195 protein-coding genes, 1 tRNA gene and 1 other RNA gene (1 of these 197 cut by a window edge) are annotated in these 230686 nt (G+C 53.2%); 85 read left to right on the top strand and 112 right to left on the bottom strand.

All coding sequences use genetic code 11. The annotated features are described in order from the left end of the window. Together HCZ99_RS16105 and HCZ99_RS16100 are read left to right on the top strand one after the other, a co-directional pair. Window positions 1-742, top strand: the end of a protein-coding gene (locus HCZ99_RS16105) for a GMC family oxidoreductase (protein ID WP_167448045.1). The gene continues 1025 nt to the left of window position 1, outside the view; 742 of the gene's 1767 nt are visible here — the last part of the coding sequence; its start codon lies off the left edge, out of view; the stop codon is at window positions 740-742. 15 nt (window positions 743-757) lie between these two features. Further along, a complete protein-coding gene (locus tag HCZ99_RS16100; RefSeq protein ID WP_167448044.1) occupies window positions 758-2089 on the top strand; it encodes a cytochrome c in 1332 nt (443 codons plus the stop codon). A gap of 86 nt (window positions 2090-2175) precedes the next feature. On the opposite strand, the gene HCZ99_RS16095 is transcribed toward HCZ99_RS16100, so the two are convergent. The 5 genes from HCZ99_RS16095 to zwf form a co-directional block, all read right to left on the bottom strand. Next, entirely contained in the window at window positions 2176-2817 is a 642-nt protein-coding gene (locus tag HCZ99_RS16095; RefSeq protein WP_167448043.1) for a bifunctional 4-hydroxy-2-oxoglutarate aldolase/2-dehydro-3-deoxy-phosphogluconate aldolase, read from the bottom strand. Window positions 2818-2840: 23 nt separating this feature from the next. Further along, the gene (glk, locus tag HCZ99_RS16090; RefSeq protein WP_167448042.1) at window positions 2841-3779 is read right to left on the bottom strand and encodes a glucokinase; all 939 of its coding nucleotides are present in this window, start codon (window positions 3777-3779) and stop codon (window positions 2841-2843) included. Then, window positions 3779-5611: a phosphogluconate dehydratase gene (gene edd / locus HCZ99_RS16085; protein WP_167448041.1), complete on the bottom strand. Its 1833-nt coding sequence runs from the start codon at window positions 5609-5611 to the stop codon at window positions 3779-3781. The genes glk and edd overlap by 1 nt, the downstream gene beginning before the upstream one ends. Window positions 5612-5616: 5 nt before the next feature. Further along, window positions 5617-6336, bottom strand: coding sequence for a 6-phosphogluconolactonase (gene pgl, locus HCZ99_RS16080; protein WP_167448040.1), 720 nt, complete (start codon window positions 6334-6336; stop codon window positions 5617-5619). Between the two features lie 75 nt (window positions 6337-6411). Continuing rightward, window positions 6412-7899 carry a glucose-6-phosphate dehydrogenase gene (zwf, locus tag HCZ99_RS16075; protein ID WP_167448039.1) on the bottom strand — a complete coding sequence of 496 codons (1488 nt, stop codon included), beginning with the start codon at window positions 7897-7899 and terminating at the stop codon, window positions 6412-6414. Window positions 7900-8769: 870 nt separating this feature from the next. On the opposite strand from zwf, the gene HCZ99_RS20845 reads away from it, so the two are divergent. Both HCZ99_RS20845 and HCZ99_RS16070 read left to right on the top strand, forming a co-directional pair. Further along, window positions 8770-8901 (top strand): hypothetical protein, encoded by a 132-nt coding sequence (locus HCZ99_RS20845; protein WP_022733176.1) that lies wholly within the window; start codon window positions 8770-8772, stop codon window positions 8899-8901. A gap of 863 nt (window positions 8902-9764) precedes the next feature. Continuing rightward, entirely contained in the window at window positions 9765-11054 is a 1290-nt protein-coding gene (locus HCZ99_RS16070) for a polyhydroxyalkanoate depolymerase (RefSeq protein WP_167448038.1), read from the top strand. 98 nt (window positions 11055-11152) lie between these two features. Here the strand turns inward: HCZ99_RS16070 and HCZ99_RS16065 are convergent, their stop codons facing one another. Then, window positions 11153-11542 (bottom strand): hypothetical protein, encoded by a 390-nt coding sequence (locus HCZ99_RS16065; protein WP_167448037.1) that lies wholly within the window; start codon window positions 11540-11542, stop codon window positions 11153-11155. A 219-nt stretch (window positions 11543-11761) separates the two neighbouring features. On the opposite strand from HCZ99_RS16065, the gene HCZ99_RS16060 reads away from it, so the two are divergent. The 3 genes from HCZ99_RS16060 to HCZ99_RS16050 all read left to right on the top strand — a co-directional run bounded on the left by HCZ99_RS16060 (window position 11762) and on the right by HCZ99_RS16050 (window position 15125). After that, window positions 11762-12376, top strand: coding sequence for an NAD(P)H-dependent oxidoreductase (locus HCZ99_RS16060; RefSeq protein WP_167448036.1), 615 nt, complete (start codon window positions 11762-11764; stop codon window positions 12374-12376). Beyond that, window positions 12373-14268 carry a monovalent cation:proton antiporter-2 (CPA2) family protein gene (locus HCZ99_RS16055; protein WP_217701519.1) on the top strand — a complete coding sequence of 632 codons (1896 nt, stop codon included), beginning with the start codon at window positions 12373-12375 and terminating at the stop codon, window positions 14266-14268. The genes HCZ99_RS16060 and HCZ99_RS16055 overlap by 4 nt, the downstream gene beginning before the upstream one ends. Before the next feature lie 101 nt (window positions 14269-14369). Then, the gene (locus HCZ99_RS16050) at window positions 14370-15125 is read left to right on the top strand and encodes an SDR family NAD(P)-dependent oxidoreductase (RefSeq protein WP_368484275.1); all 756 of its coding nucleotides are present in this window, start codon (window positions 14370-14372) and stop codon (window positions 15123-15125) included. 60 nt (window positions 15126-15185) lie between these two features. On the opposite strand, the gene HCZ99_RS16045 is transcribed toward HCZ99_RS16050, so the two are convergent. The 3 genes from HCZ99_RS16045 to HCZ99_RS16035 all read right to left on the bottom strand — a co-directional run bounded on the left by HCZ99_RS16045 (window position 15186) and on the right by HCZ99_RS16035 (window position 18364). Beyond that, the gene (locus HCZ99_RS16045) at window positions 15186-15983 is read right to left on the bottom strand and encodes an alpha/beta fold hydrolase (RefSeq protein ID WP_167448035.1); all 798 of its coding nucleotides are present in this window, start codon (window positions 15981-15983) and stop codon (window positions 15186-15188) included. 167 nt (window positions 15984-16150) lie between these two features. Continuing rightward, window positions 16151-16312: an RSP_7527 family protein gene (locus tag HCZ99_RS16040; protein WP_167448034.1), complete on the bottom strand. Its 162-nt coding sequence runs from the start codon at window positions 16310-16312 to the stop codon at window positions 16151-16153. Window positions 16313-16828: 516 nt separating this feature from the next. Then, window positions 16829-18364 carry an NAD-dependent succinate-semialdehyde dehydrogenase gene (locus HCZ99_RS16035; protein WP_167448033.1) on the bottom strand — a complete coding sequence of 512 codons (1536 nt, stop codon included), beginning with the start codon at window positions 18362-18364 and terminating at the stop codon, window positions 16829-16831. A 194-nt stretch (window positions 18365-18558) separates the two neighbouring features. On the opposite strand from HCZ99_RS16035, the gene HCZ99_RS16030 reads away from it, so the two are divergent. Then, on the top strand, window positions 18559-19023 hold the full coding sequence (locus HCZ99_RS16030; RefSeq protein ID WP_167448032.1) for a c-type cytochrome: 465 nt from the start codon (window positions 18559-18561) through the stop codon (window positions 19021-19023). Window positions 19024-19127: 104 nt separating this feature from the next. Here HCZ99_RS16030 and HCZ99_RS16025 read toward each other — a convergent pair whose 3' ends face one another. Then, window positions 19128-19844, bottom strand: coding sequence for a cytochrome b/b6 domain-containing protein (locus tag HCZ99_RS16025; protein ID WP_167448031.1), 717 nt, complete (start codon window positions 19842-19844; stop codon window positions 19128-19130). Window positions 19845-20149: 305 nt separating this feature from the next. Between HCZ99_RS16025 and HCZ99_RS16020 the strand changes: the two genes are divergently transcribed. The 4 genes from HCZ99_RS16020 (at window position 20150) to HCZ99_RS16005 (ending at window position 25395) form a co-directional block, all read left to right on the top strand. Beyond that, window positions 20150-21418, top strand: a complete 1269-nt coding sequence (locus HCZ99_RS16020) for an imelysin family protein (protein ID WP_167448030.1) — start codon at window positions 20150-20152, stop codon at window positions 21416-21418. 102 nt (window positions 21419-21520) lie between these two features. After that, the gene (locus HCZ99_RS16015) at window positions 21521-23008 is read left to right on the top strand and encodes a di-heme oxidoreductase family protein (RefSeq protein WP_254869657.1); all 1488 of its coding nucleotides are present in this window, start codon (window positions 21521-21523) and stop codon (window positions 23006-23008) included. 65 nt (window positions 23009-23073) lie between these two features. After that, entirely contained in the window at window positions 23074-24204 is a 1131-nt protein-coding gene (locus HCZ99_RS16010) for an imelysin family protein (RefSeq protein WP_167448029.1), read from the top strand. 51 nt (window positions 24205-24255) lie between these two features. Continuing rightward, the gene (locus HCZ99_RS16005; RefSeq protein ID WP_167448028.1) at window positions 24256-25395 is read left to right on the top strand and encodes a DUF1513 domain-containing protein; all 1140 of its coding nucleotides are present in this window, start codon (window positions 24256-24258) and stop codon (window positions 25393-25395) included. A gap of 485 nt (window positions 25396-25880) precedes the next feature. On the opposite strand, the gene HCZ99_RS16000 is transcribed toward HCZ99_RS16005, so the two are convergent. The 8 genes from HCZ99_RS16000 to HCZ99_RS15965 form a co-directional block, all read right to left on the bottom strand. Next, window positions 25881-26639 (bottom strand): IclR family transcriptional regulator, encoded by a 759-nt coding sequence (locus HCZ99_RS16000; RefSeq protein ID WP_167448027.1) that lies wholly within the window; start codon window positions 26637-26639, stop codon window positions 25881-25883. Between the two features lie 42 nt (window positions 26640-26681). After that, window positions 26682-27068: a RidA family protein gene (locus HCZ99_RS15995; protein ID WP_167448026.1), complete on the bottom strand. Its 387-nt coding sequence runs from the start codon at window positions 27066-27068 to the stop codon at window positions 26682-26684. A gap of 17 nt (window positions 27069-27085) precedes the next feature. Then, window positions 27086-27853: an amino acid ABC transporter ATP-binding protein gene (locus tag HCZ99_RS15990; RefSeq protein ID WP_167448025.1), complete on the bottom strand. Its 768-nt coding sequence runs from the start codon at window positions 27851-27853 to the stop codon at window positions 27086-27088. A gap of 10 nt (window positions 27854-27863) precedes the next feature. Beyond that, window positions 27864-28481 carry an amino acid ABC transporter permease gene (locus HCZ99_RS15985; protein WP_254869655.1) on the bottom strand — a complete coding sequence of 206 codons (618 nt, stop codon included), beginning with the start codon at window positions 28479-28481 and terminating at the stop codon, window positions 27864-27866. Window positions 28482-28534: 53 nt separating this feature from the next. Continuing rightward, window positions 28535-29197, bottom strand: coding sequence for an amino acid ABC transporter permease (locus HCZ99_RS15980; protein WP_167448023.1), 663 nt, complete (start codon window positions 29195-29197; stop codon window positions 28535-28537). 27 nt (window positions 29198-29224) lie between these two features. Beyond that, the gene (locus HCZ99_RS15975; RefSeq protein ID WP_167448022.1) at window positions 29225-30061 is read right to left on the bottom strand and encodes a transporter substrate-binding domain-containing protein; all 837 of its coding nucleotides are present in this window, start codon (window positions 30059-30061) and stop codon (window positions 29225-29227) included. 346 nt (window positions 30062-30407) lie between these two features. Then, entirely contained in the window at window positions 30408-32807 is a 2400-nt protein-coding gene (locus tag HCZ99_RS15970) for a heavy metal translocating P-type ATPase (protein ID WP_167448021.1), read from the bottom strand. Window positions 32808-33032: 225 nt separating this feature from the next. Further along, window positions 33033-33473: an ArsR/SmtB family transcription factor gene (locus tag HCZ99_RS15965; protein WP_167448020.1), complete on the bottom strand. Its 441-nt coding sequence runs from the start codon at window positions 33471-33473 to the stop codon at window positions 33033-33035. A 266-nt stretch (window positions 33474-33739) separates the two neighbouring features. Here HCZ99_RS15965 and HCZ99_RS15960 point away from each other — a divergent pair, with 266 nt between their 5' ends. Continuing rightward, on the top strand, window positions 33740-34309 hold the full coding sequence (locus HCZ99_RS15960; RefSeq protein ID WP_167448019.1) for a DUF2975 domain-containing protein: 570 nt from the start codon (window positions 33740-33742) through the stop codon (window positions 34307-34309). Next, window positions 34309-34518, top strand: coding sequence for a helix-turn-helix domain-containing protein (locus HCZ99_RS15955; RefSeq protein WP_167448018.1), 210 nt, complete (start codon window positions 34309-34311; stop codon window positions 34516-34518). The genes HCZ99_RS15960 and HCZ99_RS15955 overlap by 1 nt, the downstream gene beginning before the upstream one ends. A gap of 82 nt (window positions 34519-34600) precedes the next feature. On the opposite strand, the gene HCZ99_RS20935 is transcribed toward HCZ99_RS15955, so the two are convergent. Then, complete coding sequence (locus tag HCZ99_RS20935; protein WP_167448017.1) at window positions 34601-37051, bottom strand: GcvT family protein; 2451 nt, start codon at window positions 37049-37051, stop codon at window positions 34601-34603. Between the two features lie 360 nt (window positions 37052-37411). Between HCZ99_RS20935 and HCZ99_RS15945 the strand changes: the two genes are divergently transcribed. Further along, window positions 37412-37828, top strand: a complete 417-nt coding sequence (locus tag HCZ99_RS15945) for an MAPEG family protein (RefSeq protein ID WP_167448016.1) — start codon at window positions 37412-37414, stop codon at window positions 37826-37828. A 164-nt stretch (window positions 37829-37992) separates the two neighbouring features. After that, window positions 37993-38745: an SDR family NAD(P)-dependent oxidoreductase gene (locus HCZ99_RS15940; protein ID WP_167448015.1), complete on the top strand. Its 753-nt coding sequence runs from the start codon at window positions 37993-37995 to the stop codon at window positions 38743-38745. A 236-nt stretch (window positions 38746-38981) separates the two neighbouring features. Here the strand turns inward: HCZ99_RS15940 and guaA are convergent, their stop codons facing one another. Next, window positions 38982-40535, bottom strand: a complete 1554-nt coding sequence (guaA, locus tag HCZ99_RS15935; protein ID WP_167448014.1) for a glutamine-hydrolyzing GMP synthase — start codon at window positions 40533-40535, stop codon at window positions 38982-38984. Between the two features lie 290 nt (window positions 40536-40825). Here guaA and HCZ99_RS15930 point away from each other — a divergent pair, with 290 nt between their 5' ends. Continuing rightward, window positions 40826-41182: a hypothetical protein gene (locus HCZ99_RS15930; protein WP_167448013.1), complete on the top strand. Its 357-nt coding sequence runs from the start codon at window positions 40826-40828 to the stop codon at window positions 41180-41182. 233 nt (window positions 41183-41415) lie between these two features. Here the strand turns inward: HCZ99_RS15930 and HCZ99_RS15925 are convergent, their stop codons facing one another. The 5 genes from HCZ99_RS15925 to HCZ99_RS15905 all read right to left on the bottom strand — a co-directional run bounded on the left by HCZ99_RS15925 (window position 41416) and on the right by HCZ99_RS15905 (window position 47402). Then, window positions 41416-42753, bottom strand: a complete 1338-nt coding sequence (locus tag HCZ99_RS15925) for an RsmB/NOP family class I SAM-dependent RNA methyltransferase (protein ID WP_167448012.1) — start codon at window positions 42751-42753, stop codon at window positions 41416-41418. Window positions 42754-42955: 202 nt separating this feature from the next. After that, window positions 42956-44422 (bottom strand): IMP dehydrogenase, encoded by a 1467-nt coding sequence (guaB, locus tag HCZ99_RS15920; RefSeq protein WP_167448011.1) that lies wholly within the window; start codon window positions 44420-44422, stop codon window positions 42956-42958. Window positions 44423-44661: 239 nt separating this feature from the next. After that, on the bottom strand, window positions 44662-45186 hold the full coding sequence (locus HCZ99_RS15915; protein ID WP_167448010.1) for a PAS domain-containing protein: 525 nt from the start codon (window positions 45184-45186) through the stop codon (window positions 44662-44664). Window positions 45187-45396: 210 nt separating this feature from the next. Continuing rightward, window positions 45397-46203, bottom strand: a complete 807-nt coding sequence (locus tag HCZ99_RS15910; protein WP_175581545.1) for an RlmE family RNA methyltransferase — start codon at window positions 46201-46203, stop codon at window positions 45397-45399. A gap of 71 nt (window positions 46204-46274) precedes the next feature. Beyond that, window positions 46275-47402: a Ppx/GppA phosphatase family protein gene (locus HCZ99_RS15905; RefSeq protein ID WP_167448009.1), complete on the bottom strand. Its 1128-nt coding sequence runs from the start codon at window positions 47400-47402 to the stop codon at window positions 46275-46277. Window positions 47403-47710: 308 nt separating this feature from the next. Here HCZ99_RS15905 and HCZ99_RS15900 point away from each other — a divergent pair. Both HCZ99_RS15900 and HCZ99_RS15895 read left to right on the top strand, forming a co-directional pair. After that, window positions 47711-47784, top strand: a tRNA-Gln gene (locus HCZ99_RS15900). A gap of 170 nt (window positions 47785-47954) precedes the next feature. Continuing rightward, window positions 47955-48347: a GFA family protein gene (locus HCZ99_RS15895; RefSeq protein ID WP_167448008.1), complete on the top strand. Its 393-nt coding sequence runs from the start codon at window positions 47955-47957 to the stop codon at window positions 48345-48347. Between the two features lie 83 nt (window positions 48348-48430). Here HCZ99_RS15895 and HCZ99_RS15890 read toward each other — a convergent pair whose 3' ends face one another. Then, window positions 48431-49102 (bottom strand): 5-formyltetrahydrofolate cyclo-ligase, encoded by a 672-nt coding sequence (locus HCZ99_RS15890; protein WP_167448007.1) that lies wholly within the window; start codon window positions 49100-49102, stop codon window positions 48431-48433. Window positions 49103-49227: 125 nt separating this feature from the next. Continuing rightward, a complete protein-coding gene (locus tag HCZ99_RS15885) occupies window positions 49228-49434 on the bottom strand; it encodes a cold-shock protein (RefSeq protein ID WP_007090786.1) in 207 nt (68 codons plus the stop codon). An 841-nt stretch (window positions 49435-50275) separates the two neighbouring features. Between HCZ99_RS15885 and HCZ99_RS15880 the strand changes: the two genes are divergently transcribed. Further along, entirely contained in the window at window positions 50276-51307 is a 1032-nt protein-coding gene (locus HCZ99_RS15880; protein ID WP_368484274.1) for a GGDEF domain-containing protein, read from the top strand. Window positions 51308-51504: 197 nt separating this feature from the next. Beyond that, entirely contained in the window at window positions 51505-52539 is a 1035-nt protein-coding gene (locus HCZ99_RS15875) for a hypothetical protein (RefSeq protein WP_167448006.1), read from the top strand. A 135-nt stretch (window positions 52540-52674) separates the two neighbouring features. Here the strand turns inward: HCZ99_RS15875 and HCZ99_RS15870 are convergent, their stop codons facing one another. Further along, on the bottom strand, window positions 52675-53298 hold the full coding sequence (locus tag HCZ99_RS15870) for a LysE family translocator (RefSeq protein ID WP_167448005.1): 624 nt from the start codon (window positions 53296-53298) through the stop codon (window positions 52675-52677). Window positions 53299-53933: 635 nt separating this feature from the next. Here HCZ99_RS15870 and HCZ99_RS15865 point away from each other — a divergent pair. The 7 genes from HCZ99_RS15865 (at window position 53934) to rodA (ending at window position 62699) form a co-directional block, all read left to right on the top strand. Beyond that, window positions 53934-55484, top strand: a complete 1551-nt coding sequence (locus tag HCZ99_RS15865) for a 2-isopropylmalate synthase (protein WP_167448004.1) — start codon at window positions 53934-53936, stop codon at window positions 55482-55484. A gap of 174 nt (window positions 55485-55658) precedes the next feature. After that, entirely contained in the window at window positions 55659-56573 is a 915-nt protein-coding gene (locus HCZ99_RS15860) for an alpha/beta hydrolase family protein (RefSeq protein WP_167448003.1), read from the top strand. Window positions 56574-56755: 182 nt separating this feature from the next. Next, a complete protein-coding gene (locus tag HCZ99_RS15855; protein WP_167448002.1) occupies window positions 56756-57796 on the top strand; it encodes a rod shape-determining protein in 1041 nt (346 codons plus the stop codon). 127 nt (window positions 57797-57923) lie between these two features. Then, entirely contained in the window at window positions 57924-58925 is a 1002-nt protein-coding gene (mreC, locus tag HCZ99_RS15850) for a rod shape-determining protein MreC (protein ID WP_167448001.1), read from the top strand. After that, window positions 58922-59437: a rod shape-determining protein MreD gene (gene mreD / locus HCZ99_RS15845; RefSeq protein WP_167448000.1), complete on the top strand. Its 516-nt coding sequence runs from the start codon at window positions 58922-58924 to the stop codon at window positions 59435-59437. Before mreC ends, mreD begins: the two co-directional genes overlap by 4 nt. A gap of 207 nt (window positions 59438-59644) precedes the next feature. Next, window positions 59645-61531, top strand: a complete 1887-nt coding sequence (mrdA, locus tag HCZ99_RS15840; protein WP_254869652.1) for a penicillin-binding protein 2 — start codon at window positions 59645-59647, stop codon at window positions 61529-61531. A 4-nt stretch (window positions 61532-61535) separates the two neighbouring features. Next, entirely contained in the window at window positions 61536-62699 is a 1164-nt protein-coding gene (gene rodA / locus HCZ99_RS15835; RefSeq protein ID WP_167447998.1) for a rod shape-determining protein RodA, read from the top strand. 90 nt (window positions 62700-62789) lie between these two features. Here rodA and HCZ99_RS15830 read toward each other — a convergent pair whose 3' ends face one another. The 3 genes from HCZ99_RS15830 to HCZ99_RS15820 form a co-directional block, all read right to left on the bottom strand. After that, window positions 62790-64238, bottom strand: a complete 1449-nt coding sequence (locus tag HCZ99_RS15830) for a GGDEF domain-containing protein (RefSeq protein WP_167447997.1) — start codon at window positions 64236-64238, stop codon at window positions 62790-62792. Between the two features lie 349 nt (window positions 64239-64587). Continuing rightward, a complete protein-coding gene (locus HCZ99_RS15825) occupies window positions 64588-65313 on the bottom strand; it encodes a glycerophosphodiester phosphodiesterase (RefSeq protein WP_217701518.1) in 726 nt (241 codons plus the stop codon). A gap of 129 nt (window positions 65314-65442) precedes the next feature. Then, complete coding sequence (locus HCZ99_RS15820; protein WP_167447868.1) at window positions 65443-65643, bottom strand: hypothetical protein; 201 nt, start codon at window positions 65641-65643, stop codon at window positions 65443-65445. 291 nt (window positions 65644-65934) lie between these two features. On the opposite strand from HCZ99_RS15820, the gene HCZ99_RS15815 reads away from it, so the two are divergent. Next, a complete protein-coding gene (locus HCZ99_RS15815; protein ID WP_167447996.1) occupies window positions 65935-67086 on the top strand; it encodes a M24 family metallopeptidase in 1152 nt (383 codons plus the stop codon). Between the two features lie 117 nt (window positions 67087-67203). Here HCZ99_RS15815 and HCZ99_RS15810 read toward each other — a convergent pair whose 3' ends face one another. Both HCZ99_RS15810 and HCZ99_RS15805 read right to left on the bottom strand, forming a co-directional pair. Beyond that, on the bottom strand, window positions 67204-67542 hold the full coding sequence (locus HCZ99_RS15810; RefSeq protein ID WP_167447995.1) for an Hpt domain-containing protein: 339 nt from the start codon (window positions 67540-67542) through the stop codon (window positions 67204-67206). Between the two features lie 160 nt (window positions 67543-67702). After that, window positions 67703-68593 (bottom strand): phytanoyl-CoA dioxygenase family protein, encoded by an 891-nt coding sequence (locus tag HCZ99_RS15805; protein ID WP_167447994.1) that lies wholly within the window; start codon window positions 68591-68593, stop codon window positions 67703-67705. 141 nt (window positions 68594-68734) lie between these two features. On the opposite strand from HCZ99_RS15805, the gene cobD reads away from it, so the two are divergent. Beyond that, the gene (cobD, locus tag HCZ99_RS15800; RefSeq protein ID WP_167447993.1) at window positions 68735-69817 is read left to right on the top strand and encodes a threonine-phosphate decarboxylase CobD; all 1083 of its coding nucleotides are present in this window, start codon (window positions 68735-68737) and stop codon (window positions 69815-69817) included. 14 nt (window positions 69818-69831) lie between these two features. On the opposite strand, the gene HCZ99_RS15795 is transcribed toward cobD, so the two are convergent. Further along, on the bottom strand, window positions 69832-71436 hold the full coding sequence (locus HCZ99_RS15795; RefSeq protein ID WP_167447992.1) for a sigma-54-dependent transcriptional regulator: 1605 nt from the start codon (window positions 71434-71436) through the stop codon (window positions 69832-69834). A gap of 168 nt (window positions 71437-71604) precedes the next feature. Here HCZ99_RS15795 and HCZ99_RS15790 point away from each other — a divergent pair, with 168 nt between their 5' ends. Continuing rightward, a complete protein-coding gene (locus tag HCZ99_RS15790; protein WP_167447991.1) occupies window positions 71605-71910 on the top strand; it encodes an STAS domain-containing protein in 306 nt (101 codons plus the stop codon). A gap of 3 nt (window positions 71911-71913) precedes the next feature. After that, the gene (locus HCZ99_RS15785; protein WP_167448141.1) at window positions 71914-74019 is read left to right on the top strand and encodes a SpoIIE family protein phosphatase; all 2106 of its coding nucleotides are present in this window, start codon (window positions 71914-71916) and stop codon (window positions 74017-74019) included. Window positions 74020-74054: 35 nt separating this feature from the next. Here the strand turns inward: HCZ99_RS15785 and HCZ99_RS15780 are convergent, their stop codons facing one another. The 5 genes from HCZ99_RS15780 to HCZ99_RS15760 all read right to left on the bottom strand — a co-directional run bounded on the left by HCZ99_RS15780 (window position 74055) and on the right by HCZ99_RS15760 (window position 78853). Further along, window positions 74055-74663 (bottom strand): hypothetical protein, encoded by a 609-nt coding sequence (locus HCZ99_RS15780; protein ID WP_175581544.1) that lies wholly within the window; start codon window positions 74661-74663, stop codon window positions 74055-74057. 214 nt (window positions 74664-74877) lie between these two features. Beyond that, on the bottom strand, window positions 74878-76857 hold the full coding sequence (locus HCZ99_RS15775; RefSeq protein ID WP_167447990.1) for a putative bifunctional diguanylate cyclase/phosphodiesterase: 1980 nt from the start codon (window positions 76855-76857) through the stop codon (window positions 74878-74880). Window positions 76858-77152: 295 nt separating this feature from the next. Further along, on the bottom strand, window positions 77153-77857 hold the full coding sequence (locus tag HCZ99_RS15770) for a helix-turn-helix transcriptional regulator (protein WP_167447989.1): 705 nt from the start codon (window positions 77855-77857) through the stop codon (window positions 77153-77155). A gap of 131 nt (window positions 77858-77988) precedes the next feature. Beyond that, window positions 77989-78624 (bottom strand): alpha/beta family hydrolase, encoded by a 636-nt coding sequence (locus tag HCZ99_RS15765; RefSeq protein ID WP_167447988.1) that lies wholly within the window; start codon window positions 78622-78624, stop codon window positions 77989-77991. Then, complete coding sequence (locus tag HCZ99_RS15760; protein ID WP_167447987.1) at window positions 78617-78853, bottom strand: hypothetical protein; 237 nt, start codon at window positions 78851-78853, stop codon at window positions 78617-78619. Before HCZ99_RS15760 ends, HCZ99_RS15765 begins: the two co-directional genes overlap by 8 nt. 63 nt (window positions 78854-78916) lie before the next feature. On the opposite strand from HCZ99_RS15760, the gene HCZ99_RS15755 reads away from it, so the two are divergent. Further along, window positions 78917-80056 (top strand): AbrB family transcriptional regulator, encoded by a 1140-nt coding sequence (locus HCZ99_RS15755; protein WP_368484273.1) that lies wholly within the window; start codon window positions 78917-78919, stop codon window positions 80054-80056. Window positions 80057-80125: 69 nt separating this feature from the next. On the opposite strand, the gene HCZ99_RS15750 is transcribed toward HCZ99_RS15755, so the two are convergent. Beyond that, on the bottom strand, window positions 80126-81046 hold the full coding sequence (locus HCZ99_RS15750; RefSeq protein ID WP_167447985.1) for a DMT family transporter: 921 nt from the start codon (window positions 81044-81046) through the stop codon (window positions 80126-80128). Window positions 81047-81198: 152 nt separating this feature from the next. Then, window positions 81199-82815, bottom strand: a complete 1617-nt coding sequence (locus HCZ99_RS15745; RefSeq protein ID WP_167447984.1) for a fumarate hydratase — start codon at window positions 82813-82815, stop codon at window positions 81199-81201. A 393-nt stretch (window positions 82816-83208) separates the two neighbouring features. Between HCZ99_RS15745 and HCZ99_RS15740 the strand changes: the two genes are divergently transcribed. Together HCZ99_RS15740 and HCZ99_RS15735 are read left to right on the top strand one after the other, a co-directional pair. Continuing rightward, the gene (locus HCZ99_RS15740; protein WP_368484272.1) at window positions 83209-85485 is read left to right on the top strand and encodes a TonB-dependent receptor; all 2277 of its coding nucleotides are present in this window, start codon (window positions 83209-83211) and stop codon (window positions 85483-85485) included. A gap of 457 nt (window positions 85486-85942) precedes the next feature. Then, on the top strand, window positions 85943-87181 hold the full coding sequence (locus HCZ99_RS15735) for a methyl-accepting chemotaxis protein (protein ID WP_167447982.1): 1239 nt from the start codon (window positions 85943-85945) through the stop codon (window positions 87179-87181). Between the two features lie 94 nt (window positions 87182-87275). Here the strand turns inward: HCZ99_RS15735 and HCZ99_RS15730 are convergent, their stop codons facing one another. Together HCZ99_RS15730 and ssrA are read right to left on the bottom strand one after the other, a co-directional pair. Continuing rightward, window positions 87276-87818, bottom strand: a complete 543-nt coding sequence (locus HCZ99_RS15730; protein WP_167447981.1) for an SspB family protein — start codon at window positions 87816-87818, stop codon at window positions 87276-87278. Window positions 87819-87969: 151 nt separating this feature from the next. After that, window positions 87970-88345: a transfer-messenger RNA gene (ssrA, locus tag HCZ99_RS15725) on the bottom strand. A gap of 139 nt (window positions 88346-88484) precedes the next feature. On the opposite strand from ssrA, the gene HCZ99_RS15720 reads away from it, so the two are divergent. From HCZ99_RS15720 to HCZ99_RS15710, 3 genes are all read left to right on the top strand, one after another. Then, window positions 88485-89279 carry a thymidylate synthase gene (locus HCZ99_RS15720; protein ID WP_167447980.1) on the top strand — a complete coding sequence of 265 codons (795 nt, stop codon included), beginning with the start codon at window positions 88485-88487 and terminating at the stop codon, window positions 89277-89279. Next, window positions 89279-89812, top strand: a complete 534-nt coding sequence (locus HCZ99_RS15715; RefSeq protein WP_167447979.1) for a dihydrofolate reductase — start codon at window positions 89279-89281, stop codon at window positions 89810-89812. The genes HCZ99_RS15720 and HCZ99_RS15715 overlap by 1 nt, the downstream gene beginning before the upstream one ends. Window positions 89813-90038: 226 nt before the next feature. Next, window positions 90039-90620 (top strand): TetR/AcrR family transcriptional regulator, encoded by a 582-nt coding sequence (locus tag HCZ99_RS15710; protein ID WP_167447978.1) that lies wholly within the window; start codon window positions 90039-90041, stop codon window positions 90618-90620. A gap of 105 nt (window positions 90621-90725) precedes the next feature. Here HCZ99_RS15710 and HCZ99_RS15705 read toward each other — a convergent pair whose 3' ends face one another. The 6 genes from HCZ99_RS15705 to cyoA all read right to left on the bottom strand — a co-directional run bounded on the left by HCZ99_RS15705 (window position 90726) and on the right by cyoA (window position 96719). Beyond that, window positions 90726-91364, bottom strand: coding sequence for a glutathione S-transferase family protein (locus HCZ99_RS15705; protein ID WP_167447977.1), 639 nt, complete (start codon window positions 91362-91364; stop codon window positions 90726-90728). 168 nt (window positions 91365-91532) lie between these two features. Next, window positions 91533-92339, bottom strand: a complete 807-nt coding sequence (locus HCZ99_RS15700) for an SURF1 family protein (RefSeq protein WP_167447976.1) — start codon at window positions 92337-92339, stop codon at window positions 91533-91535. A gap of 115 nt (window positions 92340-92454) precedes the next feature. Next, window positions 92455-92847, bottom strand: a complete 393-nt coding sequence (locus HCZ99_RS15695) for a cytochrome o ubiquinol oxidase subunit IV (protein ID WP_167447975.1) — start codon at window positions 92845-92847, stop codon at window positions 92455-92457. After that, complete coding sequence (gene cyoC, locus HCZ99_RS15690; RefSeq protein WP_167447974.1) at window positions 92844-93464, bottom strand: cytochrome o ubiquinol oxidase subunit III; 621 nt, start codon at window positions 93462-93464, stop codon at window positions 92844-92846. Before cyoC ends, HCZ99_RS15695 begins: the two co-directional genes overlap by 4 nt. A gap of 10 nt (window positions 93465-93474) precedes the next feature. After that, window positions 93475-95481 carry a cytochrome o ubiquinol oxidase subunit I gene (gene cyoB / locus HCZ99_RS15685; protein WP_167447973.1) on the bottom strand — a complete coding sequence of 669 codons (2007 nt, stop codon included), beginning with the start codon at window positions 95479-95481 and terminating at the stop codon, window positions 93475-93477. Between the two features lie 107 nt (window positions 95482-95588). Beyond that, the gene (gene cyoA, locus HCZ99_RS15680) at window positions 95589-96719 is read right to left on the bottom strand and encodes a ubiquinol oxidase subunit II (RefSeq protein ID WP_167447972.1); all 1131 of its coding nucleotides are present in this window, start codon (window positions 96717-96719) and stop codon (window positions 95589-95591) included. A gap of 448 nt (window positions 96720-97167) precedes the next feature. Here cyoA and HCZ99_RS15675 point away from each other — a divergent pair, with 448 nt between their 5' ends. Then, window positions 97168-98508 carry an MFS transporter gene (locus tag HCZ99_RS15675; RefSeq protein WP_167447971.1) on the top strand — a complete coding sequence of 447 codons (1341 nt, stop codon included), beginning with the start codon at window positions 97168-97170 and terminating at the stop codon, window positions 98506-98508. Between the two features lie 83 nt (window positions 98509-98591). On the opposite strand, the gene HCZ99_RS15670 is transcribed toward HCZ99_RS15675, so the two are convergent. Beyond that, window positions 98592-99284, bottom strand: coding sequence for a glutathione S-transferase family protein (locus HCZ99_RS15670; protein WP_167447970.1), 693 nt, complete (start codon window positions 99282-99284; stop codon window positions 98592-98594). 153 nt (window positions 99285-99437) lie between these two features. Here HCZ99_RS15670 and HCZ99_RS15665 point away from each other — a divergent pair, with 153 nt between their 5' ends. Then, the gene (locus tag HCZ99_RS15665) at window positions 99438-100127 is read left to right on the top strand and encodes a glutathione S-transferase N-terminal domain-containing protein (protein ID WP_167447969.1); all 690 of its coding nucleotides are present in this window, start codon (window positions 99438-99440) and stop codon (window positions 100125-100127) included. 156 nt (window positions 100128-100283) lie between these two features. Further along, the gene (zigA, locus tag HCZ99_RS15660; RefSeq protein ID WP_368484271.1) at window positions 100284-101513 is read left to right on the top strand and encodes a zinc metallochaperone GTPase ZigA; all 1230 of its coding nucleotides are present in this window, start codon (window positions 100284-100286) and stop codon (window positions 101511-101513) included. A gap of 72 nt (window positions 101514-101585) precedes the next feature. On the opposite strand, the gene HCZ99_RS15655 is transcribed toward zigA, so the two are convergent. Beyond that, the gene (locus HCZ99_RS15655) at window positions 101586-103280 is read right to left on the bottom strand and encodes a methyl-accepting chemotaxis protein (RefSeq protein WP_167447967.1); all 1695 of its coding nucleotides are present in this window, start codon (window positions 103278-103280) and stop codon (window positions 101586-101588) included. A 424-nt stretch (window positions 103281-103704) separates the two neighbouring features. On the opposite strand from HCZ99_RS15655, the gene HCZ99_RS15650 reads away from it, so the two are divergent. Continuing rightward, window positions 103705-104916 carry an alpha/beta hydrolase gene (locus HCZ99_RS15650; RefSeq protein WP_167447966.1) on the top strand — a complete coding sequence of 404 codons (1212 nt, stop codon included), beginning with the start codon at window positions 103705-103707 and terminating at the stop codon, window positions 104914-104916. 120 nt (window positions 104917-105036) lie between these two features. Here the strand turns inward: HCZ99_RS15650 and HCZ99_RS15645 are convergent, their stop codons facing one another. Then, window positions 105037-106728: a methyl-accepting chemotaxis protein gene (locus HCZ99_RS15645; RefSeq protein WP_167447965.1), complete on the bottom strand. Its 1692-nt coding sequence runs from the start codon at window positions 106726-106728 to the stop codon at window positions 105037-105039. A gap of 167 nt (window positions 106729-106895) precedes the next feature. Here HCZ99_RS15645 and HCZ99_RS15640 point away from each other — a divergent pair, with 167 nt between their 5' ends. Both HCZ99_RS15640 and HCZ99_RS15635 read left to right on the top strand, forming a co-directional pair. Further along, complete coding sequence (locus tag HCZ99_RS15640) at window positions 106896-107405, top strand: TspO/MBR family protein (protein WP_167447964.1); 510 nt, start codon at window positions 106896-106898, stop codon at window positions 107403-107405. A 132-nt stretch (window positions 107406-107537) separates the two neighbouring features. Continuing rightward, complete coding sequence (locus HCZ99_RS15635) at window positions 107538-108536, top strand: NADP-dependent oxidoreductase (RefSeq protein WP_167447963.1); 999 nt, start codon at window positions 107538-107540, stop codon at window positions 108534-108536. Window positions 108537-108626: 90 nt separating this feature from the next. On the opposite strand, the gene HCZ99_RS15630 is transcribed toward HCZ99_RS15635, so the two are convergent. After that, on the bottom strand, window positions 108627-109430 hold the full coding sequence (locus HCZ99_RS15630; RefSeq protein ID WP_167447962.1) for a DUF3750 domain-containing protein: 804 nt from the start codon (window positions 109428-109430) through the stop codon (window positions 108627-108629). Between the two features lie 155 nt (window positions 109431-109585). Next, window positions 109586-110575 carry a helix-turn-helix domain-containing protein gene (locus HCZ99_RS15625; RefSeq protein WP_167447961.1) on the bottom strand — a complete coding sequence of 330 codons (990 nt, stop codon included), beginning with the start codon at window positions 110573-110575 and terminating at the stop codon, window positions 109586-109588. Between the two features lie 327 nt (window positions 110576-110902). Between HCZ99_RS15625 and HCZ99_RS15620 the strand changes: the two genes are divergently transcribed. Beyond that, window positions 110903-112360 carry an aldehyde dehydrogenase gene (locus HCZ99_RS15620; RefSeq protein WP_167447960.1) on the top strand — a complete coding sequence of 486 codons (1458 nt, stop codon included), beginning with the start codon at window positions 110903-110905 and terminating at the stop codon, window positions 112358-112360. A gap of 133 nt (window positions 112361-112493) precedes the next feature. On the opposite strand, the gene HCZ99_RS15615 is transcribed toward HCZ99_RS15620, so the two are convergent. The 4 genes from HCZ99_RS15615 to HCZ99_RS15600 form a co-directional block, all read right to left on the bottom strand. Next, complete coding sequence (locus HCZ99_RS15615; RefSeq protein WP_167447959.1) at window positions 112494-112979, bottom strand: YaiI/YqxD family protein; 486 nt, start codon at window positions 112977-112979, stop codon at window positions 112494-112496. Window positions 112980-113017: 38 nt separating this feature from the next. Continuing rightward, complete coding sequence (locus HCZ99_RS15610; RefSeq protein ID WP_167447958.1) at window positions 113018-114262, bottom strand: MFS transporter; 1245 nt, start codon at window positions 114260-114262, stop codon at window positions 113018-113020. 214 nt (window positions 114263-114476) lie between these two features. After that, a complete protein-coding gene (locus HCZ99_RS15605) occupies window positions 114477-114686 on the bottom strand; it encodes a cold-shock protein (RefSeq protein ID WP_008892034.1) in 210 nt (69 codons plus the stop codon). Between the two features lie 80 nt (window positions 114687-114766). Further along, window positions 114767-116578 (bottom strand): DEAD/DEAH box helicase, encoded by a 1812-nt coding sequence (locus HCZ99_RS15600; RefSeq protein WP_167447957.1) that lies wholly within the window; start codon window positions 116576-116578, stop codon window positions 114767-114769. Window positions 116579-116943: 365 nt separating this feature from the next. Between HCZ99_RS15600 and HCZ99_RS15595 the strand changes: the two genes are divergently transcribed. Next, entirely contained in the window at window positions 116944-117123 is a 180-nt protein-coding gene (locus HCZ99_RS15595; protein WP_167447867.1) for a hypothetical protein, read from the top strand. A gap of 379 nt (window positions 117124-117502) precedes the next feature. On the opposite strand, the gene HCZ99_RS15590 is transcribed toward HCZ99_RS15595, so the two are convergent. Then, the gene (locus HCZ99_RS15590; protein ID WP_167447956.1) at window positions 117503-118714 is read right to left on the bottom strand and encodes a YeeE/YedE family protein; all 1212 of its coding nucleotides are present in this window, start codon (window positions 118712-118714) and stop codon (window positions 117503-117505) included. A gap of 107 nt (window positions 118715-118821) precedes the next feature. Continuing rightward, the gene (locus tag HCZ99_RS15585) at window positions 118822-119745 is read right to left on the bottom strand and encodes a sulfurtransferase (protein WP_167447955.1); all 924 of its coding nucleotides are present in this window, start codon (window positions 119743-119745) and stop codon (window positions 118822-118824) included. 167 nt (window positions 119746-119912) lie between these two features. Between HCZ99_RS15585 and HCZ99_RS15580 the strand changes: the two genes are divergently transcribed. Beyond that, the gene (locus tag HCZ99_RS15580; protein ID WP_167447954.1) at window positions 119913-121370 is read left to right on the top strand and encodes a KAP family P-loop NTPase fold protein; all 1458 of its coding nucleotides are present in this window, start codon (window positions 119913-119915) and stop codon (window positions 121368-121370) included. Here the strand turns inward: HCZ99_RS15580 and HCZ99_RS15575 are convergent, their stop codons facing one another. Next, window positions 121371-122093 (bottom strand): TetR/AcrR family transcriptional regulator, encoded by a 723-nt coding sequence (locus HCZ99_RS15575; protein ID WP_167447953.1) that lies wholly within the window; start codon window positions 122091-122093, stop codon window positions 121371-121373. Window positions 122094-122337: 244 nt separating this feature from the next. On the opposite strand from HCZ99_RS15575, the gene HCZ99_RS15570 reads away from it, so the two are divergent. After that, the gene (locus HCZ99_RS15570) at window positions 122338-123105 is read left to right on the top strand and encodes an NAD kinase (RefSeq protein WP_167447952.1); all 768 of its coding nucleotides are present in this window, start codon (window positions 122338-122340) and stop codon (window positions 123103-123105) included. Beyond that, complete coding sequence (argE, locus tag HCZ99_RS15565; RefSeq protein WP_167447951.1) at window positions 123102-124295, top strand: acetylornithine deacetylase; 1194 nt, start codon at window positions 123102-123104, stop codon at window positions 124293-124295. The genes HCZ99_RS15570 and argE overlap by 4 nt, the downstream gene beginning before the upstream one ends. Before the next feature lie 84 nt (window positions 124296-124379). On the opposite strand, the gene HCZ99_RS15560 is transcribed toward argE, so the two are convergent. The 5 genes from HCZ99_RS15560 to HCZ99_RS15540 all read right to left on the bottom strand — a co-directional run bounded on the left by HCZ99_RS15560 (window position 124380) and on the right by HCZ99_RS15540 (window position 130578). Next, on the bottom strand, window positions 124380-125072 hold the full coding sequence (locus HCZ99_RS15560) for a dienelactone hydrolase family protein (RefSeq protein WP_167447950.1): 693 nt from the start codon (window positions 125070-125072) through the stop codon (window positions 124380-124382). 163 nt (window positions 125073-125235) lie between these two features. Next, window positions 125236-125778, bottom strand: coding sequence for a sarcosine oxidase subunit gamma (locus HCZ99_RS15555; RefSeq protein ID WP_167447949.1), 543 nt, complete (start codon window positions 125776-125778; stop codon window positions 125236-125238). Continuing rightward, window positions 125771-128767 carry a sarcosine oxidase subunit alpha family protein gene (locus HCZ99_RS15550; protein ID WP_167447948.1) on the bottom strand — a complete coding sequence of 999 codons (2997 nt, stop codon included), beginning with the start codon at window positions 128765-128767 and terminating at the stop codon, window positions 125771-125773. The genes HCZ99_RS15555 and HCZ99_RS15550 overlap by 8 nt, the downstream gene beginning before the upstream one ends. After that, window positions 128764-129042: a sarcosine oxidase subunit delta gene (locus tag HCZ99_RS15545; RefSeq protein WP_167447947.1), complete on the bottom strand. Its 279-nt coding sequence runs from the start codon at window positions 129040-129042 to the stop codon at window positions 128764-128766. The genes HCZ99_RS15550 and HCZ99_RS15545 overlap by 4 nt, the downstream gene beginning before the upstream one ends. Window positions 129043-129327: 285 nt before the next feature. Further along, a complete protein-coding gene (locus HCZ99_RS15540) occupies window positions 129328-130578 on the bottom strand; it encodes a sarcosine oxidase subunit beta family protein (RefSeq protein WP_167447946.1) in 1251 nt (416 codons plus the stop codon). A gap of 88 nt (window positions 130579-130666) precedes the next feature. Here HCZ99_RS15540 and HCZ99_RS15535 point away from each other — a divergent pair, with 88 nt between their 5' ends. The 3 genes from HCZ99_RS15535 to HCZ99_RS15525 all read left to right on the top strand — a co-directional run bounded on the left by HCZ99_RS15535 (window position 130667) and on the right by HCZ99_RS15525 (window position 133590). After that, on the top strand, window positions 130667-131704 hold the full coding sequence (locus HCZ99_RS15535; RefSeq protein WP_167447945.1) for a GlxA family transcriptional regulator: 1038 nt from the start codon (window positions 130667-130669) through the stop codon (window positions 131702-131704). 313 nt (window positions 131705-132017) lie between these two features. Further along, window positions 132018-133364 (top strand): ammonium transporter, encoded by a 1347-nt coding sequence (locus tag HCZ99_RS15530; protein ID WP_167447944.1) that lies wholly within the window; start codon window positions 132018-132020, stop codon window positions 133362-133364. Window positions 133365-133425: 61 nt separating this feature from the next. Continuing rightward, the gene (locus HCZ99_RS15525; protein WP_167447943.1) at window positions 133426-133590 is read left to right on the top strand and encodes a hypothetical protein; all 165 of its coding nucleotides are present in this window, start codon (window positions 133426-133428) and stop codon (window positions 133588-133590) included. Window positions 133591-133824: 234 nt separating this feature from the next. Here HCZ99_RS15525 and HCZ99_RS15520 read toward each other — a convergent pair whose 3' ends face one another. From HCZ99_RS15520 to HCZ99_RS15505, 4 genes are all read right to left on the bottom strand, one after another. After that, window positions 133825-134865, bottom strand: coding sequence for a heme-dependent oxidative N-demethylase family protein (locus HCZ99_RS15520; RefSeq protein ID WP_167447942.1), 1041 nt, complete (start codon window positions 134863-134865; stop codon window positions 133825-133827). 12 nt (window positions 134866-134877) lie between these two features. Continuing rightward, the gene (locus HCZ99_RS15515; RefSeq protein ID WP_167447941.1) at window positions 134878-135843 is read right to left on the bottom strand and encodes a PDR/VanB family oxidoreductase; all 966 of its coding nucleotides are present in this window, start codon (window positions 135841-135843) and stop codon (window positions 134878-134880) included. Beyond that, a complete protein-coding gene (locus HCZ99_RS15510; RefSeq protein WP_167447940.1) occupies window positions 135840-136451 on the bottom strand; it encodes a dimethylamine monooxygenase subunit DmmA family protein in 612 nt (203 codons plus the stop codon). The genes HCZ99_RS15515 and HCZ99_RS15510 overlap by 4 nt, the downstream gene beginning before the upstream one ends. Window positions 136452-136524: 73 nt before the next feature. Next, window positions 136525-137658 (bottom strand): aminomethyltransferase family protein, encoded by a 1134-nt coding sequence (locus tag HCZ99_RS15505; RefSeq protein ID WP_167447939.1) that lies wholly within the window; start codon window positions 137656-137658, stop codon window positions 136525-136527. Between the two features lie 513 nt (window positions 137659-138171). On the opposite strand from HCZ99_RS15505, the gene HCZ99_RS15500 reads away from it, so the two are divergent. The 6 genes from HCZ99_RS15500 (at window position 138172) to purU (HCZ99_RS15475) (ending at window position 144364) form a co-directional block, all read left to right on the top strand. Further along, window positions 138172-138813, top strand: a complete 642-nt coding sequence (locus HCZ99_RS15500) for a helix-turn-helix domain-containing protein (RefSeq protein WP_167447938.1) — start codon at window positions 138172-138174, stop codon at window positions 138811-138813. A gap of 156 nt (window positions 138814-138969) precedes the next feature. After that, window positions 138970-139827: a glutamine amidotransferase family protein gene (locus HCZ99_RS15495; protein ID WP_368484270.1), complete on the top strand. Its 858-nt coding sequence runs from the start codon at window positions 138970-138972 to the stop codon at window positions 139825-139827. Between the two features lie 77 nt (window positions 139828-139904). Then, window positions 139905-140591, top strand: coding sequence for a GXGXG domain-containing protein (locus tag HCZ99_RS15490; protein ID WP_167447936.1), 687 nt, complete (start codon window positions 139905-139907; stop codon window positions 140589-140591). 68 nt (window positions 140592-140659) lie between these two features. Beyond that, on the top strand, window positions 140660-141988 hold the full coding sequence (locus HCZ99_RS15485; RefSeq protein ID WP_167447935.1) for an FMN-binding glutamate synthase family protein: 1329 nt from the start codon (window positions 140660-140662) through the stop codon (window positions 141986-141988). Window positions 141989-142075: 87 nt separating this feature from the next. Further along, on the top strand, window positions 142076-143380 hold the full coding sequence (gene glnT, locus HCZ99_RS15480; RefSeq protein WP_167447934.1) for a type III glutamate--ammonia ligase: 1305 nt from the start codon (window positions 142076-142078) through the stop codon (window positions 143378-143380). Window positions 143381-143479: 99 nt separating this feature from the next. Next, on the top strand, window positions 143480-144364 hold the full coding sequence (gene purU, locus HCZ99_RS15475; protein ID WP_167447933.1) for a formyltetrahydrofolate deformylase: 885 nt from the start codon (window positions 143480-143482) through the stop codon (window positions 144362-144364). 73 nt (window positions 144365-144437) lie between these two features. On the opposite strand, the gene HCZ99_RS15470 is transcribed toward purU (HCZ99_RS15475), so the two are convergent. Further along, window positions 144438-146606 (bottom strand): dihydroxy-acid dehydratase domain-containing protein, encoded by a 2169-nt coding sequence (locus HCZ99_RS15470; RefSeq protein ID WP_167447932.1) that lies wholly within the window; start codon window positions 146604-146606, stop codon window positions 144438-144440. 68 nt (window positions 146607-146674) lie between these two features. After that, on the bottom strand, window positions 146675-147436 hold the full coding sequence (locus HCZ99_RS15465; RefSeq protein ID WP_167447931.1) for an SDR family NAD(P)-dependent oxidoreductase: 762 nt from the start codon (window positions 147434-147436) through the stop codon (window positions 146675-146677). A gap of 243 nt (window positions 147437-147679) precedes the next feature. Between HCZ99_RS15465 and xylF the strand changes: the two genes are divergently transcribed. The 5 genes from xylF to HCZ99_RS15440 all read left to right on the top strand — a co-directional run bounded on the left by xylF (window position 147680) and on the right by HCZ99_RS15440 (window position 153458). Further along, window positions 147680-148711, top strand: coding sequence for a D-xylose ABC transporter substrate-binding protein (gene xylF, locus HCZ99_RS15460; RefSeq protein WP_167447930.1), 1032 nt, complete (start codon window positions 147680-147682; stop codon window positions 148709-148711). A gap of 101 nt (window positions 148712-148812) precedes the next feature. Further along, window positions 148813-150078, top strand: a complete 1266-nt coding sequence (locus HCZ99_RS15455) for a sugar ABC transporter permease (protein WP_254869649.1) — start codon at window positions 148813-148815, stop codon at window positions 150076-150078. A gap of 11 nt (window positions 150079-150089) precedes the next feature. After that, window positions 150090-150896 (top strand): ATP-binding cassette domain-containing protein, encoded by an 807-nt coding sequence (locus tag HCZ99_RS15450; protein WP_167447929.1) that lies wholly within the window; start codon window positions 150090-150092, stop codon window positions 150894-150896. A gap of 21 nt (window positions 150897-150917) precedes the next feature. Next, window positions 150918-152099, top strand: coding sequence for a fumarylacetoacetate hydrolase family protein (locus HCZ99_RS15445; protein WP_167447928.1), 1182 nt, complete (start codon window positions 150918-150920; stop codon window positions 152097-152099). Window positions 152100-152204: 105 nt separating this feature from the next. Further along, window positions 152205-153458: an ROK family transcriptional regulator gene (locus HCZ99_RS15440; RefSeq protein ID WP_167447927.1), complete on the top strand. Its 1254-nt coding sequence runs from the start codon at window positions 152205-152207 to the stop codon at window positions 153456-153458. 84 nt (window positions 153459-153542) lie between these two features. Here the strand turns inward: HCZ99_RS15440 and HCZ99_RS15435 are convergent, their stop codons facing one another. The 8 genes from HCZ99_RS15435 to dctP all read right to left on the bottom strand — a co-directional run bounded on the left by HCZ99_RS15435 (window position 153543) and on the right by dctP (window position 161972). After that, entirely contained in the window at window positions 153543-154268 is a 726-nt protein-coding gene (locus tag HCZ99_RS15435) for a ribonuclease activity regulator RraA (protein ID WP_167447926.1), read from the bottom strand. 66 nt (window positions 154269-154334) lie between these two features. Beyond that, window positions 154335-155849, bottom strand: coding sequence for an aldehyde dehydrogenase (NADP(+)) (locus tag HCZ99_RS15430; RefSeq protein WP_167447925.1), 1515 nt, complete (start codon window positions 155847-155849; stop codon window positions 154335-154337). A gap of 29 nt (window positions 155850-155878) precedes the next feature. Then, complete coding sequence (locus HCZ99_RS15425; RefSeq protein ID WP_167447924.1) at window positions 155879-156790, bottom strand: dihydrodipicolinate synthase family protein; 912 nt, start codon at window positions 156788-156790, stop codon at window positions 155879-155881. A gap of 70 nt (window positions 156791-156860) precedes the next feature. Then, window positions 156861-158606 carry an L-arabinonate dehydratase gene (araD, locus tag HCZ99_RS15420; protein WP_167447923.1) on the bottom strand — a complete coding sequence of 582 codons (1746 nt, stop codon included), beginning with the start codon at window positions 158604-158606 and terminating at the stop codon, window positions 156861-156863. Between the two features lie 243 nt (window positions 158607-158849). Next, window positions 158850-159011, bottom strand: coding sequence for a hypothetical protein (locus HCZ99_RS15415; protein ID WP_167447922.1), 162 nt, complete (start codon window positions 159009-159011; stop codon window positions 158850-158852). 17 nt (window positions 159012-159028) lie between these two features. Beyond that, window positions 159029-160345 (bottom strand): TRAP transporter large permease, encoded by a 1317-nt coding sequence (locus HCZ99_RS15410; protein WP_167447921.1) that lies wholly within the window; start codon window positions 160343-160345, stop codon window positions 159029-159031. Then, entirely contained in the window at window positions 160335-160856 is a 522-nt protein-coding gene (locus HCZ99_RS15405) for a TRAP transporter small permease subunit (RefSeq protein WP_167447920.1), read from the bottom strand. Before HCZ99_RS15405 ends, HCZ99_RS15410 begins: the two co-directional genes overlap by 11 nt. Before the next feature lie 90 nt (window positions 160857-160946). Further along, complete coding sequence (dctP, locus tag HCZ99_RS15400) at window positions 160947-161972, bottom strand: TRAP transporter substrate-binding protein DctP (protein WP_167447919.1); 1026 nt, start codon at window positions 161970-161972, stop codon at window positions 160947-160949. A 141-nt stretch (window positions 161973-162113) separates the two neighbouring features. Here dctP and HCZ99_RS15395 point away from each other — a divergent pair, with 141 nt between their 5' ends. After that, window positions 162114-162833, top strand: a complete 720-nt coding sequence (locus HCZ99_RS15395; RefSeq protein ID WP_254869645.1) for a GntR family transcriptional regulator — start codon at window positions 162114-162116, stop codon at window positions 162831-162833. Window positions 162834-162954: 121 nt separating this feature from the next. Here the strand turns inward: HCZ99_RS15395 and HCZ99_RS15390 are convergent, their stop codons facing one another. Next, window positions 162955-163842: a LysR family transcriptional regulator gene (locus HCZ99_RS15390; protein ID WP_254869643.1), complete on the bottom strand. Its 888-nt coding sequence runs from the start codon at window positions 163840-163842 to the stop codon at window positions 162955-162957. Window positions 163843-164082: 240 nt separating this feature from the next. Between HCZ99_RS15390 and HCZ99_RS15385 the strand changes: the two genes are divergently transcribed. Both HCZ99_RS15385 and HCZ99_RS15380 read left to right on the top strand, forming a co-directional pair. Continuing rightward, window positions 164083-165747 carry a GMC family oxidoreductase gene (locus HCZ99_RS15385; RefSeq protein ID WP_167448138.1) on the top strand — a complete coding sequence of 555 codons (1665 nt, stop codon included), beginning with the start codon at window positions 164083-164085 and terminating at the stop codon, window positions 165745-165747. A gap of 51 nt (window positions 165748-165798) precedes the next feature. Beyond that, entirely contained in the window at window positions 165799-168309 is a 2511-nt protein-coding gene (locus HCZ99_RS15380) for a CoA transferase (RefSeq protein WP_167447917.1), read from the top strand. 125 nt (window positions 168310-168434) lie between these two features. On the opposite strand, the gene fdhD is transcribed toward HCZ99_RS15380, so the two are convergent. The 7 genes from fdhD to HCZ99_RS15345 form a co-directional block, all read right to left on the bottom strand. Next, on the bottom strand, window positions 168435-169244 hold the full coding sequence (fdhD, locus tag HCZ99_RS15375) for a formate dehydrogenase accessory sulfurtransferase FdhD (RefSeq protein WP_167447916.1): 810 nt from the start codon (window positions 169242-169244) through the stop codon (window positions 168435-168437). Then, complete coding sequence (locus HCZ99_RS15370; RefSeq protein WP_167447915.1) at window positions 169241-169465, bottom strand: formate dehydrogenase subunit delta; 225 nt, start codon at window positions 169463-169465, stop codon at window positions 169241-169243. Before HCZ99_RS15370 ends, fdhD begins: the two co-directional genes overlap by 4 nt. A gap of 95 nt (window positions 169466-169560) precedes the next feature. Next, window positions 169561-172440, bottom strand: coding sequence for a formate dehydrogenase subunit alpha (gene fdhF, locus HCZ99_RS15365; RefSeq protein ID WP_167447914.1), 2880 nt, complete (start codon window positions 172438-172440; stop codon window positions 169561-169563). A 5-nt stretch (window positions 172441-172445) separates the two neighbouring features. After that, window positions 172446-174002: a formate dehydrogenase beta subunit gene (locus tag HCZ99_RS15360; protein ID WP_167447913.1), complete on the bottom strand. Its 1557-nt coding sequence runs from the start codon at window positions 174000-174002 to the stop codon at window positions 172446-172448. Then, complete coding sequence (locus HCZ99_RS15355; RefSeq protein WP_167447912.1) at window positions 173999-174472, bottom strand: formate dehydrogenase subunit gamma; 474 nt, start codon at window positions 174470-174472, stop codon at window positions 173999-174001. The genes HCZ99_RS15360 and HCZ99_RS15355 overlap by 4 nt, the downstream gene beginning before the upstream one ends. A gap of 146 nt (window positions 174473-174618) precedes the next feature. Then, window positions 174619-175524, bottom strand: a complete 906-nt coding sequence (locus tag HCZ99_RS15350; RefSeq protein ID WP_167447911.1) for a LysR family transcriptional regulator — start codon at window positions 175522-175524, stop codon at window positions 174619-174621. Window positions 175525-175759: 235 nt separating this feature from the next. Then, window positions 175760-177487, bottom strand: coding sequence for an OFA family MFS transporter (locus HCZ99_RS15345; RefSeq protein WP_167447910.1), 1728 nt, complete (start codon window positions 177485-177487; stop codon window positions 175760-175762). Between the two features lie 384 nt (window positions 177488-177871). On the opposite strand from HCZ99_RS15345, the gene HCZ99_RS15340 reads away from it, so the two are divergent. Further along, window positions 177872-178420, top strand: a complete 549-nt coding sequence (locus tag HCZ99_RS15340) for a GNAT family N-acetyltransferase (RefSeq protein WP_167447909.1) — start codon at window positions 177872-177874, stop codon at window positions 178418-178420. A gap of 70 nt (window positions 178421-178490) precedes the next feature. On the opposite strand, the gene HCZ99_RS15335 is transcribed toward HCZ99_RS15340, so the two are convergent. From HCZ99_RS15335 to HCZ99_RS15320, 4 genes are all read right to left on the bottom strand, one after another. Beyond that, window positions 178491-180503, bottom strand: a complete 2013-nt coding sequence (locus HCZ99_RS15335) for a sensor histidine kinase (protein WP_167447908.1) — start codon at window positions 180501-180503, stop codon at window positions 178491-178493. After that, window positions 180503-181933, bottom strand: a complete 1431-nt coding sequence (locus HCZ99_RS15330) for a sigma-54-dependent transcriptional regulator (RefSeq protein WP_167447907.1) — start codon at window positions 181931-181933, stop codon at window positions 180503-180505. The genes HCZ99_RS15335 and HCZ99_RS15330 overlap by 1 nt, the downstream gene beginning before the upstream one ends. Before the next feature lie 186 nt (window positions 181934-182119). Continuing rightward, window positions 182120-182878, bottom strand: a complete 759-nt coding sequence (locus HCZ99_RS15325) for an SDR family oxidoreductase (RefSeq protein ID WP_167447906.1) — start codon at window positions 182876-182878, stop codon at window positions 182120-182122. A gap of 95 nt (window positions 182879-182973) precedes the next feature. Beyond that, a complete protein-coding gene (locus HCZ99_RS15320) occupies window positions 182974-183708 on the bottom strand; it encodes a sulfite exporter TauE/SafE family protein (protein ID WP_167447905.1) in 735 nt (244 codons plus the stop codon). A gap of 209 nt (window positions 183709-183917) precedes the next feature. On the opposite strand from HCZ99_RS15320, the gene HCZ99_RS15315 reads away from it, so the two are divergent. Next, window positions 183918-185234, top strand: coding sequence for an aminotransferase class III-fold pyridoxal phosphate-dependent enzyme (locus HCZ99_RS15315; protein WP_167447904.1), 1317 nt, complete (start codon window positions 183918-183920; stop codon window positions 185232-185234). A 58-nt stretch (window positions 185235-185292) separates the two neighbouring features. On the opposite strand, the gene HCZ99_RS15310 is transcribed toward HCZ99_RS15315, so the two are convergent. Next, window positions 185293-186807 carry a PLP-dependent aminotransferase family protein gene (locus tag HCZ99_RS15310; RefSeq protein WP_167447903.1) on the bottom strand — a complete coding sequence of 505 codons (1515 nt, stop codon included), beginning with the start codon at window positions 186805-186807 and terminating at the stop codon, window positions 185293-185295. A 236-nt stretch (window positions 186808-187043) separates the two neighbouring features. Between HCZ99_RS15310 and HCZ99_RS15305 the strand changes: the two genes are divergently transcribed. The 4 genes from HCZ99_RS15305 (at window position 187044) to HCZ99_RS15290 (ending at window position 191583) form a co-directional block, all read left to right on the top strand. Further along, a complete protein-coding gene (locus HCZ99_RS15305) occupies window positions 187044-188192 on the top strand; it encodes a substrate-binding domain-containing protein (RefSeq protein ID WP_167447902.1) in 1149 nt (382 codons plus the stop codon). A gap of 142 nt (window positions 188193-188334) precedes the next feature. Further along, window positions 188335-189432, top strand: a complete 1098-nt coding sequence (locus HCZ99_RS15300; protein ID WP_167447901.1) for an ABC transporter ATP-binding protein — start codon at window positions 188335-188337, stop codon at window positions 189430-189432. 16 nt (window positions 189433-189448) lie between these two features. Then, window positions 189449-190369 carry an ABC transporter permease gene (locus HCZ99_RS15295; RefSeq protein WP_167447900.1) on the top strand — a complete coding sequence of 307 codons (921 nt, stop codon included), beginning with the start codon at window positions 189449-189451 and terminating at the stop codon, window positions 190367-190369. After that, a complete protein-coding gene (locus tag HCZ99_RS15290) occupies window positions 190366-191583 on the top strand; it encodes an ABC transporter permease (protein ID WP_167447899.1) in 1218 nt (405 codons plus the stop codon). The genes HCZ99_RS15295 and HCZ99_RS15290 overlap by 4 nt, the downstream gene beginning before the upstream one ends. A gap of 104 nt (window positions 191584-191687) precedes the next feature. On the opposite strand, the gene HCZ99_RS15285 is transcribed toward HCZ99_RS15290, so the two are convergent. The 15 genes from HCZ99_RS15285 to HCZ99_RS15215 all read right to left on the bottom strand — a co-directional run bounded on the left by HCZ99_RS15285 (window position 191688) and on the right by HCZ99_RS15215 (window position 206420). After that, the gene (locus tag HCZ99_RS15285) at window positions 191688-192083 is read right to left on the bottom strand and encodes a RidA family protein (RefSeq protein WP_167447898.1); all 396 of its coding nucleotides are present in this window, start codon (window positions 192081-192083) and stop codon (window positions 191688-191690) included. After that, window positions 192076-192507, bottom strand: coding sequence for an acyl-CoA thioesterase (locus tag HCZ99_RS15280; protein WP_167447897.1), 432 nt, complete (start codon window positions 192505-192507; stop codon window positions 192076-192078). The genes HCZ99_RS15285 and HCZ99_RS15280 overlap by 8 nt, the downstream gene beginning before the upstream one ends. A gap of 1 nt (window position 192508) precedes the next feature. Continuing rightward, entirely contained in the window at window positions 192509-193198 is a 690-nt protein-coding gene (locus tag HCZ99_RS15275) for an ABC transporter ATP-binding protein (protein WP_167447896.1), read from the bottom strand. 1 nt (window position 193199) lies between these two features. Further along, window positions 193200-193949: an ABC transporter ATP-binding protein gene (locus HCZ99_RS15270; RefSeq protein ID WP_167447895.1), complete on the bottom strand. Its 750-nt coding sequence runs from the start codon at window positions 193947-193949 to the stop codon at window positions 193200-193202. Beyond that, the gene (locus tag HCZ99_RS15265) at window positions 193942-194928 is read right to left on the bottom strand and encodes a branched-chain amino acid ABC transporter permease (protein WP_167447894.1); all 987 of its coding nucleotides are present in this window, start codon (window positions 194926-194928) and stop codon (window positions 193942-193944) included. Before HCZ99_RS15265 ends, HCZ99_RS15270 begins: the two co-directional genes overlap by 8 nt. A 1-nt stretch (window position 194929) precedes the next feature. Continuing rightward, window positions 194930-195847: a branched-chain amino acid ABC transporter permease gene (locus HCZ99_RS15260; protein ID WP_175581543.1), complete on the bottom strand. Its 918-nt coding sequence runs from the start codon at window positions 195845-195847 to the stop codon at window positions 194930-194932. A gap of 80 nt (window positions 195848-195927) precedes the next feature. Beyond that, window positions 195928-197067, bottom strand: a complete 1140-nt coding sequence (locus HCZ99_RS15255) for an ABC transporter substrate-binding protein (RefSeq protein ID WP_167447893.1) — start codon at window positions 197065-197067, stop codon at window positions 195928-195930. Window positions 197068-197203: 136 nt separating this feature from the next. Beyond that, window positions 197204-198067 carry a tryptophan 2,3-dioxygenase gene (kynA, locus tag HCZ99_RS15250; RefSeq protein ID WP_167447892.1) on the bottom strand — a complete coding sequence of 288 codons (864 nt, stop codon included), beginning with the start codon at window positions 198065-198067 and terminating at the stop codon, window positions 197204-197206. Window positions 198068-198069: 2 nt separating this feature from the next. Further along, window positions 198070-199263, bottom strand: a complete 1194-nt coding sequence (kynU, locus tag HCZ99_RS15245; RefSeq protein WP_167447891.1) for a kynureninase — start codon at window positions 199261-199263, stop codon at window positions 198070-198072. Next, window positions 199260-200885 (bottom strand): AMP-binding protein, encoded by a 1626-nt coding sequence (locus tag HCZ99_RS15240; RefSeq protein ID WP_167447890.1) that lies wholly within the window; start codon window positions 200883-200885, stop codon window positions 199260-199262. The genes kynU and HCZ99_RS15240 overlap by 4 nt, the downstream gene beginning before the upstream one ends. Before the next feature lie 22 nt (window positions 200886-200907). Next, on the bottom strand, window positions 200908-202062 hold the full coding sequence (locus HCZ99_RS15235; RefSeq protein ID WP_167447889.1) for an acyl-CoA dehydrogenase family protein: 1155 nt from the start codon (window positions 202060-202062) through the stop codon (window positions 200908-200910). Then, a complete protein-coding gene (locus HCZ99_RS15230) occupies window positions 202062-202874 on the bottom strand; it encodes an enoyl-CoA hydratase family protein (RefSeq protein ID WP_167447888.1) in 813 nt (270 codons plus the stop codon). The genes HCZ99_RS15235 and HCZ99_RS15230 overlap by 1 nt, the downstream gene beginning before the upstream one ends. Next, entirely contained in the window at window positions 202867-203364 is a 498-nt protein-coding gene (locus HCZ99_RS15225; protein ID WP_217701515.1) for a MarR family winged helix-turn-helix transcriptional regulator, read from the bottom strand. The genes HCZ99_RS15230 and HCZ99_RS15225 overlap by 8 nt, the downstream gene beginning before the upstream one ends. Beyond that, the gene (locus HCZ99_RS15220) at window positions 203361-204119 is read right to left on the bottom strand and encodes an SDR family NAD(P)-dependent oxidoreductase (RefSeq protein WP_167447887.1); all 759 of its coding nucleotides are present in this window, start codon (window positions 204117-204119) and stop codon (window positions 203361-203363) included. The genes HCZ99_RS15225 and HCZ99_RS15220 overlap by 4 nt, the downstream gene beginning before the upstream one ends. Window positions 204120-204125: 6 nt before the next feature. Beyond that, complete coding sequence (locus HCZ99_RS15215) at window positions 204126-206420, bottom strand: bifunctional salicylyl-CoA 5-hydroxylase/oxidoreductase (RefSeq protein ID WP_167447886.1); 2295 nt, start codon at window positions 206418-206420, stop codon at window positions 204126-204128. A gap of 220 nt (window positions 206421-206640) precedes the next feature. On the opposite strand from HCZ99_RS15215, the gene HCZ99_RS15210 reads away from it, so the two are divergent. The 4 genes from HCZ99_RS15210 (at window position 206641) to HCZ99_RS15195 (ending at window position 212533) form a co-directional block, all read left to right on the top strand. Next, window positions 206641-207477, top strand: a complete 837-nt coding sequence (locus HCZ99_RS15210; RefSeq protein ID WP_167447885.1) for an alpha/beta hydrolase — start codon at window positions 206641-206643, stop codon at window positions 207475-207477. Window position 207478: 1 nt separating this feature from the next. Beyond that, entirely contained in the window at window positions 207479-209437 is a 1959-nt protein-coding gene (locus HCZ99_RS15205; RefSeq protein ID WP_167447884.1) for a 3-hydroxyacyl-CoA dehydrogenase NAD-binding domain-containing protein, read from the top strand. Window positions 209438-210128: 691 nt separating this feature from the next. Continuing rightward, complete coding sequence (locus tag HCZ99_RS15200) at window positions 210129-211403, top strand: aromatic ring-hydroxylating oxygenase subunit alpha (RefSeq protein ID WP_167447883.1); 1275 nt, start codon at window positions 210129-210131, stop codon at window positions 211401-211403. Then, window positions 211400-212533, top strand: a complete 1134-nt coding sequence (locus HCZ99_RS15195) for a hybrid-cluster NAD(P)-dependent oxidoreductase (RefSeq protein ID WP_167447882.1) — start codon at window positions 211400-211402, stop codon at window positions 212531-212533. The genes HCZ99_RS15200 and HCZ99_RS15195 overlap by 4 nt, the downstream gene beginning before the upstream one ends. A gap of 127 nt (window positions 212534-212660) precedes the next feature. Here HCZ99_RS15195 and HCZ99_RS15190 read toward each other — a convergent pair whose 3' ends face one another. Continuing rightward, window positions 212661-213707, bottom strand: coding sequence for a GlxA family transcriptional regulator (locus HCZ99_RS15190; RefSeq protein ID WP_167447881.1), 1047 nt, complete (start codon window positions 213705-213707; stop codon window positions 212661-212663). A 424-nt stretch (window positions 213708-214131) separates the two neighbouring features. On the opposite strand from HCZ99_RS15190, the gene HCZ99_RS15185 reads away from it, so the two are divergent. From HCZ99_RS15185 to HCZ99_RS15170, 4 genes are all read left to right on the top strand, one after another. Further along, window positions 214132-214881, top strand: coding sequence for an electron transfer flavoprotein subunit beta/FixA family protein (locus HCZ99_RS15185; RefSeq protein WP_167447880.1), 750 nt, complete (start codon window positions 214132-214134; stop codon window positions 214879-214881). A 20-nt stretch (window positions 214882-214901) separates the two neighbouring features. Next, window positions 214902-215840, top strand: a complete 939-nt coding sequence (locus HCZ99_RS15180) for an electron transfer flavoprotein subunit alpha/FixB family protein (RefSeq protein WP_167447879.1) — start codon at window positions 214902-214904, stop codon at window positions 215838-215840. Window positions 215841-215875: 35 nt separating this feature from the next. After that, window positions 215876-216733, top strand: a complete 858-nt coding sequence (purU, locus tag HCZ99_RS15175; protein ID WP_167447878.1) for a formyltetrahydrofolate deformylase — start codon at window positions 215876-215878, stop codon at window positions 216731-216733. Between the two features lie 88 nt (window positions 216734-216821). Then, a complete protein-coding gene (locus HCZ99_RS15170) occupies window positions 216822-219383 on the top strand; it encodes a GcvT family protein (RefSeq protein WP_167447877.1) in 2562 nt (853 codons plus the stop codon). 108 nt (window positions 219384-219491) lie between these two features. Here HCZ99_RS15170 and fdhA read toward each other — a convergent pair whose 3' ends face one another. Together fdhA and HCZ99_RS15160 are read right to left on the bottom strand one after the other, a co-directional pair. Further along, window positions 219492-220682 (bottom strand): formaldehyde dehydrogenase, glutathione-independent, encoded by a 1191-nt coding sequence (gene fdhA / locus HCZ99_RS15165; protein WP_167447876.1) that lies wholly within the window; start codon window positions 220680-220682, stop codon window positions 219492-219494. Window positions 220683-220987: 305 nt separating this feature from the next. Continuing rightward, window positions 220988-221980, bottom strand: coding sequence for a GlxA family transcriptional regulator (locus HCZ99_RS15160; protein ID WP_167447875.1), 993 nt, complete (start codon window positions 221978-221980; stop codon window positions 220988-220990). 123 nt (window positions 221981-222103) lie between these two features. Here HCZ99_RS15160 and HCZ99_RS15155 point away from each other — a divergent pair, with 123 nt between their 5' ends. From HCZ99_RS15155 to glyA, 5 genes are read left to right on the top strand one after another with little or no spacing between them, the layout of a single operon-like run. Continuing rightward, a complete protein-coding gene (locus HCZ99_RS15155; protein WP_167447874.1) occupies window positions 222104-223357 on the top strand; it encodes a sarcosine oxidase subunit beta family protein in 1254 nt (417 codons plus the stop codon). Window positions 223358-223368: 11 nt separating this feature from the next. Then, entirely contained in the window at window positions 223369-223689 is a 321-nt protein-coding gene (locus tag HCZ99_RS15150; RefSeq protein ID WP_167447873.1) for a sarcosine oxidase subunit delta, read from the top strand. Continuing rightward, a complete protein-coding gene (locus tag HCZ99_RS15145) occupies window positions 223686-226679 on the top strand; it encodes a sarcosine oxidase subunit alpha (protein WP_167447872.1) in 2994 nt (997 codons plus the stop codon). Before HCZ99_RS15150 ends, HCZ99_RS15145 begins: the two co-directional genes overlap by 4 nt. Before the next feature lie 43 nt (window positions 226680-226722). Further along, window positions 226723-227274 carry a sarcosine oxidase subunit gamma gene (locus tag HCZ99_RS15140; protein WP_167447871.1) on the top strand — a complete coding sequence of 184 codons (552 nt, stop codon included), beginning with the start codon at window positions 226723-226725 and terminating at the stop codon, window positions 227272-227274. A 56-nt stretch (window positions 227275-227330) separates the two neighbouring features. Further along, window positions 227331-228599 carry a serine hydroxymethyltransferase gene (gene glyA / locus HCZ99_RS15135; RefSeq protein WP_167447870.1) on the top strand — a complete coding sequence of 423 codons (1269 nt, stop codon included), beginning with the start codon at window positions 227331-227333 and terminating at the stop codon, window positions 228597-228599. Window positions 228600-228802: 203 nt separating this feature from the next. On the opposite strand, the gene HCZ99_RS15130 is transcribed toward glyA, so the two are convergent. Beyond that, window positions 228803-230203, bottom strand: a complete 1401-nt coding sequence (locus HCZ99_RS15130) for a PAS domain-containing methyl-accepting chemotaxis protein (protein WP_167447869.1) — start codon at window positions 230201-230203, stop codon at window positions 228803-228805. Between the last annotated feature and the right edge of the window lie 483 nt (window positions 230204-230686).

Below are 230686 nucleotides of genomic sequence, written 5' to 3'. Positions count from 1 at the left end.
AAACTATGCCTACCAGACCAATGGCGGCACCGCGCTGTTCTTTAAAGACGTCGATTTTAACCCGTTTGTCGGCAACGGCTCGAACGGTCATGTGATTGATGACTTTGCCATCAACCAGATTGATTTCGGCAAAGAAGGCTTTATCGGCGGCAGCTACATCAGCTCGGGCACCTTTAATGGTCAGCCGATCCGTTCCATGCGTCTTCCGGCGGACACTCCGAAATGGGGTGCAGGTTGGAAAGAAGGCATCAAAGATTGGTACGGTCATTCCATGGCGATTGGCTCGCACGGTTCTAACATGTCCTATCACAGCAACCATCTTGACCTTGACCCGACTTACAAGGATCAGCATGGCCGCCCGTTGATGCGCATGACCTTTAACTGGAAACCGAACGATATTCGGATGACCCAGTTCATGAAATCGAAAATCGAACCGCTCGCCGAAAGCATGAACCCCGATATCATGCAGTCTTCCTTCAAATCCGAAGGTGCGATGTATGACGTTCGTCCTTACCAGACGACGCACAATGTCGGCGGCGCGATCATGGGCACCGATCCCCAAAGCTCTGCCGTGAACAAATTCCAGCAAAGCTGGGACGTTCACAATGTGTTTGTCTTGGGTGCAAGCGCATTCCCGCAGAACATCCAGTACAACCCGACCGGCACCGTTGGTGCCTTGGCTTATTGGGCAGTAGATGCAATCCGTAAGGATTACCTGCCTAATCCGCGGCCATTGGCATAAGGTGGGGGCAACATTATGAAAAAACTTATCAAAATCGTTGCTGCCTTGGCTGTTCTGGGGGCGGTTGCAATCGGCGCGATCATTTTCATGCCGTTTTCTCGCACAGAACCGCTGACCGAACTTCCTGCCTACTACAAAGTCCCCGAGGGGCATGGCAAATACGTGATGCGTATGGCCGACTGTAAAGCCTGCCACACGGCGGATGGCGGCGAACCGTTTGCTGGCGGTCGCCCGATCGAAAGCCCGCTTGGCACCATCTGGTCGACCAACATCACCCCGGACCCGGAAAACGGGATTGGCAATTACAGCTTGGATGATTTCCGTGCAGCCCTTTATGACGGGGTTGAACCGGATGGCACCCATGTGTATCCGGCCATGCCGTACGAAAACTATCGCAAGATGTCTGAGGAAGATGTCCGCGCCTTGTATGATTTCTTCATGAACGAGGTAAAACCGGTTGCCAAAAAAGCACCGGAAACGGACCTGGCCTTCCCATTCAATCAGCGTTGGGGTCTGCGTCTTTGGAACTGGTTCGCCCTTGGCGATGCCGGTCACGAAGATTTCTATGACGATGCGGTTCTCAACCGTGGTGCGTATCTGGTCGATTCCCTTGGCCACTGCGCAGCATGTCACAGCCCGCGTAATGCCATCATGGCACAGGACGGCATCAACGCTGACGACAGCAACTATCTTGCTGGTGGTGTGATTGATGGCTGGCTCGCACCAAGTTTGCACGGTGAAAATTCAGCACCCGCAAAATGGAGCGAACAGGATCTTCACGATTACCTGACCACCGGTCGTAACAGCCACAATGCTGTTGCGGGTGAAATGTCCCAGGTTGTTGGAGATTCCCTGCAGTATGCCACCGACGAAGACATGACTGCGATGGTCACCTATCTGCGTCACATCAATGGTAAATCGCCAAGCGACACCGTTGCCGTTGCCAATGACAAAGACGAGGATGCCAACGCAGCCCAGGATGAGACCACCAAGCTTCTGGCATCGGCCGATCCGTCCATGCCGCTTGGCCCGCGTCTGTATCTTGATAACTGCAACGCCTGTCACTTTGTGAACGGTAAGGGTGCAGATGGCGTCTTCCCGGAAATTGATGGCAACAGCCTCGTCACCGCGGACACACCAAACGGTTTGATTGATGTGATCCTCAATGGTGCCGTTCTGCCATCAACCGAAAAGCGCCCGGCCCGTTTGGCAATGCCGGACTTTGGTCATCGCCTGTCTGACGAAGAAGTTGCTGAACTGGCAACCTTTGTCCGCCAAGGCTGGTCCAATGATGCCCCGGCTGTTACCGCCGACCAGGTTGCAGCAATCCGCGCAAAGACCCACTAATCCCTTCGGGTCATTCCGTATTAAACACACACGAAAAAAGGGCCCCTCGCGGGGCCCTTTTTATTTGTCATACAATTGGCGAAAACTTACCCGCGAAGGGCTTTGACCTTGTCGGTTGCTTCCTGTGCCAGCTTGGTAATCGTGTCCCAATCACCGGCCTTGACCGCATCCTTGGGGGCAACCCACGAACCGCCGACGGTGATAATATTCGGTAATTTCAAATAATCGGCCAGATTATTCAATGAAACACCACCTGTCGGGCAGAAGCTGACATCGGGCAGCGGCCCCGAAAGGGCTTTAAGCATCGACACCCCACCCTGCTGTTCAGCCGGGAAGAATTTCAAAATGTCATAGCCATGATCAATCAGGTTCATGATTTCCGACGGCGTCCCCGCACCGGGCAACAACGGAACCCCCGTATCCTTGGCTGCCTTTAACAAACCATCGGTATGGCCCGGGGAAACGGCAAAGGCACAGCCAATCTCAGCCATGCGTTCCATCTGCTTGGCATTGATCACCGTACCGGCGCCCGTGATTGCATCGGGGACTTCGGCGATGATGCGTTTGATGCTTTCTTCGGCCGCCGCACTGCGCAGCGTGATTTCAAGCACTGGCAATCCACCAGCAACCAGCGCCTTGGCCAGCGGCACAGCATCATTGGCATCTTCGATCACCAAAACCGGAACAACCGGGGCTTTGGACAGAATTTCGCGTGATGAAAGGCTCATAAAAACTTCCTTTTGTTTGCCGGTTAGGCCGTTAGAATTTTGGCACAACCGATCAGGGCCGGGTATTTCGCCGTCATCAGGCGCACCGGCACATCATTCATTAAATCATGGAAACGGCCCTTGGCGATCATCCGCTCTTTCAGGCCGCTTTGTTTCATGTAATCGGCAATCCGTGGACCAATGCCCCCGCCAATAAACACCCCGTCAAACGCGCCAAGGGTCAGCACAAGGTCACCTGCAACCCCGCCCATAAACAGGCAGAACCGATCAAGCACCTTAAGGCACAGCGGATCATGGCTTTGCAGGGCGCCATCAACGACCTCAGCAGCGGTTTTGGGTGCCACATCAAGACCATCAATGGCAGCAAGGGCGCGGTACAGGTTCTCAATCCCCATACCCGACAAAATGCGTTCCGCCGACACCCGGCCCAATTCCGCCGTCAGGAATTTGACGATTTCAAAATCAAGCGCGTCCACTGCGGGCAAGGTCACATGCCCGCCTTCGCCTTGGATCGGCAACCAGTGCCCTTCGTGGGGCAACAATCCCGAAACACCAAGCCCGGTCCCTGCCCCGATCACCGCCAAGGGCAAACCGGGACGGCCCGGACCGTCAAACAGCGTAATCAGGTCTTCGCCGCCCAGATAGGGAACCGACATGGCAAGGCCGGTAAAATCATTGACCACCACAAGGCGATCCAGATTGAATTCGGCCTTAAGTGCATCCTTGGAAAACACCCACGGATTGTTGGTGAATTTGATTTCATCTGCCATGGCCGGGCACGCCACCGCCACGGCGAATTCACGCAAATCCGAACAATCGGTTTTGACCATGAAATCGCGCATGGCATCGCCGATGGTGGCATAGTCACGCACCGGCAATGTCATTGGCGTATGGGGATTCCCCGCATCATCAAGCCAGGCAAAGCGGGCATTGGTCCCGCCAATATCACCGACAAGCTGCATTACGCGACTTCAGCCTCCCCCGGAAGGACGGCGCTGGCACCATATTCCGCCAACCCAACATTGTTGCGGAAGACACCAAACAATTCACGGCCAAAGCCATCCTGATGGGATGCCTTGTCGTCAAAGGTCGCAAAGTCACGCTTGGCCAATTCTTCCTCGGTCACATTGAGGATCAATTCACCGGTTTCGGCATCAAGACGGATGATGTCACCATCGTTAACTTTGGCAATCGGTCCGTTCATCATGCCTTCTGGGGTCACGTGAATGGCGGCTGGAACCTTGCCCGATGCACCAGACATACGACCATCGGTGACAAGGGCAACCTTATAGCCAAGGTCCTGCAACACACCGAGCGGCGGTGTGAGTTTATGCAGTTCAGGCATCCCATTGGCTTTGGGGCCTTGGAAACGCACAACACAAATCACATCGCGATGAAGTTTGCCGTCTTTAAACGCCTCCATCATTTGTTCTTGCGATGTGAACACGGCGGCGGGTGCTTCGATCACGCGGTTTTCCGGCTTAACGGCAGAAACCTTGATCACGGAACGGCCAAGGTTCCCAGACAACATGCGCAGACCACCATCGGCACTAAACGCCTTTTCGGTCGGACGCAGGATGTCTTCGTCCTGACTGTCTGACGGCGCATCGCGCCATGCCAGTTTGCCTTCGTCAAGATACGGCTCCGTGCCATAGGCCGCCATGCCACCGGTGTGGATGGTTTCCAGATCCGGGTGCAGAATGCCGTTTTTCAGAAGATCGGAAATGACAAAGCCCATACCGCCAGCAGCATGGAAGTGGTTCACATCGGCCTGACCGTTCGGATAAACGCGGCACAGAAGCGGCACCAGACGCGACAATTCGTCAAAGTCATCCCAGCGAAGCTCAATCCCCGCCGCACGCGCCATCGCGGGCAAATGCAGCGTATGGTTGGTTGACCCACCGGTTGCCAACAGACCGACAATCCCGTTCACAAAGGCTTTTTCATCAAGAACCTTACCAATCGGGCGATAGTCATTGCCAAGCTTGGTAATCGCAAGCGCGCGACGTGCGGCTTCGTCGGTCAGGGCATCGCGAAGATCGGTGTTCGGGTTGACAAATGCCGCCCCCGGAAGATGCAAGCCCATGACTTCCATCAGCATCTGGTTGGAGTTTGCCGTGCCATAGAATGTGCACGTCCCTGGGCTGTGATAAGAGGCGGTTTCGGCTGCAAGCAGTTCCTTACGACCAACTTTGCCTTGCGCATAAAGCTGACGCACGCGGGCCTTTTCATCATTCGGAAGACCTGATGGCATCGGGCCAGCGGGCACAAACACCGCCGGGATATGGCCATAAGACAACGCCCCCATCACAAGACCCGGTACGATTTTGTCACACACGCCAAGATAAAGGGCGGCGTCAAACACATCGTGGGACAAGGAAACCGCTGTCGACATCGCGATCACGTCGCGTGAAAAGAGGCTAAGTTCCATCCCTGGGCGGCCTTGGGTCACACCATCACACATGGCCGGAACGCCACCGGCAACCTGCGCGGTACCACCTGCTTCGTAAACGGCCTTTTTGATGCGATCTGGATAGACGCCAAGCGGCTGATGCGCCGACAGCATGTCGTTATAGGACGTCACGATGCCAAGATTGGCACCGTCATCATCATTGATGCGTTCCTTATCCGCGGCACTACAGCCTGCGGATGCATGGGCAAGGTTGCCACATGACAAGCTGGCGCGATGCGGACGATCGGACGCGGCGGCCTCGATCTTGGCAAGGTAGGCTTCGCGGGTTGGTTTGGAACGCTCGATAATGCGTTTGGTAATCTGATCTATTTCACGTTTCATGGGGTTCAGCCTTTCGGGTTCTCGGCGCTCCACCACAGATCGACGGGAACGTCAGTCTGTTGCAAGATGGCGCGAACCGGCATCTCTTCGATATTGGTGCCGTTTTTCGCGGTCTCAAAGGTCGACCATTTGGATTGTCCGGTAATATGGATCCCAATGTACCGGGCGTTGAGGATGGCGGGCAATGTCATGCTGATGCGCGGGACCGGGGAAACGGTCGGGCGCGCAGCAACAACAAGTTCGCCATGTTCGGGATAAAGCCCTTTACGCAGGGCTTCGGGGGCGGAGGATGGGAAAAGTGATGCGGTATGACCATCATCACCCATCCCCAAGAAAACAATATCAAACGGCCAATGAAGTTCGGTGCGCAAACGCGCACTGACGGTGTTTACCGCGTCTTCCGGGCTGCTGTCGGGGGTTTTAAGGGACACAAACCGGGCGTGCTGGGCTTCGTTGATAAACAGATGATCACGGACCAGTTTTTCATTGGACTGATCATCATCAAGCCCCACCCAGCGATCATCGCCAAGGGTCACGGTGACCTTTGACCAATCAAGGCGCGCGGTTGACAGTTTTTGGAACAAGGGTTTTGGGAAACGTCCACCGGCGACGGCAATGCTGGCATGGCCACGGGTTGCAATGGCAAATTCAAGCCGTTCGATGGTTTCCTTGACCATCGCCGCAAGCATTTCTTCGCCGCTTTGGAAAATGCGTTCGTTTGTCATTTCTTCATCCCGAAATTGGGGTGTTGGCAAAAGCAAAGCAAGGCGCGTTGACCATCCAACGCGCCTTTGCCCATGCTAGAACCCGGCTTCTTCGTTCCAGGTACGTCCATCGCGTTCAATCAACGCAATGGCGGCCGACGGCCCCCAGGTACCTGATGTATAGCCCTTTGGCGTGATGTGATTGTTCTGCCACGCTTCTTGGATGGCATCGACCCACTGCCACGCGATGTCTTGTTCATCGCGACGAACAAACAGCGTGTTATTGCCATCAATCGCATCCAGCAAAAGACGTTCATACGCATCCGGGCTGCGGCCACCAAATGCCTCAGCAAAGGACAGGTTCAAAGCCGTTGGACGCAAGCGCACCAAGCCCGGCCCCGGATTTTTGTTATTGAGAATAAGGTGAATGCCGTCATCAGGCTGCAGACGCAAAACAAGCCGGTTGGCCTGATAATTGGTCATGGATTTTGCCAGCGGGAAGATCTGATGGGGCACATCGCGGAATTGTATGACAATTTCCGAATGGCGTTTTGGCAAGCGTTTGCCTGTCCGCAAATAGAACGGAACCCCGGACCAGCGCCAGTTGTTCAGCTCTGCGCGGATGGCCACAAAGGTTTCTGTCGTACTGTCGACATTGGCGCCTTCTTCTTCCAGATAGCCCGGAACTTCTTTGCCACCAACGGCCCCTTTACGGTATTGGCCGCGCACGGTGGATGTATCGATGTTGCTGTCATTGATCGGCATAAGGGCCTTAAGCACCTTAACCTTTTCATCACGCACTGCGTCCTGATCAAGGACATAGGGCGGTTCCATCGCAACAAGGCAAAGAAGCTGCAACATATGGTTTTGCACCATGTCGCGCATCGCACCGGCATCGTCATAATAAGACCAGCGGCCTTCGGCACCGACTTCCTCGCCAACCGTGATCTGGACATGGTCGATATGACCACTGTTCCAAAGCGGTTCAAACATCGCATTGGCAAAGCGCAGAATCATCAAGTTCTGCACCGTTTCCTTACCAAGGTAATGGTCGATACGGAAAATCTGGTTTTCGGCAAAAACTTCACCGATCTGGCCGTTGATTTCACGGCAGCTATCAAGATCGTGGCCCAGCGGCTTTTCAAGGACAACGCGCGAATTAGGCGTCACCAAGCCAACCTTTTTCAGGTTAAAGGCCATATCGGCAAACAAGGACGGACTGGTCGAGAAATAATAAACCCGGTCGCGATCTGGCTGATCGGACAGTTTTTCATAAAGGGTTTTAAACCCGGCTTCGTCGCCAGCCGATACCTGAACATAGCAAATGCGTTTGGCGAATTTTTCCCACGTTTCGGCGTCAAATTCGCCTTTTGGGATAAACTTTTTGCCCGCTTCTTCAAGCTTGGCCCGGAATTCTTCGTCGCTATGCGCGCTGCGCGATGCGCCAAAGATACGGGACGCATCATCGAAACGCCCGGTTCGCTCCATTTCATAAAGTGCGGGGAAAAGTTTGCGTAGTGCCAAATCTCCGGTCCCACCGAATATCACGATATCAGCAATACGATGTTTAAGCCTTTGTCTCATTCTGCCCTTAGCCTTCCAACGTTTCCTTCCCGTCATCTAGGTGGGATCCCGGACTTTAGCCGTTCGGGCAGATGATCGGGACACGGTATTTACCGTGAAAACAGCACCGGATATGCCGGTTCTGTCGGTGTTTTTACCATCGCGGCACCGTATGAACCCTGTTCATCGGGCTTCGCACATGGCGTCTCATTTTAGTTAAACAGATCGGCCGTTTGACCATCGCATCTTGGCCGCGCGCATCAAAGGCACCTTGTTTAACCGTTGCAAGCAACCGTTCCGTCGTTTCAATCGTTCCAGACAACCATCCTGAGTCCTGATCAGCATGGCTGTATCGGCGATTTGCACCCCAAACTGTTACACGATCCCCATCGGCAAGACTACTGCGTTCAAGTCCGCGTTGGCCCGCTTTACCGAAATTTGGTTTAACCGTAACAGTTTGTCGCAAAATCGCCTCTTTCCGTTACGAACACCGCCCATTCTAATCGTGTCAGTCTATCGCGCAACAATTTGATTTTATACAAATTGAATCGATTCTAATCCATGGCGATCAAATGCCAATGGTCCCCACCCTGCCCCAGCCGTCAGATCAGAACAAAAGCCAAAAGAACGCACAAAAGAACGGCGATCTTGGCTTCTTTTATGAAGACTCGCGCAAAAGCCCTGTTTTCTGCGGGCTACATTCAACCGCGCAAACCATTTTGGGTACAGATGTTCTCATTCCCCATCAAAAATGAGAACATTTTAGAACAATATTTTTGCAATATATTACAAACACTTACGATAAAAATCAGACTTTTGTTCCAACTTTGTTCTTGCCGGAACAAAATCAGAACGCTATTGTCCTGACAGACAGATTGAGGAGGACAAACCATGCTGAAACTGATCGAGAACCCAACCCGCTTAAACGAGCTTTGCAGCACTGTTGCTGTGGTTGGCAGCACAGGATTTTTCCTGTTCGTGATTGGACTTGGCATGGCACAGACCCTGCGCAGTTTGATCTAATCCTTAACGCTTTAAAATTTACGAGGCCCGGACGCATGTCCATCAAGGGCACCTGACCGGCAGGCTACCCCGCACCCATACCTGTCCCGTCTGCCGGTCAGACTTCCCCCATGCCCTGATCCCCCAACATGCGTTGATCGACCATGGGCTTCGTAATCTCCGCACTTTAATCCGCACTGAACTGATTGTACTGGCGCTGCTGTATTCCCTACGGCAGCGCCATTTTTTTATCTGACGTCAGACCGTTTTAGATCACCGATCCATGTCCAAACCGTCAGTATGATGCCCCAACACCGTAAGCGGCACCTTTGCCCCCGGAACGCTCAATCGCGTTGCTTGTCTTATCCGTCACGAACATCATTGAATTGTGGCCCGCCCAGCCCCACCTGCAATCAGCGTTGGCAGAATGATTGGGCAATTCGTCGGGCGATTAACGACGTGCTGAGCCCGACGCCAAAAGACTTTGCCACGCGCTTAGGGTTTGGGAACACAGGTGGTTTCGCCCATTTAGAGTAAAACTTATATTGCATTGCAGCAACTTACACCGCAACGCAAAAATTTTACTCGACATTGGCGCCTAAATTCGATTGAATCACTGTGTAAATAGGCCCTTTGGGATTTCATCATACTTTATGAGTATTATGAAAACCTGTACGGATCGAAGCGGCTTTGTCATATTTCGGTTATCGAATATCTAAAATCGCGCTGCTTTTGCGCGCCCCGAGATGACATCGCCAAAGATCGTTTAAGTGCCCGCCACGTATTTCAAAATGCCTGTGCGTGATAAAAAACAGGATGAAAAGCCGTAAACAAAACTGGTGACCTTTGGGCTTTCCGTGCCCCGTCACCCGGAGTGAGAGTAAATGCTGTACCACCTGTATGAATTGCAGCACGCCACAATTAGCCCGCTGCGTATGGCAGCAGATGCCAATAAAAAGTGGCTGCGCAATCCGGCCAATCCGTTTGCCCACACCCAGCCGGGACGTGCGGCCGCGGCAGCGTTCGACATGTTTACCCACATCACCCATCGTTATGGCAAACCAGAATTTGGCTTGGACACCACAACGATTGACGGTGAAATCGTACCGATCACCGAAGAAATCGTTCACAGCGAACCGTTCTGCAATCTTTTGCATTTCAAGCGCGAAACCGGTCATCTGAAAACCCAGCCTGATGACCCGCGCCTGTTGATTGTCGCCCCGCTTTCAGGGCACTTTTCAACCTTGCTGCGTGGCACGGTCGAGGCATTGCTGCCCGATCATGACGTTTATATCACCGACTGGGTCGATGCCCGCACGGTGCCGGTGCATCTGGGTCACTTTGATCTTGATACCTATATCGATTATGTCATGCAGTTCCTGCGCAAGCTTGGCCCGAACACCCACATGATGGCCGTCTGTCAGCCATCCGTGCCGGTGATGGCCGCGGCATCGTTGATGGCAGCGGGGAATGAAGAATGCCAACCAGCATCCATGACGCTGATGGGTGGACCGGTTGATACGCGTGAAAACCCAACCGAGGTCAACAAATTCGCCGAACAGCATGATCTGGAATGGTTTGAACGCCATGTGATTTCACATGTGCCCCTGCCCAATACCGGGGTCATGCGCCGCGTTTATCCGGGCTTTATGCAATTGGCGGGCTTCATGGCCATGAACTGGGATCGCCACGTTTCGGCCCACCATGACATGTTCATGCACCTGGTCGAAGGTGACGGCGAAAGCGCCGATGCCAAGCGGAACTTCTATCACGAATATCTTGCCGTGATGGACATGACCGCCGAGTTCTATCTGCAGACCATCAAGGTCGTGTTCCATGATCACAACCTGCCCAATGGCACCATGCGTTGGCAAGGTGTTCCGGTTGATCCATCGGCAATCACCAAGACCGCCCTTTTGACGGTCGAAGGTGAACGTGATGACATTACCGGCATGGGGCAGACCCGGGCTGCACATAAACTGTGTACCAATCTGCCCGATAATATGCGCATGCATCACATGCAGCAGGGTGTTGGCCATTACGGCGTGTTTAACGGCCGTCGCTGGCGCGAACAGATCAGCCCGCGGATCAAGGAATTCATCCGCCGCCACGACCTTGAGGGCAAAGGCGAACGCAGTGCGCCAAACGTCAAACATATCAATGCCGCCGAATAGGCAGTCTTGAACGACAACCCATAAAAAAAAGCCGCCCGATGCCATCACTGGCCGGGCGGCTTTTTGTTGGTGCTGTGCGATATGATCAATATCGTCAGTTAATTCAGTTGATAGCGCGGCTGAATTTTTCCGTTTTTGATTTCGCCGCCGTAGGTTCCGTCGCCATAAGAAAACTGATCAACCGGCTTTAGGGTATCGACCAAATGTTGATATACGCTGCTTGCTGATGCCTTCCACGCGCTGATCGATCCGATCACCACCGGGGACGTGCCGCCGTCAAGCAGGCCGATTGCAGTATCGATGTCAGCATCCGTGACCGCGTTGCTGGCATCGCGCAATGGCAGATGCACCCCAATCACCTCATTATCCTTGATCGCCATGATCCCGATGCAGGACGAAAATCCGGTGAACATGATTTCAGAGGCCTTGCCCCATTCACATTCAGCAATGGCTTGGTTATTGGCGGCTTGGGTAAAAACATATGCCATTTGGCATTCCTTTGGTTGGGGATAAAACAGGTACCCCGTTCCGACGCCCCGCCATCCCAGATGTGAACGGTTTGACGTAAATTTGCACAGTGACATGTCGCCACCCCACATCATTCCCGCGCACATGCGGTAATCCCTATCCTTAGCGCTTCGCACCAGCGCACAATCGCGCTAAAACCACGAGATAGAAGTGAGAAGATTTGTAAAACGGAGACACCAATGGCGCGCGTGTTAACGCTGTTTGCCCATCCCCGTCTGGACCGATCAGAGGTCAATGCGCCGATGTTTGCGGCCGCACAGGCGACCAAGGGGGTGACCTGCATTGATCTTTATGCGCGCTATCCGCAGTTCGATATTGATATTGCGCGCGAACAATCGGTGTTGCGCGATCACGACGTCATTATCTTGATGCATCCACTTTATTGGTACGCAGCACCCGCCATTATCAAGGAATGGATTGACCTTGTTTTGGAATATGGCTTTGCCTATGGCGCGGATGGCACAGCGCTTCGGGGCAAAGTGATGTTTAATGCGGTGACGTGTGGCACACCACGGGCGGGCTATACCCCCGATGGGATTAACCGGGCGGAACTTCGGACGTTGTTGATGCCGTTTGAACGCACCGCCGAGCTTTGCCATATGCGCTATATCGCGCCTTATGCCACCTTTGACGCCATTTCGCTGCGCGCGGGAAACAAGGTGTCTGATACGGTTGCGCAATGGAAAAACTTCCTGACCGCGCTTGTTCATGACCGGATTGATTTTGACAAAGCCAAGGATGCCTTGACCCTGACCGACGATTTGCAAAGCTTCATCACGCCGGAGAATGGATGATGGATATCCTTTCGCATGCATTTGTCTATCTGGTGGCCGCGGTGATTACGGTGCCCTTTGCCCAGCGCCTTGGTCTGGGATCCGTGCTTGGCTATTTGATTGCCGGGGTGGTGATTGGCCCGATCCTTGGCGTTGTCGGGGCAGAAACCACCGACCTTCAGCATTTTGCCGAGTTTGGCGTTGTCATGATGCTGTTTATCGTCGGGTTGGAACTGCGCCCGTCCATGTTGTGGTCGATGCGCGGCCAATTGATCGGCCTTGGCGGATTGCAGGTGGCCGGCACAACGGCGGTGATTGCGGCAATTGGTTTTGCATTTGGGTTGTCTTGGCAGGCCAGTGTTGCCATCGGCATGGTCTTGGCCCTGTCATCAACGGCAATTGTTTTGCAATCATTCACCGAAAAGGGCTGGCTGGGTACGGCAGGTGGTAAAAGTTCGTTCTCGGTATTGCTGACACAGGATGTGGCGGTGATCCCAATGTTGGCAGTGTTACCATTGCTAACACCAGACACGGTCGATGCCGACGCGGTTGGCACGCAAAGCGCGCTGTTGCTTCATTTAGCACCAGATTGGGCGCAGCCCCTTGTGATTATCGCAGCCATCGCTGCGATCATGGTTGGCGGGCGGTACCTTATTCGGCCGATGTTCCGGTTTATTGCCCAATCACGCCTGCGCGAAGTTTTTACCGCAGCGGCCCTTATGCTGGTGATTGGGATTGCGCTTTTGATGACGTCCATCGGGCTGAGCCCGGCGTTGGGCACGTTTTTGGCCGGGGTGGTTTTATCAGATAGCGAATATCGCCATGAACTTGAAAACGATATCGAACCGTTCAAGGGATTGTTGCTGGGTCTGTTTTTCCTGACCGTTGGGGCCGGGATTGATTTTGGCCTGCTGTTTGAACAACCCACCACCCTGATCGGCTTGGCGTTTGGCATCATGTTGATCAAGACGGTCATTTTGTTTGCCATCGGCAGCATCTTTGGCCTGCGCGGGGCGGACAGGATGCTGTTTGCGATTGGTTTGGCGCAGGCGGGTGAATTTGCCTTTGTCCTGTTTGGCTTGGCATCGGGTATTGGCGTTTTGCCCGATGACCTGATTGCTAAAATGACCTTGGTTGTGGCCCTGACCATGTTTATGACCCCGGCTGGCTTTATCCTGTATGAACGGATATTGGCACCGCGTATGGTTAAGGGGGCGCGCCGTGCGCCTGACACGATTGAAACAACCGGTTCGGTGGTGATTGCCGGACTTGGCCGATTTGGGCAGATCGTCACCCGTCTTCTTGCGACCAATGGATATGATGTGATTGTGCTTGATCATGATCCGGGAGTGGTCGAAAACCTCAGCCAGATTGGCTTTCGCGCTTATTACGGGGATGCGACCCGACCGGACCTTTTGCGCACCACCGACATTGAAAATGCCAAGCTTTTTGTCGCCGCAATCGATAACCGCGACAAACTGACATCCTTGGTCGCCCATGTTGCCAAACATTATCCCAATGTCCGGATTTTGGCCCGTGCCCATGATCGCCATCATGTTTATGAACTTGAAAATGCCGGGGCGCATTGCGTTCAGCGCGAAACGTTTGACAGTGCACTGAACCTTGGTCGCGATGCGTTGATTGAGCTTGGCCTGCATCCATTTGGGGCGGAACGTAAAAAGCGCGCCTTTCGCGCCCATGACTATGAAACTCTTGGTAAATTGCGCGAACGTTGGAACACGCATGGGGTGGATAAGGGATATATCGACACCATGCGCGCCCAGACCAAAACCCTGTTTGAGCTGATGCGTGATGAACGCGAAGACAAAATTCATGGTGATCGCCATTGGAACCCACCACCCAAGGACGATCAAGACGGCCCAAGCCAGCAAGATTTAGACCAAAAGGACTGACTGAAAGCCGCTGTGCTTTTGGCGCTGGCAAAACCAATCACGGTCTGTGTGCGTAGACAGCTAGGTGCTTAACGCCACAACCGGATGTCAGGAGCCAGACCGTGACCGATACCGATATTGATACGCCAAAACTTGAAAGCTTTGCCGCCGCCACATCTGCGACAAGCGCGCCATCAATTGCCGTTGTCATCGGTGCGACGGGCGGGATCGGCAAGGCCTTTGTCACGCATCTTAAGGCCAGCAAACGGTTTTCGCAGGTGATCGGCTTTTCACGCAAAACCGATCCGGCATTGGATTTTGGCAATCCTGACAGTGTCGCTGACTGTGCGGCCCATGTGCGTGATCTGGATGGCGAGGTTCGGTTGATCATTGATGCGACCGGATATCTGCATGATGCGCAGTTTCAACCCGAAAAGTCGCTGCGTCATATTGATGCCGACTATATGGCCAAGCAATTTATGATCAATACGATTGGGCCTGCACTTTTGATGAAGCATTTCTGCACGCTTCTGCCGCGCGATGGCAAATCGGTGTTTGCCACCCTGTCTGCCAAGGTTGGCAGCATTGGCGATAATCGCATGGGCGGTTGGTACGGGTATCGCGCCGCCAAGGCCGCGCTTAATCAATTGGTGAAATGCACCGCGATTGAAATCGGCCGTACCAAACGCGACGCGGTTTGTGTTGCCCTGCATCCGGGCACGGTGGATACAGGCCTTTCCGGCCCGTTTGCCAAATCGGGCTTAAACGTGCAGACACCTGATCAAGCCACCGCGAATATGCTGAACGTGATTGATGGCCTTGATGCCAAGCAATCGGGCGGCTTTTACGCCTATGACGGTGAAAAGCTGCCGTGGTGAGGGCACCAGCCCCTTCCCCCAAAAAAATCGGGAACAACAAACCGCTGAACCCAAACGGTCTTAGCGGTTTAAAAATGCTGACAAGGTCAAAAGAACGGCTTCGGGCTTCTCGGCATGGACCCAGTGCCCAGCACCCTTGATGCTGGTAAAGGCCGCCTTGGGAAACAGGGACTTGATGTGATCGCGGTCGTTGGGATCGACATAATGCGAATTGGCCCCAGAAATAAATAGAACGTCGCCATCATACTGATCGGCAAGATCACTTTCCGGCCAGCCCGTGATATCGGCCAAATGTTCGGCCATGGCATCGATATTCACCTGCCAGGCCATTTTGCCGGTTTCCTTATCGGTTGACACATTTTGCGCCAGGAACTGACGTATGCCTTTTTCTGAGACCCCGGATGACAGAGCATCTTCCACTTCGGACCGACGCGAAACCGCATCAAAATCAACAGCCCGCATGGCGGTGATGAAATCGGTGTAGTCATGGTCATAGACCACCGGCGCAATATCAACGACCACAAGGTCGGATACCAAACCGGCATCTTGGGCATTTTGCGAAAGTGCCAGCACCATGGATGCCTTGCCGCCCATCGAATGGCCAATCAGATGAACCGGCTTATCTGACACTTCACGGATCAATTCGGCAAGATCACCGGCCATGGCTGGATATGTCATATCCATATCCCAATCGGATCGTCCGTGATTGCGCAAATCAGCCGTAACGACTTGGTACTTTTCAGCCAGACGCCGGGCAATCGCCGTCCAATTGCGTGCCTGCCCAAACAGACCATGGACAATTACGATGGTGCCGTTGTCACGGTTTTCTTCGCCAAAGGCATAATGGGCAAGCTTCATGGACGGGCGTCTCCGGTTCTGACGGATGATGGATGTGATGCCCCATTCATAACCGTCCCGCGGGCGAAGGTGAAGCCCACATACGAAAACACCCTCGCAAGGGAGGATTGCAAGGGTGTTTTATGGATACCGGACGAACCGGCACCGGAATTTTTCGTACGCTTAGATTAAGCGCCGGCAGCAACGCCGCCATGCGGTTTGTGGTTCGAACCGAACAGCGCGCCGATTTTGCGGACCAGAGCAACGAGCATCTGCTGCATTGCTTTTGCACGGAGACGCTCCGCTTCACGTTCGATAGCAACCAGATCATAATTACGATAGGCGTTCATGGCCGTATCCTTTCAAAAGCATCACGCGCTGTTTGCGCTTGGGTTTGGTGTTTGACTTCGTTGAACCCGATGTACGCCTGTTTCATGATCCCTACGAGCAGAGATTTATCAGCTCACCCATGCAACTGACGCATATCATGAAACACTTATGACACAATTGCCCCATGCGTCTGGCGCATAATTGTCTCATGACAAATAAGACACTCGATTCATTGATCTTTTTCTGACGCTGTTTTCGCACAAACTGAAATAGACCTGTAATACTTCTATATTTCCGCTTACTGATAAGGGGTTCAGAGATGTGACCGTGCAAAAACAGATATGCAAAAATGCCCAAAACCATGCGGGTTATGGGCCAATGGCGATCAAAATCGTATCGATATTTCGTTAGAGTCCCGACCCACAATTTCGCATAGCTTATTAAAAACGACAAAACGGCAATACCATCCAATGATATTGCCGTTTTGCGATCTTGGTATTTTACGGGATTTTGACCCGAATTAGATAGGTATTGGGTTATGAACCGCCCAACGCATAGTTCAGGTATTTGGGTTCAAGATATTCTTCCAATCCCCAATGACCGCCTTCGCGGCCCTGCCCACTTTCCTTCACCCCACCAAACGGCGCGCCTTCGTGGCTGGTGGTGCCGTCATTGATACCGACAACGCCGGTTTCCAGACGATCTGCAATGCGCTGAATATGTCCGACATCGCGACTGTAAAGATAAGACGACAAACCGGTCTGCACACGATTGGCAAGTTCGATCACGGCATCATCGGTATCAAACCGATAGATCGGCGCAATCGGGGCAAAGAGTTCTTCGTTAAAGCAATCGGCATCCAATGGCACATCGGTCATGACCAGCGGACGGGTGAAATGACCAATTTTTGGGATTTCCGCCCCGTAATGCAGGGTCGCGCCAGCCTTTTTCGCGTTCTGCACAAGTCGTTCGACCTTTGCCACCGCCTGACGATTGATCAGCGGGCCAAGGTCCATGCCCGGAATAAAGCCATTGCCGATGGTTTGGGCGTTGCTTGCCGCGATGAACTTTTCGACAAAGGCATCATAGACGCCGTCCTGAACAAATATGCGGTTGGCACAGACACAGGTTTGGCCGCTATTGCGGAATTTCGAAATCATCGCACCAGAGACGGCATCATCAATATCCGCATCATCCATGACGATAAAAGGCGCATTGCCGCCAAGTTCAAGAGATAGCTTTTTCACGGTGGGCGCACATTGCGCCATCAAACGTTTGCCGACTTCGGTCGAACCGGTAAACGACAACATGCGAACACGGTTGTCCCCTGTCAGGGCCTCGCCAATGGGTTGGGGCAGACCGGTGACAACGTTAAAGACGCCGGGCGGGAAGCCTGCCTGTTCGGCAAGCTTGGCGGCAGCCAATGCCGATAACGGGGTATCTTCGGCCGGTTTAACGACAACCGTACAGCCCGCGGCCAATGCCGGGGCGCATTTACGCACCACCATGGTCAGTGGGAAGTTCCACGGCGTAATCGCGGCAACAACGCCCACCGCATGCTTTTGCACGACAACGCGGCGATCACGTTGGGTGGCGGGCATGGTTTGACCATAGGCGCGCTTGGCTTCTTCGCCGTACCATTCGGCATAGGCAATCGCACCGACCACTTCACGCAGCGCCTGATCATAGGGTTTGCCCTGTTCGAGCGTGATCAAGGATGCCAGTTCTTCCTGATGGGCTTCCAGCAGATCACGCCAGCGGCGCAACATTGCCGCGCGATCCTTGGCCAGACGCCTTGACCATGCAGGAAAGGCATCGTGGGCAGCATCAATCGCACGACGGGCTTCTGAGGTGCGCATAAACGGCACCGCACCAATCACATCGCCCTTGGCCGGATCAATGACATCAAGCTTTTCCCGACTGTCCGCGTCGCGCCATTCGCCATTAATATACGCACGGGTCAAATCCCAATCGCGAATAACGGCACGTGCACGTGCGCGGCCTTCGTGAATGGCGGTTTCATCCGCATCTGACGGGGTGCCTGTGGCGACGCTGGGGGCGACAGAAGACATTGAGGCAGTTCCTTTAATCGCACGCGTTGAAAAATCTTTGCTTTCACGCGCTTGTGATTCTGGTTTTTGGGGCGCAACTGGGACACTATGATGACAGACGGGCCAGAAGCAACAAGATGCTTGCTTTAATGCTAATAATATTAAGGCCTGCAAGACCATCAGAGAGACCGCAAAACCAACATAGAGAGAGCCCTATGAAGCACCTTGTGACCGCAGGCATGCTCGGCGCGATGATCGCCGCCGGATCAATGATGTCGATGTCAGCCAACGCTGACGAGATGATGGATAATCAAACCGTTCAAGACCGGCAGATGCTGATGGATGGCATTGGCGGCGCAATGGGGACATTGGGCTGCTATTTGAAAGGTAAATGCGACCTTCCCGACCCGGTTGTGCGCAACCTGGCAAATGGTATCGCCTATGCCGCAACAGTTGCCCCATCCGCCTTTCAGCCGAAAACCCCGGATGCGACGGTAAAAACCACCGCGACGGACAAAGTCTGGTCAGACTGGGATGACTTTGCCAACCGGTTCCCGGAACTTAAAGAAGCTGCCTTAGCAATGGCGTCAGCCGCCGGTGACAAATCGGCGATGGGTGCTGCCATGGGCAATCTTGGCAAAAGCTGCAAAGGCTGCCACGACGAGTATCGTTCAAAATAAGCAAAACCCAGCAAAGCAACACAGTTTGCTTTGAGCCATCGAAAAAAGGCCCCCTTCATACAACCAGTGGAGGGGGCCTTTTATATTATAGCGGATCAACCAGATTAGCCGCGTGCGAGGGTCACCCCGCCCCACACAAGCAATCCGCACAGCACCAAAATGCCAATGCCCAACAATGGCGAGGCGAAGCGGATTTTGGCGAACATGCCCGCAAGTTCAGTCGGGACTTTGCGTGCCCCCGTGATCATTGCCGTAATCAGGTTTTCGCGTTTCACCACCAAATAGAAAAACGCGGCAAACACGTGCAAGCCAACAGCGGCATAGATCAAATTGATATTGTTATGATGGATCCAGTTCATGGTGCTTGCCACATCCGAGCTGGCATAAGCAACAAGGGGCCCGTCAAAAAACAGGAAGGTATCTTCGCTGGTGAAAAGGCCGCTTACGGCCTGTACTGCGACCAGCAACAACAGTACCGCAACCATCCAGCCACCTGCCGGATTGTGCCCGGCATAGGTTAATTCGGCAGCAGTACCCTTTGGCACTTTCGCGGCATATCCCAAAACCCGCTTTGGCCCGGCCAAGAAGGATGCAAAGCGTGCGTTCGAACTGCCGACAAAGCCCCAGATAATTCGAAAGATGACCAAGGTCAGAACGCTGTATCCAGCGATGGCATGAATATCAATCATCACCTGCTGGTTGCTCCACCAGGCGGTCACAACGGCCGCCACCAGCGCCCAATGAAACAGACGCACTGGAAAATCCCACAGTTTGACTTTGGTTTCAGACGATGGCTTTTCTGGCGTTGATGCGTGTATCATTTCGTCCTCTTTGGCACTTAAATCGGCGTGTAACTGCGTGCGGGATACGCAATCGTCATAATGCCCAGTTCAGGACAGATGACCACAATAAATCGGCCTATTACGCGCCCAAAAACCAAAAAAATGAACATAAGAAGATTCTTCAATTGAAAATCATTATCAAAAGCAGTATCAACTAGAAAGAAGCAATGGACTACGGCACCGCATGGGCTGCGCAATTTCTATCCTGCGTCGGCTTTTTTGCTGTTCTGGTCCGCAGGGCTTTTTGCCCTTGGCTCACCATTCAGGGATAGATGGGGACTTCGATGAAAATCGCTAAAATTTTGGGGACGGCCGCGTTGGTGTCGACCCTTGGCGCGCAGGCTTATGCCGCCCCGGCTGCAAAAGACGTTCTGACCACTTATGCCGATATCGCGCATGCAGGTTACGAAGATTCAGTCGTCACCGCGCAGAAACTGCAGACCGCGGTTGATGCCCTGATTGCTGATCCGTCAGAGTTCACCTTTGACGCAGCGAAATCGGCATGGTTGGCGTCACGCGTGCCTTACCAGCAAACCGAAGTTTATCGCTTTGGCAATGCCATTGTTGATGATTGGGAAGGCAAGGTAAACGCATGGCCGCTGGATGAAGGTTTGATCGACTATGTCGAAACCGACCTTTACGGCGAAGAAAGCGAAGAAAACCCGGCCTATACCGCCAATGTCATCGCCAATCCGACCTTGACCATTTCCGGCGAAACCATCGATGCATCAAAAATCAATGCAGACCTGATCGAAGGCCTGCACGAAATTGATGACGTCGAAAGCAATGTCGCAACCGGCTATCACGCGATTGAATTCTTGCTTTGGGGTCAGGACCTTCATGGTACCGACGCTGGCAATGGGGACCGTGAATGGACCGATTACGCCAAAGGCGATGCTTGCACCAACGGCAATTGTGATCGTCGTGGCGCGTACCTGAAAGCTGCAACCGATCTTTTGGTGTCTGATCTTAAATGGATGACCAAGCAGTGGGCTGATGGCGGCGAAGCACGCACAACCGTTCTTGAAGGCGACGGTGTTCCGGGCCTGACCGCAATCGTGACCGGCATGGGATCGCTTTCTTATGGTGAATTGGGTGGTGAGCGTACCAAGCTTGGTCTGTTGCTCCATGATCCGGAAGAAGAGCATGATTGCTTCTCTGACAACACCCATAACAGCCACTTCTACGATGCGCTTGGCATTCAGAATGTCTATCTCGGCCGTTACACCCGTGTCGATGGTTCGGTTGTCGAAGGTCCGTCGCTTTCCGATATGGTTGCGGCATCAAATGCCGATCTTGATACGGAACTTCGCAGCAAACTGGCGGCATCGGTTCTGGCTGGCAAAGCCATGGTGACCCGCGCAGATAAGGGCGAAGCATTTGATCAGCTGATCGCAATGGGCAATGACGACGGCAATGCTGTTGTTCAGGCCTTTGTTGATAGCCTTGTTGATCAGACCAAATCGATCGAACAGATCATTCCGGCCATTGGCATTGACGGTATCGAGTTCGAAGGTTCCGACAGCCTCGACAATCCGACTGCTGTCAACTAAGCCTTTTGACCGCATACCTGCCTTTTTACGGCACCAAACGGCGGGAGATGTTTTCTCCCGCCGTTTTTGCTTATGATTGCACCAACCCATAAGAAGACCGCCATGAAACGTGCCCTTTCCCGTCCGATTGCTGCCGACCTAGTTCGACTTGCCGGTATGTGTGTTGTTGGCTTTTTTGCCGTTGGGATACCCCCGATGATGCATCATGCAACCGCACAAGAAGCCGGAAGTTCAGCCTATCCGGGGGGGGACACAACATGGCTTAAACCCGACGGCCGGAATGCCTTTACGCATTATTCGGCCAATATGCCCTTTGAAAAGCGGATGGACTTCAAGCTGGGCGAAGCGCTATTTCAGCGTCTGTGGGTGATGGCACCGACCCGCACCAGGGCGGCAGACGGACTGGGGCCGCTGTTTAATTCGCGCGCATGCAGCGGCTGTCATATCCGTAATGGCCGGGGTCATCCGGTGGATGAAAATGATCCGGATGCCGGCGCAACATCCATGTTGCTGCGCCTGTCGATCCCCCCGCAAAATATCGATCAGCTGCGCGATCATTTAAACGGCAAACGGTCAACCATTCCCGACCCGGTTTATGGCGGCCAGTTTCAGGACTTTTCCATCCCCGGCATCCCCGCCGAGGGCCGCGTGACCGTTTCTTATGAAAATGCGCCGGTTGCCCTTGCTGATGGCACAGTGGTGAACCTGCGCAAGCCAACCTATGGCATGACCGACTTGGCCTATGGCCCGCCTCATCCCGATATTATGGTTTCCCCGCGCCTTGCCCCGGCGATGATCGGTTTGGGTTTGCTAGAAGCCATTTCGGATGAAACGCTTCTGGCCAACGCCGATCCGCAGGACCGGGACGGCGATGGCATTTCCGGGCGGGTCAATTACGTTTGGGACATCACCAAGCAGGATTTGGCGATTGGACGGTTTGGCTGGAAAGCCGGGATGCCGACCCTTGATCAGCAAAACCAGAACGCCTTTCAGTTTGATATTGGCCTTTCGACCCCGCTTTATCCCAACGGGGCGGGTGATTGCACCGATGCGCAAACCCTTTGTAAAAACGCGCCCAATGGCAACAGCCCGGAATTTAACAACCTGGAAGCCCACGCACAGATCACCGACCTTGTGAAATATTATGCCCGCAATATTGCCCCGCCCGTGCGACCCAACGCCGGGGACGCGGATGTTTTGGCAGGTCAGGAAATCTTTGATGCGATCGGCTGCGCATCATGCCATACGCCGCGCTATGAATTGCCCAAACGCGATGATATGCCAGAACAATCGGGCCAGGTTATTTGGCCCTATACGGACCTTTTGCTGCATGACATGGGCGAAGGATTGGCCGATCACCGCCCCGAAGCACAAGCATCGGGAACGGAATGGCGCACCCCGCCGCTTTGGGGGATTGGGCGCGCAAAAAGCATCGATGCCCGCGCGCAATTCTTGCATGATGGCCGCGCAGAGACCATTCTTGAGGCCGTCCTTTGGCATGGCGGCGAAGCAGGCCCAGCCCGCGATGCGGTCACAAAATTGCCATCGTCTGACCGCAGCAAATTACTGGCATTTTTAAAGTCGCTTTGACCCGCCAGCCGACCATCGAAGTCCGCATCTGCCTTGGAAATCACGTGAATATTCGGAAAAGACATATGTCCTTAAAATTCTGCTGGCGCACCACGAGCTTGCTTGCCACGGCGACCGCCCTTTTGATCAGCACCACCGCCCCAAAGGCCCATGCTGATATCCCCGATGAAAACTATCGCCCGATCCTTGAACATCTTTTGGGTACAGTCATGCCGCCCAAGCTTGATGAGCTAAACGGGGCGACGTCGAATTTGGCCGATGGGTTAAAGGATTTTTGTTCTGATCCGGATGCGGATGGGCTTTTGGAAGTCCAAGGCGACTTTCACAGTGCAATGGATATCTGGCAGGAAATCCAGCCATGGCGCATGGGGCCGTTGGTCGCCAATGGGCGCGATCAGCATATTGAATATTGGCCCGACAAGCATGGTACCGCCACACGCCAATTCCGTAAATTGATGTTTAATAAACCGGCTGCCTTTACCGATCCCAAACAACTGTCCGATGCCAGTGCCGCCCTTCAGGGGTTTCCAGCACTTGAGGAAGTTTTGTTTGATGACAAACACAGCGATCAGTTAATCGCCGCCGACGAAGATGGTGTTTTTCTGTGCCAATATGGCAGCGCGATTGCCACCAATCTTGTCCGCCTGACCGGTGAAGTCCGCGATGAATGGCCGGCCTTTGCCGATGCCATGCGCAACGCTGGCCCCGACAGCATGGATTATGCGACCGCCAAATTTGCCGCAACCGATCTTTATCGTGCCCTGCATGAGGGGCTTTTGATTATTTCCAGTCAGAAGCTGGGACGCCCGATTGGGACCGACGCCAAAGACGCGTCCGCCAGCCGCGGCGAAAGCGAAACATCCAAACGATCGCTTCGCAATATCAGCCACAACCTGATTGGGCTGTTTGCGATTTATGACGGCAAATGGGGGGATGTTGGCCAAGAAGGCAAAGGGCTATCCGCCCTTATTGATAGCAGCCTTCTGGATCGTTCGTTCCGCCTGAACTGGCAGACGGTGCAAGATCAGCTCGATACATTGCCGCCATCGATCACCGAACTTCTTGATCAGCCTGATGGCTATCAAAAGCTGGTTGATCTGGCCGGGCAGATTGATTTGCTGACATCGCTTGTTGAAAACGATGTTGGGGGCAACACCAATCTTGGTGGCGGATTTAACGCACTTGATGGGGATTAAGCCCCGCACTCAAATCACGGGCGGATCGATTTTTTGATTGGAAGACAGGATATGAGACATCAACGTCGCGAGTTTCTAAAACTCATGGGGGTTGGCGGGGCATTTACCTTGTTGCCGCTTGATATCGCGCGCGCCGCAACCACGCTATCAATTGAAGACCGTGCGGTGTATATTTCGGCCAGTGCCGGCGATCATGACGACTATTATGTCAGTGCCTTTAACGCATCGGGCAAGATCCTGTTTGAACGGCCCCTGCCCGGCCGCGGGCATGATATTGGCCTGCGCCCCAATCACGTTGATGTTGCGGCGGTCGAACGCCGCCCGGGTCTTTATGGTTTAATCCTTGATCGCCATACCGGGGATGTGCGCGCCAAATTGCACTGCCCGGAAAATCGCCGGTTCTATGGCCATGCGGTTTATTCCAATGATGGGCGGCTTTTATACATCACGGAAAATGACTTTGATCATGCGCGCGGCGTTGTGTCGGTTTGGGATGCGGTTGATGGGTATCGCCGGATCGCCGAATTTAACAGCTTTGGCACCGGCCCGCATGAACTGCATTTAATGCCGGGTGGCGAACAATTGGTGATCGCCAATGGTGGGCTTCATACCCATCCCGATCAGGATGGCAGAACCCCGCTTAACCTCAGCAGTATGGAACCCAACCTTTCGATCATTGATCGCAAAACCGGGAAACTGATCCATCAGGCAGCACTGAAACACGATTGGCATCAGCTTTCCATTCGACACCTTGATGTGGCATCGAACGGCACGATTGCCGCCGGCTTCCAATATCAAGGGGCGCTGACCGATCAGGTGCCGCTTGTTGGCATCTGGCAACCGGGCCAAGACATCCGCCCGATGGAGGCCCCCGATACCGTGCAACACCGCATGGTGCAATATTGTGGATCGGTGCGGTTTGATGCATCGGGCACAGTATTTGGCATTTCCTGCCCACGCGGCGGATTGATCACGTTCTGGGATGCCAAAACCAACAATTTCCTGACGCATATTGCGGCCCCGGACGGCTGTGGCCTCGCCGCGACGAATCGGACCGGTGAATTTGTCGGCACCAGCGGCCTTGGCACAGGATGGCGGATGGATGCGATTCGTCGAAAACGCATTGAACTGCCCGATTCTTCGTTAAAATCGCTTCATTGGGACAATCATCTACGCCGGATTGAGGCCTGATCTTACGACATATAAGCCCCCGAAAACCCGCGCTTTATGTGCGGGTTTTGTTTATCCGACCGAACCAACCATTCGCAAATTTCCCTCTAAACCCCAGAAAACCGCTGCTATAACCAAGCAACTTAGTCGGGATATTTACAACACCACACGATCAACCAAAACTTTTATGCAATTGATAACGATTTTCACTTGCGTTCGGTTTTGTCCTTGCCTATAACAGTTCTCGACACAGCCCGCGAATGCAACCCATTCGCATATTGTCCCCAAATGGCTTGTCTCTCTCCTACGGGTCCTCTCTCCCCGTAGGCCTCTCAAGGTGGTAAGCGGTGGTTATCGATGCGGGAAGCGATAACCGCCGCTTCTTCTTTATAGCCTTGATTATCTCTTGGAAATAATGTTGCGCTATTTAGCTGCGCCGTTATCGGCTCAAGCGGGCGTGCTTAGTGCATGCCGATCAAACCCGAACAAGAGATCACATCGCAGACTCAAGCGTTATAAGACAGTTTGTCGCCAGCGGCCTGAAGCGCAATCTTGTAATGTTCAAAATTGTCACGTGCGTCTTCTTTGGGGGCTACAATGCACAATGTCGCCGAACAGACCCCATTCTGATCATAGACGGGTGCGGCAAAGCAATGCGTGAACGTATCTACGATGCTGTCAAATGAGAAAAACCGATCCAACTGCGCCTGGCGAATTTCGGCGATATAGGTATCGAAATTCATGCGCTGTCCATTGGGCAGGATAAAGTCTTCATCTGGAATAAGTTCACGTATCTGGTCATCATTAAGGTGACCAAGAAGCAAACGCCCGGATGCGGTCCAAGGAATGGCCGTACGCTCCCCGACATCTGCACTGATGCGGAACGGGCGACTGCCTTCGCGTTGGAGGGCGACAGTATATTTATTGCCATCAAGCATACAGAACTGCGACGTTTCCTTGGTATTGGATGTGATTTCATCCAAGACACTCGCAGCCTGTCGGGTCAGGTCAAAATAGTCACGATACGCTAGTCCGAGGAAATAGACCCGTCGCCCTAAAAACACAGATCCATTGGCGTCGGTCACCTCAAGCATGCCGTGATCGATCAGTGTGCCGACCAAATCATAGACCGTGGATGTCGGCGCGCCGAGTGCCTGAGCAATCTCGGCAGGCCGCTGAGAGGTTTTGACGTCCCGCAGATGATCGAGAATATCGAACGCGCGATCAATTCCGCGCGCGCGCTTGCGTATCTGTCGTTCTGTCATAAACCCCTCACTAAACCGGTCTTTTACAATTGTTGCTGCATGTTATGCCTTACGAAAGGCAATGCAGTCGACCTCAACTTTGCAATCCACAACCATAGATGACTGAACACAGGCGCGTGCGGGCGGATTATCAGAGAAATATTCTTCAAAGACACCATTGAAGCTCCAGAAATCACGGGCATCGTCGAGCCAGACACCAATGCGCATGATATCGGCAGCGCTGTAACCTGCATCTTCGACAATCTTGAGCATATTCTCAATCGCGATACGGGACTGTTCAACAATCCCTACCCCAACAACCTCGCCACCGCGCATCGGGGTTTGTCCAGATACATATAGCCAACCGTCGGCTTCGGTGGCCTTGGCAAACGGTAATGTTTTCTGACCGCTGCCCTTACCTTCACCAACACCGTGTCTCTTGATGCTCATTTATTATCTCCAGATTCTTAAATTTGGGAATTTGCAAGAAAGCCCTGCAAACGTTCGGTTTTAGGCGCCCCGAACATTTCTTCGGAGGTGCCTTCCTCGTGGATCCGTCCTTGATGCATAAAGACGACCTTGGTCGAGACGTCACGTGCAAACCGCATCTCGTGCGTCACAAGCAGCATGGTCATGCCATCATTCGCCAGATCGCGGACGACGGCCAAAACCTCGGCAACAAGTTCGGGATCCAGTGCAGACGTAACTTCATCAAACAGCATGATTTGCGGGTTCATCGCGATTGCACGCGCAATTGCCACACGCTGCTGTTGACCACCTGAAAGCTGCCCCGGGAAATGATCCCGCCGTGCTTCCATACCAACACGTTCAAGCCATTTTTCCGCAACGGAACGTGCCTCGTCCTTTGCCATTCTCTTGGTCTTGATAAGACCAAGCATGACATTCTGAACTGCTGTCATATGCGGAAACAGATTGAACTGCTGAAATGCCATGCCGGTCATTGCGCGCTGCCGCGCAATTTCGCGTTCTGGCAATCGGCGGCGCTGCGACCCGCTGCTTTCACGATATCCAATGGTTTCGCCGACAAGTTCAATCTCACCCTGCTCAAAATCTTCAAGAAGGTTCACGCAGCGCAACAGCGTTGTTTTGCCAGAACCAGAAGACCCGATAAGGGAAACGACATCGCCCTGCTGCAGTGTCAGGTCGATGCCCTTAAGGACTTCGACTTGACCAAAACTCTTGTGCAGGCCCGAAATATTCAAAATTGGGGACATGGTTGCCTCTCTATGGGACCGAAATGCGGCGTTCGACTGCGCGCCCGGCCTGTTCGATCACAAAGTTCAAAAGGAAATAAACAAATCCCGCGAAGAAATAGAATTCGAGGCTCAGATATGTCCGCGAGATCACTTGCTGCGTCGCAAGCAACAGTTCAACCACACCAATAATTGAAAGCAGGGTGGACGCCTTGACGATCTCAGTTGCGGTATTTACCCAAGTTGGCAAAATTTGACGCAAGGCCTGCGGTAACAGGACATAAATGAATGTCTGGCCAAATGTCAGACCAATAGATTTCGCGGCCTCGGTTTGTCCTTTGGGGATCGCGATTAGCGCACCACGTACGATTTCGCCCACATGGGACGAACAGAACAGTGTCAGCGCCAACACGCCCGCCTGAAATGCCGACAGATCAAACCCAACCACCGACAGGATGTAAAAACACGCGAGGATGAGGACAAAAACCGGCGTTCCACGCAAAAAGTCAATGTAAAGCCGCACGGAAAACCGGGTGAACCAACCACCATACGTCATGACAAGACCAATGAACACGCCAAGGATTGAGCCCAACAAGACCGATACAACGGAAATCAGAACTGTGTTCCCCAAGCCGTTGATCAGACTCATCCGAGCATTCCATAACTCTGCCAAAAAAAGAGAGAAATTCATCTGCGAACCTTTCAGCGCGGAATTGCAAGTCGCTGTTCAAGACGGCGCAGCAGAGAAGCGATCATGTAGCAAACAACGACATAGATCATTGATGCCACCATCCATGTTTCGATCACACGGAAGCTCTCCACGTTGATCTTGCGCGCATAGAACGTCAGATCCGGGACCGCGATTGCGGCTGCCAGAGACGTATCCTTAAACAGGGAAATAAAGTTGTTCGACAGCGAAGGCAGAACATTTCGGAACATCACAGGAATGATGATGTTCGTCTTGATCTTTAGTTCCGTCAAACCGATCGCCAGTCCGGCTTCACGCAGTCCTTTTGGCAGAGCCACAAGGCCGGATCGGAACACTTCTGCCAGGTACGCCCCGGCATAGATCGACAGCGTGAAGATGAAGGACGAAATCTTGTCGAGCGCAATGCCCAATTGCGGCAAGGCAAAATAGCAAAACAAGATCAGAACGAGGATCGGGGTATTTCGGATCGCGGAGACATAAGCCACCGCGATCCAACGCAAAGTCTTTTGACGTGACAGCATCCCGAAAGCCGCCAAAAGACCAATCCCGCAGCCAATTGCAATTGAAACAATGGCGAGAAACAGGCCGAGACCAAGCCCCTGTGCCAGAAGGTCCCAATTGCGCCAAATGACGCTAAAATTGAAGTCGTAATTCAAAACAGGTTTCCCCGGATGCTGAGGCGTTTATTTGTATTCGACAGGGAAGCCGATCTTTGGCACGTCAAGCTCTTCACCAAACCAGGTTTTGAAGCTTGCAGCATAGAACGGGAACTCAACGCCAGTCATGCCTTCATGAAGAACGGTGTTGACGAAATTCAGCCAACGCTGATCACCCGGCTTCACAGCACATGAATAGCTCTGTGGGTTCCAAGCATATCCGGCATCCTTATAACGATCCGGGTTCTGAACCATGAACCAGCGCAGAGCAGACTGATCCGTTGCCGCGGCATCGGCACGGCCCGAGTTAAGTGCCTGATACATCAGATCAACACTGTCATACTGATCAACTTCTGCGTCGGGCAGCGCTGAATGCACCATTTCTTCGGCATAAACGTTCTGAAGAACAGCAACCGTGACATCATCGCCCGCAGCTTTCAAAGCGGCGTAATCGGCAAAGTCACCATTAGCCATCAGAAGCAAGCCAACACCTTCGCGGTAATAGGGGATCGTGAATTCGACCTGCTGTGCGCGTTCAGCGGTAACCGTCATGAACTGGCAAGACATATCAACCTTGTCGGTCACCAGATTAGGGATACGTGCATCGCCAGATTGCTGGACATATTCGATTTTGTCGGGGTCACCAAACAGGGCCTTGGCAACAAGACGGCCCATGTCGACGTCGAAACCTTTGAGCTGGTTATCGGAATCCATGAAGTGCCATGGCGGGTTGGTGGAGCCGGTACCAAGGACTAGGTAACCACGGTCAAGCACTTCCTGAAGCTTGCTGGCTTCCTGCGCCATGACAGACCCAGTCGCCAAGGTCATAACGGCTGCAACCGCCATTGTTTTAAGAAAAGTCATCTTTTGTCTCCGCATTTCAATGAGCCACACAATCTTGAACCGTTTCTTGCTTTTTATACGTTATAGCGGAATATGTACCGTTATTACGGATTAACCGTACCACCCGATTTCAAGAAGTGTCAATTTTGTTTTGCAATAAACTGCAGTCGGCAACACAAAACCCTAAGGGCAAAGCATGATCACACACGCCTAGCCCTTAGGGCAGCATTTCCCTGTTTGTGGAGAACGTCATGAATTCTGGAAGTCACCGAACGCGCCAAACCTGTGCCAGCAGATATTATCAATCTACAAGTCCAAAACGCCGCTTTGGGTAAAGCGCTTCATCCCCAACCCGGATGATTTCCGATTAGCTTTTGCGCGGCGCCATCAATAGCCTAAGGCTGTTGATTGTTACCAGCACGGTCGCCCCCGTGTCGGCCATAACGGCCAACCATAGGCCGGTGAGACCGGTGATGGAGGTGACAAGGAAGACGGCCTTTAACCCAAGCGCAATCGTGATATTTTCACGAATGACACGCCGGGCTGCGCGGGACAATTTGACCAAATTGACCACATCGCCGAGACGATCACGCACCGCCACCGCATCGGCGGCTTCGAGGGCGATGTCCGTCCCCCCGCCAATCGCGATACCAACATCGGCGGCTTTTAAGGCCGGGGCGTCGTTGATGCCATCACCAACCATTGCGACCGGTCCGGACCGTTTTGGGTCTTCTCGCAAGGTTGCCAGCGCATTAAGCTTGTCTTCGGGCAGAAGCTCCGCCCGGTAATCCATGCCAAGCTCGCCCGCCATACGTTTGGCAACGCGGGTGGCATCACCGGTCAGCATCACCGGGGTGATGTTCAGGCTGTTAAGATCGGCCAAGGCGGATTTGGCATCGCTGCGCGCTACGTCACGCAGGGCCAATGCCCCGATCACCTGATCGTCTTTCAGGACAATCACCGACGTACTGCCGTCTTCTTCCTGATCAGACAGCCATTTTGCGGTTTCGTCATCGGGTGTCGCGTTCAAACGTTTTGCAGCACCCACCCGATAGAGCACACCGTCAATCCGGCCTTCTACACCAGCCCCAGCAATCGTTCGGGCATCCTCGATCACCGGCAGGTCAAGATTGCGGGTTTCGGCGGCCTGTACCACCGCACGGGCCAGCGGATGGGATGTTACGGCTTCAAGGGCGGCAGCGATAGTAAGGACCCCATTTTCGCCATATCCGTTGGCGGTTTTCATCGCGGCCAGCTTTGGTTTGCCTTCGGTCAGCGTGCCCGTTTTATCAAACGCCATAGTGCGAACCGACCCGATCAGCTCAAGCGCCGCCCCACCTTTAACCAACAGACCAATGCGTGTGGCGCGCGCCAAGGCGGATGTGACGGCTGCGGGGGTAGAGATCACCAAAGCGCACGGGCAGCCGATCAGCAGCAACGCCAAACCGCGATAGATCCATTCTTCCCAGCCCTGCCCGAACAGAACCGGTGGGATAACCACCGTCAGGGCGGCAAGCGCCATAATAATCGGGGTATAGATGCGGGCAAATTTGGCGACGAACCGTTCGACTGGTGCCTTATGCTTTTCGCTTTGTTCGACCAATTCAATGACGCGATCAAGCATCGTCTGGCCTGCCGCACGGGTCACACGGATTTGCACAGGCCGGTCGGTAACGATGGCCCCGGCAAAGACTTCGGCGTCGATATCGCTATAGACCGGAACGGATTCCCCTGTCAGGTGGCTGTTATCAATCTCAGCCGCCCCTTTATGGACGACACCATCCGCCGGAACGCGTTCACCCGGCCGAACTTCGACAATGTCATCATTCGCAAGGGCAGACGGTGCGACGTCTTCAAACCCAGACGTCCCGACACGACGTGCTTGTTCTGGTGTGAGCTTCATGAGGGCTTTAACGCCTTTGCGCGCCTGCCCGGCGGCGACACCTTCAAGGCGTTCCCCAATTGCAAACAGCACGACAACCATACCGGCCTCAAGGCTTTCACCGATGGCCACTGCGCCAAGAACCGCAACCGACATCAAAAGCTCGATCGAGAAGAAGGCCCCACTTTGTGCCAGTCGAAACGCCTTTTTCATTACTGGTACAGCCGCCAAGATCGACGCGACCGACAAGGCATATGGTTCAGCAGCCGGGATCAATGCGCCAACAAAGCCCCCAATGGCAAGACATAGAACGGCAAAGGCGATTTCGTCATTTTCGGATGACCATGGGGCAAAACGACGCAGAAAACTATGGTCGTTTGCATCGGGATCGCCCCCATGATGATCGGCGTGATCTTTGCTGTCGTCTTCGTGCTGTTGGGACGTGCCGTTGTCTGGTGTGTCCGGTTTGGCTGCTTCCTGTGCGGGATAGCCAAGCTTATTGAGTGTTTGGGTTACGGTGTTGCGCGTTTGGGCATCATCATCGTGTAAGCCCAATGTGACGGTTTCGCGCATCATTGAGACATCAACACACGAAACACCGTCCGTTTTGCGCAATGCCGTTTCGATCTTTGCAACGCAGGAACCGCAATCCATGCCGGAAACCTGCCACTGATGATGGGTGACCTGATTTGCATGCGCGGTTAAAACGTCGTGCGCCACCGCTTTCCCATCCACATCAAGCGGCGGGGTTGCGGTAATTCCCTGCCCGTCACTTTCAAAATCGGTATCTGGCAAAGCGGTGCGAAGCGCATTGACCATTTCCGTTTGGCAATTTGCGCAATTCCCAAGCGCTGGGAAATCGTTCCATTTCGCGATGAAGGACATCCGTCACCTCGCAAAGATCAAAATTTCATTCATATGTATATTCAAATTATGATTCATATATGGATCTGTCAAGGACATTCAAATACTCATTTGAATGTCGCTTTAGGTCATGCAAAGCATCGCCACCTTGCCGAGTGGCAGAGGCAGCGGGACCAAGAAACGTCGTGAAAAGGTTAATCTGCGCCAGATGACGGTCATCAAGCAGACCACGCCGTCGCGCTAAGATCAGTCGTGCGTCACGTGGGCAAACACATCGCGCACCACACGCGAAATATGTTCATCATCAATCCGATAGAAAATATGCCGCCCGTGCCGTTCGGACGCCAGAATCCGTTGGTCGCGCAAATGGCGCAAATGATGGCTGCAGAGCGATTGCGACATGTTGGTTGCGTCTGCGAGCTCACTAACAGTCTGGGGCCTTTCCATGCATCGCAGGACAAGCTGCAATCGGCCAGCATCCCCCAACAGTGAAAAGATTTTTGCGGCTGCTTCGATGTGGGGCAAAGACAACTCAGCCCCAACCGCGCGCGATGCATCACGCGTTACAGCCACCCCTTGCTCGGTACTAAGACCAAGACGGGCGGCAGTATCACATTCCTGACAATCCACATCTGATGCGGGTTTTGCCGGATCGGAATTAAGGGGGGTCGCTTTGCTGTCTGACATAGCCCCTATTTTCCATGTCCGATCCGTTGTGGCAAGGGGAAGGATGCAATAAGACGCTTAAATCACGCTTGCACGCAATGTTACCCCCACAAAAGGTCATGTGACATCGGCGTTGTTACACCGATATCGCGGGCTTTTGCCAACGGCATCCGGACCCAATCGCAACCTGATCGCGAAACTCCACCTTGACTCATTTCGATAATTTATTAATGTTTTACATTAATAAATGAAACCGATTCGAAACAAAAAGGTCACAGGAGTTTTCGATGTCCAAGCCACAAAAGCCCGACACCCTTAAGCCCGACACCCTAAAGAATGTCAGAGCCATAAGCACCGTTTTATACTGGGTCTGCGCGCTGGCGATTGTGTTTGAAATCTGCGTTATTCCACTGGTGCTGTATGTACCGGGCTGGGTTGAGGCCAGCACAAGTCAGATGACCATCAGCGTTGCAGACATTGAGGCATTGGATGGCTGGCAGAAAATCGCCACCATGGCGGTGATGATGATCCCGTCCTTTGTTCTTGCCTATGGGATTTACCGACTGCGCAAAATGTTTGGCGCCTTTGCCCATAACAGTATCTTCAATGCCGCGACCATTGGCCACCTTAAGGCCTTCGGGATTGCGCTTTTGATACAGACATTGATCTCGCCACTCACCGGTGCTGCGTCATCGGCCTTGGCGACCTTTAACCGTCCCGAAGGAGAACGTTTTATTTCAATCGGATTATCGAACGCGGACGCCCATACCCTGTTTCTTGGCGGGTTGATTATCGTAATCGCCTGGGTACTGGGCGAAGCGGCGCGCATTGATGACGAAAACCGGAGCTTCGTCTGATGGCCATTATCGTGCGACTGGATGTGATGCTGGCAACGCGCAAGATGAAATCCAAGGACCTCGCCGCAAAGATTGGCATCAGCGAACAGAACTTATCGCTTTTGAAATCCGGGAAAGTACGCGGTGTGCGGTTCGAAACCCTTGCTGCCATCTGTCAGGAACTTGAATGCCAACCGGGTGATCTTTTGGAATTTGAACCTGATAGCTAATGTAAAAACGCCAGAGAGGGCAAGAACAAGAACGGCTCGCCCTTCTATCGCCTGTCCTCTCTGGCATACTTTGAAACTCCGGCTAGCTCCGCATTCGACTGCCTGTCGGATCATACAGCGGGCGAAGGGATACTTCGGCGGCAACCCGGGTGCCTGCAACATCAATCTCATAGGATGACGCCAGAATATCATCGGGTTTCTGCCCTTCGCACGGGACATAGCCAAGGCCAATAGCACCGCCGACATGATGCCCATATGCGCCCGAGCTCAGATAGCCGACGATTTTGCCGTCACGCAGGATCGGTTCATTATGGAACAACATCGGCTCTGGATCCGTTAGGCGGAATTGCAAAATACGTTTGGTCAAACCGATTTCACGTTTGCGCAAAACAGCATCCCGGCCAATAAACGGGGCCACCTTATCGGTCTTCACCGCAAAGCCAAGCCCGGCCTCCAACACATGATCCTGACAGGTAATGTCATGACCGAAATGACGGAAGCCCTTTTCAATGCGACAGCCATCCATCATGTGCAAACCACAAAGCTTTAGGCCATGCCCCGCCCCGGCATCAATGATGGTTTCGAACACATGGGCGGCCATATCCGCACTGACATAAATTTCCCAGCCCAGCTCCCCAACATAAGAAACCCGGTGCGCACGCGCGATACCCATGCCAATTTCGATGTCCTGCGCGGTTCCGAACGGATTGACCGCATTGGTAAAATCATTTGGCGAAATCGCCGATAAGACATCGCGTGATTTCGGCCCCATGATCGCCAGCACTGCTTCGCTTGCGGTGACGTCAGTGATCACCACGAAATAATCACCAACATGACGGCGCATCCATGTTTCATCGGCCAAGCGGGTGGCAGCAGGCGTTACCACCAAATAGGCGGTTTCAGATAGGCGGGTGATGGTCACATCTGCTTCAATCCCGGCACGGGGATTAAGGAACTGGGTATAGACAATCTTGCCAACAGCGACATCAAGCTCCCCACCGCAGATATAATTCAAGAACTTGGTGGCATCAGCCCCTTCGACCCGGATTTTACCAAAGGATGACATGTCATACATGCCAACCCCGGTTCGAATAGCGGCGTGCTCAGATGCGGCATTGTCAAACCAGTTGGGCCGTTTCCAGCTATAATCGTATTCGGGTTTTTGCCATGGATTGGCGAACCAATTGGCGCGTTCCCAGCCGGCAAACTCGCCAAACACCGCCCCACGCGTGGCAAGTTGCTCATGCACGGGGGACCGGCGGATCCCGCGTGCAGTTGCCTTTTGCCGGAATGGATAATGATCGGCGTATAAAAGGCCGAGTGTTTCGCTCACACGGCTGGTGAGATAGGTTTTGTTGCCTTGAAACGGCTGCATGCGGGCGATATCGACATCGCCAAGGTCGAAGGGCTTTTCCCCATCATGCATCCATTGCGCCAAGGCCATACCCGCCCCACCGGCCGACTGAATACCGATGGAATTAAACCCGGCCGCGACCCAGACGTTATCCATGCCGGGTGCCAGCCCAAGGTGATAGGCATCATCGGGCGTAAAGCTTTCGGGGCCATTGAAGAATGTGTGGATTCCGGTTTGCCCCAAAAGCGGCATGCGGTTAACCGCCATTTCAAGGATCGGCTCGAAATGGTCAAAGTCGGGCGGCAATTCATCAAATTCGAAACTGTCGGGAATGCCGTTCATGCCCCATGGCTTGGCGACCGGTTCAAACATGCCCAACAGGATTTTACCGGCATCTTCCTTGTAATACACGTATTCATCCGGCACGCGCAGCACCGGCAAACGGCCAAGGTTGGGGACGCTATCGGTGACGATATAATAATGCTCGCACGCATGAAGGGGGACATTCACCCCGGCCATTTTACCAACGTCACGCGCCCACATGCCGGCACAATTCACCACCATGTCACAGGCAATGTCGCCGATTTCGCCGTCCTCTGATGCCCATTCAATAGCACGGATGCGTGCGCCATCGCGTTTAAGGCCGGTCACCTTGGCCCGGGTGTGAATTTTCGCCCCGCGTTGGGTCGCCCCACGTGCAAGGGATAAAGCGATATTGCCCGGATCGCCCTGACCGTCCTTGGGCAGGTAAACCCCGGCAGTTATGCCATCCAGATTAAGATGTGGATACTTATCCCCCACTTCGGCGGGCGAGATTTCTTCGATCTCCACCCCAAAGGCCCGCGCCATCGCGGCCTGACGAAACAGTTCTTCCTTTCGGGCCTCCGTCAGGGCGACGGTGATGGCCCCCACCCGGTTAAACCCGGTGGCCACGCCTGTTTCGTCTTCTAGCGTGCCGTAAAGTTCTTGGGAGTATTTCGCCAATCGGGTCATGTTGGCGGTCGCGCGCAATTGCGCAATCAGGCCTGCGGCATGCCATGTTGTGCCCGATGTCAGTTCCTTACGCTCCAGCAGCACGACATCACGCCAGCCAAGCTTGGTTAAGTGATAGGCCACCGAACAGCCAATCACCCCGCCACCAATAATAACAACCCGCGCCTTGTTCTGAATTTCCGCCACTGCCTTCGCCCCTTAAAACTGCCTGCACGCGTATCGGACTGTTTTCCTGATATGTTGGCTGTCTTTTGGTGGCCCAGCAGGAGTGGCCACGCGACGCACCCTCCAGATTACAAGACCTTGGCAGCTCTAACTCTTTGATCGACGGTAGCCACTATCTTTCAACCCAGCAATACATGATGGGACCAATAGAAGCACTGGCCCTATAGAAAGGCAGGAATTGGCACCACAAACAGGTCCGCTGAAACAGGCGCAATTTCGAAGGAAAATTCAAAACCGGCATGATAATTACGCAGGCACAATGATCTAATGGCCGTGCACGGTACGTAAGCAGATGATCAATCGAATGGATCAGGATATGCCGTGACTTACGAACTTACCCTTCTTACGCTGAATGTATTGCTCTGCCTTGCATTTCCGTGGGTGTATAATTATGCCTATGCCAAGCAACCCGGCGTTCGCGCCGAACACTTGACGGGCAATCGCGACGATCTCCCCGAACGCAAGGGCATGGCTGCGCGTGGTTTGCGGGCGCATCAAAACCATCTGGAAAACCTGCTGCCCTTTGCCATCCTTGTTCTCATCGCCCATGGGATCGGGGTTTCCAACACCGTGACGGCGACCTGTTCAACGGTTTTCTTTCTAAGCCGCCTTGCCCATGCGGGGCTTTATATCGCGGGTATCAGTAGTCTTTTTGGCATCAAGGGTGTCCGATCAATCGTCTATTTGATCTGTGTGCTGGCGATGCTTGTATATGCGGCTGAACTGTTTCTCGCCTGACGCTAAACGCCGCCTTCCCTGCTTATGACCTGATCCGATGCTTGCGGTGTGTGCTTTGATTTGCCTAAATGGTGGCAACACAAGGTGCGCACGACATAACAGCATCAAAACCGATGGCCCAACGCCACGGATTTCAGGGAATGTTTCAGGAAAGGACGTTTGGAATGACGCAGAAAGTCGCTTTGGTTACCGGGGCTGCCCGCGGGATTGGACTTGCTACTGCCAAGTTGTTTATCGAACAGGGGTGGCTGGTTGCTCTAGTGGACCGCGATGGACCGGAACTTGCAACCGCGACCCGGGACATCGCGAATGCACGCGGCTTTGAGTTTGACGTTTCCATCCCCGAACAGGTCGATCAAATGATTGATGAAATTCTGACCGCGTTCGGGCGTATTGATGCTGTGGTCAATAATGCAGGCGTCGCAGATTTCCTGCCGATTGAAGAAACCAATTTCGCCGCATGGCGCCGAATTATGGAAACCAACCTTGATGGGGTTTTTCTGGTGTCTCAAGCCGCCATCCCGGCACTTAAGGAAACCAAGGGCGCGATCGTCAATATCGGCTCGATCTCGGGCCTTCGGGCATCAACCCTTCGCGTCGCCTATGGCACATCCAAGGCAGCGGTAATTCACATGACCAAACAACAGGCCGCAGAGCTTGGCGAATATGGCATTCGCGCCAATTGCGTTTGCCCCGGCCCGGTTAAAACCAAACTGGCAATGGCCGTCCATTCCCCTGAAATCATCTCAGCCTACCTTGATGCTATGCCGCTTAACCGCTATGGCAGCGAAACCGAAATCGCCGAGGTGGTTACGTTTCTGTGCTCAGACAAAGCCAGCTTTGTCACCGGTCAGATCATTGCGGCCGATGGCGGCTTTGAAAATGTCGGTGTGGGACTACCTGCGCTTCGAAAGTAGGATTTAAATGCGCTTGGTTCACATGTTGATCATAGCAATTGCAACATTGTCGCTGTCATCCTGCCTGACCTTTAATTGGCAGCGTAGCGTCCAGCAGGCACTGTCGAATGCGTGCAATTCAGCAGGCGACTGTGGATCAAGCGGGCCACCACCGAACTGAAAGATCGGTTCATTTCATTCAAACAAAACGGCGCGCCCAATGGACGCGCCGCTTTTTATTTCCGGTATCGGAAAACTTATTCCCACTCAATCGTTCCGGGTGGTTTGGAGGTGAAGTCGTAGGTGACGCGGTTGATGCCGTTGACTTCATTGATGATCCGGTTGGCGATGCGGCCCAGAAGTTCGGGCGGATACGGATAGAAGTCCGCGGTCATGCCATCGGTTGAGGTCACAGCACGCAGCGCACAGGCGTAATCGTAGGTACGTCCATCGCCCATCACGCCAACGGTACGGACCGGAAGCAGAACAGCGAAAGCCTGCCAGATCGCATCATAGAGGCCCGCATTGCGGATTTCTTCGAGGTAAATCGCATCGGCCTTACGCAGGACATCAAGTTTTTCCCGCGTGATCGGTTGACCCGGGATACGGATGGCAAGGCCCGGCCCAGGGAACGGATGACGGCCAACGAAGCTGTCAGGCAGGCCGAGTTCACGGCCAAGGTCACGGACTTCGTCCTTGAACAATTCGCGCAGTGGCTCGACCAGCTTCATATTCATGCGTTCTGGCAAACCGCCCACATTGTGGTGCGACTTGATCGTGACGGACGGACCACCAGTGAAGGAAACACTTTCGATCACGTCCGGATAAAGCGTGCCCTGCGCGAGGAAGTCAGCACCACCGATTTTCTTGGCTTCTTGTTCAAAGACTTCGATGAACAGACGGCCAATGGTTTTGCGTTTGGTTTCCGGATCAATTTCGCCTTCGATGGCACCAATAAAGGTGTCAGAGGCATCCACATGGACCAGCGGAATATTGTAATGATCCCGGAACAGGGTCACAACCTCGTCGGCCTCGCCCGCGCGCATGAAACCATGATCAACAAACACACAGGTCAGTTGATCGCCAATGGCTTCGTGGATCAGAACCGCGGTGACGGAGCTATCGACGCCGCCCGACAGACCACAGATGACTTTGCCATCACCGACCTGTTTGCGGATTTTATCAATCGCATCGTCTTTATAGGCATTCATCGTCCAGTCGCCCGAGCACCCGGCAACGCCGTGGGTGAAGTTCTTAAGCAACTGTGCGCCATGCGGGGTATGAACCACTTCTGGGTGGAACTGAACCGCATAGAATTTCTTTTCGTCATTGGCGATGGCGGCAAACGGGGCACCATCGGATTTGCCAACAACGCGGAAGCCATCAGGCAGCGCATCAACGCGGTCGCCGTGGCTCATCCAAACTTGTTCACGGGCACCTTCGGCCCATGTGCCGGTGAACAGCGCGCAATCTTCGATCACATCGACAAAGGCGCGGCCAAATTCACGGTGGTCAGAGGTCGCAACCTTACCGCCAAGCTGGTTGACCATGGTCTGCTGACCATAGCAAATGCCAAGAACCGGCACACCAAGTTCAAACACCCGTGCCGGGGCCGCTGGGGCCTTGTCCCAATGGACAGATGCCGGACCACCCGAAAGAATAACCGCCTTGGGCGCATATTCATCCAGGAAGGCATCCGAGATGTTATTAAAAGGATGGATCTCGCTATAGACACCGCTTTCACGCACGCGACGTGCAATAAGCTGGGTGACCTGGGATCCGAAATCGATAATCAGCACGCGATCAGTCATCGGGCCGTGTCTCCGTCGAAGATTGGGTTGCGCCGTACATACGTCAAACCATCGCGATGGGCAACCCGGCGCAAACCGTTGCCCAACGATGCATTCAAAAAACTTTCACCCGCAAACCAGGCATTTAGGGATAATTGCGACTTTTTTGCGCACAAAATCCCCAGAAAACCCCACATTTGATCCCTTTTTAAAGCGCAATAGGCCGTCACATTCATCCTTAACGGAACGCAAACAAAAACGCGTCCGAGCATGAGCACAGCAATATTGATGACAAAGAGGGACACAAAACCATGAGCAATTCCAAAGGTAGTAAAATCGCACTTGCCGTTGCCGGCTTTATTCTGGTTGCCGGCGCTGCCACCGCGATTGCCATGACCCAGTCCAAAGGTGACGATCCGATGGAACTGATCGGCGCCGAAGAAACCGGCAACGCAACCAGTGCCGTTAAAATTCCGAAGATTCCAGCGCCTAATGCCGAAATCGGTGATGCGGACACCAAATCGGATGCGATGGAAGAAACGCAGAAAGAGGCCGATAAAAAGGCTGCAGAAGACGGCAGTGCGGTGCCCGGCATGAACAACCTGTTTAAAACCGATGGCGCAGCCAAAGACGGCCGGACGGATGAAAGCAAACAGAAAACCGAATAAGTGCCTTGAGGAACCCTCGGCATCTGGTTTGGTTTGCGCGCACGTGCAGACTGTAGAAGTTCCCCTCAACGCCAATGAGCGTTCCCTGTAAAACAAAACTGGCCCTGCGGCAAATGCCCGCAGGGCCTTTTTCGTATGTGTCCGCGTCTGCCCCAAAAGGCCAAACCGTGCGGGCAGAGTAAGGGCGGCAGCGGGCAAAAATCGTTGTTGATATGCCAATGCTGCCAACTGCATTACTTTCCCTTGCCTTTTGCTGTGCGTTCAAACACGGCGATAAAGAAGCCGTCCGTGCCATGCACGTTCGGCGACAACCGCAGCCAAGGCTTATCCTTGCCCCCCGGAACCGGAACAGATTTTGGCGCATCCGGCCAGATATCGCTGATTGGAACCGGTTTGAAATCTTTGCGATCCCGCATAAAGGTTTCGATCAAACGTTCGTTTTCCTCGGGCATGATCGAGCAGGTCGCGTAAATCAGACGTCCGCCCTTGGTCACGCGTGCAGCACCGGCTTTAAGGATTTTGCTTTGTTCTGCCATCAGGGTACGAACATCGCGTTGACCGATGCGCCAGCGAAGGGCTGGGTTGCGGCGCAACGTGCCAAGGCCAGAACAAGGAACGTCAAGCAATACACGATCAAAGAAGCCAGACTTGCTGCGCAGCCATGTATCGCGTTCATCGGAAATGATGCGTTGCTGGATGCAATCACCTGCCCCGGCACGACGCGCACGTTTACGTGCATTATCAAGACGGGCAGAATGGGTATCACAGGCAAGAATACGGCCCTTGCCGCGCATGTCAGCAGCAATCCCAAGGGTTTTGCCGCCGCCGCCCGCACACATATCAAGAATGGTCATGCCCGGCTTTGCATCGACGATATTGACGCAAATCTGCGATGCTTCGTCCTGAATTTCGATCAGACCATCCTTATAGGCCGCTGTTACCAGCATATTCAGCCCTAGCGGCAAGCGCAGGCCATTGGGCGCATAAGGCGTCTTTTTGATATTTTTAATGCCATCGGCTTCAAGCGATTTGATCGCATCTTCCACCGATCCGCGCAGGCGGTTCACCCGCAGATCAAGTTTGGCTGGCTTGTTATAGGCCGCCATTTCATCGGGCAGGTTTTCGTGATGGAGCTTAAGCAGTTCCGAATAAAGCCATTTTGGCAATTCGGTTTTAACCGCACCCGGCTGCCCGTCATGATCAAGCGATTTACCCGACAGCTTGTTGATCAGGTGCTTTTCATTGGGATGAAGCGGATCCGGGCAGAATTGTTCACCCGAAAAACGGTCTTCGACGTCGGCGGTTTTCAAATTATCATGAAGCACCAGATCGGCGATCATGCGCGCCCGACCATCCTGGAATTCATAACCGCATTCAGCCAGCCACCAACCCAACCGCGCCTGATGGCGGATGAGATTATAAAAACGTTCGCTGATTTCACGGCGATCGCCACCGCCGATATAACGGCGTGATCCGAAATAGCCAGACACAACGCGATCTGCGTCGTCTCGGGTGTGGGTCCAACCGTCATAAAGTTCAATAACGGCCGCGATACGAGCACCGGGTTTCAAAGCGAAATTCCAACCTGTTTTTGGGTGATAAAGCTGCTTTCAATATGGGAAGCGCGTTTACACCTTACGATAAAAAAGCCGATGACGGCAGGAAAGCCTGCCGTCATCTAAAAATTCTTCGCCGCTCTTATCATGGCTTTGATCGTTCGCCAACCACATCAAAATGCAAGGCAGCCCAGCCCATCAAAAAGCAGCCCGTTGCTTAGCCACCCGGACGGTAGTTCGGGGCTTCTTGGGTGATGGTCACATCATGGGCGTGGCTTTCGCGCAGGCCCGCATTGGTGATGCGTACAAATTCAGCCCGGGTGCGGAAGTCCGCAAGGGTTGCCGAACCGGTATAGCCCATCGATGCCTTAAGACCGCCAACCAGTTGGTGGATGATTTGACCCGCTGGACCTTTGTAAGGTACGCGGCCTTCGATGCCTTCTGGGACCAGTTTAAGGTTATCCTGAACGTCTTCCTGGAAGTAACGATCGGCAGAACCACGTGCCATCGCGCCAACAGAGCCCATGCCGCGATAAGATTTATACGAACGGCCCTGATAGAGGATAACTTCGCCCGGGGCTTCATCGGTGCCCGCCAGAAGCGAACCGACCATGCAGGTGCTTGCGCCTGCTGCCATTGCTTTGGCGATATCGCCAGAGAACTTAATGCCACCATCTGCGATAATCGGAATATCAAGCTTATGGGCCATTTCACCGCATTCCAAAACAGCCGTAAGCTGGGGAACGCCAACACCAGCAACAATACGGGTGGTGCAAATTGACCCGGGGCCAATCCCGACTTTCACGGCATCAGCACCAGCTTCGGACAGGGCCTTGACCGCGTCAGCGGTGGCAACGTTACCAGCAATGATCTGGGTATCACCAAATTTGGCTTTGATCTGCTCAACAGCCTTGATCACGCCAGACGAATGACCGTGGGCGGTATCAATCACCAGAACGTCAACGCCGGCTTCGACAAGTGCAGTTGCACGTTCAAAACCAGATTCGCCAACCCCGGTCGCCGCAGCAGCGCGAAGACGACCACTTTCGTCTTTACAGGCATTCGGGTGCAATTTGGCTTTTTCGATGTCCTTAACCGTAATCAGGCCAGTACAGCGATAGGCATCATCCACCACCAGCAGTTTTTCAATGCGGTGTTGGTGCAAAAGCTTTTTAGCTTCTTGGGTGTCGACATTCTCGGTCACCGTTACCAGACCCTCAAAGGTCATCAGTTCGGAAACCGGCTGAGAACGGTTGGACGCAAAGCGCACATCACGGTTGGTCAGAATGCCGACCAACTTGTTGCTGCCGCGTTCGACAACCGGAATCCCGGAAATGCGATTATTGTCCATCAGATCAAGCGCATCGGCGAGTGTCTGGTCCGGATGGATGGTGATCGGGTTGACCACCATGCCCGATTCGAACTTTTTCACACGCCGAACTTCTTCGGCCTGCTGGATGATACCGAGGTTCTTATGAATGACCCCCATACCACCGTTCTGGGCCATAACAATCGCCATGGCACTTTCGGTTACGGTATCCATAGCCGAGGAAAGCAGCGGGATATTGAGGGAAATGTTCTTGGTAATGCGGGTATTGGTCTGCACCTGAGCAGGCAACACTTCTGATGCTGCGGGTTTGATCAGTACGTCGTCAAACGTCAGGGCTTCGGTAATGCGGGTCATCTGGCCACCTCGTTAATCTGAGTTGGCGCGGAACTTATACACGTTATGACCCATATGCCAAGTTTTCTGCGCCCATAACAGCCCTGCGAATTTATTGCTGCAATCTTTGATGGGTTGCGTTAGAAACTGGTCGATGGGGCTGCCGTCAGGCGAGCCCCTTTTTTGCTTCCCCACACCGACATACAGATCACCTGTCTTTAAACCGCAAAGCGCGGCGCAAATCCGCCTTACAGGATGCCTTATAGGGTAAAGACAAACTGATCGTAATCCATGCCCGCATCCGCCAGCAGACTGCCAACCATGGCAGTTCCGCGTGCCATGCCGTCTTTGCGGTTGCGTTCTTTTTCTTCTTCTTGGCAAAGGGCGGCATAAAGCGGGATCACTTTTTCAAGTGCATCGCGACGCGGCACCCGACGGTTTGAGTGATAACCAATGATCTTGCCATCTGGGCCCATGGTCGGCGTGACATTGGCCAAAACCCAATAATGATCGCCATTGGCACAGCGATTAATTACATATGCAAAAATTTCGCGACCGGCTTCGATGGTTTGCCACAGCAACGAAAATACGCATCGCGGCATGGCCGGATGACGGATAATGCTGTGGGGCTGGCCCAACAGTTCTTTTTCGCTGTAGCCCGCCACACGCAGGAACACGTCGTTGGCGTATGTGATCCGCCCTTTGGTATCGGTTTTTGAAACGATGATTTCGCTTTCTTCGAAAAACCGTTCGACACCCGTCACAAACAACTGATCCTGCTTCATCAAATTCCCCCAACGAATTTCAGCCCGCTATGTGCGCCTGAAAAGATCGAAAACGGCTTGGCTTCCAACCAACCAAGCGCACCACTTTAAAATGGTTATAACCGACAATTCGCCAAAAACTATTTGATATAGCGCAACGGCATTTGTGATTAATCCGCAGGCCTTGAAAACTGCCGTTTTTGTCAGATCAAAGCCGATCAGGCCCCGGCGTTATTCCACCGGGGACCATGTATCATCTGTGGGGATTTCTGCGCTGTTGATGTCGTCCTGGGCATTGTTTTGCCCACGGAAACCGGTTGCGATCAAATAGGCTTCTGGGCTTTCGGGGCGCGATGCCGGTGGCTTGGCATGCTTGGAAACGCGGAAGTTCTTTTTCACACGGTTAAGCAAATCAGTTTCCGTTCCGCCCTTAAACACCTTGGCGATAAAAATACCCCCGGGTGCCAAGACTTCCTCGGCAAACATCAAGGCATGTTCAACCAAATCAATAATGCGGATGTGGTCGGTTTGACGATGCCCGGTGGTTTCCGGGGACATATCGGAAATTACCGCATCCACCGGCCCCTGAAGAGCATGCTTGATCATTTCCGGTGCAGCCGGATCGAGGAAATCGGCCTGCAAACAGGTCGCGCCAGGAAGGCCTTCCCATTCAAGGATATCAAGACCAACAACCTGGCCTTTACCCTGTTTGGAGCCGACCATGTCCACAGCGACCTGTGTCCAACCGCCCGGTGCAGCACCCAAATCGACAATGCGCATTCCCGGACGCAGTAAATCAAACTGATTGTTGATTTCAATCAGCTTAAACGCCGCGCGCGAGCGATAGCCAAGACGCTTTGCTTCTTGCACATACGGATCATTAAGCTGCCGGTCGAGCCAGCGGGTTGATGAAATTTTGCGGCCCTTGGCACTTTTAACGCGGGTCCGAAGACCACGGCGTGCGCCGGTATCAATTGCGGCAATGGCCGAACCCTTGCGACGGCGCGTGCCGCCTTTTCCGCTGCTCTTGTCGCTCATGATATTTCCTGAACTGAATTCTGTGTTGACCAACGTCCCATCGGCATCATCGAATTATGCGATATGACCGATCAGGAATTGGTTTTGATATGCGACACTGTATGACGGCGTGCATCGCACGGGTCAATAGCGTGGCCGTCTGCGCGCATCAAATCGACGAGAATACCTTCTCTGAGGCCACGATCGGCAACTTTAAGCGTTGCCAATGGCCAGATATCGCGAATCGCGGCAAAGATCGCAGCGCCAGCATCCATTAGCTCGGCCCGTTGGTTGCCGATACACGGATGGCCTTTACGCTTGTCATTTTCCATGCGCAGTAAAAGCTCTGTGACACGTTCCGCGTCATCAAAGCGCAGATCTGACCCATCGACTTTATGCCGTTCATAGCGTTCAAGGCCGAGCGCAATACCGCAGAAGGTGGTCACGGTGCCGGATGTACCAATCATTTGCACCATGTCTTCGCCCAGCATGTCCGAACAGCTGTTGCGTTTGGCAAATTCCGCCAAACGGTCGCGGATTTCGGTGCGCATCGCTTCAAAGCGTTGGCGGCGTTCCTCGACCGAGGCATAGCGTTCGGTCAGACACAACACACCGCACGGCATGGACAGAGTTTCAAGACATTCGGTTTTGCCGGTTTCATCGACCTTGATCCAACAGATTTCCGTGCTGCCGCCGCCAATATCGAAAACAACCGCATAGGGCCGGTCATCCAAAAGTGCTGAGCAGGCCTGAAGCGCCAAACGGCTTTCTTCATCGGGATTGATGATTTCAAGCGAAATGCCGGTTTCGTTGCGCACACGCTCGATAAATTCATCGCAGTTGTTGGCCGAACGGCAGGCTTCTGTGGCAACGGCGCGGATACTGGCCCCTGCATGCCGGCGCAGTTTTTTCGCACAAACGCGCAACGCATCAATTGCCCGGTCCATGGCGGACTCGCACAGATACCCTTTTTCGCGCACCCCTTCGCCAAGGCGTACGACGCGTGAAAACGCATCAATGACCTTAAAGCCATCATTACATGGACGCGCGACCAACAGGCGGCAGTTCGAACTGCCCAAATCGATGGCGGCGTAAAGTGGCGCTGTAATGCAATCGATCATAGGGGCGGGTTTTCCCACCGGAATTCCGGTGTGAACGGTGGTGCCGGGCTTTGGCAAGATGGGCTTTTCGGGCACATCAAGGACCGCATGGTCGCCCATCGTAGCGCCGCCATCAGGGTTGACGACCCCTTGCGAATTGCTATGAGGATGAACCTGCTTCACCTTTCTAAACCTGCTTTCTATGACCAACGTTATATGTGTGTCTCATGCTAACACGTCAATTATGTGACATGTTTGCGAATCAGCTATATGAGTGTAACGACAATCGCTGACAAGGCAAATGCCCTATGCAGGAAACACATGGATGTGTCGCTTCCTCGAAAAAAGGGTTGCCAAAGCCCAGTTGGTTTTATAAATACCGCCCACGCCAAACGCACAAGCCTGTGCCGCGGCGTAGAAAGTTTTGTTGGGGAATAGGTTAACGGTAGACCTACGGACTCTGACTCCGTCAGTCCTGGTTCGAATCCAGGTTCCCCAGCCAACTTTCCGCCTTTTCAAACTCCCTTAGAATTTACTGACAAAAACCACATAAGCAGCACGCTTTCGCTTCGCAATGCGGTCTGGGCTGCTTTCTCCCGCCTACGTCGTTGACGTCAGCCGATACCAGCGCGATCATTCTTTTTTACGTCGCGTAACGGTGAGGTATCGAAAATGGATCGTTTTAAGGGGAGCTGCCTGTGTGGTGCGATCCGCATCGAAGCATTAGGGCAGCCCTACCGCGTTGGCCTGTGTCATTGCATGGATTGCCGCAAACACCATGGGGCGCTTTTCCACGCATCGGCAATATTCCCCGAAGACGCAGTAACGATCAACGGTGAAACGAACGCCTATCAAGGGCGACATTTCTGCCCGACATGCGGATCATCTGTCTTTTCGCGCAGTGATGACGAATTTGAGTTCAATCTAGGAACGCTTGATCAACCCGATCAGCTTAAGCCAACCTATGAACTTTGGACCTGCCGACGCGAATCATGGTTACCCGCCTTCCCGATCCAGCAAAGCTATGAGCGTGATTGCACGAAGACAGAGCGCGCAGAAGAATAACGCTATCCGCTGGGGATCGGTCGCAAAGCGTTAGCAAAACGTGCCATGAGATTACGTGACGCGCCCTACCACGGCCTTGCTGCTTAGGAACTCAGATGACAGGGCGATGATGAAACATCGGTTTTGTCTTCGGCCGCAATGAGCGAATCGCCGAGCATCTGAATCCCGCGATCGGTAATGATCACATCGACCGGAACGTCATATTCGTGGGGTAGGATTGTGCCAAGTCTGGTGGCGTCAAACCCAATACCGACAACCAATGGCCGGCGTTTAACCGCGGCCAATGTCCGATCAAAAAATCCCCCGCCATAGCCCAATCGATAGCCGGCACTGTCAAAACCAACCAACGGGGCCAGCAAAACGTCAACAGCAACCGGGTCCGTATCCTGCGGTTCGGGAATCCGGGCAAATCCGGGCGCCATCTTTGTTTCGGGGGTCCAATCATGAAACACCATTGGCTGATCTTTGCCCGGCACCACGGGCAAGGCTGCTGTGCCGCCTGCCCGTAAATGGGTTTCAATCACGGGGCGCAAATCAATTTCATTTTGGATCGGCCAATAAAAGGCAACAGTGGCCCCTGCCCGGCTTTCAAGAAAGGCGGTGAAGTGCGCACGGATTTGATTGGAAAGGGAGTGATGCGTTGCCGCATCAAGTGCAGACCGCCATCCCAGCAAAGCGCGGCGAACCGCATGGCGCCATTCAGATTGGCTTTTGGCGTCTTTTGTGGCGGGTGCCGCTGGCAGGTCGAGGCTCATGAAATTCGGTGCTCGTTGTAAGTGCGTCTTTGGAACGGTAGCTTACAACATAACCCCTTAAACGCATAACGCGCCGGAAACCGGCGCGTTAACGGTTGTCAGCAAAAGCTGCAATCCAAAATCAATTACATGATGGAGAGTTCTTCTGCCGACATGCGGCCGTTACGACCTTCAATCAGCTCGAATTGAACTTTCTGACCCTCATCAAGTCCCTGCAAACCAGCGCGCTGAACAGCGGTAATGTGCACGAATGCATCTTTTCCGCCCTCATCCGGGGTGATGAAGCCATAACCCTTGGTCGCATTAAACCACTTAACCGTTCCGGTAGCCATATCCGTCGTCGTCCTTAGTTTAGTATGCGCATTTACCGTAAGGCGAATGCAAGAAAACAAACCCATGCACTGCACCCAAAAGAACGTCGACCACAATCAACCAGAAAGCAACCAAGCACCTGAAAGATACACTGCATTGTTTCAAAATTACGCGAATTTTCGGCGTAGTGCAATGTATTCATGTGTAAAGTTCTTTTTTTAATGCGATACCTTATACGACACCACTATAAAACCCTTTGGTTGAAAAACCAAAACGCAGACAACACCAAACGCGCAAACCCGCAACCACCACAACGTTGCGGAAACCTCGACCTCCGGCAAAGAGAGCTGAGACACAATAAGGTCAGATCAATTGCCCGATTATCCCAACCTCTGGTCACTTTTCATGAAACAAGCCACTAACACTCCAATCCCCTAGACCAATCACGATGCCCACAAGAAGTGTAAAACTCAAAAGCATGACTGAGACACATGACGTCCTCACCATGAATAGTACCAGCATAGGTTGAGGGTCTGTATCGGAGACACCTTGCTGCGAGTCCCTTGAAAATTAAATATTACAGCCACTTACCCAAGGACAATGTAGCCCATTGGCGTAGAAGGCTGATCGGCGGGAATCTAGGCATCACGCGGCGATGACAGAATTTGTCTTAATTGCCATGACGGTTTCTCGTGACTTTTGACTGCCATTCGAACGATGATGATAAGACACATAAAAACACGCACGTCTAAACGATGCGAGAAACGAGCAGGGCCATCAGCGTACGCAATCGATGAGACCGACCTGGGACATAGGTGAAACAATCAAGGAACAGTAGTTATCTGATCGGAAAATCAAACAGTGACAGCGACAGCAACCACCAAGATCGCCAATCCTCGGGACATCGCGCAGAATGTCATGACACTGATTAGTGAGCTTAACCTGCAACCCACCCCGCAGGTTTATCACGTATTTTACAGCTATCTGACAGACGAAGTCCCTGAACTGAGCCAGTTGCTTAAGGTGTTGATTCGCAACACCCAGGAACTTGATGAAGAAACCGTTTTTCGGGTTTACCACAAGTATCTTGGCTGCAACGGCATCGAGCAAAAACTCGACCAGGGCGTTGAAGGATTACAGGCAGCGGTAGAACGGGTGGAAGAAGCAGTTCAGTCCGTCATGATCGACACTGAATTATTCTGCGATGAAATCGATACCGCATCCAACACCCTTAGCGATGAAGATATTTCGCTCGAAGATACCCGTGCTGTGACCGAAAAACTGTCAAAGGTCTCAAAAACAGCGCGCAACCGCTATGGGAATTTCAGCAGCGACCTTGGCGAATACCATCAGGAAGTACGCCGCGTTCGCAGCGAGTTGGAACTTGTACGCCGCGATGCGATGACCGATACCCTGACAGGGATCGCCAACCGAAAGAATTTCGACACGTCGCTTCGCCACGCCGTCACGACCACTATGGAAACCGGGGCGGAACTTTCGTTGCTTATGATCGACATCGATCACTTTAAGGCATTTAACGACAATTTCGGTCACCGAACCGGCGATGGCGTATTAAAGGCCGTGGCACGTGTTCTTCGAAACTCGACCAAGGGGGCAGATACCGTTGCGCGCTATGGCGGGGAGGAATTTGCAATTATCCTGCCCGACACGTCGCTCGAAAATGCCGAAAAGCTGGCAAACAAGTTGCGCGATAATGTGTCGGCCCAACAGATCATAAATAAGAAAACAGGTAAGACTTTCGGTAAGTTAACCGTTTCAATCGGCTTGACCAACTACCGCCTAGGAGAGAATATACTCGAGTTTGTTGATCGTGCGGACAATGCGCTGTACGAAGCAAAACAAAGCGGACGAAACACCTGTGTGTCTCAATAAAAAAAAGACATGCTGGCCCGATGAAAAAATAAAATGATGCCCAACTTGTTAGTATGACATAACCATACATACAGAAACGGACACTTGAGGACACCAGACGTATCTTGCCAAGCCAAAATGAGCAGTTCGCCCTCTTAAATTCGGCGTTACCTCATCCAACATAATCATCCCATGGCTTTGCGGGGCGGAGCAACCGTATGACACCAAAGAAACCCGAACGTAAGATTGAACTTGAACACAAAATTTTTAAGACGTTCGAAGAATGCCACTTTCAAAAGTCTGACATTTCGGACGAAGCGCTTTTTGTGCTAAAAATGGCCGAGGGATCGGTTGTTTCGCTGCCTTTGCGCGCGATTTGTCGTGAGTTTAACATTGATGTAAATTCCAAAGATGGCGAGTTGATCAGCCTGATCGACAAGGCCCTTAATTTCATTAACGTATTGCATCCGGGCGACGACCTGCCGCTTGAAGTTTTGACGGGCGAAGCATCTTGGGATGTCGACGAGGCACACCAAGCGATTGCCTATAACCGTATCACCATGCAGTTGGTGACATGGATGTCCGGTAATGAAGAGCTGATCACGGATCCCGATCAGCTGATGCAAATCGCAGAAGATCCGAGTACCAAAAAGAAAATCAACCAAGCCTTTGATGAAGTTGCCGAGAAACTTGGATTGGGCAAGGAGAACCGCGAGGAAGTTGTCAATCTGGTCCATCAGGTCGCAGATGAACTGTCCTATGTCGAAACCTTGCGCGAAAAATACCGAAGCATCAAAATGGTTGATGGCAAGATGCAGGAGCTCCGCCGCATCTATGCCCACGAAAAAGGTGTTTTAGAAACGGTCACGCAGGCCATTCGCCTTCTTGATGACGCCAAGAAGAAGTTTGAAACATCGTTTGACGAGATTGATGCAAACACCGGCGAAATCATGTCCGTGCTGAAAAACTTCAGCTCCCAACGGCAATATATTCGCAGTATGCGCGATGATTTGCACCGCCGCCTTCGGGCGTGGGAACCGCTTATTGTCGAGTGGGAAAACCTGACGGTTGAACGCGGCCCGGCTGCCGTGCGCCTTGTCCGAGACACCTACCAGTTCCTTGCGCCGCGCTTCATGAAAGTGAAGGAATGGCTGCTGATCACGAAGATGCAAGACGGAATTGCATCGGGCCAGACCTTTAAGAACGAAGATGAACGCATGGGCGCACTTAAAGGCAAGATGATGCAGTGGTAGACCTGCCTTTGGGCAAAGGACGTTCATTGGACATCACGACAAAACAAAAAATCGCGGTTTTATCCGCGATTTTTTTTTATGGCCGAGCCACGTTTCAGCCCTGCCAAAACGTCACATTCGGTTTAGGTCGTCGGCCTAGCTGGTCGCAAGCCAGACACCAACAGCGACCATCAAGGTACCTGCGATGCGGTTGAGAATACGGACATTGCCGCTTTTTTCCAGAAACTTGCGCAAGGAACGCCCGCCCGTCGCATAGAGCGTCATGCAAATCAGCTCGGTCATCAAAATAATCGCCACCAACACCGAAAGCTGTGGCGCGATTGCATGTTCCAAACTGATGAAGGGCGGCAGCAAGGAAATCATAAAGGCCCAGCCCTTGGGGTTGGCAATGGCCGTGATGAACCCTTGGGTCATTAACCCGAACGCTGTTGCGGTCTTGGCCTCGCCAACATCGGTTGAAATCGCCATGCGCCCGCGTGACAGCCACAACTGAATGCCAAGCCACGTCAAATAGGCACCGCCGATATACTTAAACACCGCAAAGATTGCCGGGTACTGCAACATCACCGCCGCGACACCAAGGGCGGAGGCCACAACAACAATCCCCACCCCGACCAGTTCGCCCGCCATCATCCACAAAGTCCGTCGCAGGCCAATTGTCATGCCAAGCGTCAGCGCAAGGGTCATGCACATGCCCGGCGTGATCGAGACAAAAAAGGCAGTCGGGATAAAGGCCCCGATCAAAGACAGACTGACCATGGAATATTCCTGTGACGAGCGTGGCGCTTAGGGTAGGCAATACCACCCTAGCAAATCGATCAAGTTCTAAAATCAGGGCAAAACCACTACCTGATAACGCGAAAAGCAGCCAGCGCCTTTTTCAAATAGTTGAACTATTTGACGAAGAAGTTGCGCAGGCCAAGCCCCGCTGAAAGCCCATTTCCCAACCAACGCCGCGCCATCGCCGCGACCGCCTCGCTAAATTCCACTCAAAAAAGCCGCGAAAAGATACAAAAATTACTTGACCTAAACGCGCGGTCCGATGAAATTGAGGATGTCGCCAGCACAGTCTGGCTTAGAAACCATTTGATGAAGACCGATGACCGCAGACAATTGCAACATCAATGCATTTGCCGATCGCGCCGAAGCCTCTGCTTCGGGCGCCATTGCGCTGTCTGCTGTAAACCTCCTTACCGGTCTACTTGGTCTCGCAGCCCTACTAGGCTCGCTACGACTTACTCGCCCCTGAGCGAAAGACGACGGACCAGATCACGCAAGAATAGTTGATCACGGTGCCGCAGCTCAGGGGAAAAAGTCGCGCCAGACGGCCCGCACTCCTTCCAGACAGAATTAAAATATACCGGGCAAGACCCGTTTGATCAGGAAACAAGACAATGGCTAGTGCAAACGACAATCGCGTTATCATTTTTGACACCACCTTGCGTGATGGGGAACAGTCCCCAGGTGCATCGATGACGCTTGATGAAAAAATGCGTGTGGCCCAGGCGCTGGCGGATTTGAAAGTTGACGTTATCGAAGCTGGCTTTGCCATCGCATCGAACGGCGACTTCCGATCAGTCAATGAAATTGCCAAGGAAATCAAAGGCCCGACGATTTGTTCGCTGGCCCGTGCGGCCAAGGGTGACATTGAACGCGCTGCTGAGGCGCTTGAGCCTGCTGAAAACAAGCGTATTCATACCTTTATCTCCACAAGCCCGCTGCATATGAAATATAAATTGCAGATGGAACCAGAACGCGTTCTGGAAAAGGTGATTGAAAGCGTAACCTTGGCACGCAAATTCACCGACGATGTCGAATGGTCGGCAGAAGATGGTTCACGGACCGAGCACGATTTCCTGTGCCGTTGCGTCGAAGCCGCCATTGATGCCGGCGCAACCACGATCAACATCCCAGATACCGTTGGCTATACCACTCCGACCGAGTATGCCGACCTGATGACCATGCTGTTTAACCGTGTGCCGAACATCGACAAGGCGATCTTGTCTGTTCACTGCCACAACGATTTGGGCATGGCTGTATCGAACTCCTTGGCCGCTGTTCATGCGGGTGCACGTCAAATCGAATGCACCATTAACGGTTTGGGCGAACGCGCTGGTAATGCAGCCCTTGAAGAAGTGATCATGGCGTTGAAAACCCGTAATGATGCCTTCCCGTATGAAACTGGCATTGATTCAACCAAAATCATGAGCGCATCACGCTTGGTCTCGGCGGTTTCTGGTTTCGTGGTGCAGCCCAACAAGGCCATCGTTGGTGCCAATGCCTTTGCCCACGAAAGTGGTATTCACCAAGACGGTTTCCTGAAAAACTCCGAAACCTATGAGATCATGAAGCCCGAAAGCATCGGCCTGAACAAATCCAGCTTGGTGATGGGCAAACATTCCGGCCGTCATGCCTTTAAAGAAAAGCTCAAAGAGCTGGGCTTTGCCGAATTGGGTGACAATGCCATTGAAGACGCCTTTGCGCGCTTCAAGGAATTGGCCGACAAGAAAAAAGAAGTCTATGACGACGATATCGTCGCCTTGGTCGATGATGGCATGCGCGACAACGAATACATCAAATTCGTTAGCCTGAGCGTCAGCTGTGGCTCCAAAGGCCCACAAACCGCGGAACTGGAACTGAATGTTAACGGCGAGAGCAAAACCGCCAAAACCACCGGTGACGGCCCGATTGACGCGACCTTTAACGCGATCAAGGAAATCTATCCGCATGACTGGCGTCTGAAACTCTATCAAGTACACGCCGTGACTGAGGGAACCGACGCCCAAGGTACCGTGACAGTCAAACTTGACGGTGAAGACCGCACTGTGGTTGGCAACGCATCAGACACCGACACCGTAGTTGCGTCTTGCGTGGCCTATGTAACGGCGGTGAATAAGCTGATCGAGAAAAGCAAAAAAACCGCACCGGACGCCATGGCATCCTGATTGGGTTGAAAGCAAGAATTGTGAAAGGGTGGCGATTTCGCCGCCCTTTTTTTATGCCTGCGCGGCCGCAATCGTCATCTAGACGGCTCATCAATTTTACCCGCAATCAATAGAAACATGCCCCACCCAATCAATCTGTGGTAATATCAATTCTTGGTACAAAGGAGTTCTGATATGATCAGGTTGCTCATTTTGGGAAATTGTCGTTTTGGCTTTGCGACGATGGTACGCTTCGCTTGCTTCGCCGCCTTTTTCTGTTTTGCCCTGACGCCCGATATCGTAAAGGCCGATACTGGGCAAAAGGTCGTCGTGCCAGCACTTTCTTATCCGGTAAGCGGGCTGCGCCAACGCCTTCTGGCCGAAGGGAAAGCCATTCCAGCCGTCGATGACACCTTGCAGGCCGATATACCGGCACGCTTCTTTGCACCAAGCCCTGCAGCGCGATCACCCGACACGCCATATGCAGCAGTTGTTGCCCTACCCGATTGCGATGATGCGTTCCCGCAAAAGTGGATTACGATTTTGCAGGACGCCGGCATTGGTGTTTTGGTGATATCCCCTTATCAAGCCCACCCATCGCAATCCTATTGCACGGGTGGTTCGCTTGATAAACCCAAACACGGGGTAACCTATTGGGGGTTTGATGCGCTAAGCGCGCTTTCCTATCTTGCTCAACAGCCAGAAATAGACCCCAAAAGAATTGCGATATTTGGCTACGGCTATGGCGCGGCGGCGGCACAATTTGCGATTTACCGCCACGGGCACGCCAAACGCATTCCCGAAAGATATCGCGCATTGGTCGGCCTGCGTCCGCAATGCATGTCGGAAATGGATAATTTTGTGCCAAGTTTACTGGTCGCAGTGCGGCATGATCGGTTTAATCCACCAGAATGGTGCCAATGGCGTATGGATCGTGACATTGGTCCCAATACAGAAACGGTCGCGTTTAAGTTGGTCGACAGCAGCGAAATGCCTGAGAAACAAGCGACTCGTAAAACCCTTGTGGTTGAAGAAAGTCCGCCTGTTGTGACCACAATCCTCAATTTCCTGTCCGAACACGCGATTGACGGGAAAAACAGCAAAAATTGAATTAAACCGCCAAGGCTATATTCCTGATCATGTTTTTGTCGCCTTAATTCAAGAATTTGTCGCGCCTTAATTATTCCTCAATCCCCTGAGCAGATTATTCGTGCATCGGCTTACTCCTTGCGCTATCAAAGCCGGTACATTCGTATTCAAGATTTTACTATTAACCGGGGCATAGGGCAGGAATGTTTTCCAAGCTTCTTGGGGTTTTATCCTCCGACATGGCGGTGGATCTGGGCACCGCTAACACACTGGTTTACGTCAAAGGACGAGGCATCGTTCTTAACGAACCATCCGTGGTGGCCATTACCGACGAAAAAGGCAAGAAGCAAGTTCTTGCCGTTGGTGAAGAAGCCAAACAAATGCTCGGTCGTACTCCGGGGTATATTCAGGCGATCCGCCCGCTTCGTGACGGTGTCATCGCCGAATTCCATATCGCCGAAGAAATGATCAAGCACTTCATTCGAAAGGTGCATAACCGTCGCAACTTTGCGAGCCCGGAAGTGATCATTTGCGTTCCATCCGGTTCGACCGCTGTTGAACGCCGTGCAATTCAGGAAAGTGCTGAAAGTGCTGGCGCCCGTAAGGTTTGGCTGATTGACGAACCGATGGCAGCGGCAATTGGTGCTGGTCTTCCGGTTACCGAGCCAACCGGCTCTATGGTTGTTGATATCGGTGGTGGTACGACCGAAGTCGCCGTTCTGTCGCTTGGCGGCATTGTTTACGCACGTTCAGTACGTGTTGGTGGCGACAAAATGGATGAGGCAATCATCGCCTATATCCGTCGCACTCATAACTTGCTGGTCGGTGAAAGCACCGCAGAGCGTATCAAAAAAGAAATCGGTTCCGCATGCGCACCCGATGATGGGGATGGTGCAACGGTTGAAATCCGTGGCCGTGACCTGATGAATGGTGTGCCAAAAGAACTGATCATTTCCGAACGTCAGATCGCTGAAAGCCTGGCCGAGCCGGTTTCTGCCATCATTGAGGCCGTTAAGGTCGCGCTTGAACAGACCCCGCCGGAACTGGCAGCAGATATCGTTGACAAGGGCATCGTGCTTACCGGTGGTGGCGCAATGCTTGGCAATCTTGATTATGTCTTGCGTCATGCAACCGGCCTTCCGGTTTCGATCGCAGACGATCCTCTTTCCTGTGTCGCGCTCGGTACCGGTCGCGCATTGGAAGAGAAAAAGATGCTGCGCAACGTTCTGCACACAGCATACTAATCTTGATCTGATCGAAAATATTTTCACCGGGTTGCATCCGCACTGGACGCGACTCGGTGATTTCGTTAAGGTTATATATCCCATGTGGGATCTTGCGTAACCTTTCTCGAAATTGCGGGGAATACACTTGGCACAGCATGGCGGTCCGCAGCAGCGTATCTTTTCGCCGTTACGTACGGCGCTTCACCGCTTCGCTTTCATTCTGCTGATCTTTTCGGCCTTTGGATTAATGCTTTTGGGCAAGGCCGATACAGTCCTGATTGAACGCATTCGCGCCGCATCGGCGGACCTTGTGTCGCCGATAATGAGCATCGTGTCTCGTCCCGCGGCAAGCATCGACGAATTTACCGACAAGCTTTACAATCTCGCGCACCTCTATGAGGAGAACGAACGTCTGCGCCGCGAAAACCGGCAATTGCTGGCATGGCAGCAGGCCGCGCGTAACTTGTCGCACGAAAACAACCGTCTACGTGACCTTGCACATTACACCACCCCACCATCGTTGAACCTTGTGACGTCACGCGTTATTGCCGACATGGGTGGGGCCTATGCCCACAGTCTGATGATTTCGGCTGGATCACGGGATGGGGTGATCAAGGGTCAAGCCGTCATTGCCGACGAGGGCCTTGTGGGACGCATTGCCGAAGCCGGCTATCAGGCATCGCGCGTTCTTCTGATTACCGATATTAACTCGCGTGTGCCGGTCATTGTTGAGAACTCCCGCGATCGTGCATTTGTTTCTGGTGACAACACCAACCGTCCGCTTCTGACCTTTTTGACAGCCGATGCATCCGTCGCCCCCGGTGATCGTATTTTGACCTCCGGCCATGGCGGCGCCTTCCCGCCCGGTATTCCGGTCGGCATTGTGTCATCCGTTTCAGAAAATGCCGTTCGGATTGCCCCGCTGTTCCATCGCCATCAGTTGGAGTATCTGCGGGTTGCCAATTACGGACTGCACGGCATCCTGAGCGAGCAACGCATTCGCCAAAGCCTGTCGCCCAAAAACCCGGCCGCGACCAACCTTGCGCCAGAAATTCCAGCAGGTGTTGGCGTTGTGCCCGATGACAGCGAAATTCAGGCCGGTCAGGCAAACACATCTGAGCAAACCCAAGAAGGGGACCGTCCGTGAAACCTAGCGTCTGGCAAAGACTGGACGTTATTGCGCGTGGTCTTGTTCCGGCATTTAGTGTTTTCGTCCTTCTTCTGATCAATCTTCTGCCCATCGGCCTGCCTTTGCTGTCGGCCGCCTCGCCCTCTTTGGCATTGATGGCGGTCTTTTACTGGTCAGTGAACCGACCTGACCTGCTGACCGGGTTAACCGCCTTTTTGCTTGGTGTTTTGCAGGACCTTTTGCTGGGCTTGCCTTTGGGGGTCAGTTCGCTTGTGCTGTTGCTTGTGCAAACGATATCGGCCAACCAGGGCCGTTTTTTCCACAATAAATCATTTGTCGTGATGTGGTGGGGATTTGCGCTGGTTGCGATCCCGTCATTGCTGGTGCAATGGCTGTTAAGCTCTGCCCTGATTGGGGCGCTGTTGCCAATTAAAGCAACGCTGATTAGCTATATGCTTACCGCTCTATTGTTTCCGATTGTCGCGTGGTTGCTGGCACGCACCCAAAATAGCTTGCTGCGCTATGTATAAGGCCCAGCATCACAGCGACAACCAACAGAAATACGCCGGCGAAATTGATGTTTTGGCAACCACAATACGTTATGATGTAACATTACGGTTCCCATACACCGCGAAGCCGGATAGAACGGCCCTCACCAGCCGGATTACATCGGCAAAGTATCGAGTATAGACAGGTAACCTTCGCCCATGTGGCACCGCGATTCAGACCGATTTAGAATGTTTACCCGCCGTGCCCTTATGCTGGGCGCGGGAAAGGGTGTTTTGCTGACCGGTCTGGCCGCACGAATGTATTATTTGCAGGTGCTTGAAAGTGATCGTTACCGGACACTGGCGGATGAAAACCGCATTTCGCACCGCTTGCTGCCCCCGCCCCGTGGCCTGATCACGGATCGTTTTGGCGCACAAGTCGCGGTCAATCGGCAGAATTATCATATCCTGATCGTCCGCGAACAATCGCCGGATGTACGCCGCACGCTTGAAATCCTCAGCCAGATTATCGAGCTTGGCCCGGACACGATTGAACGGGTGGAACGCGATGTTGCAAAACGCCGTTCCTTTGTGCCCGTCACAGTACGCGACAACCTGACATGGGATGAAGTGGCACGGGTTGGCGTGAATGCCCCCGATCTTCCCGGGCTGATCATTGATGCCGGACGGTCGCGCGATTATCCCGAAGGACCGCATCTTGCCCATACTTTGGGCTATGTCGCCGCGGTGTCAGAAAAAGAACTTAACGGCGATCCGCTGTTGGAGTTGCCTGGCTTTACCATCGGTAAAAGTGGCATTGAAAAGGTCTATGACCTCGCCCTGCGCGGCACAGCCGGGACAAGTCAGGTCGAGGTCAATGCGCTTGGCCGCGTGATCCGCGAACTTGATCGTGAAGAAGGTGACAGCGGTAGCACGGTTGTCATGACGCTTGACCTTGAATTGCAGCGTTACGCCAACCAGCGCCTATCAGAACAACAAAGCGCATCTGCCGTCGTCATGGACATCCATAACGGCGAAGTTCTGGCGATGTCGTCACACCCGACCTATGACCCGAACGCATTTACAACCGGCATTTCACATCGATTGTGGAATTCGCTGGTGAACAACCCCTACGCCCCGCTTTCGAACAAGGCGGTTAACGGCACCTATGCGCCCGGGTCGACTTTTAAAATGTGTGTGGCCTTGGCCGGTCTTGAAAGCGGGATCATATCGCCGAACCAAAAGGTCTTTTGCAATGGTCATCTTGACCTTGGCAATTCACGCTTCCACTGCTGGAAACGTGGCGGGCACGGTTGGGTCGATATGCATGACTCGCTTAAGCATTCGTGCGACGTCTATTACTATGACATTTCCCAAAAAATTGGCATCGACAGAATTGCCGCGATGGCCAACAAACTTGGCCTTGGCGATCAAACCGGTATTGACCTTCCCAATGAACGCAGCGGCCTGATCCCGACCAAAGACTGGAAACAGGTTCAACTTGGTAAACGTTGGCAAGGTGGCGAAACACTGATTGCGTCGATTGGTCAGGGGTATGTTTTGGCCACGCCATTGCAACTATGCACCATGGTGGCCCGCATCGCATCCGGCAAAGCGGTTAAACCGCATCTGACACGCGACCATGTTACCCCCGACGGCGTCACATCCCGTCAGACCGAGGAATTCCCAGACGTTCAGATCAACCGTGCCCATTTGGCACGCGTACGTGACGGCATGAACGGGGTTAGCAACGAACGGCGTGGAACAGGCTATCGTGCCCGGATTGATATCAAGGGCATGGAACTGGCGGGCAAAAGTGGTACCAGTCAGGTCCGCCGCATTACCATGCGCGAACGCCAAACCACGGGCGTTTTGAAAAATGAAGAATTGCCATGGAAATATCGCGATCACGCGCTGTTCGTGGCCTTTGCCCCCGTTGACAACCCACGATATGCCTGTGCGGTCGTGGTCGAGCATGGCGGCGGCGGGTCATCCGTGGCGGGACCAATCGTGCGTGACCTTTTAACCAAGGCACAGGAACTTCAGTCCGCAAGACCCGGGGTATCGGCCGCAAATACGCAGCCAAGCGCAGAGCTGCGCTCCAAGCCCCCCCAGTCAGAAGAAGGCGAGGGTTAATCACATGGCGTTTAGTAAATATCGCATTGGTGAAGATCCCGATTACGTGCCCATCGGGCGGCGTCTTTTACTGCTGAACTGGACACTGGTTGCCCTGATCACGGCCCTTTCGGGCATCGGGTTTGCCATGCTGTATTCCGCGGCAAACGGATCGCTTGAACCGTGGGCACAGCGTCAGATGATGCGCTTTGGCGTTGGCATGGCGTTAATGATCCTTATCGCAATCACCGATATTCGTATCTGGCTGAGGCTGGCCTATCTATCCTATTTTGTGGCCCTTGTGCTGCTTGTCGGGGTGGAAATTAAGGGCGACATCGGCATGGGCGCCCAGCGCTGGATCAATCTCGGTTTCTTCCAACTGCAGCCATCTGAATTGATGAAAATCTCGTTGGTCTTGGCACTTGCGCGCTATTTCCAAGGTCTGACGATTGAAGATAGCGGACGCATCACGTTGTTGATCCCGCCGCTTTTGATGGTGTTGGCACCTGCGGCCCTTGTTTTGCGTCAGCCTGATCTGGGTACGGCCTTGTTGCTGATTGCTGGGGGTGGCGTGATCTTTTGGTTAGCTGGCGTGCGGATGTGGAAATTCGGCCTTATTCTGGGCACGGCGTTGGCCGCGATCCCGATTGGCTGGCAGTTCCTGCGTGATTATCAAAAAAACCGGGTGTTGACGTTCTTAAACCCGGAAAACGATCCATTGGGTGCGGGGTATCATATTACCCAGTCCAAGATTGCGTTGGGGTCTGGCGGGTTGTTTGGTAAGGGTTTCATGCTTGGTTCCCAAAGCCATTTGAACTTCCTGCCTGAAAAGCAAACCGACTTTATCTTCACCATGCTGGGCGAAGAATTCGGTCTTGTCGGTGGCCTTGCCCTTCTGTTCCTCTATGCGCTGGTCATCACCTATGGCTATGTGATTGCGCTTCGGTGCCATAACCAGTTCGGCCGTATGGTTGCGATTGGTGTGACATCAACCTTCTTTTTGTATGTCTTTATCAACATTGCCATGGTCATGGGCCTTATCCCGGTCGTTGGGGTGCCCTTGCCGCTTGTGTCCTATGGTGGCACGGTGATGATGACCATTTTGGTCAGTTTTGGATTGTTAATGAGTGTATCGATCCACCGCGACATTCGTATTTCACGCCAAGGCAATGACGACGGGCGTCAATAACGCCCTGACCTGACGCACCAAACGGCGACAAAGCATGGTGTTCGCCATCCCTTAAATTCGCGGATGTAAGTGCTCTGTCACGGATGGTTTTTACGCGTTGATATGATCGAAAAGCAGGTCAAATTCGGTCAGCGCACAGCGATTGCGCCCTGCTTCCTTTGCTTTATACAGCGCACTATCGGCCATCGAATAAATGAGGGCGGCAATATCGCTGTTTTCATGAGACGTCAAAGCATCAAAAGTACGCGAAACTTTCGCATCCAAGCCCGCCCGACCTTGTGCAGAGGGAAGACCTGCGACACCAAAACTTGATGTGTAAGACAAGTGATTGCCGCCGAAGTTTACCGGTGATTTTTCAAATTCGGCTCGCAGGCGTTCGGCAAGTTTCATCGCCCCTTCAAGTTCTTCACCGGGCAAAAGTACCGCGAACTCTTCGCCGCCCATACGGGCCGGCAAATCAATATCGCGCACAGTCGAACGCATTGTTTTCGCCAAATCAACAAGGACCGCATCACCGGCTTGGTGACCATGTATGTCGTTAAAACTCTTGAACCGGTCGATATCAAGAAGAATGACAGACATTGGCGTATCGCGGCGTCGCCAGACAGAAATGGCTTCTTCCATGCGCCCAAGATATGCCCGCCGGTTTGGAAGCCCGGTCAAAGGATCGGTGGATGCCAGAACTTCAAGCTTTTGCATCGCTTCGTTTAATTCTTCTGTGCGCTGCTTAACCCGGGCTTCAAGGTTAACGTTTGCATCCTGCAATTCATCGCGTGCACGGCGCAGCTGACCAATCTGTCCGCGGATCATGCCAAACAATCCGACCGTGACCGAGCCCAGCAGTTGGATTTCATCGTCATAACGATGGTGCGGCGGCATTTCCATCGGACGTTCATAATCCGTCGGGTCGGCATTCACCAGATAGCCGCCCAACTGCACCAACGGGCGCGAGAAGACATAATAGCTCATGGCAGCAAAGGCCACGGCCATTAAAATCGCCAACACCATGGTGCTCATAAACGACCAGATGAAGCGGGATATAAAACTTGAAACGTAAACTTGCGGGTTTAACTCAACGACCATCTCGCCAACAGTCGTTGCCGGTCGAAGATCGGGATCACGAACGGGGATAACAACTGTTTGCAGCCCCCCAAACAGCATATCGCCCCAAAGCGACGCTGGTAATTGGCCCGATGGGCGTTCCTTGTCATAGAAAACCCCGCTCTGCGCATCAGTCAGCATAACACGTGCAATCGAGCGCTGATTCAACATGCCGCGTGCCATCACATCGGCAAGCTCGCGATCCTCATTAACAAGACTTTTTGTCGCCACCGGGACATTGCTGGCGATTGTTCGCTGGTTGGCATGCGTATAAACGTCATTTAGCCAATTGTAATCATGATAGGCCTGAAACAGCGTGATCAGCAGGCCAAGAATAGATGCCAGACAAAGCGCATATTTAAGCTGCCGCGCAGCAATCGTGCTGCCAAGGCTTAGTTCGCTCAGCGCAGTGTTTTGATTATCTGGCGATCGATGCAACAAACACGCATCCTTTTATTTTTCTTGGTGTGATCGGCGCGACAGGGGCAACCATCGTTGTTTTCAAGACATTGGACCCCCATTGATATTCATCTCATAAAGCCAATCGCGCAAGACTTAAGCGGTAAAGTCCCAGTATTGTTGGCAAATTTTCCAATCAATCGATCATCGGGAATCCGCCCAACCGCCCACATCTCGTCTTGTTTATTGCCCAAGATATTTTTGGATGATGGCAATGAATTTCAATAGCCCAACGACAATCATTGCGAAGAATCCAAATTCCCAACCGGTCACACACATTTATGGGGTGAGCTTCTTTTTAGGTCGCAATGCGGCGACAAAAGACAGTCTACTGCCGCTCTAACAGGACTTCTTGCTGTACTGCGCGGAAAAGGGCGACATGGTCGAGATTGACATAGTCCACCTGCCAACGGACCAGTTCGGCGAACAATTCCGTATTTGGCGTATCGATGAACACCATTGTTTCAAGACCCCGTTTTTTGGCCTCAAAAACCGCGTCACGGGTTATGTTGGTTTCGAGAAACTCAAATATATGCCCCTTTTCGTGATGGATGGCGTTTTCCAACGATCCGGCGACATGTAATTGGATGTTGCGACGAAGCTCTGGCGCAATGGTTCGATATTCTTGGCGAATATCAGCGGAAAACGATCCCAGAAAGACGTCATCTGGCGCCCCAAAGCCGCGCAAAAGGGCGACGACGTCAGACACATTGGCCTGCTTTATCTCGCAATAGATTTTACAGAGCCCTTTGATATGCCGCAGAAAGGCGTCCAGGCGGGGTACCCTCTCGCCTTCGAATTCCGCGGAGAACCAGCTTCCGGCATCAAGGCGATCAATCTCATCGCTGGTCATTTCGGAAATCAGGCCGTGACCGTTTGTTGTCCGGTCGACCGTTTCATCATGCATGACATATAAAACGCCGTCGGCGGATTGCTGTACATCGAACTCGATGTAGTCAGCTCCTAACGCGATCGCACTTTGCGCGCTGGCGATTGTGTTTTCCGGTGCACGACGGTTGTCCCCACGGTGCGATACGACCAACACGGGTTTCACGGCGATCCCCCCTTAGCAGACCCAAACAGCCCAAAGGGTAAGTCACGCACGTTGTGCGCGACAAGATCGCCGAGACAATTTCATCAAAGCGTTATAAAACCCAACGCATATTTTAGATGTTACACCGGTTTAAGATGATGCGCCTTGCGCATTGGTCAGTGCACGGGCCAGCTCTTCGTTGGTCATGTTGGCTCGGTTTTCGATGCCTGACCGCTGGGCTAAATGATACAAATCGTCGCGACGCCAATTTTCATATGATTGGCGATGACGGTGCGAATAGCTCGGATTTTGGATGTCCTTATGAACTGAGAAATTATTCAAACTCGCCACTGTAACCTCCGTTTTGTGGATGGCTTCACGTATTGGCGGCACGAACTTTTCCCCCTCAATCGAAAACGCGCCGGTCTAATCCATTTAGTGGGACGCGCGAAAATGTCCATTGGTGCGGTATGATTTTCATGCTCGATTGTGCGTAAGCATCAGAACAAAAACATAAAATTTCCGATGAATATTTGAACAGGCCAATTCAGCGCCCCACCATCGATGGCATGATCATTTTCCTATTTTAGGCCGAAATTGTCTGCTAGCGTTCGCGCAAACAAATCATCAGGGAACCTTGCCATGGCTTTGCATTTTGAACGTCACGAACTTGCCACCCGCCGCGCGCGAACGATTGAGAAACTTGAACAATCTGGCCTAGACGGCCTACTGATCTTTCGCCAAGAAAGCATGTTCTATCTGACCGGGTATGACACGTTCGGATATGTGTTCTTTCAATGCTTGTATCTGGGCGCGGATGGAAAGGTCGCGCTGATTACCCGCGCACCCGATCTTCGTCAGGCGCAACATACATCTGACATCGAAGATATCCGCATTTGGGTCGATGGGCCGGACGTTAATCCCGCGATCCAGCTACGCGACATGCTGTCTGAATTTGGCTGTTCTGGCAAAAAGCTTGGTGTTGAGTATGATGCCTATGGCCTGACGGCCGCCAATGGCAAGAAACTGGACGCGGCACTTGATGGGTTCTGTCGCCTTGAAGATGCATCCCGGCTGGTGTCGGAATTGCGTGTTGTCAAAAGCCCGGCTGAACTTGCCTTTATCCGAAAGGCCGCAAACCTTGCCGATGATGCATGGGACGCGGCCCTTGATACGGTGCATGCTGGCGCATTTGAAGGTGACATTTTGGCCGCCATGCAAGGCGCTGTATTTTCAGGCGGCGGTGATTACCCGGGCAATGAGTTCATTATCGGGGCAGGCCGTGATGCGCTGCTATGTCGCTATTTCACGGGACGCAAACACATCGCAAATACCGATCAAATCACCCTGGAATGGGCGGGTGCCTATCGGCATTACCATGCGGCGATGATGCGCACCATTCCGGTTGGTGATGCCCTGCCCCGGCATATCGAAATGCATAAGGTGGCAACAGACGCGCTCGCGGCCTGTCGCGAAGCCCTGCGTCCGGGGGAACCAATTGGTAAGGTATTTGATGCCTATGCAAAGGTTTGCGATGCAGGTGGCATGGCGAACCACCGCCTCAATGCCTGCGGCTATTCTATGGGGACAACCTTTGCGCCCAACTGGATGGACTGGCCAATGTTTTACCACGACAACCCGGTCATCGCCGAACCGGGTATGGTTTTCTTCCTGCATATGATCCTGATGGACAGCGAAAGTGGTGTTGCCATGTGTCCCGGCCATTCGGTGATTGTGACAGACACCGGAAATGAAAGTGTGTCCCGACACGGAACGGACCTGATCACGCGCTAAGCGCTTTGCCAACACGTCCGGCAACAAAAAAGGAGGGCAGATGTTATCTGCCCTCCTTTATCGTATCTAAACGCACAGTTTTCTTTGCCCCATGAACCTACGTCGACGCAATTCCAATCAGCCGCGCAAGGCCGCATGCATGGCCGCGACAGTTTGTTCGTTCAATCGATCAAGTTCGGCGATGCTGGCATGAACCTCTTCGTCAAAGGCACCATCGTATGTTTCAAGCGAACGCGCATACTCGGCAAGGTCCTCAGCCGCCATATTTCCGGCCATGCCTTTTATTGTGTGGGCTGCACGGTGGAACGTTTCATGGTCCTTATCTTCAATCGCCTTAAGAATTTTGGCGCGCTCTTCCTGATAGGACGCGGGAAGCAACTCAATGAGCATTGCGAACTGGTCCTTACCAAGGGCTGAAGACATTTCATCGAAGCGGCTGCGATCTAATAAACCCATTATCGTCTCTTCGTTTGCAATGCGTTGGTCACGACCAACATATTTCCCTAATAAACAATCACGCCCTATATATGTCGCCTTGGCAAGCAGATTTCATCAGGTACAACTCCAAAAAAGTGACTGTATACATGATGATCGCCAACGAAATCCTTGTCGACCTCTACCCCGCCCGGTTTGCGCGGCATTCATTCATAATGGCCTTGGCCCACGCGACAACCTCTGGGCCGATGGACTGCATATGTGTGTATTTCTCAAACTGTGCAGCAATCAATTCCAGCCGTTCCAAAAAGACTGGCGGTCGATCAAGCGCCAAAAGCTGCTGGGCCAAGGGATCAAACGCGGCGTTTTGAAATTCGAGTGACAGGCTCATGCGCGGCTCCGTGGCATGTTTGCTTGCCCGTCCCCCCCAATGATACAAATCCTGCCGCCAGCCCATCACCGTTCCGGGTTTGGCGGGTAATGCGCGCACATCCTGTAAAGGAACGTCTTGTGGTTTGGTTACCGGATGGTCGTAGGTCCGCTCAAAAGATCGGGGCAAGACATACATGCATCCATTTTCCGGCATCGCGGTACTAAGCGGCACCCAAAGGGAAAGACTGATCACCATCTCATCCCCTATCGCGCTTTCGCCCTGATAATCGCGATGGGGCGGCCATCCACGGCCATCTTCGCCGGGATCCACATGCCACGCCCAGAAATGCGGTAAAAGAGCGATCCGTTCCCCCAAAAAATGGCTCAGCAACGGGCGCAGTCGCATAAACACCTGCCATGCCTCGTCATACAGATAAATCATGGCGGGCGGCAAATCATTGGCGACAAGGTTTTCAATACCACGGCGCAGCATGGCCAATTCGTCAATCGGCAAAATATCCTCAATCAGGAAATACCCCTCGTCCCAAAATCGGTCAGACAAGCTTGATGGATCAAATCCGCCACTTGCTGCGACGACCGCAGCATCACTGCCAATTCCGTCGAAAGAATTGGAAATTGAAAGCTGCGGATTGATGTTTTGCCAAACATCGGGCTGTATGGCGTTTTGGGGTGTGATCATGGATAAATGTCCGGTATTGAAAGTGGCCGGACGATACGCAGTCGAGACTGCCAAGGCAAGGGATCTTGGATTGATTGCGGCTTTTCGCATCAACAATAGACAGAATGCGACGTCATACCGAAACTGGGGTCATCGCCACCAATGACAGACAAGACAATGCAAAACACCCAAACGGCCGCGATCAATCATGGCGGTGCGATTGACCTTGCTGCGCAGAAATACGGTATTTCTGCCGAAAACTGGCTTGATCTATCGACCGGGATTAATCCGGTTGGCTATCCCATTCCCGAGATTGCCCCGCAATACTGGCAACGCCTGCCGTTGGGCAGCGAGTTAATCTCCTTAAAGCATGCAGCCAGCAGGTATTACCAACTGCCGTCCGCAGACCATCTCGTTTGCACCGCCGGCACGCAGTCGCTTATTCAAACCATTCCGTTTTGGCTGCGCGATCATACCGACATCCGTTCTGTGCATATTCTCGGCCCCACCTATGCCGAGCATCGCCGGTGCTGGCAACGTGCCGGGCATGTTTGCACCGACCATGACAGCAATGCCAATGACCGTCTGAAAACAGCCCGATCATTACTGACCACAGGTGACGCGGGCAAGGTTGTGATTTTGGTCAATCCAAACAATCCGGATGGTGGACTGATCCCCGCAAACGAAATTGAACAACTTTCCAAACTGGCAGCCGATCATCACAACTGGCTGATCGTCGACGAGGCCTTTATCGATTGCGAACCAGATCAGTCGATCTGTCCACACATTGACGCACTGTCCAACACACTCATTCTACGATCCTTTGGCAAGTTCTTTGGCCTTGCCGGGATCAGAATTGGTTGTGCGATCCTGCCGGCCAAGCTTGCACATGACCTGGAACAACGCATCGGCCCGTGGGCTATTCCCGGCCCGTCGATGCACATTGCGACCTTGGCATTTGACGATCTTGATTGGCAAAACGCGACCCGCCAGCGCCTGAATACTGATCGCCAACGTCTAGAAACAATGGTGACGGATCACAGCCCGCTTAAATGCGTTGGCGCAACGCCGTTGTTTTTATTCTTCGAAGGTGAAATGGCCGCTGGCGTTGCGGATCATTTGGCGCATGCAGGCATTCTGGTGCGGCTGTTTGATCATGACGCGACAAAGGTCCGTTTTGGCCTTCCCGGCACGGACGAGGATTGGAAACGCTTGGAAACCGCGTTTAAGAAATTGTCGCTGTAAGACCAATTTCCCGATTAAAGGCCACCATCTTCCCAAGACTGCTTTTTGCGATAAATCGTCGAGGGACTAACACCAAGCGCGTCCGCCGCACGCGGGATCGATCCGCCGCATCGTTCGATGGCTTCTTCAATCGCCTGCTTTTCAACAAGCCACAATGGACGGATTTCGGAAAATCCCAATCCGTCTGATCGTTTTGGCGCGGATGGGACGGCCATCGGATCATTTGAATTCGCCCCGACCGGCATACCAACCAGATCATCGGCGTGCTCTGACGCGTGGTTCTCGACAACTTTGCGCATTTGCCGCGCACCGGCCAAAAAGGCCAATGCTTCGGGGTCACCTTCCCACAAACGCCCTGCACCGCCAGAACCATTCGAGACCCCCGGATGGGGTGGTGGTGCCTCAATCGTGGCGGACGCGAATTGATCGCCATCGGCATTGGCATTCACCGGCCGCGGCACCATCGACAATGTGACTTCTGTACCGTTATTCAAAACCACAATATTGCGGATGATGTTCTGCAGCTGACGGATATTGCCCGGCCATGAATAGCGGGCAAACAATGCCGACACTTCTGGCGAGAACCGTTTAAAATCCCGGCCTTCTTCGCGGTTATAGCGTTGCAGATAGAAGTTCGCGATTTGCAGAATGTCTTTATCGCGATCGCGCAACGGCGGCATATGCAGCGGTATGACATGCAGGCGGTAATACAAATCTTCGCGGAACCGCCCGGCACGGACTTCTTCAAGGGGATCACGGTTTGTCGCGCAGACAAAACGCACATCAACCTTTTCAAGCGAACTTCCGCCAACTTTCTGAAAGGTTCCTGTTTGAATAAACCGCAGCAATTTGGTCTGCAGATCCAAATCCATTTCGCAGATTTCATCAAGAAACAGCGTCCCGTCCGCCGCACGATGTGCCGCCCCTTCGCGGTCGACGACCGCACCGGTAAAGGCACCTTTGACGTGGCCGAATATTTCGCTTTCCATCAGGTCTTTGGGGATCGCACCGCAGTTAAGCGGGATGAACGGGTTACTTGCGCGTTCAGAACGGTGGTGGATCGCCTCGGCGGCAAGTTCCTTACCCGTCCCAGACTCACCGGTGATGAAAACCGTTGCGCGGCTTGGCGCCGCATTTTCGATGATGCGATAAATATCGCGCATCGTATCGGAACCACCGATGATATCGAAATACATATCGTCGGTGTCATGCCCCTCAAATTCGTCTGAATTTTTAAGCGGTAAACTCGGCGCACCGGCAAGGGCATTTTTCACCGTTTCGCGCAGCTTGTCGGCGGCAAAAGGTTTCAGCAGAAAATCCCAAGCCCCTTCGCGCATTGCCTCGACCGCAATGTTGATCGACCCATGGGCGGTAATTACGACAATCTTGCATTCCGGACATAATTGGGACGCCTGGCGCAAAACGTCGCGCCCATCCATATCAGGCAGCACCAGATCAAGAACCAGAACTTCTGGCGGATTTTGTCGCAATCGATCAATCGCGGCGGTACCGTTAAGCACATGCTCAACGATATAACCATCGGCACGTAGATAGTCCTGATACACCCGCGCAAGCGACAGGGTGTCTTCAACAATTACTATGTGTGCCTGCTCTGGCATTTTTTGGATCGCGTCCCGATATAGTCATTATGGTTAAGCATACCGATTGTCACATGACGGCCACAACGGCAAACATGGTTGCAGTGTCGGTTTAAACCATACAAGATCAGAGTAAGATTAATAAAAGCATAGTTTTAGCTGGTTTTTGACGATCAGGAGTAGCACGCGTTGAACTACAGCACCGAACAAACCGACAAAACAACCATCGTCACATTAAGCGGCCGGTTCACATTTGGCGATCATTCCAGTTTTCGCAAACTGATTGAAGAAATCCGCGCGCACGAATCTGAGACCCAAGTGCTTGATATCTCTGGCGTTGAATTTATTGATTCGGCCGGTCTCGGCATGCTGCTCCTTGCCCGTGATGAAGGCGAAAAAGCCCGCGCATCGGTTGTGCTGCGTGGTGCACAGGGACAAGTCAAGCGCATGCTCGAAGTTGCCCGGTTTGATACCCTGTTCATTCTGGAAGACTGATTGATGGTGTCGGATCACGACAAACAGTCCCCCATTACTGTTGCCGTCCCACAATGTCTGTCGACGGATGACGTCAAGAATATGCTGGCGGCAACAAACATATGGGATCAGTCCCCCCCGACACCTATTGAACAGGTTACCGGCACCAGCCCGGAAGACCTTCCAAATAACATGGCCTTTTCATACTGCCTTCTGCCCAACAATCCGGGGCCTGATTGGCTTGGTAGTCTGATCCGATTAAACTGCGACAAATTTGTCGAACATTTTGATGGTATTAAACTGGACGATCTTGGCGCGGTTCTTGATAGCGACAAGGCGTCCCAGGACGAACTGCTGATTGTTCTGTCGACACGTAGCGCCTACCACCTTCCGATCGCGCGGAAATTCGTAACCGCATTGCGCCACCGTGGCCTGATAAACGAAGCAACCGCCCCCACCGTTGAAATGGCCGTACAGGAATCTTTCGCCAATTCCCTTATTCATGGCAATCTTGAGCTTGAGGCCAGCGGCCATCTTTCGATGGAAAGCTTTAACGAGCTGGGCGAGGAAACCCAAAAACGACTTGCGTCATCAACCTATGGCGACCGTGTAATTGTCTTAACCGCGAAAAAGCTCAAGAACGGTCACATTACCATATCAATTAGTGACCAGGGCCGTGGCTTCATACCGAAAAGCATCGACGACGAAACAGAAATGCCCGGGCAAGAGTCCACATTCGGCCGTGGTCTTCCGTTGATTAAAAGCCTTTGCCATTCGGTAACATTTGGCCGTGATGGTCGGACAATAAATCTTACCTTTGATCAGGCAACGACCGGCATTCTTCCCGCCGACCCCGCCTTTGTTGCCGCCATCGATGCACAAGCCACCGTTGCCTATGAAGCCGGACTGCGGCGACCAGAAAATGCCACCATCCTGATTGCCGATGATACGATGTTATCGCGCGAAATCATTGCGACGTATCTGCGCGCCGATGGTTTTACCAATCTGGTTTTTGCCAAGGATGGGGAGGATACCCTAAACCAGGTCAAGGCCCATGACCCGGACCTTATCATCCTTGACATTATCATGCCCAAACTTGACGGGTATGAGGTTTGCAAGGCCCTGCGTGCCGATCCGTTATTTGCCAGCACCCCAATCATCGCGCAGACAGCACTGGAAGAAAACCAAGGACGCACCCAGATTTTCGAGGACGGCGCAACCGACCTAATTTTAAAGCCATTGAATAAGGCCGAACTTATCGCACGCACGAAAATCCATCTGGAAAACCGACTTCTGGTCAAACAACTTCAGGCCTATCAGGAACGCACCCAATCTGAGCTCGACCTTGCACGTGACATGCAAGAGAACCTCAACCCCGCGGCAGAACAATATCGCGGCACGGGTGCAGATTACGGAATGCGCATCAGTGCGACCTTCCAAATGTCGTCGGAATTGGGCGGAGATATGTGGGGACTTGTCCCGATTGATGCCCACAAGCTTGGTGTCTATATCGTGGATTTCGCCGGACATGGACTTGGCGCTGCTTTAAATACGTTTCGCCTGCATTCCCTGATCTGGTCAGATCAAATACGCGATTTGAACCCCGGGGCATATCTTGGCAATCTGAACCGCCACCTCAAGGGGCTTTTGCCCGTCGGGCAATATGCCACCATGCTGTATGGGATTATTGATCGCGGCGAGAAAACCTTTTCGTACGCCAGCGCGGCATGTACATCGCCGCTTCTGGGCGACAGCACAACCGGGAACGCCCGCTATCTTGATGGGTCTGGCGTGCCATTAGGGGTTATCCGCGACGCGAAATACGAAACCCGTCAAGTCCCGTTTGATCAAAACAGTTTCCTGCTGCTTTATAGCGACGCGCTTGTCGAAACAACGCTTGATGATGGCCAGTTTTTAAGCGAGGAAAAGTTACTTTCGATGGTGCAGCAAACTATTACCGCCAATCGCACCGATGTTGATTTAGCCGCCCAGATTGCCGATCAATTCATGGATCGCGCCCCGGCACAGCTTTCAGACGATTTTACCATCGTCTCTTTGCAATCGGGCAACAGCGTCAATATCGCTAACGAGGCCAAAAGATCGGCTAGCCGTACTGATTATACGATCTAGAAAAAGCGGCTGGAGTGCGGGCGGGTCTAGTTGAATTAAGAAACGAGCCGACCGTTTTCGACAGATGATTTCACAAGATCACCGAACGGTTCATCGGTCGCAAACCATCCATATGGTTCTGACACGGCCGGAGCTTCAGCAAGCGCGCTGGATTTAACTGGCACCTCATCGGCTTTTGCCGACTGAAGGCGTCCCGCAATCACCGTCCGCACCAGATTTGCCAATCCTTTGCGGGCCCCGGCATGGTCTGGCTCCTTGGCAAGAACAGCACCCAATTGATCAAGGGCACGCATTTTGTTACGGCATCCCAAAAGATCGGCGGCTAATATCCGCAATTCACGGGCATCCGGGCGCAGGCTGATGGCGATTTCAAGATGTTCAAGTGCAGTTTGACGTCGGCCAATCTGCATATATGTGCGCGTTAATCCCATATGGGTCGCCGCATCCAGATCATCCAAAAGCAATGCCCGACCAAAGGCATTTAAGCCCAAATCACACAGACCAAGATCAAGCAACACATGCCCCAGAACACGAAGACGCGCGGGATCACTGGGCAGGCTGTCAATTAATTGACGCAGGCGCAGACAAATATCCGGCGCAAGATCAATCTCGCCAGCGATAACCGCCCCAAATCCTTGTGACATGTGTGTCTGCGATGACATCAAGAAATGCTCTGTTTGCGCTAAAACCAGCGACCAAGTGACATTAGACATTCCGTCACGTTAGGTTCGCGAAACACAGTTTACCGTCATCTGGTTGCGGGAATGTTAACCGGAATATTATTAGACACTGACCGTAACGCCCAAGCTCTAAGCACAGCAGCGAGGTCAACAGCCACCGAATGCCCACAAATGCTGCTTACTGCTTTTTAAGGATCGCTGACAGGCGTTTAAGGACAGGTCGCTTGGAGGGCTTGGCAAAGAGATAGCCCTGCACCAACCGTCCGCCAAGCTCGATCACGATGTCCCGCTGACTTTGTGTTTCGATGCCTTCAATAACGCAATCAATTTCAAGATTGGTACACATATCAATGATCGTCTTTACGATCCGTCGACTGCGTTCGGTAACGGCCAGTGGCGTGACAAAGCTGCGGTCGACCTTAAGGCAATCAAATTCCAGCTCATGCACATAGCGCAAACTGGAATACCCAATTCCGAAATCATCCATTGCCACACGCGCCCCATGGCTGCGCAGGTATCGGATGCTTGTCCGGGCGGCAGCAAAATCACGCAGAAATGCCGTCTCTGTTACTTCAAATGTCAGGCGTTCCGGGGAAATGCCGTTGGCTTTGATCTGCTCAATCAGCCATTTGGTCATATTGGGCAAAACGATATCGCGGGCCGACAGGTTAAACGACACCGAAACATGTTCGGGCCATTCCCGCATTTCACGCAGCAAACGGCCAAACAGGATTTCGGTTAACATCCCGACCTGCCCGGTTTTTTCGGCAACAGGAAAAAATGTCGCTGGCGACACCGGCCCCATCAAGACGCTATCCCACCGCGCAAGGGCCTCTATCGATTTCACTTCCCCGGATTCAACATCAAAAACCGGCTGATAATGCAGTGACAGCTCCTGTGAGAGGTCAGCATTCCTAAGGGCTTGTTCGATCTGTGAATCATGGCGGATCATGGTTTCGTGATGGGCAGCAAACAGCACCGCCTCGCCCGGCATGTTTTTCTTGGCGTGATAGAGCGCGAAATCAGCCCGTTCAAACAAGGCATTCGATGTCCGTGCCACCGTTGGATATGTTGCAAAGCCCAAAGATGCTGAAAGTTGCACACTGCCGCTGCTTAGTACGTAAGGCTGATTAAGCGCCTGACACACCTTTTTTCCAAGGGTGATCAAATGCGTTGCATCTTCATAGTCGCTTAGGATGATGCCAAACTCATCACCGCCCAACCGTGCCAGCAACGCATCCCCCGCAAGGATCGCGCGCAACCGCTTCCCGGCCTGTATCAAAAGCTCATCACCAACGGGATGCCCATAAACGTCATTAACAGGCTTGAACCCATCCAGATCAATCATGGCCACCGCAAAGCTGTCTGATTGTTGTGATTGGGTTTCTGCCTGGGCGGCGGCCGTTGTGACAGCATCATCGAGATATGCAAAGAACGCGCGCCGATTGGCCAGGCCGGTCAGTGCATCCAAAAACGCCAGAGATTCATTTTGTTCTGACAGTTCAAGCGTCGTTTTATGCTGACGTTCAAGGTCCATCTGTGACGTGACCAACCCGGAAAACGCCGCATAGTAACTGGTAATGATGTGAACAATGATCAGCGACACCAATGCCATATTGACTGCAATGGCAATGTAAACTTCGTTATCTAGGAACCCGAAATAAACAACAAAAGGCACGAGAACAAACACCACAAGCAGCAAGGCCGCTGGCGGGAACGTCACCAGACAGAAGATACAACCAATCACCGTGATGGAAATAAAATAGGCAACATGCCCTTGCTGATAGATATCCCCATAGCGAAACATGGCGACGGCCCATGCCATGAATAAAAGCGCAAAGACCGCCGCCATCAGCCGAATACGCCGCAAATGCCAGACACAGGCATCAATGTCGTTGATTTCAAATCCAGCACGGGTCCATGAATACGCCCGCCAGATGCAGCAAACACCCAAAAGCACGACGGCATAAACCGTCAGCCAATCGGGCGCTGTTCCATAATGGGTATAGGCAAGTGCCGACGCATTCGCCAAAAGCAGCACATAAAGAACCGGCACCTGCCGTGAAAGCGACCGAACCTGCGCACGGATAAGCTCAGGCTTTTCTGTGTGAATTCTGGCGAGATCGACAACTTTGCGCCAAACAAAACGGGCTGACACGTTTGCTAAGACCTAACATTCGTTTTTTGTATTTAAAAGCTTACGCACAAAATACCGCGAATTGCATCTATGATAATGCAACCAAGACAGCAATTTAGCGTCCCTGTATCACGGATACTATATGGGTATTGCGCGTTTGAATTGAATATCAGGTGATTAAAACGATCATGTTTTAAAACGATGACTAGTTTTTGTCCTATTTGCGGAATGCGGTGGCACCGAGAAATATAGACGTTTCGGCCTGTCGCCGATCGGTTCAGCGGGCCTAATGTTCGGCGGGTTTCAATGCCAAACCTTAACGGCCAATGCCATTAAGGATCTCGCCCTCGATGCCTTCCGAAATCAGATAATCGCGCAATGACTGCCCCGCAACCGGGCGAAACCGTTCGGTTGCGATATCCATGTTGCGAATACGATCTGCGCGAAACACCCGAAACGCTGTACGTAACTCACACCAGCAGGCCAAAAGCCACGTACTGCCAAAAAACAACATGCCAAGTGGCCGCACACGGCGTCGGGTCTCATCGCCTTTGGCATCTGTGTAATCAAGGGTAATAAAGTTCCGGTCACGAATTGCGCGGCGTAGGTTTGGCATCGAAATCGCGATGGGTTCTTGGGCGATCTCGGCAATGGCAATCGGAACCCCGCCAATCAAGCCGCGCATTTTCTCAGGCAAGACAGCTTCGATCTTGGTCAGGGCATCGCCGGCCGCACGCGCCATTTGCGGATCGGTCCAGCTTTGTACCATGCGTGCCGCAACAACCAATGCTTCGATCTCTTCGGCATCAAACATAAGGGGTGGCAAGTCATAGCCATCGCGCAGGATGTAGCCCACCCCTGCCTCGCCCTCAACAGGCACGCCGGAAGCCGCCAAATCGCGAATATCACGATAAATCGTGCGTTCGGAAACTTCGAGTTCCTCGGCCAAATCCCGTGCCCGGCACAGTTTGCGGCGGCGCAAGATTTGCACAAGGCGAAACAGTCGGTCGGCCCTTCTCATGATCGCTCCTTTGTCATCCTGCGCTTAGACCTATCATATTCCTCCTGACAGGCTCCTGTCAGGAGGAATATGCGACGCAGGAGCGTATCGGCCTGTTGCCCAAATCGTGCGGCAGGCCAACCGAGAGAATTTTAGGATGCGATTTTGTTGGCGAAATCCGATATCGCCACAGCGGCATCAGATATATTTTGGGATTGAGTGCGGCCTGAACTTTTACGCGGTTTAAAATCGTGATCGCCGTCTTCAACCCAGTGCACGTCGATGGCGTGCGACAAGTCATAACCTGCAACTTCATCAGGTCGGCCAAATGGATCGCGCGTACCGTGACAAATCAGCGCCGGTGTTTTTAACCCCGTCAGGTGGTTGGTTCGCAGCTTTTCCGGCTTTTCCGGGGGATGGAATGGATAGCCAAGGCAAACCAATCCGGCCACACCGAGATCATCTGCAACCATGCTGGCAATACGTCCCCCCATTGATTTTCCCCCGATCACCAGATTGGACGGGGTGCCGAGTGTTTTAACGACATCAGCCCAAAAAGCTTCCAAAACGGGTGCGCGATCCGGTCCGCGTTTCTTGCCATCAAGGCGACGCTTGGCCATATAGGGAAACTCAAACCGCGCCACCCGCCAACCATGCCCGGCAAGTTCAGCCGCCATTTCATTCATAAACGGACTGTCCATCGGCGCCCCAGCCCCATGCGCTAAAACAATGGTCAGCGACGCATTTTCATCACCATCAAAGATAAATTCGATTGGTTCATTACTCATGATTGCGGACCTTCACGTTGATGATTTTCACCGGGGTAGAAACGATCATTTCTAAAAATGAGAGATCGGGCAGAAAGCCCCAGACAACCCATAGTCCTCGATCAATCACGCATACGAAACTTGAAGCGATCTGTTCAAGCATAATCGGTCTGATTGCCCATATACCGTCAGTATAGTCGCTAACCCCTCGATTCTTTTGCTTTTTTTGATGTATAATAATTGTGTTCATGATGGCGCGTTCCCCACAAACGTCCACATGCCTGCCTTCTGCCACCAAACAAGGCGACCACACGTGCCATCCGATCTGTCCAACACACCGCCAAAGACGCCCCCGACCTCAACTGAACGACTTGGCCGACTTCCAAAGGCGGTTCAGTGGGCTTTGATCATTTTATCATCTTTGGTCTTTGCCATAATTTTGCATGCGTTTCATGTGCCGGCTGCCTTGCTGCTGGGCCCGATGATCATTGGCATCATCATGGGAACTAACGGGGCATCGATTGCCCTTCCCAAACCGATCTACCTTGGGGCGCAATCGGTCTTGGGAGTCATGATTGGAGCATCGATGTCTGCAGGCATCCTGACATCCTTTGCCCATGACTGGCCGTTAATCCTTGGCATCACGACACTTACGCTGATCGCCAGCAGTTTTCTTGGTTGGACCTTATGTGTTCGGCAAGTTCTGCCCGGGACGGTCGGTATTTGGGGATCATCACCCGGTGCGGCGTCTGCCATGGTCATTATGGCTGAGGCATTTGGCGCGGATTCACGGCTTGTCGCCTTTATGCAATATGTGCGGGTGGTGATTGTGGTTGCCGTGGCATCGTCGATTGCCAATCTTTGGATTGATCCAGAACTGGCAGCAGCGGCAGGCAACAATGACTGGTTTCCAGCCATTAATTACGGGCAATTTGCCATCACGGTTGCGATTATTATCGGCGTAAGTTTGATCGGTGTGTATTCGCGGCTGCCATCCGGCCCGCTTTTAGCGCCGCTTATTATCGCAACCATACTGAACCTTGCCGGATGGGTCGATTTTGTTTTACCTGAATGGTTTCTAGGATTGGCCTATGCGGCAATCGGCTGGACCATTGGGCTTAAATTCACCCCAACCGTCATCCGCCACGCGGCCCATGCCCTGCCGAAAATCCTGTTATCCATTGCGGTGTTGATTGCGTTTTGTGCCGGGCTTTCCATGCTGCTGGTCGTCTTTATGGATGTCGATCCATTGACCGCCTATTTGGCGACCAGCCCCGGCGGACTTGATTCAGTCGCCATCATTGCCGCCAGCACCAATGTCGACCTGTCGTTCATTCTGGTCTTGCAGGCAGCGCGGTTCTTTATGGTGCTTGCATTCGGACCGGCACTGGCGCGATTGGTGGCGCGTAAAACCATCAAAACCCCACAAGACAACAGCACACCAAAGCAATAGCGCGTAAGCGGTGTCCCCCTTACGCGCTATAGATCACGTTACGTAAAAATCAGACGAAGCGAACGATACTTAACGGATGACACGGCGAAACACGCCAGATGCCACCATCACACCAAGAATGACCAACGCCACCGCGGCGGCCAAGGCAAGGTTACCTTCTTCGCCCAAAAGCACCACGCCACCAATGGCCGTAAGTGCGGGGGTCATCGCGCCGAATGCAGATGCCCCAGTTGATCCGATATGGCGCACAGCAAGACCATAGGTGATCACCGCAACACACCCGGCCAAAAGCCCCTGTGTAACCAATAGCATCATGACATCGCCTACCGGCGCGTTGGGAATATGGCTGCCGGTAAACAGCGCAATGATCGCAATGATCACAAACGACCAGAACCCAACAAAGGCCGCCGCATCAAGCGCACCAAGCCCACTTTGACGCATGGCGTGGGTGTAGCACGCCCACATCAACGATCCCGCGGAAACAAGACCGTAGCCATAAAGCATATCCGAACTGGCATCACCACCCGGCTTAAGCGCGACAAGCAGCAAAACCCCCACGATAACAGCGGCATATCCAGTAAGGCGTACGCGGCCCGGCCGTTCGCCAAATAGAACAATCGCAATCAAAACGGCCCAAACTGCCATCACACCGGGCAGCAAGATACCCACATGACTTGCCGGAACGAATTGCAGTGCACTTGCCACCATCAGGGTATAAACAGCCCCCGAACCGGTCATCATCAAAAGGCCGTTCACCAGCGAAAGCCCCTTGGGCCAGATCCCTTTTTTGATCCAAATCGGGCTGAGCAGGACAAACGGGACAACAAAGCGCAAAAGGCCGATATCAACGGCGGTAAAGCTTGAGGTCATCGCATAGCGCGTCGCAATCAGCCAACCAGCCCAAATACAGACCGTCGCTAACGCGGATGTAACCCCTACCATGCGGCTTTCCGTCGCGCCGGCCCCTGCCAGTGCGGAAGTTTTAGTCATATTACAATTTCCCATAAGGGGTTGATTTTGCCCAAATCAGACCACGCAGACCGGATGTGTGCAAGTCCCTTGACTGAAGGTCAGCTATGCAAACAAAAAGGCAGCGCAAGATCACCTGCACTGCCTTTTGATTTTTCGGCTTGGTCTTAAAATCAGATGCCAAATTCGGCAAAGAAGTCATTGCCCTTGTCATCAATTACGATGAAGGCCGGGAAATCTTCTACTTCGATTTTCCAAACGGCTTCCATACCCAGTTCTGGATATTCGTGAACCTCGACCTTTTTGATGCAATCCTGCGCCAAACGGGCCGCCGGACCACCGATAGAGCCAAGATAGAAACCGCCATATTTCTGGCAGGCATCCTTGACCTGTTTGGATCGGTTGCCCTTGGCCAGCATCACAAATGAACCACCTGCGGCCTGGAACTGTTCGACATAGGCATCCATACGACCGGCCGTGGTCGGGCCAAAGGACCCAGACGGCATGCCTTCGGGGGTTTTAGCCGGACCAGCGTAATAAACTGGGTGATTTTTCAGGTATTCCGGCATCTCTTCGCCTGCATCAAGGCGTTCCTTGATTTTGGCGTGTGCGATGTCGCGGGCCACAATCACCGTCCCGGTCAGGGACAAACGGGTTTTGACCGTATAGCCAGAAAGCTGCTTGCGGATTTCATCCATCGAACGATTGAGGTCAACTTTAACCACTTCGTCGTCAAGGTGCTCGTCCGTGACATGCGGAAGGTATTTCGCCGGATCATGTTCGAGATCCTCGATAAAGATACCGTCCTTGGTGATTTTGCCCAAAATCTGACGGTCGGCGGAGCACGAAACACCCAGACCAACCGGGCAGCTTGCGCCGTGACGCGGCAAACGGATTACGCGCACATCGTGGCAGAAATACTTGCCGCCGAACTGTGCGCCGATGCCCATTTCGCGGGTCATCTCGAGAACCTTCTGTTCCCATTCAAGATCACGATAAGCCTGCCCATGATCGCCGCCTTCGGTCGGAAGGCTGTCATAATAACGGGCCGATCCCATTTTAACGGTTTTCAGGTTGGCTTCGGCCGACGTGCCGCCGATAACAATCGACAGGTGATACGGCGGACAGGCCGAGGTCCCCAGCGTGCGGATTTTCTCGTCCAAAAACTTACGCAGGCTTTCAGGATTCAAAAGCGCCTTGGTCTGCTGGAACAAGAAAGTCTTGTTTGCAGAACCACCGCCCTTTGCCATGAACATGAATTTGTATTCATCGCCCTTGGTCGCATACAGGTCAATCTGTGCCGGCAGGTTCGAACCGGTATTTTTTTCTTCGAACATGCTTTGCGGCGAAACCTGCGAGAAACGCAGATTGTGTTTCTGATAGGCTTGCCAGATGCCTTTTGACAGCGCTTCTTCGTCGGAACCATCGGTGATCACTTTGCCACCGCGCTTGCCCATGACAATCGCCGTTCCGGTATCCTGACACATCGGCAAAACGCCCCCCGATGCGATCGAGGCATTTTTCAAAAGATCCATCGCCACGAATTTGTCATTCGGGGTCGCTTCATCGTCATCAAGGATTTTGCGCAACTGAGCAAGGTGCCCTGGACGCAAAAGATGCGAACAATCGAAAAACGCCTGAAGGGTCAGCTTTTCAATCGCTTCGGGCGCGACTTTCAAATAGGTCTCGCCATTAACATCAACGGTCGAAACACCCTCATCCCCGATTTTACGATATGGGGTGGTGTCCTTCCCCAGATCGAACATGGGTTTATAGACAAAATCACTCATGGGAAGGTTCTCGTCTCTCTGAAAAACAACGTTAGTTTTTATCTGCGGGAAGCGTTGATCACGCTATTTGACCGGGAACATAGCCTCTTAGCTGGGAAATTTCCACCAAATTGCCCGATTTAAACCCGCAAGGCTTTCGACAAAGCGCCTTTGACCACCCCCAAGCATTCTGGGTCCCAATTTTCTGAGCGCCGACACGTTCCCGGATGGCATAAGCGTGCCGCCAAACGATGCCCCGAACTCTGCAAACCACATGCAATTACTTGATTTAAAAATCAAATATTCCGGTCGCCGTGATCAAATTTTCAACAAAATACGATTTCCACAATTGATAATGATTCGCGAATTCATTATCAGGAACCCAGGAACAAACTTATATAAGCGGTTAAAAACATGGTCTCATTCAGTCCTGCGCAGACGAAGAACATGCGCCTCACGGGTACGTTGACGGCGGTGTCCGCCCTAACCTGCCTCCATCTTCTTTCAACTCCTGCCGCAGGCCAGGAGGCATCACAAACATCTGATAATGGTAGCAATAAAAACAAGATATTGACGACGGACGCCCTGAAAGTATCCACAAGCCGTGCTGCACAACGTCCAACAGACATGGCGCAGACCGTGCAGATCATCAGCGCCGAGGAAATTCAGGAACAAACGGCAACCGGAACGTCGCTTAAAGAAACGCTGCCATCACTCATTCCCAGCCTTGATTTTGGCAGCGTTGGTTCAAGAACCAATTACGGTATGAATATGCGTGGCCGGACAGCCATGATTATGATTGATGGCGTCTCGCTGATGGGGGCGCGCGTCGTCAGCCGACATTTGGATTCCATCGATCCCTTCAATATCGAACGGATCGAAGTTCTGTCTGCGGCATCGGCCTTACATGGTGGTAACGCGACCGGTGGGATCATCAACATCATTACCAAACATGCCGACAGCAATGAGCTTGGCTTTGAAAGCTTGATTTCTGGCACGTCCGGTTTTCAGGCCGATGACGACCTTGATTATCGAGTTGCGCAATCGGTGTCTGGTGGCGTGGAAAATGTCCGTGGCCGCCTGTCATTGGCATATTCCAAGACCGGAAACCTTTATGATGGTTCGGGCGAACTGATCCCGCCAGATACCACGCAAACCAGCATTCAGGACACCACGAATATCGATCTGTTTGCCACCATCGACGCGGCAATCGCCGACGACCAGTCTGTATCTCTTACGATGCAGCATTACCTGAGTGAGCAGGAAAACGACTATTACGTCGATTATGGGACCAATTACGCCGGTTTTTCTGACAGCTCGCTGATTACCGTTGGCGAAGGTCCAAGTTTTGATGTCGAACCGAGTACCGAACGAAATCAGGTGTCATTAAGTTACGACAACCAAGATTTTCTTGGTCAATCGCTTATTGCCCAAGCCTATTACCGTGACGAGGATTTGGCATTTTATCCGTTCCCGCGCACCGGCGGCGGCACATTATCATACCTGACCGGATCGGAACAAGACACGTGGGTTACCGGTGTCAAAACCGCAATGACCAGCGACTTTGACGATTTAGAAGTCACCTATGGTCTGGATCTAAACTATGAATCGTTTGAAGCCACCAACAATTTCTTTGACCGCGATGCGGCCCTTGCGAGTGGTGGCAGGGTCTTTAAGAAACTGGCGGAATTGGAACGTTACCCCGGCTATCAGGTTACGACCGCTGCTGGCTTTGCACAGGGCCTTTATGACATCACCGATAAACTATCCATCCAAGGGGGCGTAAGGCGCGAACATATTCGCACCGCTGTTGATTCCTTTGTCGGTTCTACCCAGCAGATCAACATCGCGCGTGGATTGGCCAGTTCTGCGGACACCATTCCCGGCGGTGATGTTTCCTATGATGTCAACTTGTTCAATGCCGGTATCAAGTACGATATTAATCTGGAAAACCAGGTCTGGTTCCAATTTTCACAAGGGTTCGAAATTGCCGATCCGTCAAAATATTACGGCAAAGGTGACTATACCCTGGTCGGGACGCGTTACGTTTTAGGTGACTATTTGAAAGTTGACGGTTCATCTTTGCAAGGTGTGAAGACCAACAACTATGAACTGGGCTGGCGCCATGATGGTCTTGACCTGCAAACACAGGTCGCTGCCTATTACGCTGTATCGGACAAATCGATCAAAGCGAACAACACCACCCTGTTAATAGATGTGAATGATCTGGCCACCCGGACTTACGGTATCGAAGCCATGTTCAACTATAATGTTGATGAAAACTGGATGGTGGGCGCGTCAGGCCATTATGTACGTAAGATGGTCGAACAGACCGACGGAAGCTGGGACAAGGAAGACGCCACTTCTGCAAGTCTGCCGAAAACGACCGCCTATGTCGGCTGGCAAGGTGGCGACCTTGGCCTTAAGCTGCAAATGAGCAATGTCTATGACTACCAAGATAGCAGCGATGACGACATGGATGGTTATACGTTGTTTGACTTAAAGGGCGGATACAACCTGCCAGTCGGTTCACTGCTGTTTGGCATCAATAACCTGCTTGATACAGATTACCAGACCATTTGGGGACAGCGTGCGGTGAAGTTCTATTCACCGGGATACGGCCCGGCATCCATATTCGATGCAACTGGTCGTGGGCGAACCTTTACCATGACCTATAACGTCAAATACTAATCAGGTGCTTTAACCTAAAAGAATCCTGATCGATTTGGAAAGGCCTGGCGATATGCCGGGCCTTTTCTGTCTCAGAGACAACATCACGCATCGAAAGGTTATCTTCTCTAAAAAAACAAGGGAGTTTTGCTTGTACGGCTTTTGCTGGAAAGCAAGATAATGCCTCTGATCTGTTGGTCTATACCGAAGCCCCCAAAGAGGCCCAATCCCGCAGAAAAACGCGATTATTTGGCGTCGAGTCGCCCCAAAACACGGAATACCTGAGTTAAAAAATCGGTTTTAAAAAGCACCATCACGTATAGAGTATATGAGCGATAAGTATTGTAAAAATCCGGGCTAATCGTCTGATTTCACAGAATATCCTGCAACTGCGCTTTTAAGCTTGAACAGATCATTGCCAACGGTGGACCATCCGCGCGCCAAGTATGGCAATCTTCTTTCTCAAGGACGTCGAACAATGCTTAAAATCTATCGCAGGACCGCAGATGCGAAATCAAATATGGCTGCTGAAGAAAGCGCCAAGGCAGAAGCAGACCGGCAGAATGCATTTTACAGAGATCTGATAAATTCCATTACCTACAACATCGTCACCTGTGACCTTTCTGGCAATATCTGCTTTATTTCGCGCGATTTTGCCCAAACATTGCTTAAGACCACGGACGTTAATTTCGCCAATGTCATTGGCTCCCCCCTTTCAAAGCTTCATAAAATCTTTGATCGCAAACAGTTTGCCAATTTGGGCAACCGACTTGAAGAAATGCCGATTTATCAGCGTGTCCGCCTTGATGAAGATACGTTGATGGTAACGGTCACCCCGCTTCTTGATGAATATGATACCGTCACTGGCTTTATCATGACCGCCGAAACCATTACCGATCAGGTCAAAATGGGACGCACATGCGTTAGCCTGTCGGAAAAAGTGCGCGAAGCATCTGATAAGCTCAACACCCTATCGTCCGACCTTTCGGAAAATTCATCGGACGAAGCAAACCTAGCGAGCAACATCCGTCAATCGGGTGACCTGACATCCCAGAAAGCCAATCAGGTGTCCGCGGCGTCTGAGGAAATGTCACGCTCCATCAGTGAAATATCATCTCAGATCGATCGCCTGACCGAAGTTGCAAACCGATCGGTTGCAGAAATGGATGACACCGGCAAGGTCATGGCCGAGTTATCCGGCGCGGTTGAAGAAATCGGAACGGTTGTGAAAATCATTCAGGATATCGCCACCCAAACCAACCTTTTGGCCCTGAACGCAACAATTGAAGCCGCGCGTGCGGGCGATGCAGGCAAAGGTTTTGCCGTGGTCGCGGGCGAGGTTAAATCCCTTGCAACCCAGACCGCAAATTCGACCAAGGACATTACCGACCGTATTGCGGCAATTCGTGAAAACACCGAACGCGTGGTTTCTGAATTGAACGATACCCGTAAAGTCATCGAAACCAACGAAGAAATCGCCGGAAATCTGGGTGCGGTTGTCGAACAGCAGCACGCTGCATCGCGTGAAGTTGCGGCCAATATCCTGTCTGTCGCCGATGGCGTTCAATCCATTACAAGCGACCTGGCCCGCCTTGACGAGATGGTCGAAAAAACGTCTGAGCAAGGCACACGCCTATCAAGCTTCTCGCAAAATCTGTCTGAACATTCCGACAGCCTGTACGAAGAAGTCAAAGGCTTCATAGAGGAAGCTCTTTAAACTGAAAAAGGCGGGTGGTTGTTTCAAACCATCCGCCTTTTTTTGTATCTTTTGCCAGCCGCCTTACGCGGCACACGGTGCCCAAGCCCCGCGGTTATTTCTTACGGAACGCGTCCAGTGCAATAACTTCGCCGGTTTCATTGGCATCTGGTTTTGGCTTTTTACGCGCCTTGGACGGCTCCGCCACCAAAGTTGCCGGGGTGTCGTCGTCATCGTCGTTCAGGTCCGCGTCAAGATCGTCATCTTCGTCGTAATCGAAATCAGCATCATCCATTTCTTCTTCGACGCTGAATGTCAGCATGAAGTTGGCGGACGGATCGACGAAGGCCAGCATCGCATCATAGGGAACAACCAACGTCGTTGGCATGCCATCAAAGCTCATGCCGACCGAGAAATGATCGTCTTCAGACTTCAGATCCCAGAACCGGTGCTGCAAAACGACCGTGATGTTATCAGGATGCGCTTTGCGCTGATTTTCCGGCAAAGCGACACCGGGATGATTGGTCTGGAAGGTGATGTAATAGTGATGCTCGCCGAAAAGGCCTTCTTCGGCCACGCGCGCAAGGATATCTTTCACCACGCCGCGCAGTGCCTGATCGACCATAAGATCGTAGCGGAATTCTTCCGGTTTCTGCATCAGTAATCCTGTATCTGGCGGGTGCACCGCCGTTTTGCGGCTCATCCCGTCACGTTAATATAGTAATTGATCACGTTCTTAACATCATAACGTGCTCGATTAGGTTTTGATCCTAAACTCTATTCATAACGCAGCAGGAGAGAAATACAAGAGTGGGGCGTTCTGTTGCTAGGTGCCCCGTCCCCCACCAAGTTACCGCTCCCGGCAACCGGAATTTCGCTTTGGTGCTAGTGCCGCTTACGCAGCAACAGCTACCGGAGCATTGTTGTCGTTTGCATTTACAAACATTAGCCCGATAACGGTGGTACCATGCCGAGCGCCAACAGAGGCTTTTACTACACACGTCGATCCTATTTCGGCCCCAACATCCTCGCCTGAGTCGGACGAAGTCAAAGTTTGAAAGTTGGTGGAGCCGCCGGGTACCGCCCCCGGGTCCGTAATGTCTATTCTGCCAAGTCGTGTAACGCCATAGTCGGGTTGCCCCGACAGCCCCTATATAGGTCAAAGGGCCCTTATGGCACAAGGGAGTTTGGCAAATTTTTCTGTCATTCGCCAAAAATAGCGTGGTTGTTCAAAGCCAAGCATCCCGGTTGCCCGCATCGCTTGCCGAGGCTGACGGACCTGACTATGCTGCGTCAAACACGATTCCCAAAAACAGGACACAGCATGCAGCAATATCTCGATCTGATGCAGATGGTGCGCGACACCGGGACCGCCAAGGAAGACCGAACCGGGACCGGCACGGTATCTGTATTTGGCCACCAAATGCGGTTTGACCTGTCAAAGGGCTTCCCGCTGGTGACCACCAAAAAGCTGCATCTGAAATCCATTATCCATGAATTGCTGTGGTTTTTGGATGGCGATACCAATGTCAAATACTTGCAAGATAACGGTGTGCGCATCTGGAATGAATGGGCCGACGAAAATGGCGACCTTGGCCCGGTGTATGGTGGCCAGTGGCGATCCTGGCAGGGTGCCAACGGACAGACGATTGACCAGATCACCGATCTGATTGATCAGATCAAAAACAATCCTGATTCGCGCCGCCTGATTGTTTCGGCATGGAACGTTGCCGACGTGCCCAACATGGCGCTTCCGCCCTGCCACTGCCTGTTCCAGTTTTATGTCGCAGATGGAAAACTATCCTGCCAGCTGTATCAGCGCAGTGCGGATATCTTCCTTGGTGTGCCATTTAACATCGCATCCTATGCGCTTCTGACCATGATGATTGCGCAGGTTTGCGATCTTGATGTCGGTGACTTTGTCCATACCCTTGGCGATGCGCATCTTTACACCAATCATCTTGAACAGGTTGAATTGCAGCTGTCGCGCGACCCCCGGCCGCTTCCGACGATGAAAATCAACAAGGACGTTAAATCGATCTTTGATTTCACCTTCGATGATTTCGAACTAGTTGGCTATGACCCGCACCCACACATCGCTGGCAAGGTCGCCGTCTAATGGCCAGTAACGACAATCAACAGATCGAACGGGTCGCCGTTGTTGCCGCCGCCGAAAATGGCGCGATTGGCAAAAATGGCTGGATGCCTTGGGAATTGCCCGAAGACCTGAAACGGTTTAAGGCGCTGACCCTTGGCAAACCAATGATCATGGGCCGCGTCACGTTTGAGGCCATTGGCCGTCCGCTGCCCAAGCGTACAACCATCATCGTCACCCGCGACAAAGATTGGTCATTCGATCATGAAAATGTGCGCGTCTGTCACGATATCGAAGCGGCCGTAAAACTGGCTGACAACATCGCCAAGACCGACGGTGTAAACGAAGTTATCATTGCTGGCGGAGCACAGATTTATCACCTTGCCCTGCCCTATACGACCCGGTTTGAATTAACCGAAGTCCATGATGATATTGACGGCGATACGTTCCTTGATCCGTTACCCAAAGACCAATGGACCGAAACCGGCCGGCAAAAGATCGAAAATCCCGATGGCCCCGATTACAGCTTTGTCACGCTGGACCGTAACCCGCGCTAGCATAAAGCCAATCGACCAGACGCGTTCAGTCTATCGGATGATCGGGCCCTTTGATGTTTAAACGCTGCCATATTGCATGGCGGCGTTTTTTATATCCGACACCGCAACGCACAGAACAAATCGCACCGAACCGACGGCTAAGCTTGATTTTCGTTGCCATAGGTTACATTTTGATCTGTATTATAGAACATCCGTTCCAGAGTATGTTCGCAACCAAGGAAATGCCATGCCCCGCCCCCGCGCATTTGACGAAGAAAGCGTTCTTGATAACGCCATGAACATTTTCTGGCGCAAGGGATTTGAAACCACATCGGTTCAAGACCTTGTCGAAGAAACGGGGCTGAACCGTGCCAGCATGTATTCAAGCTTTGGCGACAAGAAGGCACTTTTCCTGCGTGTTCTAGAACATTACAGCGCAAAAATCAGCACCAAGCGGTTCGAAAAACTGCGTGAAACCGCCGATGGCCGCGAAGCCATTGTTGCGACATTTAAGGACACCACCTTGCAGTGCTGCAATGATGGCCGCTTTAAGGGGTGTCTTATGGTCAATTCGGGCATGGAACTGGCCCCGCATGATCCAGACATCGCCGCCATTTCACATCGCGCATTTCGCCGGGTCGAAGATATGTTTGCCAATGCCCTAAGGCGTGGCGTCGATGCCGGGACGATTTCGGGCGACAAAAACATCCGCGCCCTTGCGCGTTTTCTTGCCGCATCGTTTCAGGGCGTGCAACTGATGGCCCGTCGCGGCAGTGATCCGGAAACACTGCAAGATTACACCGAAACGATTTTGGCAGCTCTGGACTGATCAATTTCTTGGCTACGGTTAAGAAAACAGCGTTAACAAGACAAAGGGCCGGTTCCAAATCGCAGGAACCAGCCCTTTATTAATCATACAAAAAATAAGACGCGATCAAACCGCCATAGATGCTTCGACGTACGGGGCGTCTAGTTCCTGCATCCGCACATAGGCCGGACGCAGATTAATCCGGCGGATGTAATCTTCAAAGACTGGGGTTTCCGGCAAGATGTCAAACATCCGCCCATATCGGATCGCCGAGCCCATCACAACGTCAACCGTGGTGAATTTTTCGCCAAGTATCCATGGCTGCGCATTGCCAATAACATCGCGCAGCATGGCCATAAGGGTATCCCATTCGCGATAAGGCGACATGCTGCGATCACCTGGCTCTTGCTTGCGGACTCTGTCTATGAAAGCAGGTTCGATCGTCGACGGAGAGAAAAACAACCAGCGCAGATATTCACCACGCATCGGATCATCAAATGTCGGGGCCAAGCCGGCAGCCGGAAACATATCGGCCAGATAACAGCAAATGGCGGCGGCCTCTGTCACGACCGTATCGCCATGCACGATGGTTGGCACCTTGCCCAATGGATTAAGGGCAAGGAATTCTGGGGTCTGCCCTTCCCCATTGCGGATGTCGATCATTTTGACATCGAATTCGATGCCAAGTTCTTGCAACATCCAATGCACAATATTTCCACGCGATGGCGCAGAGTGATAAAATGTCAGCTTGCGGTCCGAGATCATTCCAAAGGCTCCTGCTTGTGATATCGAGGTTATAAGCGATGTGGTGGCCGCATATTGCGCACCGCCTCAACGCTCTGTAAACGACGTGACAAGCAGGTTCCTGACAGCAGTGCGTCAGGAGAACATCAGAAACGCACAGGACCGCGCACCGACAAATATCCAATCTTCTTAGTCGTCTAACTCCACATCGTCATCATCGCTTTTACGATGACGGAGCACCAACCACGCACCAACCAGTGTCAGTGCGGCCATCCCAAACCACGTCAGCGCGTACATAAGGTGGTTATTGGGGAAATTGATTTTGGTTAAGCCACCAACAGGAAGCGTGTCCGGATTGTTCTTGCCATCCGCATCAATGAAATACGGGGCGACACGATCCGGCGAAAGGCCCTGCTTGATGGCGATCGCCTTCACGTCGCGTGAATACCAGCGATCTTCTTCAGGCACGTTGTCGCGCATAAACGTTCCAACCGGCTCGTCCATCCGCAAAAGACCGGTGACACGTGTTTGGCCCTCAATCATGGTTTCAGGACGGTTGTCCGGATCACGTCGGTCTGTCGGCACGAAACCACGGTTGATCATGATGATGGTGCCATCGACGCGTTCCATAGGCGTAATCACCCAATATCCCGCACCGTAATCGGTTGCGGCATAGACTTGGGTTTCAAGATCATTGCGATAGGTGCCAAGCAACGTCACCTTGCGATATTCATCGCGCGCACGCGTGACATTTTCCCAATCTGATGCATCTGGTGCGGTGACGGCATCGCCATGTACACGCGCATCAACCCGCTCAATCAGGTCAAGCTTCCACGCCCGTCGTTCAACTTGCCAATATCCAAGGCCGCAGAACCCTGCAAACAAGATGGCGGCCAACAGCACAACCACAATACGGGTTGTTTTTGACGGGCCTTTGTTTGGTGCGGCGTTCTCTGGCTGATCTTGCTGATTTTCCGAAACGGGTTTGTTGCTCATATCGCTTTCTTTCAACGGGCACTTTGGGATGATACCCGGTCCAAAATAAGTCCAAACAAAAAAGGGCGCGATACCGGCTAAAGTATCGCGCCCCCTTGTAATATCAAGCGTCGGCCTAGCCGAAGTTTTGGATCATCTCGTGATCCATCTTCGGCATCATGTTGATGTTCATGTGGTACATAACCCACAAGGAACCCGACACAGCAATCACGACAATCACCAAGGTAAAGATCAGCGCCAGCATGTTCCAGCCGCCTTCTGACTTGGTGTTCATGTGCAGGAAGTAGACCATGTGAACAATGATCTGAACGACCCCAAGCGCAACGACGAAGGCCGCAGTGGCCATCTTGCTGTCAAGAACCCCATCCATCACCAGCCAGAACGGAATGGCGGTAAGGATAACCGACAGAATAAAGCCGATCAGGTAGCTGTTGAAAGTGCCGTGGCTGGCACCGTCACCATGATCGTGACCATGGTGGTCATCATGTGCGTGAGAATGCGTGCTCATCCCAGAACTCCCAACAGGTAAACAACAGAGAAGACACCGATCCAGATCACGTCCAAGAAGTGCCAGAACATTGACAGGCACATCAGGCGACGTTTGTTTTCAGGAACCAGACCGCGTTTACCAATCTGAACCATCAGGGTCACGAGCCAGATGATACCAAACGACACGTGAAGACCGTGGGTCGCAACCAGCGTGTAGAACGACGACAGGAAGCCACTGCGCATCGGGGTTGCACCCAGATGCCACAGGTGATGGAACTCATAAAGTTCCAACCCGACGAAGGCCACACCGAACAAACCGGTAATTGCCAGCCAAAGCTGGGTACCCGCGATTTTGCCTTTTGCCATCTGCAACATGGCAAAGCCATAGGTGATCGATGAAAACAGCAGCATCGAGGTATTGATCGCAACCAGATCCAGATCGAACAAATCTGCCGGCGATGGCCCGGCCGCATAGTTGCGACCGAGAACACCGTGCGTTGCAAACAGGATCGCAAAGATGAGGCAATCGCTCATCAGATAGATCCAGAACCCAAGCATCGTGCCCTGTTCTGGGTGATGCTCTTCCTTGAGATAAAAAACCGGCGCTTCGGTCGGCGCGGCAGTATTATTCGCCATTGTCATTCCCTTACGCCTTCTGACTTGCCAAGAGGGCGGTACGTTCATCCTCAGTCGCGACAACCTCTTCAACCGGGATGTGATAGTCACGGTTGTAGTTAAAGGTATGTGCGATGGCGGTACCAAGCAGGGCAATGAAGCTGACGGCAACAAGCCACCAGATATGCCATACCAAGCCAAAGCCAAGGATCAGCGAAATCGCGGCAAGAATGAACCCAGCGCCGGTATTCTTCGGCATGTGAATGGGCATAAAGCCGGAAGTCGGACGTACAAAGCCACGCTTTTTCATATCCGCCCAAGCGTCCAGATCATGAACAACCGGGGTGAATGCGAAGTTGTACTGCGGGGGCGGTGACGAGGTCGACCATTCCAGTGTACGTCCGCCCCATGGATCGCCGGTTTCATCACGCAACTGATCGCGTTTGAGAACCGCCGTAACGATCGACAGGATGAACGAACCGATACCGCAGGCAATCAGAACCGCACCAAAGGCAGCAATGACGAACCAAATCTGCAGCGACGGATCATCGAAATGGCTGAGACGACGGGTAACGCCCATCAGGCCCAGTACGTAAAGCGGCATGAAGGCAAAGTAGAAACCAACAAACCAGAAGAAGAACGACATCTTGCCCCAGAATGCATCAAGCTTGAAGCCAAACGCTTTTGGGAACCAATAGGTGATCCCGGCAAACATCCCAAAGACCACGCCACCGATGATGACGTTGTGGAAGTGTGCAATCAGGAACAGGCTGTTGTGCAGGACAAAGTCAGCTGGCGGAACAGCCAGCATAACGCCGGTCATACCACCGATCACAAAGGTGATCATAAAGCCAAGCGTCCAGAGCATCGGCACATCAAATTTGATGCGGCCTTTATACATGGTGAACAACCAGTTGAAGATTTTCGCGCCCGTCGGGATCGAAATAATCATCGTCGTGATGCCAAAGAAGGCGTTCACGCTGGCACCTGAGCCCATCGTAAAGAAGTGATGCAACCAAACCAAATAGGACAGGATGGTAATAACGATCGTCGCATATACCATCGAGCTATAGCCAAACAGGCGCTTGCGGCAGAAGGTCGAAACCACTTCCGAAAAGACACCAAAGGCCGGCAAGATCAGGATGTAAACTTCTGGGTGCCCCCAAATCCAGATCAGGTTGACATACATCATTGGGTTGCCGCCCAGATCGTTGGTAAAGAAGTTTGTACCAACGTAACGATCAAGACCAAGCAGAACCAGGACAGCCGTCAAAACCGGGAAGGAAGCAACAATCAGGACGTTCGTGCAAAGTGCGGTCCAGGTAAAGACCGGCATCTTCATCATCGACATGCCCGGTGCGCGCATCTTAACGATAGTCACAATCAGGTTCACACCCGACAACAACGTACCGACACCGGCAATTTGCAACGACCAAATATAGTAATCGACCCCAACATCGGGACTGAACACAATGTCAGACAGCGGCGGGAAGGCCAGCCAACCGGTTTTGGCAAATTCACCGATAAACAGCGAAACCATCACCAGGGCGGCACCACATGCCGTCATCCAGAAACTGAAGTTGTTCAAGAACGGGAACGAAACGTCACGCGCGCCAATCTGCAGCGGCACAACAAAGTTCATCAGGCCCGTAACCAACGGCATCGCCACGAAGAAGATCATGATCACGCCATGCGCGGTAAAGATCTGATCATAGTGATGCGGCGGCAAGAAGCCTTGGGCATCGCCAAACGAGACGGCCTGTTGAGCACGCATCATCAAGGCATCTGCAAAACCACGCAGCAGCATGATCAGTGCCAGGATGATATACATGATACCGATCTTTTTATGATCGATAGACGTGATCCACTCGCGCCACAAGTACCCCCACAGTTTGAAATAGGTCAGTGCGCCAAGAACGACGATACCGCCCAAAACAACTGCCGCAAAAGTCACGACCAAGATGGGTTCGTGAAATGGCAGGGAGTCAAATGAAAGCCGGCCAAATATAAAGTGCAAAAGGTCCGGATTTGAAAACATCGGATTACTCTTCTTTTCGTTTCGGCAACGCACTGGCAAATCCAGTACGCAAACCGCGAAGGGCCGGTTCATTCAACTCCGCGGGACTTGAATTTACCGGCACTGCTTCAGAACCCTATCGACGCGCTCTCAGGAACAGGACTAAACCGATCATCGGCCATTCCATTCTCAAACAGCGGAATAGACGAGATTTGCTGGCTCAGACCACCTGTCGGCGCGGTGCAAAGCGTTGCCACATATGACTTGCTCGACGGCAAGAACTGACTGCCACGTTCGCGCGGGGTATCGTATGTCAAAGACATCACGTTATAGATCCCCGCAAGACCGCCACCGCCGTTTTCGTCGATTGCCATCATTTCGTTCATGCACATTTTCGACTGATCGACGCACATGTTCAAAATGGCAGCATACAGATCCGAATCAACGTCACCGTAATAACGCACGGGTTCATCAATACTCGGCTTTTCCAGTTCCATATAAGCAGAACGGCTCAAGTCGGATCCTTCGGATTTGACCTTGGCAGCCCAATCGGCAAAACCTTCGTCGCTCAGCGTATGGAGCTTAAAGCGCATGTGCGAGAAACCCTCGCCGCTATAGTTCGCAGAGAAGCCGTCATAGACGCCTTCTTCGTTCATAACCGCGTTAAGCTGAGTTTCCATACCGGCCATCGAATAAATCATGCCCGCCATTGCCGGAACATAGAACGTATTCATGACACCAGATGACGTGATCTTGAAACGGATCGGCGTATCAATAGGTACTGCAAGCTCGTTGACGGTTGCGATACCCTGCTCAGGATAGAAGAACAGCCATTTCCAATCGAGGGAAACAACTTCTACCACCATCGGCTCGTGATCTTTCGCCAGCGGGCGTTCCGCGTCGATACGATCAAGCGGGCGGTATGGGTCCAAAGTATGCGTACTGACCCAGGTGATCGCGCCCAAAGCAATAATAATCGCAAGTGGTGCTGACCAAATGACAATTTCCAACTTGGTGGAATGGTGCCATTCAGGATCGTATTCGGCATCTTTATTGGATTGACGATATTTCCACGCAAAGAAAACGACCAGTGCCATCACCGGAACGATGATGAGCAACATAAGGATCGTGGAAACAACGATAAGATCGGCTTGCTGTGACGCAATATCACCGGAAGGATCCATTACGACCAGATTACATCCGGCCAGCAACGTAACCACAGAAGCAATTGCGACGCCGCGTGCAAGTTTTGAAAGCATGCGATTGTACTTTGTCAGTTTCTGGAAGTTGTTCTCACAGACAACCATATGCCTGCAAGCCGCATAACGATCCAGTGAAGACCGTCACACGTCGTACCCCACCGCAACGCATATAGGAATAATAATCCTAAACATCCACGGAAAGGACACAAAAACAGCAAATTTTTTTCAAAAACCTGCCAGGGTGTGAACTTGCGGGAAGTGCTATAGCTGCGTCGCAACAATGTCAAGATATCCGCCACGCATGGCTGGGTCTTAATGACAATTGTCATGTTTGCATAAACCTAACGTTGTGCAATGCAGAACAATAATTGACACTGACGTTTGCAATTCACATGTCTATACTAGACTCGATCAAAACTTCACGCGACGGCGTAGAAGGGATTTTGGTCCAATGAACAAAGTGCCTTGGACCAACGGTCCGACATTAGAATTAGGGAGACAAGGCGTGAACCAAGCAACAGAACACTACGCGACCGCCACTTCTTCAGGTTTGGAACGCGACGCACGCCAGCAATCCGCAGGCGATGTAAATGATCCAGGTCAGATCGCGCTGGGCGTGATTATTGGCCGAACGTCAGAATTCTTTGACTTCTTTGTCTATTGCATCGCATCGGTGCTGGTTTTCCCGCAATTGCTGTTTCCCGGCGAAACCGCACTTATGGGCACCATGTATTCCTTTGCCATCTTCTCCTTGGCCTTTATCGCGCGCCCTGTCGGTTCGCTGGTCTTTATGAATATCGACCGCACCTATGGTCGTGGCGTTAAACTGACGATTGCCATGTTCATGCTTGGCGGATCAACCGCCGCTATGGCGTTCTTGCCAAGCTATGCCTCGTCGGGCGTGTTTGCGATTTATCTTCTGTGCGCATTCCGCTTCCTTCAGGGGCTTGCTTGGGGTGGCGCATGGGATGGGTTGGCGTCCCTTCTGGCACTTAACTCCCCGGACAATCGCAAAGGTTTCTATGCGATGATCCCGCAGCTGGGCGCACCGCTTGGCTTTATGCTGGCATCAACGTTGTTTGCCTATCTGATTTTGACCCTCGCCCCCGAAGACTTCCTGGCCTTTGGCTGGCGCTTTGCGTTCTTCGTTGCCTTTGCCATTAACGTGGTGGCCTTGTTTGCCCGTCTGCGTTTGGTGGCAACCTCGGAATTTGGCCACCTTCTGGAACAGAATGAGCTGCATGCCGCGCGCATCAGCGACACCCTGCGTCATAACGGGCGCACCGTTCTTCTCGGCGCTTTGGTGCCATTGGTCAGCTACGCACTGTTCCATCTCGTCACTGTGTTTGCCCTGACATGGGTCTTTCTTTATGCCAATGGCAATGCTGGGCAGTTCCTGCTGACCCAGGGTGTCGGTGCGGTGCTTTGTGCACTTGGCATTGTCGCATCTGGTTTCATCGCCGATCAACTAGGCCGCCGTCGCCTGCTGGGCTACAGTGCCGGTATTATTCTGATCGGCGCACTTCTGACCCCGCTTCTTTATACCTATAACGTCATCAACGAAGGCATGATTGTTCTGGGTGGCTTTGCGGTTCTTGGCCTGTGCTTCGGTCAGGCGGCGGGCACACTGGCATCTAACTTCAAACGTGAATATCGCTATACAGGCTCGGCCTTAACATCCGATCTGGCTTGGTTGCTTGGCGCGGGCTTTGCGCCGCTGATCGCCCTTTATCTTTGCGATCAGTTTGGTCTGATTGGTGTCGGGGCCTATTTGCTGTCGGGTGCCGTTGTCACCCTGCTTGTCCTGCAATTCAACAAGCAGTTCGGCGCAAAAACCAGCGACTGATCTTTGACATGATCTGAATACAAAACACCCCCTACGTGGTTTCGGGGGTGTTTTGGTATTTGCCTGCTTTTAACGCGAAGCGATTAGTCGTAGTTCGATGGGAACATCGCGCGTTTGGCGGCTTCGTCCATTTCAGTTTTGAACGTATATTGGCTGCCAACCTTGCGCGCGCCTATCGCGGCGGGGTGACTATCCATTTTCTTGAACCAGCGTTTGATATTGGGATACTGATCCAAAATGTCCGGGTCTTTAAAGATAAAGGGCGCCCTGTCGATCCAGCCCCAGCCCGACATATCGACAATCGTCAAATCATCCCCGACGACAAAGTCACGGCCTGCCATGTGGTCCTCGAATACCTGATAGTGGCGTGCGATTTCATTGCGATAGCGCCGTACAGCATAGTCATTTCCTTCGGGTGCTGCGTGCTGGAAATGAACTGCCTGCCCCGAAAATGGACCAATGCCCGTGGCAATGAACATCAGCCATGACAAAAATTCACCCCGGTCCTCAGCCTTGCCAAGGAACTTGCCGGACTTTTCCGCGAGATAAAGCAAGATGGCGTTCGAATCAAACACCCGAATTTCCTGACCACCGGGTCCATCGGTGTCGACAATTGCCGGTACTTTGCCATTCGGGTTAATCGCCCGAAAGGCCGGGTCATGCTGTTGCCCTTTGCGGGTATCAACCGGCAGGACCTCATAGGTCAGGCCCGATGCCTCAAGCATCATTGCGATTTTAAACGGGTTTGGCGTTGGGTGGTAATAAAAGCGGATCATCAGGCGTCTCCTTGGCGGGCATCTTTTTAAACAAAGCTGTGACCCCGCGTTACGTTTTGGAATGATCGTTTTAAATTGACCCAAAGGCTTCTAATTGGCAAGCTCTGATTATCTGATTTGCCACTATCAAAGCCCTAAAGGAGCCATTGGCCCATGATTGATCTTTATTACTGGCCGACCCCGAACGGCCACAAAATCACGCTATTTCTGGAAGAAGCGGGACTGGATTATAAAATCCATCCGATCAATATCGGCGCTGGAGACCAGTTCAAGCCGGAATTCCTGGCATTTTCACCCAACAACCGCATGCCTGCGATCATTGATAATGATCCGGCCGATGGTGGTGATCCCATCACGGTGTTTGAGTCCGGCGCAATTTTACAATACCTGGCGGAAAAAACGGGCAAGTTCCTGCCGACAGATGTGCGCGGTCGTAAAACCGTGATGGAATGGCTGTTCTGGCAGATGGGCGGACTTGGCCCGATGGCCGGACAAAATCACCATTTCGGCACCTACGCCCCCGAAAAAATCCCCTATGCGATCACCCGCTATGTCAATGAAACCAACCGTCTGTACGGTGTGCTCAATAAGCGCCTTACCGGACGTGAATTCATTGCTGGTGGTGATTACAGCATTGCCGATATGGCGTGCTATCCGTGGATTGTTTCCCACGAAAAGCAGCAGCAAGACCTGAACGACTTCCCGGATCTCAAGCGTTGGTTTGATGCCATCCAAGCACGTCCTGCAACGATTGCCGCCTATAAAGCAGGCGAAGGATTGCGCTCCGGTGAGATGACCGAAGAAGACAAAAAAGTCCTGTTTGGTCAGACCTCGAAAACATAATACGAAGCTTACTGCTTCATCTATAAGGCCACCAAAACCCCGCCATGTTCCGGCGGGGTTTTGTTTTGAATGAATTTGATTGCATCGAAAAACCATATCGCATAAATGTTACGTTATAACATAACATATTCATGCCGTTTTATGGAGTTTGATCGCGTGGCAGATAAACGTCTTCCGGTTACCGTCTTGTCGGGTTTTTTGGGCGCAGGTAAGACCACCCTGCTCAATCACGTTTTAAATAATCGCGACGGGCTAAAGGTCGCAGTAATCGTCAACGACATGAGTGACGTGAACATTGATGCCGACCTCATCCGTGACGGGGGTGCAGAACTTTCGACCATGGATGAAAAGCTTGTCGAAATGACCAATGGCTGCATCTGCTGTACCTTACGCGATGACTTACTTGCCGAGGTGCGCCGTCTGTCTGAGACCAACCGGTTTGATTATCTTTTGATCGAATCTACTGGCATCTCAGAACCACTTCCCGTGGCTGCGACATTTGATTTTCGCGATGAACATGGCGCGTCCCTTAGTGACGTTGCAACGCTTGATACAATGGTCACCGTCGTTGATGGGGCCCGGATGATTGCTGATTACAGCTCAACCGATTTTTTAAATGATCGCGGTGAAAGCCTTGGCGAAGATGATGACCGAAGCATTGTCGATCTTCTGGTTGATCAAATCGAATTTGCCGATGTCATTGTCCTAAATAAGCTTGATCTGATCGCAGCCGACGAACGCAAAATAGTGCTGGGCATCATTCGTGCGCTGAACGCAGATGCCCGCATCATTGAAACCGATCATGGCAAGGTTAATCCGAAAGACATTCTAAATACCGGTTTGTTCGATTTTGAACGCGCGCAAGATCATCCTTTATGGGCCAAAGAGCTCTATGGTTTTGCCGATCACGTGCCCGAAACCGAAGAATACGGCATTAAAAGCTTCACCTTCCGTACGTCGCTTCCGTTTGAACCCGAACGGTTTCATAACTTCATCAACAGTGAATGGCCCGGCGTGGTTCGCGCAAAGGGTCACTTTTGGCTGGCGACACGCCCAAACTGGGTGGGGGAACTAAGTCAAGCCGGGGCAGCAGTTAAAAACGAAGCATTGGGAACGTGGTGGTGTGCCGTACCACGGGATCGCTGGCCCGATAACAATGAATGGCGTGATCGCGTTTTATCAAATTGGGATCCGATTTTTGGCGACCGCCGACAGGAAATCGTTTTCATCGGCCTTGCCGATCAAATGAACGAAGCCAAATTGCGCGAACGACTGGCCGCCTGCCTGATTGATGAAGACGAAACATCCTTGTCCGGAAAATTCGTACCCGAAAAATACAAAGACTTGCCAGACCCGTTCCCACGCTGGGGCAACCAAGCCGCATAAAATGTCGCACAAAAAAGCCGCCAACCGAACAAACGGCTGGCGGCTTTTTATATGTGTGATGGATGGGCGAAACTACGCGCTGCGCACTTCCGCAAGGAACTGCTCAACCGCCTTATTAAGCTGAGCTGCCTGCTCGCCCAGGCCTTTGGAAAGGCCAAGAACCTCGCCAGAAAGCTGTTCAGACTCATCCGCCGCCGAGGAAACACCTGTGATGTTTTCGGTGACTTCACGCGTCCCTTGGGCTGCCTGCTCTACGTTGCGGGCAATTTCATCGGTTGCGGCCCCCTGCTCTTCAACGGCGGCTGCGATGGTTGTGGTCGAACCATCCAAACGGCGAATGGTTTCCGCAATTTCCCCAATTGCCTCGACCGCATTTCGGGTCGCCACCTGAATACCTTCGACCTGCGAGCGGATATCTTCGGTTGCGCGGCCGGTCTGGCTGGCCAGGTTTTTGACCTCGTTGGCAACAACAGCAAAGCCTTTGCCCGCATCACCGGCACGTGCGGCTTCAATCGTCGCGTTCAGGGCCAGCAAATTGGTTTGTTCCGCAATCGTGGTAATCAACGAAACGACTTCGCCAATCTGATTGGCTGCATCCGCCAGAAGTTCAATTTTCTGATGGGTTTCTTCGGATGTCCGCACAGCGCCGTTGGCAATAGAGGAGGATTGCGCAACCTGATTGCTGATTTCCCCAATCGAGGTGCTAAGTTCCTCTGCCGCCGCAGACACTGTTTCGACGTTCGATGCCATCTGTTGCGAGGCCGCCGAAACCACGGTCGAGCGTTCGCCAACCTGTTTTGCGGTATGCGTCATCGCATTGGCAGATGTTTGCATGTTACCCGATGCTTGGATAACTTGCGCGACCACCTGACCAACCGTTGCTTCGAAATTGTCCGCCATGGCACGCAGCGCATCGCGTTTTTCTTGTTCTGCGCGACGTTCCTGCTCTTCACGCTGAACACGCATTTGTTCCATTTCGATGGTTTTTTCGCGGAAAATTTCCATCGCACGGGCCAGATCACCGATCTCGCTTTTCTGGTCGGTATAATCGACCTCAATGTTGTGATCACCGCCCGCCAGTTTCAGCATATTATCGGAAATGGAAAATAGCGGTACAGCAATGCCACGGCTGATCATCAATGCGACGGCGACAACCACCAGCAAAACAGCCGCTGCCACACCAGACATCACCATCAGGCTTCTCATAAAGACGGCATTAACGTCATCAATGTAGATCCCGGTGGCAATGATCCAATTCCACGGCTTGAACTCTTTCACAAACGAGAGTTTCGCACGTGTTCCACTGATATCCGGGTCCTTAAAGGTATAATCAACAAATCCCTGACCGTTCTTTTTCGCCATTTCGACAAAAGCGATGTAGTGCTTTTTGCCTGCACCGTCTTTTGCGTTGCGCAGATCGCGCCCTGCCAGATCCGGCTTAAGACCGTGGAACACCATGGTTGGTGTATCATCAAAGGCGAAGAAATAGTTGGTGCCGCCTGCATAGCGCATATTCGAAATGACCGCCGCTGCAGTTTTCTGCGCTTCTTCTGCCGTCATTTCGCCGGCAAGCTCGCGGTCGTGATAATATTCGGCCGTGGTGATTGCAACTTCAACAAGGTCACGCGTTTTTGTCTTGCGATCTTCAAGCATATTGCTTTTCAGCTCATAAAGGCCAAATGCCCCGACCAAGAGGGCGGCAACAATCGCAGCCGCAACGATCAGCAGCAAACGCGTGCCGATCTTGATAGACCCTAACCTAAGCATTCTTAATCTCACTAAAGGATTGTTGTGTGGTGCGCGCACGCATAGGGAAAGAATATTCGCGGTTTTCTTTTAAGGTCCCGAGATGATCTGGCGCCAAAGTTACCCCCCAAGGGAAAATCCAGACTTTTAACATTCATCTGCCGCCCGTAACTTATTCACGAACACTCACATTTAGACACGACTAAAGTATTACTAAAACAAACCGCCCCGCAAGAAACTTCGCCAAAATTTTGTGAAATTTCTATTTCCTTAGAAACACTTAAGAAAAGACACCTTCGCCTATCGTGCCGTAGCGATAACGACGTCACCAGCCCCCTTAATCTGCCGGTCCGAAACACGCTAAGCCCGCACAAATTTAGTCAGGCAAGACAAAACCATTTCACATGGTTAAACTTCCGGACCACGGCATAAGAACAGTCTGTCAATGAACACGCGTAATCCGTCCGACGACCCGGCCAAAGGAAACTTCATGCGCCCAATCCGCACCATCCTCTTGGCCCTACTCCCTGCGGCCTTTCTTGCTTCTTGCGCGACACCGCCTGACACCGCTCTTTACCAACAGTCGCCCGGTATTGCGCCCTACATGCAAGACAGCTTTCGGGGGTATGTTTCGGAAACCCGTGATTGGATTTCGACCCATCGTGTTTTTTTGACCGCGGACCACGAAATGGAAATTGCGCGCAACATTCCATTTGAAATTCGCCCCGAAACCGACGCTTCCAATGCCCCAACTCGCGGCGTCCTCTTTGTCCATGGCTTGGGATCAAGCCCGTGGTATTTCCACGACATTGCCCGCGAAATGGCGAAAAACGGGTGGGTAGCCAGATCCATGCTACTGCCCGGCCATGGCACACGCCCGGCCGACCTCAGCATCCCGGACTATGAAGACTGGACAAAAGCCGTTGCCCATCAGGTCGCCCTTCTTGAACAAGACGTCGATGAAGTCTGGCTTGGTGGCTTTTCAACGGGTGGCAATCTTGTCACAAGCTACGCTGCCCGCAACCGCGATATCGCCGGTTTATTGCTGTTTTCGCCGGGGATTGAGCCAGGCACCAATTTGTTATTCCTGACCCCGGTCATTCAGTATCTTTGGGATTGGATTGATGTCGACCCGGAAGACAATGTCATCAACTATCAATCCCTGTCGACCAAGGCTTCTGTGCTTTATTACCGCAGTGTCGCCGACGCGGATGACGCCCTTGATGCACAACCATTCGACAGGCCAGCCCTTGTCACCATGAGTGCAGATGACAGCGTGCTTGATCCGCCCGCAATGCTTCAACGGTTTGAAACGGATTTCACCCACCCGGCATCGCGCTTTATCTGGTACGGACAAGCCCCCGCACCAAGCATCGACAGCCGGGTAAGCAGCCTTAACAGCAACCTGCCCGACCAACAGATCAGCAATTTCTCACATCTCAGTGCGCTGTTTTCGCCCGAAAACCCCTATTACGGGATCAATGGCAGTTTTGTTTTTATTGAAAACGGTCAGGAAGAAATTGAACGCCCATCGGATCGCAGCAAACTCTGGCGCAGTGCATGGGGCTATACCGAGCCCGGTAAATACCATGGCCGGTTAACCTGGAACCCCTATTTCACGGACATGATCGAAACGATCAAAACCTTAACCAAATAACTTTACTGTAACGGGGCAAAGCGCGGCGGCGGAACCACCCCACTTAAAATGTCGCACAGAAAAAGCCGCCAACCGAACAAACGGCTGGCGGCTTATTATATATGTGATGGTTGAGCGAAATTACGCGCTGCGCACTTCGGCCAAGAATGCCTCAACAGCTTTATTAAGCTCATTGGCCTGCTGACCCAGACCTTTCGCAAGACCAAGAACCTCGCCAGAAAGCTGCTCAGACTCATCGGCGGCCGTGGAAACGCCGGTGATGTTTTCCGACACTTCGCGTGTGCCATGCGATGCCTGTTCAACGTTCCGCGCGATTTCTTGAGTGGCGGCACCCTGTTCTTCGACTGCGGCCGAAATGGTTGTGCTCGAACCATCCAATTCACGAATGGTTTGGGCAATTTCGGCAATCGCATCAACGGCGTTAGACGTTGCAACTTGAATATCATCAACCTGTGTTCGGATATCTTCAGTTGCCTTGGCGGTCTGGTTGGCAAGGTTTTTCACCTCGTTCGCGACAACCGCAAAGCCCTTACCCGCATCACCTGCACGCGCCGCCTCGATGGTCGCATTCAGCGCCAGAAGGTTGGTTTGCTCGGCAATATTGGTAATCAGCGCCACCACTTCACCGATCTGATTGGCGGCTTCTGCCAGAAGTTCGATTTTCTGATGGGTGTCTTCGGATGTCCGCACGGCACCATTGGCAATCTCGGCAGAGTGTGAAACCTGATTGCTGATTTCGGCAATCGATGCGCTCAGCTCTTCGGCAGCGGCCGACACGGTTTCGACGTTGCTCGACATTTCTTGTGATGCTGCTGACACCACCGATGACCGCTGACCAACCTGCTTGGCGGTATCAGACATCGCCCCGGCGGATTGCTGCATATTTGCAGATGCTTCAATCACCTGGGCAACAACCTGACCAACGCTGGCTTCAAAGTTATCAGCCATCGCACGCAAGGCTTCGCGTTTTTCTTCCTCAGAACGGCGTTCCTGTTCTTCGCGATGAATACGCATTTCTTCCATTTCGATGGTTTTATCGCGGAAGGTTTCCATCGAGCGTGCAAGATCGCCGATCTCACTTTTTTGATCGGTATAAAGAACCTCGATTTTATGATCACCGCCAGCAAGACGGATCATGTTATCGGAAATGGTGAACAGCGGAACAGTAATCCCGCGACTGATCATCAACGAGATACCAACCACAGCCAGCAAAACAGCCGCCGCCACACCGGCCATCACCATCAAGCTTTTCATAAAGACAGCATTGACGTCATCGATATAGATACCGGTCGCAACAACCCATCCCCATGGCTTGAACGCCTTCACAAAGGACAATTTCGGCCGCGTCGCATCCTCATTGGGCACCTTATAGGTGTAGTCGACAAACCCTTGGCCCTTTTCTTGGGCGACACGGGCCATTTCGCGGTAGTAGAGTTTTCCAGCACCGTCTTTGGCGTTAGAAAGATCTTTGCCGACATTCTCGGGTTTGATGTCATGAATGAGCACAACTGGCGTATAATCGAACACGAAGAAATAGTTGGTTTCATCATATCGCAGCGCACCGACAGCCGCCCCGGCGGCCTCTTGCGCTTGCTCTTTGGTCATTGCACCTGATTGCTCAAGCTCATGATAGTGATTGATCAGCGAAATGGTTGAATCAACAAGGTTGCGCGTTTTCGCCTTACGATCTTCCAGCATGTTATACCGCAACTCGCTTAGACCAAAGGCCCCAACAAGTAGTGCAGCAATAATTGCGCCTGCTACAATCAGCAGCAAACGCGTCCCGATTTTCATAGAACTTAACTTAAGCATTCTGTCCCCTACCCCGATAATTTATATATTCTCATAAAGACATGTTTTCTTTTATGGTACGATTTCGAGACAAGTAACAATATATTTCTTCGCTCTATACTTGAGTGAATTCTTTTATAATCAACCTTTTCGTCAGTTTTCATACCCAACAAAATTAGGCCCACCAAATGACCGAGCCCGCTTCATCCCCTTTTGCACCAAATCATCGCACCAAAGTTTTCGCCTTGATTGCGTTTATGGTGCTGTGCCTGATCATTTCTGCGGCGGGTGGTGCCGTCACCGCAACCAGCGTTACCGGGTGGTACACCACACTTGAAAAACCATCGTTTAATCCACCAAACTGGATTTTTGGCCCGGTGTGGACGATCATTTATTTCATGATCGCGCTCAGTGGTTGGCGTGCTTGGCTCAATGGTGGGATTGCCAACAATCGGCCGGCTTTCTTGGTCTATGCCGTCCAACTTGCACTCAACCTGCTTTGGTCGTTCCTGTTCTTTGGTGCGCAATCGCCGCTTCTGGGATTGATTGATATCGTGCCGTTGCTGGCGCTGATTGTGATCAACTGCGTTATGTTCTGGAAAATCGACCGCTGGGCCGGTTTGCTTTTGGTGCCCTATGTGCTGTGGGTCAGCTTCGCTATGCTGCTTAATGCGTCGATTTATTTTCTGAACCCGTAATCACGGCGGCCTTTGGGCACTTCGCATCGCATTCTGAGTTACCGATACTGGCTGCCATTGCGAAACAGCCACACCCGGCCTAAGTCATCGTCACAAACCAATGACGCATGACCAGGAGGTCACAAGAGTTCTATGTCCAAAGAAATACATCTGAAACGCTACCCCGAAGGTGTCCCGTCACAAGACGATTTCGCAATTGTCGAGACGGACCAACCCACGCCGGCTGACGGCGAAGTGTTGGTTGAAAACATCTGGATGTCAGTTGATCCCTATATGCGCGGTCGCATGACCCGCAAGAAAAGCTACGTACCGCCGTTTGAACTCAACACAGCACTGGACGGCCATGCGATTGGCCGCGTTGTCCAAAGCAACGCTGACGGCTTTGCCAAGGGCGACCTTGTATCTTCGATGAAGGGGTGGCGTAGTCATTTTGTCGCATCGGCGGACGAACTGACAGCACTTCCTGATACCGGCGACATTGCCCCGGAAGTTTTCTTAAGCGTTCTGGGCATGACCGGAATGACCGCATGGGTCGGGCTCAATAAAATCGCCGAATGCAAACCAGACGACGTTGTGTTTGTGTCCGCTGCTGCGGGTGCGGTTGGATCGGTTGTTTGTCAGCTTGCAAAGGCAAAGGGATGCTTTGTCATCGGTGCAACCGGCGACAAGGACAAAGCAAAATGGCTAAAATCTGAGCTTGGCGTTGATGCCGTTGTCAATTACCGCGATGCCGATGACCTGTCGGCGGCCCTTGGCGAAGCAGCGCCGAACGGCATTGATGTTTACTTTGAAAACGTTGGCGGCACACACCTTGAGGCCGCCCTTGATCATGTAAACCAAAATGCCCGCATTGCGGTGTGTGGCATGATTGCGCATTACAACAGCCCGCAGCCCGGGCCGAACAATCTGTTTAAGATCATTGCCCAGCGTGTGCGTATGCAGGGCTTCATCGTCAGCGACAATTGGGACAGCTATTCCGATTTCGTTGCCGAGGGGATGGAACTGGTGCGCAACGGAAAACTCAAACACCGTGAAACCGTTGTTAACGGCATCGACAATGCACCTCAGGCCTTTATCGATCTGTTTAGCGGCAAGAATACCGGTAAAATGCTGGTGAAACTCGCCGACTAATCGAACTATCGGCACATAAAAGCCCGCAGCACATTCTGACTGCGGGCTTTTTTTGTTGCTTAAATTGTCCGTCGTTTGTACCCGACCATATCAATTCACCGGATTGCCATCGCCAACATCTTCGGAATAGGCCTGACCGCTATTATCCATGCCAAGCCGCCCAATTGACGGCAGCCGCAAGGCAGGCCGATTAAAATCAATCCCAACATTCAGGCCAAGAAGGTTCAGCTCGATCCCTTCTTCGAGGCCAACCGAAAAGCCAAACATCCCAAGAATATTTGCCTGAACACCCTGCCCGCTTGACGACAATCCAACCGGATTTGTGATTTCTCGGTAATCTTTGCCAATCGCGTTGGCGGGCATATCAAGGTCAAGACCCGGAACTTCACGGCCGATATGGGCAACGAATGTATTGCTGTTGGGACCTGGATAACTGCGATAGGTCCGGGCGAACGGATATGATTTAATCGCCGCTTCGACTTTTGGGATCAGCTCACCAGCTTTGTCACCGCGCTGCTCGACCAGAATTTGCGGCTCCGACCCAAACCAAAGCCCGTCAGGCAGTGCGTAATTCTGACGCACCACATTCCCGCCACCCCAGCCAACCACGTCATAACGGGTATAGCTGGTTTCGCCCGCGCGCTTGTAAATGATCCAGGGATGAACCGCAAAATACCCGCGCCAGCCAAACGTATTGGCCGCCAAGACCATGACAACCGCCTGATCTTTAAGCGCCCTTGGATCGGGTGCGACACCCGATGAATGACGCGGCGCGTTCCGCCATGTATATTTTTCCTTGGCTTTGCTGCCCGGCGGGTCTTCGGCCAGGCTGATACCGAATGGCAACACAAGCATCGCCAAAAGGCCAAGAAGTATGGTTCTGCCTTTTTTCACCTAATAATCCTGTCTGAATTTACGTGTCTGTATTCTTACGATGACAGCCGATAAATAAGATCAAAAAATGGCAGTAAAACGTGCCTTCATGCACGAACGGGGACCACACCCCGGCCAGAAAGACCTAACAGCCAATCTCTTTTAAAAACGTGTACTTACGGCCAAGCGGCAAAACTGTTATCGGGCACACGCTGTTCGGCCCGACTTCGACGGCGATACGCTCCTGGGGCCTCCCCGATATAGCGTTTGAAAAACCGGCTGAAATAGGCCGGATCACGAAACCCCAGCCCATAGGCAATCTGCGCCACGCCAAGGGGCGATTGTTCAAGGCGCATGCATGCCTCGCGCAAGATCCGATCATGGATCATCATCAATGGCGATTTCCCCGTGGCACGCGAAACCGAGGATCCCAGCCGACGTTCACTGATGCCAAGTACTGCGGCGTAATCCGCAACATTCCAGTGTTCGCGAAAATGCAACTCCAGCACCTGCAAAAACCGCTGAAACGTAATTGATCCCGGCCCTTGTACCCTGTGATGATCGCCCGGCACCATCACACCATCCGACAAACGCAATATCACAGTCAGGATCACTTGAAGCTGCGCCCCGACCACGACACTGGCGCCAATTTCATTTCCGGTCAGCTCAGACCTGATGGCATCAAAACAACCAATTAGCAGGTTTAAATGATCGCTGTCCTCAGTCGGCGCGACGATATGAACAGTATCTGCTGCAAGCCGAAGCGGTAAACCGCCTGTTGCCGCCCCGATATCCCCGGCAATAGGCGTTCCACAATGGCGCGCAACAAGGTCATCTGCCACCGAAAGCACATATCCATCCGCCCCGGCGGAAACCGACACCGCCTGCGTTTCACCAAGCGGCAACCAAATCAGGGATGGACCGCTGGCATGTATCGTCCCTTGGCGCAATTTGATGTCAGCCTGCCCAGACAGCAGTAACACCGCATAACAACGATCACGCCGCGCAGGATCGGTCATAACCCATTGCAACGACGACAAGTTATTCTTAAACCTGTCAATCATAGCCTGCGCGGTGACAGGAACGGTTGGCAGATCGGCAAGCGTTGATCCTGCCCGCTCATCCGGGCTTAATGCAGGATCATCACGCTGAAACCGTTCATTCATGCCATTTTCGCTCGGAAATATGCCAAAAAGTTATATTTGTAAATGTACAATTTTTCGTCTCAAAATGTCAATTTAGGTACCTTTACATTGGAACAATTCCATCGCCTACTAGGGCCTCGGTGATAAAAGCCGCAAAAATAAAACACAGATAAAATTGCGTTCCCGTTAGTTTTCACATGCGAAGCAACGGGCGGGAGGATACCAATTCATTTACTTTGCGGCCCAGATTGCTGGCCAAAGTAAAATCGAATTTTCGTTGCCCCATCCCCCTGAAATTACGGCGCAAACCGGAAAACAGTCTCTTTCACGAGATCAGGAGAAAACGCCATGAATGATGTCCAACTGTTGATCAACAACGACGCCGTTGCCAGCACGAACAACCGCACCTTTGAACGCAAAAATCCGGTCACCGGCGAAACCGCAACCGTTGCCGCGGCCGCCAATACCGCCGATGCACGTAAGGCCGCCGATGCCGCCGCCGCCGCTTTCCCTGAATGGTCGAAAATGGGTCCGGGCGCACGCCGCAAAATCTTACTCAAAGCCGCCGACATTATGGAAGCCAAGGGTGATGAATTTGCCCAGTTGGTTCTTGATGAAACCGGCAGCACACGTATGTGGGGCGGATTTAACGCCCATCTTGCTGCCAATATGCTCCGCGAAGCAGCTGGCATGACCACCCAAATTCAAGGCGATTTGATCCCATCGGACACCCCGGGCCTGATGGCCATGGGTGTGCGTCAGCCGGTTGGCGTTGTTTTGGGGATTGCACCATGGAATGCGCCGGTCATTTTGGGCACGCGCGCAATCGCCATGCCGCTTGCCTGTGGTAATACCGTCATCCTGAAGGCATCCGAACTTTGCCCGGCCCTGCATCACCTGATTGCCCAGTGCGTTGTCGAGGCCGGTGCACCTGCTGGCGTGATCAATGTGGTGACCAACGCCCCCGAAGACGCGCCTGAAATCGTCGAAGCCCTGATTGCCCATCCAGCAGTACGTCGCATCAACTTTACCGGTTCCACCCGGGTAGGTCGGATCATTGCCAAACTGGGGGCCGAGCACCTTAAACCGGTTCTTCTTGAACTGGGGGGCAAGGCACCGTTCTTGGTACTTGATGACGCGGACCTTGACGAGGCAGTCAATGGGGCGGCCTTTGGTGCCTATATGAACCAAGGGCAGATTTGCATGTCGACCGAACGTCTTATCGTCGATAATGCCGTCGCCGATGACTTTGTCGCCAAACTTGCAGCCAAGACCAAAACCCTGACCGCTGGTGATCCGGCCAAGGGCGAACATATCCTTGGCGGTGTCGTCAGCGTCGACGCAGTTAAACGTATCGAAGACCTGATTGAAGATGCGGTATCCAAGGGCGCCAAACTCGTCGCCGGATCGGCAAAGGCCAAAGACGGTGTTTTGATGGATGCAACGCTTCTTGATCACGTCACACCCGCGATGAAGATCTATTCCGAAGAAAGCTTTGGCCCGATCTGTGTTGTTATTCGTGCCGGAAACGAAGACGAAGCCGTTCGGATCGCCAATGACAGCGAATATGGCCTGTCTTCTGCGGTCTTTTCGACCAACATTCCGCGCGCGATGGATGTTGCGAAACGCATCGAAAGCGGCATTTGCCACATCAACAGCCCAACGGTTCAGGACGAAGCCCAAATGCCCTTTGGTGGGGTCAAATCTTCGGGCTATGGCCGGTTCGGGTCAAAAGCATCGATTGATGAATTTACCGAAATGCGTTGGATCACGATCCAAAGCGGTAAACGTCACTACCCGTTCTAAGCCAACATCTTAGACCCAAACAAAACAAGGCGGCCGGATCACAAACCCGGCCGCCTTGTTGTATTTTTAGCCAGACAAGCTAACGGCCAGCATCGCTTCAGAGACACGAGCACTAAGTCGCCTTGGCCTTTGCTTACTTCCCGCGCAAAACCGCCTGAATCAGAACTTCAAGCGCGCTTAAAAACTTTGACCGGTCTTTTTGGGTAAAGGATGCATTTCTTCCCTGCTCGCCAGTGACTTCGCGCATGTGCGCAGCAATTTCACGTCCGGCAAGCGCATTGCCAATATTGGCCTCGGTAAATTCCTGACCGTTGGCCTTGACCACCCGCGCACCGATCTCAATCCCGCGTGACGCCAATGGAATATCATTGGTAACAATCACATCCCCGGCCACGGCATTTTCCGCGATCCAATCATCGGCGGCATCGGGTTCGGGCGGTACAATCACATTTTTAATCAACGGATTGCGTGACGGGCGGATACCACCGTTCGACACCACGATCATCTCGATCCGGTGACGTTCGGCCACACGTTCACATTCGGCCTTTACCGGACAGGCATCGGCATCAACAAACAAACGCGGTTTTTTATGTTCGGTATGTTCAGTGTTTTCGTTCATGCCGCGATCATCCTCGGCACGGCGCCAAAGTCAAGAGGTCATGGTCTTTCCGTGACCGGTTCAGAAAGCTTTGCATCGCGCATCACGGCTAAAACCACCGCCCCAACAAAGGCAAATGCGCAGGCCATAAGAACCGTTGTCCGAAAATCAAAAGCACTGGCGACCACCCCGGTCAGAAGATTGCCGATCAAACCGCCGACAAACAGCGTGCTGACATAATAGCTTGTCGCGACACCGGGCTGATCGGGCGCGAAATTCTGAACAAATGTCATGCTGATCCCAGCAAAGATGCCATAATAAAGACCATCAATCGCGGCAAGACCAAGCACATCAACAAGCGTCGTCGCATTATAAATCAAGCCAAAGAACACAGCCCCCAACAGAGCTGCGATCAACATGCCCTTACGCTCGCCCACAAACTTGATGAGCGTTGCGCAGAAATAGATCACCACAACTTCGACAAAGCACTTCACCGTCAGGGCGAAACCGGCTGAGGACGCCACAAGCCCCAATTCAGTCGAGAAATAAAGCGGCATCGCCGAGACAAACACCACATTGGCTGCCCCGATGAAAAACACCGGCACGCACGCCGATAAAAGCCCGAAGTTAAACGGCACTTTCTCACCGGTTTTGAGACTATTGGGATGATGGGTTTTGAACGCGGCTGGCACGATCAGCAAACATGCCACAAACCAAATGGCGGCAAGTCCGGCAATTGCGTAATAGGTCGGTGCAAAACCGTATGCGCCATAAAATGATAGCGACGCCGCAGGTCCGATCATCCAACCAAGCGATGTCTGCATGCGCAGAAAACCATTGAACTTGACGACATCACGCCCAGTCTGTTCAGCAAACAAACGGCCAAAGCTGTACATCACCGACAGCGCGCCCGAACCAATCCCCAGCAGCACCGACACAATGCCAAGATACACCCAGTAAATCTTAAACAGCCCAAGCAAGGTCATCCCGGCCGCAAAGCACAGAATACTGGTAATTAGCAGAAATTTGACCGGGACCGCCCGATCAATCGCGCGACCAAAGCTGCGATTGACGATAAGCGTCACGCAGACCTGAACAACCGCAACAAGGCTCAGCTTCCAGGGCGCTTGCCCCAATCCTTCGACGACATAAAGCCCGGCCAAGGGGGCCGCACTAGACGAGGCAAAAGCCCCAACCAGAAGCAGTCCAAAGACCAGAAAAGGATAACGGTTCAGCACGCCCATCACCGCCAAGTGTGGCACCAATGGCCTTGCCTGTGCATTTGTTTCGGCCTCATGGTTCATGAAAGGCACCCTGTCGTCTTGATTGCAATGTCTACAGACGCTTTTAGCGCCTTGATTAAAAATTGCGAAGTCTTCCAGACGCGGAACAAAAGATGTCACAAAAGCATCATCTTAAAGATGGCGCTTAAAACAAAACCCCCACCCGGTTTCCCGGATGGGGGTTTCGCTTAACTTCGTTTAACTCGGTGCCCTTCACAAGGAAGGACAAGCCGAATTAAGCAGCCGTCAGGTCGTCAGCCGAAACGCGGCCCGAACGTGAGTCGGTACGCAGTTCGTAATTGATTTTGTCGCCTTCCTGCGGGTGCCCCATACCAGCGCGTTCAACGGCGCTGATGTGCAGGAATACGTCATTTCCGCCTTCGTCCGGCTGAATGAAACCAAAACCTTTAGTTGCGTTGAACCATTTAACGGTACCTGTTGCCATCTTTAAATCTCCTTATCGAGTATTGATTGGCGTTACGACACACCCCGCTTGGGTGCGCCTATCTTTGTTCGATGATCAAATTAGGCGCGGTCGCGACTTCTCTGATCACCGGAAGGTCTGTTGCGGCCTGCACCACCTGGCTGCCCGCCAGATTGTGGGCCACGATGATTGCGATTGCGGTTCGCACCGCCGCGCTTGCCTTGCGGATTGGTGTTCCCGCGGCCATTGGCCCCGTTACCATTCGCGCGGCGTTCTTCCGAACTGCCCATAAAGGACAGACCAGAAGAAATCGAATTACCGTTCTGCGCGCCATCGCGGACATTCCCGTTGGAATCGACCTTTTTGGCTGGGCGCTTACGGCTATCTGTTTTCGCGGCACCATTTCCGGCGCCGTTACCATTACCGTTCGCCGACTGGGATTTAATCCCGCCTTTGTAACGGCTTTTTGATTTTTCCAAAGCCGGGCTGACCGGTGCTTTGTCATTTGATCCAGCGTTGCTGTTGGCTTCGACGTCGCGACGTGGTTTTGCCGACCGGGTATCTTGGCGGACATCATCACGTTCGCGGCGCGGACCGCCGGTGCGGTCATTACGACCACCAGCAGCCTGACGATTGCCGCCACCGTTCGAACGACCGTTTCCACGAGCATTGCCACCCGCATTACGGCCACCATTGCCACGTGACTGACCACCACCGCCGGATCGGCGACCGCGATTTGCATCACGCGCATCATCCGGGTCGGCTGCCTGTTCAGCAGCCAACTTGGCATCACGGCGATCAATAACGGGGATTGACTGACGGGTGGTGCGTTCGATGTCACGCAGCAAGCCACGCTCTTCGGCATCACAGAATGCAATTGCGGAACCACTGGCCCCACCGCGGGCCGTACGGCCAATACGGTGGACGTAGCTTTCCGGCACGTTCGGCAGTTCAAAGTTAACAACGTGGGTCACGCTATCAACATCAATACCGCGTGCAGCAATATCGGTTGCGACCAACACGCCAATCTGACCGTCCTTAAAGGCGTTCAGGGCACGTTCGCGCTGATTTTGGCTTTTATTCCCGTGAATGGCAGCAGCACTGATTTTGTTGGCCTCAAGATGGCGGGCAACACGATCGGCACCACGTTTGGTCCGGGTAAATACCAAAGTCCGTTTGAATGCGGGATTATCAAGAAGCTCGGCCAGCAGCTGACGCTTGCGGGTGCGTTCAATCAGGTAAACCGATTGATCAACACGTTCCTGCGTGGTGGCAACCGGGGTTACCGACACTTTAACCGGATCTGACAGCATATCCCCTGCCAACTGGCCAATCTGGCCGGGCATGGTTGCCGAGAAGAACAGGTTCTGACGCTTTTTGGGGAGCATTTTGATAATGCGTTTGATCGGCGGCAAGAAGCCGAGATCAAGCATATGGTCTGCTTCGTCAAGGACGATCACATCAACATTAGAAAGGCTGAGCTTTCCGCTATCAACGTGGTCAAGCAAACGACCCGGCGTGGCGACAAGCACCTCGACACCTGGGGTAATCTGTTTGATCTGCGGACCTGGCGACACACCACCAACGACCACAGCAACGCGGACGTTCAGGAAACGGCCATAGGCACGGAAACTATCACCGATCTGCGCAGCAAGTTCGCGCGTCGGGGCCAGAACCAGCACACGGCAGGAACCTTTGGGTGTACGGCCTTCAGTTTTGGAAAGGCGATCAAGAATCGGCAACGCGAAAGCTGCCGTCTTACCGGTACCGGTCTGAGCGATACCAAGCAGGTCCTTACCTTGCAGCAGGGACGGGATGGACTGCGCCTGAATTGGGGTCGGCGCGTCATAGCCCTCATGCGCTAAGGCGCGAAGGACCGGCTCGGCAAGGCCGAGTTCGGAAAATTGGGTCAAATAAAGGTAACTCGTAATTGGGTGGCAGCAGACAGCTGGGACCAAGCCCGGTAAAATGAAGTATTCAGGTCTGCGCCTTGCAGTTCAGGAGATGTCCGCGTAGCTGGCCACCTCAATGCGTTCTTCCGACAATCACTCGACAGTGGAGAATTTTCATTCTCTCTACGCCTCTGGAGCGATCAAATATTGAAGCTACCATGCACACAGTTTTCGCACTTGTCAAACGCCATATTCATGAAAGATCAAAGTTTTATGTATCAGGGCCCGGCAAAAACTGTGCGCCGGGCCCTTAACATGATGTTTTCAACCCTTAATAGGCCGCGCACGGATTTGCTGCACCACATGGGTTATAGGCCGCACATGGATTGGCAGAAGCGCAGGGATTGGCCGCTGCTGGCGCACATGGGCTTGCCGCGGCACAGGGATTCCCGACCGCGCATGGGCTTGCGGCACACGGATTTGCCGCGCATGGATTAGACGCCGCACACGGATTACCAGCAGAACAAGGATTGGCACCACAAGGTGCCGCCGCACACGGATTATAGCCCGCACCGCACGGATTTGCCGCACACGGGTTATAAGCAGCACATGGATTCGCCCCACATGGCGATGCGGCACAAGGGTTCGCAGCGCATGGATTGTACCCTGCCCCACACGGATTGGCTGCACAGGGGTTTGCGGCACACGGATTATATCCCGCACCGCACGGATTGGCCCCACACGGGTTCGCGCCACAGGGATTAGCAGCGCACGGGTTCGCTGCACATGGATTAGCCGCACAAGGATTGCTGCCCGCCGCCGGAAGCGGCGCAGGCGCAGGATTGGCAATGGCTGGAATATTTGCGGTATGGTTATAGTGATCTAGCGCGACCGCACCGGTCGCGGCCAAAAACACCGCGCCAAACAAAAGTGTGTTTTTATCGCTCATTTCCGAAAACCATCCATTCCAAACACAGGACGCAGCGCAATACCGACCCAGCTGCCCGCAAAGGCCATCACAAACCACAGCCAGCCATGCACGCTGCCCGATGCGATACCGCTAAAGAATGCGCCAATGTTGCACCCAAAAGCCAAGCGCGCGCCATAGCCCATCAACAAGCCACCAATGACCGCCGCCAACAGCGACGCCATCGGCACACGGACCTTTGGCGCGAACTTACCGGCAAGGGCCGCAGCAAGGGCCGCGCCAATCACGATGCCGAAATTCATAACCGATGTATTATCGGCCAGAACCGAGTTGCCAAGCGCCTTGGCCGGGCCAACCCAATTCCAGAATTCCCATGTTTCAACCGGAATACCGATAAACTGGGCGATCTTCGCCCCCCAAAGGCCAAAGCCAAACGTAATCGACCACGGGTGACCGGCAATCAACAGGGTCGCAACATTCAGTCCCGCCAATAAAATACCGGTCCAAATCATCGGCCACGGCCCGTGCAACAACCGGATCATCCCAGTGCGCAGCGAAACCGGCGGCGTTTCAAGGGTGCCATGCGCGCGCTTTTCAACAATCACCGTGATCAACGCAATCAGGGCCAACCCGCCAAAGGTTACGGCAAGGCCACCGGCCATACCAAATTCGCGACCAACACTCATTGGGGGCAAAGACGGCAGTTCAAGCCACATCGGCAAATGCGCCGTTCCGATCACCGCACCAACAATAAAGAAGACGAGGGTTAGCAACATGCGCGCACTGCCCCCACCCACGGTGAACAGGGTGCCCGAACCACACCCGCCACCAAGCTGCATGCCAAGGCCAAACATAAACGCCCCGGCCAAAACAGATACGCCGACCGGCGCAACCGCCCCAACAATCGGATTTCCAAGCGGACTGCCAAGGGCCAGCATCGGGATAAAGGCCGCTGCCGCAACACCAATCATCAAAAGCTGCGCCCGCATCGCACGGCCGCGCTTTTCGACCGAGAAACGACGCCAACCGCCGGTAAAGCCAAAGGATGCATGATAAAGTGCAATACCCAGCATCCCGCCAAGACCATAAAGCGCGGCCTGATGCAGATCGACTGCCTGGGCAATTGCAATACCGACAAGAATAAACAGCACGGCGGTAACCAGTGCCGGGCCCTTGTCAAATTCAAACCCCGACTTTGCGGGGTGTGTAGAAAATGTCGCTTGAGACATGGTGACGCCCAATACCCTAAAATAGATGCCTTAAAAGCGAACGGAACCGGAAGCATGCCCGGTTCCGTCCCAATGGCCTTGCCACACAGGCAAAACGAAGTTGCCGATTATTTCGGGATGACCATTTCGCGGCTTGGATCAGCAGCCCATTCAGTCAGCGACCCATCATACATTGCGGTGTTCTTGTTGCCCATCACTTCGGAAAGACCGAACCATGCAACCGACGCCCAGTGGCCCGTATTGCAATAGGTGATTTCCTTGGCATCGGCATCAACACCGGCATCCCCGACAAGCTGCTCAATCGCATCGGATGCGACAAAGGCACCTTCTTTGGCGTCATAGAATTTCGACTGCGAAATGTTTTTCGCACCCGGAATGGCACCGTTACGCGCGACAACACCGCTTTTGCTTTTGCCTTCGAACTGCGCGACCGGACGGGCATCAATCAATGCGACGCCATTTTCTTTTGCCTTGGCCACGTCTTCGGTCGTCGCGACAAGCTCTGGGCGGAAATTGGCGTTAAAGGCAACTTTGGTCGGGGTAACCGCATCGGTCGATACTTCTTTACCCGCGGCGTTCCATGCGCGCTGACCACCATTCAAAATGGTCACTGCGTCGTGGCCCAGAACCTTAAAGGTCCAGTAAACGCGCGTCGCAGCCCCAAAGTCCGAGCTATTCTGACCCGCTGGGACAACAACAACCTGTTTGTCGTTATCAATACCAAGCCCGCCAATACGATCGGCAATCACATCAACCGGCGGCAGCATGGCGACAACATTGTCGACCTTTGCACGCCAGCCAAATTTGCCATAGGGCGCATAAACAGAACCGGGGATGTGACCCGCGGCATAGGGGCTGCCCTGCTTGGTCAGCGAGCGAATATCAACAACCACCAGCGACGGGTTATCAAGGTTTTCATCAACCCAGTTGGCATCGACCAGCGGCTGTTCCGTCAGGCGCTCAGCCTGTGCAGCACTGCCAGCAAACACGAATGCCGCTGCGGCGACCGCAGAAAGAACGAAAGAACGCATGGGTCTGTCTCCATAATTTGGAATTAATCATCTTTTGTGTGGATACATGTAATCCCACACAGAAAAATGTCAATAAAACTAATAATACAATATTATTTTGTTGTTTACCCAGCTGAGGTTTGAGTTGATAGTCCTAATATAACGCGCTGCTGAAGAGGAGAGGTTAAGTGAACGAGGCTTTAGATGATGTATGGAAAGATGATCTTTTAGAGCGCCAGCATGATGGAGAGTTTCTACAGAAGCTGCTTGTCACAAAAAGTGAGGAAAAAAAAGAAGACGCTGATTCACCATCTTATGTCCTCAATATCGATCAAAGTTGGGGCGCAGGGAAAACGTTCTTTCTAGAGAGGTTCCAGAAACAACTAGAAAACGCTAACTATCTAACTTGCTACATTAACGCTTGGGAGGACGACTTCAGCGAAGATCCAATGATCCCAATAATCTCTGCACTTGATGAGCAAATCATAAGAAAAACTACGAACTCAAGCAATGACGCGCAATTGCAAGCAGCTAAAGACCGGTTCACTAAAGCAATAAAAATCGTCGGAAGACATATCGTTCACGCAGGATTAAAAAAAGCGATAGGGATAAGCATCTCCGAGATTTCAGATGATTTGACCACCGAAAAAATAGCTGAGGAAGTAGGAAAAATAAGCGAAGAAGTAGCGCAAAATTCTTCCGCTGAGATAATAGAGAATTTCCGCAAAACGCGGGAAAACTTAAACGAATTCAAACAAGCTTTTTCGGCGATAATAAACGAAGTATCAAAAACAGGCCATCAAGCGCCGATCTTCATTTTGGTCGATGAACTAGACCGCTGCAAACCAACCTATACTATTTTGCTTCTTGAACGGATAAAGCACCTCTTTGCTGTTGAGGGCGCTGTGTTTGTCTTAACCACAGACAAAGAACAGTTAGCACACGCTATATCGGCAGTTTACGGGGCTAAGTTCGACAGCATACGATATTTAAATCGCTTTTTTGACAGCACATATCGCTTCCCAACCCCTTCGATTGAAAACTTCGTAAAGTTTCAAATCTCTTCTCATGTCATAGACGAGGAAAAGCTCTCAGCACCATTCGACTTAGATACGATAGATTTTATAATTGAATGCATAAACGCATACAAACTCACATTAAGAGACGTTAAACAGTGCCTTGGAAGGCTTAAAACAATAACTTCCCTATGGAATAGCTCCGTTAAAATTCAGCTTGTGTATATTTTACCTTTGCTTTTTTCAGACCATCTGGGAGACCAAGATGAGTTTAATGCATTAGAAAACTGCGATGACCAAGCCTGGTTTGATCAATGGAAAAAAAAAGGCAAAGCCCGTAAAGATTTTAATATTACTTACACGGAAGGAAATCACATCAACTATAAGGTGAAGTCAGTTAGCTTTACAGAGTTAACAGCCAACTTTTTTTCCTATTCAAGGAACCTTCTTAACGACCTGCCTCAAACAGGCAGTGAGGCAGGTGGTGCTCGAATCTGGCTTTACCAGCTATTCTTCCGAGAGTATCAGATAGAACATCACGCCAGACACACCCACGGCCAAAGGATCATTAGTCGAGTAAGACGATACCCTCAATACGTACAAAATGCCGCCTCACTCTCCGAGCGTTAATTAAGGGCGCAAATTATTCAGATAACGGGCAAATTCGCGGGCAAAGGCATCCTGGGTTTCCAGATTGCGCAAAGCAGGCGGACGGGTCAAAAAACCGTGCAAGGCCGCAATCAGAAATTCCGCCACCGATGATGGCTCAACATCTGTGCGCACGGTTTTGTTAAATTGTGCCTTGCCGATATGCGACGCCAAACCACGCCGCCAATAGCGATACACAGCATCAATCCGCTTGCGCAGGCTTTCATCAAGTTCGCCGGCCCCCGACGCCAAACGCGCAAGTGGGCAGCCGCCTTTTAATAGGTCGGGCGCGTTATCCCCGCCAAGACGATCCACCTGCCCCATCAGGATCGGTAAAATATCATCCGCCCCATCAAGGTCATCAAGCCAGACCGTATCAACATATCCGGGCAGGCATTCATCAATCACCGCATTGACCAGTTTCGCCTTACCGGAAAAATGGTGATACAGCGCCCCTTTGGTCACGCCACTAAGTTCAAGAATATTATTGATCGACGCACCACCAAATCCGGCACGGCGGATTTCACCAAACGCCGCATCCAAAATCTTTTGCCGGGTTTGATCCGGATTGCGCACCCGCTTGGACACGACAGCAACTTCATTGTTTAATTCAAGTGCCATATCCGCACTTGCGTCGTCCCGATCACTTTCCGAACGGGTAATTCGCGATAGTGCAGATGAAATGCTAAACGGTGATTTGGTCATGCGGCATTCTGACGTGGCAAATGAACAAGACCATCAGGTTCGTCTGTTTTCCGTCCAAGGTCAACACGCTGCGCACGGTCATCACATATCAATATAGAATCAAAGACCACCAAACGAGGTCATCATCAAACAACGCCCTTGGCTCGCGTCGCACGACGCAGCCCCTTGCAATTCAAAGCAAAGCGTACTCTATTGTTGGCAATTGCCCCTTTGGGGTTTGCGTGAATTACCCGTCGGATAGCAGATGCAAACTGATTCCATCGCCTTTGTCGCAGCCGAAACCAAAATCGCCCAAGACGCGATGTATCGGTTGAAACACCGCTACGGACATATCGCGCCAGAAAAGGCAGACGTCATTGTCGCCCTTGGCGGTGACGGTTTCATGCTGGAATCCCTGCACCGTTATATGGGCCGCAAAGTGCCGATTTACGGGATGAACCGTGGCACCGTCGGCTTTTTGATGAATGAATTTCGGGAAATGGATTTGCCCGAACGCATCGCAGAATCCCAGATGGTTGAACTGCATCCCCTGCAAATGGAAGCCCACACCGTCAATGGCGAAAGCATGTGCGCCCTTGCCATTAACGAGGTATCGCTTTTGCGTGAAACCCGTCAGGCGGCCAAGCTTCGCATCAAGGTTGACGGTGTTGAACGGCTTGCCGAACTGGTGTGTGATGGCGCGCTCGTTTGCACGCCTGCAGGCAGCACCGCCTATAACCTTTCGGCACATGGCCCGATCCTGCCAATGGGAAGCGGGCTTTTGGCCCTAACCCCGATCAGTCCATTTCGCCCGCGTCGCTGGCGCGGTGCACTGTTGCCCCATGGCGCCGAAGTCGTCTTTGAAATTCAAAACCCTGAAAAGCGCCCTGTGTCGGCCGTCGCCGATTATACCGAGGTTCGCGATGTTGCCCGTGTTAAGATCGTCGAAGATCGCAACATGAAAATCAAACTTATGTTTGATCCAGAGCACAATCTTGAAGAACGTATCCTTAAGGAACAATTCGTCGAATGACCACCGCCCCAAACACCGACAATGCCCCATCACCAACGGAAGCGACCATTGACTGGTGCCGCAAACTGATTGCCCACCCGTCGGTCAGCATGACGCCGAACATGGCCCTGATTGACGAGGTCAAAGCATATCTTGAACCGCTGGGTTACGATTGCCTTGTCGTGCGCGATGAAAGCAACACCAAGGCCAATCTATATGCGACGATTGGGCCAAAGGTTGATGGCGGCGTGATCCTGTCGGGGCATAGCGACGTGGTCCCGACCGAAGGCCAGAATTGGGCAACCGATCCCTACACCATCGATATCCGCGATGATCGGCTTTATGGCCGGGGATCTTGCGACATGAAGGGTTTTCTGGCCTGCCTGCTGGCCAAGGCCGAAAGCTTTAAAAACGCGGATCTGCGCGTGCCGATCCATTTGGCATTTACCTATGACGAAGAAGTCGGCTGTCTTGGCGTGCCAAGCTTGGTTGAGGCGATCAACAATCTGCCCAACAAACCCGCCATGTGCATTGTCGGTGAACCGACCGAAATGAAAGTCATCACCCAGCACAAAGGCAAATATTCTGCCCGCGCGCATTTCACCGGACGGTCTGGGCACTCATCTCTTCCGGCGGAGGGTGTTAACTCTGTTGAGTTTGCGTCTGAATTTGTGGTTTTCCTGCGCCAGCTTGGCCACAAATGCCGCGATGAAGGCCCGCATGATAATGATTTCACCCCCAATCACAGCACCTTCCATTCCGGTGTGATCAATGGCGGTACGCAGCTCAACATCATTCCGCAGAATTGTTTTGTCGATTTTGAATTCCGTAATCTGCCCAGCCATGACCGCGATGCGCTTAAGGGGATGATTTTCGATTATCTCGACAACACCCTGATCCCGCAAATGCGCGAAACATACGATGATGTCGGCGTTGAAATCGAAGTCGTCTCTGATATGCCCGGCCTTGCCACCGGCGATGACGAAGAAGTCACCAAACTGGTCATGGCCCTGACCGGCGCGAACACCACCGGCAAAGTCAGCTTTGGCACAGAAGCCGGCGTCTTTTCCGCCCTTGGCGATATTCCGACCGTCGTTTGCGGCCCGGGCAATATCGAACAGGCCCACAAACCAGACGAGTTCATCGAACTCGATCAACTTGGCCGCTGCGAACTGTTTTTGGATAAACTGATCAACGCATTGGTCAAATAATCCGGCACCAAAGACATCATCAGACACAAAAAAGGGCTGCAGGATTTGCAGCCCTTTTTCGTTGAATTTCGCAGATTTAATTAATCAGACCAAATTGGCCTCAAAGAATTCCGCCGTCCGGGCATTGGCGGTATCGGCATCGGCTTTGTCGTAATGCGCCCCGCCCTTACGCGCAAAGGCGTGATCACGCTCCGGATAGAAATGAAGCTCCGTCATCGGATGATCGCCAAGTGCTTCCTTGATGACTTCCTGTGCCTCAGCGGGGATGAATTCATCCTTACCGGCCAGATGCACGATCAGCGGCTTGGTGATGTTATCGGCTTCGTTCATGTATTCATTCATGCCGCCGCCGTAATAGGCCGCAAACGCATCACCATCGGTACGCGTCGCAGAAAGATACGTCAGCAATCCACCAAGGCAATATCCGACAACACCAACCTTGCCGTTCGCACCGTCGAGACCGCGTGCGGCCTTCATAGTTGCGGCGATGTCTTTGACACCCTTATCAACATCAAATGACTGATAATAGCTAAATGCCTGCTTCCACTCGGCCTCAGTTTTGTCGGTAATGTCGATGCCCGGCTCAATACGCCAGAACAAATCAGGACAAACCGCGATATACCCCTGCTTGGCATAATCATCCGCAATCCCGCGCATCACCCCATTCACGCCAAAGATTTCCTGAATGACAACAACAACAGGTGCGGGCAATGTTGCAGGCATGGCAACATAGGCGTCAAAATCCCCATCCGGGGTGGTGACGGTCAGCTTGGTCATCGTGATGATCCTCCTTGTTTTGATCTTTAAGGCCACAAATGGCATCCACCCGTGGCTTGTTACCCCATCAAGTATGCCAAGATCGCGTCATCACAAGGCGTATGCATCAAAAAACCGCCCCCTAAACAAAGCACTGTACTTAAAGACCGACGATCCAATGTCCTCAGTTAAACTCAGCCGCCATTTGATGGATTTCATGCCAAAGGCTTTCGGCAAAACTGCGCAGAACCATGATTTCAAATTCTGCGTCACCAGTCCGCGTGATCATCGCGCCGATATGACCGATCTGCGTCATTACAGATTGCCCGATGGCAAAGACGTCATCGGCCAAATCAATCATCGCCCCCTTGGCCAAAACAGACCGGACTTGCGGCCCTGAAACAACCAACCTTACGCGGCCATGGGTCTGGTCTGTTAGCGCTAACATGCTGGGCAATGCGGCTGATATCTCGGCCACCCGTTCTTGGGACAATGTGGCATTGCCGACCCAAAACCACTGATAGGGCGCCAATTGCCGAAGCTCACCGCCCAAATCGGCAATAGGCGCGGCAATGGTCTTTTCAACCGTGGCTGTATCGGTATCTGAACGACCCAAAAGATGAAAAACAAACCCATCACGCAAAGCACGGATTTGCATATTGCCATGCCCGTTGGCGGTTTCATCCGCCGGAAAGGGCGATACGTTATGCAGCAGAAAATCACGCATGGAGCTTCTCATTCTCTGGATCGACAAAGGCGGGATTGCAGATAACGCCGGTCACATGGGTTCCGGCCAGACCATTCCAAATAACGACTTCTTCGCCGTAGCGTTCTGGCCCGCCTTTGATCAGGGCCAAGCCAATCGTGTGGCCCAGATTGGGCGAATGACAGGTTGATGTGACATAGCCCTGATCATTCTCAAGACGCACATCCGCCCCGACATTTAAGATATGTGATCCGGTGGCAAAGCGATCTGACGGTGACTTTGGCTTAATCCCGACAAGTAAAGGGCGCGCTGCATCAAGCAATCCTTCGCGCTTGTTCATCACCCGCCCGATGAAATCATCCTTTTTGGCAGAGACCATCCGCCCCATCCCAAGATCCGCCGGGGTGACGGTGCCATTGATTTCGGCATGGGTGACATGGCCCTTTTCAATTCGCATCACGCCAAGGGCCTCCGTGCCATAGGGCGCAATGTCAAATTCCTTGCCTGCCTCCATAATGGCATCGGCAACGCAACTGCCATATCCCGCCGGTACCGCGATTTCATAGGCAAGCTCGCCCGAAAATGAAATGCGGAACAACCGCCCGCGAAGTTTCCCCCCAAACAACGAGACCTCGCGCGCCGCCAAGAACGGAAACGCTTCGTTGCCAAGATCATCGTCAATGATCTTGGCCAATGTTGCACGCGCCTTTGGCCCGGCAACCGCCATTTGCGCCCACTGATCGGTGGCGGACGCCAACCGCACATCCAATTCCGGCCACAGAACCTGTGCGCAGAATTCCAAATGGGTCAGTACCCCGGCGGCCAGCGCCGTTGTTGTGGTCATAAAGTAATGATTTTCCGCCAAGCAACTGGTCGTGCCATCGTCATAGATAAAACCATCTTCACGCAGCATCAGCCCATAGCGCGCCTTGCCGACTGGCAATTTCAAAAACGCGTTGCAGTAAACCCGGTTCAGGAATTCTGCCGCATCGGCGCCAAAAATCTCGATCTTGCCAAGGGTCGATACATCACAGATGCCAACATTGGTCCGCACATTCAAAACTTCACGATCCACGCTGTCGCGCCAGAATGTTTCGCCGCCCTTGGGAAACCAGCTTGATCGATACCAAAGCCCGGTTTCAACGAATTTTGCCCCATTACGCGCCGCCCAACCATGCAAAGGTGATTTGCGAACCGGTTGAAACTCAAACCCCTTGGACGCCCCGACCAAGGCCCCAAATGACACCGGCGTATAAAACGGTCGGAACGTTGTCGTGCCGATATCGCCGGGCGAAACACCCTTGTTTTCAGCCAGAATACCAATCGCATTTACGTTCGATGTTTTACCCTGATCGGTCGCCATGCCATTTGTCGTGTAGCGCTTGGCAAGTTCGACATGATCATATCCTTCGCGCATCGCAAGATTGATGTCACTGGCCGTCACGTCATTTTGGAAATCAACAAATGCCTTGCCGCGTGCCGATGGCACCGACCAAACCGGCAAGGTATCTTGCGCACCAGCGGCTTCTGGATCATTGACATGATCACCAGCCACATCCGCGCCAATCAAGGCAGGCCGGGCAGAAATGCCAAGTCCGACCAACGCATCACATGCCGCGTTTGCACCGGCGTTAAAGCACGCGACAATCCCGCGAACGCCCGATACCGCGCCAACCGGCGTTAGACCATCGGCATCCATCGGCGGCATAAAGCCCGCATGATCATCGGACCATACCGGTCTCGCCCCCCGATGACAGGCCAGATGCACAATCGGGCTATAGCCGCCCGATATCGCCAGGGCATCCACCGCAATCACTTCATCACGCCCGTCATCGTGACGGACCGTGATGGATTTAAGGCCCTTTCGCCCGGCCGTATCGCGGACCACGGCCCCGGCAATATGGCGGGCTGATCCATGATACCCAACGTCAGGACATGTGCGCGGATCAATGATGGCGGCAATTTCAATGCCGCGTTCTTCAAGGTCGCGCGCCGTGTCATAGGCCTGATCATTATTGGCAAACAACGCCACCCGCTTGCCCGGCGCAACACCATACGCATTAAGATATGTACGCATGGCACCGGCCATCATCACACCGGGTCGATCATTGCCGCCAAAGACAATTGGTCGTTCTTCGGCACCGGTTGCCAGGATGGTGTGTTTGGCAACAATCCGCCAAAGACGCTCCATCGCCCGGTTTGGATTGATTTCCGCCTCTGGCAGATGCTTTTGCACGCGTTCTACCCCACCAAAAACACCGTCGTCGTAATTGGCAAAGATTGTCGTGCGGGACTTGATATCGACATTGGGCAGGCTGATCAGCTCCCCCATCACATCGCCGAGGAATATATCTGCTGGCTTCCCATCAATCATGCTGCGCTCGGCCCGCATGCCACCACCAAGTTGTGCGCCTTCGTCGGCAATAATCACACGTGCCCCGGCCCGCCCGGCGGTTAAGGCCGCCGCAAGCCCGGCCGCACCCGCGCCGATGACCAAAAGATCACAATGCGCCCAGCATTTTTCGTAATAGCCCGGATCGGGATCATAGCTTGCCCGGCCAAGGCCAGCAGCCTTGCGAATGATCGGCTCATACACCTTTTCCCAAAAGGCCGCGGGCCACATAAAGGTTTTATAGTAAAAACCAGCCCCCAAAATTGGCCCAAGCACCCCATTGACCGCGCCAATGTCAAAATCAACATTCGGCCAACAGTTTTGCGACCGTGCTTCCAGCCCATCAAACAATTCGGCCATGGTTGCACGGGTATTGGGATCACGCCGCCCATCGCGGCCAATGGTCAAAAGCGCGTTGGGCTCCGCCGCGCCAGCCGTCAAAATACCGCGCGGACGGTGATATTTAAAACTGCGCCCAACCAATTGCTTGCCATTGGCCAACAAGGCAGATGCCACCGTATCGCCGCCAAACCCCGAAAGCTTTTCACCGTTAAAGGAAAACTGGCGCACATCATCACGGTTAATCGACGTGCCACCATCGATGCGAAAACTGGTCATGATTTGGTCCCCGCTTTCAGCGTGCTGGCATCAACAACCGCACTGATGTCATGGGTGATGGTATTTCGGCTTAATACCAACCAGCGGCGGCATCCCCCCGCGTGGTGCCAATATTCGCGGTGTTCGCCGCGCGGATTATCGCGCAGATACACATGATCAAACCACGCATTGGCTGGCGCATCTGATGCGGGACGCGGGCTTGGCACTTCGCCGCGAATGGTAAATTCTTCGCGGGGACGAAGACCGCAATGGGGACATTTGACAAGGCTGCTCATTTCCAAAATCCTTATACCAACGGCTCTAATTATGATCGGTTTGACCGGCTTGTCGCGTCTGCTGGCAAGGCATGTTTCGCGCCGTGGTCTTTATGACCACAAGCGGGACATAACGATGTCCGGCGGGCGCGACAAACCGGCCCTTCGGGTGGGCCAAATGCGTCCATCGGCTACGTTCCGTCCCTTGCCCATATCCCCGATATGACCGGCGAGACGCGCCTCGCCGCCTGAACGAATTGGGCTCCATCAAACCGGTCATAATTAGAGCCGTTGGTATAGTGCGCATCAGTGCAAATTCGCTTGGGCACCAACGCCCTTTTCATCAAGAAGATATCCGCGCTCAAACCGATCCATTCGAAATTCGGTCGCGGTTTCATGCGGCGTGTCGGTCGCCAGCAAATGGGCAAAGCAATAACCAGATGCCGGGGTTGCCTTAAACCCGCCATAGCACCAGCCGCCATTGAAATAGAGATTGCCAAGATAGGTCTTATCCATAATTGGCGAGCCATCCATGCTCATATCCATGATCCCGCCCCAACTGCGCAGGATACGCACCCGCGAAAGGGCTGGGATCATTGCCATGCCGGCCTCGGCAACATGTTCGACACAGGCCAGGTTGCCGCGCTGGGCATAGGAGTTATACCCTTCGATATCCCCGCCAAAAACAAGGCCACCCTTGTCTGATTGAGATACGTAAAAATGCCCCGCACCAAATGTCACCACCGTATCAATGAACGGCTTTAATCCTTCGGACACAAAGGCCTGCAAGGCATGACTTTCAATCGGCAGACGCATATCGACCATCCGTGCCACATGGCTTGAATGTCCTGCAACCGCCATCGCAAGCTTGCCGCATGTGATGGGGCCGCGTGTAGTTTGCACCCCCGTCACCTGATCGCCTTCGCGCTCAATCGCGGTGACTTCGCAATTTTGGATGATATCGACCCCGTTTTGATCCGCCCCACGGGCAAAGCCCCATGCCACCGCATCGTGGCGCACAGTCCCGCCACGCTTTTGCATAAGCCCGCCCATAATCGGAAAACGGGCATTTTCATAATCGAGAAACGGCAGCATATCGCGCAATTGATCACGGCCGACCAGATCGGCATCCACCCTGTGCAGGCGCATGGCATTGCCGCGCCGGACATAGGCATCGCGCTGGGCATCCGAATGATACAAATTGACCACACCACGCTGGGACACCATGGCGTTAAAATTGAAATCCTGCTCCAACCCTTCCCACAGTTTCATGGAAAATTCGTAGAACGGGTTATTGCCCTGTAACAGGTAGTTTGACCGGATAATCGTCGTATTTCGTCCGATATTTCCCGATCCCAAATATCCCCTTTCAAGAACCGCCACATTGCGCACGCCAAATACCTTCGACAGGTAATAGGCCGTCGCCAATCCATGCCCGCCACCGCCAATAATGATCACATCATAATGCGGCTTTGGATCCGGATTACGCCACGCGGGCGTCCATTTTTTATTCTTGGAAAAGGCATTGCCAAGCAATGACAGGGCTGAATAACGCATATCGGTTCTTTCGCTGTTATGTCCCGATCTTGACACAGCACCATTTTCCAGCTTGCCTAAAACAGACATATAATAATAAATTTAAGACATGGACGAAAAACCGACATCAAATGCCGCCGCCAAACCCCGCGCACAGCAAACCAACGCGCATGGCCAAGCGGCGCGATCCAATGGCGATACGCAGCCGGCGCCGCAACATATCGGCTTTATGCTGCTGCCTGACTTTGCCCTGATGTCCTATGCGTCGGCGATTGAACCGTTGCGGGCGGCAAACCTGTTGGCGGGGCGCCCGATTTATCGACTGCTGAATTATTCGGCGGCGGGCGGCAATATCACATCTTCATCGGGCACCATGGTCCCGACCACCCCCATCGCCAATGCGCCAACCAGTTTACACACCCTGTTTGTCTGTGCCGGCGGTCATCCCACACAATGGCAGGCACCGGGCATTCTGCCCGCCTTGCGCAAATTATCCCGATGGGGGGTGCGCATGGGCGGGATTTCAAGCGGATCTTATGTTCTTGCTGCTGCGGGTCTTTTGGGGCAACGGCAATTCACCATTCACTGGGAACACGCGCCCGCCCTTATCGAAGCCTTTCCCGATCTGGAACCACAACGTGCGCGCTTTGTCATTGATGGCGATCGGATCACATGCGGCGGGGGCGTTGCGCCGCTTGATATGATGCATGCCATGATTGCCGACCATATGGGGGCTGATTTTGCCACCCGGGTTTCGGATTGGTATCTGCATACCAATGTCGGCACATCAGGCGGATCACAGCGCGCATCGCTTGCCGAACGCTATAATGTGCATCATCCAGCCTTGCTGCGCGTGTTGGAAAAGATGGAAGCCACCATCGAAGACCCGAAATCGCGTGACGAAATGGCAAGCTTCGTGCGCCTTTCAACCCGCCAACTTGATCGGCTCTTTACCCAGCATCTTGGTGCGTCGTTCCTTGAAGTTTATCATCAGGTCCGCCTTGACCATGCCCGGCGTTTGCTCAAACAAAGTGCCCTGACCATTTCCGAGATCGCCTTTGCCACCGGCTTTGCCAACAGCAGCCATTTCTCGCGCGCGTTTAAGGCAACCTACGGTATCGCCCCGCGCGACGCGCGAAGCACCTAAAAACCACCTCTTCTTTTCAAAATTCAAACCTCCTCGGCGCGGAAAACCCAACCCAAGGAAGATTTCCATGCGCGAAATTTCGACAGAATCGGCACGACTCAGCGAAATCGCACGCATAATAGGCATTTAATTTTTGCGTTTACTTTTTAATCAAACATGCGCGGCCAACACACAGCCTCAAATTAACTAATTGTTTTTACTAAATTTATTGCGCTGCACAACAAAAAACATATTAGCGCTTGTTCACTGAAAGGAATTGAATTTTAATAAAATGAATGTCCATCGGGGGGCATTATGTGATGGAGAGACTAAAATGGAACAATCCGTACCGGAGTTGATGGCAAGGCTTGATAGTCTTGAGTCATCACTCGCCATGGCAACGACCATAAATTCCGAAGTTTTCTATTGGTGGTGTACAGCATTGATGCTGGCCATCCATGCAGGCTTCCTTGCCTATGAGATGGGTGCGTCTCGTGCAAAGAATGCCCTTGCTTCGGGCATGAAAAACCTGATCGCGTTCGCATTCCTGATCCCGGCTTTCTATTATGTTGGCTGGTGGATTTATCTGGCATTCCCAGCAGGGCTTAGCATCGCTGATGGTTCCGAGGCTGGCCTGCCCTGGAGCACGAATATGGGGCCAAACCTGACCGATAACGCGTCGGGCATTTTTTATGCGGCCTTTACCCTGTTTGCGGCGACCACGGCATCGATTATGTCGGGCTCGGTGATTGAACGTATCCGTATCTCCGGCTTTACCATCCTTGCCCTTGTCCTGGGTGCTGTCGTCTGGATACTTGGCGCATCTTGGGGCTGGCACCCAGATGGGTGGCTTACCACGGAATGGGGCCTGCATGACGTTGGTGCGGCGGGCTGTGTTCACACCGTTGCCGGTTTCTTCACGCTGGGTGTTCTGATCAATTTGGGCCCGCGTATCGGTCGCTTTAATTCCGATGGCACGGTCAACAATATCGATGGCCATAACATGCCGATGTCTTTGATCGGCCTGATGCTGATCGTTATGGGCTTCTTTGGATTCTTGGGCGGTTGCATCATCTATACCGGTGATATGTGGACCACGATTTACAACACCCCGACGACCCTGTCGGCATTCGCATTCAACACCCTGATGGGCGTTGCAGGCGGCATGATCGGTGCGTATTTGGTCACCCGCGATCCGTTCTGGATGATGTCAGGCGCGCTGATTGGTGTGATTTCATCGGCTCCGGCCCTTGATCTTTATTATCCGGGCTTTGCCTTCCTCGTCAGCTTTGCTGGTGGGTGCATCATGCCGAAACTTAACGACATCCTTGTCGGCAAGTTCAAAATTGATGATGCGGTTGGCGCGGTCGCAGTGCATGGCTTTGGCGGTGTCTGGGGGCTTATCGCATCGGGGATCTTTGCATCTGGCTATCCAAACATTGCCGGTCCGGAAATCTCTTTCGTGGGTCAGCTTTCCAGTGCGGTTGTCTTTATGATTCTTGGTTTCGCACCGGGATACGCATTGTCCTACGCCCTTAAGGTCGTTGGCCTGCTGCGTGTGACCGAAGGCGCTGAGATTGCTGGCCTGGATAAGGCCGAAGTTCCGGCAAGCGCATATCCGGAAAGCTCTGTTCCGGCTGCCTTTACCAATGATCCAACGTCGCCGACCCCGGCTGAATAAATCAGCAGAACATTTAAGCTGACGAGTTCAATTGGGACCATTTCAGAAAGGAACCTGAGATATGAATACAGCGCCGATTACCACCTGGGAAGGTGCAGAAGCGTACTTCACCTTCGCGGATAAGCCGGTCATTCTCGGACTGGTGACGCTGGTTGGGATTGCCGTGTGCGTTTACACGATCGCATCCATGGCCATCCATGAAAACAAAGCGTACAAAAACATGTAATCTTTGGGCCTTGATGATGTGTCGTCTTGCAATTTTGCCCTGAACCCCAGGTGCGGCACACCATCCCCAAAAACGCAAGAAAGGCCAGTTTCACAACTGGCCTTTCTTTTATTCTAGTGGCAAATTCTGGATGGTTTTAGAGGGGTATTGCAAAAGTGCTGGAGCAAAGGCGAAAGCGCACCTTAAGAAGCTCCAACTCCCACACCCCCTACTCCAGTTGAACCAAGCAATTGATCAGTCGGGGAATATGCCCGGTGACGTCGGGGCACCATCGTCAAATTGCGCCAACCATTCAACCAGCATTGGGTGATAGCGCGACAGTCCCTTATATTCGACAAGTTCAGGCCGCAAATCACGCAACACACGGTGCAGGCGGCGCGCCCATTTTGGCTGAGTAACGACTTCGTTCATCGCCATCAAATAGGTCCGAATGGGAAACACGATCGCATTGGACCGTGGCAGTCGCCAAAACGTCTGAAGCTCCACCCGAAGATGGATTTTTTCGCCGATATTATCCGGGGTTACGGCCAGCTTATCCGGTCCCCATTTGGGATAGTTTTCCGGGCTGGTATCCAGTCGTGGGTTCACGGTCAACGTCCAGTTTAACCGGCGCGATGGCTGCCCTTGCGGCAGTGACAGCAAGAATTTCAGCGCCCGCTGAAACACGCCCAGTTCATGCGCCAACGGTACCGGCGCATGCCATTCAAAAAAGTTCATGCCAATATCGAAATCAAGCGACCAGTCCGCCTGGGCGGTAATGATCCCGGCATCCAGCCAAAGGTTACCATCACGCTGATCAAGGATCGCGTGATCGCCTTGCACCTGACGGCCAATATATTCCATCGGATGACATGGCAGCGTCGATCTATCGCCAAAGGTAAACCTATCATTGATCTGAAGCGGCTTATTGATCCAGTGCCAACGATCCCCATCAATGGAAAGCGTAAACAAATCAGGATAATCGCGCGCCTTGGACACCATCACCAGTTCAAGAAAGTCCCAGCCCGCCGTTTCCATATGCGGCAGCGCCTGACACCGGCCCGGATCATCGGCCAAGACCAATGCGCGTTCCTGCATTTCCGCGACGTAATGCTCGTCCACATCAAAGGCATTCTCAAACGGGCTTCCGGCCCGCATTGCCATATGAGGTTCCATATTCGTTGAATACATGTATTCGTCTTCGGGAAATGGAAACGGAAAGCGCGGAATGTTTGACCGGCTATTGGCATAGGTAAAATCGTTGCGAAACGTCTCGTTTCTAAACTGAATGGTCATGATGGCATCCCCTTACAGATCAAGTTCAAGACGCGTTCCGCAAAAGCGCGATACACAGGGCATCATGAATTTCTGTGACGTTTTCTGATCGTCATCAAGCCAATGATCATTGTGACGAAGCTCGCCATCACAATGGACAATCGCAGTTTCGCAATGCCCGCACGCCCCACCGCGGCACATCGACCTAACCGGCGTTCCGCTGGCCTCGATCGCCTCGAGCAGGCTTTGCTCCGCCCCGACCGTGATATCAATTCCCGCACGTGCCAGATGCACGCTAAAGGCCTGCCCCACTGGCGGGGACAGGAAATGTTCAAAATGAATATGGGCGGCGGGCCAGCCAAGATTGATGGCGGTTTCAATGACCGCACTGATCATGCCCTTTGGCCCGCAAACATAGACATGCGTCCCAAGCGGCTGATCCGCCAAAAGGCCGGTCAAATCCAGACCACCGCCATCATCATCGCAATAGCAAATAACATTGTCGCCAAAACGATCCTTTAAATGATCCATATAGGCGGCTTGTGACGCGGACCGTGCGGTGTAATGCAGTTCGAACGGTGCGCCCATGGCATGGGCCTGCGTCATTTGGGCGATAAACGGTGTGATGCCAATACCGCCTGCAATCATCAGATGCTTCTTGGCGCGATGATCTAACGCGAACAAATTAACGGGCGGGGAAATATTCATTTTCATGCCCGGTTTGACATGTTCGTGCATGAATTTCGACCCACCCCGCCCGTCATCATCGCGACGCACGGAAATGGCATAGGCATCCCGATCAAAGGGAGAGCTCATCAGCGAATAGGCATTTTTGCGTCTGGTCGCACCGTCATGCATTTCAACAACAATATGCGCGCCCCCGGAAAAGGCCGGCAATGCATCGCCATCCAGATGGCGAAACTCAAACCGTTTGATGATGTCATTGACCGCGACCACATCACTCACAATGACCGGGATCAGATTATCAGACGCACTCATTTGAACACCTCTTTGATCTCGACCTGTTCGGATGGGTCTTCGGCATTGATGCAAACACCCTGAAAAGCCGCCAAGCGACGCGAATAATGATCGCGCACCAGCAACAGTAAATCACAAGATGGGCATTTGGTCGGCTGGGTTGTCACATCCTCGATCATGGTTTTGCAATGAACGCACTGCACCCGCCGCGCAAGACTGCCGCGATGCTCGCAATGGACAGCCGTATGATCCAGCCCGCATTGCTCAGCCATGGCAACACCCTTGCCAATCAGGCCTTCGGTCCCGGCCAGATAAAGCTGCGATCCCATTTTTGCTTCTGACAACCACTGCCCCAACTTGGCAACCGCATCATCAATGCTTACCATATGCTCAAACCGCTTTGCCCCCAACGCGTAAAGGGCCGTAATCAAGGCACTTTCACCCGGTGTCGGCACATAAAGGATATGAACCTTTTCCATGAAATCCTTTGGCGCGGCTTGGGCGACTCGGATCACGCATTCTGCGCCGGATGCATCGGCAACAAAGTAATGCGCAAGCCCCGGCGCAATCGCAAGCGTGCCATAGGTGGGCCGGGAAATGATGCTTTCTTCGATTAAGTTTTCAGACATGGTTACAGGTCCCATTCTGGAAAAAGACAAAGGATCAAGCGGGCCGCAGGGCATCAAGCCCCACGTCGCGACCTTATCCCTTGGCAGTTCGTTTGGATTTGCTTGGATCATCAAACGGCATGGTATGCGCCATCGCGCCAAGTTTGCCGTTCTCGCCGGTTACTTCCAACCGCACGCCCTGCTCGGCGCAATCAACAGCCAACCGGGCAATTGCCATGGTTTGATCTTTTAGCGGCGAATACATCGCACAGGTCACGACACCAACTTTGGCATCGCCCTTGAACACCTCGGCACCTTCGGCGGGGACTTCCTTGCCATCAAACAAAAGGCCGAAAATCTTAAAGCGTTCCTTGCCTTTTAGGCGGTAATGCTCTTCCGCGCCGCGAAAGCCGGTTTTGCCCGGGCTTACGGTAAAATCAAGGCCAAGCTCCCACAATGTATCGCCCGGTCCTTCGTTTTCGAACGGGTACATCTGGGAATTATCATAGGGGTAAAACAGCAGGTAACTTTCGACCCGGAGCATATCAAGCGTCGTAAAGCGCGATGGGATGATGCCCATATCGGCCCCTTCGGCGACGATCCGATCCCAAATCATGCCCGCATCCTGCGCACGACAGAAAATCTCGTACCCTCGTTCGCCGGTATAGCCGGTGCGCGAAATCATTACCGGCGCATCAAACAGGCGGGTTTGCATGTGATGAAAATACGCCAAATCACGAATGCCCGGCACATATTCGGCAAGATAATCCACCGCCAAAGGCCCCTGCAAGGATAAGTCATGCAGATCATCATCAAAGCGCACCGAAACATCCCGGCCCATTGCGGCCTTGGTCAGTTCTTCGTGCCCGGCGCCAGAACCATGGACAACCATCCATGAATTTGGCCCCATGCGATAAATCACACAGTCATCGGTGAACTTGCCCTGATCATTAAGCATGCAGGCATAGACCGATTTCCCAGGATAGATTTTTTCGACATTGCGCGTCGTCGCGTAATCAATCACGTGCGATGCATGCGCGCCGGTAACATGGACCTTTTTTAGGCCCGAAACATCCATGATCCCGGCCTTGGTGCGGATCGCGATATATTCTTCGTCCCAATCCTTATCATACGTCCAGGCCGTCCCCATTCCACTCCAATCTTCAAGATTGGATCCAAGGGCACGGTGTCGATCCGCAAGGGCCGAGAACCTCCAGCTTGCTGTCATTGTGATGGCCTCCTGATTTTGCCGCAGCGGCGCACAATTAACGCGCAAACACTGGCTTTTTATATTCTCCATTTTGGTGGAAAATTTGACCGCAACGCAACATTTTATTTCATATAATTCAATATTTATTCCTATGGGGTTATTTTACGCGGCATTGCAACAGTCGAAACCCACCGTGCAATCTGCAAAAAACACCGCGAACGCTTTCCCTTGAGTTGAAAAATCTTTCCTCGGAGTTTAGATAAACAGGATAGGTAAGGCGCAAACCAATCCTCATACAAATCCGCACGGCAGTCTGATGCCGCGATATCATCGTCACGTCATCGGATTTGAAAGCAGATTGAACAAAAGCGCCGCCTTAAAAAACAGATCGTGACAAACGATCATCTTAGGAAACGACAAGAAAAAGCACCGGGTCAAACGACGACGGTGCCAAAGGAAGCTGCTCACATGGCAAAAAAGACCGTGTCCTCAACAAAAACGACCCAAGCAAACAGCACACAAGGACCCAGCATGGACCCCGCGAATAAACCGGCTGCCCTGACCCAGGACCCTCATGCCCTGCGCGAGCCAAAAGAAAACAATCTGGAAATCGCAATCGGGCACGAAGTCCGCGCCTTGCGCAAAAAACTGGGCATCACGATTGCCGACCTCGCCTCGGCCACCGGCATTTCGATGGGGATGCTGTCGAAAATTGAAAACGGCGTTACATCACCGTCCCTGACATCGCTTCAGGCATTGGCAAGCGCACTTGGCGTGCCGCTGACTGATTTCTTCCGCCGCTATGAAGAACCGCGCAATGCCGTGTTTGTAAAATCGGGCGAAGGCATTGCCATTGAACGGCGCGGAACCCGGTCGGGCCATGAATATAATCTGCTGGGCCATATTGATAACAACACCAGCGGCGTTGTCGTCGAACCCTATTTGCTGACCCTGACCGAAGAGTCGAGCAGCTTTCCCGCCTTTCAACATGAAGGCATGGAATTCATTTATATGCTTGAGGGTGAAGTTCGCTATCGCCACGGCGATCAGCTTTACTTCATGCAAGCGGGCGACAGCCTGTTTTTTGATGCCGACGCGCGTCATGGACCCGAAGAACTTCTTTCTTTTCCAATACGTTACCTGTCAATCATCTGCTACCCCGCCCGGGGATAAACTTTCTTGACGGTGAATAAAATTATTCACCCTTAGGAATTTTTTATTCTTATCAGTTGATTCCGCAATCGCGAGCAGATAGTCTCCATTTCAGCAACAGAATGGAGACTGTCTGCCATGTGCGGCATTGTTGGTTTATTCCTTAAAGATAAAAGCTTGGAACCACAGCTGGGCAGCTTGCTGTCCGAGATGCTGGTCACCATGACCGATCGTGGCCCCGATAGTGCGGGGATCGCCATTTATGGCTCAGATCAAAGTAATCTGGCCAAAATCACCATTCAGTCCCCGGACCCGGAAACCGATTTTGCCGGCCTGACCGACGAATTGCGCAAGGCCGGGATCGAAAACGTATCGATCCTGCCCAAAAGCACCCATGCCGTATTAACCGTCCCCGCCGATCAAATCGATGCAACACGCAGTGCGCTTTGTGACCTGCGTCCAGATGTCCGCGTCATGGGCACGGGCAGCACGATGGAAATCTATAAGGAAGTCGGCCTGCCCAAGGACGTGCTTGAGCGGTTTAAAATTGCCGACATGGCCGGATCGCACGGTATTGGTCATACCCGCATGGCAACCGAAAGTGCGGTCACAACCCTTGGCGCGCATCCATTTTCAACCGGCTTGGATCAGTGCCTGGTCCATAACGGGTCGTTGTCCAACCACAATAACCTGCGGCGCAGCCTGACCCATGACGGCATTCGCCTTGAAACCCAAAATGATTCCGAAGTGGCCGCTGCTTATCTGACCGGTGAAATGGCCAAGGGCAAAAACCTTGGCGCGGCATTGACCAGTGCGCTTGATGACTTGGATGGTTTTTTCACCTTTGTTGTCGGCACCAAGTCGGGCTTTGGCGTGGTGCGTGATCCGATTGCGTGTAAGCCCGCCATCATGGCCGAAACCGATGCCTATGTGGCGTTCGGGTCGGAATATCGCGCCCTTGTTAACCTACCTGGCATCGAAACGGCGCGCGTTTGGGAACCTGAACCGGCCACGGTTTATTTCTGGGAACATTAATTGCCATCTGCCCGGTTCTTTGCGGTGTTCACCATCGCATAAATCCACCGGCAACCGGCCCTATGAGGAAGAAACACATGCCCGTGTTTGATCTTGCCACCACCGAGCTTCGCAACCTGAACCAGTCGCTTCATGCGATTTCGGGAAATACCACCAACGAAGATTTCGAAGTCATCAATCCGCGCGGCGCGCACGCCATTGCGGTGGGCATTGATGCCCCGGTCGATGTCCATATCAAAGGAAGTGTTGGCTATTACTGTGCCGGGATGAATGAAACTGCCAACATCACCGTGCACGGCAATGCCGGACCCGGTGTTGCCGAAAACATGATGTCGGGCAAAGTCGTTATTAAAGGCGACGCCAGCCAATATGCTGGTGCCACCGCCCATGGCGGATTGCTGGTGATTGAAGGCAACGCCGCATCACGCTGCGGCATTTCGATGAAGGGCATCGATATCGTCGTAAAGGGCAATATCGGCCATATGTCGGCCTTTATGGCGCAATCGGGCAACCTTGTTGTTTTGGGGGATGCGGGCGACGCGCTTGGTGACTCCCTGTACGAAGCCCGCCTGTTTGTCCGGGGCGAAGTCAAGTCACTGGGCGCTGATTGCATCAAAAAGGACATGCGCCCCGAACATCTCGAACTTTTGGCAAAACTGCTGGAAGACGCCGGGATCAGCGATGTGAAACCGGATGAATTCACCCGGTATGGCTCTGCCCGCCAGCTTTACAATTTCAACATCGACAATGCCGACGCCTATTGACGCGGAAAGCTGAAACGCCGCGCAGACACAAAAACTGCGCCGCTCAGCCCAGAAACAGGATCAAGAAGATGAGCCACAAACATCCCGTTACCACGCCGCGCAAATCGGCAACATTTGACGATTACACCATGTCGGAAATCCGCCGTGCGGCCGCGACCGGCATTTATGACATTCGCGGAAGCGGCGCAAAACGCAAAGTCCCGCATTTCGATGATCTGTTGTTTCTTGGCGCATCAATGTCGCGATACCCGCTCGAAGGATATCGTGAAAAATGCGAAACCGCCGTCACATTGGGCACCCGCTTTGCCAAAAAGCCGATTGAGCTCAAAATCCCAATCACGATTGCCGGGATGAGTTTTGGCTCTCTTTCTGGCCCGGCCAAAGAAGCGCTTGGTCGCGGCGCAACGATTGCCGGCACATCGACCACGACCGGCGATGGCGGCATGACCGAAGAAGAACGCGGTCATTCCGAAACCCTTGTTTATCAGTATTTGCCATCGCGCTATGGCATGAACCCACGTGATTTAAAACGTGCTGATGCGATTGAAATTGTCATCGGTCAGGGCGCAAAGCCGGGCGGCGGCGGCATGTTGCTGGGCCAAAAGATTTCTGATCGTGTGGCGCATATGCGCAACCTGCCCAAAGGAATTGATCAACGATCCGCATGCCGCCATCCCGATTGGACTGGCCCGGATGATCTTGAAATCAAAATTCAGGAACTGCGCGAAATCACCGATTGGCAAAAGCCGATCTTTATTAAGGTTGGCGGCGCGCGCCCCTATTACGACGTTGCCCTTGCGGTAAAGGCCGGGGCCGATGTGATTGTCCTTGATGGCATGCAGGGTGGCACCGCCGCCACACAAGAAGTGTTTATTGAACATGTCGGCCAACCCACCCTTGCCTGCATCCGCCCGGCGGTAAAAGCATTGCAAGACATGGGAATGCACCGCAAAGTACAATTGATTGTATCGGGCGGCATTCGCAATGGGGCCGACGTGGCAAAGGCATTGGCCCTTGGTGCGGATGCGGTTTCAATCGGCACCGCCGCCCTTGTCGCCATTGGGGATAATGATCCCAAATGGGAAGACGAATACAACGCGCTTGGCACCACTGCTGGCGCCTATGATGACTGGCACGAAGGCCGTGATCCCGCAGGCATCACGACCCAGGATGCCGACCTGATGAAACGGGTTGATCCAATTGCCGCGGGGCGGCGACTGGCCAACTATCTGAAGGTCATGACACTTGAAGCGCAAACAATTGCGCGCGCCTGCGGTAAAAATCATGTGCACAACCTCGAACCTGAGGACCTCTGTGCACTGAATATAGAAGCGGCGGCAATGGCCGGTGTACCGCTTGCCGGGACCAACTGGGTTCCCGGTCAGGGAGGATTCTAAAACATAACCGCACCACCGGGTTTCCGGTGCGCCTTAACGCGCGCCGGGACATCGGTAGGCATTGCATGAATTCGTCAGGGGACTTCAATGACCAAGGATCTATCCGCCTTTGCCCGGGAACGCGGCATCAAGTATTTCATGATCAGTTTTACCGACCTTTTTGGCGGGCAGCGCGCCAAACTCGTCCCCGCGCAGGCCATCGCCGACATGCAAGAAGAAGGTGCGGGTTTTGCCGGTTTTGCAACATGGCTTGACCTAAGCCCGGCCCATCCAGACATGTTTGCCGTGCCCGATGCATCATCGGTTATTCAATTGCCATGGAAACCCGACGTCGCATGGGTTGCCGCCGATTGCGTAATGGAAGGCCAGCCCGTCGAACAGGCACCGCGTAACGTCCTAAAAGCCCAGATCGCCAAGGCGGCTGAACTGGGCTTGAATGTCAAAACCGGGGTCGAGGCCGAATTTTTCCTGATCACACAGGATGGCAGCGAAATTTCCGATCCCGCCGACACCGCCGAAAAACCCTGTTACGACCAACAAGCGGTCATGCGCCGCTATGATGTGATTGCCGAGATTTGCGATTACATGCTGGAACTTGGTTGGGGGGCGTATCAGAACGACCACGAGGACGCCAATGGCCAGTTTGAAATGAACTGGGAATTTGATGACGCGCTGAAAACCGCGGACAAGCATTCCTTCTTTAAGTTCATGGTCAAATCGATTGCCGAAAAGCACAGCCTGCGCGCAACCTTTATGCCCAAACCCTTTGCCGGACTGACCGGCAATGGCTGCCATTGCCATGTGTCGGTCTGGGGCGATGATGGCAAAAACGCCTTTGCCGATAATGATGCGCCGTTCGGCTTATCGGCCAAGGGTAAAAATTTCCTGGGCGGGATTATGACCCATGCCAGTGCAATGGCGGCAATCACCAACCCAACAGTTAATTCATACAAACGCATCAATGCGCCGCGCACGACATCCGGGGCCACTTGGGCGCCAAACTCGGTGACATGGACGGGCAATAACCGCACCCACATGGTGCGCGTTCCGGGGCCGGGGCGTTTTGAATTGCGCTTGCCCGATGGCGCGACCAATCCATATTTATTGCAGGCAGTGATTATCGCAGCCGGGCTTGATGGCATCGCCAATGCCGCCGATCCCGGCCCGCATTATGATATCGATATGTATGAAGAAGGCCACATGGTCAAAGATGCACCGCGTTTGCCATTGAACATGCTTGACGCGCTGCGTGAATTGGGCAGAAATGACAGCCTTCAAGCGAGTATGGGAACCGAGTTTTCCAAAGCGTATCTCAAGCTTAAGCAGAAAGAGTGGAATTCATATGTTTCACATTTCTCGCAATGGGAACGTGAAAACACGCTTGATATTTGATACTGCTGCCCGGCGGCGTCGCATCCCCGATATCAGGTCCACTGATACGGGGGCGGCGTCAGGCAATTTTGATCACTGTTAATTTGAAGGCCGAACGAGATGAAAAGCTACGTTCTGACAGTTACCTGCGATTCCCAACGTGGGATCGTTGCCGCCATTTCTGCCTATTTGGCGGAACATGGCTGTAACATTAAGGACAGTTCCCAATTTGACGACATGGAAACTGGTCTGTTCTTTATGCGGGTGGCTTTTGTCAGCGAAGAAGGTGTTGATCAGGAAACCCTGTCACGTGGCTTTGACGCAACGGCGACCAAATTTGACATGACCTATCAGTTCCACGACAGCGATCATAAGATGCGCGTTCTTCTGATGGTGTCCCGGTTTGGTCACTGCTTGAACGATCTTTTGTATCGCTGGAAAATCGGCGCTTTGCCGATTGATATCGTCGGGGTGGTTTCAAACCATTTCGATTATCAAAAAGTCATCGTCAACCACGACATTCCGTTCCACCACATTCCAGTGACCAAGGACAACAAACCAGAAGCCGAGAAAAAGCTTTTGGATCTTGTTGCCGAAAACGATGTCGAGCTGATCGTTCTTGCCCGCTATATGCAGGTACTGTCCGATAACCTTTGCAAGAAAATGAGTGGCAAGATCATCAATATCCACCATTCATTCCTGCCAAGCTTTAAGGGGGCCAACCCATATCGTCAGGCCTATGAACGGGGTGTAAAACTGATTGGCGCCACCGCCCATTATGTGACCGCCGATCTGGACGAAGGTCCGATCATTGAACAGGATCTGGCCCGCATCACCCACGCACAGAACTCAGCCGATTACGTTTCCATCGGACGCGATGTTGAAAGTCAGGTGCTTGCGCGCGCGGTACATGCGCACATCCATCACCGGTCCTTTATCAATGGCAATCGTACCATTGTCTTCCCGCCAAGCCCGGGAAGCTATGCATCCGAACGGATGGGATAAATCAAAAAGCCCCGGCCAATATGGACCGGGGCTTTTTTTCACTTTGGCTCACATCACACTGTTTTGCAGCGTGTCATGAACGCCAGCTTTTCACCGCGCGGCGATCAACGGCAGGCGGCACAACGCCGCGCGCAGCCGTACCGATACCATCCAACACATTGCTTGCCGCAATATCACATTGGCGGGCTTCCATGCGTTTGAAACGACCGTCAAAAAGTGCTGCCCGATCGCTCAACCCCTTGGGATCGGCGGGGACTTCGCGGCCCTCGATAAAGGCCTTCGGATCCAACCAATCAAGGGTCAGCGATGTCAGGTTCAGGCGCAGCACATCGCCATCACACAGATACCCAATGCCGCCACCTGCGAATGCTTCGGGGACCATATGCCCAATGCAGGCCCCCTTGGTTACGCCGGAATAACGCCCATCTGTGATCAACATCGATGATGCTTCAAGAATGCGGTGATGGCGCAAGTTTTGCGATGGGGAAAACATTTCCGGCATGCCATAGGCTTCCGGCCCCTGCCCGCCAATAACAAAGGCAAAAGACAGATGGCCTTGTTCGAACATGTCTTTGGGCGCATCCATATCCACCCGGTTTCCACCATTTCGGCGGACCACGGCGGCGATTAATTCCTCGCTGACGCCATCGGTTTCCATCAGTCGGGTAATCAGATCGGGCGATGCAAAATCGCCATTACAGACATGTTCGTTTTCATAATACCGCACGATGAAAACATGGTCGTCAAAATGCGATAGCAACCGGTCACTCATGCCCGATGTTTTGACCGCACAGTTTTCAAAGAAACTACCGGTGATCACATCCACCCCGGACCGCTGACGCACCGGCGTTGCCCGAATGACAGACGCATCGCCAAGGGTGGTATCAACCGGGTTATCCAATCCGGCAATGCGTTCCCCCCATGTTTTGCCCAACACAGTTGGCGCATCAAGATCCATCGCAACGCCAAGATCGGTCAGAATGCGGTAAATGCTTTCCATGCCGCGATTTTTGCCCTCGGCCATTTGCTGGGCCAGAACAAACGTATCGCGGTTTTCCGTCAAACTATGGGCAAAGATTTCTGGAACCGGCGTTTTGGTGCGCACATCCTGATAATCATCAATCGATATATCAAACCCGGCATAGCGCATCATAAACGGCAAATGCAGCAGCATGTTACTGCTCGACCCCGTGGCATTATGCACCCGCACGAAATTGGCAAAGTTGGCTTTTAGCAAGCTGCCAATCGCGTATTCTGGCTTATTAAACACACCAAACAGCGCATCCACCCCGGCCGCAACCGCGGCAAAGGGCGGCACATCGGTCAGCAATTCCAATTCCGGCGGTGTCAGGCCAAAGGCGGCCAACATGGTGCGCGATGAATTGCCCGTGCCGTTAAAGGCGCAAATACCGCCCTTGGAATCACAGGTCGCGGTTGCCAGCTCATCCAACACCCGGCGTTCCATGGCGGCATCCAACACACCCAACAACCGTGCACGTTCTAAAAGGCCCGCAAAGGCTTCGTCGGATGTGCATTGCAGGATATAGCGCATGTTTTCGCGAATATCGCCGCCCAGCTCTTCATGCCCGGCCCGGTCCGCATCATCGGCAATTTTATCAAGCAACCGGCGCGTTCCTTCGGGAATGCTGCCGCCCTTTAACACGTGCGATGGGGCAAAAACGGCCCAAACCGGGGCCTGATCCCCACGGTATGCCCGTGCATGATCGGCGGCTGCCAATCCCGCGACAACGGCGGCGGGCGATTTATCGCAGCCGGCAATAACGTAGGCCCCGTGATAGCTGTGACCTTCAAAGGTGATATTCACCGCCGCCGCCGTATGATTACGCGACGCCAAGGAATAACTTTGGCCGATATTGTTTTGCGCCGTTCCATCACAAATGACCGGCACATGAAACAGAAACGGCACCCCGCCCATTTCCCAAATGCGGATCGCCGCCATCAGGGCCTGTGGGCGATCTAAAAGATGGGCGGGATGATCTGGTGCACCGCCAATGATGGCAATGCGCGGACGGTTTTCAACAAGTCGTCCCACCACGTCCTTAATTTCAGGAACGGTAAAATCGCGATCCTTGGCAACAGCGGGGTTTTCATTTACCGCATCACGCAACAGCGCAATGACCGTAATGGGCTGATTGGCCAATCCTTGGATACAATCGCGGTACGGGTTGGCTTTTTCATCAATGATGACGGGGCTGGCAGGCAGATTTTTGGTCGCTGACATAGTGGCCTATACTCAATCGGGGCAAGAATTCGGGGCGGTGACATTTGTATCTGATAGATTATCGCAGATCAAACAAGGCCGCCATCGACGATGAAGCTTTGTGATGAACACGCTGATGAAACATCAGACGCCAAGAACAAAACCATCTGGGCCACATCATCGCCAACAAGGCGGCGCTTCACACATTGCTGCTGCTGAATGCGCTCTTCATCTTCGGGTGAAATCCACAGATCAAGCTGACGCTGGGTAATGATGCAGCCGGGAATAATCGTATTGACCCGAATGCCATCAGCGCCCCAATCGCGCGCCAATGCCCGCGTCATGCCAACAATACCGGCCTTGGCGGTTTCATAGGTCACAAGATCGGGCAAGCCCATCAAATAACTGACCGAACTGAAATTAATGATGCTGCCTGAACCCTTTTCACGCATCCCCTCCGCCACGGCACGCGCACAGAAAAATTGGTGGTTCAGATTCACATCAAGCCCGTCGCGCCATTGATCGGGCCCGACATCTTCGGGTTTGTGGCGATCATCGCGCGCGGCGTTGTTAACCAAAACGTCGATGGTTCCATTTTTGGCGGATAACTCGCGCACAGCGCCGGGAATAGCTGCCTGATCCCGTAAATCCAGCGATTTATAAACCGGCGTCACGCCGTGTTCATCCTGGATCGAGGCAATAAGCTTTTGTGCGGCGTTATCATCTATATCGATAAACCCAACACGCGCACCTTGGGCACAGAATGCCCGCACGATGGACGCACCAATCCCAGATGCGCCGCCAGTTACGAGAACCGACTTCCCATCAATGTCGTGATAACTTGCTGTCATGACGTTCCCTGTCAGTATTTTTCATTTTATTTTATGTGATTAAATTAAATGCTGCAGTGCAACTTGGAAAAACACGCCTTATTCAACTAAAGATGCATTATTTACATAATAAATAGCGTTAAAAGCGTATTTTTTAATTCAATCACTAAAAAAAATTTGACAGCCCGCCTTCTTCACGTCAACATTTTTTCGACAACAAAAATAAATGTCACCGCAAGACACACTCATTCAGGGATGAAACAAATGAAAAAACTCCTTTCAACGGCCATGTTGGCCGGGACTGTATTGATGTCGGCAAACGCCTTTGCCGCTGACCTCACCGTTGGCGTGAGCTGGTCAAACTTCCAAGAAGAACGCTGGAAAACCGACGAAGCCGCAATTAAATCCGCCCTCCATGCGGCGGGTGCTGAATATATCAGTGCCGATGCGCAAAGCTCCCCCTCCAAACAACTTTCCGATATTGAAAGCCTGATCGCACGTGGCGCGGATGCCATCATCGTTCTGGCACAAGACTCGTCTTCGATCGGTCCGGCTGTGACCAAGGCCCTGAACGAAGGCATTCCTGTTGTCGGCTATGACCGCCTGATCGAAGATTCAGACGCCTATTACATCACCTTTAACAACAAAGAAGTCGGCCGCCTGCAGGCCGAAGCCGTTTTTGCCAAGCAGCCCAAAGGCAACTACGTCTTCATCAAAGGTGCACCGACCGATCCGAACGCCAACATCCTGCATGAAGGTCAGCTTGAAGTTCTTCAGGACGCAATTGATTCAGGCGACATCAAAGTTGTCGGCGAAGCCTATACCGAAAGCTGGCAGCCTGCGATTGCACAGCGCAACATGGAACAGTTCCTGACCGCTGCCGACAACAAAGTTGATGCAGTTGTGGCATCTAACGACGGTACGGCTGGTGGTGCTGTTGCTGCATTGTCCGCACAGGGCATGCAAGGCATTCCGGTTTCCGGTCAGGATGGCGACCATGCCGCCCTTAACCGTGTTGCCCAAGGCACCCAAACCGTTTCGGTCTGGAAAGACGCCCGTCTTCTTGGCAAGCGCGCAGCAGAAATTGCTGTTGAACTGGCCAAAGGAACCTCCCTTGATGACGTTGAAGGCACGCAAGACTGGGAAAGCCCGAACGGCGTTGTAATGAAATCCTACTTCCTTGATCCGGTTGCGATCACGCAGGACAAACTGAACCTGGTGATTGACGCGGGTTGGGTTTCAAAAGACGTCGTCTGCCAAGGTGTCACGAGCGATAAGGTTGCTGCCTGCAACTAAGGCAGCCCGTTTCCTCCGACCTTGATTAACCCGGGGCCGACAACCGTATTCATGTGCGAAACAACGGTATGTCGGCCTCGCTGTCTTACGGGCTTTTTTTTATGTCACGACTGCTTTCGAAAATGGAAATAGACCGCCGATTGGTTGGTCTGGCTGTTGTCTTGCTGATCATCTGGATCGGGTTTGATATCGCATCGGGCGGGCGCTTTATCACGCCACGCAACATCTTTAACCTATCGGTCCAAACTGCGTCTGTTGCGGTGATGGCGTGCGGGATGGTTTTGATTATTGTCACGCGTCATATCGACCTTTCGGTTGGTGCGATCCTTGGCGTTTTGGCGATGATCATGGGCGTTGTCCAAACCGATTTCCTGCCGCAATTCCTTGATTACAACAACCCGATGACATGGGCGCTTACCGTTTTGGTTGGCATTGTGATCGGTGCGGCCATTGGCGGGATACAGGGGATGGCGGTTGGCTATCTTGGTGTTCCGGCCTTTATCGTGACCCTTGGCGGGCTTTTGGTCTGGCGCGGGGCAGCGTGGTGGGTGACACAAGGACGCACTGTCGCACCGCTTGATCAGAATTTCATTTTGCTGGGCGGCGGGATCGAAGGCACCATTGGCGCCACCTGGAGCTGGATCGTCGCGGTAATTGCGATTATTGCCATCATCTATGCCGCGATTATGGAACGCCGCCGTCGGCTTGCATTTGATTTCCCGGTCAAACCGATTTGGGCGGAATACACCAACACCATTATCAAAGCCGGTCTGGTTTTGGCCGTCGTTGCGACGTTAAACGCCTATCACCTGCCAACCCGCGCAGCCCAGCGTATCCTTGAAAACAAGGGCATCCCGGTCACCGCGGAAAATATCGAAATTTCACACGGCATTGCCATCCCGCTTTTGATCGTTGCCTTGGTGGCAATTGTTCTGACCATTGTTGTCAAACGCACGCGATTTGGGCGCTATATCTTTGCGATTGGTGGCAATCCGCAGGCCGCCGAACTTGCTGGCATCAATGTTAAACGCATGACCGTTGCGGTCTTTGCCCTGATGGGGGTTTTGTGTGCGATCAGTGCGGCGATCTCGTCGGCGCGTTTGCAATCGGCGGGCAATGATCTTGGTACGCTTGATGAATTGCGCGTTATTGCCGCGGTTGTCATTGGCGGAACGTCACTTGCCGGGGGTGTTGGTACGATTTACGGCGCGCTGATTGGCGCACTTGTGATGCAAAGCCTGCAAAGTGGTATGGCACTTTTGGGTGTTGATACGTCCCTGCAAAGCATCGTGATCGGCCTTGTTCTTGTTCTGGCCGTGTTCAGTGACAAGTATTTCCACCGTCGTTATAGCGACCCAACCGCGTAAGGAGACCGGATATGACTGATCCCAATATTGATAAAAATCCGCTGGTCGAAATGCGCGACATCCATGTCAGCTTTGGCGGCGTTAAGGCGGTTGATGGGGTTTCCATTGACCTCTATCCCGGCGAAGTTGTCGGTGTGCTGGGCCATAATGGTGCGGGCAAATCGACCCTGATCAAAATTCTGTCTGGCGCCTATCAGGCCGACAGCGGTCAGATCGTGGTGGATGGCAAAGAAGCCAAGATCGAAAACGCCCGCGATGCCCGCGACAATAACATTGAAACGATCTATCAGAACTTGGCCCTTGCCGATAATCTTGATGCCACCCAGAACCTGTTTTTGGGGCGCGAATTTGTCGACAAGCTTGGCTTCCTTGATGATGCCAAGATGGAACACAAGGCGCGCGAAGTTCTGCATCGCCTCAACCCGAATTTTACCAAGTTTACCGCCCCCGTCTCGGCCCTTTCAGGGGGGCAGCGTCAATCGGTTGCGATTGCGCGTGCGCTTTTGTTTGAAGCCCGCGTTTTGATCATGGATGAACCCTGTGCTGCCCTTGGTGTGCATGAAACCAAAATGGTCGGCGACCTTATTGATAAGCTCAAACGCGACGGGCTTGGTATTCTATTGATAAGTCACGATCTTCATGATGTATTCGACTTATCAGATCGACTTCACGTAATGAAAAACGGCAAACTGGTCGGCAGCGTTCGAACCGAAGATGTTAGTCATGACGATGTTCTTGGCATGATCATTCTGGGCAAAATGCCTGACCATCTTCTGCATCTGGCGGGACCGGGTGCAACCAACGCCGCCACACAGTAGCCAGACAAGCGAGACAGCCTTATGACCAACGGTTTCCCAACCAACTTAAACGACATTCTGCCCGATGATGCCCAAAGTGCCATTTTAATTGGCCGCATCTGGGATCCGCGCGTTTCCGGCCCGACCCCTGTTTTGGTCGATGGCGATAAATTGCGCGACATCAGCAGCATCGCCCCAACTGTCAGCCAACTTCTTGAAATTGGCGATCTGGTGGGCAAGCTTGCCCGCCCGGAAAGCTTCCCGATTGTCGGCGCACTTGGCGATATTTTGGCGCAATCACGCCCCGGTGCAGATAAAAACACTGCCCATCTTCTTAGCCCGAATGACCTTCAGGCGATCAAGGCAAGCGGTGTGACCTTTGTCGCCAGCCTGCTTGAACGCGTGATCGAAGAACAGGCGCGAGGTGATGCCAGCAAGTCCGATCAAATCCGGACCGAAATCACCGGCATTATCGGTGATGACCTTTCCCAGATCGAACCGGGGTCGGAAAAAGCTGCTGAAATCAAACGGGTCCTGATCGAAAAAGGTGCTTGGTCGCAGTATCTTGAAGTCGGCATTGGCCCGGATGCAGAAATCTTTACCAAATCTCCGCCGATGTCCGCCGTTGGCCACGGCGCGCATGTTGGCCTACATCCCATTTCAACCTGGAACAACCCGGAACCAGAAGTCGTTCTGGCGGTTTCGTCACAGGGCAAAATTGTCGGCGCCAGCCTTGGCAATGACGTCAACCTGCGCGATGTCGAAGGGCGTTCTGCCTTGCTGCTCGGCAAGGCAAAGGACAATAACGGATCTTGTTCCATCGGGCCGTTTATCCGCCTGTTTGACGACAAATTCACGATTGAAACCGTCAAGGCCGCCGATATTGCAATGGCGGTGGATGGGCCAGAGGGCTATCACCTTGACGCTGTCAGCTCCATGAGCCAAATCAGCCGTTCCCCCGAAAGCCTTGTCGGTCAGGCAATTGGCAAACACCACCAATATCCTGATGGCTTCATGCTGTTTTTGGGCACCATGTTTGCCCCAACCGATGACCGTAGTGGTGCGGGCAAGGGCTTTACCCATGAAACTGGCGACCTTGTCACGATTGGCACCCCAAGCCTTGGCAAACTGATCAATCAGGTGGATCGCTCCGATAAGATCAATCCATGGCAGTTTGGGATCACCGCCCTTATGACCAACCTTGCCGCGCGCGGTTTGCTTTAAGGGCCTGCCATCTGGCAACCACAAAACCATGCCTTTATTGGCAAGACAGGGTGCATATTATGCCCTGTCTTGCCACCGCCCCACCCCTGACCACAGGCCAACGCCATGAGCCGTCGCCCCGAAAGCGATACCCCGCGCCAACCGTCCCAAATTGCCATTCTGCGCTATTTGCGGGTCCATGGCCCCGCCGCACGTATTGATATCGGTACGGCCACCGGCCTAAGCCCGGCCACAGTTACATCCCTTACCGCCGACCTGATGACACAAGGATTGGTCCAAGAAAGCCACCCTGCCACAAACGGCAATGGCGCGACCAATGCCAACGGCACCCACGGCAGCACGCGGGGACGCCCCAAAGTCCTGCTTGATCTTGTACCCGGTGCGGCCTGTGTGATTGGCGTCAAACTGACGATTAATCTGATTGAAATTGCGCTGGGTAATTTCAAGGGTGAAATCGAACGCAATACCGAACACAGCATTAAAACCCGCGACTTAAATGCGCAGGAATTGATCGACCTTTTGATCAAGCTGATTGATCGTTTCATCAAAGACAATAACGACATCATCACCACCCCACCGGTTGGCATCAGTGTCGCGGTGCAAGGTGTCACCGACAGCAATAGCGGCGAAATCATTTGGTCCCCTGCGTTGCGCCAACGCCAAATCGCCATCACCAAACCGCTGACCGAACGGTACGGCGGCATTGTTCAAATGTCCAATGACGCCAACTGCATCGCCACCGCCATCACCCAAAATACCGCCCTGCATGGCGGCGGGGATTTTGCCGTCATTATGTTGGGATACGGTATTGGGATGGGGCTGGTGTTAAACGGAAATGTCTATAACGGGCATTTCGGCACCGCTGCCGAGTTCGGGCATATGAAATACCAACCCGATGGGCCGCTTTGTAATTGCGGGCGGCGCGGCTGCCTTGAGGCCTATATCGGGGATTACGCCATTTTGCGCGATGCCATGGGACTGGTTGATCTGCCCGACACCAACAGCCTGCACCCCAGCGAAGAACAGATGATGGATTTGGTTGCCCGTGCACGCAACGGCAACGAAGATTTGGCCGACCTGTTTCGTCATGCGGGTAAGATCCTGGGATATGGCATCGCCAATCTGATTGCGTTGCTTGGCCCCAAACAGATTTTCATCACCGGATCAGGCGCACGTGCCTATGACCTGATGGAACCGGAATTGCACCGGGGCCTTAATCTGGCACAGGTGCCTGAGCTACGCCGTGGGCCAGAAATCACGCATCTGGCCTGGGATAAGGACCTTGCCCTGCAAGGGGCGGTTGGGCAAAGCCTGCTGCGTCATGATGAAAATATGTTTCAGGCTGGCAACGGCAACTAACACATCCTTCAAACACGAAAAAAGCCGCCCCAATTCAGGGCGGCTTTTGCATTTTCAGGCGTTGCGAACGCAGGCAAAGAAAACCTAGCGGTTATTCTTTTTACGCCATGCTTCAAAGTTGGTTTTGGTTTCTTCCTTGGTCGGCGGATACAGACCAATGATCGATGTGCCAGACATGACCTCTTCAAGAACGAAGTCCTCAAAGCTTTCCATGCCTGCACATTCTTCGGCCAGCTCATCTGCCAGATGGGCCGGAAGAACCACAACACCGTCTTTGTCACCAACCAAAACATCACCGGGGAAGACCGGCGCATCACCGCAACCAATTGGCACATTGATGTCATATGCTTCATGCAGGGTCAGGTTCGTCGGTGCTGACGGGCGCGAGTGATAAGAATGAATGGAAAGGTTGCCAATTCCTTCGGCATCACGGAAACCACCATCGGTAACGATGCCTTCGACACCGCGCTTCATCAAGCGGGTCACAAGGATTGAACCAGCAGAGGCGGCACGCGCGTCTTTGCGGCTATCCATCACCAAAACATGGCCCGCCGGGCACTGTTCAACAGCAACGCGCTGCGGGTGGTTGGGATCGCGGAACACCTCGATCTGGTTGCGGTCTTCACGTGCCGGGATATAGCGCAGGGTATATGCCTGCCCGACCATGTTTTCGCTTTTTGGGGCAACCTGCCGCACATTTTGGATGAACTGATTGCGAAGGCCGCGCTTAAACAGGGCCGTGCACAGCGATGCGGTGCTGACACGTTTAAGCTTCTCACGGATTGCGTCACTTAAGACATAATCACTCATACTTCTTTACTCCGTAGAGTGCCCGGCTGCGCACAGCCGGGCAATATCATCAAAGGGAAAACGCAATCAAACAAGATCAGCAGGCAGAACGTCTGCTGGGATGTTCTGATAACAAACTGGGCGCAAGAAGCGACGGATCGCCATGGTGCCAACCGATGTTGCGCCAAAGTTGGTCGATGCCGGGTATGGTCCGCCATGTACCATGGTGTCGGAAACCTCGACCCCGGTCGGGAAACCATTGGCCAGAATACGGCCTGCCTTGCGTTCCAAAATCGGCAGAAGCGAACGGGCATCGGCCGCATCACCGTCATCAAGGTGCAAGGTGCAAGTCAACTGACCGTCAAACGCCTTGGCGATGGTGCGCATTTCGTCCATATCCTTGACGCGGACAACAAGGCCAAGCGGGCCAAAGACTTCTTCGCCCAATTCATGATTTGAAAGCCAGTTTTCACCGGTGGTTTCAAACAGATACGGCGTTGCATTGCGCAGATCGCATGACGTGGTCAAAACGTCTTTAACGCCACTGGTCGCACCAACGCGTTTAGCACCGTCACGGTATGCATCGGCCATGCCTTCGGTCAGCATGGTTTGCGCGCTGACTTCCGAAAGACCAGCTTTCGCCGCCTCAACAAATGCATCCGCATCCGGCCCATCAATCACAACGGCAATGCCCGGGTTGGTACAGAACTGCCCTGCCCCCATGGTCAGCGATCCCGCCCAACCTTTGCCAAGCGCATCACCGCGTTCTTTCATCGCAACCGGCATCATAAACATCGGATTGACCGAGCCAAGCTCGCCAAAGAACGGAATGGGTTCCGGACGGCTTGCACACAGATCAAACAATGCACGACCACCGCCAAGCGACCCGGTAAAGCCAACCGCCTTAATCAGCGGATGCTGCACCAAGCTTTGCCCGACATCGCGTTTGCCCCCTTGAATAAGGCTAAACACGCCCGGATGAACGCCGCAGGCCTTAATCGCGGCATCAATGGCCTGGGCCACGATTTCACCCGTGCCCGGATGGGCTGAGTGGCCCTTAACAACAACCGGGCAACCAGCAGCCAGTGCAGACGCGGTATCGCCGCCCGCAACCGAAAATGCCAATGGGAAGTTCGACGCGCCAAACACGGCAACCGGGCCAATCGGACGCTGCATCAAGCGAAGGTCCGGACGCGGAAGCGGTGCACGATCCGGCAGCGCTTCGTCATAACGACGGTCAAGATAATCGCCATCGAGAATGTGGCTGGCAAACAGACGAAGCTGCCCGACGGTACGACCGCGCTCGCCTTGAAGACGTGCTTCTGGCAGGCCGCTTTCCTGGGTGCCGATTTCGGTGATTTCATCACCGCGCGCATCAATCTCGTCAGCGATTTTATTGAGCAACGCCGCACGATCTTCGCGTGACGAATAGGCAAAGCTCCAAAATGCTTCTTCGGCGGCCTTGGCAGCCTGATCGACAAGTGCCGGGGTACCAACCGGGAATGTATTGACCGGGCCATGTGCCGGTTCGGACTTAAACGTTGCATCCCCTGAAACCCAGTCGCCTGCGATCAGATGTTTGCCTTTTAATGTATAGGACATAAATGCCTCCTTGGTGCGGCCAAGCCGCCTTATTTCAAAAGATTGTTTTGGCGCATGAAAGCAGAAAGCTTTTCATGCTGCGCATCGGTTAACGGCCATGCAGACGGTGGACGTGTCGCACCGCAATCATCGCCAAGCAATTTAAGGGCGGCCTTAACACCCGTGACGTTGGTGCCGTTCATTTCCTCGGCACGGACGTCTTCAAAGGCCTTCATTTCACCAATCAATTGGCGTGCCTTGGCATAGTCACCGGCTTCAAGCGCACCGTGGATCGCCATCGATCGTTCCGGCCAAACGTTGATCAAACCCGATGTAAAGCCACGTGCACCAACTGCATAAAATGCCGGCGCCCACGTCTCGGCCAACCCACCAACCCAAACGATGTCGGGATCACAGGCATTGATCGCCTCGGCCAGCTTCATCGGATTTGGGGTCGCCCATTTGACACCTGCCACACCGTCGATTGCGCACAAATCTTCGATGGCTTTGGTGCCAATCGTGTCATTGCGCAAATACAGCATCATCGGTAAACCGCCCGATGCATCGGCAATGCGCTTAAGATACTCGACAACACCGCGCGGGGCGACAAACGGGTCTGGCGGCTGATGCACCATAAGGGCGGTCGCACCGGCATCTGCCGATGCCTTGGCCAACTCACAGGCATCACGCACCCCACGTCCAATCCCCGCCAGCATCGGCGCACGCCCATCAAGCATTTCGGCAACGGACCGTGCCATGGTGATGGCTTCTTGCGTGGTCAGGGCATAAAACTCGCCGGTATTGCCATTCACCACCGGGAAATGACCCCCCGCCGCAAGGGCGCGATCAATGATCGGTTGAAGCTTGCTGGGCGCAAGATCGCCATTGTCATCATAGGGCGTTACAAGAATGCCCGAAATCCCGGACAAGACGCCACGCAGATCGGCTTTGGAAAGTGCCATAAAGTGATATCCCTGAGTAATGCGAAGAACGGGGTGCGACGCCGCCGCCCCCGCTTTTCTTATTTTTGGCCTAGTAGATGTCAGGCTCTCCGGCTGTTTTGCCAAATTTCGGTGACAAGAAGTCAAAGTCACAGCCTTCGTTGGCCTGTGTTACGTGCTTGCCAAACATGTAACCATAGCCGCGCTGGAACCGCGGTTCTGGCGCTTGCCATGCGGCACGACGACGTTCAAGTTCGTCTTCGTCGACCAGCATATCCAATCGACGGTTATCCAGATCAAGTCGAACGATATCGCCGTTTTTCAAAAGTGCCAGAGGCCCACCAACATAAGATTCCGGCGCCACGTGAAGCACACAGGCCCCATAAGACGTGCCTGACATTCGCGCATCAGACAGGCGCAACATGTCACGGTGGCCTTGTTTGATCAGCGCCTTTGGAATGGGCAGCATACCCCATTCGGGGAAACCAGGACCGCCCAAAGGACCGGCATTACGCAGCACCAAAACATGATCAGGCGTGACATCAAGATTTTCGTCATCAATCGCCTTTTTCATTTCCGGATAGCTGTCAAACACCATGGCCGGGCCTTGGTGATTGCGGAAACGCTCATCACAGGCAGCAGGCTTAATCACCGCCCCATCCGGGCACAGATTGCCCTTAAGCACCGCAAGTGATCCTTGGTGATAAACTGGATTGGAAAGCGGGCGAATGACATCGTCATTGTAAACCACCGCACCCTCAAGCGTTTCACCAAGGGTTTTACCGGTGACCGTGGTAACCGATGTATCAAGCTTGTCACCAAGCTGCGCCATCAATGCGCGCAAACCACCCGCATAAAAGAAATCTTCCATCAGGTAGTCACCCTTGCCCGACGGACGAATATTGGCAATCAGCGGCGTGGTACGGCCCAGTGCATCAAGATCATCAAGGGTCAGATCAATCGAAGCACGGCGCGCCATGGCCAGCATATGAACAACCGCGTTGGTCGAACAACCCGTCGCCATCGCCACAACGGCAGAGTTTTTAATCGATGCCGGGGTAACGATTTTATCCGGGGTCAAATCTTCCCAAACCATATCAACAATACGGCGACCACATTGGGTCGACATGCGGATATGCCCGGCATCTGGTGCCGGAATGGATGACGCCCCCGGAAGGCAAAGGCCCATCGCCTCGGCAATGGCGGTCATGGTGGATGCGGTACCCATGGTCATACAGTGGCCATATGAACGCGCAATGCCGCCTTCGACACCAACCCATTCTTCGTCACTGATATTGCCCGCACGGCGTTCATCCCAGTATTTCCAGGCATCAGACCCGGAACCCAGGATTTTACCGGCATAGTTGCCGCGCAACATTGGCCCCGCAGGCAGATAGATCATCGGAACACCCGCCGACAGCGCGCCCATCACCAAACCCGGTGTGGTTTTATCGCAACCGCCCATCAACACCACGCCATCAAGCGGATGCGACCGGATTTGTTCTTCGGTCTCCATGGCAAGCAGGTTGCGATACAGCATCGAAGTCGGCTTGGTGAAAGACTCATCGACCGAAATCGATGGCAGTTCAACCGGGAAACCACCGGCCTGATGCACACCCTTTTTGACGTCGGCTGCGCGTTCGCGGAAATGCGCGTGGCACGGGTTAAGTTCCGACCATGTATTGAGGATGCCGATGACCGGACGCCCTGTCCAATCCTCTGGATCAAGCCCCATCTGCATCAGACGTGAACGGTGACCAAACGAACGAAGATCATCGGGCGCGAACCAGCGCGCACTACGAAGGTCTTCGGCGGTTTTTTTGACTTTCTCGGTCATGGCATCTTCCTTGGGTTAACCCACTTGTAATTATAAGTTACATCTTTGATAACAAGATGTCGGGGTAATTTCAATCTTCTTGACGTAAGCCAAGTCGGAATATTCAACTCAGTCGCAAAAGCTTTGCATTCGCCATCCCTGACGCGACGACTGCGCGATGTTCGGCGCCAACAAAAACCGGCAAACACCGCCCCGATGACCTTGCACATACGCCAAGGTCACCGGGAAAATGGGATGTTCGCCTTATCCGCGGACCATAAAGATCAGCGCCGAAACAATGAGCGTAAACACCAAGCCGCCAACTTCGGGCCAACTGCCAAAGTCGTGCCCGTCTTTGCGCTCGTCATCGGCAAATTCGGATGCGGATATATCTTCGTCCTGACGGGTCGAATCATGATCAGACATCATTTTATCCTTTCACCTCATTCAAAGAGTGACGGCAGCCACAGGGCGATTTGCGGATTGAAAAGCACCAACGCCAATCCGACCGCCTGAAGCGCAATGAACGGAAGAACCGCAACGAATATTTCCTGAAGGGCGATGTCCTTTGGGGCCACGGATTTCAGGAAGAAACACGCGGGGCCAAAAGGCGGCGACAGGTAGTACATCTGAATATTCATCGCAAACAGGACACCGAACCACACCGGATCAAATCCAAGATCAATCACCACCGGCGCAAAGATCGGAACCGTGATGAAAATGATCGCAATCCATTCCAGGAACGTGCCAAGCAACATCACGATCAACATCATCACGACAATCACCCAGATCGGCCCGATATCAAGTGCGGTCAAAACCCCGCGCAAGAAATCGCCACCACCAATCCGGTTGTAAATGCCAATCAAGGATACCGCACCGATCACAAGCCAGATGATCGAACCAACGGTAATCACGGTTTGACGCATGGCATCGCGCGCCATGGTCCATTTCAGTTCCTTACGCGCTGCTGCCACCACAAGCGCACCGATTGCGCCAATTGCCGCGGCCTCGGTCACTGTTGCGACACCAGAATAAATCACGCCCAAAACCGTACCGATCAGAATGGCCGGCAAGATAATCCCCTTAAGGAATTTCAGGCGCTGGAAGAACGGCAGTGCGGTTTCTGGAATGTCATAGATCGGCGCCATTTCGGGCTTCAGACGGACCCGGACCAAAATGTACGTAATATAAAGGCCCGCCAAAATAAGCCCCGGCACGGCAGACGCGGCAAACAGTTTGGTGATCGAAACCTGTGCGGCCAACCCGTAAACAATCAGAACAACCGACGGCGGAATAAGGGTTGCCAAGGCACCAGCGGCACAAATAATGCCGATGGCCAATTTACGATCATAACCCAAACGCAACATCTGCGGCAGGGCGATCAAGCCCAGCATGACGATTTCGCCACCCATTATGCCCGACATCGCCGCCAAAAGGACTGCGACAAACGTGGTTTGCACGCCGACCGATCCCCGGAAACGTCCGCCCATAATTGCCATGGACTCAAACATCGAATGCGCTATTCCCGATCGTTCAAGCACGTTCGCCATAAAGACAAAGAACGGCACGGCAATCAGTTCGTATTTATGCAAAACCTCGCTGACATTGGCCGCGACGATAAAGAAGCCCGCCCGTTCGCCAAAATACAAAAGCGCGGTTCCAAGCGATACCGTCAGCGTGGTGATGCCAAGCGGCACACCCAAGGCCATCAACGCCAAAAGCGAGATAACAATCAGAAGTGTAATGATCTCAATGCCCACCGGATACGTCCCCCTCGGTGCGCTGAACCCAACGGATGATGTTGGACAAAAGCTGTAAAATGAAAAATAGGCAGCCGACGAAAAGCAGGATTTTCAGATAGGTTGGCTGCATTGAGTTCATCGCCGTGCCGGAATATTCGATCCGCGACAGAACCTTGGCGGCTGGATGATACAGCGCCATTGAAAGAATGATTGTCGCCCCGGTGGCGATGATCATTTGGATCAGGCGGAAAATGCGCCAAACCCGTTCACCAACGACGACTTCAAGCATGGTGATTGAGATATGGCGATTTCGTTCGGTCACGTACCCAACCGACAACACCCACGCACTGGCACACAAGGCCATGGCAAGTTCGGTTGTCCATAATGTCGGCGCGTCAAAACCATAGCGCAGCAAAACTTCAAGGGCCGAAACGGCGATACAGGCAAAAAAGAGGACAGAACAGCCCTGACCGACAAAGACGCTGACCGCGTCCATGATATCGGCATAACGAGCAAGAAGGCGTTTCATCAGATTTCCCCGACCAGGAAATTGCAGGAAAAGGGACCGCCCCACATCAGTCTTTGATCAGGGGCGGTCCGGATGCGTGCAGAAAGACGCTTATTCCTTGAACAGACCGATTTTGGTCATGTAAGCGATATGCGCGTCCAAGGCTTCCTTGGCGAGATCAGATTTCTTGGCAAACTCTTCCCATTGTTGACGGGCAACAACGCGAAGTTTGTCACGATCTTCTTGTGCCCAATCGATGACTTCGATTTCATCGGTTGCATCGTCGCGCGCAGCAAGTTCTGCATCCTGTTTGGAAACTTCGGCGGCCATCGCATACATCGCGTCATACCAAGAATCGCGAAGCGCTTTCTGGTCCTCGGCCGAGATATCTGCCCATTTTTCCGCATTTACCGTGAACTGCATCGACGGCATGGAATGGATGCCCGGATACAATGGATACGGGGCCACATCCTGAAGACCGGTTGCCGCATTGTTTACATAAGCCGATGCATCAGCCGCATCGACGATGCCTTTTTCAAGCGCACCGAAAACTTCGGAAAACGGAATGGATACCGGTGACGCACCCGCAGCAGAGAAAACAGCCGCAGCCAAACCTTCTGGCGAACGGATTTTTTTACCCGACAAATCTTCAAAGGTACGGATTGGCGTACGTGCAACCAGGGCCTCGCGCGAATATGGGCCACATGCAACAACCTTCACTTCGCCATCGGTAATGGCATCGGATGCTTTTTGCATGATGGCTTCGCCACCGCCGTCTTTACAAAAACCGATCATTTGTTCTGGCGTATCATAGCCCGAAATCAAATCACCCATGATCGCATAGGCAGGCTCAAGACCGGCGAAATAGTTGACGGACGTAAAATCACCGTCAAGCACACCAACAGCAACCGCACTTGGCGTTTCTTTGGCCGGAACGACAGAACCATTTGGCGTCAGTACGATTTTGACGCGCCCATCGGTACGTTTTTCAACATCTGGCACCCAATGCTCGGTAATGAACTGCGTTGAAAAATCGCCTGCATTAAAAGATGTCTGAATATTAAGTGTTTCGGCATTGACCGCACCCGCAAAAAGGCAAAGTGACGTCGCGGCAATCGCCGGCTTCATGAAATTCATTTGGTTTCCTCCCGAAGTTAACCGAACTGTTTTTTGCTCGGTGTTCTGATACACTAATATATTAGTACATAAGTAGCAATAGCCATATGCAAACACAATGTGTTATCAAGTAATCAGCTTAGGGCGAGAACGCAGGACAGCATGGAAAGCAAGTCGCCAAATCCCCTTCTGACCTATAAGGGCGGTTCGAAAATGCCACAAAAGATAAAGCGCGGCTCTGCCAGCGCGCAGCTACATGGATCACTGCGTGATCGGATCATCCAGCTTGAACTCGAACCGGGGCAAAACCTGTCACGGGGCGAGATTGCCGCTGAATATGGGGTTAGCCAAACACCCGTGCGCGACGCATTGCTTAAGCTTGAAGAAGAAGGTCTGATTGATACCTTTCCCCAGTCCAAGACCGAGGTATCAAAAATCAATATCGAGCATGCGTTGGAAACACAGTTTCTGCGCCTGTCGCTGGAGCTTGAGATTACCAGACGCCTTGCCAAGGCACATGATCCTGCACTGATCGCACCAGCCCAATCGATTTTGGCCCAGCAAAAAGCGGCCATGACCGCCAATGATCTGGCCGCTTTTTCCCGCCTTGACCGCGATTTTCACTTATCGCTGTTTGAGGCTGGCGGGGTCAGCGATCTTTACGGCGTTGTGCACGCCCGGTCCGGTCATATTGACCGCCTGCGCAAACTCAACCTGCCCGATCCGGGAAAACTAGCATCGATTTTGGATTGCCATACCCGCCTTCTTGACGCGATCCGTGCGGGCGATACCGCCGAAACAGAAAAAGTCGTGCGTGAACATCTGTCGGGCACGCTGGCGAAAATTAACGATATCCGTGAACGGCATCAGGATTTTTTCTAGGCTCTCGCCCTATTCAAATCCAGAAGCATGCAAGTGTGGCCAGCCTAATCCGCCCATAACGCGTCAGACAGCAAGGTATGGCATGTGCGGCTCACTCATAGCTCCACAGTGAAAACCAGCTTCACCACGTTGCTTCGAGCACCTCAAACAGGGCCGATATCATGGGAAGTTCTTTGCGGCGTTCACTTGTGATCAGACTAAGGCAGGCCGGAATGGAAACGGAATTGCTCACCGCAAGGCCAAAGGTCTGCTTTTCATGTAGCGCGATTGAATCCCGACATAAACTTAGACCCACGCCTGATCGGACCATCTCAAGCATCGAGGCTTCCTGATCGACCAAGGCGACGGAATTTTGTTTGCAGTCATAGCGATCGAAAATCCGCTTAAGCAGCCGGGAATGCACAGATGCCTCTGTCGTGCCGATCCAGGGAAGCTTTGCCAAGGCCATCCAATCGGCATTCTCGACCTCGCTTTCCCAACCAACCGGGGCAATCACCCGATAATTAAACTCGGCCAATTTAATCGCATGGATTTCTTCGGTCGATATCGCGGCAATATCGCCCGCCACATCGGGCCCACTCAGGTAAAAACCGGCATCAATCTGATTACGGCAAACCCGTGCCAGCATCTCGCCGCTGACGCCATGAACCAGTTCCGTTTCGATATCTGGGAAGTCGGTTCGCATCCGGCTTAGCATCCGACCAAGTCGGATAAATTCCGGATCAACGATTGTTCCGATTCTAAGCTTTCCACCAACACGCCCGGCCCGCTTACGCGCGCTGCGCCGAAACTCGTCCATCGCATCAAGCACAAGCTCAGCTTTCTTAAGCATCGCTTGCCCATCCGGGGTAATTTCCAACCCTGTAGCTGTCCGCTTGAAAAGCGAAATGCCCGTTTCCTCACCAAGACGCTTGATCTGATGACTGATCGCTGGCTGCGTCAAGCTGAGTACCGATGCGGCACGCGAAACGCTGCCCTCGCGCGCGACGGTCACAAAAGCCAGCAGCATGTTTATGTTTGAAAACCGGGTCATATAAATAACACTAATATTGCTATTCGTATTTTGTCATTAGATTTATCCGCACATTAAACCCCTAATACACATTCGGTGCTCTCACCGAATAAAGACCGCTTGCGGCTTAAACGATCAAGCGGCCATCGGAACTGCCTTTGCGGGCCTTTGGTTGGTCAAAAAATTTGTCTCGACCGCCAAACCGATAAGAAGCAAAAGGGAAAGCGCGTCACAATGATGAGAACCATTCAAAACTTCGACTATATCGTTGTCGGAGCTGGCTCAGCCGGAAGTTTGTTGGCCAATCGGCTTAGCGCAGATGCAAAGAATAATGTTCTGCTGCTTGAGGCGGGCAAGGCAGATAACTATCCGTGGATACACATACCGGTCGGTTATCTTTATTGCATTGGCAATCCACGCACAGACTGGATGTATCAAACCGAACCGGACAAGGGTCTGAATGGCCGTGTGTTGCGCTATCCCCGTGGCAAGGCGCTGGGTGGATGCTCGTCGATCAATGGCATGATCTATATGCGCGGCCAGGCCCGCGACTATGACAACTGGGCCAAGATCACCGGCGAAGAAGCCTGGAATTGGCAACATTCCCTTGCCGATTTCAAGCGCCATGAAAATCATCACAAGCTTGATAACGGCAAAAATCCCGCAACACATAGCGGAAAGCCCTTTTCCGACAATCACGGACATGGCGGCGAATGGCGCGTTGAAAAGCAACGGCTGCGCTGGGACATCCTCGACAGCTTCATCGAGGCCGCCGGTCAAACCGGCATTGAGCCAACCGACGATTTCAATGATGGCGACAATACTGGCATTGGCTATTTTGAGGTTAACCAACGGTCCGGATGGCGCTGGAACACATCAAAGGCGTTTATCCGCCCCATCCAATCGCGCCCCAACCTGACGGTCTGGACCGAGGCACAAGTCGAAAAACTGACCTTTGCAACCAACGCAGATGGCCAAACCGTCTGCACAGGTGCCATGGTCAACAAGGCGGGCACGCAGCTTACCGTCGGCGCCAATAAGGAAGTCATCCTGTCTGCGGGCGCTGTAAACTCACCGCAAATTTTGCAACTGTCTGGCATCGGTCCGGCAAATATCCTTAGACAGCATGGCATCGACGTCGTGCTTGATGCGCCCGGTGTCGGGCAGAACCTGCAAGACCACCTGCAAATTCGTGCGATCTATAAGGTACACGGTGCCAAAACACTTAACACGCTCGCCAACAACTTGGTTGGTAAGGCCAAGATTGGCCTTGAATATCTTCTCAACCGTTCTGGCCCCATGAGCATGGCACCCAGCCAATTGGGTGCGTTCACCCGATCCGATCCGTCGCGCCAATATTCAAATCTTGAATATCACGTCCAACCGCTGAGCCTTGAGGCATTTGGCGGTGATCTTCACGACTTTCCTGCCGTCACGGTATCGGTCTGTAACCTTAACCCGACCAGCCGTGGCAGCATTCAAATCAAATCTGCCGATTTTCGCGAAGCCCCGAAAATTGCGCCCAATTACCTTAATACCGACGAAGATCGCAAAGTTGCCGCCGACAGCCTGCGACAGGTTCGCGACATCATGGGGCAACCCGCCATGGCCAAATACCAGCCCGACGAATTCAAACCGGGCGTGCAATATCGATCCGATGATGAACTCACCAAGCTGGCCGGTGACATCGCCACAACGATTTTCCATCCGGTCGGGACCGTCAAGATGGGACACAAGGATGACAACACAGCCGTACTTGACCCGCATCTTCGACTTAAGGGTATTTCAGGCCTTCGGGTTGTCGATGCGTCTGTGATGCCCGAAATTACAAGTGGCAATACCAATTCACCGACACTGATGATTGCCGAAAAAGCCGCTGGATGGATTTTGTCTGACCAGTAATCGCGATTTGCGTTTCCCCTGCCAACCTACATGCAGACTTCGGAGGAAAAAATGCACACCCGGTTTTCCAAGCTCCCTCTGACAGGCGTCAAAGTTGTCGATTTTGGCCAATATATCGCGGGGCCCGCTGTTGCCATGTTGCTTGGCGATCTGGGGGCGACGGTTGTTCATATTGATCCACCCGGTGGACCGATGTGGAACAGTCCGGCAAACGCAACGCTTAACCGCAACAAGCTGATCATCAATCTTGACCTGAAAAGCAAGGAAGGCCGCGAACGGGCGCACGAGCTCTGCGCCGAAGCCGACATCATCATCGAAAATTTCCGCCCCGGAAAATTTGCCAAGCTTGGCTTTGATTTTGCGGAAATGCGCAAAGAACGCCCGGAACTGATTACACTTTCGATCCCGGGATTTGCATCGAACGACGAAGAACGGCGCGAACAACGTGCCTTTGAAAGCATCGTCGCTGCAAGTTCAGGCGTTTTCACCGACATGGGTTTGAACCGGGTACTGATGGGGTTAAATCCGTCCTTCTCTCCGTTGCCTTTGTCGTCGGCCTATGCGTCGCAGATTGCGGCATCGTCAGTTGTTCTGGCGTTGCAATCACGCCAGCTTACCGGCTTGGGCGACCAGATAGAGGTCCCATTAGCCGCCGCCATCATGGAGGGGCTTTGCTATAACTCCATCAGAATATCAGACATTCCCAGACGTTATCTGACTCAGCGCGAAATTGAAATTGAACGCAGACGTATCGAAGGTCTGCCGATGAATGTCAGTTACGAGGAATTGCAGGAACTTCTCGATCCATTTTTCAGAAGCTACATGTGCAAGGATGGCCGGATGTTCTATGTGGTCTGTCCAAGCCACAAGCATCATGCCAAGCGCTGCCTTGAAGTTCTTGGGATTTATGATGAACTCGTTGAGGAAGGCCTGACATCCGAGGATGACACCTACAAACCGCAAAGCGAATGGGAGTCTGAAACCTCGCTTGGGGTCTATCCGATGCCCAAAGATTGGGCGGACAGGATTGCCGCGCGCATGAAGGATGTCTTCATGACCCGCACATCGCACGAATGGAAAAAGATGTTTGGTCGTGGCGGCATTCCGGGCGCGCCGCAGCGCTGGCTGCAGGAATGGATTCATGACGAATATGCTGAAGGTTCCGGTCTGATGATCGATACATGGGACCCGGAATATGGCGAAATGACCACGCCCGGCCCGGTTGTCTGGATGGAAGAAAGCGGCGAAGAAGCCCTTAACCCCCAACCGCGTCGCTGGGTAGAGTTTAATGAGGCGCTTAAAACCCTTAAAAAACATCGGACCGAGATTCCCGATCCAGCGGACGCGATTGAGCAAGAAGGCTGGCTTTCCGGGGTTAAGATACTTGATCTTTGCAACGTCATTGCCGGTCCGCATTCGGCCTGCTACCTGGCACGGTTTGGCGCCGAAGTCATCAAGCTGGATCCGTCCGTGCCGCTTTATGATAGCTGGAATACCGTCATTTACGGCCTATCGCAAATGCGCGGCAAAAAGTCGATCCTTGCAGACATCAAATCCGAACATGGCCGCAAGGTATTCGAAGATCTGGTTAAATCGGTTGATGTCATCATCTGGAACGCCCCGGATAGTCAGATCAAGCGGATGGGTCTTGATGCGGAAAACCTGCGCAAACTCAATCCAAATGCCATTTTCTGCAAACTGGATTGTTTCAGTGGCGTTCAGCGTGGCGTGCGTACCGACTATATCGGCTATGACGATCTGGTGCAGGCCGCAACGGGCATCATGTTGCGATTTGGCGGCGCCATGGACCGCCCCGAAGAGCACGCCCATGTTGGGACCATCGATGTCATGTGTGGCTTTGGCGGTGCTTTGGCTGTTGCGGCGGCGTTGTATCAGAAATACCGGTTTGGTCGGATCGGGCGCGGCCGGACATCACTGACCGCCAATAGCGGCCTTTTGCAAATACCCTTTGCCTATGATTACCGCGGACGCGGCTTGTTTGACGAACCGTCGGGACCGGAAACCAACGGCAATGATGAACTTAACCGCTTTTACAGCACGGCATCGGGCACCTATGTGTTGCTAAGCGCCTATGAAGAAGATCTTCCTCGGTTCCGCGAGGTCGAAGGCCTTGAAGAATTGCCTGAAATTCCGCTGGAAGAACGGGCAATCTATCTGGCAACAGCGTTCCAGACCACGACCGCAAACGAATGGATTGAACGTCTGCATGCGGCTGATATTGGGGCTGCGATCTGCGATAACATTGATGCATTGCGTGCGGAAAACACACGCGAAGCGGACGGGACACCGGGTACGGACCGCGGAAGCTATTCCTTCTCAGTCTACCCCGATCATCCCAGCGGGCATGAGGTCATTCAGCTTGACCCATACGCGGTGCGAACAACACGCTCAAAGGTGGTTGCCCTGAGCCCTTCGGAAAAGTTTGGCACATCAACGCGCACAATCCTCAAAGAATTGGGCTATGGCGATCAGGCAATTGAGATGATGCTGAAATCCGGCGACCTGAGTGAGTCATGGAGCCAGGAATATATCCCAAGCTAACAAGCGGCCAACCGGCATCTGATATGTCATGGAGTGCGAAACGTACTTCGCATCCCATGACATGCCTTCTTTGACATGCCTGCTTTTGGGCGACGTTCACGCGGGACGTGACGCCGCGACCAAAGTTAGGCAAAGCGGCGAAACAGCCCGCGCCGTTCGCGGCAAATCAATGTCAGTCCAGCTTTCCGTGCCAAGTTGACCGCCGTTAAGGTGGGACCAGACAGGGTCACAAGCCCCCCGACCCCACATTGCACGGTCTTGGTAACGATTTCGTATGAACAGCGGCTGGTCATCAACACAAACCCGCCGGTGGTATCAATCCCCTGCCGCGCAACCGCGCCCAATACTTTATCAAGCGCGTTGTGCCGTCCGATATCTTCGCGGGTTAGGATGATGTTACCGCTACCATCGACAAAGGCACTGGCATGCAACAACCCGCCGCCTTCGCGGTTACGGGTTTGATGATCGGGCAGCGCATCAATCGCACGCAGCACAATATCCTGCGCCATATTGCCCGGCGTCACCGTGCCGATTTTATCCATCGACACCGCATCCAATGACTGCACACCGCACAATCCGCAACCAGATCGCCCTTCAAGGGTACGTTGACGATCTTCAAGCCGATCAAACACGTCTTCGTGCAAGTCCGCCTCAATCACATAGCCCTGAAGGGTTTTGCGCACATCCCGCAGCGTGATCTGCGACACGTCATCGGCAATACCTTCTGACAGCGCAAACCCAACCATGAAATCTTCTAGGTCATGGGGCGACACCATCATCACCGCATGGGATTGCCCATTAAACGTCAATGCAGCCGGGATTTCCGGCTGCAAGACCATGGGGGCATCATCATTGCCGTCATCGCGTGATACGGCGCGCGCCATATCAATGTCCCGGCCATCGACAATATAATTGTCTGATGATTTGGTTTTCATGCGGTTTCTTTGACTTTGCGGATCGACGGGGCGGCTTCAAGCACCAGCGGATCGAACCCGTCATGCCCATCGGCAATCAAGTCGAACAGCTGTTTGCGCATGCGCGGTTCCCAAAAATCATTGATATGTCCTGCAACCCCTTCAACCCCTTCGTCGTGGGGTTTGGATTTAAAAAAGGTCGCGATCTGATTGGCCATATAGACAAGCTTATCAGGTGCCATTGGTGTTCACTCTTTGCTTGTAAACTTTTCTTTACAGACGGCGCCCCCGCACGGTGCCATGAAACCAATCATAACACAGTGCGGGGCACTTTATCCTATTCTGCGGCATCAATGCGCGGTTTGATCCGACGCGATTGTTCGGCCTGACGATCATATTCGACCTGCCAGTCGCTTGGACCGTTGCTGGACGAAACCTGCACCGCGGTCACCTTATATTCCGGGCAGTTCGTCGCCCAGTCGGTAAAGTCGGTGGTGATCACGTTGGCCTGCGTGCCCGGATGGTGGAAGGTTGTGTAAACCACCCCCGGTGCGACACGGTCGGTGATCTTCGCCCGAAGCGACGTTTCACCGGATCGCGATGCCAGACGGATCCAATCGCCATCACGCACACCACGCTGTTCGGCGTCATGGGGATGGATTTCCAGCAAGTCTTCTTTGTGCCAGGCGGTATTTTCCGTACGACGGGTCTGTGCCCCGACATTGTACTGCGTAAGAATACGCCCCGTGGTCAGAAGAAGCGGGAAGCGCGGCCCGGTACGTTCGTCGGTGGCGACATATTCCGTGACCACAAACTTGCCCTTACCGCGCACAAAACCATCAATATGCATGACCGGGGTGCCTTTTGGCGCCTTGTCATTACATGGCCACTGAACCGATCCTTCGCGTTCAAGAAGGTCATAATCCACATTGGCAAAGCTTGGCGTGGTGGCGGCAATTTCGTCCATTACCTGCGATGGATGGGTATAATTCCAATCAAGACCCATCGCGCGCGCAAGGTTCTGTGTCACTTCCCAATCGGCAAACCCGTTAAGTGGGGTCATCACACGGCGGACGCGGTTGATACGGCGTTCCGCATTGGTGAATGTGCCATCCTTTTCAAGGAAGGTCGAACCGGGCAGGAACACATGGGCATGGTTGGCTGTTTCATTCAAAAACAGGTCATGCACCACAACGCATTCCATTGCCGCCAAACCAGCCGCCACATGTTTGGTATCGGGGTCTGATTGCAGGATGTCTTCGCCCTGAATGTAGATCCCCTTAAACGTGCCTTCGACGGCGGCATCAAGCATATTGGGAATACGCAAGCCCGGCTCATCATCCAGTTTGACACCCCAGATATCTTCGAAAATATCGCGGGTGGTGCTGTCTTGAATATGGCGATAGCCCGGCAGTTCATGCGGGAAGGACCCCATATCACAGGCCCCCTGCACGTTGTTCTGACCGCGCAGCGGATTAACCCCAACGCCCGGACGCCCAAGGTTACCTGTCGCCATGGCAAGGTTGGCAATCGCCATCACCGTGGTCGAACCTTGGCTGTGTTCGGTAACACCAAGCCCGTAATAAATCGCGCCATTTCCACCGGTGGCAAAAGTCCTGGCGGCGGTGCGCATGGTTTCCGGATCAACACCGGTCATTTCGGCGATGGCTTCGGGGCTGTGTTTTGGATCGGAAACAAACGCCGCCCAATCCTGGAATTCATCCCAGTCACAGCGTTCGCGAACAAAAGCCTCGTCAAACAGGCCTTCGGTCACGATCACATGTGCCAAGGATGTCAGAACCGCAACGTTGGTGCCCGGGCGCAAGGCAACATGGGCGACGGCCTCGATATGTGGGCTGCGCACAAGATCAATACGCCGCGGATCAATCACGATCAGTTTCGCCCCTTCGCGCAGACGCTTTTTCAAACGCGATGCAAATACCGGGTGGCCGTCGGTCGGGTTGGCCCCGATAAGAATAACCACATCGGTATGTTCGACACTGTCAAAATCCTGCGTCCCGGCAGATGTCCCAAAGGTGGTTTTCAAACCATAGCCGGTCGGCGAATGGCAAACACGCGCACAGGTATCGACGTTATTATTGCCAAATCCAGCACGGATCAGTTTTTGAACAAGGAAGGTTTCCTCATTCGTGCAACGCGATGAGGTAATGCCACCAATCGCACCCTTGCCATGTTCAGCCTGAATGGCGCGGAATTTATCAGCCGTATATCGAAGGGCTTCTTCCCAACTGACTTCCTGCCATGGATCCGAGGTACTTTCGCGGATCATCGGGTTCAGGATGCGGTCTTTATGGTTGGCATAACCATACGCAAACCGCCCCTTAACACAGGAATGGCCACGGTTGGCTTTGCCGTCTTTATACGGCACCATGCGCACCAATTCTTCGCCGCGCATTTCGGCCTTAAACGAACAACCGACCCCGCAATACGCACAGGTGGTGACAACCGAATGTTCCGGCTGGCCGATTTCAATGATCGATTTTTCCTGCAAGGTCGCGGTTGGGCAGGCCTGAACGCAGGCGCCACACGACACACATTCGGAATCAAGGAAGTCTTCGTGCATCCCCGGCGAAACGCGGCTTTCAAAACCACGTCCTTCGATGGTCAGCGCAAAGGTCCCCTGCACTTCCTCGCAGGCCCGCACACAGCGCGAACACACAATGCATTTTGACGGGTCATAGGTGAAATACGGGTTGGTTTCATCCTTTGCCATATAGCGCGGATTTTCTTCGCCGTTATCACGCACCTTCACATGGTTGCCGCCGTCATAGCCATAGCGCACATCGCGCAGGCCAACGGCCCCGGCCATATCCTGCAATTCGCAATCGCCATTGGCTGCACAGGTCAGGCAATCAAGCGGATGGTCGGAAATGTACAGTTCCATCACGCCTTTGCGGATTTTCTTAAGGCGCTCTGTCTGGGTTTTGACCACCATGCCATCAGCAGCCGGTGTGGTGCAGGATGACGGTGTGCCGTTGCGGCCTTCGACCTCTACTAGGCACAAACGGCACGATCCAAATGCATCGACCATGTCGGACGCACACAATTTGGGGATTTGAATGCCCGCCTCCATCGAGGCACGCATCACCGATGTGCCTTCGGGCACGGTGACGTCGTTGCCATCAATGGTCAGGGTAACCGTTTTTTCGGATTTGGCGGCGGGGGTTCCGTAGTCGACTTCTTTGATCAAGGACATCGTTCTCACTCCGCGGCTACGTCAAGCGCACGTGGCTTGAAATCATCAGGGAAATGGGTCAGTGCGCTCATCACCGGATACGGGGTAAAGCCGCCCAGGGCGCACAACGAACCAAACTTCATGGTTTCACAAAGATCGGTCAGCAATTCGATCTGCAAGTCAGGGTCTTCACCGCGTGCCAGTTTATCGACAACTTCGGTCCCCCGGATCGATCCGATACGACATGGCGTACATTTGCCACACGATTCAATCGCGCAGAATTCCATGGCAAAACGGGCCTGCTTCATCAGATCAACCGTGTCGTCAAACACAACAACACCGGCATGCCCAATCAACCCATCACGCTTGGCAAATTCTTCGTAATCAAACGGCGTATCGAACATTTCCTTGGGGAAATACGCCCCCAACGGACCACCAACCTGAACGGCCTTTACCGGTCGACCACTGGCTGTGCCGCCGCCGATCTGTTCGACAATCTCGCCAAGGGTCAGGCCAAAGCCAACCTCGTAAAGACCGCCATGTTTAACGTTGCCTGCAATCTGAATGGGAATGGTCCCGCGGGACCGGCCCATACCGAAATCACGGTAATATTGCGCCCCCTTTTCAAGGATCACCGGCACCGAACAAAGCGAGATAACATTATTAACAACCGTCGGGCGGCCAAGGAAACCTTCAAGGGCGGGCAATGGTGGCTTGGCACGGACAACGCCGCGTTTGCCTTCCATACTATTTAGAAGCGATGTTTCCTCGCCACAGACATAGGCGCCCGCACCCATGCGGACTTCCATGTCAAACACCTTGCCAGAACCAAGGATGTTATCGCCAAGAACACCCGCAGCACGGGCGACTTCGATGGCCTCGTTCATGATGCGAATGGCGGCCGGATATTCCGACCGGGTATAGACATATCCCTTGGTCGCGCCGGTCGCCAAACCTGCAATGATCATGCCTTCGATCAGAACAAATGGCTCGCCTTCCATGATCATGCGATCGGCAAAGGTGCCGCTGTCGCCTTCATCGGCGTTACAGACAATGTATTTCTGATCAGCAGGTGCTTCGCGCACCGTTTTCCATTTAATGCCCGTAGGGAAACCAGCCCCACCGCGCCCGCGAAGGCCACTATCAGTGACCGCCGTGACGATTTCCTCGTCGGTCATTTTAAGCGCATTTTCAAGCCCGGTCAGGCCATCATATTTGCGGTAATCTTCCAGCGACACCGGATCGATAAAGCCACAACGCTGGAAGGTCAGGCGTGTCTGACTTTTAAGGAATGGAATGTTTTCTGTCCGGCCAAGATAAAGCTTATGCTCCCCACCGGTCAGAAAATCAGATGCAAACAGGGTATCGACATCATCGGCGCTTACCGGGCCATAGGCAACACGACCGTGATCGGTTTCGACTTCGACCATCGGTTCAAGCCAATACATGCCAAACGAACCGTTACGAACGACTTTAACGTCGGCCCCGGTGCTTTCGGCCTTTTTGGCAATTGCGGTTGCCACATCATCCGCACCCAGCGCAACAGAACCGGAATCAATCGGGACGTAAACCTTGATGCTCATGATGCCACCTCATCAAGAATTTGGTTGATGCGGTCTTTGTTAAGTCGACCAACAACCTTGCCATCGACCATGGCAGCCGGTGCGCAGGCACATAGGCCAAGACAGAACACAGCTTCAAGGGTGACTTTTTCATCGTTGGTGGTTTGCGCCCAATCGACTTTCAAACGGTGACGCGCATGATCGCCAAGATCATCGGCCCCCATCGACTGACAGGCTTCCGCCCGACAGATTTTAATCACATGCTTGCCTGCTTTTTCTTCGCGGAAGTCATGATAAAAACTGGCAACCCCGTGGACTTCGGCCCGGCTGAGATTGAGTTTCTTGGATATCGTCTGAAGCGCGCCTTCGGGAATATGGCCGAACTCTTCCTGCACTTCATGCAGGATCGGCAAAAGCGGACCTTCAAGGGCCGCCATACGGTCACAAATAGCCTCAACGCGGACGCTGTGTTCCTCGGTATTAGTCGACATGCAAGCCTCTCTCACTTAGCAGTCTATTGAATTCTTTGTTCTTTTGGTTTGTTATTTTTATTAGTGTCGGTCAAACACACCGGGTGTTCAATAAAGCCATCCCGTTACGCGATAGCGTAAACCTATCAAACGGGTTCAATTTGATTTCAAACCGGCTTTTGGGTCGGTTCGCGGTCGGAAAACAGCTTGGCTTCTTTTAACAGGGCCGACACAACCGGCGTCGCGGGTTCGCGTTTGGCGGCGATCAGTCCGACCGTATGTGTCGCATCGGGTTCAATGATCGGCATGGATTTAACCCGGTCGCGCATCCCAAAACTTTCGACCATTTTTTCGGGCATGATGCTTGCCCAATTTCCGGTCTGAACGTGGGTAAACAGGGCAATCATCGAATCACTTTCCAACGTCGCGCTGACTTTGGCCCCGGCGGCATCAAGGTGCTGATCAATGATCCGGCGGTTTTGCATATCCGGGGTCAACAAACACAGCGGCAATTGGGCGGCTTCTTGCCAAGTGATGCTGTCGCAGTCGGCAAAGTCATCCAAGTTTGACGTCACCAGATGATACCGTTCCTGATAAAGCGGAATTGATGTCACCCGCCCCAGCGGTTCATTATCAATATAGGTAATCCCCGCATCGATTTGCAGGTTATCAAGCAAGGACTGAATTTCGGTTGATGTCCGCGAGAGCACCGCAAAGGTCACATCGGGATGCTTTTCGCGAAACGGCGTGGTGAGTTCATGAACCATCGAAAGGGCCGTCGGGATCACCGCAATCTGCACCTGCCCGGTCAGGCCAAAGCGCATGGCGCGCATTTCATCGCGCATGGATCGGGTACTGCCGACAATATGGCGTGCCCATTCAAGAACACGTTCGCCTTCGGGGGTTAGTCCCTGATAGCGCGATCCACGTTTGACCAGCACGACACCAAGATGGTCTTCAAGCTGGCGCAATGCACTAGACAGAGTTGGTTGCGTCACACCGCAATGTTCGGCGGCATGGCCAAAATGTTGCTCGCGGGCGAGCACCATAAACATTTCGAGTTTATCGATCATTTTGTATCCGGCACCGCGTAACGCGATGCGCTTTGTGACTTTGTCTGCTGTCTGGGAATGCTGTTGGACAGGACCGGACAGCGAGATGGTGTAATCTTTTTGCGTTGCTGCAGGATAACCGATTGTCCCTACGAACAAAAAGGTTATTCCTGCAACAGGGCGCGGATTGGTAAACATATGTCACCAACCCGACGGAACCGACCACCGATAAAAGCGGTCGGTTCCCGGGGCCTGATTACGCTTCGGACGCTGCTTTGGCGCCAGAACCGCTTTCTTGTGTTTCCATGTAATGCTTGTCATGAATCGGACGGACCAGTTTGTTGGCAATCAACGCAATCGCCAGCAGGGCCGCCATGGCATACATGGTGGTGTTATACAGACTGGACGTCGGATCGACCGTACCAGCCGGTGCGATTTCCATCAGACGACCAATGGTCACGGTTTTTGCCGCCACCAACTGGTCAAGCTGGTCGATACCCGCACCAAATTTGGCTTGGAACGCCGCCGGGTCAATTTTGGCTGCCAGATCCTTAATCGAACTGGTGACCGAGCTTTGACGCAACTGCGTAATCGCCAAAGGACCAAGAACACCAGCAGTACTCCATGCGGTCAGAAGACGACCGTGGATGCCACCGACATATTTGGTGCCAAAAATATCCGCAAGATAGGCCGGAATGGTTGCAAAGCCACCGCCATACATCGTGAAGATGATCATGGTCGCGGCATAGAACATCACAAGATAGGTGACAGCCGGATTGATGCTGACCTGTTCGGCCGAGAACGGAATAGACAGGTAAAGCGCAATACCGAGAATAAAGAAGCAATAGTAGGTGTTCTTACGCCCGATATAGTCCGAAATAGATGCCCAGAAGAACCGGCCACACATGTTAAAGACCGAAATCATAAACACATAGGTCGCCGCAAAGGCCGAGTTGACCACCAGCGGCAAGGTTGTGCCAAAGATTTCAAACATCATGGTTTTGGCAACACCAATCACACCGATGCCCGCCGTCACGTTAAAGCACAGCACAATCCACAGCAGATAGAACTGCGGGGTTTTAAGCGCCTGATCAATGTGAACGTTGTTATGCGTGATCATGCGTTTGGATGCGGCATCCGCGGTCGGCGGCGTCCAGCCAGCCGGCAGCCAGCCTTCACGTGGCACACGGTACGAGAAGGATGCAATAATCATGACGATGAAATACGCAACACCAAGGGTAAAGAAGGTCGCAGCCGCACCGGTATCACCGGTTCCGGCAACATAAACACCTTCTTCGATCGGCACGGGGGCTGCTGCCACCTGTGCGGCACCGGCAACCACGACTTCAACCATCTGGCCGCCGACTTCTGCCATGCGCTTGCCGCCTTCGGTGACAAGGTTTACAGCACTTTCCGGGCCGAGATAATCAGGCACCTTATAGAACACCGACAGCAGGCTTTCCTTGATCGGGGTTGCGATCATCGCACCACCGCCAAAGCCCATAATGGCCATGCCGGTTGCCATGCCGCGCCGATCCGGGAACCAACGGATCAGGGTTGAGACCGGTGAAACATAGCCAAGGCCAAGCCCGCAGCCACCAATCACACCATATCCAAGATAAACCAGCCAAAGTTGGTGGGCAGCAATGCCAAGCCCGCCAATGATAAAGCCCCCGCCCCAGCAGAATGCGGCGACAACGCCGACCATGCGTGGACCGACTTCTTCAAGCCATTTGCCGCCAAATGCCGCGGCAAGACCAAGAAACACAATGGCAACAGAGAAAATCCAGACAACGGACTGCAAACCCCAATCGCCCGAGCTTGCTGCAACCACGCCAAATTCCTTGATCAAAGGCGGGTTAAAGATACTCCAGGCATATACAGAACCGATGCATAGATGAATGGCGATGGATGCTGGCGGCACTTTCCAGCGGTTAAAATCATCGCCTGCGACGATGTGTTCTTTCTTGAGCCGATCAAACATAAAGTTATCCCCTCCCGGTCTTAATAACTTCCGTTGCGCCTGAACCATCATGTTTGGTGCAATGGTGCACAGCAAACAGGGGCAGACGTCCGACTATGACGGCAGCAATCGCCATGCCATTGCGCGTTTTGATTGATTTTCTGTCATTTTTACACGGGGGACCATCGTGCTGCACCGCACGCGCCGGGACAAAATGTCCAAACATTTGAATTAGAAAAAAGTGCAGTTGGACAAAATGTCCACTCGCACATGCAGCAATTTCAACGCGAAAGCCCAAACGGTGAAGCGGATCACCCTGGCGGCGATAACATTTTCATTCTGGCTTTAACGCCCTTAAGATCAGATGCGCGTATTTTGACGACAGCCCCAGAAACGAAGGATCCCATGCCCCACATCGTGACCGATCGATTGATTATCAGGCGCTTTGAAGAAGACGATGCCGCCGAGCTGTTTGAGTATATCTCGAACCCGCGGGTAAATTGCTTTATGTGCGATAAAGTCACAACATTGGCCCAGGCCAAGGAAAAAGCCAAAAAGCGCGCAGACGATGTGTCTTATCTTGCCGTATGCCTCAAAGATACAGGCGCGTTGATTGGTGAGCTGATGCTCCATCAAGATGATAAGCAGCAAGCTGATAGCTATTCCGTGGGATGGAACTTCAACGAAAAGGTGCAAGGCAAGGGATACGCCACTGAAAGTGCGCGTGCGTTGTTCAAGTATTTGTTTACCCAACGCGACGCACGGCGGCTTCATGCCTATGTCGAGGAAGACAATTTCAATTCACAAAAGCTGTGCGAAAAACTTGGGATGCGCAAAGAAGGCTGCTTTGTGGAATTTATTTCCTTTATCAACAACCCGGACGGCACGCCGAAATACGAAAACACCTATCAATATGCCATCCTGAAAAAGGAATGGTTGCGCGGCGAAAGCTAAACCCACGCCCCGCAATGAGCTTGTCGCTTATCGACACATAAAATCCGTCTGGCACCAAAGCGGGTTGTGCTTAATCTGCTTCGGGCAGCCAGATGGTAAATGTGGTGCCTTCGCCGGGCGTGCTTTCCACGCGCATCTGCCCGCCTTGTCGATCAATCAAGGTTTTGCTGATCGACAAGCCAAGGCCGGTCCCCTCCCGGCGTTTGGTGGTATAGAACGGATCGAAAATCCGATTTAGCGCGTCGGCCTCAATCCCCGTGCCGGTATCGCGCACCGTGATTTCGATGCCCGGCTTGCCGTCAAGATCAACATCGGCATCCATCAGGGTCAATTGGCCGTTTTGGGGCATGGCATGCAGGGCATTGACCATCAAATTGACCAGAACCTGTTGTAATTCAGTACGGTTCATCAACACCAAACGGGCGGCTGTGCTGTTTCGGATGACTTCAATGTCGGCCTTGCCCAACAAATGCTGAACAAGGGGCAGGCAATCATCGATCACCTGTCCGACCACATGACGTTCGACGAACCCTGCATATTCTTCGGGTTTGGCAAATTGCAAAAGCTTGGTGACGATCAGGTTGATGCGATTGACTTGCTCGTCAATCAGGCGGAACTCGGTCGCGGCGATCTTGCCATGTTCGCCCATCAAATCACGCAACAGGTCCAAATTCCCCTGAAGCACGGCAACCGGATTGTTGATTTCATGCGCCACACCGGCGGTAATTTCACCAATTGCCGCCAGCTTTTCGGACATAATCAGTTGTTTGGTGGTGGCTTCTAGTTGCTGGTTGGCTTCGCGAAGCTCGCGTGTGCGTGCATCGACCCTTGCATTCAGTTGATCATTCCATGCCCGCAGGCGTTTATCGCGTTCCTGCACCTGATCAAGCAAATCATCAAGATGCTCTGCGACCAAAGAAATTTCGTCCTGCACCTGATGTAGGTTGGTCCGTGCCGAAAAATCGCCGGCTTCCACCCGACCAATGGTGTTTGTCATGCGTTCCAGCGGTTTGAAAATCCCCCGTGCCCAGCGCAAGAAGATCGGAACGGACAACACCGCGACAAACAAAAACGCCCCAATGATAATCAGCAGCGTTTCAAATTTGGTCTGCGCAAAAGGTGCCTCAAGGAACCCGACATAAAGCATCCCGACCCGCTTGCCAAAGCTGTCCTTGATCGGTTCATAAGCCGATATGTACCAGTCATTGACCACAAACGCCCGATCCAGCCAGACCTTGCCGTCTTCTAGGACGGCTTGATGCACCACGTCAGAAACCCGCGTACCCAAGGCACGGCGTTCGGCAAACAGACGAACATTGGTGCTGATCCGCACATCATCTAGGAACAGGGTCGCCGTCCCCTGACTGCCTTCGGGCAGGCTGCTTTGGCGGTAAACAAGATCGTTGATCGTATCGATAAACGCCAAATTCTGATTAAGCAAAATACCGCCGACCAAAACCCCGTCCCCACCATCAGGCAGATCAATGTGACTGGCAGAATGGACAACCATGCCCCGCGTTTCGGCATCGCGGGTGGTGGCGGGCGCATTGGGCGTTTCGACCAAATCAATGCGCGCACGTTTTGCCAAATCGGGTGATATTTTGCCAAGATCGGCATTGCTGAAAATATCGATATTGGTCGATGACCGCCCGGCAAGCGCCGATGTAATAACCGGCCAATGCGACGTGCCATCTGCCCCGTTTTTCGTACCCTCAGACGCACCATCGATCAGATACAGGAAATCTAGCCCCATATCCTGCTGGCGGCGCGCAAGCAATTGACTGACGCCATCCGGGTCGCCTGCGGTCAAAACCGTGCGAAAGGCAACCGATTGCCCCAATGATTGGATTTGTTCGCCGGTATTTTCAAGAATATGGGTGAAGTACTGCCGCGCAATCGTCAGGTCACCACTGACCTTGGATGTCAGAAGGGCGTCAAACTTTGAATTCCACCGCACCATCATCACGCCAAGCAACAATGGCAAAATCACCAAAGTCGGCAACAACGCAATCGCCAGCAGCTTAAAGCGTACCGAGCGTGTACGTTTTGGACGCGCCGAGGCCGAGTGACCAAACGGCTTCATCAAAGATCCCAGCTTGCGCATTTGCGATCAATTGTTTTGCGCGACACGCCAAGTCGCCGGGATGCTTCATTGCGATTGCCCCCGGTTTTATGCAGCATCGCCAAAATGTGACGCCGTTCCATTTCATCAAGCGTTTCGTCGCCATCCCCTTGCGCGCCTTGTTCGGCGCGATCGTCGCGAAACTCATCGGGGAACCGGCCAAGGATCAAGGTCCGTTCGATCAAGTTGCGCAATTCACGCACATTCCCCGGCCAGCCATAGCGCGTCAGCCCGGCGCGCACCGCCCCATCCATCGGGACTTGGCGCACGGCAAGCTGTTTGGACAATTTGTCCATAAACAGATTGGCAAGTTCCAACACATCATCACCGCGTTCATGAAGCGGTGGCATTTCGATATGCATGACATTGATGCGGTAAAACAGATCCGCTCGGAACCGCCCGGCTTCGACTTCCGCCTCAAGATCGGCATTGGTGGCAAAGACAAACCGCAAATCGACCGGTGCTTCGCGCTCTGCCCCAACAGGGCGGATACGGCGGCTTTCGATCGCGCGCAAAAGCTTGCTTTGGGTGGCAAGCGACAATTCGCCGACCTCATCCAAAAACAGGGTTCCGCCCTGCGCATGCATGAAAAGACCATCTCGTGTGGATTGCGCGCCGGTAAACGCGCCTTTGACATGGCCAAACAATTCGGCTTCGATCATCTCAGACGGAATGGCGGCACAGTTGATCGGCACGAACGGCTTTTCCGCGCGATCCGATAATGCATGCAACGAACGGGCGGTAACTTCCTTGCCCGTACCGCTTTGCCCGGAAATCAGGATCGAAGTTGGCAGCGGTGCCACACGGGCAATGGTTTCGCGGATTTCCTGAATTTGCGGGGAATAGCCAATCAGCTCATCACGCAGCAACACGTGATCGGACGTTGCGCGCAATTCATGGCGCAACACATGGTTTTCACGGCGCAACCGCATCCGGTCCAAACACCGCGCAACCGCGTTCAGGATCTGGTTGGATCGAAATGGTTTTAAAACAAAATCCACCGCACCCGCGCGCAACGCCTTAATCGCGGTATCGAGATCGGCATAGGCGGTCATCAAAATCGCGTCAGAGAAAAAGCCGATTTCGCGTTGCTCGGTCAGCCATTCAACACCGCTTTTGCCCGGCATGATGTTGTCTAAGATCACGACATCAAAATGATGTTCATCAAGCTTCTTGGTCGCTTCTTCGCAATCGGCGGCTTCCTCGACGCGTTTGGCACGTGCGCCAAGGGTGCGGACCAAAAAGTTGCGCATGCCCGGTTCGTCATCGACAACCAGTATCGATGCCTTTTCCAACCACGGACCAAACTCCGGCCCCGGCCCAGCGAAACTGTCATCATTGCCCGCGGGCGGCTTTGCGCCATTGGTTTCATCCAATGCGGTCGATCTCATCGATGCTTCTCCGCTGATACATAACTTTTATTTTGTAAAAGCTTAGTTCAGCCGCGATGGAAAAGCAAAACCTGCGCGCGGGTAATCTTCGCAAACATTATCCCGGCACAAAAACAAAGCCGGGCCACAACATGCAGCCCGGCTTAGAATCAATCCAATAAACCGCCAAAGACGTAACCGCGCCGCTTAGCTTTCCTTGCGATGAATGGCAAAGGGCGACCAGCTTTGGCTGACCGGCATAACCTCAAGCGAATTAATATTCACATGCGCCGGAAGGGTCGCGACCCAGAAAATGCTTTCGGCGATGTCTTCGGGTTGCAATGGATCGGCACCGCCATAAAGCTTGTCATAGGCTTCTTTGTTGCCGCCGGTCCGCACCAGGGTAAATTCGCTTTCGGACAGCCCCGGTTCAATTGATGTAACCCGAACGCCAGTTCCCGCCAAATCACAGCGCAGCCCCAGTGAAAACTGCTGCACAAATGCCTTGGTCGCGCCATAGACATTGCCGCCCGGATAAGGCCAATTTGATGCGATGGACGCCAGATTAACAATCGCGCCTTTGCGGGCAATCAGCTTATCAAGCATGATCCGCGTCATCGCCACCAAACCCTTGGTATTGGTGTCAATCATCGTCATCCAGTCAGACAGGTCGCAATCTTGTGCCGCGCCTGTGCCCAAAGCCAGACCGGCGTTATTGACCAAAAGATCAATGTCGGCAAATTCCGCCGGAAGACCATCAATCGCCTTTTGGATCGCGTCGGTATCTTGCACATCAAAGACCAATGCGTGGGCTTTGTCGCCCGAACCAAGTTCTGCGACCAGCGCGTCAAGCCGTTCGGCCCGACGTCCGGTGACAATCACTTTCCATCCTTCCGCGACAAAGCGCCGTGCAGTGGCCGCGCCAAATCCCGATGTTGCGCCGGTGATAAGTGCTGTTTTGGTCATGGTGTTCTCCGATAGGTCAAAGCGTGAAAGACGTGTGTGAAGTTGGATGGTTAAATTCGAAAATTACGGTGGATGGCAATGATGCCCATTGGTAGTCAGAAGCTGATGAAAACGGTCTGGGCAAACCCAACGATGGCGATGAAAACAAGGCTGATCGCGCAAATCCGCCGCCATAAGATCGATGATATGCGCTGGTAAATCATTTCGCCGGGGAAATAGGCCAGAACCGCCACCGCCAACAATGGCAGGACCTGCATGATGAAATCATCGGGCAGCATCCCTGCCCCGGCCCGGGTGACAAATCCCAAAACGTCCACCACGCCGAAATAAATCGCCAGCGTATTGCGAACCCGCACATCCTGTGTGCCGCCTGCCAGCAACCATGCCGCGGCCAATGGCCCGCCAACCGCAAATCCCGACATTAAAATACCAACGCCACAGGCCAGAACCGCACCGATGATAAAATGCCCCATCCATCTTGGCGGATTGTGAAGCATCGCAACAAGGGCCGCCACCGCAATCGCCAGATTGGTGGCAATGCGTGCGTGTTGGTCACTAAGTTCGGCGGCGACGTATGGCCCAATAACAGCCCCGATCACGCCAAACACCAACAAGATCGCGCAAGCCCGCCAATCGACCTTGGTCCGATCAAAATCACGCAAAATCAAAAGCGTAATCGTAATATCAATCACCAAAATGATCGGCGTTGCCGTTTGCGGCGGCAACATCGATGACAGGCCCAATGCCGCCAACAGGGCGAACCCAAAACCGGTCACACCGCGAAACAACGCGGCAATCGCAACAACCAGTCCTGGCAAAAACAATTCCATTACGTTCCCCTTGGGAAAATTCCCGTGTCATCAGAACCCATTACGCCAAAACAGCCGATCATTGTTAGAGCCACAAAATCGCTTTCGATGGGACCACAAACAATACTGGATCCAAATATTGTCCCGTTCTGGCACTATGCTGTGTCAATTGAGCTGCGGTAGCAAGCAAGGAGAATAATTTCATCGGGTTGATACCGACAGGAGCCACCATGAACGTACTTTCCAAACCGAACATGACCAACCATTGGATGCCATTCACCAATAACCGCATGTTCCGCGAAGAACCGCAAATGTTTGCCAAGGCAGAAGGTGTCAAATACTGGACGCCCGAAGGCCGGGAAATTCTGGATGGTTCATCGGGTCTGTTTTGCTGTGCGGCGGGTCATGGTCGGCCCGAAATCGCCGATGCGGTCTATAAGCAGCTTTCGACACTCGATTATTCACCCCATTTCCAACGTGCCGCACCGGTTTCGTTTGAACTGGCCGAAAAGCTTGCTGGTATCCTGCCCGATGGGCTCGATCGGGTTTTCTTTGCCGGGTCCGGATCAGAAGCCGTCGATACCGCAATGAAGATGTGCCTTGCCTATCATCGTGCCACCGGAAATGCGCAGCGTACCCGGTTTGTGTCCCGTGCGTGGGGCTATCACGGTGTGAACCTTGGCGGCACGTCATTGGCCGGAATGGTCAATAACCGTCGCGATTTTTCCGGTGTCACCTGTGATGTCGTGCATATGCGCCACACCTGGACCGAAGAGCAGCGCTTTACCCGTGGCCAACCAGAAACCGATGCCGATCTTGCCGATGATCTGGAAGAAATCTGCAAAACCTATGGCCCGGAAACGATTGCGGCGGTGTTTGTCGAACCGATTGCCGGATCAATTGGCACCATCGTGCCGCCAATCGGTTATCTGCAAAAACTGCGTGCGATTTGCGATAAATACGGCATTCTTCTGGTGTTTGATGAAGTCATCACCGGTTTTGGCCGCACGGGATCGGCCTTTGCATCGCAGGAATTTGCCGTCAAACCGGATCTGATCACGATGGCCAAGGCCCTGACCAATGGCGCCATCCCCATGAGTGCGGTTGCCACCAGTGCCGAAATTCAAGGTGCCGTGTTCGAAGCCGCCAAGGGTGACCGCCCGGAATTCTTCCATGGCTATACCTATTCCGCCCATCCGGTGGCCTGTGCGGCGGGGATTGCCACGCTTGATATCTATACCAATGATGGTTTGTTTGACCGGGCGAAATCAATGTCCGGGCATTTTCTGGATGCCGTATTTGGCCTGCGCAACCTACCCCATGTCAGTGACCTTCGCGGCTATGGCATGATGTCGGGCATTCAACTTACACCGGGATCAATGCCCGGTGAAAAAGGCAGCTGGGCACAACGCGAACTGTTCAAAGAAGGCCTGCATATCAAGGCAACCGGCGATGCGATCATTTTCGCCCCGGCCTTGGTCAGCACCGAAGAAAACATCGATGACATGGTGGCCATCCTGCAAAAGGTTCTTGGCAGCCAGCCGTAAGACGCCAAGCCTCACCTGTCGGCGAAAATAACACCCAGCAAAGGGACCGTGCAGCGCGTTAGGGCGCGGCGGTCTCTTTGTCTTTTTGGGCCATGGCCGCCATAATTGCATCGCGCAATTGGGCGATCCCGGCTGGAATTTGGCTTTTATCAATCGCAGCAAAGCCAAGTCGCAAACGGTTACGCGGTGCATTGGCCTCGTCAAGGTAATGCACATCCCCCGGTTCGACCAAAACACCCCGCCTTGCGGCTTCGCGGTGCACCGACCATGCATCCACCCCATCGGGCAGCACGATCCAGACCGCCGATCCACCGGTGGTGGCCGTCACATGAATTTCGGGTAATTGGCGTGATAATTCGGTTTGCATGATCTGCCATTTTTCCGACAGGCGATCCCGGGTCCGGCGCAGGTGGGAATCAAGATGCCCCTCGCCGATGAACAAGGCCATGGCGCGTTGATCCTGACTGGATGGATGGCGGTAATTTAACCGGCGCAGCGCACGCAGTTCTTTGATCAGTTCACTATCGGCCAGGATGTAACCAATGCGAAGACCGGGAAACATCAGTTTGGTCAGGCTGCCGATATAGATGATATGGCCAGAGTTATCATAGCTTTTCAGCGCCGCACGATGATGGCCAAGATAGTTCAGTTCATGTTCGTAATCGTCTTCGACCAGAATAAAATCATCTGCACGCGCGCGTTCAACAATCTGCAACCGCCGATCCAGCGACATGGTGACACTGGTCGGGCATTGGTGCGACGGCGTGGTATAGACCATGTCGCAATCCGCCAGTTGTTTGGAATTTGCTAAACCTTCGCTGTCAATCGGAAGCGGCATGATATCGGCACCGGTCGCGCCGAAAATATTGCGCGCATCGACATATCCCGGATTTTCCACCCCAACCGTGCGCCCCGGCCCGGCCAGCAATTGGCCCACCAAAAACAGGGCATTTTGCGCCCCGATGGTGATCAACAATTGTTCGGGATGGGCGCGCAATCCGCGATGGGGCAAAATGCGGGTGATGATTTGTTCCAGCAGTTGCGGATCATCGGCATCGACCTGATCACCGACCCAGCTTTGCGAATGGGCCAAACTGCCCGCAAGGCGCATGGAATCCCGCCACCGCGATATGGTCGCCTTATCGGCCGTCACCTGCCCATAAATGAACGGATAGGGAAAATCACGCCAATTGGCGGGTTTGACGATATTGCGCGCCACAGACGGGCGAAACCGCAAATGGCGGTTCCATAATTCCGGATCACGTTGGGGCGAAAATAACGATGCTGTTCGGGTATCAACACTAAGGCGTAGTTGCTGGCGAATATACTGCTCGTTGACGAAATGCCCACGCCGCCAGACCGCAGTTAAATATCCATCATCAAGCAACCGCTGATAGACCAGCACAACCGTATTGCGTGACACCTTAAGGGCGGCGGCTAAATCACGGGTTGATGGCAACGGTTCGTGGGATGGCAAACGACCTTCAAGAATCGCATCAACCAGCCCCTGATGAAGCTGCTGTTGCAGGGTCTGACCGCTGATTGCCGGGTCTTCCAGTCTGATATCAAGCATACACCGTCACCGGTTTAATTTGGCACTGCAACAATTTAGCAGCGCTGGCACCATAGTTTTTGCCGCGTGGCTCTATTACTAGAGTAACCGGGAGTTATACCATTTTGTCAATGACATAACGCAGGAATAAGAACCGTCTCTAAAGCGCGGTCACTCCAGGGAGAATATGTCCACCAGGGAGGCGCATGGTGCGCCGCAAAAAAGGGAAAAAATCCCGGCTATCAGGAGACATACGGATGACCAAGTTCAATTCCGGCCCCAAAGTTACTCGGCGTACAGTTCTTAAGGGGTCACTGGCGGCTGGTTCCGCGTTGGCAATGCCCGCCATCATCAGCAAAAAAGCACTTGCCTCGTCGGGCGAGATCAACATTCTGATGTGGTCGGACTATCTGCCCGAAACATTCCTTAAATCTTTTACCGATGCCACCGGCATTAAGGTCAATTACACCGGTATCGGGTCGAACGAAGAAATCATCAACAAGCTAAAAGCATCCAAAGGTCGCGGCTTTGATATTGTTTCGCCGACCAACAACCGTGCCCTTCAGTGGAAGGCACTGGAACTGCTTCAGCCGTTCGACATGACCAAGATCAAGATTGAGGCCGTCAATCCATCCATGGGTAAAATCGGCAGCACCGATTGGGGCTTTACCGCCGGTGATACGTATTGGTTGCCGCACATCTGGGGCACCGAAGGCATGGCATGGCGGACCGACATGTTCAAACCTGATGGGACTTTCCCGTCTTATGGCGATGTCTGGGCCGAAGAAAATGCAGGTAAAACCATGGGCCGTGCGCATTCGATGATGCTCGGTGCCGGTCTTTATATGGAAACCATCGGCGAACTTGAACCGGGTTCCATGTGGGCCGCATACGGTTCCGAAGAAGCCATGCGCCCTGTCTGGGACAAGGTTTCGGCATGGTGCATTGCGCGCAAAGGCAACATCAAACTGATCTGGAACGATGCCGACACCCAGAAAAACGGCCTCTTGAACGAAGGCGTGATTGTCGGCCAAACATGGGATGGCCCGCCGCTTGCGCTTAAAACCGCTGGGGAACCTGTCATGTACCGCGCACCAAAAGAAGGTGCGATGGCGTGGGTCGATGGCATGGCAATGCCGGTTGGTGCGGCCAATACCGAACAGGTTTACGAGTTCATCAAATACGCCTTCATGCCGGAACTGGCAGGTGAGGCAATCGACCATCACGGCTATAACTCGCCCGTTCTGGGGGCCGACAAATATGCTGGCGAAGATTACGCCATGAACTTTGCCGATGCCTATCCGGGCGATGCGCTTGATAACCTCAACCCTTGGCCGTCTGAGCCGCAATGGTACGCCGATATTCGTACCGAATATGCGAACCGCTTTGAAAGTGCCAGCTCCTAAGCGGCGCTGAAGGCATCAGGGCAGCACGTCCGACTTATGTGGCGTGCTGTCCACTTCCTTACTTTTCATTGTCGGATCAATGACCTGTCGCCCGGATACCGGGTGCGCAGGGCAAAAGACATTTTCAGGGGTTGGTACGTTTATGACCAAAGAAATTTCGCTTGAGCATGTCTGGGTCGAATTTGGTGAATTCACCGCCGTCCAGAAAGCAAACCTGAACATCGCTGGTGGCGAGTTCTTTTCATTCTTAGGCCCGTCTGGCTGCGGCAAAACAACGTTGCTGCGCTGTATTTCCGGATTTCAAGACCCGACACGTGGCGTGGTCCGCATCGGTGGTAACGACATGAAGGGGGTCGGCCCCAACAAACGTCCCACCGCGCTTATTTTCCAAAACCTTGCCCTTTTCCCGCTGCGATCCATTGCCGATAACATTGCCTTCCCGCTCGAAGTGCGCGGTGTTGATAAGAAAACCCGGCGCAAACGCGCCGATGAGCTGCTTGAACTGATCGCCCTTCCGGGACAAGGCGATAAAAAAGTAAGCGAACTTTCAGGCGGGCAAAAACAACGCGTGGCGATTGCCCGTGCGCTGGCGGTGGAGCCCGATATTTTGCTGCTTGATGAACCGCTTTCGGCCCTTGATTTGAAGCTGCGCCAACATATGCGTACGGAACTGCGCGCCATTCAAAAACAAGTCGGCCTGACTTTCATTTACATCACCCACGATCAGGGCGAAGCCTTAACCATGTCCGACCGCATTGCCGTGATGAACAAGGGCAAGGTCGAACAGATCGGCAATGGCCGTACGATTTATGATCACCCCACCAGCAGCTTTGTCGCGTCCTTTGTTGGCGAAAACAACGTCATGGACGGCACGGTGTTAACCAATGACGGCAAGATGATGACAATTGACGCCGGGCTGGGGGCCGCGTTCAAGGTGGAGAACCATCCCGCCGGCGGCCCGGCCTTGGCACCGGGCGATGTGTGCCAGTTGTTTGTCCGCCCAGAGGCGCTTCACCTTGCGAAAGATGATAGCGGCATCAATCAATTTGAAAGCAAATTTGTCAGCGAAGAATTCGAAGGCAACATGCGCCACATCGTTCTGGATGCGCAGGGCAAGAAACTGAAACTGTCGTTGATCAATGACGGGACAAACGCCATCCGGGCGAATGCCCCGGTCAAACTTGATTTCGCGCCAAACCTTGGCATTGCGCTGAAACCCGGCGAATTGGCCAGCGCATAACGAGGGGGATGATCTCATGCGTGATCTATTTTACGACCTCGTGCGGCGCAATGGCATGGCGGTTGCCATCTATTTGATGCTCGCGGTCAGTGTTTGGGTATTCTTACTCATCATCCTGCCGCAGCTGACCATGTTGGATTATTCGTTCCGCTTTAACTTGCCACCGGCCAAAATTGGCGGCCCCGAAGACGTCTATACCATTGAACAATTTAAATACTTCTTCCAAGGCGGCGGATCATCGGGCGGCTTTAACGCGCTTGATATCGGTATTTTGTTCAAAACGCTGTTTTCTGCAGTTTTTGTCACCGTTTTTGATCTGATCATCTGTTATCCGGTGGCGTTTATTTTGGCCAAATCATCCAGCGGCGCCAAGGCGCGCCTTTTGGTTCTGGCGCTGATTGTCCCTTATTGGATCAATGAAATCCTGCGCGCATTTGCCTTTCGCATTTTGTTTGGCAGCACCGGTGTCATCAACGAAGTCGGCATGGGGCTTGGTCTTTTTGACAGTCCGATTGATTTCATCCGCGAAGACGTCGCGCTCTATGCTGGGTTGGCTTATGCCTACATCCTGCTGATGATCTTTCCGCTTTATAACGCGATTGAAAGTTTGGACAGCAATCAGATCGAAGCCGCCCAAGACATGGGGGCCAGCTGGTGGCAGGTTCATGCCAAGGTTGTCATTCCCTATGCCAAACCGGGCATCGCATCAGGCATGACCATGGTGTTCATGCTGACATCCGGTGCGCTTGCCGCGCCGCAAATCCTTGGCGGGCCATCGAACCTTTGGTTCACGCAGCTTGTCTATCAATGGTTCAATTCCGGAGGCAACTGGCCACGTGGATCGGCCTACGCCATGATCCTGTTGCTGGTCTGTATTACCCTTGTGCTGCTGACCATGCGGATCTTTAAGGTATCGATCGGGGAGATCAAACGATGAAGATGAAATCCCCAAAGGCAATGATACCGGGTTTGTATCTAACACTGTTCTTTGCCTATTTGTTCGGCCCGTTGATCATCATGGTGATCACGGCATTTAATTCGTCAAACTTCCCCCGTGTCAGCCCATGGGAATGCTTTACCACCGATTGGTTTGGCAAATTGGTTGCGGATGATGCCTTGATCGAAGGCATCGGGAATTCCCTGATCATCGGGATCGGTGTGGTGGTTGTTGCCATTCCCATCGGCCTTGCCGCCGCGATCATGCTATCGCAAGTCGGCCCGAAATTGCGGGCGTCACTTTACACCATCTTTATCGCACCGATCTTGGTACCCGGTGTGGTGATTGGTCTGTCGACCCTGATCTTTTGGGATCGTATCGGCACGTTTTTTAACGCGCCTTATGAAAGCTTTTTCTATGACGGCACGTTTCTGACGATCTTTGGTCAGGTGACGTTTATTGCCGCCTATTCGATGCTGGTGTTTTTATCGCGTATTCAGCGCTTTGATCACACCCTGACCGAGGCGGCCCTTGATATGGGGGCCACGCCGACACAGGCGTTCGTCAAGGTGCTGCTGCCTTTCATGGCACCTGCCATCGGATCGGCCACCGTCTTGGCGTTTCTGGCATCGCTTGAAAACTACAACACCACTGTATTCACCATCGTATCAAGCAGCACCTTTACCACAGTGTTGTCGTCAAAGGTCCGCTATGGGCTTGATCCATCGATCTCGGCGGTTGCGGTGATTATCATTTCGATCACCCTAATTGGGGCGATCATTTTTGAAGTTCGTAACCGATACAACTCAAAGGGCTGGGCTTTGGTCATTGCCGAGCGCCCTGCCCTTAAAGTTGCCACCCATCCGGGCACGGTTGCGGGTATTTTAGGGGTGCTGGCGATTGGGGCGGTTTTGTTTATTCAGAACTATGATTCCAATGCCTGCACGGCGCAAATCCTTGAAGAAAAGCGCGCCTTGCAGCAACAGCTGATGGAACAGCAATCGCTGGACACACCAACACCTACCCAAAGCGCACCATCCTCAACAGTGCCGTCCATGCCATCATTGGGGCCACTTGGCGGGGATGAAGGCGGGAATGAAGGCGGGGATGAAAATGGTGCAGGTTCAGACAGCTCCGCCCCCGCATCCAACCCGTTTGGTGGGGCAAATGGTATCTTTGCGCCACAAAACTTGCGGGGATCGGAAGGCAACTAGTCTGCCCCCGTACTGGGCCAACTGATCTGATACATCAAAGGGCAGCACGTGATGCTGCCCTTTGTCTTTTCTGCCATATCCGCAGCGCCGTTCACAAAACCGGTTTAATTCGGGATCACGGCCGTTGCTTCGATCTCGATCATGGCCTCGTCTTCGACCAATGCGCTGACCACAACCATGGTCATTGCCGGGAAATGTTTGCCAAGAACGCGGCGATAGGCCTGACCAACTTCGCGCTGTTTGGCGAGGTATTCCTGCTTATCGGTGACATACCATGTCAATCGCGTCAGGTGTTCCGGGCTGCCGCCGCCGGCCTCAAGAACATCACGGATATTGATCAGCGCCTGTTCCATCTGACCGACGAAATCCTTGGCAACAAAAACCTGATCGGCGTTCCAACCGATCTGTCCGCCGATATACAACGTTGCACCTTCTGCCAATACACCGTTTGCATATCCCTTGGGCTCTTTCCATCCGTCTGGCTGAACGATTTTATGCATTTTTTTCTACCACTTGATTGATTTCTTTTTCGATTTTGGCACGTAAATCATCTGGCCACGCCACTGACTTCCCTGCCCCTTTTTTCGTAAAGACCAATGTTACCGTCGTTTTCAGACGTTGCTCGTCGCCCGCATGTGCGGTGATGTCCAGTTCCAGACTGGATCGCCCAATCCGAATGGGGATCAGACGAAATTCCAATTGATCGCCCAGCATACTGGGCGCGGTAAACGCAACCGTCAGCCCCGCCGTGGGGACCGCGACCTGCATCGGGCCATGCATGGTTGGAAAACCACATCCAATGACCACATCGAACCATTCTTCGACCGTGGCATTCACCATCTCGAAATAGCGGGGATAAAAAACAATCCCGGCCGGATCGCAATGCTGAAACAGGACTTTTTGCCGATAGGTAAACACCGCCATGTCAGACCCCCAAATAACGATCAGCAAGGGCATCGGTCAGTTCGTTAACCGCACCACTCCAGGCGGTGACACCCTTTTCGACAATCACATAGCGATCTGCGACACCCGATAATTCCTTAAGCGATTTATCCACCACCAAAATGGTCAAACCAGATTGCTTAAGCTGATTGATCGCCGCCCAGATTTCCTGACGGACAACCGGTGCCAGACCCTCGGTGGCTTCGTCCAAAATCAACAGACGCGGATTGGTCATCAATGCACGGCCAATCGCCAGCATTTGTTGCTCCCCACCCGAAAGCGTCATGGCCTTTTGATCGCGCCGTTCGGCAAGGCGCGGAAATAGGCCCGCGACCCGGTCAAAATCCCATTCCCCCGGACGGGCTGCGGCGACCAGATTTTCCATCACGCTGAGCCGCGCAAAGCAGCGCCGACCTTCGGGCACAAGGCCAAGCCCCAAGCGTGCCGCTTTGTGTGACGGCAGCTTCGCCAAATCCTGTCCGGCAAAATGCACGGTGCCATCGCGGTGATCCATCATGCGGCAAATGGTTTTAATGGTCGTTGTTTTGCCCATGCCATTGCGCCCCATAAGGGCGACGGCTTCGCCTTCGTTCAGGGACAAATCAATGCCAAACAATGCCTGTGATGCGCCGTAAAACGCCGTCACACCAGAAAGTTCGAGAAGTGCCGTCATATTATGCTTCCTCCCCGAGATAGGCGCGTTTGACATCGTCATTTCCACGGATGTCATCGACGGTGCCCGTGGCAATCACCCGGCCATAGACCAAAACCGAAATCCGGTCGGCCAAGGCAAATACCGCGTCCATGTCATGTTCGACCAAAAGGATCGGTGCTTGTGCGCGCAATCCATCCAAAAAACCGGTCAGGCGTTTGGAACCCTCGGGCCCCATGCCGGCCATCGGCTCGTCCAATAAAAACGCCCGTGGTTCAAGGGCAAGGGCAACCGCCATTTCCAACTGGCGACGTTCGCCGTGGGAAATATCGGCCGCACGCATCTGCGCGCGGTCTGCAAGTCCAACCCGTTCAAGCTGCGCCATCGCCGGATCGACAAGCGACGCGTCGCTTAACACCGGGCGGAAGAACCGAAACACCTTGCCGCTGACCGACTGGCGCGCCAGCATCACATTTTGCAGAACCGAGAATTCCGGCATCAAGGATGACACCTGAAACGTTCTGGCAAGGCCCATGCGCGTGCGGGCAACCGCATCAAGACCATTGATGTTTTGGCCGTTGAAATGAATGTCACCGCGGTCGGATTTAAGCTCGCCCGCGATCTGTTTGATCAGGGTGGATTTCCCCGCCCCGTTTGGCCCGATCAGCGCGTGAATTTCCCCCGCGCGCAGATCAAGCGTCACATCGTCACTGGCAAGAAGCGACCCGAATTGCTTGGTGATATGTGATAGCGAAAGAATGGCTTCAGGCATGTTTGCGTTCCCCCGCCAAGACACCCACAAGACCACCGCGCGCGAACAAAACCACGATCAGCAGCAACACACCCAACGGCAATTGCCAATATTCGAACGAACTGCCCAACAGATGTTCTAAAATGATGTAAAGCCCCGCCCCGGCCAACGGCCCAAACAGGCGCCCAACACCGCCCAGAATGACAAACACCATGATTTCACCCGACATATGCCAAGACATCATTGTCGGGCTGACAAACCGGTTAAGATCGGCATAAAGCGCACCGGCCAATGCGGTGATCATCGCCGAAATCACAAACGCCACCAGACGAATGCGAAATGGCGCAATGCCAACCGCTGTCATCCGCTGACTGTTTTGCCGCGCACCTTGTAACGCAAGACCAAAGCGCGACCGGATCAGAACGGCGGAAAATGCCATCGCAAGACCCAGCATCACCGCACACAGCGCAAAGAAACTGATCGGATCAAGGGTATTAAGCCCCGGGAACCCATTCCGCACATAGATCGATAGCCCGTCTTCCCCGCCATAAGCCGGCCAGGAAATCGCGAAGTAATAAATCATCTGCGCAAAGGCCAAGGTGATCATGATGAAATAGACACCACTTGTGCGCAGTGTGATCGCCCCAATCGCCAAGGCAATCAGCGCCGATGCCACCAAGGCGACAATCCAGATAACAATCATCTGGGTGGTGCCTTCGACCTCAAACGGCCATGTCATGATCGGTTCGTAATTCAGCGCATGACTGGCAAGGATACCCGCCGCATAGCCACCTATGCCAAAAAACGCAGCATGGCCAAACGACACAAGCCCGCCATACCCCAGAACAAGGTTAAGCCCGACACCAGCCATGGCAAAGATCGCCACCTTGGTTGCCAAGGTAATGATAAACGGCTCGTCCATGCCAAGGGCGATCAATGGGACCGCCACCAAGGCCAAGCCAAGGATCGAATTGATAAGTGTTTCGCGGTTCATGGTCATATCAGGCTTCCGTCCCGAACAAACCGCTTGGCCGCAGGAACAAGACCAGCGCCATAACGATATAAATCAACATGGATGCAAGGGCCGACCCAATCGCGGTCGCACTTGCCGGATCAAGGAATGTCGCGAATGCGTGCGGCAATAAAAAACGCCCCATCGTGTCGGTAAACCCAACCAAAAGCGATCCGATCAAGGCCCCCTTGATCGACCCGATCCCCCCAATCACGATCACAACAAATGCCAGAATAAGAACCGGTTCACCCATGCCGACCTGAACCGACTGGGTGGTGCCAACAAACGCACCGGCAAGACCGGCCAAGGCCGCACCAAGGGCAAAGACAATCGTGTAAAGACGATCAATATCGACACCCAATGCCGCGATCATGCCGCGATCGGCTTCGCCCGCGCGAATACGAATGCCAAGGCGGGTTTTGCCAATCAACAAGAACAATCCAACCGCCACGACAAAACCGGCAATAATGATCGCAAGTCTGAACAGCGGGTATTGGAATTCACCGGGCATCATGACCGTGCCGGTCAGAAATTCCGGGACACTTAAAAACAATGGGAAGGATCCGAATATCCAGCGGGTCCCTTCGGAAAAAATCAAAATAAGGGCAAATGTCGCCAACACCTGATCCAAATGATCACGGTTATAAAGACGGCGAATAATCAATATTTCAACCAGCGCACCGGCAATGGCCGCCGCCATCAAGCTGGCAACAAGGCCAAGCCAAAATGACCCGGTCCATGCCGCCACCGCCGCACAGGCAAACGCACCCACCATATAGAGCGACCCATGGGCCAGATTAATCAGCCCCATCACACCAAAAACAAGCGTCAGCCCCGATGCCATTAAAAACAGCATCACCCCAGACTGAAGGCCGTTTAAGAGCTGCTCCAGAAAAAGCGTAAACATTATTAGGAAACTCCGTCACAAGGTGGTCGGGGACCGAAACCGATATGGATAACGGCCCCCGCCGTCTTGTTTGCCCGTAATTACATCGAGCAGTCCGACGCATACGCATCGGCATGATCTTTAAGGGCAACACCAACAATTTTGTTGGTCAAAACGTCGCCTTCTTTGATGACTTCACGGACATAAATGTCCTGAACCGGATGCTGGTTCGGGCCAAAGACAAACTTGCCACGGACCGAATTAAAATCGGCTGCGCGCAACGCATCGCGGAATGCTTCCTTGTCCGACACATTTGCTTTGTCCATCGCCGACAGCAAAAGGTTCGCCGTGTCAAAGCCATAAGACGCATAGATTGACGGCAAACGGCCATATTCGGCCTGGAACGTTTCAACGAACGCCTTGTTGGTGGCGTTGTCGATGTCTTTTGACCAGTTGGCGGTGTTTTTCACACCAAGTGCCGCATCACCAACCGCGCCAAGGATCCCCTGATCCATCGAGAATGCCGGACCGATCAACGGAATATCCACACCCGACTGGGCGTACTGTTTCATGAACGCGATGCCCATACCGCCCGGCAGGAAGAAGAACACACTATCCGCACCAGAAGCACGGATTTCTGCGATTTCTGCTGCATAATCGGTTTGACCAAGTTTGGTGTAAACTTCACCAGAAATCTCGCCCATAAAGAACCGCTTAAAGCCTGCCAGAGAATCTTTGCCCGCCGGATAGTTCGGCGCCAAGATAAACGCGTTTTCATATCCCGCACTTGATGCATAGCCGCCGGCTGCTTCGTGCAGGTTATCGTTCTGATAGGAAATGCTGAAATAGTTCGCGTTGCAGCCTTTGCCCGCCAATTGCGACGGGGCGGCATTAACCGACAGATAGAATTTATCTTGTGCAACCGCGGACGGCACCACCGCCATCGCAAGGTTCGACCAGATAATACCGGTCAGAACATCAACCTTTTCCTGCTGAATCATTTTATCAGCAAGCTGAACAGCAACGTCCGGTTTGCGTTGGTCATCTTCGATCACGACTTCCAGATCGGGATTGTTTGCCTGTTTGACCGCCAGCATAAAGCCGTCACGTGCATCAATCCCCAAGCTGGCACCACCGCCCGAAAGTGTGGTGATCATGCCAACCTTTACCGGATCGGCCTGCGCCGCCCCAGCAACAAACAAGGCAGCAACAGCTGCAATGGTTGTCTTAATGCCCTTCATTTAAGCCTCCGTGTTTATGTTTTTTTCGATTTAGCAACACGTTGTTTCCGCAATTATTATTCGTTTTACGTTACGGTTTTAACGCACATGATGCCTGCCCCTGATCTTGCAGTATTTGCATCATGCCCGTCCATCCTCAAAGCGCCGTGCGCACCCGCCAAAGTTCCGGGAACAGTTCAACTTCGAGCATTTTCTTTAAGTAACTGACACCCCCCGTGCCCCCTGTTCCGCGTTTAAAACCAATCACGCGTTCGACAGTGGTCACATGGTTAAAGCGCCAGCGACGGAAATAGTCTTCAAAATCCACAAGCTTTTCCGCCAGTTCATAGAGCGACCAATATTTGGACGTATCGCTGTAAACCTTGTGCCAGGCCGCAATCACCCCATCATCTGGCGTATAAGGCTGCGACACATCACGGCGGAGGATATGATCGGGCACGTCAATGCCAGCACCACCCAAAAGCCCCAACGCCGCGTCATACAAGCTGGGCGTTGCCAATTCTTGTTTGAGCATTTCCAGAATGTCTTCGCGGTGCTCATGCGGACGCAACATTGCAGGATTACGGTTGCCCAGCATGAATTCGATCTGACGATACTGATAGGATTGAAAACCCGATGACGGGCCCAACGCATCGCGAAACGTCGTATAGTCGCTTGGCGTCATGGTGCGCAGAACGTCCCATGCATTATTAAGCTGCTCGAAAATACGTGAAACGCGGGCCAACATTTTAAATGCCGGGCGCAAATCACCGGCCTGCATGGTGGTGCGGGCCGCACTGATTTCACGGATCGCAAGCTTCATCCAAAGTTCCGACGTCTGATGCTGAATGATAAACAACAACTCGTCATGGGCATCGGATTTTGGATGCTGAGCCGTCAGGATCGCATCAAGCGACAGGTAATCCCCATAGGACATCTGATCGGAAAAATCCGTGCACGCGCCCTCGGTGCTGGGATCGTATGGTTTGGTTTGGTTGTTTTTTTTGCTTTGCTCAGACATGATCAAGTCACCGCATTGCGTTTATGGAATTCTGGCTTATCCCAGGATTTGGTTTCCATGATCTCGGCCAGAATTTTAACCGCGCCATCGACATCATTGTTGTCGATATAAAGCGGGGTAAACCCAAAACGAATGATGTCAGGTGCTCGGAAATCACCAATCACACCGCGCGCGATCAGTGCCTGCATCACGGCATAGCCCTGATCAAACTTGAACGACACCTGTGACCCGCGGTGTTGCGCATCGCGCGGGCTGGCAAGTTCAAGCATCGGACAGGTTGCCTCAACCCCGGCAATAAACTGTTCGCACAGCTCAATACTACGTTTGCGGATATCGGCCATTTCAATGCCGTCCCACGCTTTCATCGCTTCTTCCAGGACCGTCATTTGAATAACCGGTGGCGTGCCCACCCGCATCCGCGAAACATCAGGTGCCGGGGTATAATCACGATCAAAGGCAAATGGCTGCGCGTGGCCCAACCAACCCGAAAGGGCCGGACGCACGGTTTTGGCATGATCGGGGCGCGCATAAATAAACGCCGGCGCACCCGGACCACCGTTGAGGTACTTATAGGTACAGCCCACCGCAAAATCGGCATTGCATCCTGCCAGATCAATCGGAACGGCCCCCGCCGAATGGGCCAAATCCCAAATCACAATCGCCCCCGCCGCATGGGCAAGATCCGTGATGCGTTTCATGTCATACATGCGCCCGGTGCGATAATCGACCTGGGTCAACATCAACACAGCAAGGTCTTCGTTAATCAGGCTTTCGACGTCTTCGGGGTTTGGCGTTTTAAGGACATGCCCCTTATCAAGGCTTTTGATCAGTCCCTCGGCGATATAAAGATCGGTCGGGAAATTGCCGTTATCTGACACAATCACCTTGCGATCAGGCCGAAGTTCCAACGCACTGGCCAGCGCCTGATACACCTTGATCGACAAGGTATCGCCCATCACCACCGTGCCCGGTGCCGCCCCAATCAAACGCGCAACAAGATTGCCAACACGTTCGGGCTGCGCCATCCATTTGGCATCGTTCCAGCCCCGGATCAGCATTTCACCCCATTCTTCTTCGATCATCGCCTTGGCGCGGTTTGCCGCCGATTTTGGCATCATACCAAGCGAGTTTCCGTCAAGGTAAATGACCCCGTCGGGAATATGAAAAAGGGATTTGGTGGCAGCGAAGTCGATCATGCAGACATTTCCTGTTTCAGTCTAAAGCGCTGGATTTTTCCAGTTGCCGTTTTTGGCAGGGCCTCGATAAACACGACAGAGCGCGGATATTTATAAGGCGCAATCGTCGCTTTTACATGATCTTGCAATAGTTTGGCCATCTCTGGTGATGGATGCACATCGGTTGTCAGAACCACATGTGCCTCGACAATTGTGCCGCGATCTTCATCGGGGGCACCAATCACTGCACATTCGGCAACATTTGGATGGGAAAGAAGGGCGGCTTCGACCTCTGGCCCGGCGATATTATACCCGGCCGAGACGATCATATCGTCATTGCGCGCGGCAAAATGGTAATAGCCGTCTTCATCCACAAAGAACGCATCCCCGGTCAGGTTCCAGCCATCGCGCACATAGGTGCATTGGCGCACATCATCAAGATACCGGCACCCCGTCGGCCCGCGCACGGCCAGTTTCCCAACCGTACCAACCGGAACTTCGTTCATGTCATGATCCACGATCTTGGCTTCATAGCCGCCCACCGGACGCCCGGTACACGCAGGGTGACTGTCGCCAAATCGGTTGGAAATAAAGATATGCAGCATTTCGGTCGCCCCGATGCCATCTAGCATCGGCTTGCCGGTTTTTTTCATCCAGGCATCATATACCGGTGCTGGCAAAGTTTCCCCGGCTGAGACCGCCGCACGCAGCGATGACAAATCCGCCCCGTCTTCCATGGCCGACAACATCACGCGATAGGCCGTCGGTGCGGTAAAGCAAACGGTCGCCTTATATTTTTCGATGATTTCAATCATGTTGGGCGGGGATGCCTTTTCAAGCAACGTCGCCGTCGCCCCAAAACGCAGCGGGAAAATCGCAAGCCCCCCCAAACCAAACGTAAAGGCAAGCGGCGGCGACCCAACAAACACATCATCCGGCGTCACATTAAGCACTTCCTTGGCATAGCCATCAGCAATGATCAAAAGATCACGATGGAAATGCATGGTCGCCTTTGGGCTTCCCGTAGTGCCGGATGTAAAGCCAAGCAACGCCACGTCATCGCGGCCGGTTTTAACCGCCTCGAACTTGACCGATTTTGTCAGGGCAATGCGATCAAGTTCGGCATCGTGATTGGCTGTGCCGTCAAATCCGATGACCTTTTTCAGAAACGCGCTGTCCTTGGCACAGGCCACCATTTCATCCATCAAGCGCGTATCACACAGGGCAAATTCGATTTCTGCCTTATCGACAATCTGCGACAGTTCCCCAGATCGCAGCATCGGCATGGTATTGACCACAACCGCCCCTGCCTTGGTCGCTGCCAACCAGCACGCCACCATGGCCGGATTATTCGCCGAACGGATCAAAACCCGGTTGCCCGGTTTCACCCCGTAATCTTCGACCAGCGCATGCGCAATCCGGTTTGTCCAGTCTGCCAGTTCCTTATAGGTGCGCTGGCGGCCATTGCCGATCAGGGCGGTGTTATCGCCAAATCCCTGTTCGACCATTTTATCGGTCAGTTCGACCCCGGCATTCAAATAGTCGGGATAGGCAAACTGGTCCAAATTGAACTCTGGCCAGTCTGCCGTTGGCGGCAGATTGTCGCGCGTGAAGTGGTCCGTATGTGCAGTCGGTCCAAGCATTGTAAAGCCCCTGATAAAGCCATTATTCCGCCAGCGTTTGCCGTGCGATGATTATTTTTTGGACGTCTGATGCGCCTTCATAAATACGAAGGGCGCGAATTTCCCGATACAGCAGTTCAATGATGTGCCCACTGCGCACACCATCGCCGCCATGAATTTGCACCGCCTTATCAATGACGGTTTGTGCATGATCGGTTGCATAAAGTTTTGCCATGGCCGCTTCACGGCTCACACGTGGGGCGCCACTGTCCTTAAGCCACGCCGCGCGATAAACCAAAAGGGCCGATGCATCGATATCAAGCGCCATATCGGCAACATGGCCCTGAACCATTTGCAGATCAAAAAGCGGCGCACCAAAAAGTTCGCGTTGCTGAACCCGTTTGATTGTTTCATCAAGCGCCCGGCGCGCAAAGCCAAGGGCCGCGGCGGCAACGGTTGACCGGAAAACATCCAAAACCGACATCGCAATTTTAAAACCATCCCCACCCGAACCGATCAGGGCATCTTTGGGGATACGGCAATCGGTGAATTTCAACCGTGCAAGCGGATGCGGCGCAATCGTGTGCAGCCGTTCAGCAATCTCCAACCCCGGTGTGTCCGCCGAAATGACAAAGGCCGATAATCCCTTGGCACCCGGGGCTTCGCCAGTACGGGCAAAGACGCAGTAAAAATCGGCAATCCCGCCATTGGAAATCCAGGTTTTTTCGCCGTTTAGAACAAAAAAATCACCATCACGCTGGGCATCAAGGGCGATATTGGCAACATCGGACCCCGATTGCGGCTCGGTCAGGGCGAAGGCGGCGATCCCCGTGCCAGAACGTACTTTCGAAAGCCAATCCCCCCGGTGGGCTTCGGTTCCAAACAAAGAGATCGCGCCGCTCCCCAAGCCTTGCATGGCAAAGGCGAAATCGGCCAATCCGTCGTACCGCGCCAAAGTTTCGCGGATCAGACACAGGGATCGGACATCCAGTTTTGATCCATCATCATTGGGATCAATCGCCGCATGCTTTAACCATCCGCCATCGGCCAACCGCCCGACCAAATCGCGGCAGGCATCATCGACATCACTGTGATCAATACCGCCAAGGTTCGATGCCGCCCATTGATCAAGCTTTACCGCCAATTCACGGTGGCGGTCTTCGAAAAACGGCCAATCAAGGAAGGATGTATCTGCCATCAATCGCCCTCAAATACCGGTTTTTCTTTGGCGACAAAGGCCTTATAGGCGCGATTGAAATCTTCGGTCTGCATACAGATCGCTTGCGCCTGTGCTTCGGCCTCGATCGCCTGTTCGATCGACATATTCCATTCTTGGGCCAGCATGGTCTTGGTTATCATGTGACCGAAATTCGGGCCTTGCGAAATCCGGGTGGCAAGGGCGATGGCCTCTGCCTCCAGCACGTCGGCATCGACCAGACGGTTATAAAATCCCCAACGTTCGCCTTCTTCGGCGGACATGGAACGCCCGGTATATAAAAGTTCTGCCGCACGGCCCTGCCCGATAATACGCGGCAGAATGGCACATGCCCCCATGTCACAGCCGGCCAACCCGACACGGGTAAACAGAAACGCTGTTTTCGATGCTTCCGTCGCCAATCGAAGGTCGGACGCCATGGCAATAATCGCCCCGGCCCCGACACACACGCCGTCGACCGCCGCAATCACCGGTTTGCCACAGCCAATGATCGATTTGACCAAATCGCCGGTCATGCGGGTGAATTCCAAAAGCCCCTTCATGTCCTTGGCAATCAGCGGACCAATAATGTCATGCACATCCCCGCCTGAACAGAAATTGCCGCCATTTGATCCAAACACCACCGCCTTAACATCATCGGCATAGACCAGATCGCGGAACGTATCGCGAAGTTCGGCATAGCTTTCAAACGTCAGCGGGTTTTTACGATCAGGACGATCCAGCGAAATAACCGCAACGTCGCCTTCCATGCGCCAGTTAAAATGGGTCGGTTTGATGTTGGCCATTTTAGTCATGGGGCGCCTCGTTATGATGGGAAATGGTACGCAGGATACGGATCAAACCATCGGCATCACGGGCCGAAAGATCGGAAAACAGCTCCGACACCCAAGCTTCATGGACAAGCGCACGTTCGGCAAAATCCTTCTCACCCGCTTCGGTCAGGCGGACAATCGATGCGCGGCGATCATTTTCGACCGGCACCCGCACCAGCAATCCTTCGCTAACAAGCCGATCCACAATCCCGGTGACATTGCCGTTCGACACCATCAATGATTTTGAAAGTTCGCTCATGCGCATGCCGTCGCGTTCCCGGTACAGGGCGGCCAAGACATCAAAACGCGGCAAGGTCGATCCGAATTCGATGCGCATTTTTTCACGCAATTCGCCTTCGATCTTGCGCGATACCTTTAAAATCTGAAGCCATGCGCGCAGACGTGCCTTGGAAAGATCAGATGTTTCATTGTCCATCTGGTCGCGCTGGTCATCGGAATGATTCATATTCATATTTCTCCTCCCGATACAGAAATCGTCTGTCCGGTCATGGATGCCGCCTGTGGGCTGCAAAGCCACATGACGGTATTGGCTACTTCTTCTGGCGCGATGAAGCGGTTTTGGGGATTAATTTTGGCAAGGCTTGCGCGGGCATCGGTCGAACTCATCCCGGTTTTGGCAACGATGTTTTCAACCGACTTTTCAAGCATCGGTGTTTCCATAAAGCCCGGACAAACCGCATTGACGGTTATCGCACTGCTGGCAAGTTCGGCCGCCATGCCTTTGACCAGCCCGACCACACCATGTTTCGCCGCGCAATACGCGCTGACATAGGCATAGCCCTTAAGCCCGGCGGTCGAGGCAATCGAGATCAAACGACCGGGCTTGTTTTTGTCCATCACGGCCAATCCTTCGCGGAAGGTCAGGAACGTACCGGTCAAATTCACATCCATGGTTTGGCGCCACAGATCGGTCGATGTTTTGCCAATTGGCGCACTTTCGGCCATTCCGGCATTGGCAATCACAAGATCCGGCGCACCGATCTGGCCAACCATCGTCGCATACATGTCGCGCACCGATGTCTCGTCGGTCACATCGGCAACGATGGCGGTGATGTTTTCATGTTGGGCGACGTCGGCCAAAACATTGCCCCGACGCCCCGATACGGCAACCTTAACCCCGGCATCGGCCAGCATGCGGGCCATCACGGCCCCAACACCTGAACCACCCCCGGTAATCAATGCGCGCCCAACAGCAAGATCGGCCATAATTGCTTATACCTTTCCCGTCATGACATCAGCACGTTCCGCCAAACGGACCATCTGATCACGCCCGGCATAATAGGGTGCCGGCCAGTTTTCGGTGTCATTGCCAAGGGCAACTGATTGATGCAGCGTCCAATACGGATTGGCCAAATGCGGGCGCGCCAAACACACAAGGTCCGCACGCCCGGCCATCAGGATCGAATTGACATGATCGGGTTCGTAAATATTGCCAACCGCCATGGTCGCGATATTGGCTTCGTTGCGAATTTGATCGGAAAACGGGGTTTGGAACATCCGCCCATAAACCGGGCGGGCATCAATGGTTGTTTGCCCCGCCGACACGTCACAGATATCAACGTCATTGGCCTTAAGCATACGGGCGATTTCAACCGCTTCTTCGGGGGTTACCCCCGCGTCCCCGACCCAATCACTGGCCGAAATACGCACCGAAAGCGGCTTGTTCGCAGGCCAAGCAGTCCGTACTGCCTTAATAACTTCAAGCGGATAACGCATGCGGTTTTCAAGCGACCCGCCATATTCATCGTCACGCACATTGCTGACCGGACTGATGAAGGATGACAAAAGATACCCGTGTGCCGCATGGACTTCGATCATGTCAAACCCGGCGCGATCGGCCATTTTGGCACTTTCGACAAACTGATCACGCACCGTGTCCATATCATCACGCGTCATGGCCTTTGGCGCTTGATTGCGGTCCGACCATTTGACTTCAGACGCTGACAAAAGCGGCCAGTTCCCATCTGCAAGCGGCGCATCCATTTCATCCCAGCCAAGCTGGGTTGATCCCTTGCGCCCGGCATGCCCGATCTGCATGCACAGCTTGGCCTCGGTTTCGGTATGGATGAAATCAACAATCCGTTTCCAGGATTGTTCATGCGCATCGTCATACATCCCCGGACATCCGGGCGTAATGCGACCATCCGCCGACACACAGGTCATTTCCGTATAAACCAGTCCGGCACCGCCCTTGGCCCGTTCACCGTAATGCACCAAATGCCAATCGGTCGGGCAGCCATCCACCGCCTTATATTGCGCCATTGGGGAAACAACGATCCGGTTTTTAAGATCCATATCGCGCAGTTTGAACGGCACAAACATCGGATGGCGCGCACCATCACGCACCGGAACCCCGGCCTGTTCCTGGAACCAGCCCTCTGCCTGGCCAAGCCATTTGGCATCGCGAAGCCGCAGGTTTTCGTGGCTGATGCGTTGGGACCGGGTCAAAAGCGAATAGGTAAACTGAACCGGATCAAAATCGAAATAGCGTTCAATTTCTTCGAACCATTCCATCGAATTGCGCGCCGCTGATTGCAGGCGCAAAACTTCAAGACGGCGTTCATCTTCGTATTTACCAAAGGCCGACTTCAAATCAGGTTCAGAATGCAGGTAATTTGCCAGCGCAATCGCACTTTCAAGCGCAAGCTTGGTACCCGACCCGATGGAAAAATGCGCTGTTGCCGCCGCATCACCCATCAAAACGATATTTTCATGCGACCAGCTTTTGCACAAAACACGCGGGAAGCTCAGCCACGCCGAACCGCGCACATGATGCGCATTGCTAATCAGGCTGTGACCATCAAGATGATCCTTAAAGATATCCTCGCAGGTGGCGATGGATTCTTCTTTGGTCATCTCGCCAAAGCCATATGCGTCCCAGGTTTCCTGCGAACATTCGACAATGAAGGTCGCCGTTTCATCATCAAACTGATAGGCATGCGCCCATACCCAACCCTTGTCGGTTTCTTCAAAGATAAAGGTAAAAGCATCATCAAATTTCTGATGGGTCCCCAGCCAGACAAATTTGCATTTGCGCGTATCGATATCAGGTTGGAAATGCTGTTCATATTCAAGGCGGGTTTTGGAATTTAGCCCATCGCAGGCAACAACAAGATCATAGTCCTTGCGATAGTCTGCCGCACTGTGGACTTCGGTTTCAAAACGCAGATCAACACCCAGTTCGCGGGCACGCTGCTGAAGCAAGATCAAAAGCTGTTTTCGGCCAATGCCGCAAAATCCATGCCCGGTCGATACCGTCTTGGCCCCGCGATAATGAACCGCGACATCATCCCAATAGGAAAAATGATCGCGAATGGCTTCCGCGCTTTTCGGATCATTCTGGGCAAGGTTTGTCAGAGTTTCATCAGACAACACAACGCCCCAACCAAACGTATCGTCGGGCTTGTTGCGTTCAAACACCACGACCTCGTGGGCCGGATTACGCAATTTCATCGATATCGCAAAATAAAGCCCCGCAGGACCGCCACCCAGACAAGCTACTTTCACCAGCTTTTCCCTTCCTGATTTATTTGGTTGTTTTGGGAAACTGTCAAAACGGTACGCCCCGTTTATATTTATTTCAAGCATAAATATTTTGAGTTTGAAATATCTCTAAAATTGCCTAGAATTTGCGTTGGCTGCCCGCGCTGCGATAACAGGATACGGTATTGATGCAAAACAGCCGTCGCGCATCACCGACCAACCGACAATAAGGAAAACACACCACATGATTACCGACTGGGACGACGCATATGCTAATGGCGACCATATTGCCGATGCAAACTCATATCCGGGCATGTGGTCCGAACAGGCAGCAGCATTTCGTGAAACGCTGATCACCGCCAAGCGTGCGGAACTTGACGTTTCCTATGGCGCAGAAGATCGCGAAAAATACGATCTGTTTCTGCCCGAAAATGCGCCCAAGGGATTGGTGGTGTTTGTCCATGGCGGGTATTGGAAGGCCTTTGATAAATCGGTTTGGTCACATCTTGCCAATGGCCCGGTCGCCAAGGGGTGGGCGGTATGCATGCCAAGCTACACCTTGGCCCCGGATGCGCGCCTGTCAAAAATCACCCAACAAATTGGCGCGGCAATTGATCACGCCGCCACCAAGATTGAAGGGCCGATCCATTTGACCGGCCATTCCGCCGGTGGCCATCTTGTCAGCCGTATGATCAGCAATACAAGTCCCCTCTCACCTGCGACCCTAGCGCGGGTAAAAAATACCGTCTCGATTTCGGGGCTGCATGACCTGCGCCCGCTTTTGAAAACGGCGATGAATGATGTTTTGGGTCTCGATGATCAAGAAGCGTTGCAGGAAAGTGCAGCCCTTTTGAACCCGGCACTTCCCTGTTCGCTGACCTGTTGGGTTGGTGCGGAGGAACGTCCGGAATTTGTTCGCCAGAACGATCTTTTGGCCAATATCTGGACCGGGCTTGGTGCATCAACCCGTGCGGTCCATGCCCCGGATAAACACCATTTCAACGTCATCGCCGATCTGGCCGAACCAGAATCCGATTTAACAGCCTGCCTGCTGAACCCGATTAATCCGGAGGATACATAACATGTCGACCGTCAGTCTAAGCACTGAAAACGACATTGCCATTATCACCATCGACAATCCGCCGATCAACGCCACCAGCCATGGTATTCGGCAAGGCATCGTCACGGCCCTTGATCAGATTGATGCTGATCCCGCGATTAAGGTCGCCATTCTGATCTGTGCCGGGAAAACATTTATCGCCGGGGCTGACGTGTCGGAATTTGGCAAACCGCCAATGGACCCGATCCTGCCCGACGTTATCAAGCGACTTGAAACCACCCTCAAACCAGTCATTGCCGCCATTCACGGCCATGCCTTGGGCGGGGGCTTGGAAGTTGCCCTTGGCTGTCATTATCGCATCGCTGACAAGGGGGCCAAACTTGGCCTGCCCGAAGTTAATCTGGGGCTTATCCCGGGTGCCGGCGGCACTGTGCGCCTTCCGCGCCTTGTCCCCGTCAAAGACGCGGTGACCATGATCACCGGCGGCAAGCCGGTTTCGGCAAACCGGGCCAATGAAATCGGTCTGTTGGATGCTGTTTGCCATGGGGATCTTCGCGATGCGGCGCTGGATTTTGCCCGCACCGTTATGGATCGCCCGCGCCCCATCGAACTGCTGCGTCAAAGTCCCGTTGATGTCCCAAATGGTGACCAGTGGGAGGAGATCGAGGCAACCGTGCGCAAAAAGGCCCGCGGCCAAATCGCGCCAATGATCGCGGTTCAGGCCATCCAATGCGGCATTGAACAAGGCGCATCCGAAGGCCTTACGCACGAGCGCGAAAAGTTCGTCGTGCTCCGCGACAGTGACCAGTCCAAGGCCCTGCGTCATATTTTCTTTGCCGAGCGATCGGTTGGCAAGCTGCCAGAACTGTCTGGGGTAGCACCACGCCCGCTTCATGAAATCGGCGTCATTGGCGGCGGCATCATGGGGGCCGGGATCGCCACCGCCGCGCTGTTGGCTGGCTATGCCGTCGTGATGATCGAACGCGACGACGATGCTTGCGAACGCGGCATTGCCAATGTGCGCCATCATCTGGGCGGATCCCTTAAACGCGGCCTTATTGATCAGACCAAGCATGATCATCTTCTGGGCGACCTGATCAGCAGCACGGATTACGCGGCCCTTGCCAATTGCGACCTCGTGATCGAAGCCGTGTTCGAAGACATGTCTGTCAAACATGATGTGTTTGGCAAATTGTCCCAACATTGCAAGTCTGATGCGGTTTTGGCATCGAACACGTCCTATCTTGATATCAATGACATTGCCGCCCAATGCGCCCATCCAGAACGGGTGATTGGGCTTCATTTCTTTTCCCCTGCCCATGTCATGAAGCTGCTTGAAGTGGTTCGTACCGATCAGGCCGATGCCACGACCCTTGCCACCGCCATGCAGTTTGCCCGCAAACTTGGCAAAATCGCCGTCCCGTGCGGTGTCTGCGATGGCTTTATTGGCAATCGCATCATGTCGGCCTATCGCAAGCAGTGTGAATACATGCTCGAAGATGGCGCGCTTCCCCATCAAATTGACAACGCCATGGTAAAATTTGGTTTCCCGATGGGGCTGTTTGCCATGCAGGACATGGCGGGGCTTGAAATTTCATGGGCAACCCGCAAACGCCTTGCGCCATTTCGCGATCCAAGCGAACGATATGTCGCGCTGGGTGATTACCTGTGTGAAATGGACCGGTTTGGTAAAAAGAACGGCCTTGGCTGGTATCGCTATGATGAAAATGGCAAAGCCCACCCGGACCCGGATGTTGATGCGCTTGTAATTGCCGAATCTGAAAAAAAGGGCATCACACGCCGCGATTTCACCGACGCGGAAATCATGGACAACATCCTTGATGCCATGCGCCGCGAAGGCGACGCCATTCTGGCCAAAGGCATCGCAATGAACGCGGATGCGATCGATGTTGTCATGGTCAACGGATATGGCTTCCCGCGCCACAAAGGTGGTCCAATGTTCTTGACCCAAAAGTCATAATCTAAAAAGAACGCCCGCATCCAATTTCATCGTTTTTTGGCGCAATGTATCCCAATCGGGACGGCTGAGATTTTTCCGCCGTCCCGATATGCGTTTTGGACGACTTCAACCGCCCCCATAAACGGTTCCCCAGCGCCCCCAAAAGCTGTCTGATCAGTGTGAAACGACGGTGTTTTGGTCATCGCAATAGTTTTGGATCACACAATACAGCGCTGCGTCGCAAACCTACTGTCTTTTTGACTTAAGCTTTCTGCCAAATTGTCATCAATCCGAAATAGATTTTCAAATCGTCAAATATCTAAAGACGACGATACAAGAGCAGGTTACCTGCCGACGACGATTAGGGAGAATTTGGGTGCAACTGACAGCCCGCGACGCTGAACCTGCTTGGCAGGTGACTGATCATATCCGTGCAAGGACATCCTTGAACACGGCGAATACCCGCATCATGTTTGGATATATGGGGCGTGGTCAGTCATTGTCATCAGAAAGGTCAGCAACCGCATTATCTGTCTGTCAATTACCTCGGCCAATTGGACTGTCATACGCGCATTCCGTCCGGATCAGATATCCGGTGGGACAGCTAAAACGACCAACGACTTGCTGCAAAAGACGCTAACTCCCTGCTGCAGATATTGCGTCCTGCACAGGCTTCCATCCAGGCACCATTTAGAAGCCGAGGTACCCGACCATGCGTTCATCATCAGACATTCAAAACCTTGTTGCCCGTCGCGAAAAAGGCAAAAGCCTCGAAGCACCCTTCTATAGCTCACCCGAAATTCTTGATCTTGATATCAAGGTGATCTTTGGCCAGCACTGGATTTTCGTCGCGGTCGAACCGGAACTTCCGGAACCGGGCGATTGCATCACGGTGGATGTGGACAAAACATCGGTGTTGTTGTTGCGCGGTGATGATATGGAAATTCGCGGCTTCCACAATGTGTGTCGCCACCGCGGTGCCAAGCTGATTGACGAACCCGCAACCACAATCGGCAACATCGTGTGTCGCTATCACGGCTGGACCTATAACGAGGATGGCGAACTCATCCTTGCCGAACATATGGGGGCGGGCTTTGACAAGGAATGCCACGGCCTTAAAACCGTGCATGTGCGCTCAATCGCGGGGCTCATCTTTATCTGCCTTGCCAAAGATGCGCCAAGCGATATCGATGAAATGGCCCGCGTGATGGAGCCCTACTTGGCCCCCCATGATATTGCCAACTGCAAAGTCGCCCATACGTCTGAGCTGATCGAAGAAGGCAACTGGAAGCTGACGATGGAGAATAACCGGGAATGCTATCACTGTGATGGCAACCACCCGCAGCTCACCGTACCATTGTCCGCATTTGGCTTTGGCTTCTCGCCCGATGAAATGGATGAGCGTCGCTCTGACGAGGTGAAAAACTATCTTTCTGCCATTGAAAAAGACCACGCCCGTTGGGAATCATGTGGCCTGCCCTCGGCAGAAGAAGATCAGCTTTCCAATGTGACCGGTTTCCGCACCATGCGCCTGCCGCTCATGCGTGATGGGGAATCGCATACGCTTGATACCAAGGTTGCCTCTAAAAAGCTGCTTGGCAACTTTACCGACGCCAAGCTGGGTGGGCTTAGTTTCTGGACCCATCCAAATTCGTGGCATCACTTCATGAGTGACCATATCGTCACCTTTAGCACCTTGCCGCTTGGCCCGGATCGGACCCTTGTCCGCACCACGTGGCTCGTGAATAAAAATGCCCGTGAAAACGAAGATTACACCGTTGATAACCTGACCCATGTCTGGAACATGACCAACGTACAGGATGCCGAACTTGTCCGTCTTGCCCAGATCGGCAGTCAGCAACCTGCTTACGAGCCAGGCCCGTATTCCACCTACACAGAACCGCATGTCGAAGCTTTCTGTGATTGGTACATCAAGCGCCTGGAAGATCACTTTGCCACCACCAAAGCCAGGATTGCCGCAGAATGACCGCGAACAACACAACTGCGAACGGACAAGGTGGCACAAAGCCCGGTGAGGAAATCCTGACCGAAGCAACCCGTGTTCCGCTTTGGGATCCCGAAAATGATGACGTACTTGTCTGTCGGCAAGTACGTCAGGAAACCCATGATGTGAAAACATTCGTGTTTTCCGGACGCGAACCGCGCGATTTTCGCTACTCGCCCGGACAGTTCATGACGTTCGAACTTCCGGTCGAAGGCATGGTCACGCGCTGCTACACCATTTCTGCATCGGCGGCACGTCCGTACCGAATTGAAATTACGGTCAAACGCGTTCCCGGTGGCCCGGCGTCCAACTGGCTTCATGATTACATGGTGCCTGGCAAAGAAGTAAATGTGTCTGGCCCGGGTGGCGAATTTACCACCGATGCCACCAGCGATGAAAAATTGCTGTTTATTTCTGCGGGCAGCGGCATCACACCGATGATGTCAATGACACGTACCGCATGTGATTTGTCCGAACCGACCGATCTGCATTTTGTCCATGCGGCCCGCACCCCGTCGGACCTAATTTTTCGCGATGAACTGTCACTTCTGGCCGCACAGAACCCGGGACTTAAAGTATCCCTGACCTGCGACAGCACATTGGCCAGCCACAGCTGGACAGGCTTTTGTGGCCGTCTCAGCCTACCGATGCTGTCGCTGATGTCGCCAGACTTCAAAGACCGCAAAGTTTTCTGCTGTGGACCGGGACGGTTCATGGAGGGGGTGCGCAACATGCTGCGCGAAGCCGGTTTCGACATGGACAAGTACTATGAGGAAAGCTTCGATTTCGGGGCAGAAACCGCAGGTACCCTTGAAGAACACAGCTCTGTCGCACCAGAAATCAGCGACCAGACCTTCCGGGTCAGTTTCAGCAAAACCGGGCATGTTGTTGAATGCAGTCCGGGGATGACGATCCTTTCGGCGGCACGCGAAGCGGGGCTTCTGCCGGTATCATCCTGTCAGCGCGGCATTTGTGGCACCTGCAAATCCAAGCTGAACTCTGGCGAGGTCGACATGCAGCATGGCGGCGGCATCCGCCAACGCGAAATCGATCAGGGCAAAATCCTGATCTGTTGCTCGACCCCGCTTTCGGATGTGGAAGTCGAACTGTAAAATCCTGACTTGGGGCGCTGCATCAAACCGGCGCCCCAATCACGATACGAATATCCCATCCGCACATAAGGCGTCACGTTACTGGGTGCGAACCGCACGCGGACGGCATCTGCATGCAACGTTCGGATTATCCGTTCAGTGTGACCTCTGGCTGTGTGTCCTCGCCCAAAAATTCCACTTCGGACGTCACCGGACGCCGCAAGGCTTGCGGTGTACAACCATAACGGCGGCGGAACATCCGACTAAGGTGCGAAGAGTCACAGAACCCGCAATCCACCGCGATCTGGGCAACGGACTTTTGGCTTTTCTCGATCAGGTGATGGGCCAAATCAAGGCGGATATTCAAAAATGCAACCTGCGGCGATGTGTCCAAGCTCATGCGAAAATGCCGCTCGATCTGTCGCTTGCTGTTGCCCATGCGTTGCGCGATCTCCTGAACGGAAATCGGCATATCAATGTTTTGCTGCATGATCAGCAAGGCCCGCTGCACAATCGGGTCTTGTGTCTTAAGGTCAAGTGGGATGCCCGGCTGTGGTTTTTCGGCCTGAAGCGCATCATCAATGATCATGATATGCAGGCTTTTGTTGGCATGTGCGCGCCCGACATGCTTATCAACAAGATAGGCCGCCAAATGCGCGGAACTCACCCCACCCGAACAGGTCAACCGATCGCGATCAACAACGAAAATTTGTTCTGTGACAGGGTCCAGTCCCTCAAATTGATCGACAACTTCGGAATGATGGAACCAGCTGATGCAACAGCGATACCCATCAAGCAATCCGGCCTCGTGCAGCAAAAACGCGCCCGTACAAACCCCGACAAGTGGCACACCCGCAGCGGCCGCTTCATGCAAAAACTTCTGATAGGCGGGGCTCAGGTTCGGGGCTTCGTCCATTAAGCCACCAACCACGACGATGTAATGAAACCGTCTGGGATCGCCAAGCCGTTCTTTGGGCTGCACGGTAATGCCACTACTGGACGTTATCGGGTCCATGCGCTCGGATAAAACCGTCCAGTTACACAGGATCGGACGACTGCGATCCCCCTCGTCTGCGGCCAGCCTTAGCACATCGACAAAGTTTGCAAATGCGCACAGCGTGAACCGGTTGGCCAGAATAAATCCGACACTCAGGCGGGGCGTGTTTTGATTACCAAATTTCGCATTCGTAAGCACCGGTCCCTCCGATACAGACAAGGTTTCTTCTTTTGTCGTAGCGGTAATCTCAGTTTGACGCAAACATTCTATTTTGTGGCGCAAAAAGTCGCCAGATTATCAACTGTGATTTCGCCAACCAAACCGGGAAACCAAGAGAAACACTTTGGACTCGACGTATTGAACTTAAGATACGTGATCTTAAAGCGCAAACTTTCAAACAGAATATTCGCGCCCCTAAGATGTGATGTTCATCATGTTGATCAGCCCCGGCTTTGGAAACGCAGCATCAAAACAGAACACATAACAAAGACCGGCGTCACCTTCGGAAGTGTCACTGCACGTAACGCTTCCCATCTTTGAAAAAGCAACACAGACCGCGTTTGATGCGCTGGTCGTCCTGGGACAAAGAATTTTGTTCGGGGCTTCGATGGAGAGGATCATCATGAAGGTACTCGTACCTGTGAAACGCGTCGTCGATTACAACGTGAAAATTCGCGTGAAGGCGGATGGCACGGGCGTTGATCTTGCCAATGTCAAAATGTCGATGAACCCGTTTGACGAGATTGCCGTCGAAGAGGCCGTGCGCCTGAAAGAAAACGGTCAGGCCGACGAAATTGTTGCGGTTTCCATTGGCCCGGCGCAAGCACAGGAAACTCTTCGCACCGCCCTTGCCATGGGGGCGGATCGCGCCATCCTGATCACGGTGGATGGTGTGACCGAACCGCTCAGCGTCGCAAAAATTCTTGCCGGTGTTGTGAAGGACGAAGAACCGGGCCTTGTGATCCTTGGCAAACAGGCCATTGATGATGACGCCAATCAGACAGGTCAAATGCTGTCGGCCCTTTTGGGGTGGTCGCAGGCAACCTTCGCCTCCAAGCTTGAACTTGGCAGCGACAGTGCAAAAGTAACCCGTGAGGTCGATGGCGGCCTTCAGGCAATCAACATCAGCCTTCCGGCCATTGTCACCGCCGACTTGCGCCTGAATGAGCCACGCTATGCGTCGCTTCCCAACATCATGAAGGCCAAGAAAAAACCGCTCGAGACGAAAACACCCGATGATTTCGGTGTGACAATTGCCTCGCGCCTTCGGGTCATTCGGGTGGAAGAGCCCCCTGTCCGTCAGGCGGGTGTCAAGGTCGCCACGGTCGCAGAGCTGGCCGACAAACTCAAAAACGAAGCTGGCGTCATCTGAACCAAGCGGAGATTGAAATTATGCCTATCCTTCTTTTTGCCGAGCATGACAATACCGCCCTTTCGGATCAGACCGCCAAGGCACTGACCGCCGCCCTTAAAATCGGTGGCGACATCGATATTCTGGTGGCCGGCAACAATGATCTTGATGGGGTTGCCCAAGCCAGTGCCAAACTTTCTGGTATCCGCACCGTCTTGGTTGCCAAAAGTGACGCACTGGAAAATCAGCTGGCGGAAAATGCCGCCGAACTGATCGTGTCGCTAAGTGGTGAATATGACACCATTCTGGCCCCGGCCACCGCAAACGGTAAAAACATCATGCCGCGCGTCGCCGCCCTGCTCGACGTCATGCAAATTTCCGAGGTGATGGATGTTGTCGATGCCGACACCTTCAAACGCCCGATCTATGCCGGGAATGCGGTTGAAGTCGTACAAACGACCGATGCGACAAAGGTCATGACCATCCGCACATCAAGCTTTGCCGCCACCGAAGACGGCACCAGCACCGCCGAGATTAAAAACGTCGATGATCATGCAAGCGATGCTGGCAAATCATCATTCGTTGAAAACATCCTGTCGCAAAATGATCGTCCGGAACTTGGATCGGCCAAAATCATTGTGTCGGGTGGTCGTGCCCTTGGATCCGAAGAAAAGTTCAAGGCCGTCATGACCCCACTTGCCGATAAGCTTGGCGCAGCCGTCGGCGCATCCCGTGCCGCCGTTGATGCCGGATATGCCCCCAACGACCTTCAGGTGGGGCAAACCGGCAAGGTGGTCGCACCTGATCTTTATATCGCCTGCGGCATTTCCGGCGCGATCCAGCATCTGGCGGGCATGAAAGATTCAAAGATCATCGTTGCGATCAACACTGACGAAGACGCCCCGATCTTTCAGGTCGCAGATTACGGCATTGTCGCTGATCTGTTTGATGTCCTGCCCGAGCTGGAAGGTCAGCTCTGATCGCACCTTAAACCCATTGAAACGGAACTGATCCAGTGAGCGAAAATTCTTATATCCTGCGCATCGCCTGTGACGACCAACCGGGAATTGTTGCGACGGTCACATCCGCTTTGGCGTCGCGCGGTGCGAATATCATCGAATCAAATCAGTTCTGGGATCGTCACACGAACCAGTTCTTTTTGCGCGTCGGGATCAGCACACCTTCAGACATCGATAAAGATTCCCTTGTGTTAACGCTCAACCCTTCGGTTGATCGCTTTAACATGAAGCTAAAAGTCGATGACGTATCGCGTCGGCCAAAGATCATCATCATGGTGTCAAAGTTCGATCACGCCATGCTGCATCTTTTGTATCAAATCAAGGTCGGCTGGCTTGACGCCGAAGTCGCCGCCATCGTGTCCAACCATGAAACTGCCCGCAAAATTGCCGAGCAAGAAGGCATTCCCTTCCACTACATGCCGGTGAACAAGGACAACAAGGTCGAACAAGAAGCCAAACTGGCCGACCTGATCAAACAGACCAATTCCGAACTGGTTATTTTGGCGCGCTATATGCAGGTGCTGACCAACGAGCTTTCAAGCCAATTTTACGGCATGATCATCAATATTCACCACTCGTTCCTGCCGTCGTTCAAGGGCGCAAAACCCTATCATCAGGCCTATGACCGCGGCGTAAAGCTGATTGGCGCGACCGCGCATTATGTCACCCCGGATCTCGACGAAGGCCCGATCATTGAACAGGAAACCGAACGGGTAAACCACGCCATGTCCGCCGAGGATTTCGTTGCCACCGGGCGCGATATCGAAGCCCGCGTTCTGGCCCGTGCGGTGAAATACCACCTTGAAGGTCGGGTGATGCTCAACAACCATCGAACCGTTGTCTTCACTCTATAAGCCACATCATCATCGGGTGACGCCAACGCACCCGAAAAACGCCCATGCCGACCAACGATAAGCGTCTCGAAAAGAAGGAATGAAACACATGGCCGCATTTCCACAAAAGGCTAACGTCGTCATCGTCGGCCTCGGCGGGATCGTGGGGGCCTCGGTCACCCATCACCTGATCGAGAACGGATGGGACGATATTGTCGGCATCGACAAATCAGGCATCCCGACCGATGTCGGGTCAACGGCGCACGCATCTGATTTCTGCTATGCGACGAGCCACGATTTGCTGACCTGCTGGACGACCATGTACTCGATGGATTTCTACGAGAAGATGGGCCATTATGCACGTATCGGCGGCATCGAAGTTGCCCGGGTTGGCGATGATGAACGCATGGCCGAACTCAAACGCCGCGTTGATTCCGGCAAGGCATTTGGCACCAATGTCAAAATCATCAGCGCCGCCGAAGCCAAGGAAAAATTCCCCCTTCTCGAAGAAGACCAAATTCAAGGCGCACTGTGGGACCCGGATGCGGGTCTTGTCACCCCGCGATCGCAAACAGTTGCGGGTAAACTGATCGATCAGGCCGCCGCATCGGGCAAACTTCAAATGTTTGCCAATACGTCCGCCCTTGATCTGATTACCGAAAATGGCCGCATCGTCGGGGTTAAAACCGAACGCGGTACAATCCATGCCAACCATGTGGTTGTCTGTGCCGGTCTTTGGGGCCGCTTGATTGCCGAAATGGCCGGTGAAGATTTGCCCGTCATGCCGGTTGATCACCCACTGACTTTCTTTGGGCCGTATAACCAGTTCGAAGGAACCGGTGTTGAAATCGGCTATCCGCTTTTGCGCGATCAGGGCAACTCGGCCTATATGCGCGATACCGGCGATCCCAAAAGTACCGAAGGTGGCCAGATCGAGTGGGGCTATTATTACGAAGAAAACCCGCGTCTTGTGCATCCGCGCGACATTCTGGAAAAGGATCAGGCACGCCTGTCCCCGTCCCAGCGCGACCTTGAACTTGAAGACGTGATGGAACCGCTTGAACGCGCGATGGAACTGACCCCGATCCTGACCGAGCTTGGCTTTAACGAAAGCCATTCTTTCAACGGGCTGCTGCAATCATCCGCCGACGGTGGCCCGTCGATGGGCGAAAGCCAGAAACTGCGCGGTCTTTGGTACGCAGTTGGCATCTGGATCAAAGACGGACCGGGCATGGGCAAACTGATTGCCGATTGGATGACTCATGGCCGCACCCATGTTGATCACCATGCGGTTGATTTCGCGCGTTTCAACGAATTCCAGCTTGATGAAAACTACATTTATGATCGTTGCTGGGAAACAGCGAAAAAGATCTATAACCCGCCGGTCCACCCGCGTGAGCCGTTCTCGAAGGCGCGCGGTATCCGCCGATCGCCATTCTATGAACGCGAAGTCGAACTTGGCGGCTATTTCATGGAATTGGGCGGCTGGGAACGTGCGCATGGCTATGCGTCCAACGAACATCTTCTTGAAAAATACGCCGACCGCGTGCCGGTGCGTGAAAATGAATGGGATACCCGCCATTTCTGGCGTGTCTCCAACGCCGAACAGCTCGCCATGAGTGACGATTGCGGCATCATCAACCTGTCGCACTTCCACATGACCGAAATCGAAGGCCCAGATCATGTCGAACTGATGGAATGGCTTTGCGCGGCAAAAATTGGCGGTGATGGAAATATCGGCAAGGGGATTTATACCCACATGCTTGATGAAGAAGGCAATGTCCGTGCCGACTTCACCGTATTTCGCATGGCCGACCGGTGCCGTTTGGTCAACGGTGCCGATGCCGGCCCGCGTGATCTGATCCATATGCGTCGCGTTGCGATGGATCGCGGCCTTGATGTCACCATCACCGATGTCACGGAAAAATTCACCACCATCGGTATCTGGGGCCCGAATGCGCGCGAAAACCTGCAAAAAGTTGTCGAAAACCCCGATGAACTCAGCACGGAAAACTTCCCGTTCGCGGCCATCCGTCAAATCCAGATTGCAGGCAAAACCGTAACCGCGTTTCGCATTTCCTATGTCGGCGAACAGGGCTGGGAACTGCACATGCGTTATGAAGATGGCCTCGCCGTCTGGGACGCCTTGCGCGATATCGGCGTGATGGCGGTTGGTGTGGAAACCTATGCCAACTCGCGGCGTTTGGAAAAATCACTGCGCCTGCAAAACGCTGATTTGCACACCCAATATAACCTGCTCGAAGCCGCCCTTGCCCGCCCAAAGGTCAAAGAAGCCGATTTCTGCGGCAAGGCAAAGCATGTTGAATACCGCGAACGCGATCATCAACCCGCCATGCTGTGCACCCTTGTCATGACCGACAATATCGATGCCCAGGGTGTGGCGCGTTACCCGGTTGGCAATCTGCCGGTGATGGATCCCGAAACCGGAAAAACCCTGGTCGATGAGCTTGGCCGCCGGTCCTATACGACCTCCATCGCGTTTGGTCCGAGTGTCGGCAAAAACATCGCACTGGCCTATCTGCCATGGGATTATTGCCAAGAAGGTCGCAAACTGACCGTATCCTATTTTGACGAGATTTATCCTGTCGAAGTCGTCGGGATTGGCTACAAACCGCTATATGATCCGGAAAACCTTAAGCCACGTAGCTAAGGCCAGTTCGGTTCAACAAACAAAACAAACACGAGCAAACACGAGCAAACAAAAAAATCGGGAGCATCTGGCTCCCGATTTTTCGTTCGTAATCAACAAGTTAACTGATCACGCCGTTTTCGCCAGCACATTGTGCGGATCAAGGACGAACTTCTTGGCCGCCCCCTGATCAAAGCTTTCATAACCCTTCGCCGCATCTTCAAGCGAAATCACCTGCGCATTGACGATATCAGCGATGTTCAGCCGGCCATGCAAAATCGCCTGCATCAGTTGGCGGTTATATTTGATCACCGGCGTCTGCCCGGTATGGAACGATTGCGCCTTTGCCCAACCCAAACCAAACCGCAAGGACAGATTACCGTGCTTCGCGGCGTCATCGACGGCACCGGGATCTTCCGTCACATAAAGCCCCGGAATGCCAATTGCCCCGGCCGGACGTGTGATTTCCATCATCTGGTTCAAAACAATGGCCGGTTGTTCGCCGCCGCTATGTCCACGGGCTTCAAAGCCGACCGCATCGATTGCACTATCGACTTCCGGGCTGCCGGTAATGTCGGCAATCATTTCCCCCAGTCGATCCCCTTTCGAAAGGTCAACCGCCTCAAACCCCATTTTCGATGCATGAGCCAACCGTTCTTTGTTGAAATCACCCACCATCACAACCGCCGCACCAAGAATGCGGGCAGATGCCGCCGCCGCCATGCCAACCGGACCAGCACCGGCAACATACACAATCGACCCAACGCCAACACCGGCCTGAACCGCACCGTGGAAGCCGGTCGGCAAGATGTCTGACAGCATGGTCAAATCGTGGATTTTATCCATTGCCTGATCCCGATCGGGGAACTTCAACAGATTGTAGTCGGCATAAGGCACCATGACATAGCGGGCCTGACCACCGATCCAGCCGCCCATATCCACATACCCATACGCCCCACCCGCACGATCCGGGTTCACCGTCAGGCAAACGCCGCTATCTTGCGATTTACAGCACCGGCACCGCCCGCACGCCACATTGAATGGGACAGACACGATATCACCTATATCAAGCAATTCGACGTCACTGCCCTTTTCGATGATTTCCCCGGTAATCTCATGGCCCAGAACCAAACCGGCTTCTGCTGTGGTACGTCCGCGCACCATATGCTGGTCGGATCCGCAAATGTTGGTGGTGATCACTTTAAGAATGACGGCATGATCAAGTTTGCGCCCATTTGGCGCTGCCATCACCGGATCGGCGATATCTTGGACCTCGACTTTACCGGGGCCGACATACACCACACCTCTGTTGCAGCTCATTCGTTTCCTCCTCCGATTATATGGTTCCGGGATTATGATCCCCGGACTTTCCAATCATGCGTCGGTCCCGAAAATGTGCCTTCCAAGCAGGTGCTTCGAAAACCAGAAACAGAAGACCACCTTATGATTGCAATAAAGGATAGTAACGAAACCATAAGACCCACGAGTGAACGAATACGACAGTTGCGCAGTACCATTGCGCATTTCCCACCGTGCCATATTTGCGCAACGATATGATTCGTATCCCTATGCCGCGCTGTTTAAAAGCTTATTGGAAAAGAAACGCCCTACGAATGTACGATTGATCAACGCCCGTCGGACGTTATTTGACGCACTGCCTGCCGATAGGCGGCCGGAGCGGTCCCTTCTTGTTTGGAAAACACGCGGCTGAAATGCGACGCGTCACAAAACCCGGTCGAGTTGGCGATATCGACAATCGTTCTGTCGGTGCGTTCAATCATCATCTTTGCCTGTGCCAAGCGAATGCGCATCGCCGCATTCGACGGTGTCAGGTTCAGCGCCTTTTGAAAATGCCGTTCAAGTTTTCGCTTACTGACACCAAGCGCCTTGGCAAGGTTTTCGGCGGGTTCTGGCGCATCAAGGCGTTGTTGAATACGCCGCAGCGCACGGCTGACCAACGGATCACGTGTCGAAAGTTCAAGCGGCAAGCCAGGCTGTGGTTTTTCCGCCACCTGAAATTCATCAATGATCATGATGTGCAGGCTTTTTTGCGCGGCTGCACGGCCCACGTGCCGTTCCACCAAAAAGGCCGCCAAATGTGCCGAACTGGTCCCCCCCGAACAGGTCAGCCGATCCCGATCGACGACAAAGATCTGATCGGAAATTGGCACCATGCCCTCAAAGGTTTCAAGAAAATCGTCGTGATGAAACCAACTGACACAGCATTTATACCCATCCAAAAGCCCCGCCTCGTGCAGCAAGAAAACAGCGGTACATAACGCAACAAGCGGCACGCCCTGATCTGCCGCCGCACGCAAAAACCGCGTATATTCCGGGCCGATTTTCACCTGTTCTTTTAAAAGCCCGCCGACAACCACGATATAATCATAGTCCTTTGGACGGGCCAAAGGGGCATCGGGGCGCACCTCAACCGCAGAACTAGATCGCACGGGTTCGCCGTTATGAGATAGAATATGCCATTCGCAATTGATTTGACGCGACTGATCACCGTCGTCCGCCGCCAAACGCAACACATCCAGAAAACTGGCAAAGGCCGAAATGGTGAAATGCGGGGCTAAAATGAACCCTACCCTAAGTTTCGGCGTGTTTGGCTGCATGCATCTGCCTCCTTTGCGAACATGGCAAATAGTTACAACGATTATGACGCAAATATCCAATCATAATTTTATGAAATAGCTTCTAATCGTTCACATTACTGACCCTTTGTGGAGCCGCCGCACATGACGCATTTTTCTGCTTTGTCGCTGTTAAAGAATGCTCTGACAGGACAAAAAAACTGGCAGGCACAATGGCCAGACAGTCAACCCAAGTCGGAATATGACGTCGTTATTGTCGGGGCGGGTGGCCATGGACTTGGTGCCGCGCACTATCTCGCCAAGGAACACGGCATCACCAATGTTGCCGTGATCGACAAAGGTTGGCTTGGTGGCGGCAATACCGGGCGTAACACCACGATCATCCGGTCAAACTATCTCTATGATGAAAGTGCCAAGCTTTATGACCACGCACTTGATCTGTGGGAAGGGCTCAGTCAGGACCTGAACTATAACGTCATGTTTTCGCGCCGCGGTGTTTTGATGCTGGCGCACAATGTTCATGATGTGCAGTCGTTCCAGCGTCACATTCATTCCAACCGCTTAAACGGTGTCGATAACCGCTGGCTGTCCCCACAAGAAGCACAAGAATTCTGTCCGCCGCTCAACATTTCGCCCAATGCCCGCTACCCTGTCATGGGCGGCGCGCTTCAAATGCGCGCCGGTACAGCACGCCACGATGCGGTTGCCTGGGGCTATGCGCGCAGTGCATCCCAACGCGGTGTCGATATCATCCAAAACTGCCCGGTCACCGCCATCCGTCGCGGTCCTGATGGCGCGGTCGAGGGGGTCGAAACCGCCAAGGGCTTTATCCGTGCGAAAAAAGTCGCGGTCTCTGCAGCCGGTCACACCAGCGTTGTGATGGACTCAGCGGGCGTGCGCATGCCTCTTGAAAGCTATCCCCTGCAAGCACTGGTATCTGAACCGGTCAAACCGATTTTCCCATGTGTGGTCATGTCCAACACCGTGCATGCCTATATCAGCCAGTCTGACAAAGGCGAGTTGGTTATTGGATCGGGCACCGATCAATATACCAGTTATTCACAGCGTGGCGGTTTGCCGCTGATTGAACATACCGTCGCTGCCATCTGCGAGATTTTCCCGATCTTTAACCGCATGCGGATGTTGCGCAAATGGGGCGGCATTGTCGATGTAACACCTGATCGCTCCCCCATCATTGGCACCACGCCGGTTCCCGGTCTTTATGTCAATTGCGGTTGGGGCACAGGCGGCTTTAAGGCCACACCGGGTGCGGCCCATACCCTTGCATGGACGGTCGCCAAAGGCACCCCGCATGACATCAATGCCCCCTTCACGCTGGACCGTTTCCGGACCGGCCGTTTGATTGACGAAGCGGCGGCTGCCGCTGTCGCACACTGAGGAGAACGAACATGCTTCTCATCCATTGCCCTTATTGCGATGAAACGCTTCCGGAACTGGAATTCACCTATGGCGGCGAGGCCCACATCGCCCGTCCGGAAAACCCGGCGGATAAAACCGATGATGAATGGCGCGATTTCCTGTTCATCCGCACCAATGTCAAAGGCCCACATTTCGAACGCTGGCGCCATTCCCATGGCTGTGGCCGGTTCTTTAATGCGGTACGCGATACGGTTTCCGACCGTTTCCTGACAACCTATAAGGCCGACGCACCGCGCCCTGACCTTGCCGTGTTGGTTAAAAATTCGGACGTGAAGGAGCCTTCCAAATGACCACTTACCGCGTTCCGGGACGTGGCCGGGTTCTTCACAATCGGCCGGTTTCCTTCACCTTTGACGGCACGACCTATCAGGGTCTTGAGGGCGACACAGTCGCCTCTGCGCTGATTGCCAATGGCGTTCAGTTGATGGGCCGTTCATTTAAATATCACCGCCCGCGTGGCCCCATTGCGGCGGGTTCCGAAGAACCCAATGCCCTGATCGGTACCCGGCGTGGCAAGGGGCGCTTTGAACCCAACACACGCGCCACCGTGCAGGAAATCTGGGACGGGCTCGAAACCAACAGCCAGAACAAATATCCCAGCCTGAAATTTGACATCGGTGCGATCAATGACCGCGCCTATATGCTGTTTTCGGCCGGTTTCTATTACAAAACCTTTATGTGGCCGCGCTCCTTCTGGGACAAATATTACGAGCCGTTCATTCGTGCAGCCGCCGGCCTTGGCGTTTCGCCAACCGAACCGGACCCGGATAATTACGCATCGCGCTATCTGCATACCGATGTCTTGATCGTCGGTGCCGGTCCGGCGGGTTTGGCATCCGCACGTGCGGCGGCAACGGCTGGTTTGCGCGTTACCCTTGTTGATGAAAATTCCGAACCGGGTGGCACGCTGCTAAGCGAACCGCAGGCCCAAATTGATGGAAAACCCGCTTGGGATTGGCTCAGTGCGGAACTTGATGCCCTGATCGACCTTGGCATTCGGATCATGACCCGCACGACCGCGATTGGCTATTACCATCAAAACATGATCGGCCTTTGTCAGAAACTGACTGACCATCTTGAAAACCCTGCCGAGGGTGCGCCGCGTGAACGCATGTGGCGTGTCCGCGCCAAGCAGGTCATTCTGGCCCAAGGTGCGCTTGAAAAACCGCTGGTCTTTGATGGCAATGACCGACCGGGCGTCATGCTGGCCGGATCGGCACAAACCTATCTGAACCGCTATGGCGTGCGCGTTGGTGATACCGCCGTCATCGTGACAAGCCACGACAGCGCCTGGTACGCCGCCTTTGATCTGGCATCGGCGGGCACAAAGATCGCAGCCATCGTCGACACTCGCCCCACCCCAAATGCGGATTTGGTCAAAGAAGCCGACGCACGCGGCATCACGGTCCTTGCGGGCTATACTGCCACCGGGACGTCTGGCCGCCTGCGAATTAAATCGGTTCGGGTCAACAAGGTCGAAAATGGCAAGGTACTTGGTGCGCAGACCATCGCGTGCGACAGCCTTCTGATCAGTGGCGGTTGGACGCCAACCCTGCATCTGTTTTCCCACACCAAGGGCTCCCTTAAATGGGATGACGAAACCCAAACCTTCCTGCCCGACCGCATCACCGAGGATTGCCAGATCGCCGGTGCGGGCCGTGGTCTTTGGGGCATTTCAGCCGCCATTAACGATGGCGCTGCCATGGGGGCGGCGGCTGCCGATGCGCTTGGAAAATCGGTTACGGCACAAACCATTTCGGTCGAAGACGATCGCCCCGGCACGGGCGAAAGCCATACCGAGCTCCCCACCGATGGCGATCCCGGCCGGGCGAAGGCCTTCGTTGATTATCAAAACGATGTCACGGCCAAGGATTTGCGTCTTGCGGTCCGCGAAGGCATGCGGTCGATTGAGCATGTCAAACGCTACACCACCAACGGCATGGCCACCGATCAGGGCAAAATGTCAAACATCAACGGCCTGAACATTGCCGCCGATGCCCTTGGCAAAAAACAGCCCGAAGTCGGCCTGACCACCTTCCGGCCCCCTTACACCCCAACCAGCTTTGGCGCCTTTGCTGGCTATCACAAGGGGGAACATTTCGAAGTTACCCGCAAAACCCCGATTGATAGCTGGGCCGAAGAAAACGGCGCAGTCTTTGAACCCGTCAGTCTGTGGCGCCGTGCGTGGTACTTCCCCAAAGACGGCGAAGACATGGACGCCGCGGTGCGTCGCGAATGCCGCGAAACCCGTAAATCGCTTGGCATGTTTGACGCGTCAACTCTTGGAAAGATCGAAGTCGTCGGTCCTGATGCGGTTGAATTCATGAACCGCATGTACACCAACCCATGGACCAAATTGGCACCGGGGCGGACCCGTTATGGTCTGTTGCTCGGCGATGATGGCTATATCCGTGATGACGGTGTGATTGGCCGCCTGACCGATGACCGTTTCCACATCACCACGACCACCGGTGGTGCGGCCCGTGTTCTCAACATGATGGAAGATTACCTTCAAACCGAATGGCCCGACCTTAAAGTCTGGCTAACATCGACCACCGAACAATGGTCGACCATTGCACTTAATGGGCCGAATGCGCGCAAACTGATCGAACCCTTTGTCGAGGGGCTTGATCTTTCCGATGCCGCCTTCCCGCACATGTCGATTGCCGAATGCACGGTTGCCGGTTTCCCGGCCCGATTGTTCCGCGTCAGCTTTACCGGCGAACTTGGCTTTGAAATCAACGTGCCTTCGCGGCATGGTCGCGAACTTTGGGAAATCCTGTTCGAAGCTGGCCAGCAATATGACATCTGCCCCTATGGCACCGAAACCATGCATGTTCTGCGTGCGGAAAAGGGCTTTATCATTGTCGGTCAGGACACGGACGGCACCGTAACCCCTTATGATGCGGGTGCGGGCTGGGCGATTGGCAAAAACAAAACCGACTTTGTCGGCATGCGCGCTCTGAAACGTCCGGACTTAACCGCCGACGGCCGCAAACAGCTGGTCGGGCTTCTGACCGAAGACGGCGTTTCCAAGCTTGAAGAAGGGGCGCAGATCGTTCTTGATCCCAACCAACCGATCCCGATGAAAATGGTCGGTCACGTCACATCGTCCTATCACAGCGATGCGGTTGGGCGCCCGATTGCCCTTGCCCTGATCGAAGGCGGCCATGGAAAAACCGGCGAAACAGTTTACATCCCCATGCCCGATAAAACGATCAAAGCAACGATCACAAGCACGACTTTCTATGACCCCGAAGGTGCGCGCCTCAAGCTGTAACCTTTACACTTTGACCACCGTCCTATGAACGGAGACACCGGCAATGACTGCACATGTCGATCTAAACGGGGCTTGCACCCTGGCGACAAGTTCCGCCGCCCACGTTACGCTTCTTGATCCCGTGGCACGTTTTTCCCTGCGTGCGGGCGACGGCGAACGGGCGGCTTTGTCAAAGGCGCTGGGGATAACGCTTCCGGGCAAAATCGGCCAGTGTGCGCGCGACGATTCTGTTGAAATCCTCTGCCTTGGTCAGGATGAATGGATGATCCTTGCGCCCAAAGATCAGTCCGTAAAAATCAAAGCCGCCTGTGAAGGCATCTACGGCGATGCCCCCCACAGCCTGACCGAGATTTCCGACCGCGAAGTCGCCATTCAGATTACCGGCGACAAGGCCACCGATCTCATCACCATCGGCTGCCCGCGCGATCCTGATATGCTCCCGGTTGGCGAGGCACGCCGCACCATTTTTGATGGCGTATCGGCCATTCTTTGGCGTGATGGCAAGGATGAATACCGCCTTGATCTTTGGCGCTCCTTTGCCCCGCATGTGATTTCGCTTCTAAAAACCGGCTGCAGCGAACTGGCCGCAGAATAACCGGCCCTTATTGGGGCTTCGTCCGTCATCGCCGCACCTTTCAAAGGGACAGAACCATGACTGCGCACAACGTCCATTCGACCATCGCCGATACCGCCATTGCAGATGCCATCAATCATGAATTGTCGCGTCAGCAAAACCAGATCGAGTTGATCGCATCGGAAAACATCGTCTCCAAAGACGTTCTTGCCGCGCAAGGATCGGTTCTGACCAACAAATATGCCGAAGGCTATCCGGGTCGGCGCTATTACGGCGGATGTGAACATGTTGACGACGTCGAACGCATCGCGATTGACCGCGTAAAGCAGCTATTTGGCGCCGAATTTGCCAATGTGCAGCCCCATTCAGGGGCGCAGGCCAACCAGGCGGTTTTCCTTGCCCTGCTGCAACCCGGTGATCGGATCATGGGCATGTCGCTTGCCCATGGTGGGCACCTCACCCATGGCTCGCACGTGACCATGTCGGGCAAATGGTTTGATGTTGTTTCCTACGAAGTCCGCGAAGACACCCATCTGATTGATATGGATGATGTCCGTCGCGTCGCACGTGAAACCAAACCAAAACTTATCATTGCCGGTGCATCCGCATACCCGCGCGAAATTGATTTCGCCGCGTTTCGCGCCATCGCCGACGAGGTTGGTGCTTATCTGATGGTCGATATGGCCCACTATGCCGGTTTGATTTGCGCCGGGCATTACCCAAACCCGGTGCCGCATGCACATGTGGTCACCTCCACCACCCATAAAACGCTACGCGGTCCGCGGGGAGGCATTATCCTGACCAATGACGAAGATCTGGCGAAAAAGTTCAACTCCGCCGTCTTCCCGGGCAACCAAGGTGGTCCCTTGATGCATGTGATTGCCGCCAAGGCCGTCGCATTTGGCGAGGCCCTGCAACCAAGCTTTACCGACTATGCCGCCCAGGTCGTCGCAAATGCGCGCGCACTATCCAGCACTTTGATCGAAGGCGGCCTTGGCATCGTTTCCGGTGGCACGGATTGCCATATGGTTCTGGTGGATCTGCGCCCCAAAGGTGTCACCGGCAAAGTGGCCGAAGCCGCCCTTGAACGTGCCGGGCTCACCTGCAACAAAAACGCGATCCCGTTTGATCCGGAAAAACCGTTTGTCACCTCGGGCATTCGTCTGGGCACATCGGCCGGAACCACACGTGGCTTTGGCGAAGCCGAATTTCGCAACGTCGGCACCTTGATCCTTAAGGTCATCGACGCGCTATCAAATAACCCCGATGGCGACGCATCGCTTGAAGCAGACGTTCTGGCCGAGGTGAAAAAGATGTGTGCCGATCATCCGATATATGATCAGTGATCGCCACGTCTCAAAGTCTTTCACCAACGGTGGGATTGTTAGCGTGTCTGGGGTGCCCTGCTCCGCAGTAACATTTAAATCCTTTCTGCTGATGCTCAAACCAACAAAAAGCGGCCCCAAAAGGGACCGCTTTTTTCACGCGTCACGGGTACCCGCAACGCCCTTGCTCTACCACGTGCCTAAGACTGAGCCGTTATCTGATCCTAGCGGCCATATTGCGCGATGATCGAATTAAGCTCTCTGGCAACCTCTTTAAGATCATTGATCGACTTATCTATTTCCTGAATAGACTCGCTGTTGTTTTGCGCAGCTTCGCTGATCTGATGGATATTGGCTGCCATTTCTTTGATCGTATCAGAGGCCTGATTAATATTCTCAGCCGCCTCATGACTTCCCTCGGTGGCTTGCGAGATATTCGCACAAACCTCGTCTGTTGCCTGCTTTTGCTGCTCAATAGAGCCATTAATCTCATTCACAGCTTGGGCAACATTTTCGATCCCCGTATTGACGTTCAGAATGGCTGCTGACGCATCTTCTGAAACATGCTGCATGCTCAAAATGCGTCCAACAATCTCATCAGCGGAACCGGCACTCTGATTTGCCAGGTTTTTCACTTCGTTCGCCACAACGGCAAAGCCCTTGCCCATCTCACCGGCACGTGCGGCTTCAATCGTCGCATTCAGCGCCAATAGATTGGTTTGTTCTGCAATATCCTTGATCAGCCCGGTAACTTCCCCGGTTTCCTCGGCAGATTTGCTCAGCGAAAGCATAATGCTGTTCGCTTTCGTGGCCGATGCCGTCGCCTCATCTGAAAGCCGTTTACCCTCGATAGAATTCTGCGTCATCACGTCAATCGACCGCGCCATTTCTTCCATCGCCGCGGCAACACTGTTCAGGTTACTTGAAACCTCAACCGACGCACTGGCAATAGAAGAAACCATCTGCGCTGTTTGCTCCATACCAGCGGCAAGACCACCAGCTTGAACAGACGTTTCTTCACTGGAGGCGGAAATACGTGTCGCATTATCAGAAAGCGATTCAGAAGACTCCAACAAAGACACCACGTAACGTTTCATCTTCTCCATCAGCGCGCTAAGCGCTTTGACCTCGGTAACGTCTTGGACCACTTCGACGTGGCCAATCTCTTTGCCCTGCAAATCTTTTAGGTAGTGGGTTTTAACGGTAAAATCGCGAGACCACTGATTAAACATCGTCTCGTCTTCCCCACGCCGAAGACACGCAACGCCGCAATTCTCTGTCTTGCAAATATTTGCGCCCCAGTTGCTGCACTGCATGCCTTCAACTTCTTTGCCTTTTTTCCCCAGCAAATCTTCCACAACCTTGTTAACGAACGTCCAGTTCATATCCAGGTCCGTAACCGAAAGCGGCAGCGGCACCGCATGAAGAATACCTTCATACCAGTGGAATTTTTCTTGGTATGCCTTGCGTAAATAGCTCAGGACAAAAACTGAAAACACCAATACGGCCGCAACGGCATACGCGGCATAGGTAACCTGCTGCGTCGCAACGCCAATCGCTAAAATAACGACGCTCACAACATTGCAAATCAAGGCTATGCGCCAAATTCTGTCAGGCGTATTCATCTCAGGCACGCTCCTCACGAAATATAAAATAATTCGATTTGCAGTCTTTTATTGGGCCAGAATCCCCTAAGCAGCCCCGAAGAAGCACGTGGCCACCTTGGCCATGCGCCACATTCTTTTCTGGGCATGTCATCTTTGGCTGCTGTAGGGGTGGCGACACCGCCGCTGGCCTCGGCGATCTCGGTTTACCCGTCCGCATTGAAGGTGCCTGTTACACCAGGATCACCCGCACACGTGGAAACTGTAAGATATTTGGTGCGCCCAAACCCGCGCTTCAAGAAGCGACAACTAGGATTGGTTAGATTTAAGTAAAGTAACTGAAAATCCGCACTTTAATCGCACAATATCAATCTCTGATTACACCCATAAACTTACAACCAAAGGAGATTTCCGTTTCTTTGTGAAGCTGGCGTGAGCGCAAGATCATCGCTACAGACATTAAAAAAGCCCGCCACAAGGGCGAGCTTATTTAATGTTGGTTGC

This window comes from Thalassospira lucentensis, assembly GCF_011806425.1.
Lineage (GTDB): Bacteria > Pseudomonadota > Alphaproteobacteria > Rhodospirillales > Thalassospiraceae > Thalassospira > Thalassospira lucentensis_B.
The sequence above is the reverse complement of the archived record's forward strand: the minus strand, read 5'-3'. Positions and strand labels throughout refer to the sequence as shown.

Bases quoted from the DNA above. Each gene is read 5' to 3' on its own strand.
- HCZ99_RS16040 (WP_167448034.1), bottom strand. From the start codon at position 16,312: ATGAACGCCTATCGTAATTATGATCTGGTTGCTATCGAACGTGAAGCG.
- HCZ99_RS15625 (WP_167447961.1), bottom strand. From the start codon at position 110,575: ATGAATGAACGGTTTCAGCGTGATGATCCTGCATTAAGCCCGGATGAG.
- HCZ99_RS16060 (WP_167448036.1), top strand. From the start codon at position 11,762: ATGGCGCGCGTGTTAACGCTGTTTGCCCATCCCCGTCTGGACCGATCA.
- HCZ99_RS15470 (WP_167447932.1), bottom strand. From the start codon at position 146,606: ATGTCAGCGACCAAAAATCTGCCTGCCAGCCCCGTCATCATTGATGAA.
- HCZ99_RS16025 (WP_167448031.1), bottom strand. From the start codon at position 19,844: ATGATACACGCATCAACGCCAGAAAAGCCATCGTCTGAAACCAAAGTC.
- HCZ99_RS15520 (WP_167447942.1), bottom strand. From the start codon at position 134,865: ATGACCATTCAGTTTAGAAACGAGACGTTTCGCAACGATTTTACCTAT.
- HCZ99_RS15875 (WP_167448006.1), top strand. From the start codon at position 51,505: ATGACACCAAAGAAACCCGAACGTAAGATTGAACTTGAACACAAAATT.
- HCZ99_RS15505 (WP_167447939.1), bottom strand. From the start codon at position 137,658: ATGACAGCAAGCTGGAGGTTCTCGGCCCTTGCGGATCGACACCGTGCC.
- HCZ99_RS15535 (WP_167447945.1), top strand. From the start codon at position 130,667: ATGGACGAAAAACCGACATCAAATGCCGCCGCCAAACCCCGCGCACAG.
- HCZ99_RS15270 (WP_167447895.1), bottom strand. From the start codon at position 193,949: ATGCCTGAAGCCATTCTTTCGCTATCACATATCACCAAGCAATTCGGG.
- HCZ99_RS16020 (WP_167448030.1), top strand. From the start codon at position 20,150: ATGAAAATCGCTAAAATTTTGGGGACGGCCGCGTTGGTGTCGACCCTT.
- cyoC (WP_167447974.1), bottom strand. From the start codon at position 93,464: ATGGCGAATAATACTGCCGCGCCGACCGAAGCGCCGGTTTTTTATCTC.
- kynA (WP_167447892.1), bottom strand. From the start codon at position 198,067: ATGTCTGAGCAAAGCAAAAAAAACAACCAAACCAAACCATACGATCCC.
- HCZ99_RS15915 (WP_167448010.1), bottom strand. From the start codon at position 45,186: ATGAAGCAGGATCAGTTGTTTGTGACGGGTGTCGAACGGTTTTTCGAA.
- HCZ99_RS16030 (WP_167448032.1), top strand. From the start codon at position 18,559: ATGAAGCACCTTGTGACCGCAGGCATGCTCGGCGCGATGATCGCCGCC.
- HCZ99_RS15515 (WP_167447941.1), bottom strand. From the start codon at position 135,843: ATGAGTGCGTCTGATAATCTGATCCCGGTCATTGTGAGTGATGTGGTC.
- HCZ99_RS15350 (WP_167447911.1), bottom strand. From the start codon at position 175,524: ATGATCGATAAACTCGAAATGTTTATGGTGCTCGCCCGCGAGCAACAT.
- HCZ99_RS15990 (WP_167448025.1), bottom strand. From the start codon at position 27,853: ATGTCCCCAATTTTGAATATTTCGGGCCTGCACAAGAGTTTTGGTCAA.
- HCZ99_RS15640 (WP_167447964.1), top strand. From the start codon at position 106,896: ATGACCGAGCCCGCTTCATCCCCTTTTGCACCAAATCATCGCACCAAA.
- cyoA (WP_167447972.1), bottom strand. From the start codon at position 96,719: ATGCTTTCAAAACTTGCACGCGGCGTCGCAATTGCTTCTGTGGTTACG.
- HCZ99_RS15380 (WP_167447917.1), top strand. From the start codon at position 165,799: ATGCACACCCGGTTTTCCAAGCTCCCTCTGACAGGCGTCAAAGTTGTC.
- HCZ99_RS15490 (WP_167447936.1), top strand. From the start codon at position 139,905: ATGCCCGTGTTTGATCTTGCCACCACCGAGCTTCGCAACCTGAACCAG.
- HCZ99_RS15575 (WP_167447953.1), bottom strand. From the start codon at position 122,093: ATGACCAAATCACCGTTTAGCATTTCATCTGCACTATCGCGAATTACC.
- HCZ99_RS15325 (WP_167447906.1), bottom strand. From the start codon at position 182,878: ATGACCAAAACAGCACTTATCACCGGCGCAACATCGGGATTTGGCGCG.
- HCZ99_RS15385 (WP_167448138.1), top strand. From the start codon at position 164,083: ATGAGAACCATTCAAAACTTCGACTATATCGTTGTCGGAGCTGGCTCA.
- HCZ99_RS15330 (WP_167447907.1), bottom strand. From the start codon at position 181,933: ATGAGATCGACCGCATTGGATGAAACCAATGGCGCAAAGCCGCCCGCG.
- HCZ99_RS15530 (WP_167447944.1), top strand. From the start codon at position 132,018: ATGGAACAATCCGTACCGGAGTTGATGGCAAGGCTTGATAGTCTTGAG.
- HCZ99_RS15140 (WP_167447871.1), top strand. From the start codon at position 226,723: ATGACTGCACATGTCGATCTAAACGGGGCTTGCACCCTGGCGACAAGT.
- HCZ99_RS15760 (WP_167447987.1), bottom strand. From the start codon at position 78,853: ATGAACACAATTATTATACATCAAAAAAAGCAAAAGAATCGAGGGGTT.
- cyoB (WP_167447973.1), bottom strand. From the start codon at position 95,481: ATGTTTTCAAATCCGGACCTTTTGCACTTTATATTTGGCCGGCTTTCA.
- HCZ99_RS15485 (WP_167447935.1), top strand. From the start codon at position 140,660: ATGAGCCACAAACATCCCGTTACCACGCCGCGCAAATCGGCAACATTT.
- HCZ99_RS15860 (WP_167448003.1), top strand. From the start codon at position 55,659: ATGATCAGGTTGCTCATTTTGGGAAATTGTCGTTTTGGCTTTGCGACG.
- HCZ99_RS15695 (WP_167447975.1), bottom strand. From the start codon at position 92,847: ATGAGCACGCATTCTCACGCACATGATGACCACCATGGTCACGATCAT.
- HCZ99_RS15940 (WP_167448015.1), top strand. From the start codon at position 37,993: ATGACGCAGAAAGTCGCTTTGGTTACCGGGGCTGCCCGCGGGATTGGA.
- HCZ99_RS15970 (WP_167448021.1), bottom strand. From the start codon at position 32,807: ATGTCCTTCATCGCGAAATGGAACGATTTCCCAGCGCTTGGGAATTGC.
- HCZ99_RS15275 (WP_167447896.1), bottom strand. From the start codon at position 193,198: ATGACGGCACTTCTCGAACTTTCTGGTGTGACGGCGTTTTACGGCGCA.
- fdhF (WP_167447914.1), bottom strand. From the start codon at position 172,440: ATGTCCTTGATCAAAGAAGTCGACTACGGAACCCCCGCCGCCAAATCC.
- fdhA (WP_167447876.1), bottom strand. From the start codon at position 220,682: ATGAGCTGCAACAGAGGTGTGGTGTATGTCGGCCCCGGTAAAGTCGAG.
- HCZ99_RS16035 (WP_167448033.1), bottom strand. From the start codon at position 18,364: ATGTCTTCTGTCGCCCCCAGCGTCGCCACAGGCACCCCGTCAGATGCG.
- fdhD (WP_167447916.1), bottom strand. From the start codon at position 169,244: ATGAAAACCAAATCATCAGACAATTATATTGTCGATGGCCGGGACATT.
- HCZ99_RS15570 (WP_167447952.1), top strand. From the start codon at position 122,338: ATGCAAACTGATTCCATCGCCTTTGTCGCAGCCGAAACCAAAATCGCC.
- HCZ99_RS15805 (WP_167447994.1), bottom strand. From the start codon at position 68,593: ATGATCACACCCCAAAACGCCATACAGCCCGATGTTTGGCAAAACATC.
- HCZ99_RS15720 (WP_167447980.1), top strand. From the start codon at position 88,485: ATGCAGCAATATCTCGATCTGATGCAGATGGTGCGCGACACCGGGACC.
- HCZ99_RS15445 (WP_167447928.1), top strand. From the start codon at position 150,918: ATGACCAACGGTTTCCCAACCAACTTAAACGACATTCTGCCCGATGAT.
- zwf (WP_167448039.1), bottom strand. From the start codon at position 7,899: ATGAGACAAAGGCTTAAACATCGTATTGCTGATATCGTGATATTCGGT.
- HCZ99_RS15965 (WP_167448020.1), bottom strand. From the start codon at position 33,473: ATGTCAGACAGCAAAGCGACCCCCCTTAATTCCGATCCGGCAAAACCC.
- HCZ99_RS16010 (WP_167448029.1), top strand. From the start codon at position 23,074: ATGTCCTTAAAATTCTGCTGGCGCACCACGAGCTTGCTTGCCACGGCG.
- HCZ99_RS15645 (WP_167447965.1), bottom strand. From the start codon at position 106,728: ATGCTTAAGTTAAGTTCTATGAAAATCGGGACGCGTTTGCTGCTGATT.
- HCZ99_RS15795 (WP_167447992.1), bottom strand. From the start codon at position 71,436: ATGCCAGAGCAGGCACACATAGTAATTGTTGAAGACACCCTGTCGCTT.
- HCZ99_RS15405 (WP_167447920.1), bottom strand. From the start codon at position 160,856: ATGAAACGCCTTCTTGCTCGTTATGCCGATATCATGGACGCGGTCAGC.
- HCZ99_RS15220 (WP_167447887.1), bottom strand. From the start codon at position 204,119: ATGGCCGATCTTGCTGTTGGGCGCGCATTGATTACCGGGGGTGGTTCA.
- xylF (WP_167447930.1), top strand. From the start codon at position 147,680: ATGAAAAAACTCCTTTCAACGGCCATGTTGGCCGGGACTGTATTGATG.
- HCZ99_RS15145 (WP_167447872.1), top strand. From the start codon at position 223,686: ATGACCACTTACCGCGTTCCGGGACGTGGCCGGGTTCTTCACAATCGG.
- HCZ99_RS15150 (WP_167447873.1), top strand. From the start codon at position 223,369: ATGCTTCTCATCCATTGCCCTTATTGCGATGAAACGCTTCCGGAACTG.
- HCZ99_RS15210 (WP_167447885.1), top strand. From the start codon at position 206,641: ATGATTACCGACTGGGACGACGCATATGCTAATGGCGACCATATTGCC.
- HCZ99_RS15585 (WP_167447955.1), bottom strand. From the start codon at position 119,745: ATGCGTTCTTTCGTTCTTTCTGCGGTCGCCGCAGCGGCATTCGTGTTT.
- HCZ99_RS15455 (WP_254869649.1), top strand. From the start codon at position 148,813: ATGTCACGACTGCTTTCGAAAATGGAAATAGACCGCCGATTGGTTGGT.
- HCZ99_RS15290 (WP_167447899.1), top strand. From the start codon at position 190,366: ATGAAGATGAAATCCCCAAAGGCAATGATACCGGGTTTGTATCTAACA.
- HCZ99_RS15340 (WP_167447909.1), top strand. From the start codon at position 177,872: ATGCCCCACATCGTGACCGATCGATTGATTATCAGGCGCTTTGAAGAA.
- HCZ99_RS15370 (WP_167447915.1), bottom strand. From the start codon at position 169,465: ATGGCACCTGATAAGCTTGTCTATATGGCCAATCAGATCGCGACCTTT.
- HCZ99_RS15975 (WP_167448022.1), bottom strand. From the start codon at position 30,061: ATGACTTTTCTTAAAACAATGGCGGTTGCAGCCGTTATGACCTTGGCG.
- HCZ99_RS15320 (WP_167447905.1), bottom strand. From the start codon at position 183,708: ATGGAATTGTTTTTGCCAGGACTGGTTGTTGCGATTGCCGCGTTGTTT.
- HCZ99_RS15735 (WP_167447982.1), top strand. From the start codon at position 85,943: ATGCTTAAAATCTATCGCAGGACCGCAGATGCGAAATCAAATATGGCT.
- cobD (WP_167447993.1), top strand. From the start codon at position 68,735: ATGACAGACAAGACAATGCAAAACACCCAAACGGCCGCGATCAATCAT.
- HCZ99_RS15955 (WP_167448018.1), top strand. From the start codon at position 34,309: ATGGCCATTATCGTGCGACTGGATGTGATGCTGGCAACGCGCAAGATG.
- HCZ99_RS15785 (WP_167448141.1), top strand. From the start codon at position 71,914: ATGGTGTCGGATCACGACAAACAGTCCCCCATTACTGTTGCCGTCCCA.
- HCZ99_RS15510 (WP_167447940.1), bottom strand. From the start codon at position 136,451: ATGTCTGAAAACTTAATCGAAGAAAGCATCATTTCCCGGCCCACCTAT.
- HCZ99_RS15335 (WP_167447908.1), bottom strand. From the start codon at position 180,503: ATGAAGCCGTTTGGTCACTCGGCCTCGGCGCGTCCAAAACGTACACGC.
- HCZ99_RS15355 (WP_167447912.1), bottom strand. From the start codon at position 174,472: ATGTCGACTAATACCGAGGAACACAGCGTCCGCGTTGAGGCTATTTGT.
- HCZ99_RS15360 (WP_167447913.1), bottom strand. From the start codon at position 174,002: ATGAGCATCAAGGTTTACGTCCCGATTGATTCCGGTTCTGTTGCGCTG.
- HCZ99_RS15665 (WP_167447969.1), top strand. From the start codon at position 99,438: ATGATTGATCTTTATTACTGGCCGACCCCGAACGGCCACAAAATCACG.
- HCZ99_RS15885 (WP_007090786.1), bottom strand. From the start codon at position 49,434: ATGGCTACCGGAACGGTTAAGTGGTTTAATGCGACCAAGGGTTATGGC.
- HCZ99_RS15650 (WP_167447966.1), top strand. From the start codon at position 103,705: ATGAACACGCGTAATCCGTCCGACGACCCGGCCAAAGGAAACTTCATG.
- HCZ99_RS15985 (WP_254869655.1), bottom strand. From the start codon at position 28,481: ATGAGTCTGATCAACGGCTTGGGGAACACAGTTCTGATTTCCGTTGTA.
- guaA (WP_167448014.1), bottom strand. From the start codon at position 40,535: ATGACTGATCGCGTGCTGATTATCGATTTCGGATCCCAGGTCACCCAG.
- HCZ99_RS15635 (WP_167447963.1), top strand. From the start codon at position 107,538: ATGTCCAAAGAAATACATCTGAAACGCTACCCCGAAGGTGTCCCGTCA.
- HCZ99_RS15905 (WP_167448009.1), bottom strand. From the start codon at position 47,402: ATGGGCGACCATGCGGTCCTTGATGTGCCCGAAAAGCCCATCTTGCCA.
- HCZ99_RS15155 (WP_167447874.1), top strand. From the start codon at position 222,104: ATGACGCATTTTTCTGCTTTGTCGCTGTTAAAGAATGCTCTGACAGGA.
- HCZ99_RS15295 (WP_167447900.1), top strand. From the start codon at position 189,449: ATGCGTGATCTATTTTACGACCTCGTGCGGCGCAATGGCATGGCGGTT.
- purU (WP_167447933.1), top strand. From the start codon at position 143,480: ATGAAAAGCTACGTTCTGACAGTTACCTGCGATTCCCAACGTGGGATC.
- HCZ99_RS15895 (WP_167448008.1), top strand. From the start codon at position 47,955: ATGGATCGTTTTAAGGGGAGCTGCCTGTGTGGTGCGATCCGCATCGAA.
- HCZ99_RS15865 (WP_167448004.1), top strand. From the start codon at position 53,934: ATGGCTAGTGCAAACGACAATCGCGTTATCATTTTTGACACCACCTTG.
- HCZ99_RS15185 (WP_167447880.1), top strand. From the start codon at position 214,132: ATGAAGGTACTCGTACCTGTGAAACGCGTCGTCGATTACAACGTGAAA.
- HCZ99_RS15395 (WP_254869645.1), top strand. From the start codon at position 162,114: ATGGAAAGCAAGTCGCCAAATCCCCTTCTGACCTATAAGGGCGGTTCG.
- HCZ99_RS16070 (WP_167448038.1), top strand. From the start codon at position 9,765: ATGCTGTACCACCTGTATGAATTGCAGCACGCCACAATTAGCCCGCTG.
- araD (WP_167447923.1), bottom strand. From the start codon at position 158,606: ATGACCGAGAAAGTCAAAAAAACCGCCGAAGACCTTCGTAGTGCGCGC.
- HCZ99_RS16045 (WP_167448035.1), bottom strand. From the start codon at position 15,983: ATGAAGCTTGCCCATTATGCCTTTGGCGAAGAAAACCGTGACAACGGC.
- HCZ99_RS15780 (WP_175581544.1), bottom strand. From the start codon at position 74,663: ATGTCACAAGGATTTGGGGCGGTTATCGCTGGCGAGATTGATCTTGCG.
- HCZ99_RS15435 (WP_167447926.1), bottom strand. From the start codon at position 154,268: ATGAGTGATTATGTCTTAAGTGACGCAATCCGTGAGAAGCTTAAACGT.
- HCZ99_RS15670 (WP_167447970.1), bottom strand. From the start codon at position 99,284: ATGATCCGCTTTTATTACCACCCAACGCCAAACCCGTTTAAAATCGCA.
- HCZ99_RS15590 (WP_167447956.1), bottom strand. From the start codon at position 118,714: ATGTCTCAAGCGACATTTTCTACACACCCCGCAAAGTCGGGGTTTGAA.
- HCZ99_RS15450 (WP_167447929.1), top strand. From the start codon at position 150,090: ATGACTGATCCCAATATTGATAAAAATCCGCTGGTCGAAATGCGCGAC.
- HCZ99_RS15235 (WP_167447889.1), bottom strand. From the start codon at position 202,062: ATGGCAGATACATCCTTCCTTGATTGGCCGTTTTTCGAAGACCGCCAC.
- HCZ99_RS15255 (WP_167447893.1), bottom strand. From the start codon at position 197,067: ATGAAGGGCATTAAGACAACCATTGCAGCTGTTGCTGCCTTGTTTGTT.
- glyA (WP_167447870.1), top strand. From the start codon at position 227,331: ATGACTGCGCACAACGTCCATTCGACCATCGCCGATACCGCCATTGCA.
- HCZ99_RS15610 (WP_167447958.1), bottom strand. From the start codon at position 114,262: ATGAACCATGAGGCCGAAACAAATGCACAGGCAAGGCCATTGGTGCCA.
- HCZ99_RS15550 (WP_167447948.1), bottom strand. From the start codon at position 128,767: ATGACCAGTTTTCGCATCGATGGTGGCACGTCGATTAACCGTGATGAT.
- dctP (WP_167447919.1), bottom strand. From the start codon at position 161,972: ATGAATTTCATGAAGCCGGCGATTGCCGCGACGTCACTTTGCCTTTTT.
- HCZ99_RS15230 (WP_167447888.1), bottom strand. From the start codon at position 202,874: ATGACTAAAATGGCCAACATCAAACCGACCCATTTTAACTGGCGCATG.
- rodA (WP_167447998.1), top strand. From the start codon at position 61,536: ATGGCGTTTAGTAAATATCGCATTGGTGAAGATCCCGATTACGTGCCC.
- HCZ99_RS15815 (WP_167447996.1), top strand. From the start codon at position 65,935: ATGGCTTTGCATTTTGAACGTCACGAACTTGCCACCCGCCGCGCGCGA.
- HCZ99_RS15160 (WP_167447875.1), bottom strand. From the start codon at position 221,980: ATGCAGCCAAACACGCCGAAACTTAGGGTAGGGTTCATTTTAGCCCCG.
- edd (WP_167448041.1), bottom strand. From the start codon at position 5,611: ATGAAACGTGAAATAGATCAGATTACCAAACGCATTATCGAGCGTTCC.
- HCZ99_RS15390 (WP_254869643.1), bottom strand. From the start codon at position 163,842: ATGCTGCTGGCTTTTGTGACCGTCGCGCGCGAGGGCAGCGTTTCGCGT.
- HCZ99_RS15560 (WP_167447950.1), bottom strand. From the start codon at position 125,072: ATGACCAAGCTGACCGTCACCACCCCGGATGGGGATTTTGACGCCTAT.
- HCZ99_RS15740 (WP_368484272.1), top strand. From the start codon at position 83,209: ATGGTCTCATTCAGTCCTGCGCAGACGAAGAACATGCGCCTCACGGGT.
- HCZ99_RS15730 (WP_167447981.1), bottom strand. From the start codon at position 87,818: ATGCAGAAACCGGAAGAATTCCGCTACGATCTTATGGTCGATCAGGCA.
- HCZ99_RS16015 (WP_254869657.1), top strand. From the start codon at position 21,521: ATGAAACGTGCCCTTTCCCGTCCGATTGCTGCCGACCTAGTTCGACTT.
- HCZ99_RS16005 (WP_167448028.1), top strand. From the start codon at position 24,256: ATGAGACATCAACGTCGCGAGTTTCTAAAACTCATGGGGGTTGGCGGG.
- HCZ99_RS15205 (WP_167447884.1), top strand. From the start codon at position 207,479: ATGTCGACCGTCAGTCTAAGCACTGAAAACGACATTGCCATTATCACC.
- HCZ99_RS15620 (WP_167447960.1), top strand. From the start codon at position 110,903: ATGAATGATGTCCAACTGTTGATCAACAACGACGCCGTTGCCAGCACG.
- HCZ99_RS15315 (WP_167447904.1), top strand. From the start codon at position 183,918: ATGAACGTACTTTCCAAACCGAACATGACCAACCATTGGATGCCATTC.
- glnT (WP_167447934.1), top strand. From the start codon at position 142,076: ATGACCAAGGATCTATCCGCCTTTGCCCGGGAACGCGGCATCAAGTAT.
- HCZ99_RS16095 (WP_167448043.1), bottom strand. From the start codon at position 2,817: ATGAGCCTTTCATCACGCGAAATTCTGTCCAAAGCCCCGGTTGTTCCG.
- HCZ99_RS15345 (WP_167447910.1), bottom strand. From the start codon at position 177,487: ATGTTTGATCGGCTCAAGAAAGAACACATCGTCGCAGGCGATGATTTT.
- mrdA (WP_254869652.1), top strand. From the start codon at position 59,645: ATGTTTACCCGCCGTGCCCTTATGCTGGGCGCGGGAAAGGGTGTTTTG.
- HCZ99_RS15240 (WP_167447890.1), bottom strand. From the start codon at position 200,885: ATGCTTGGACCGACTGCACATACGGACCACTTCACGCGCGACAATCTG.
- HCZ99_RS15130 (WP_167447869.1), bottom strand. From the start codon at position 230,203: ATGAATACGCCTGACAGAATTTGGCGCATAGCCTTGATTTGCAATGTT.
- HCZ99_RS15265 (WP_167447894.1), bottom strand. From the start codon at position 194,928: ATGACCATGAACCGCGAAACACTTATCAATTCGATCCTTGGCTTGGCC.
- HCZ99_RS15425 (WP_167447924.1), bottom strand. From the start codon at position 156,790: ATGGCACTTTCCAAAGCCGATCTGCGTGGCGTCTTGTCCGGGATTTCG.
- HCZ99_RS15310 (WP_167447903.1), bottom strand. From the start codon at position 186,807: ATGCTTGATATCAGACTGGAAGACCCGGCAATCAGCGGTCAGACCCTG.
- HCZ99_RS15430 (WP_167447925.1), bottom strand. From the start codon at position 155,849: ATGTCCTATACATTAAAAGGCAAACATCTGATCGCAGGCGACTGGGTT.
- HCZ99_RS20845 (WP_022733176.1), top strand. From the start codon at position 8,770: ATGCTGAAACTGATCGAGAACCCAACCCGCTTAAACGAGCTTTGCAGC.
- HCZ99_RS15300 (WP_167447901.1), top strand. From the start codon at position 188,335: ATGACCAAAGAAATTTCGCTTGAGCATGTCTGGGTCGAATTTGGTGAA.
- HCZ99_RS15465 (WP_167447931.1), bottom strand. From the start codon at position 147,436: ATGACAGCAAGTTATCACGACATTGATGGGAAGTCGGTTCTCGTAACT.
- HCZ99_RS15170 (WP_167447877.1), top strand. From the start codon at position 216,822: ATGGCCGCATTTCCACAAAAGGCTAACGTCGTCATCGTCGGCCTCGGC.
- HCZ99_RS15710 (WP_167447978.1), top strand. From the start codon at position 90,039: ATGCCCCGCCCCCGCGCATTTGACGAAGAAAGCGTTCTTGATAACGCC.
- glk (WP_167448042.1), bottom strand. From the start codon at position 3,779: ATGCAGCTTGTCGGTGATATTGGCGGGACCAATGCCCGCTTTGCCTGG.
- HCZ99_RS15765 (WP_167447988.1), bottom strand. From the start codon at position 78,624: ATGAGTAATGAACCAATCGAATTTATCTTTGATGGTGATGAAAATGCG.
- HCZ99_RS15770 (WP_167447989.1), bottom strand. From the start codon at position 77,857: ATGAGAAGGGCCGACCGACTGTTTCGCCTTGTGCAAATCTTGCGCCGC.
- HCZ99_RS16100 (WP_167448044.1), top strand. From the start codon at position 758: ATGAAAAAACTTATCAAAATCGTTGCTGCCTTGGCTGTTCTGGGGGCG.
- HCZ99_RS15700 (WP_167447976.1), bottom strand. From the start codon at position 92,339: ATGAGCAACAAACCCGTTTCGGAAAATCAGCAAGATCAGCCAGAGAAC.
- HCZ99_RS15655 (WP_167447967.1), bottom strand. From the start codon at position 103,280: ATGCTTAGGTTAGGGTCTATCAAGATCGGCACGCGTTTGCTGCTGATC.
- HCZ99_RS15605 (WP_008892034.1), bottom strand. From the start codon at position 114,686: ATGGCAACAGGTACCGTTAAATGGTTCAACGCAACTAAAGGTTTTGGT.
- HCZ99_RS15200 (WP_167447883.1), top strand. From the start codon at position 210,129: ATGCGTTCATCATCAGACATTCAAAACCTTGTTGCCCGTCGCGAAAAA.
- argE (WP_167447951.1), top strand. From the start codon at position 123,102: ATGACCACCGCCCCAAACACCGACAATGCCCCATCACCAACGGAAGCG.
- HCZ99_RS15870 (WP_167448005.1), bottom strand. From the start codon at position 53,298: ATGGTCAGTCTGTCTTTGATCGGGGCCTTTATCCCGACTGCCTTTTTT.
- HCZ99_RS15555 (WP_167447949.1), bottom strand. From the start codon at position 125,778: ATGCGTGATTTTCTGCTGCATAACGTATCGCCCTTTCCGGCGGATGAA.
- HCZ99_RS15225 (WP_217701515.1), bottom strand. From the start codon at position 203,364: ATGAATATGAATCATTCCGATGACCAGCGCGACCAGATGGACAATGAA.
- pgl (WP_167448040.1), bottom strand. From the start codon at position 6,336: ATGACAAACGAACGCATTTTCCAAAGCGGCGAAGAAATGCTTGCGGCG.
- HCZ99_RS15440 (WP_167447927.1), top strand. From the start codon at position 152,205: ATGAGCCGTCGCCCCGAAAGCGATACCCCGCGCCAACCGTCCCAAATT.
- HCZ99_RS15745 (WP_167447984.1), bottom strand. From the start codon at position 82,815: ATGAGTGATTTTGTCTATAAACCCATGTTCGATCTGGGGAAGGACACC.
- HCZ99_RS16000 (WP_167448027.1), bottom strand. From the start codon at position 26,639: ATGACAGAACGACAGATACGCAAGCGCGCGCGCGGAATTGATCGCGCG.
- HCZ99_RS15855 (WP_167448002.1), top strand. From the start codon at position 56,756: ATGTTTTCCAAGCTTCTTGGGGTTTTATCCTCCGACATGGCGGTGGAT.
- HCZ99_RS15260 (WP_175581543.1), bottom strand. From the start codon at position 195,847: ATGTTTACGCTTTTTCTGGAGCAGCTCTTAAACGGCCTTCAGTCTGGG.
- HCZ99_RS15615 (WP_167447959.1), bottom strand. From the start codon at position 112,979: ATGAACGAAAACACTGAACATACCGAACATAAAAAACCGCGTTTGTTT.
- HCZ99_RS15910 (WP_175581545.1), bottom strand. From the start codon at position 46,203: ATGAGCGACAAGAGCAGCGGAAAAGGCGGCACGCGCCGTCGCAAGGGT.
- HCZ99_RS15890 (WP_167448007.1), bottom strand. From the start codon at position 49,102: ATGAGCCTCGACCTGCCAGCGGCACCCGCCACAAAAGACGCCAAAAGC.
- HCZ99_RS15750 (WP_167447985.1), bottom strand. From the start codon at position 81,046: ATGACTAAAACTTCCGCACTGGCAGGGGCCGGCGCGACGGAAAGCCGC.
- HCZ99_RS15195 (WP_167447882.1), top strand. From the start codon at position 211,400: ATGACCGCGAACAACACAACTGCGAACGGACAAGGTGGCACAAAGCCC.
- HCZ99_RS15810 (WP_167447995.1), bottom strand. From the start codon at position 67,542: ATGGGTTTATTAGATCGCAGCCGCTTCGATGAAATGTCTTCAGCCCTT.
- HCZ99_RS15280 (WP_167447897.1), bottom strand. From the start codon at position 192,507: ATGGCGGTGTTTACCTATCGGCAAAAAGTCCTGTTTCAGCATTGCGAT.
- HCZ99_RS15415 (WP_167447922.1), bottom strand. From the start codon at position 159,011: ATGTCTGATCATGATTCGACCCGTCAGGACGAAGATATATCCGCATCC.
- HCZ99_RS15705 (WP_167447977.1), bottom strand. From the start codon at position 91,364: ATGATCTCGGACCGCAAGCTGACATTTTATCACTCTGCGCCATCGCGT.
- HCZ99_RS16055 (WP_217701519.1), top strand. From the start codon at position 12,373: ATGATGGATATCCTTTCGCATGCATTTGTCTATCTGGTGGCCGCGGTG.
- HCZ99_RS15180 (WP_167447879.1), top strand. From the start codon at position 214,902: ATGCCTATCCTTCTTTTTGCCGAGCATGACAATACCGCCCTTTCGGAT.
- kynU (WP_167447891.1), bottom strand. From the start codon at position 199,263: ATGATCGACTTCGCTGCCACCAAATCCCTTTTTCATATTCCCGACGGG.
- HCZ99_RS15930 (WP_167448013.1), top strand. From the start codon at position 40,826: ATGAGCAATTCCAAAGGTAGTAAAATCGCACTTGCCGTTGCCGGCTTT.
- HCZ99_RS15305 (WP_167447902.1), top strand. From the start codon at position 187,044: ATGACCAAGTTCAATTCCGGCCCCAAAGTTACTCGGCGTACAGTTCTT.
- HCZ99_RS15540 (WP_167447946.1), bottom strand. From the start codon at position 130,578: ATGCGTTATTCAGCCCTGTCATTGCTTGGCAATGCCTTTTCCAAGAAT.
- HCZ99_RS15995 (WP_167448026.1), bottom strand. From the start codon at position 27,068: ATGAGCATCAAGAGACACGGTGTTGGTGAAGGTAAGGGCAGCGGTCAG.
- HCZ99_RS16065 (WP_167448037.1), bottom strand. From the start codon at position 11,542: ATGGCATATGTTTTTACCCAAGCCGCCAATAACCAAGCCATTGCTGAA.
- HCZ99_RS15500 (WP_167447938.1), top strand. From the start codon at position 138,172: ATGGACCCCGCGAATAAACCGGCTGCCCTGACCCAGGACCCTCATGCC.
- HCZ99_RS15525 (WP_167447943.1), top strand. From the start codon at position 133,426: ATGAATACAGCGCCGATTACCACCTGGGAAGGTGCAGAAGCGTACTTC.
- HCZ99_RS15545 (WP_167447947.1), bottom strand. From the start codon at position 129,042: ATGAGCAGCCTTGTCAAATGTCCCCATTGCGGTCTTCGTCCCCGCGAA.
- HCZ99_RS15285 (WP_167447898.1), bottom strand. From the start codon at position 192,083: ATGCATAAAATCGTTCAGCCAGACGGATGGAAAGAGCCCAAGGGATAT.
- HCZ99_RS15960 (WP_167448019.1), top strand. From the start codon at position 33,740: ATGTCCAAGCCACAAAAGCCCGACACCCTTAAGCCCGACACCCTAAAG.
- guaB (WP_167448011.1), bottom strand. From the start codon at position 44,422: ATGACCCGCATTACCGAAGCCCTGACGTTTGACGACGTACTGATCAAA.
- HCZ99_RS15715 (WP_167447979.1), top strand. From the start codon at position 89,279: ATGGCCAGTAACGACAATCAACAGATCGAACGGGTCGCCGTTGTTGCC.